Raw genomic sequence first — 186,866 nt, forward strand, 5'->3', positions numbered from 1 at the left:
ATCAGATGTATCAGATGTATCAGATGTATCAGATGTATCAGATGTATCAGATGTATCAGATGTATCAGATGTATCAGATGTATCAGATGTATCAGATGTATCAGATAGTTCTGACATACATCAGAATTCCGTACAACATCCTTTATGGGGTATCGGTTTTGTCACTTTTTCAAATGAGTCATTCTTACAGATCCGATTCCCTGAAATTAATGAAACAAAAAAGATTCCCAAAAACTCGAAAGCTATAAAATATATTTAAAATGAAATAAGCCACTCTGTCCGAGTGGCTTATTTTTATGAAATTGATATTGCTTTCCAACTATAAGTTTCTTTATCTCTCTGTTTACTGAAGATAGCTTGTACATTTATTAGTGCTTTATCCTCAATATTCTTGATTAAGTTTGGTGATACAAAGACATCATTAACAAATCCGAACCCTTTTGAATTTTTACGTAATTCACCTTTTTCTTCTTTCATATCAGTAATTTTTGCACTATTAGCTAATTCCACATGTGAAATTTCAATCCGCTGTGATTTGGCATTAATTGTTGAAAAGCATTTTACTTTAGAGCCTATCGATATTTTATATTTTAAGTTTCTTAAGATATTTTGATCTAACTTCAATTCTTTATCTTTATTAAGAAAAACTTTCACATTCTCGTAATCATCACTGATATAGCTAATGATACCAAACTGTTGATTAGTACACTCCCAATCGTCCCCATCCATCCGCTCAACAACATTTACTACTAAATTCTGATTGGAGTCTTCTTGGATACCTAATGTAACTAATACTGGAGCTCCCTTCTTCATTTTAAGATGATTAAAACCATTAGCGAGTAATGACTCAAAATTATTACCATTTTTTATAGAAAACTTAGCAAATTCTTTTGTTTTTTTACCATCTCGCTTAATTTTTAATTGCCCTATATATGTTGCAGAAATTTTTCTAATTTCATCAAAACATAAAGTCAAAGCATCTGATGCATGCTCTTCATAAAATTCTTTAGCTAATTTTGAATCTTTCTTATCTGGATCAAACCAACTATTTTGAGTTAAACGATTTAATTCTTCAGGCAAATTCCATTGATTCTCATTTCTAATATTAATTGATTGATTGATTTCAAAACTTGCTTCATCAAACATCTCTAAACTGATTAAAAGTTTAGCAAAATCAAAATGAGCCGTAACTAAAAATTTTTCTTCCGTTTTACAAAGCATAGCTTTACAAAAACATGCTAAAGCTAAATCCTTTTGTTCAAACTGATAAACTCTTGCAGCTTCAGCCCAAACCCAAAATTCAGATTTTTTCAACTTTAAAACAGATGATAGCACTTGACTTGCATTTTCATAATTTTCCATACGTCTTAAGACAGCGACAGCATCCCAATCTAGCCAAATAGCATCCTCAGCTGATAACTTAGATCGTGCCTGATTAGCCCAATCCAAACAAAAGTCTGCTTGTTCCTTTTTCAGCTCTTGAACAGATTTCGCCCATTTACATAGACCTCTAGCAATTTCATAAGCTACAGGAAGACTGCGACGATCTTTACCCTGCTTATCTACATAAGTACTGACTTCCCAATCTTCAGCTCTCAAAGCGACTTTGCCAAACCAGTTTACATAATTATAAAAATCAGGAAAATGTATTGCATATGGGCTGATCAATTGCAATATCATTGAAAATGCCATTTCTGGTCGACGCGTTTCTCCTTTAATATAATCCTCAAAAGTTTTTATTAATTGCTGAACAAGTCTTTGATCAATTGGATCTGTTTGTTTTAGCTTAGTAGTGATTTCTTTTATTTCAGAATAATATGTCCACTCAATTTGACTTTTTAGTTGAAGAGAATTTGGGGATTTCTGCAACTCTACTCGCGCTAAATCCCTAGCTCGTAGATAATCACCATTCTTTCTAATTTGACTAATTTCTTGCCAATTCATCTTAACTATCACAATCGATCAATATTTCTAGATTATATTCCAATAATAATCTTATTTTTCATAATTTTATGTTAAATGATTTAAATCTAAATAAGCGATAGCTATTTAATATTAAATTATCCACAACACTATCAACATCTATATTTGATCAATTTTGGACAACTCCCAGTATCTTAGACATCTGGATTTCCTCAAAATGAGGCAACCCAGATGAAGATATTGGTAACTATTCAGATCTTGTCTAAATCAATTTAATCAAATCCTTACTTAGATCTGTACTTGGTTTCAACATATCATCAGCAAGTGCACGTTTACTTGATAAAAGTTGGTCTAACTTTATCTCAAAAGTGTCAAAATCATTTGCAGCAATTGACGGATAGTAAACAAAAACTTCTTTATCTTGACCAATACGATATGCACGATCAGTCGCTTGATCTTCCTTTGCAGGATTCCAACTACGTGTATAATGGATCACATGATTAGCACGTTGTATATTTACGCCAAATCCTACAGCGGTAGTAGACAGAATAATAATATTAAACCCGTACTTCTCTTGAAATTTATCAATTAAGTTTTGTCTGGTTAACCCTTTCTTACCACTGGTATTAGAATCACCATTTACTGTTGTAATATTTAATCCAAATCGCTCCATCAGAATTCGCTTAAGAAAAACTTGTATATCTCTAAATTCAGTAAATATTATTACTTTTTCATTTTTTTGTTTTATTGATGCTAATGTTTCAAACAACCAATTTACTTTTGGAGAATCTTTCAAGCTTGCGGTTGGGTAAAAGTGTAAAGGATGAGCACATATCATCCTCATACTATGTAAAGAGCTTAACATTGCTCCCTGATTACCTTCATCAGTTAATTTTTTGAATCGGTTGACTACATCAATATACAATTGTCTTTGCAATAAACTAATTTGAATATCTTTACAGCTATCGACCTCGACTTTAGCAGGTAAATCTGCGACATCATGTTTCATTCTCCTTAGAACTTGAGGAGCAATGATTTCACGAAGTTTTATAAGAGCCGTTTCATCAGTTCCTTCTACATTTTCAATAGGTTTGCGATACATTTTTCCAAACTCATTGAGTGGGCCTAATAAGTTTTCTTGTATAAAATCAAAGAGACACCAAAGATCAGTTAAAGAATTTTCAACTGGTGTTCCTGTACATGCTATTTTAAAATCTGCTTTCTGAGCTTTTGCCGCTTTAGTTACCATAGCTGTGGGAACTTTAATCTTTTGTGCTTCATCACATATCATGATACTCCAGTCTTCTCTTGCCAAAGAAAACTCAAGATCACGCATTGTCTCATATGTCGTTAAAACAATATCCGCATTACCACGCCAGTCCTCCTCAAGAAGATTTGTAATACCGTGATTTTCGCGTAGTTGTGATGAAATGAGATGTTTAGGAATTTTCCTTTCCTTTAACTTATCACCGTACAAACTTAGTATTTTTGGAAATTTATTACTAAAAAATCGATTAGCTTCAGCTTCCCAATTTTCTAATAATGAAACTGGAGCAACGACCAATACAGGTTTCTTAACTTTAGTATTTTCTAGATATTCACCAATAAAACATAATAGTTGAAGTGTTTTACCTAATCCCATATCATCTGCCAATAAACACCCACTCACTTGTTCTGGCGCATACTGATGCAGATTCTGTAGCCAGGCCACTCCATACGCTTGATGCTGCTTTAAACTAAATTCATTATTTCTAAAACTAGTTGGTAATCTTGCTGATGGGGGATTATTTTCATCAAAAATTAATAGCTCTGCTCGCTGTTTAGTAAATTCAGCCTCATCAATATTGTTCGCAATTAACAACGTATCTTTCTTTTTCTTAGGTTGAGGAGTTTCCTTCTCTATTAACTTTTCATCTTGATCTTTACTTTTTGAAGTACGTAGTTGATTTAATAGAGTCTGAGCATGCTCGAGAGATAATTTTCTATCCGTATTTGGCACTACAATTTCATTTAAATTACTTTGCTCAGCGTCTCTAATACATTTTTCTAGTTGTGCTATATTTTGCTCTAAATTTTCATCTTGCAACTGCAGTTCCAAATCCATTAAATGTTGCGGTAGCCATTCTGATTCACCACTATCTCTTTTAATAAATTCAGAGTTAAGTTTTTCAGCCTCACCAATACCAATTACACGCCCACTGTAATTAGATAAATCTAGCACTTGTTTTGCTTGCAGCTCATCTTGATATTTTTTTATTTCATCTAAATCATTTTTTAAATCTTGAATCTGCTGATCTAAATAACTATTTCTTTCAATTTCATATCCAGCCCACATAAAAAATGGAGATTTTTTCTCATAGGCTTGAACAAAATAATAAGTCTGATCTAAGTTATGTAGCTCTAAATGAATAGGATTTTTTTCTCTTTCAGAGTTTTCATAAAGCTCTAATTTTGCTGATATATAATGCTTTAACTCATCATAATTTTTTTCTATTTGTAATGTATAAGTATAAATTCCTGCTTGCTGCTTTACAGTTTCAAAACTTTCCGGTGAAATAACATCAATCGCATCATCACCCAGTTGAGCAAATGGGTTATGTAAAAATGCCTGAGCTCTTTCACCTGAGACACGTCTACTTGGCATTTTTTTTATTTCAGTTAGCACTTGCTTCACCGAAGGAGGAATTACAACATGCGCAATACCACCATCGGGTAGACTAATACTGTATTGATCCTGAACATGATTATATTGATCGAATGTTTTTAACCAATTGAATGGGGCTTCATCAAATGTAGGTTGAATCTCTACAATTGATTCCTGGCTTATTAGATTTTTACGAAGATTTAATTGTAACTTCTCAGGTGCAAGAACTACTGTCTTTCTTAAAAACTCATCTAAATTCGCATTCGCTTTATGTGCTAAATTACGAATCTTAGCCCAATATTTCTGATTTAATTCTTTATCTTTATTTTCTAATCTTGAAAATTCTTTTAATTTTTCGACAAGTCTAAAGCCTTGTTCATTTAATAGATATTCTACGCCATCTATTATTAACACCCCCCCTTTGCGCTGAATAATATTTTTAGCCTTAACATTATTTTCGTTTAACCATCCATCTAGAATAATTTTAAAATTCGAATCACTTAAACCACCCTCACTTTTAATCACTGGTCTTAACGAAGTTTGTTTTGGCAAGTTAAGCAAGCTAATAACATTTTTATGCTCCTCATCCTGTAGAATTTGAAAGAGTTCTTCCCAAGGAAGCATGTAGTGCTCATCTACAAGATAAGCTAAGTCCTCTTCTTCAAGACTTTGCCAATAGAAATCTGTATCTGATTTAGCCTTTTCTAATATTGAAAAAGTAATACCAAGCTCGTTATAACTGAATAGCTTTGAAACATGTTTCAGCTCTTCATCTTGTACGACATCATTGCTTTTCTTTCTTTTCCAAAATGCTAATTTCATAATTTTTCCTAATTCTTACTATATCTATTGTTAATTTTTTTCACTTTTTCATGATTAAGAAAGACTCCTAATTCTTCCATCCTACCGTCAAAACGTGATTGCCAACCTGGTGTATGACTTAACTTAAGCAAATTATTCCAAGGCTTTAAAGTATCTCGATGTACCTCTAACTTATTTTCACTGTATGGAATTTTATTAACAATAAAACATGCATTTCCAGTATCAGAGAAATCAATCACATATAGATTTTCGATTCTTAGCATGAATGCATTGTTAGTCTGAGTGGATCCTACTAATTTTTTCAAACGCCCTCTGTTTAACTCACGAAATTCTCTATGTTGAGGTTGTTTAGACTGGAAAGCAGCTGGACCTAAAAAAATTTGAGAAAAAGAAATTTTATCTATATATCTAATCCAGTAGTTAAAACGATTTATATCTGCTGATGAACTAAATAATTTAAAAAAAGCTTCTAGGTCAGCTCGTACAAACCATTGAATGACCATACGTTTAGTATCTGCATTGACATTATTCCAACCGGCAGATGAATCATATTGTGGATTACCCCATTGATTCAAAGCTAAATGCTTCAAAACTTCATACACTTGTTCCCGCTTAGAAGTCCTAGCGTATCGCTCTAATAAAGCTATAAGAATATCATTGGTATATAAAACATTTTGTTCGGCTAATTTTAGAAAGCGAGGAGTAACTTTGAAATACTCATCTTCATTCATCATTTTGACAGCTTGAATAGAGTTCTTAATCAAATCATCCCAAAACCAGCTATTAGCGGCTATTTTCAAACTATCTAAATCATTTTGAATGCCACTTACATCTTTATCATATATGAATCCATGTACAAACACTTCTGTAGGTAATTCAGATAAAAGCTCGGAATAATCCAAAAGTGTATTCATCCATTTTTTGGGACGCTTTAAATCCTTATAAACGCTCGATCTGTGTGTTTTTAGTATTTCTCTTAATTGAACCCAAATTGCTGGCTTATCTTTTACATCATCATCTTCTAAAGCAAAATAGCTATATAATAAAGGGAAATAAACCAATCCTATAAGACCAACGTCTGCTTGTTTAAAATGATGAATAATCCTTTTACCGATTTCACTAAAAATCAGTTTCTGTTTATTATCTGGTAAAGTTTTGCTTAAAGCCCATGCTAAATTTTTCCAATCTCTTCGTGTGAACGACTCAAAACCCGAGTACTCTAATTTAGAAATGGTCCTAAAAATTTTTTCATCTAAAGGAATTGTATTTTCTAAATCATCAAATCTTTGTTCGAGAACGTTAAGCGTTTTAATCAGTCGCTGAGGTTTTACAAATTTTGAATGTGTATATTGTTCACTAGAAGAATCGCAAAGCTTTTGTCCTAAACGCAATTTTAGTTTTTCTATACTCATACTTATCACCTCGCCAACTGGCAAGTTTCCACAGGAGCGGAAACAAAATGAGGTTGAGGTTCTGAGGTCTCCTTTTCTTTTAAGCCATAAAATTGCATTCTAAGCTCCACACGACGTGAAGCTTCTTTACTATCTTTAGCTGAATTAAAAGAAACTCCCCCTGCAAGAAACAATTGTTTCACTTGATTTTTTTGTTGTTCAGTCAAGGATAGACCTGAACTAAATTTTGGATCAAGTAAACTGCACATCACCCATTCGGAACGACGTAAGCTCAAATTTAAATTATACAAATATGAACCATCTGTATCTGTAAAGCCTTCAATCACAATTTGCTTAAACCACTTTTCACCTTGTGGGTTATTCGCCTCTTCAAGAATAATCGGCACAATTGTATTGAGTCGATTTTGACCTACTTCATTTAACCGATAATCATTATGTGAAAAACGCCCAGCCTCGCCAAAATTTATTCGATTATTTTTACAATCGACTTCAATACCTGCATCTTTCAACTTCGCACTATGCTTGATACTTTGGCAAATATTTAAAATTTCTGCACTTCGTTGATCTTCAGCTTGAGTAGCTTCATTAATTTTTTTCGTCACAATCATAAGCGATACAGCCATAACCACGAGGAAAAGAGTCATTAGGGCTGTCATTAAATCTGCAAATGAAATCCAGAATGGTTTTTCACCTTCATCTTTAGGCCGTGCCTTTTTAGAGTACCGATTACCCAACATATTTCATGTACTCCAAATTTAGCTTTTCTTTTGTCTAACGAGATCCTCTAGATCCTCGACAAAACTACCCAATCCTTCAACCCCACTTGAAAGGCGCTTAACAGCTTGGTCAAGCGTATTATCATAAATCCCAAGAGAATGGTTAAGACTCGTTTCCACAGAAGTCCCAAAACTTTCAAAACTTTTAACTAGTACATCACTAACTTGTTCAAGATAATCCTGTATCTCTTTTTTCACTTGATTTAATGCGGTTGTCATTTGATTCATATCATCTAGCATTTTCGTGCTCATGCCCGCTTCAGATTGAGCCTGTTGAATTAGACCGTCAAGTGCCCCTATCGCCTTATTAACAGCATCCTGTGAGTTCTTATAATCACCCAATAAAGAAAGAAGATTGTTACTTGCACTAGTTAAATGAGTAGAAATAGCAGTTACTTCTGAGATAAGTTGTGATGTCTTATCGGTAACGCTAATCAATGTAGTACCTGCACTATTAAATTGTTCCGAAGCTAGACGCATTTTTTCTGCGCCATTATTCATCCCTGTAATGCTATCAGTGGTCACGTAGGTGAGTTTCTGAATATTTTCCTTATAGGCATCAACAGCATTTTGGCTATGGATAATCAATTCTTTGATTTCAGTTCCTAGATTGTTAATTAAACTTGAAGACTGTTCATGTAGTTTCTGTTGATTATCTGCAATGACTTGGTCCTGTTCCATGCGTTGTTTAGCAATATCGGCCATTACGCTGGACATAGTTCCACCCATATGCCCTATAAGTTCAGAAACCTTACCATTTAATTGATCTATTGCATGTTGTCCTTGTTCACCAATTTTTTCTGCACCTTTCGATAAATGTTCTACCATGGAATTCATTTGCTCAGACATCGTATTTTGCTTTAACTGAATATCTTCAATCATTTTAGACATCTGAATTTCTAAATTTTTTGCACTACTTTCACTATTTACTTTCATGTCTGTAAGTAACTGAGTAAAACCAAGTTGCATTTCTTTCATAGCAGATACTGATTGAGTCATCATCTCACTCATACCAGTCATTTGAGAACCAAATGTAGATTCTAACTTTGTCATGAAAGCTGTAAGCACATCTGTCATTAATTCCTGCACAGCAGAGCTTTGATCACCACTCACCTGCTGTACACTGGAGGCAATTTTTTCTAATGGCGCTTGTAAGTTATCCGAAATGGACTGACCTATCTGATCTGCCATGTCTTTACTAGTCTTGCTATAACTTTCAGTTAATTGTGCAGTAAACGCTAGCTGATTTTTCTTATTTTCATCAATTAAATTAGTCATCATAGTTTTTAAGTCATTAACTAGACTATCTTTTAACTGTCGAGCATTAGTTTCATTTGCTTGTGATGATTTTAACAATTGAGATAAATATTCTTCACTTGTTTCATCAGGTTCAAACTTCAAATCTATGGCTGTCGTAAGCTGTTCTAATTTCTCATAGCACTCTCTTAACCAAAACTTCTCTTTCCATGTAATTAGCATAGCGATTAAAATTGCTAACCCAGAAGCCATGAATGCTTCACCTACCCCACCTAACAGTAGAGCAAGACTACTTTGTACCTTCGCAGGATCGCCAGCAGGATCAAATGCGAGTAAACCGAATAAAAGACCTAAAAATGTTGCAATAATACCTACACCAGTAATAATTCCTGGAATATGTTTATAAAAATCAACTTTTAGTGGTGTATCAATTATTGCTATTTGAGAAAAAAACATGTCACTTGAGACCGTTGACCTCGATGAAATTATCTGAAACTCACCATCAACTTCTTCTCTAATATCATGTAAAGAGTTTTTATAGTTTTCCCACGCATGTTTAAGAGTAGGATTCGCTGACAAAAGACTGTTTAGTGAATTTTTACTTTCTTGAAAATTCACTCCTTCATCGACATTTTTAATAATATCATCAAGCTCTTTAGCTAAGCGTTTAGCCGGAGTCCAGTATTCTTTAACAAAGAAAAACATCACTACAGAAACGAAAATTGCCATTGCTATTGGAATGACATAAAAACCCTGTAAAAACTCTGCAATAGCTAAAAAACTCACTACAAACCCCATAATATTTTTATAAATAACAATTAGAAAATTATATCAAATAAATCACTCTCCATATATCTTCTTCATTCAATCTAATAGGAAGAAAATATATTTTGTAAAAACTAATTAAAGTTTAACGATAACTTTTCTAAAATTTTTACTTTAGCTTGATCAAGCAAATCTGGATTTGTTTTAATACTTAGGGATTCTCGAGCTTTATTTCCTAAGAAATACGCAATTCTTTCTGCATTGGCACCTGAGGGATGTGGCAATCCAAATAAAACTTGGTGATCTTCTAATGATCCTTGTTGAATTAAATATTCAAAAACTTAGCTAACTTTAGGACCAAGAGGAATATAAATTGCTTTCGGCAATTGGCGAATTTCTTCCATTAAATAAGCATCAATCATTTCATTTAATAATGGGTGTTTATACCAACAAATACAACCTTTGCATTCTTCGTAATATAATCAAATGGAATATAAAAACAACTAATACTTCCATCCTGTTTAATTCTCAATGGCTCTAAATTTACTAAGTCATTAATCATGCCAATTTTTAATTTTTTAATGGCTGTAACCATACTTGAGTATGACGTTGTGCCCATATTCCCCCTCTAGGAGTCAGTTTGTATGAATAGTGAAGAAGCTTCATTACTATCTGTATTATAAGTAGTTATAATATTTCTATCATCTACTACAATATTTTCTGAGATGGTGGCAGTTTAACTCACACTAAATGGTAAATTAAGACAAAAGTTTATTGAGATTTTTTTATTCAGTTTTGATCCATCTTTTACCCAACCAAAATTTTTGATACGCAAGAGTACGCTTACAATCTTTGGATAGATTTCTCTGATCTAGAAATAAATTTTTTTACGATATTTCAGATATCCAATAGCAAACAACACCAATGTACCCAGTATCAAATACCGATTCACTATTTTCCCGCGAATTTTAGCATCAAAATTCACAATGAATTGATCCAGAAAAGGTGTCATCTGCGTCACACTACGTGTCTCAAAATAATGACCTAGTTGATAATTGAGCCACACAATAACACCAATACAAAATAAGAAAAAGATACAAGGAAGTACCCAAACCTTTGGATAACGATCCATAACCATCAGGAATGTATAAAACTCCCCTTGTATCCAACTCCTCATATATTGTCCTTACCGCATAACACCCTGTTGCAGGCTATATTTCCATGACATTCTAAAAGCAGTATCTTTTGAATATTGCTTATACATATCCATATCAACCTTTCTTTGACGCAACATAACTTCATTCATGATCTTATCAAAGGCTAAATCTTTGGTATGCGGATCAGGGTTATTTAAATACTTACTCTCAAAATCAGCATGTTCCTTGATTTGTTTTAAAATATTCACAAATTTTACTTTCTGCTCTTCAGGAGTTGCAGCCCAACCACCAAACCAACGTTCATTAAATGTTTTAATAATTTCATCTAAAGGGTCTTCTTCCAATTCCCCTCCATGAGCACCACGAGGATTCGAGTTAGTCGGATCAAGAACCGTTTCTTCAGCATCTAACTCAATCTGTTCATTAAGCTTTTTACGCTGTAAACCATAGGAGTTTAAATCCACTGAGTTTAACAACTCATCTAAGGCATCAGCCTCAGGATCTTCAATTTTCAATTTCGGAATCAAGAATTTTAAGAACCAATACAACTTTTCCCAAGCTGGAACTTCATATGGCAAGATTGATGCCATCTGTCCATAAATCTTCACAAATTGCTTTGCCTTGATCTTGAAATCAGCTTTATCTTCAGCAGTGAGTTCTAATTCAGCATCAAAACGTGCAACGGCGATATCAATAATCGGACTCAGTTTTTCTGCATCAACTGAATCAAAGTATTTTTTGGCAAAGTCTTCCACTTCCGATGACTCATATACCCCAACACCATCCAACTCATCTTTCAATTCATTGAGTACATTAATATTTGTGGCTTGTGACAATGTGGTCGAAGTGTAGAAACGATCAAAAGACTGTTTGATATCTTCTATTTCATTAAAGAAATCCAATACAAATAAATCTTCAGTTCGCTTCCCTAATTTAGGTGCAGAACGGTTCAAACGAGAGAGTGCTTGAACGCACAACACGTCCGCTAACTTTTTATCCACATACATCGTGCAAAGCTTCGGTTGATCGAAGCCTGTTAAGTATTTATTCGCAACAATGAGCAATCGATACTGATCTTCATTCACGCCTGCAAGCTTCTTTTCACCAACATGGCCCCGATCAAACATATCTTTGGTGTCATTGTCAGAGAATCCATTGAGAATCGCTTCTGTATATTCAATACCATCGACTTTCTTCTCACCAGAGAAAGCAATAATGGCTTTAAATGGATAGCCTGCCTGCTCGAGCAGTCGGTCAATCGCTTTATAATATCGGATCGCAGACTCAATATTTTGAGTCACAATCATCCCTTTTGCTTTACCTTTTAACTTCTTGGTATTTACAACATGCTGGATGAAATGATCAAGCATCACTTCAGCTTTGATATCGATCGTCTGCTGTGTTTTCTCTACATAACTTCTTAATGTTTTCTGCGCTTTTTTCGTATCAAATAACGGATTAGCTAAAATCGATTTTTCAATTTCATAGAAGCTCTTGTAGGTCGTATAGTTCGACAAGACATCTAGAATAAATCCTTCTTCAATCGCCTGTTTCATCGAATACAGATCAAAAGGTTTAAAAGAACCATCAGCTTGCTTTTCACCAAACTTTTCTAAAGTCGTATTCTTTGGTGTTGCAGTAAAGGCAAAATAGGATGCATTGCCTTTCATCTTACGTGCCAACATCGCACTTAGAATTTTGTCTTGAACATCGACCCCATCAACGTCTTCGTTAGCCTTGCCCATAACTTCATTCATTTTGTCATGTGCAACACCTGATTGAGAACTATGTGCCTCATCAATGATCACAGCAAAACGCTTATCACTTAAGTCTGCAATTCCATCAATTATGAAAGGGAATTTTTGGATTGTAGTAATAATAATTTTTTTGCCATTTTCTAAAGCAGATTTCAATTCTGAGGACTTATGAGCATGCGTCATAATATTTTTAACCTCAGAAAACTCCTTGATGTTCTCTTTAAGCTGTTTATCAAGAATACGGCGATCCGTCACCACAATCACTGAATCAAATAATGGATGTTCTAGTCCTCGGCTTCCTGCAATGTCTTCTTCTTCTGGGTAGGCTTCAATCAACTGAAATGCCGCCCATGTAATCGAATTTGACTTACCTGAACCTGCAGAATGCTGAATGAGATATGTCTGCCCTACGCCACGTGCAGAAACATCATGAATAAGACGTCGTACTACGCTGAGCTGATGATAGCGCGGGAAATAGAGAGTCCTTTTATCTAATAAGGTTTTCTCATCGCCATCTAGTCGTACGAAGTGCTGAATGATATTAGCTAGACTATCTTTAGAAAGCAGTTCTTCCCATAAATATGCAGTTTTATGACCTTCTGGATTTGGTGGGTTCCCTGCTCCTGCATTATGTCCTTTATTAAATGGCAAGAAGAAAGTATTCGCACCTGCTAGCTTCGTAGTCATATAGACTTCATCAGTATCTACAGCCATATGCACGATACAACGTGCAAAGTTGAGTAATGGCTGAGTAATATCTCGATCTTGTTTATATTGCTTCTGCCCATGATGACGAGCATTTTGCCCTGTCCATTCATTCTTTAATTCAAAGGTAATGATTGGAATACCGTTAACAAACACCACCATATCAATTTCTTGCAGTGGGTTAGCTTTTGAATAGCGTAATTGGCGAGTCACACTGAAAATATTCTGCTTGAATCGATCTTTGATCTTCTGAGAACTACTTGCTAACGGTGCTGGGTACATCAACTGAAAATGCGCTTGATCTACGGCGAGACCTTTTTTAAGCAAATGAACTACCCCATGCTTACGAATCATTCGATCAAAGCGTTCATAGATTTTTCTTTGCCAATCGTGTGGGTTAAATTTTTGAATCTTTGCCAATTCTTCAGCTTGCGTTTGCTCTAGAAACTGCCAAAAATATTGGGTATCTAGTGCATACAACATGTCAAAACTTGAAGGTGAACCTGACACAAAACCATGATGAGGTAGAGCAATGTCTGTTAAACTTGCTTTGACATTCTCAAGGCATGTTCCAGTTAGTGCCTTTTCAATTGCCATTTCTAAAGCACGTTCATTGGTTAAACTGACCATTAGGCAACCTCTTCTCTTTCTGGATGTTTAATTTCATCTAGTACTTGCTGTTGTGCTTTGATGATATATTTAAACTCGTACATTTCTTCACTTGTTACTGGTCTAAAAACATCAACATCTTCTAAATTTTGCTCAATGATTTCATTGATAAACTCACCGTTCTTAAACGTGATTCGAAGCTTATTTTTAACCCTTAAACTTGGCATTGTCTCTCTGTTGGAAACAGATAAATAATCAAGATCTGTTTTTGCTAAACCGTATTCTGGTGACAGCAAGGTGAAATATAAAACATAACTTCTTAGTTCAGCGTGTTTGCCTCTAAGCACCGATGTTTTTAAAAGATAAATAAGATCATTGCTTTCCTTTCTAATGAGAGCATATGAGCAATAGCTAAATATTCTGTTATCAAGAATAAAATATCTTCTCCAATCATAGATTTGAGCCAACTTTTGATTTCTAATAATTTCAAGTTTCGCAAAACTTACATCATCATCTAACAAATCAAATAATATTTTAAGTTGTGGCTCTTTATTTTCTTCAGACACTCTATTTTTATCAAATACAGCCCTCCAATTTTCAGCCCTATCACGATAAGAATTATACGAATCTGAACAAAAACTTAAATTTCTCCCGTATTTTACAAAATAGTTTCCTAAACTTAACAATGATCGATGTAATCGATATTCCTTGTCTTCGATAAAGGCTTTTGTAAATAACTTTTCCGCAATTTCAGCATAATAAGCAAACTTATTCATACAAATGATGTCACCATCTGCCTTTGCATAATCAAGTAAGAAATCAACGCGACCGTGGAAATAATTATGCTTTTCGTATTTATTTAACAATTCTTTCCAAGCTTGATCTTGAAGTATGAGTTGGGCTTTTTCAATCTCATGTTCAATATGTGATTTTTCAAAAGCAGTTTTACTACAAAATTCTATGATGTCTTGCTGTTGGTGCAAAGTGCTAATTTTTTGTAGAACGTTTTCATGACCAATATAGATTGCTAATTGTTCTAGCGCTTCGAGTACTGAGAGCATCAATTTTTCAGAGTTATAGTAACCCTTAGCATTTTTTACTAACCACCCACTAATTCTGTTCCAATCCTCAAATTGATCAATATTTTGAATATACTTAGTAAAATAATAAGTAGTTGCTAAATTTGCTTGCTCTTCATAGGAAGGCTTATCTTTACTTAAGATTTCAAGAATATTGTTTTGGCTTTGTTGCTTTACAATAGCAAAATCTAAAAGCGCTGTTATGTGATCAATCGTATTGCTAACATCATTTGAGAATAGATCTATATATTCAATTTGCGAAATAAATAAATTCAGTCTCAAACGGCTCACTAAACTATCACTATCTTTTTCATCCGTGTAATCAGATTTTTGATTTTTGGATAAATATGCTCTGTACTCACATAACAGACAAATTTTAAATAAGTGAATAAAACTCACATCAAAAGACTTATTCCAATCTTTATTATTACTAGCAGTCCAGATTAAATCAGTCCATTCTGAGTCAATACTCTGAAAAAAAGCATTTGCTTTGCTTGTATCTATTTTATTTTCAAGAAAACCCTGGAGCCATGCTTTAAAATTTTCAAATTCTGTTAGTTGAACCCCCCTGGCATTCATTTTGATATATAGCTCATCGGTTAATGAAAACTCATTCATTGGTAGCAGATAAAAATTCAGAACTGAATGACTACTCAAACTCACCCACAATTTCTCAAGCTCATCCGCCGTCTTTGACCCTAGTAATGAATCCAACTCATCTAACATCGTTAAGATTGAAATAATGGTTGGATCTTTACGCCATACTGCTAAAAACCACGCTTCGTTTTCAATCGCCACGGAAGGCTTACCGATCCATTCCATTTCGACTAACTTCTCAACCAATTGAGAAATGAACAGCTTAGAACTTGTACGCGTTTGATAACTGAATTTCTGTAATTGTCCTTTGATTAAATCAATTTCATTTATATTTGCTTTATTTTTATTCACAAGATAACAATGTAAAAGGAACAAAGTCGTTAGACGTTGTTGCCCATCTAACAATTCAAGTGTTTTTTGATTTAAAGCCCCATAGACAAAATCAAGTTCAAGCTCTTGATTTTCAGTCAAACTTTGTACTAAGGCTTGCAAAAATGCTTTACGGATTTGAGTAATCTTTGGATCATTCTTTCGACCCTGTGCGTAATCACGCTGAATTGTAGGAATAACAATATGATATTGTTCCAATGCTTTCCACAATGTCAATTTAGCCATTTTGATCACCCCTCATTTTCATCGTGAAATTCAATACCATATTGTTTAAAGCAGTCTAACAATGCTTTTTTATAGTTTTTCCTGTCCGCTATATCCCACTTCAGCATGTGGTTTACATCGTCACTAAAATATTTAGAGAAGACCTGTTGTGATGCCAAAGGAATAAAGTTCGCTGTGTTAGTTTTAGCTAATTCATACAGCTCTTTTTCTGCTTGTAAAACTTTCTTTCTTTTAATAAAAAACGGATCATTCCCTATAGAGCGATTATCGCTTTCTGGTAAAAGGCATAAATTATCAAGTGTCTGAATATTTTCTGAAAAACTACCAATCAAGAGTTCTAAAATTTCATTATATTCACTAAACAAAAGTTCTCTTTGTGTAGGATCAGAGACTGTCTCATATTGGCTTAGTATCGCTCTAAGCTTTTGTTTTGAAAAAATGTCTGCTATTTCTCCTAATAATGCCTTTTGCTCAGAGATCCAAACCTTGATTTGATCATCCTTGTTGGATAGTTCCTCACTTTGCTGGGCATGGATATGCTCAATATCCCACTTTACTTGGTTATAGCGTTTAAAAGAAAAACGTGTGTTGTGTCGCTCATATCTAAAAATATTAAATAATATGAGAATAGATTTAATTTTTGGGCGGCATGAGGTGTCATCTACATCATAGAAGATATGATCAAAATCTAATTCTTTGGCATTTTTGTCTTTCTTGAAAAGATTACTTAATTCAAGTTGGATAAAATTTTTTAGCTTCGCTTCAAATTCATCTCGTTTACAGCCCTGTGCAACTAACCAAATCTCTTGGATTGTTTTATATTTCTGACCGATTAGGTATCCAATCAAATGATATAAACGATCATTTTCATACCACTCATTTAAATACTGGAATCCTGAGAGAACCTTTAGCCACTCTGTTTCAATTAAATCTTTCACATCTTGGGCTGATTTAAACTTATTGGCGTAATGGATAAAAGTTTGATGATCCACTTTCAATTTTAACGCTTTTTTATCAGTCGATTTATCCGCAATAAGATCAAAAATGAGTTCAATACGTGTGTGTTTATTGGTTTGTTGTGATGGACTTAAGAATGCCCAAAATTCATCATTTTGTAGCGCTTGCTCTATAGCATCCCATTGATTCGCCATTTCAGTTTGTTTCTGAACTGCAAGATGGTCATTCCCATAAGCTTTCGCAATTTTTTGTAAGAATAATGCTTTGATCAACTCTGCATCTGTTAATGGAATCTTACCCTGATTCAGTCGGCTAAAGATTTCAATAGATTGCTTTTTTGAATCTTGATCCCGATCTACACGTACGGCATACCAAATGACTTTTGTATGATGCAGGAGCTTATCTTTCCAACGTTCCCTGTTAAATTCTGTACCCTTTTTCTCAAACCATTTTTTTACAGCTTGATAAGCCGTATAGAAATAATATGCATCAATCGTTGGTAGGTTATTTTCAGTGAGTCCAGCTAAGTTATTTAAATGCTCTGTACTAGATTCTCTAGTTTCATAACGAAGAGAGAAATATTCCTCATTGGTTAAATAAGTCAAAATAATAAAAATTGTGGTCATACGTTGTTGACCATCAATGAGTTCCCAATAGTATTGTGTACCCTCAGTTTTTCTTTTAACGACTACAGGTTGCAAGCAATAGAAATCGCTTTCCTGCTTTGGTTCAAACTCATCAATGTCATCTAGCAGTTCCGTAACTTGTTGCTGTTTCCATTTATAGCCTCGTTGATAACTATCTACGAAAAAATTAGCCTTCTGTAATTCACTAATGGTTTTCAGCTCCAATGAATTTTCTTTTTGCTCTAAATAAGAAATAAGTTTCTCTAATCGATCATCTGCAATTTCGGACAAATCTGGCTTGTCTTCTAAAAGCCGGCTAATCTGTACCAATAAATTTTCCGTATTCACCCTATACCACCATTTTTAAATCTTTACTTTCTTACTTAATGATTTGATACGCTTCATTCATATATGGCTTAAAGGCTTGCTCAAGCTTCTGAATATGCTCCAAATGCCAAGCCGTATGATTATTCCATAACTCTTGATTATGGCCGTTAGTATGTAAAATAAATTCAATGCGAGATGATTTCTTGTTATCTAATCTGAGCCAATCTAGTGAGTGACCAAACTTACTTTCAATCTCATGTTTACGCTCATAAAAGAAATCAAACATTTGTTTATTCTCTACGGCGTCCTTTCTCGCAAACTCAATATCTACTCGTATCGCTTTCTGCAAGAAAATCAGATGATAAGTGCATTGCGATATACCCGTTGCCGAACTCAGCCAATGATCATTCTTCGGGCTAATATTGTTATAAAGTGAATTATCACTTTGTGAAAAATGAGCAAGCAATTGCTCCCAATATTGGTAGCGAATATCGGTATGATCAGCTTGTTTTACTTTGGCGATGGTTTCTTCATCTTCTTTTCGAGAGAGCCTCACCATATATTCCGATGCTTCAGGAACAGGAATAATTTGCTGAATATCCACCAACAATTGTTCGTCTAGTTTATATGGCGAAACTTTCACGCATTTCACATCAATCTTTCGGTCAAGCAACCACAGTGCTGTATTGGTCACTTCCTTGCGGAACTCCCCCGCGACCAAGATAATACGCTGGCTATTGCGTGGATTAAGTGTCGTAATTGACACGCCCATTTCCTGATGTTCTTCTAAAAAACGTTCAATCAATATTTTGGCGGTATTTTTGACTTGATCCGCATCAAAAGCATGATCATCTAAATCTGCACATACAGGTTTATTGTTAATTAAATATTTTTCAAACACTTCTTCAATATCATCTGAAGTAAACGGTGCAACATAAGACGCATACTTGAGTGCCTGCCATACAGCATCACGCCCACTGTCATCACGTTTATTTTCAATCAGTACAAGCTGTCCTTTCGTGTCTAATGCCAAAAGGTCTAGGCGTTCGCCTGTGCCATCAAAGCCATCGAATTCTTTTTGGATAATCAGCAGTTCTTCACCCAATGCTTCAGGGTGGCTCACCAACCATTCTTGTAAGTCATAACGCTCGGTCAGCTGCTGTTCGCTGAGTTTTGTACCGTCTAATGGTTTAAGTTTTTTGTTGGCTGTGTCTACTGTATATAAGCTCATATTCCCCCCGAAATATTAAAAAACCTAGCCAACCGAAGTTTGCTAGGTTTTATTTTTTATGCCACTTTAATTTTGCCTGTCACAGCGTCATTAATAAGTGTGGTTTTATATTCTTTAAGCTTTTCGATTTGTTGATTCTTAATTTGAATCGCAAAATTTGTTTGTTTCTCAATGGCTTTAATTTGTTCAACAATTTTAAGTTGCTCATCTAAAGGAGGAACAACGGTCACTAATTGTTTAAAGCCATCCCAATATAAGCGTTTACGGAAATCTGTAATACCTTTCGAATAACGATCCATTTGTTGAATAAACTCAGGACAACGATACTGATATTCAAAAAACTCTGAATTGATGAAATCATTTGGTTTGGCAACAATATAGGCTGGGCTGACCATTCCATCTACTGAAACTGCACCAATACCACCTTGCCAAGCTCGCATCATGTTAAAAGCAATATCGCCTTTTTTCACAAGGATATATTTAGATTTATCCTCAATTTTTACACGACCACGTACATTGTCTTCTTCGGAAATTTCTTCATTCGAAACACCTGAATGAATTGAAACAGATAAAAGTGGTAAGCCCTCTTTACCTTGTTCATTGCGTTCTTTGAACATGGTTCTGTTTGCTCTAATTTCCCAATGCTCAGGAATTTGACCAATCCATTCCACACCCGAATCTTTCATCGGTACATTTGGATCTAAACCTTGAGTCACCACTTTTTGAATGACAATTTGCTTACGTTCATTGAGTAAAGCAATTTGCTGTTCTTTAATCGCAATCGCTTGGTCAATTTCATTTACTTTTTTATCTAAGAAACTCACAATAGTTTTTTGTTCTGTAATTGGCGGTAAAAAGATACTAAAATTTTCAATATCTGAAATAGCAACTCCACCAATCAAACCAGACATAGCTAATTTAAATTGTGTTTTAAAAGGATCAGATTTTAAAGTATAAAAAATAAATTTATTAACCTCAGATTTTGAAAACAGGCAAGCTAATTTATTTACAAAAGATACTTCAAATTCAGTAAATGCTACTTTACGTCCCGCACTTCCCCCTTCAATACATATTAAAGTCGAGTTTATGGGTGCGACTTTATAGCCTTTCAAATCCTTAGGAATTGAGAGTCCTGAATTATAGTTAATTGAACTATCATCAACACTAATATCTTTTGATGAAATGTAAGATCTTGAAGATACATCTACAGAAGAAAAAACTTCTTTCTTGTCATTTGAAAGACTATCTCCATTATAAACTTTAGCCACATACTTAATTTTTTTAATAGTCCAATATAGTGGATATTGGGGAAGAATTTGAAGTGTAGGTTTTTGATAAGCATCATATTTTTCAAACATCATGCTTCCCCTTAAAGACCCAAAATCTGTGCAATCAAACCATCCGCTTGCTTTTCAAGACTTAAAATATCTTGAGCTACATCTTCTAAAGAACGCAACGGCTTATGCTGGTAGAAATACTTATTAAAGCTCACCTCATAACCAATCTTCACAGAATCAAGATTAATCCACGCTTCAGCTACATGTGGTTTTACTTCATCTAAGAAATACTGATGAATCTGCTGTTTTAACGGTACAGATTCACTATCACGTAAATCACTATTGCTTTCATAGGTGGTGAACTCACCTTTTTTCGCTGTTGCATAAAAGCCAAAGTCAGCTAAATCAGCTTCTATACAACCTAAATGTACAAGCAAATCAGTCAGCTCAGCTTCATTCAGCTTCACCAATTTTTTCACCACTTTTTCTGCGTTTTCGTCATACCAACTCACTGCATTTAAAATGTTGTTCTTTTCAGAATTCGACAGCTTAATTTTTAAGGCTTTAATCGCTTCATCGACTTTTTTCTTAAACACGTTAAAGTCAGAAAACTCGTCTGTACCCACCTGTTTCATAATACTTAAAGCATTGTACAAAGCTGTTTTTAATGCATCCCAATGCTTAACATCAAATAGCTTGGCTTGTGCTTTATTATTCAGCGTAATCTCCTGTGCTTCACACCACGCCAATACTTCTTTTTTTACCGTATCAAGCTTCGCTTCAGTATAAATATCATCGCCATAAGTGCTATACATATATTCCATCGGCTCAGACAATGACTTATCAAAACGTAAGCCTTGCAAACGCTCTGCACTAAACTGCGCTCTACGACGGTCTGGACGCTCAATATTGACCTTGTAATAACCAAAGTCTTGGTTATCAAACACCTTGCTTGCAATACCGATAGGATCATTTTGCGCATCAAGCTGACGCTCTACATCTTTACCTGCAAGATAAATCTGCATAATTTCCGCAATATGTTCAGGCGCAAATTCACAGTTTTTATTTCCTAAGTTTTTACGTAACTTACGGAACATTAAACTTGCGTCAATCAGTTGCACTTTGCCTTTACGATGCTTAGGTTTGTTATTCGACAACAACCAAATATAGGTGGTAATGCCTGTGTTATAGAACAGATTATTTGGTAACTGTACAATTGCATTCAGTAAGTCATTTTCGATGATGTAGCGACGGATATTACTTTCCCCGCCTCCAGCATCACCCGTAAATAAACTTGAACCGTTATGAACTGAGGCAATACGGCTACCAATGCCATTATGCTCAGGCGATTTCATCTTATTAACCATTTCCATCAGAAACAGAAGTTGTCCATCGCTTGAACGTGGTGTGGCATCACAGCTTTCTTCATTGCTCCAATAGTCTTTCAACTTCACCACAAAACGTGGGTCAACCACATCTGAACCATCTTTGATGTATTTTTGCTCAGATGCCCAGCTCTTACCATACGGTGGATTTGACAACATAAAGTCAAATTTCGTACCAACAAATTCATCTGTGGTCAGGGTCGAACCAACACGAATGTTTTCAGGATTATTGCCCTTAATCATCATGTCTGACTTACAAATGGCATAAGTCTCGTCATTGATCTCTTTACCATACAAAAGCACGTCACGATTGCCTTTTTCCACGGCGTAACGTTCATCAATAAAGTTTTGAGATTCAGTCAACATCCCACCTGAACCGCATGCAGGGTCATAAACCGTAATGGTTAAAGGTAATTTCTCTTGAATTGGGTCAAAGACAAAGTGCGTCATTAACTCAATCACTTCGCGTGGGGTAAAGTGCTCACCCGCCTCTTCGTTATTTTCTTCGTTAAACTTACGAATCAGTTCCTCAAAGACATAGCCCATACCTAAGTTGGTTAATGCAGGCAAGCGATAACCGTCAGGATCTACAGCACTTTCAGGTGTTAAATTGATATATGGCGATAGAAATTTCTCAACAACATCTAAAAGCACATTTTTATGTGACATGTGGCGTATTTGAGCAAATAGGTTAAAGCATTGAATAATTTCCTTAACGTTAGCGCTAAAACCATCTAAGTATTCTTCGAAGTTTGCTAATAAAATTTCAGGGTTATTCGATGCCGCTGTGTTGAGTGAACGTAATGTCCACTTTGATGTGTTATAAAACACATAACCTGATGCTTCTTTTAGAGCCACATCATCAAACTCAGTGAGTTCCATTTCGACTTGTTGATATCTTACTTCTTCAATTACTGCATCTTTAGTTGGTTCTAAAAGTGTATCTAAACGGCGTAATACCACCATCGGTAGAATCACATCACGATATTTACCGCGTACATAGACATCTCGAAGGCAATCATCAGCGATTGACCAGATAAATGAAACCAATTTGTTATGTACTGAATGATCCATAAGAACCCAAAATAAAGCTTAAATTTTTGATGCCTGTATTTAACACTATTTTAAAGTTTTACGGCAGTGTATATACGAATTACTTAAATATTGCTACTCGAAGTATCTTGCTGGCTCACCACATGGATATTGCTGACTTGTAGATTGCCCCGATCCTGTATGCTCACTTCGCCGCCTTTGATAGTCAGGCGATTGCTTTCTGATGTGCTAGTTTGTTTGCCTATCGATGCACTTCCATCACCGCCATAGGTGTAACTCATACTTTTGCTATTGGTTTTGCTATGACTACTTTGGCTGTTATGTTCTATTCCTGCGGTGACATTCAGGCTTTGGTTCCATCAAAGCTGGTGGTGTCTGTTACGGTTAGACCAACCTGATCAGCAGCATTCAGTAATTCTTTTGTCAGTACCACGTCAGAATCTACATTTGATTGGGTAGTATTTGTCTTCATAAACTTCAATGAGTGTGACTAAAATTTCCATTTCCTCAGCTTCAGGCGTACCTTTATCTGCTTGAAAGATGCTTTCTAAACGAATAAAAGCATTAGTAAGATCAGCATCATTTCTGATTGGTTTAATAGTCACTGATATTTCCTCATTCTCATATTATCCTCCAATTACTAATACCCAGAAACAGGAGGATAGACATCAATATAGTTTCTTTAATTTAAGAGTATTATTTCAGCTTCGAATAAAACTTACTCTTACTATCATACTGATAAATTACAATTTTATTTACTTTAACCATCCGATTTTTATTATTCATATCCGTTCCCTGATAATGAATCTGAAATGGATAAAATGGTTGTCCATTTTTGTTGACTTGGATTACTGAAGAATAGCCATACTCTGGTTGTTCCGAAACTTTTCCTTCTTCAAACATTTGTTCAACAATATAGCCTTCTTCATTTAACAGAAGAAGTGACCATACGCTTTCCCCATAACCATTGCCGTAATAACCATCTCTGGTATAGCTTCCTAGTGTATTGTTTCCAAAAGCTTGTAAGTTCTTTTTAAATTCTTGGGCGTTCCATGAGGTTCGACCATATCCCTCAATACTTTCAACTCCCCCTTGGGCTGTTTTTGAAACCATTTGGAATTGTCCATTGTCCAATTTTTTAAAGAGATATAATTCCAAAGTGCCTCGTGTAGCATGTGAAGTTTCTATCCTCCCTTCGATTGCTAAAGTCACTTCGACAGGGACTAAATAACGGGCTTCTCCCTGCATATTCTGGTAAGTAATAATAGGCGCGATACTGATTACAGCATCAGTGAGATCATCCAAGTCGCTAGGCTTATTAACATAGTAGTATTTGCCACTTCCCCAGTAATCATCTTTTCCTCTTTCTCTGGATGATGTTACTTTATAAAAACTTCGAGCAACGGTATCTGTACTTAGGTTAGGAAGTACCACCTGCTTAAAGTTTTTAGGTTCAAGCTTGGATGTATCATAATATTTAATGGCTGTTGTGGCTGTTTGTACTGATGGCGTTTGAATAGCATTGAGCTGCTGTGCTTTAGCCTGCAATGTATTATATAACTTGACCGCTTCAGGTTGTCCCTGCCGTGCAGCACTTTGCAACAAGGTAACGCCCTTTTCTGCATCCTGTGGTACACCATCCCCATTAAGATACATGACTGCTAATGCGTACTGTGAAGGAGCAAAATCATTCGCTGCTGCCTTAGAAAACCATTCAGCCGCTTTTTTATGATCTTTGGATACGCCATTTTTACCTAAGTAATAAAGCATCCCCATATTATGGTTACTTAGATTGTTATCTCCTTTGGTTACGACTTGTGACAGAACATAGTTCAACCCTGCCGACAAGTTCACTTTCTTGGTTTCAGCAAATACCGATGAACTGGTCACTACCATACTGGTAGTGACAACAAGATGGAGTATTAATTTTTTCATTTGATTTCTATCCTTTATTTGTCATCGACTTTAAACCAGTACGAATATTCTTTAGGCTGACCATTTACCAAGACACTGCTGAGTTGGACGTCGTAGATCACGTTCAATTTCAAATTGTCAAAGTTAAACTGGATATGGTTGGGAACCCCGATATTTTCATAGCGGATATTGCTGATCTTCTGTTTAGCTCCACTACTTCGTTCTGTGACAACAACAGTGGCTTTGGCGTAGTCCACATTTCGATTAGCAAAAAAATTCTTTTGATCGGTTAAAATGGAAATAGAGAGGATGGAACCTGCCATATAATATTTGGCTGGATAGTTGTGATAGGGGTAGGCAATCACACCGAGTGGTGCAGTCGTTGCATCATTAAAGGGATAAACCACTTTGTAAGACGTCCCGACCACATAAGGGAATCGGGTATCCTTAAACGAGGGTGCATTGACTGAACCATACGCCGATTTTTGTAAGAATGGATTGAGCATCCAGAGCCGATGTCCTACATCTCCCGCAAACAGGTTTAATTTGTCATGCACCATATTGGTAATGCTTTCGGCAGGTGAATAGTCATATTTATTCTGTCTTCCCCCCATTTCTAGGCTACTGGTTCTTGCACCCACCGCACCAATATCGGAATAGCAGTTTGTGTTCGCTTCAGGGTAATGGGTCAAGATGTTATTGGCCGCAAGAATCAACGCCGTCTGCATCATCTCATCTTCACGGGCATCGTCATAACTCACACTTGGTAATCCATGCAAGGCACGAACAATATTGAATTCATTTAAGAATTCATTTCTAAACTTTGCACTGAGCTTGCCTGCATAACAGTTATTGATATTGGGTGCCTCGCTCATAGATGAGGCTTTAAACACATCAAAACTGATAATCTTACTCTCTGCTGCCAGTGTTTTAGCATCCCCCTCTTGGGTGAGTTTAAGGGTACATATCCCTGCATCAATCCCTTTAAGTTCACCATTAGAATAAGTACAGGTTGCTGAAGACAGGCTACTAATGGACACAGGCAATTTGGCACTGGATTCAGTATCCAGTGAATACACACTCTCCGTCAGAACGTATTTTATTTTTAGCGGGGTAATAGTTTGCTTAAGCTTATTCACGCACGCATTATTTTCTAAATATTGCTCAGCCGCACAAGTCACATTGATGGTCATGCTGCTATTCAATGGTAGAACTTTTGATGTCCCTGCCTGTGTCAGTGCCAGAGTACACTGTCCAACTTTAAGCGCTTTGAGTTCTTTGCTACTTACACTACAGATGTTGGGTGTATTACTGCTAAAAGTTACTGCCAGACCTTGATCTGTTTGCAGCGATAATGGATAGCTTTGACCTTGGATCAGGTTACTCAATGGGAGTGACTGGATATTTTGTACTACCTTATTTTTACATGTGCCCTCTTCCAGATATTGGCTTTCAGCACAGGTCACAGGCTTAGGGATTGTATTGCCATTATCTGGATTACCCGCTCCACTGCCATTGGATGAACTGGAATCTCCACCCGAACTACCGCCACCACATCCAACCATTACGGTGCTGATTGCCATCATCAGAACTGATGGTATAAATGATTTTGAAATCATCATGATTAACTGCCTAGTATTTATATATTGTTATTGATAATGATCAGCCGATAATAATTGACGGATTTCACTGGCCATTTTTGGGCTACGCCAAGGAAACAGCACTTTAAGGCTGTAATTTGGTTTAAATTGATCCCGTGTTCCGATATTGACTTGAAACTCTCGTTTCATCGGTGTCCGATGGACTTGTTGATTAACATGAGTTCCCATCATTGGGTTACTGATTACGGTAGTCGTGGTTCTAAAGTGATCTTCAACCAAATTGTAATGACCCACAGAAGTAATGTAGTTAAAAGGATATTTGACGAGACGTTGATCAGGCTGATCAAACAGGATGATGGTTTTGTCCAGGCTGTTAATCCAGACACCACGATTTTGATAATTAAAGCTTTCACCCTGACGTTTCAGTTGTTCGGTCATCCCGTCAAAGTAAGTATTTCCGTATTGATAGAGGTAGTAAATGATCACAAACCAGAATAGGTCAAAGCCAAAGAAGATATAGCCGAAAGCACCAAAGGAAAAGATTTTGGCGACAATGAGAAAGATCACTATCGGTGCCACCACACATTTTAAAAATAGTTTGGATTTCTGAGGACGGTTTTCGATTGGAATGATTTTAGGTTTGGTTAATTCAGACATGGTTGTTCCCCGCATGTTCAATGCAATTCACAATCACCAGCGGATATAAATATAAAAAGGTCTATTTTTTATAGGCGTGATTTAGCGATCCACCGTTGGATTGTTCTTGTTAAAAGTTTTTTAATACAGACGAATAATAATAGTTAGCCGTCTGGTCCCCGTTGAAAAGCACAACAAGGTTGAACAGGTAGTGAGGCACAAATGAGAAAAGATAGATACAACATGTAAAGCTCCTTGAATCTTAAGAAGTTCTGCCATATCACTGTCAAATAATGGTGGCAGAACAAAAGAGGGTTGACAGACTGGGATCCAAGGAACCAGCACACCCGAAGGTGTCCCCCTTCTGTCCTACCATAAAGATAAAAGGGGGACGAGAAGGTCCACAAAAAATAGACAGGCTATTTTCTGTGCTGGATCAACGGTCTGTCAAAACCGACTGGCAATGTAGGCCAGCGAGCCCATATTAATTTTATCCAGCGCTTTAGTCAATTTTTCAAATATTAAAATCTGGACAATCAACTCGGACGGAGAAAGTTAAGTGGCTGAATTTTACTTAAGTAAAATTCAGCGCATCAAGGTGGCTATTTTGATTTTATGGATAAGCCTAAAATATGTATAAGAATAAATATTAGGCTGACATATCCATCAGCAGATACTTTAGACAAACAGTTTTCCAGCCGTCAGAAATTCAATATTTCTTCAGGATAATCAATCAATTATTTAATGTTAAGATATGTAAAAAGATCATATTGGATCGTTGACAGGCTAAGGTATACCCAGTTACTCTAGAATCACACAGCAAAATCTGTGTTCAGGCGTAGGAAACCTGATAATATCACTGAGTGCAAAATAAAATGTCGCACTAGCGGCTATTTTTTTGCCTACTGTTTAGCAGTCGTTTTGGCAGCTTGACAGGGCAGCCTTATGCTGGCCGAACTCAGTGATCGGTATTTCCTACCCTTGTTAAGCTGCCACCATCACCGTAGGAAAGTGATGGTGGTAAGTATTTAAACTTATCACTGAGAAATGACTATGAACGCAATTCTTCATGGTGCAAACACTTGCACCACTAAAAAACAAGCTTCTCAACTTATTGTTGAACTTGGCAAATCTATTTCAAATCCGCAACGCCAAACATTGGCAAATCTTTATATTGCGGTTGATACTGCAAATTCCTTACTCAACGAGCTCGAACAAGCACATCAAATCATTCGTCAGTGTATGTATGAAATGACTGATAAGCAAATTTTCGAAGTTGCCAAACTCAATCAAAATAATAATTTGTCTTCATTGTGGGCATTCCGAACACACCAACGTCAAAAGATGCTTGAACGAGCACAACGTGTTTTGGGAATCCGTTCTATTTAACTCACATAATTATTGATGAATTTTTAGCTTGCTACTGTGCACTATATAAATCGACTGCGTTATTATCGATTAAACAGAAATAACGTTGAATGTAATCAGTGACAGTAGCAACGCTAAAGATAATAAAAGTCTTATTTTTAAAAGTGGTTGCTTAAAATTCAGGACCAGAGTCATTTGATTTCTGTTGCTTAGCTTCAACTTGTGGTTGACGTTGAATGTTATATTGCTGCCCCAGCATGGCAGCAATTAAGCTCATCATCAACCTGACAACTTCTTCAACGAGCTTTGCAAGTTGCAGTATTGTTGCCGTAAGTTCTGCTGAATGCTCTCGATCGAGTTGGTATTGTTGTTGCATTGATGCTGCATGCTCTTGATCTGCGTCTGCTTGTTCTCTAAGTCGACGCATATGTTGTTTAAACTGTTCATATTCTGAGTGCAATTCAGCATCATCTCGTTTAAATTCTTGATTTGTTGCTGGTATTGCGATTGTAAATTTTTCAAATTCATCTCCTGGTTCTCTAGACCATCCAAGCGCTTGATCAAGCTGGTTGTTAAGAGCTGTAGTTTGTTGATCTGTGTTGCGCATATCATGCTCTGTTCTTGAAGTCGCTGCTCTTTCTGATGCTGTAAGTGCTGTTGTTGCTCTAACTGTTCTAATTTTTCCTGCCTCGATTGTAACTCTTTGATCATCAATCCAATATTCTGAAATAGATTGATTTCGGCTTGGCTCAAGTCTGACGGACTGCTGAAGCCTAAGATTTTCAAGATCTTGTTCATGTCGTCTCTGTTGTTCTGCTCGTAATGCTCGATCACGCTGAGCCTTTTTTTCATCTTCTCGACGTTTTCTTGCAAGCCTTGCATAGTACTCAGCGAGGATGGCGTCAAAGCTAAACTCATTTGTTCGAGTAAATCCAAAATCATCTGCTGTGTGTCGCTGCCGTTGTGGTGTTGAATAGTCGTTTGTTGCTGTTCTTTCATGACTTATTTCTCCACGATGCATGGAAATGTCAGATGAATATTCGGTTCCGTCGGATGAACCATTTTTTTGTTCAAATTCAGAGTATTGCAATCGATCCATTTCGGAGAAGTAATTGCTCGGAAACGATTGCCCCTGCCGTCCGTCAAAATTTCGGTCTGGTTTTTGGTTAAGATCGGCTGTGTGAAATAATAGTTCACGGGTAATATTGTTAAAATATTCAGCAGCCACATTCCAAGCGCCATGAGAATGAACATTTTTAGAATCAATTTCGGGTTGTAAGTGATCGACTGAGTTAATGCCTGATCTACTTGCTGTTGCAACTGTTCCTTCTGGTCTTCTAATATTTGTGAGACTTCCTGAGTATTGTTCTGAATCTGGGTTTTGATCAGATTCTGATTGTCTTCGATCGTTTGTTGTAGTTGGACTTTGCTCTGCTGAAGATGCTTTTGCATGATCTGATCGATTTCGTTGAGATGCGATAACAGCGTCATTTGAATATTGCTGATATTCTGCTTCAAGTCTCCTCGATATGATTTCAATCCTTCGATTAAAATCTGGGTCTCGTTCTTCTGGTGTTGTAACAGTCGCATAACGCTGTCTGTTGTAATCTGCTCTTGCTTGTCGAGCTCCTTGTAAAGCTTGTTCTGCTCGATCTCGAAGTTGTGCACTAGGCGTTCGAGTGTATTTTGAAATCTGATTAACTGTTCGCTGCTCATCGTTTCCACGTTCTCGATCTGCTGTTCGAACTTGTTCAAGAGATTTGATACGCTCTCGAATTGTTCTTGAACATTTTTCGATGTTGAATTGTCTTTCATAGACTTCTCCTTGAAAATAGATAGGTTTCTTGCCAAACGGTGGAACTAGGCTGAACTGTTTTTCTCGAATTTTGACTACTTCACTTGCCAGCTTGTTCGTTAATACGAACTGCATAAAGTCATCACGGTTTCTGACTAAAAGTTCGGACGGAATTACTTGAGCATGTTTTTTTTCTTGTTGTTTCAACGATATTGATAAAAGCTGTAAATAAGTGTTTTCAATGTACTGTTTATAATTCTCTCGATCTTTTCCAATCTTTTTCAGCGCAGCTTGCAAATATGTCTCATAACCTTTTTTTGTAAATCTTGCACGCTCTGGATCATTCGGATCTGCCCAACCGTATTCAAAATTCAACTTGTCTTGCAAGGTATGAAAATGCTTTTGGAAATTGCCGGGAGGTGCGATATTCATTGCTTTTCCTGACCTGAGTTCAAGCCGAGGGACAAGAATATGAACATGTTTTGAACCGTTTAGTTCCTGATGTAAAACAGCCGTCAAATGATATTGATCAGACTCGAGACCACTAAAAGCCAATGCTTCGAACTGTTTTAAGACATCTTTTATTTCAATGTTAGTAGGTTGATCTTCTTCAGCAAAAGCAATCACGGCAGACGTATATTTATGTTTGAAAGGAGAACTATCTGCAATTTTTGCAAAGAGATGTGGGTCACCGCAGAGCACTTCGACATGCGGACGGACAATATTCATGTGATCTTTTTCATCGAGCACATAGCTCGCTGCACGTGCTGCACTGCCCGTTCCATGCCTCAACATCTTAATCAACATGCCCCGCTCTCCCGTTTAAAATAAAAAAGTAAATAAAATTAAATTTCTATATGGTCATCAGAAAGATCAGCATCTAAAACTGATTCAAGTTCACCATCTCCAACGACTTGCATTTGTCGCAATAAATCGGCGAGATATTTTTGTTCAATATGCTGATGTCGGCGCTGAACAGTTTCATCAGAACGATGCTGTGACGGAGGTGAAGGAAGTGGATAAAGCTGATAAATTTTTTTTAAATAGTCTTCGACCAGTAAGTAAGTTCGAAGCAAGTCAACTGGCTTTCCGATTTTGTTGCTAATGTGAACTGCACGGGTAATCTGATTGAGATTATTGCCAATTTTTGCAAGTTGGAATGCAATGCTTTCGCTATCTTCTTCCACTCCACGACGGGATACTTGCTTGGCAACGACATGCGATTCACGAATTGCTGATTGATCAACATTCAAGATATTTTGAATATAATAGCTTACGCTAAACCGAATAAAATCACTTGTGTTTTTATTTAATATCTTTGCTGAATTTTTAATTAACTCTAACTCACCATCATTTAAACGTAATTCAAGCCTACTTAATCTTTTTGACTTCACAATAACATTTGCATCAATCATAATCACACCAAAACCATCAATCTATTTTTAAGCTATAATATTTTTTAAAATAAAAAAAGTGTTTTTGAAAATAATTTTAAATTAGAATAAATAGTTACTCTAAAAATTCTAAATAGCTCGCCTATTAAAAGTAGCGGTTTGGCTGCAAGCCAACCAGATCCCATTCGTAGAAAACCACAACTTTTGTTGTGATTTTGTACGGACATGGGTAATCTGGCTCGTCCGGTTAAAATCATATTTAATGTACTTTAGACTATTAAATGTTATATTAAACTTGATAAATATTAAGAGTATGATAGTCATCAAAGAATAACTAAAAAAACCTTACCAAAGGATAAACATCCAAAGAAAATAATTATAAAATATAATTCAAAAACATAAACTTATTTAAAAAAATATTAAATAAATTATCTCAACAATAAAAAATCTATAAAATTAGTAAAAAATAATCCCACAGAGACAAACCATGCATTAAAATTCAATATAAATTAATCTTAATCCAATGAAATATTTATCTAAAAATAAAAAACGACCTTTAAATATTAAAAACCAATCACCCTAAAGTTTAAAACCCAAATTTCAAATTTTAAAAGCAACCTCGATCATACAAAAGATTAATTACTATTATAATAAACATATAACCAGTTTAGGAAATAAACCTTTTTTTTGATCTTTTACACCAAAATCATTTTTATATAAAAAAATATGCTAGCTTTCAAATTATAGAAACTTGTTTTATTCTTCAGATCCTAATTACCAAAATCAGGGTTTTAAGACAACAAGGCTTTCTTCAACTGAATTAAAAATTGAAGAGGTCAAAATGATTAAAGATCTTTATCTAATAAAATTCATTATTAGATATACAAAAAATGTAGCAAGACTTTCGGATAAGACTGCGGAGGTTCAACAATGAATAAACATTTTGAACTCGTTGACTGGGTCACTGCGGAAAAGTTTTGTGAATTGACGGGCGAACAGATCTCGAACCTAAAAAATCTACGTCCACAATGGGATGAGGGAAAAGTATGGGTAAAAGTATCTGATCGAAAAATTTTATATAGCTTAAAAGGTTATAACAGATGGGTCGAACAAGCAGCTCAGGTCTACCAAAAGGCACAAGAGCAAGATCGGGAAAAGTACAGATTAATTTTAAATGGAACGGTAAACGTGAGTGGTTCACCCTCGACCTCGCAGATACACCAGCCAACTTCAGTAAGGCGGCTAAGATTAGAGAAGATTTTGTAACTAAGGCCAAGTACGGAATCTTAAAGATTGAAGATATCGAAGCGGTTACTGTCAAACCCATCAAAAAAGCTGACGCTGTGCAAGAAACATTGCCAGCGTCACGAGGTCCTACTTTTGCTCAGTATGCCCAAGAATACCTCTACAACCTAGCTGACCATAAGCACGGTACCAAGAAAAAATATCTTTCCATTTTGGAACGGCTGTGGATGCCATTATTTGCTGACATGCCAATTAATACGATCACCAGCCAAATGTTGCGTAGTGCGGTGAATGGACGTGAATGGTCTTCAGCGAAGACTCGAAATGATGCTTTGATTCCATTACGTGGCGCATTCGAACTAGCGCACGATGATGAAATTATTGATAAGAACCCATGTGACCGATTAAAGAATCAGAAAACGCAGGAAACTGAACCTGATCCATTTAATGAGATTGAACGAGAAAGAATACTGAACTGGGTAAGAGAGAAATATCTTGCAGACTATCCGACTGTGTATTGGTATTTTGTGGTGGCATTTTGGACAGGTTGCCGTCCATCAGAAATTATCGCGCTCACTTGGCAGGATGTAGATTTTTTGAATAAGCAGATTCACATCAATAAAGGTCGTGTGAACGGCGTTCAGCAGGAAACCACTAAAACCAATAAGGCCCGATTTGTAGATTTGAATGATTTTGCATTTGAAGCATTCCAACAACTCAGATTACTAACTTATCTCAAATACGAGCATGTATTTATTTGTGATGAGACTGGTGAGGAATTTACTACGCAAAAATCATTGAGTGAAAAGTTTGTGGCTGCATTGAAAGCGAACGGCATACGCTACCGCCCTGCCTATAACACTCGTCATACTTATGCGACTGTATGCTTAATGAATGGACTTAATCCGGTCTATGTGGCTTCACAGCTGGGTCATAGTTTGGTGATGCTCATGAAGCGTTATGCGAAGTGGATTAACTCGGATAAGAACAAAGAAGAGATCGCTAAAATTTCGAATAGTGCCAAAATTGTGCCAAAGAAAAAGGGAATCAAACTATGTATTTGATTCCCTTTAAGATATTTGGCGGAAGCGGTGAGATTCGAACTCACGGAGGACTCACACCCTCGTCGGTTTTCAAGACCGGTGCATTAAACCGCTCTGCCACGCTTCCAATGGCGGCTATCATATAAATAAAATTGCGACTTGGCAAATCTTTTTCAGTATTTCTTCAATCAAGTGTACAAAATAAAGTCAATTTTTACTGATTTGATGAATATTCAAGCTACTCATAACGAATTGAATTGATATACCAACGTTTTTTCCCTAAAGGTGTTACGACTTCAACATCATCATCCACTTGTTTTGAAAGCAAAGCTCTTGCCATCGGTGAGTCAATTGATACATGTTGTGGATGATGATCATAAATCTCATCTACCCCGACAATACGTATGGTTTTCTGTTCACCATCATCATTTTCAATTTCAACCCATGCCCCAAAATACACTTTGCCTGCTTGCTCTGGAGAAAAATCGATAATACGTAATTCTTCTAGCCGCTTACCCAAATAACGTACTCGACGATCAATTTTTCGAAGTAGCTGTTTATTATACTGGTAATCAGCATTCTCAGAACGGTCACCTAGACTTGCAGCCCATGTTACTTTCTTAGTAATTTCAGGTCGTTCTTCTCGCCAAAGATGTTGTAACTCAGCAACCAACAGATCATGCCCTGAACGGGTAATTAAATTTGATTTCATGATTTAAAACCATTCACAATATATATGCACTTGATACTTATTTTTGAAAAAATGTTTTTATAGTCTACAACCAATACAGTAAAAATGTCAGATTAAAAATCTTGCATTTTAAGGTTTAAAAAGGGATAAAATCCTTTTTTTCCTATTTAAATTCGCACATAAAATTCAACAGAAAAACGTTTTAAAAGTGGTAAATCTTAACTTAGCTTTGGAACATTTCCTTACAGTTTTTGACAAGCTATTTCAGCTTTAAAATCCACGTAATTATTAAAAAAATATTCCTTTAAAAATCATAATCTTAAATATTTAAAATTGATCATTTTTCATACAAAATTTGACAGATCTAAAAACCGCCTATATTATGCGCACATGTTTTATGAGTTTATTTTTTTAATTTTGTAGTTTTTCTGCAAAATCTTTCTATCCCACATGTCATTTTTTGAATGACGTTCATGACTGCCCACCCTTATTGAATTTACCAACTATAAAAAGTTTTTAGGTGTTTTTGTGCTTATAACTTTTTAGGGCAATAAATTACTTGTAGCGGAGACAACATGCACAGTAGTTCAACCTCTGGGTCGAGGCTTAGCCTTAACTCATTTTTTCGTGCGCTGCCAATCAAAACATTAGTTTTAACCACTGCATTAATTCCTTTTAGCATTAATGCGAGTAAGAACAATCAATACAATGCTGTAGTTAATTCGAGTAAATTAACTGTAGTTGCAGTTTCCAATCCAAGCATCGTGTTTAAGGATGGAGACTATAAGCATGGCTTCGGCTATGACTTAGCCCATAACTATGCTGAAAGTTTAAATGTTAAACTTGAGTTTAAAACGGTTTCAGACAATGCAACAGCATTGAAAATGGTTGCTCAAGGTAAAGCTAATTTTGCGATTACCACTGCAAATATGCAGACAATTGAAGCAGAACGTTTAACCTCATTTTCAGCAAGCTGTGGTGATTTCAACAGTTTAAAAAGTAATGGTTTAAACCCAGAATTGAATTGGGTATTTAAACAAGCTGAAGACCCATTAACAGCAACAGCAAGTGGTTTCATTTGCCAAAGCAAACAAAATGGTTCAACTCAGCAACTTGCCTCATTTTATAATCGTAATGTTGTCAAGAAGGACGATTGGAACGTGATCCAACGTGACCTAAGTTCTCGTCTACCGATTTATAAAGCCAGCTTTAAGCGCTCTGCGCAGCAATATGGCTTAGATTGGCACCTACTTGCTGCAATTGGTTATCAAGAATCATATTTAAAACCAGACTCTGTTTCTCCCACAGGTGTCCGTGGTTTGATGATGTTGACCAATACTACAGCCAAAGAAATGGGTGTAAGTAATCGTAGTGACCCCGCTCAGAGTATCCAAGGCGGCGCAAGATATTTTGATATGATGTTGAGTCGTTATTCTTATATTCGTAATCCAGATCGTCATTGGTATGCGTTGGTTGCATACAATATGGGTCCTGGTGCGGTTGAAGGTATTCAAAAGCGTATCAAAGCACAAGGTAAAGATCCTAATGACTGGATGAATCTTTATAATTATTTGACACGTAATCAAGCAAGTAATGGTCGTTATAAGCAAGCAGTACAGTATGTCACACGTATTCGGGCTTATTTAGAACACATTAAAACCACACCTCGATTATTAGAAATTTAATCTGTATATTAAATAGATTGGATTTGTAAAAATCAGGCAATAAAAAAGCTTACTCTTGGGTAAGCTTTTTTATTTTAAAAGGATTAAGCTGTTTGCTCTAATACTTTCTTAAATAAATCTTTTTGCTCTTGGCTTGGCTTCGCTGTTTGTAAAGCCATCAATTGAGACATATCACCTTGAACCTTGATTTTGCCTGTCATAAATGCTTGCATAGCAGCAGCCATATCAAATTCTAAGAATACTTTACGAAGCGTTTCAGCATCCATGTTCAATGTTGTTTTCGCATTTGCAGAACTACCTTTGACGATTTTTCCGCCGTCTAAAGCAAGCTCAGTGTTGCCATCTGCATCTGCAACAACCAAATTAATTGCTAAACCTGAAAGTGCTGGTGGTAAGTTTAAATCACCTGCTTCAGCAGTTAATTTTTCAACATTTGCAAACCAATCATCAGTTAAAAATGCAGGCATGTTCATTCCTCAAATTATTTATTCAATTTATTGTGTTATCTATCCAGACAACATCAGGTTGAAGCAGTTTTGCTTGCCCAATGTTATAGCATGATAATTTCAATTTGGGCTAAAGTTTTTTGTACGGACTGTTCATGTTTTATCGGTTTTATCGTTTTATTTTTTTAAATCAGGCACTCATCTCAATATGAATGCCCGATTCGTTCATTTAATTGGCAAAAAAGATCAATCTGCTGCAAAACTAAGATTTACAACATCTAAACGTTTTTTCATTTCTTCCGTATCACATTTCATATCGAATTCACGTTCTTCATCCAATTTTTCGAAATCAAATAAATCACGGTCAGCCAATTGAGATGGTGAAACATTCTGCAATGCACCAAAAATGCTGTGCAAACGTTTTGGATATTGTTTATCCCAACCACGTAGCATGTCGTTTAACATGGCACGTTGTAAGTTTTCCTGAGAACCACATAAGTTACATGGAATAATCGGGAATTTACGAATTTCAGCATATTTGATGATGTCTTTTTCTTCGACATAAGCCAAAGGACGAATCAAAATGTTCTTTTTATCCGAAGACAGTAATTTTGGTGGCATCGCTTTTAAGCTACCACCATGGAATAGATTCAAGAAGAACGTTGCAATGATATCATCGCGATGATGACCCAATGCCACTTTGGTCGCACCAATCTCTTGCGCAAAACCGTAGAGTGAACCACGGCGTAAACGTGAACACACTGCACAATAGGTTTTACCTTCTGGGGTCAAACGCTTGGTGATGCTATAGGTGTCTTTTTCCAAAATATAATAAGGAATATTGTTTTCTTCCAAATATTTCGGTAACACATCTTCAGGAAAACCAGGTTGCTTTTGATCCAAGTTCACTGCGACAACATCAAAGTTGATCGGTGCAATACGTTTAAATTGCAACAAAATATCAAGCAAGGTGTAACTGTCTTTCCCACCAGAAACACAGACCATTACCTTATCGCCTTCCTCAATCATTTTAAAGTCACGAATTGCATGGCCGACTTGACGACGAAGTTTTTTCAAAAGACGATAATAAGCTGAACTTGTTGGAAGCTCTGGTTTAAAATTAAATCCTTGTTCGGACTCAACTGGCGAGTACATAGACGAGATAAACCCATTAAAAAATACTGGGCAATTTTATCTGATTTGAACGTCAACCGCATCTAAAGATTTTTTTATTTTGCATCTATTTTTATCTGGTCATCTTCCTGTCGTATTTCCACATTTAAAATAGACGGCTCAGTTCATTTTTTAGCCGAAGTGCTTATCTTTTGGACTTTTCCACAGTTTTCCACAAAACCTGTGGATAAAATTGTGGATTGTTTGGGGCTTGACAAAGTTTTCTCACGCAATGATGGGCATTCTCTTTAGATTGATCATTTTTTAACCACTAAATTTTATGTATATTTTTCAAATGCTTAATATAGTCAATAAATATATTTTAAAAAAAATATAAAATTTTTTTTGATTAATATGCCAACAAATAGCACTTGCTTTTTTGCAATTGTATTGTTAAAACTCAATTCATTGTTTTTCTTGTTCAATAACTTTGTTAAACTCCCAAAAATTGGGGAAATATTTTAATTACTACTAAAATGAAAAAATTAATTACGGGTTCGTTAGTGTCAATGTTAGGATGTATGAGCTTCGCTTCATTTACATCGCAAAGTTTTGCAGGCCAAATTTATTTCTACAAAGACCAAAATGGTACAACGCTACTCACCAATCGGAAGAACCCAGATCGCTCACTGCAAAAAGTCAAAGTGACTTATTATAAAGACAGTAATATTCACAGTTATAGCAACTGGGGAAGCACAGAATCCGCAGTACTGCCAAGTTATAGTAAAAGTAAAAACTCATTTGACAGTATTATCCGTCAAGCTGCACAGACACATGGTGTTTCAGAAGGCTTAATCAAAGCAGTGATGCATACTGAGTCCGGTTTTAATACCAATGCACGTTCCCCTGTTGGTGCGCAAGGTTTAATGCAACTTATGCCTGCAACAGCACGTCGCTTCAATGTGTCAAACTCTTATGATCCACAGCAGAATATTTTTGGTGGTGCCAAATATCTCAGTTGGTTAATGAAACGATTTAATGGAAATACCAGTTTAGCTTTAGCTGCTTATAATGCTGGTGAGGGTAATGTGGATAAATACGGTGGTATTCCACCCTTCCGTGAAACCCAAGACTATGTCAAACGTGTGACCAGTCGTTTAAATAACCTATATGCTGGCGGGTTAAATTTAACTGCAAATAATATCGACACTTCAACGGGTGCTGGGCAAATCATTGCACAATCAAATCAACCTGAAACCGTACAACAAATCAGCAACACTTCACCTATTCAACAGGTTAAATATAGTTCTCGACCGATTATTATTGCCTCTGATGGAACATACACGGATGCACCTGCGGGTTCTTATTCAACAGCGCATGCCAGTGCGACAGCACAAATCACTATTGGCAACTGATAAAATCAGACTTTATTTCCAAAATAGAGTTTGTTTATATCTTAAATAAGTATGTAATTTATGCAATTACATATTTTCAACAAATTGCTAAAAAAATAATGTTTTCTCTAATACCGAGAATCTTTTTTTATCTTGTCTATTTTTTTTTATAAATTTCTTATCCACTATCCATTTCATTTTATTTTCTCATTTTTTATCAGATCGATTTTTATCATTATTCTTGAATTTTAGTCATCTAAACCTCATATTGAATTTCATGATTTATTTTAATACATCATATTATTTATTATTTATAAGAGGATTCTCTCCATGATGCGGATTGGTTTGTTTTTGCTAACCAACCTCGCGGTACTGGTTGTAGCTGGCATTATCCTATCATTATTAGGTGTTGGTAGTTACCACGGCGCTGGCGGTCTTAAATTAGGCAACCTGATGGTCATCTGTTTAGTGTTTGGTATGGTAGGTTCTTTAATCTCCCTCTTTATGTCCAAATGGATGGCGTTAAAAACCACAGGTACTGAATTAATTGACCCGAATGCTCCTCGTAACCAAGCCGAAGTTTGGTTATTACAAGAGGTTGCTCAACTTTCACAACGTGCTGGTATTCAAATGCCAGATGTTGGTATTTTCCCATCTTATCAGTCGAATGCGTTTGCCACAGGTTGGAATAAAAACGATGCGCTTGTATCGGTTTCATCAGGTTTACTGGAACGCATGAACAAAGATGAATTGCGTGCCGTACTTGCGCATGAGATTGGTCACGTTGCCAATGGCGACATGGTCACTTTATCCCTTATTCAAGGTGTAGTGAACGCCTTTGTAATGTTCTTTGCCCGTGTGGTTGGTGATTTTATTGACCGAAACGTCTTTGGCCGTCAAGACGGTGAAGCACCAGGACTTGCTTATTTTGCAATTACCATCGTGCTTGATATCGTTTTCGGTATATTGGCTTCGGCAATCGTGATGTGGTTCTCTCGCTATCGTGAATACCGTGCAGATGAAGCTGGTGCTCAACTTGCAGGTAAAGAAGCCATGATTTCCGCTTTATTGCGTCTACAGGCTGAATCTGAAATGCCAGATCAAATGCCGAAAGAAATGAAAGCTTTTGCTATCGCAGAAGGTAAAGAGCAAGGTTTCAGTTTGGCAGCTTTATTCCAAACTCACCCAAGCATCGAGCAACGTGTTGCCGCTTTACGTCAACTTAATTTACCTTAATCTATACGCTATCGCTAAATTGTAGTGATCGATAGAAAAACAGAGCCTCCAATATGGAGGCTCTGTTTATTTACATCATATTTTAATTTTGCTTGTCCGCTATTTACCGCACAATTTCTATCTACCTATCTTTCTTTAAATACCAATAACTATAACAACTGAAGGAATTAATCTAATTGGATGCAACGAATTAAACTACCATTCGGATCAACTACACAAAACATATCAATTTCTCCGAGATACTGAATTTCAGTTATTTTTGCTTCTGGGAATTGTGCCCAATCTAAGCCTTGCCAATAATGAAACAAATCTGGTAGGACATGGGTCCTTAAGCAAGCACTAAACCATGATTCTTTTGGATTCAGATTGGGGTGGTGAAAAAACTCAACAAGCAAACTGTCTTTGCTTAAGATCATCCATTGTGCAGACTGATAATCACACTGAAAGCCTAAAAATGCATAAAATTTACGAGTATGATCAAAATCAATAGAAGGAAGGTTTGCTGAAATATAATCTTGCATGATCACCTCTGTATTTTAATATCTACATTTTCAAATCAGTTCACTGTTGGAATTTAAGCACGATAGCTTTGATACCAATCCCATATCATATTTACGCCAAACCACATTGCAAGTCCAATCAGGATCAAAACAATCAAGCCTAAAATATCGGGAATATGAATCCAAATCCAAGCAATAACAGGGTTACGCCAAAATGCAGATTGCTGTTGCTTTTGTTCCAGCTTCTCGTGTAAAAATGGGTGAACTACATGATCGTCGCTATAAATCTGATATTCTTCTTGAATATGGTCATGTACAACATCTAAAGCTTTACGACTGGGCCGAATAAAAATATCGAATAAGGTTCCAGCGATGGGTATACATCCCACAACCCCATCAATCACAGCCAATTTTAACACGCCATTGAGTTTTGCTTGAGGCACACCAATCTGTTTAGCTTTATAAACTGCATAACAAGTCAATACAAAGCCTGCAATATCACCAGCGATGGGTATGGTACTGAGTGCAGCATCAGCCCCCACCCCTTGTTTGGTAAATGGAATGCGCACCACCGAATCCATCATATTGGCAAATTTAGCCAAATCTCGTTCAAGTTTAATGACTTCTTGAGTAGATAATTTTTTTTCTGTACCCATAAAGATTTCAATTTTTTTGACATGATTAAGTTAAATTGATCATACCCAATAAATTCAGTATGTTGTGTATAAGTTTAATATTTACAGCAGCAAAATTTTATCTGCGCAATAAAAAACTGAGCACTGTTTTAAAGTACTCAGCTTTTTTCAGAGATACAACCAGATTAATCTAAGAACTTAACCACTGTCCCCGGTTGAACCTTGCGGCCTAAATCATTGGCATCCCAATTGGTCAAACGAATACAACCATGAGAAGCGGTCTTTGAAATTAATGAGGGATTCGGCGTACCATGAATACCAAATGTCGGTTTACTTAAAGCAATCCACATATTGCCAACAGGGCCATTGGGGCCAGGCGGTAATGCCAGCTTTTGACGGTTACTCCCTTGAACAAAGTTTTTCGGGTTATAACCATAGACAGGGTTTGCGGCAACTTTAATGACCTTATGCGTCCCTTTTGGGGATGGTGTACCAGAACCACCAATTGTGGCAGGAAAAGATGCAATCATCTGATTGGCACTATTATACAAATAAAGTTGTCGAGCAGGTTTATGCGCAATAATTAGGGCCACACCCTCAGGCAAATCATTGCGTACGATCGGTACATTGATGGTTTCGCCTACTTTTTTAAAGTTAGCTTTTGGATTGAGTTGTTTAAGAAAGTCTTCATCAATATGAAACTTTTCACCTAACATTTCACTCACACGGGTGTAATACAGACCCGGCATTTTTGCTTGTTGCGCATAATTTCGCGGAATTGCTTTTGCATAAGGCCCTTTAATATCCTCTGCCGTAATTTGATAAGTTCCAAATGCTGCAGTTTTTTGATTTTTTAACAAACTGTCCCACGTCTGTTTATCCAGTTCACCACTAATTGGTAAACTTTTAATCTGTTGATATGCGGCAAGTGCTTTTAAAAAGTTCTTGCCACTTTTACCGTCGATTGGCCCAGGTGAAGCATGTAAATTATTGAGCATCACTTGCGCACGTGCATAAACGGGGAATTGTCCTCTGCCAATATTTTCAGACCAATTGGCGGTATTGATACTATTGACTGACCAATCTTGTTTTAAGTCCGCTTTTATCGCTTCTTGACTTTTATCAGCTTTAACATTTTGTTTGGCAAAAATTTGACTTTGAATATTTAAACCCACAAGACACATGATGCAAATCAGGTTTGGCAGAAACTTGCCCATATAAAGCTCTCTATTAACTCAATATTATAATTGATGTACTTATCTAATAAACTATTGTATTACATATACATAGTATACTGATCTCAGACAATAAAAGCGACGTCACACCACCTTGAGTGGATCATTTATATTCTCAAGGCTTTAAACACAATTGTATAAGGTCAATAGCGTGTTTATTCATAAAATGAAAATTATGTATGTTCGAAGTTTATCTTTGTATGACTTTATTATCATTTTTTAAGAAAAATATGCAATAGTACATTTTGACTATTTCATCATTTAAAAACTGTAATTTTAAAATAAATTCAAAATAAGCAATTGAAAATCATTGCCATGTTATACAGTTGTAGATTTTCTGCTAAGCATGAGCACCCAATCATGACACCTACATGACCAATCCGAACAAAATATAAGCTTTAGATTTGTTTTTAATCATTTAATTTGAATTATTGATTAGAAATAGCTGTTATCATTTTAAAGTGTTATAGATTATCATCTCATTTATTTGTCAGTAAGAATTGCCTTGAATACGATCACTTTGCTTCAGCCAGATGACTGGCATGCCCACCTGCGTGATGGTCTTGCCTTAAAACGTACAGTTCCAGATCTAGCCAAACAATTTGCCCGTGCGATTTGTATGCCGAACCTCGTTCCACCTGTGAAAACTGTAGATGAAGCGAATGCTTATCGTGAGCGTATTATGGCACATGTACCAGAGGGGAATGATTTTGACCCACGCATGGTGCTGTATTTTACCGACCATACTTCTCCAGATGAAGTTCGCAAAATCAAAGAATCCCAATTTGTCAATGCAATTAAACTCTATCCTGCGGGCGCAACAACTAACTCGGATAATGGTGTCAGTGACATTCGCAAGGTCTATGCAGTCATTGAACAACTTGAAGAACATCAAGTGCCATTACTATTACATGGTGAAGTCACCCATCAACATGTGGATATTTTTGACCGTGAAAAACGCTTTTTAGACGAAGTACTTTCACCGCTACTTAAACAATTTCCGAAATTAAAATTGGTGTTAGAACATATTACCACCAGTGAAGCTGCACATTTTGTGCTTGAACAAGATCGTAATGTTGCTGCGACGATCACACCACAACATTTACTGTTCAATCGTAATGATATGTTGGTCGGTGGTATAAAACCGCACTTTTATTGTTTACCGATTTTAAAGCGTCAAACCCATCAACAAACTTTACTTGAAGTTGCTACAAGCGGCAGCCCTAAGTTTTTCTTAGGTACTGACAGTGCGCCGCATTCTAAAAATGCCAAAGAAAATGCATGTGGTTGTGCAGGTTGCTATAGTGCACCTACAGCAATTGAGCTTTATGCTCAGGCTTTTGATCAAGTCAACAAAATTGAACGTCTAGAAGGTTTTGCCAGTATGTTTGGTGCAGACTTCTATGGTTTGCCTCGCAACACAAATAAGATTACCCTTGTGAAAGAAGATCAGGTAATCCCTGAAAGTTTAGATTATTTGGATGGTGAACACATTATTCCACTTTATGCTGGAAAAACCATCCAATGGAGAAAGGTGTGACAACTGAAACATTACCTGTGATTGGACAACGCTTTCGTGGTTTTTTACCCGTTGTGGTTGACGTTGAAACAGCAGGTTTTAATGCAGATACCGATGCATTGCTTGAAATCGCATGCATCCCCATTGTGTATGATGCTGAAGGAAAATTTGTTCCAGGTGAAGCACATCATGCTCATATCAATCCTTTTGAAGGCGCAAATTTAGATCGTCGCTCTTTGGATTTTATTGGTGTAGATCCATTTAATCCAATGCGTATGGCAATGGCTGAAGATGAGAAAACAGCATTAAAACGTATTTTCAAAGCCGTCAATGAAGTACGTCGTCAGCAACATTGTACCCATGCTGTCTTAGTCGGACACAATGCCCACTTTGATTTGGGCTTTCTAAGAGCAGCAATTGCACGAACTGGCACGAAAAATCAGAACCCTTTTCATAGTTTTTCTGTATTTGATACTGTGACTTTAAGTGCGGTGATGTTTGGTCAAACTGTTTTAGCTAAATCATGTATTCAAGCTGGAATTGAGTTCGATGGTAAAGAGGCACACTCGGCCTTGTACGATACTCAAAAGACGGCTGAACTGTTTTGTTATATTTTGAACAAACTCGCACCTCACTTACTTGACAATTTGGTGGCGGATCAATAAGATATCGCCATCTTCTAAACGACCCTATCGTCTAGAGGCCTAGGACATCGCCCTTTCACGGCGGTAACCGGGGTTCGAATCCCCGTAGGGTCGCCATCTAATTATTCTTATAATTTCTTTCTCTTGTTTTGATCCTCTTGATTCAGTTATTTTATTTCATCCCTCTTCTTTAGACTTTAGAAGTTGATGGGTTATTTTATTTTGTCAATTTTGGCATTTTAATTTAAAATATCTCTTTAAAGTTCAATGACATCAAATATGCAATCACCTGATCAATCGAATCAGCACACTGTCGCTGATGGGCAAACTATTGTCTTAAAAAGATCCATGACCAAACGCCACCTGATCATGTTGTCATTAGGTGGTGCGATTGGTACCGGCTTATTTTTGAGTTCAGGTGAAGTGATAGCACAAGCTGGGCCGATTGGAGCAGTGATAGCCTATATTATTGGGGGTTTAATTGCCTATATGGTGATGCTGTGCTTAGGTGAGCTTGCCGTTAATCAACCTGTGACTGGGTCTTTTGGTGCTTTTGCAGCTAAAAATATTGGACCAGGCACAGGCTACATGGTGTCGTGGATGTACTGGCTTGGCTGGTCTGCTACCTTGGGGACTGAATTTACAGCAGCAGCCATGCTGATGCAGGAATGGTTTCCAACAACCTCAATCTGGTTATGGACCTTGGTCTTTATTGGGGCAGTCCTAATTTCCAACCTAACCTCAACACGCTTTTTTGCAGAGTCAGAGTTTTGGCTGTCTTTTGTTAAAGTCGCAACGGTACTGGTATTTATCTTACTCGGTCTAACCGCAATATTTGGATTAATCCCCTTTCATGGTCATGAAACTGCACCGTTATTCAGTAATCTAACCGCACATGGTTGGTTACCCAATGGTTTATTTCCTATTTTCGCCACCATGCTGATTGTAAATTTTGCCTTTAATGGTACCGAGATGATAGGGATTGCAGCGGGTGAAACTGAAAATCCTGAAAAAAATGTACCTAAAGCAATTCATGCTGCTGTTTGGCGTTTAATGATTTTCTTTGTCGGTACCATCATTGTCATCAGTTCATTATTACCTTATCAAGATGCTGGCTTAACAGCGCATGGTGAAGGGATCAGCAATAGCCCCTTTGTTTCTGTATTTAACTTGATTGGGATTCCTTACGCAGAAGACATCATGCGTTTTGTGATCATCACAGCGTTATTATCCACTGCTAATTCAGGCCTATATGCAGCATCTCGTATGATGTGGGCACTTTCAATTCAAAAACAATTACCTCGAATTTTTTCCAAATTAACCAAATCAGGTACGCCCGTTGTTGCAATATTTGTGACCATGATTGGTGGTTTACCCGGCTTACTGTCAGAACAATTTGGTGCAGATGTCATCTTTAAAAATTTACTCGGGGTGGCTGCATTTACCATGGTTATCGTGTGGATGAGTATTTGTTGGAGTCAGTTTAATTTCCGACGTAAATGGCTTGCTAGCGGTAAAACATTGGCCGATTTAAAATTTAAAACCCCGTGGTATCCTGTCGTGCCGATTCTTGGCTTTATTACCTGTACTGCAACTGGCTTAAGTATGGTGGCAGACCCTGAAATGCTTTCTGGCTTTATTGGCTGCTTAGTGTTTATGGCAGCGTGTTACGCAACTTATTACTGGCTTTATCATCAGAAAAACTAACCATTAGGATAGATAACTGATCAACCCGTATCCGTATGGATTTTTCTGCTATCAAGTCATTAATCATAAATGAAGCTTATGTTTTCCTAGTAACTTTTGAAACTGTTGGTTATCAATTCACTATTGGTACTTTTGAATCATAGATGGTGATCCTAATGTGGGTGACAGAGATGTCGCCCGTTGTGTGTGAGAATGCGGGGGTACCAGAACCTCCCCCTCGCCCAACATAAGCAAAAATAAAGCACTGTTTTGTTTGCAGCGCAAGGTTTGGCAATTCCTACGAAAAGTCAGGTATCGCCTACGCAAAGGTATTTAAACTTTGAATATAAGGTGTAGTAGTTTAAGGTTTTTACAATCAAACAATTTGTTTTCTACATTATTGATTTAATTTAAGATATTAATTAAGAGAAATTATATTCTTGTGGCTAAGTTTTTTGACAGGTTGAATGTATTTTAGGCTTTTAATCTGCAACATAATTTTTAAGTGATCCATATATAAATAATGCAGTTTTTTATTTGATCTGGATTCTTCTAAAAACAAAAATAGCTTTATGGTTAAATTAAAAACAAATACCTAATGATTCGCTTATAGATTCATCAGTTAGACGTTTTTTCGCTAAATCCATTTTGACAAAAAAGTCTTTTATCCTTAATATACGCATCACCTCATCACGACCCTATCGTCTAGAGGCCTAGGACATCGCCCTTTCACGGCGGTAACCGGGGTTCGAATCCCCGTAGGGTCGCCATATTTGAGATTGTTTTTATATAAAACTTTCTCGTAAGAAAAGCCTGAGCAATGCGACTCAGGCTTTTTTATATCTATCGTATTTTAAAGCATTTAAAAACTACCGCTCTCTCATATTTAAAAGATTGTTTTTTCAACAATAATCTGGATTTTTAATTTAAAATAACCAGCATAGAGTTATATATAAATAATTGATTTAAAAAACTATTTATCAAAAAAATAAACTCACTACGATTTATAGTATTGCTTATTGAGCATTAGCAGCACTCAATCATTGCACTATTTATGAATTGGGCTAAAATAGCGCGCTTCTTGTTTTATTTCCATCTGAAGCTTATGCAGTCATCACCAAATCAAAATGATGCTCAGGTATCATCTAATTCTTCACCACTCAAACGAGCAATGAGTACTCGTCACTTGGTGATGATTTCGCTTGGTGGTGCAATCGGTACTGGGCTTTTTTTAGGTTCTGGTGAGGTGATCTCACAAACAGGTCCTATTGGTGCCATTATCTCTTATATCCTCGGTGGTGTAATTGCCTATATGGTGATGCTGTGCTTAGGTGAACTTGCTGTTCATATGCCTGAGTCAGGTTCATTTGGTACTTATGCGCAACGATATATTGGTCCAGGTACTGGATACACGGTCACATGGTTATATTGGCTGACATGGTCAGCAACTTTAGGGACTGAGTTCACTGCTGCAGCTTTGCTGATGCAAGAATGGTTTCCACATATCTCGATGTGGCTATGGACGCTGATTTTTGCAGCAATCGTGTTTGGCTTAAATATGAGCTCAACCAAATGGTTTGCCGAATCTGAGTTCTGGCTCTCTTTGGTTAAAGTCATCACGGTAATTGCTTTTATTCTTTTTGGTCTATTGGCAATTTTTGGTATTTTAAATTATCAGGGACATACTTCAGCACCGTTATTTAGTAATTTAACGGATGAAGGCTGGTTCCCACAAGGCCTATTCCCAATCTTCACCACCATGTTAATCGTTAACTTTGCCTTCTCGGGTACAGAGTTAATTGGTGTTGCTGCAGGTGAAACTGAAGATCCTGCGAAAAATGTGCCTAAAGCAATCAATACTGCTATTTGGCGTTTATTGATTTTCTTTGTAGGTACCATCATTGTCATTAGTGCATTGCTTCCCCACCAAATGGCAGGATTACATGCTGAAGGTGTCAGTAGCAGCCCATTTGTTACCGTATTTGATCATATTGGTATTCCATACGCAGAAGACATTATTCGTTTTGTGATCATTACTGCGTTGTTGTCTGCTGCAAACTCAGGGTTATTTGCTGCATCACGTATGATGTGGTCGCTCTCGGCCAAGAAACAGCTTCCAGCATTATTTTCTAGGGTCAATGCACGCGGTATTCCATATATAGCGGTGATTGTCACCATGTTTGGCGCACTACCTGGCTTACTTTCAGAGCAATTTGCGCCTGAAACTATTTTTAAAAACTTGTTGGGTGTGGCTGCTTTTACCATGGTTGTGGTATGGATGAGTATTTGTCTCAGCCAATTTAATTTTAGACGTCAATGGTACAAACAAGGTCATACCAAAGCTGAGTTGGGCTTTGCTGCACCGTTGTTTCCAATTGTGCCGATCTTAGGTTTTATCTTCTGTTTAATTACCTGTATCAGTATGGTGTTTGATCCTGAAATGGTGGTTGGCTTTATTTGTTGTTTAATCTTTATTGCAATTTGCTATATCAGCTACGCATTCTTATATAAAGATCAATCACAATCCTAAACAAGACCTATCAGATCATTTCTAAACAAAAAGTGTAGCCATGGGCTACACTTTTTGTACATTCAAAGATAGTCAAAATCAGTTTAAACTCGTAATTTAATAATTAAACATAACAATCTATAAAAAACCCAATGAAGATTATTTTTATTCATGGCATGAACCAGCAGAATTATAATGCTGCAAGTTTAAAACAACATTGGGTTGATATTTTTCAGCAAGGAATTGATGAACTTAAGTTGCCTATTGCAACAGCGCAATTAGATATTCGCTTAGCTTTTTATGGCGATTTAATCACTAAACACCAATTAAGCAATCGCTTTGACTTAGAAAGCTTTCTACCTAAATCATGGGTAAACTTTCACTTTCATAAACATACAACACCACCACCTAGTACAATTTTAAATGCCTCTCCCGCAATTCCAATATTGCCCTACTTTATGCCTGATCACGACTTAAAATTATCTAAACGCTTGTATTTGGCTTCGCAATTGTTAAAAGATAAAGCACTCAAAGAGTTCTCTTTAATTTTAAATAATTTTCCAAAACTACATGAAAGTCTGATTCATAAATTCCTCATCGAAACTTATTTATACCTCGCCAATCCTCAGTTTATGGATGAAGTCCATCAACGGATACTTGCCAACTTAGAACCCAATCAACCGTATATTATCGTTGCGCATTCGTTAGGGACTGTGATTGCCTATAATCTTTTACAACAACTGCAAGTAAACTACGAGATACAACGCTTTATTACTTTAGGCTCACCATTAGCCTTTAAAGTGATTCAGTCTAAACTGACTCCACCTATCCAAAGACCAAGGTGTCTAAATGGTGATTGGCAAAATTTCTATTCCCCAGATGATTTCTTAACCGCTTTTCCGTTGATCAATGCTCCTTTTGACTTTCAACCGGCAATTATAAATACCGCTATTTCAACTTTTATTCATACTCCCCATCAAATCGCAGGCTATTTACAACATCCAGCAGTGGTTCAGAATATTTTAGAAGCTATGCTGTATTGCAAGCCTCAATAATGGTATTAATTTTAACCACATTGGTCATATTGCTTTGTTTTTATCCATATAAACGTAATTTCAGTTTTTATTGTAGAAAAAAGTTTGACACGTTCCAGTATTCGCCCTAATATACGCCCACCTCTGAAACGACCCTATCGTCTAGAGGCCTAGGACATCGCCCTTTCACGGCGGTAACCGGGGTTCGAATCCCCGTAGGGTCGCCATTAATTTAATGGTTTTGTTTCAAGAGTCAGCCTCAATTTATTGACCCTATCGTCTAGAGGCCTAGGACATCGCCCTTTCACGGCGGTAACCGGGGTTCGAATCCCCGTAGGGTCGCCACATTCAAGAAAGTATCTATATACCTCTTCTTATAAGAAACCTGAGCATCATGATTCAGGTTTTTTTATGTCTACTATATTTCCAATCAATTCAAACCAGCAACCGAGTCAACCGTTTTCAGTTTTTTTGAATTAAAAATTGCACTTGGCGCAATCACTGTTTCTTGCAATGGAATATGCTGTCCATATCGTTGGTGCATGAGCGCTTTAACACTTCGATCTGTGAGATCAAAACTTTGTAATTTTTCCAAGGGTGCCAGTTCTAGCCCTAAAGCGTATTGATAAGCTTTCCATACAATTTCAGAACAATAAATTGCATCATCATTCCACTCAAAATAAACATCATAGGGCTTATTTAAATAAGTCTCAGCTTGTTTGACTAACTTGTGTTGTTGCTCTGCTGTCAACTCAGTTTGATAACGTTTTACAATATAAGCTTTATTTACACCTCGATTGATCCATTGCCGCAGAGGTGTATATTTCACAGGTTGAATGGCTTCTAAAACCCAAGCTTGCTCGTGTTTAATCACGATCATTCCCATATGACTATATGGTGAATGTGTGGCTTTTTGAATTACCAGACTTTGTGCTGATTTAGAAGTATGAAATATAATATCCCCTGTCTGATATTGTGTTGCATATACAGAGGTAGAACAAAATAACAAGGCCAACAGGAATAACTTGAATTGTTTTTTTAACATCTTTTCAAATCTTAATTTTGATCTTCTTTATCTTGGGTTTAATCTAACAGAGTAATAAAGAATTGCCTAAACTTTGCAATAAAAAAGGAGCAAAATAAACTTTCATTTTGCTCTTTCACTTTTCAATTCAAATGAAAAATATCAGCTGTTTGTGATTTTGCTTTTGACTTAATATGTCATCAAAACCCGATCATTCATCATTTAAAGCACATTCAAAACTACTTGGGGTTTGACCACATCGAACCTTTTTCAAAATTTTCATCATTGTTGGGTCATAGAAGCCTTCTTTTGTCATCTGAATACGGGCTTCACGCATAATCTTAATATAGCCCGGTTTATCCGCTTCACGAATATCAAACCAATATTTATCTGGAACTTCTCGCTCCAGTTTATCAACAAATTGAAATGCTGGGCTGAGCTGTTTAGAAATCATTTCCCGTGCAATTGGCCCCATACCTGCAGGGAACTTATTCCGATGCATAATTAACGTGCCTGTCACCTGTATCAAAGGAAAGCGAATAATGCCACCGACTACATTACCATTTTTATCAGTCATGCCCTTTTTCAATTCTAAAGGCTTAAATAACAAAGCAGGCCCCGCCATAATATCGACTTCTTTATTATTAAACTTTCCACCCACTGTTAATAGGTCAACAGAAACAGGTTGTGCACCGACATTTTGCACCAACTTCTTTTGAGTGCCGTCAAAGTTCATGACCGCTACTTTTTTTCCTGCTGCTTTCGATAAGGTATCAATACGGCGATCATTGACCATGATATATGCCGCACCTAACGGAACAATCCCTACGACTTCATAATCCCTATTCACCATTTTTGCATCGTACTCTGGGCGTGCAAGCAACTGGATCACTGTAGTTAATTGCTTATAGTTTTGCACTGCCCCAATGGCATCAATACTCCCCACAAAAGGGTTAAACTGACGCGCACGAATGTTACTGATTCCAGCTCCATCACAACGTTTACTTCGAAAATCCTCAGTTAATACACGTTCATCGGTATAAACCCTTAAATTAATATCAGTTGAAGCAGTTTTCTTTAATTTTGGATAATTTAAATCAATACGCATCGATAATTTGGTTGGACGGGTAATTTTCATATCTACCCCAAACTCTTTGGCAATTTGGGTAATACGTGGCAATTCACTGATATAACTGGTCGCTTGTTCAAAAGCTTCACTATTGGCACCATCTGGAGAAAATACACACAGCGTGACTGTTTTAGGAATCTGTTGCCAAACTTTTGGATCATTCATTAAGGTTTTAATTTTATTTTTTGAATGTGCAGACAATTCAAGGTCCAATTTTGGAGCTGCATAAGTAATAAATGGTAAAGTGCTCGTCAATGCAAGCATTGAGATAACAAACCGTCGTGACAAAGGATTAAACTTTTGTTTGAGCTTACTGTGCATGATCTTTTCCTGTTTATTTTCGTGGTTATCCATAATCATCACTCACGTGAATTTTTTTATCAGCGTAATTGAAGTGCTTTGATTTGCAATTGACTGAGCAAAATCCTACATTTGTCAGAATAGACACTTTGAAGTTAAAATATGAAATATCGATATTTTAATTGTTTGATATCAAACGATTAGAATATATCTTAAAATCGCCCATTTATCGCAAACTCTGGCGAATAAAAGTAATCGAAATAGAACAATCATATTGCCATTCTTTTTAAAACCGTTTTTTATGATTACTTAATTTTTTATCAATAATATTTTCGGCTCATCAAATCTGTTGCTGGTCAAACTCAATATACATCTTCAAGGAAATGCCAAGCATTGCTTCCCGATTCAACGCTATTGATACTTCATCGCTTTATCGTGACAAATCTCAATTTATGATGCCGTTTATCAATTCATTGTATACTGGCAATAGTTTAGTTTTAGCATTCAAAATATGGATCAAAATTCACAACTGCGTAAATCTTTAAGACAACAACGACAAAAGCTGACCCGTAATCAACAAGCAATGATCGAACGGCAATGCTTTAAACAGATGCTACGCCACCACCATTTTTTTAATGCGCAGAAAATTGGATTATATTTAGACGCTTTTGGTGAAATTCAAACCAAATTACTTATCGAATATTGCTGTGCAATTGGAAAAACCGTGTATTTGCCCATGATCTGTAACATGAATAAAAAACTGGTTTGGGTCAAAATATCAAATCGGCAGTTTCGCAATCGCCGCTTTTCTTTACATCGTCTTGGGATGTTGGAACCCATGGCAAGTCGTGCTAAGCATATTTCAATACTCGATCTAGTGGTCATGCCTTTATTGGCTTGTGATTTAAAAGGGAGCCGTATGGGCATGGGAGGCGGTTTCTATGATCGAACGCTTGCATCCGCTATATACCGCCCACATCGACTCGGTTTAGCCCATAATTTCCAGTTACTCACCCATGAGCTTACAAGAAATTCATGGGATCAGTCCCTAGATAGCTTAATTACCCCAGCAAAAACCTATTATTTTCGGCGTTAAAGTGACCAATAAATGTAAATAGGTTTATTTGTTAATCAAATACTTGCGATTTTTTAAACTTTTTATTCGGCAAAGCCCTTGTAATTTTTGAAATACACATCACTATAAAAAACATGGCAACACCGTTGTCACTCATTAGGAGTGCCCATGTCTGAGATTATTATGAATCAAGAAAACTTAGAGCCACAGGTTCCAAGTGTATTACCGCTTTTAGCGTTGCGTGACGTGGTTGTGTACCCACATATGCAAATCGCGCTATTTGTGGGTCGTGAAAAATCGATCAATGCAGTTGATGTGGCTCGTAACAGTGACAATTTAGTATTTGTAGTTGCGCAAAAAGATTCGCTTACAGAAGAAATTGATCACGACAACTTATATCAATATGGTACCGTCGCGAAGATTGTACAAGTTGTGAATCATGAAAATGATGAAAACTGTATCAAGGTACTAATTGAAGGCTTACATCGTTCTAAGCTGGTTGAAATCATCGACAATGATGAATACTTATCGGCTGAACATGCATTAAGCCCAATGACGATATCTGTAGATAAAGATACTCAAGCAACACGTGTAGAAGAATTACGTGCACTGTTTTCACAGTATGCAGAAGCCAAATTGCGTAATGCACGTGAATTGATTGCAGCAGCAAATAAAATCGATGATTTATTACAATTGTTGTTCTTTGTTGCAACCCGTGTACCTTTAAATATCGATGTAAAACAAAAATTCCTAGAGCACGATGAGTTTGAAGCACACTTACAAGAGTTGATGACTTATTTACTGCAACAATCTGAAGAACAACAGATTGAGCAAACATTGCATGACTCTGTAAAACGCCAAATGGAAAAGAATCAACGCGAATACTTCCTCAATGAGAAGATGAAAGTCATTCAGCGTGAACTTTCCGATATGAATGGTGGTGCGGAAGATGATGTTGCTGAAATTGAAAAACGTTTAGCGGAAGCTGATTTACCTGAACATGTGCGTAAAAAAGCTGAAAATGAATTCCGCAAATTAAAAGCAATGCAACCAGCATCAAGTGAAGCTGCTGTTGTACGCAACTATATCGAGGCGATTTTAGATACGCCTTGGAATAAAGCGAGCAAAGTCAGCATTAACTTAGCTAAAGCTCAGGAAATTTTAGATACAGACCATTACGGTTTGGACGAAGTCAAAGAACGTATTGTTGAATACCTCGCTGTTCAATCACGCGTTAAAAAACTTCGTGGTCCAATCCTTTGTTTAGTTGGACCTCCAGGTGTTGGTAAAACATCACTCGGAGAATCAATTGCCAAAGCAACTGGTCGTGAATTCGTTCGTATGGCACTCGGTGGTGTTCGTGACGAAGCAGAAATTCGTGGTCACCGTCGTACTTATATTGGTGCGATGCCGGGTAAAATTGTACAGTCGTTGACAAAAGTTGGTGTTAAGAACCCACTGTTCTTGCTCGATGAAGTTGACAAAATGGCACAGGATTATCGTGGTGATCCAGCTTCTGCCCTGCTTGAAGTACTTGATCCATCACAGAATAACAAGTTTAACGATCACTACTTAGATCTTGATCTTGACTTGTCCGAAGTGATGTTTATCTGTACTGCAAACAGTATGAATATTCCAGAGGCTTTATTAGACCGTATGGAAGTAATTCGTTTGCCAGGTTATACCGAAGACGAAAAAGTCAATATTGCAGATCGTTACCTTGTTCCAAAGGCAATCAAGAACAATGGCTTACGTGGCAAAGAATTGACAGTTCATGAGGAAGCGATCCGTGACATTGTCCGTCGTTATACCCGTGAAGCTGGTGTACGTAGTCTTGAACGTGAAGTTTCTAAGATTGCACGTAAAGTAGTAAAAGAGTCCGTCAGTAAGAAAGCGAAAAACTTACATATTGATGTCACTGCTGAAAACTTACCTGAATATTTAGGCGTGCATAAGTTTGATTACGGCATGGCTGAAGAAGAAGCTCAAGTAGGTCGTGTAAACGGTTTGGCATGGACTTCTGTTGGCGGTGAGTTACTCACCATTGAAGTAGCGGCAGTAAAAGGTAAAGGTAAATTTATTACTACGGGTTCACTCGGTGATGTAATGAAAGAATCCATTACTGCGGCAATGACTGTGGTTCGTACACGTGCTGATGAATTGGGTATCGAAGCTTCTCGTTTTGAAGAAACTGATGTACACGTTCATTTACCTGAAGGTGCAACACCGAAAGATGGACCATCAGCAGGTTTGGCTTTAACGACTGCTCTTGTTTCGGCATTCACTGGGATTGCAATTCGTCCTGATATTGCAATGACAGGTGAAACCAGTTTAGGTGGCCGAGCAATGCGTATTGGCGGCTTAAAAGAGAAACTTTTAGCAGCACATCGTGGTGGAGTTAAACTGGTATTTATACCACAAGAAAACGTACGTGACTTAGCTGAAATTCCTCAGAACGTGAAAGATGGTCTAGAAATTAAAGCGGTGAAAAGTATCGATGAGATTCTTCCACTTGCTTTAGTTGAGCATCCTACACCATTGGTCAAAGCACCCATCGTTAAAGCAGTGGATGAAGGCAAAAAAGCTGCACGTCATTAATCCAATGATCGAAAAAAAGAACGCTTCGGCGTTCTTTTTTTTAATGACTCCCCGGATAGTGATCAAAAAATATACTTTCTTACAAAATACAGCTGATCTTAAGTTAAGTTTGTCATAAGCTAATCAGGATAAAGTCTAAAATAGAAGTTAAAGGCTCAATTGCCCTTAGGCTTATGAATACAGCCATGTATGGTCATAAAACAGATAACAGCAAAATAAAAGGACACTTTTATGTCAAATCCAGTGTGTTGGTTCGAAATTTATGTCAATGATATGGCGCGAGCTAAATTATTTTATCAAACTGTAATCGGCACGGAGCTTAGTTTATTAAGTGATCCCAGCAATTCATCAGTAGAAATGTGGGTATTTCCATCAGATATGAACCAATATGGCGCAACTGGCTCATTGGTTAAAATGGAGGGTATATCTGCTGGGGGTAACAGTACCATTATTTATTTTTCCAGTGAAGATTGTGCAATTGAAGAAGCCAGAGTAGAAGCTGCTGGTGGTCAAATTCATCAAACAAAAATGTCGATCGGACCTCATGGTCATATTGTTTTAGCAGTTGATACTGAAGGCAATATATTTGGTATTCACTCAATGAATTAATTGGGTGGGAGTACAAATAGAATGACCAATTTAAAATTGGCAACTTTGCTGGTTGAAAAATACGCTGTCATCCTCATATATAAATTATATAACTATGCGCGCTGTAAGTGTGGTTACTTAACGTCGATTTGGTCTCCAGACAGGTCAACGTTAAAACACAGTCCGACCCATTTTGGACTGTGTTTTTTTATGATTAAATTTGAGTATGCTGACAAAAGCCCATCAATGAAAAAGTATATTTTGTTAATGTACATACAATGCTGATTTATTTTCGATTGCGCTTCCATTGTTGATATTTTTGGCTAATCATCGTAGCCATTAAGTCATAGTTTTCCCATGTATCATCTACAGCATAAGTATCGATCAAACCTTGAGCATTGACTAATATCTCATCATAATCTTTTAAATACTGATGACTCTCATAATAAGCTTGGGTAAATTCAAAACCCTGTGGATTTAAATCTTCTTCCCAAAATTTTTCATCGCACATATTGATCAAAAAATCTCGCCCAGTTATTTGACGTGTACGGACTTGTTCTAATTCATCAACACTTTCTTCTTGATGAAACTCACCTTCTAATTGATTATTGATAATCCATGCTAAATAAATTCCAATATGCGTCCCACCATTTTCATATGGAAAGCCTGCTTGCTCTGCCGATTCGCCATGCCAATCAATACGATCTATTGCCATTATTTATTTTTCCTTGTGATTATTTATTTAGATCTTTAAGCAGTATAAACACTTATTTTATATTTTTTAATCCAAAAACTATGCAGTTAGAGACAAAAAAGCCCTGAAATTAATTCAGGGCTTTTTTGTAAGCTGATAAGAGAAAAGGAGATCAACCTTGGAAATAACGTAAATCTAAACGGCCTTCATAAACGGTTGCAGTCGGGCCTGTCATCCAAACCACATCGCCTTCTTTCCATTCGATTTGTAATTTACCACCAGCTAACTCAATTTCTACATTATTGGCAAGTAAACCACGACGCATTCCAGAGACTGCGGCTGCACAAGCGCCTGTACCACATGCCATCGTTTCGCCCACACCACGTTCAAACACACGTAAGCGCGCATGCTTTTCATCAACAATTTGCATAAAGCCTGCGTTTACTCGTTGCGGAAAACGCGCATGCGCTTCCACTTGAGGACCAATTTTGGCAACATCTGCAGTTAAAACATCGGGAACGATTGTGACCGCATGTGGATTGCCCATATTGACCACATCAATAGTCAGCGATTCATTATCTTTCAATGCGATGTCATACAATGCATCTGCTTCTTCTGCAAGAAATGGAATCTCATTGGGTAAAAATTTTGGATAGCCCATGTTGACTCGTACCCAACCATTTTCACCCAATTCAGGTTCGACAATACCAGCACTGGTTTGAACCTTAAAACGCTTTTTATTGGTCAACTGACGTTCATAAACAAACCGAGCAAAACAACGTACGCCATTGCCGCATTGCTCTACTTCTGAACCATCTGCATTGAAAATACGATATTTAAAATCAACATTGGGAAAATCTGGTGCTTCAACAATTAACAGTTGATCAAAACCGATCCCGAAATGCCGATCAGCCAAACGGCGAATGGTCATTGCATCAAAAAATGCACGCTGGCTGATTAAATCAACCACCATAAAGTCATTGCCCAGACCATGCATTTTGGTAAATTCTAATAACATTTAAAATGGCTCCTTAAGGCAATAAGCTTTCATTTTCCCAAAGTGATTCAATCGTTTCTCTCTTACGAATCACATACGACTGGTCAGCATCGACCATGACTTCAGCAGCACGACCACGGCTGTTATAATTTGAACTCATGACAAAACCATACGCACCAGCACCTAAAACAGCAAGATTGTCATTTTCCTGAATGGCAAGTTCACGTTCTTTACCGAGGAAATCGCCTGTTTCACAAATGGCACCCACGATATCCCATGTTTTTGCTTCAAGATCTGTACGCGATACCACAGCTTGAATGTCCATCCACGCTTGGTAAAGCGAGGGACGAATCAAGTCATTCATTGCAGCATCAATAATTGCGAAATTACGATGATTGGTTGGTTTTAACAAATCAACTTTCGTCACCAATACCCCAGCATTTGCTGAAATACTGCGACCCGGTTCCATATAAACTTTTAAGCCTAATTTCTCTAAAGCTGGACGCATTGCGTTGGCATATTCTGCAACACTTGGCGGTGTTTCATCTTTATAGGTCACCCCTAAACCGCCACCAATATCGATGTGTTTCAGCTGGATGCCCAATTCTTTTAATTTTGCAATCATCATAATGACGCGGTCAAGCGCATCTACGAAAGGTTGTGTTTCAGTTAATTGCGAACCAATGTGACAATCAATTCCAATCACATCAAGGTTAGGTAAAGACGCTGCATATTGATAAGTTTCAAAAACTGAATCTGATGGAATACCAAATTTATTTTCTTTTAAACCTGTCGAAATATAAGGATGGGTTTTCGCATCTACATCGGGGTTTACCCGTAACGAAATCGGAGCTTTTGTACCTAAAGCTGCCGCAACTTTCTGAATCCGATCAAGCTCAGCATGAGATTCCACATTAAAGCACGCAATCCCCACTTCTAGGGCTTTTTGAATATCTGCTTCTTGTTTGCCTAAACCTGAGAATACGATTTTTGTAGCATCTCCACCTGCGGCAAGGACTCGCGCAAGCTCACCACCTGTGACAATATCAAAGCCTGAGCCTAATTTTGCCAATACATTCAATACCGCAAGATTTGAGTTTGACTTCACCGCAAAACAAATTTGATGATCGATAAAGCTAAATGCCTGATCCATATCCAAATAATGCTTTTCAAAAGTTGCCTTTGAATAAACATAAAGCGGTGTGCCATATTGCTGCGCGAGTTGATCTAAAGAACATTGCTCTGCATGCAATACCCCATGAATGCGGGAGAAACTCATGAATCTATCCTTTCAATGAAAGTGTAATTAGGTTTAGTTTGAAGTAGCTTGAGATGCGGGCACAGACTGATCTGCAACAGCTGTCTGATCTTGCACTTTTGCCTTGCTTTGGGCAGCTTTATTGGCATCTTTTGAATAGAGCAAATATTTGGCACGTTTGTCATAGTCTTGACTGTTTGCCAATTGCAAATTGCCTGATTGACCACAACCCACCAACACAGCACTTGCTAAAACTAAACCGATGCCACAAATTGCAAAACGCATTTGTTCACCTATTTCCAAAATTTTCGTCAGTATACCTTATACCTTGAATCTAAAATATAGACCAAAGCGGAAGCATTAAAGCTTAAAATGAGAATAAAAAAAACGCCAGTAAATTACTGACGTTTTCTTATCAATATCATTGAAATCGTTAATAACTATTTTTTCTTATAAAAACAGAAATAACCAATCGCAAGGATAATGAGCCAGATTGGACTGACCATCAATGATTTCATTGTATCTGGTTCTAATGCAAGAATACCAATCGTACCGACAAAGAAAATGATCACGATATAACAAGTAATCGGTCCACCTGGTAATTTAAACACTGATTTTGCATGAAGTTCTGGGCGTGTTTTGTAATACACCAAGTAACTCCACAAAATAATAATCCATACCAAGATAAACAAGATCGTGGACAGTGTGGTTGCTAAAGTAAATGCTTCGACAGTATTAGGAACGAAGTATTGTAATGCCGCACCACCCAATAGACATACACCAGAGAAATATAAAGCATTCGCTGGAACTGCGCGTTTATTTAACAGACCAAATGCTTTAGGACCTTGATCTTCACGAGAAAGACCAAATAGCATACGACTTGTTGAGAATACACCACTGTTCATTGAAGACATTACAGAAGAAAGAACCACCAAGTTCATAATGATTGCAGCCGCAGCAATTCCCGCTTGACTAAACAAGTTCACAAATGGGCTAACTTTAGGATCAATCATATTCCATGGTGTAACTGACATAACAATCACTAACGCCAATACATAGAAGAAAATAATACGGATTGGGATTGAGTTAACTGCTTTAGGTAAGTTCTTCTCTGGATCTTTGGTTTCTGCTGCGGTGGTACCAACAAGTTCAACACCGACAAAAGCAAATATGGCAATTTGGAAGCCTGCTAAGAAGCCTTCAAAACCTTTCGGGAACATTCCACCATGATCCCAAAGATGAGTAAATGACGCCACTTGACCTGTTGCTGCCGAGGTAAAGCCAGTAAAAATCATCCAGAAACCCACCAAAATTAACACCACAATGGCAATAATTTTGATCAGCGCAAACCAGAATTCCAATTCACCAAACAGTTTTACTGTGACTAGGTTCAATCCTAAAATAAAGAAGATTGCGGCAACACTAATCATGGCCCCTTCAGTCGGGGTAAAGGGCACCCCATTATTGAAGAACTGTAAGTAATAGATAATTGCAGATAAATCTGCGATACCAATAGTGATCCAGCACAGCCAATAAGTCCATCCGACAAAATAGCCTGCCCATGGTCCGATCAAATCTGTAGAAAAATCAATAAATGACTTGTATTGCAAGTTTGAAAGTAACAGTTCACCAAGCGCACGCATGACGAAAAAAACCATCAAACCAATGATCATGTAAATAAATAATATGGATGGTCCTGCAAGACTAATCGTCTTTCCTGAACCCATAAATAAGCCTGTACCAATCGCACCACCAATTGCAATTAATTGTAGATGACGATTCGATAAACTTCTTGCTAGTTCACCTGTTTCCGCAGAAGAACTGAGGTTTTCATTTGACATTGTTATATTCTTCTCTCAGATTTCGTTGTTTAAAAGTAGCTTAAAACAAAAAAAATAAAAAAGCCTTTTTCAATGAATACTTAAAATAACTAAGTTTTTTCATCTTTTAGCTTATTTAATAGTCAAATGACTATCCCTTACCTTTCTTATTTTTACCGTTCCTTCGATTTGCAGTTTACGTGCCAAAATAGTTTTTGGCGAGATGTTGCACAAAAAATTGTATTTCAATAGCGCTATTGGTACATTCAGCAGATCATTCAAAAGGTGAACGCACTCAAAATGGGCAAAGTTAAAACTGTTTATCGTTGTGAACAATGTGGTACAGACCATCCAAAATGGGCAGGTCAATGTTCCGACTGTGGTGAATGGAATTCTCTGACTGAAGTGCGAATAGAACCTGTCGTATCACATCGCGCCAAACCTATGGGCGGTGGATATGCAGGACAAGCAGCCAATGTCACTTTACTCAATCAGATTACAGTGTCTAATGAAACACGTTTAGCTACGGGTATTGGCGAATTTGATCGTGTGCTAGGTGGTGGTTTAGTCACAGGTTCTGTCGTCCTGATTGGGGGTGACCCCGGTATTGGTAAATCTACCATTCTTTTACAAACCGCAACCCATATGGCTGCTGCGAAGAATTCAGCGCTCTATGTCACTGGTGAAGAATCACTTTCACAAGTAGCTTTACGTGCCAATCGTCTTGACTTAGCTACCGATAAATTACAAGTCATGGCAGAAACCTGCGTAGAACGAATTTGTGATACCCTCGCACAATTACGTCCTGCTGTTGCCATCCTTGACTCAATCCAAACCTTATATACTGAAACCTTACAATCTGCTCCCGGCGGTGTTTCGCAAATTCGTGAGTCAGCTGCACTCTTGACTCGGTTTGCAAAAAATAGTGGTACAGCATTATTTCTTGTTGGTCACGTCACCAAAGAAGGTGCATTGGCGGGGCCTCGTGTGCTTGAACATATGGTCGATTGCGTACTGTATTTTGAAGGCCAATCTGACTCCCGCTACCGTATGATTCGTGCTGTCAAAAACCGCTTTGGTGCGGTCAACGAACTTGGTGTATTTGGCATGACCGATAAGGGCTTAAAAGAAGTCGCCAATCCGTCTGCCATCTTTTTAAGTCGTTATGATGAAGCGATTCCCGGTTCAGTGGTGATGATCAGCCGTGAAGGGACACGTCCGTTATTGGTTGAAGTTCAAGCACTGGTTGATGATGCGCATGGACAACCACGTCGGGTTGCACTGGGCTTAGAACAAAACCGTTTAAATATGTTGCTTGCAGTCATGCATCGTCATGGTGGTGTACAGACCTCTGGACAAGACGTTTATGTCAATGTCGTGGGTGGCTTGAAAATTACCGAAACAGGTTCTGATCTTGCGGTACTTTTGGCCTGTGCTTCAAGTTTACGCTCTAAAGCCTTACCACAACAATTGGCTGTATTTGGTGAAGTGGGGTTATCAGGTGAAATACGCCCAGTTCCCAATGGACAAGAGCGCTTAAAAGAAGCCATAAAACATGGTTTTAAATACATCATCGTACCTAGAGGCAATGCACCACAAAAGCCTATTGCAGGTGTACAAATCATTGCAGTAGCTCGACTGCATGAGGCGTTAACAGAGGCCATGCAATTGAGTGATGAGGTCTAATTATCACGTTATAAAATAAGATCAAGTCTTACAAGGAAGTAAGCTTGCGTTGATAGATAGTTTAAATAAAAATTTGTATCTTATCCCTTATTTAAATGAACCCTCACAAATCCAATAAAAAAATAAATATTTGACTAAAACTAAAACAATAGTTGGTTTAATCATTTTTATAACGGATTGAGCGTTCAATATGTATTCAAATAATTAAAAGATAAAAGCTATCTACTGGATGCTTTAAATTATCTTTTAAATCATGAGAATTTTTATCATAAATTGCCTCGCTAAATTTGTATATCACAAGACAATTCCACCGATATGATAAAAGCCTTTTTAATTTGATTGTTTTAATTATTTCAATAGATTAGAAAATCTGTATTGAGCTTTAAAAGCCCAGCAATATATTCGTTATGTTTATGTGAATATATGTGCAAATAAATCTTAAAAACATTGAAATTCTCTTAAAAAGACTGCATAAAGAGAACTATGGAAAGCAATACAGTAATATGCTTGCACCCATATTCATCAACATATTTTTTAATATAGGTAGATTCAATGGAAGTTCGACAGCGCGGCTTGATCGCAGGTATTTTAATGGCAACTTTGGCTGTAGCACCTTTAGCTGAAGCAAAACGTGCAGGTGGTGGTAAAAGCCATGGCATGAGCCGTTCTTCGAGTTCAAGTCAGTCTTATTCTCAACCTCGACAAGTTACGCCTGCTCAACAACCAACGCCTGCTCAACCTGGTCAACAAAAATCAGGTTCTGGTGTAGGTAAAATGGTTGCTGCTGGTGTTGCAGGTGCAGCAGTAGGTGCGATTGCGGCAAATGCGATGGCTGATGATCATAATGGTAACGCACAAGCTCAGACCAATGATGCTGAATTAGCGAAACAACAAGCAGCTGCTCAACAAGAAGAGAAACAAGGTGGAATTCCAAGTTGGATTTGGTTAATCCTGATTGCTGGTGCTGCATTCTTCTTATTCCGTAAATTCGGTGCAAAAAAAAAATTAGCCAGTAATAATCCATATGCACCAAATAGCGCAGGTTCAACATCTACGCCATTTGGGCAAAACAATGCGACACGTAGTTCGAATGACTCTACCAATATTTTTGGTCAGTCGGTGAATGGTGGTACTGCAACACAAGCACCTTTTGGTGCAGCGTCAATGCAAAGCGGCAATCAACTTCCAGATGGAACGGAACCTGCTGCTTTCTTACGTGTTGCTCGTCAACGCTTTAACCATATTCAGTCAATGAACTCTGTGAGCAACATTGCTGAAATTCAGCGCTATTTAACAGCTGATCTTTATCAGTCAATGTACAGCGATATCATGGCAAACCAAGATCAAGATGTGGCTGAGTTTTCGAACTTAAATGCATTGGTATTGGATAGTGCAACAGAAAATGGACAATACGTGGTGAGTGTTCGTTTTACAGGAACTGTCAGCGAAGACTTAAATAGTCAACCTGTACCGTTCTCAGAAGTATGGCACTTTGTTAAACCAGCAGGGTCTACTCAAGATTGGTTAGTTGCTGGAATTCAACAAGAAAGTTAATTGAATAGCGTTTTATTGCAATAAAAACAGTGCTTCGGCACTGTTTTTTTGTTTTAAAAATATAGTATTTTCTATCGAATAGATTGAATCAAGACGGAAATAGTTTTGTTGAGATGCAGCCATTCGTTTAAAATCACTTTGTCTTTATAATCAAAGCTAATTAAAAAAATGGGATAAAACAAATGAATAAAATAATCTATAGTCTAATTCTCAGTTGTAGTGCATTTTCAAGCTTTAGCTTTGCCTGTGATCCGGCTTCTTTAGACTGGGAGAAATTCCATAAAACCTATGATTTAAATAAAAATGGTACCTTTGAGCTCAATGAGTTCTTAAAAGTCAAAGACTTTGATCCACTCCCATGGCCAGATGACCGACGCTTTAAAGGTCAAGATAAAAACATTAAGTTATTTAAATTCTTAGATAAAAATAAAGATACAAAGCTCTCAAATGAAGAAGTTGGCGCAATCCATAGCCTATTACCTAATCCCTGTGCCAATTGGCCTCACTAACACTAAATAGTCTTTTGAGCTAAGGAAAACCTTCATTTTCGAAATAAAAAAGCCCTGATTCATCAGGGCTAAATTTTTTGCGATACTTAACGTCGTGGTAAAGGGATAAACTGTGAATCAGCACTTTGAACTTTTCGTTCACCCACTTTAACAGTGAGATTGACAGTTTGTTCACCACGAATGACTTCAACTTGAATATCGGTATTTGGTGCTTGAAGTGCAACATAATTAATTAAATGTGAGGTTGAAGTAATATCTTCATTATTCACTTTAATAATACGATCACCGACTTTAATTCCCGCTTCCGCCGCAGGACCTTTTTTCAATACATCAGCAACTACAACACCAGGCTGACGTGGCTGCAATACATCCGCTTGGGTTGGTGGGACTAAACTAATACCCATCCATCCACGAATCACACGACCATCTTTCAAAATCGAATTTAAAATTTGTTGACAGATTTTCGCAGGAATGGCAAAGCCAATGCCCAATGAACCACCAGACTGAGAGAAAATTGCAGTATTGACGCCAATCAAATTCCCCGCCACATCAATCAATGCACCACCAGAGTTACCTGGATTAATTGCTGCATCTGTTTGAATAAAATCTTCATAAGTATTAATACCGAGATCAGAACGGCCTGTCGCAGAGATAATACCCTGAGTTACAGTTTGCCCTACACCAAATGGGTTTCCAATTGCCAGTACAACATCTCCTACCTCATTCCCACTCAATTTAAATGGTAATACAGGTAATTCTTTCAATTCTATTTTGATCACAGCCAAATCTGTATCAGGATCTGTGCCAATTACAGTTGCTTCAGCACGACGACCATCTTGCAAGGCAACAACAATTTGTTCTGCTTGAGCAATCACATGGTTATTTGTCAAAATATAACCATCTGGACGAACAATTACCCCTGAACCCAAACTATTTTCATTCTGGTTTTGATTTTGTTCAGGAATCTGATTTCCAAAAAATTCTCTAAACGCAGGATCATTGAGTAATGGATGATTTTGTTTTACTTTTTGAGTTGTAAAAATATTGACTACTGCTGGTGCGGCAACTTTGACCGCAGCACTATAAGACACCACACCGCCCGTTCGAGATGTATTGACCAAAGGTTCAACTTTCTCAGCTGGCATTTTCACACCATCAGCAGCAATAGGCGCTTTGGGCTGTTGAAGTTTTTGCCAAACCACAAAACAAATAATAACCAATATCAGTAAAACCCAAGGGAGCCAAGTAAATGAACGCCGCACGTTTTTATTCCTCTAAGAATTTTTTAATTCGTTGATGCAAAAGCAATTTGTATATTGTAAAGCAATTCAATCAAGAAACATAAAAAACACAAAGAGTTTTGTTCAGCTTTAGTTACAATTTAAAATATGTTTTGATGTTCTTAACACACTTAATTTAATTAAAGGTTATTCATGGCTTTACTCAAAGATATCATCCAATGGTGTGATCAAACCTTAAAATCGCATGAATTTAAAGATTACGCGCCCAATGGATTACAAATCGAAGGACGATCTGAAGTAAAAAAAATCCTGTGTGCAGTCACGGCGTCACAGGATGCAATTGATGCAGCAATTGCACAACAAGCAGACCTTCTCTTGGTTCATCATGGCTACTTCTGGAAAGGCGAACCCTATCCAATCACAGGCATGCGTGGCAAACGAATCAAAGCATTAATCCAAAATGATATTTCACTTGTTGGATACCACCTCCCCTTAGATTCACATCCAACACTAGGGAATAATGCAATGATTGCCAAAATCCTTGGACTGGAAAATATTGAAGCTTTAGACCCAAGCGAACGCAATCCGATTGGTAATATCGGTTATTTAAAAGCTCCAATCTCACCAGAAGATTTTAAACACCTTCTTACTGAAAAATTAGGCTTCAATTCCATACATTTAACCGCAGAAAAAACGCTGATCCAAAAAGTTGGATTTTGTACAGGCGGAGCACAGGATTTTATAGGCAAAGCGGCAGCAATGAATTGTGATGCCTATATTTCAGGTGAAGTGAGTGAGCGTACTTTTTATGAAGCAAAAGAATTAGATGTGCATTACTATGCATGTGGTCATCATGCAACTGAAAGGTACGGTGTTCAACAACTTGGTCAAGCGATCGCTGAACAATTCAAGATTGATTATCGCTATTTCGAACTCAACAATCCAATTTAAGTGTTATCCTAAAAATGTAGCTCATTTGTAGACAAATATTGGCTTGCCGATTAGACATTTTTTCATAAAAATGCGATGCATTTTTTACATTTTCTTTATACGTATTAAATCGAAATAAATTGTGTATTGTTATTTAACATCTTGCACAATTGTTGAAAGAATCCATTACAATAAAGCCACTTAATGTTAAAACCCAGCTAAATGCAAGGAATTTAAAACATGACAACCATTACTTTACCTGCTTTACCATACGGCTATGAAGATCTTGCGCCGCACATCAGTAAAGAAACTTTAGAATATCATCATGACAAGCACCACAATACCTATGTTGTAAACTTAAACAACTTAATCAATGGTACTGATCTTGAAGGTAAAACTTTAGAAGAGATCATTGTGGCTGTAGCTGGCGATGCATCTAAAGCAGGTGTATTCAACAACGCTGCACAAGTTTGGAACCACACATTCTACTGGAACTGTATGGCTAAAAACGGTGGCGGTAAAGCTACTGGCGCTTTAGCTGCTAAAATTGATGAGGCTTTCGGTTCTTACGAAAAATTCGCTGAAGAATTCGCTGCTGCTGCAACAACTCAATTCGGTTCAGGTTGGGCTTGGTTAGTTGCTGATAAAGTGAATGGCGAGCTTTCTATTCTTAAAACTTCAAATGCAGATACTCCACTTGCACATGGCAAAGTAGCGGTACTTACAATTGACGTTTGGGAGCATGCATATTACATCGACTTCCGTAATGCTCGTCCTAAATACATTTCGACTTTCTTAGAAAGCCTTGTAAACTGGGACTATGCAAACGCGAAATATGCAGGCCAAGAAGCTGGTGTTGAAAAATAAGATCTAAGCATTTTATTTTTGGATAAAGGCCATTCATTTTAGAATGGCCTTTTTATGTGATTCATTTTTTTCAATTCTAATATGATCAATCCTAGTTACACTGTAAAAGCAGATCCAATAAAAATCTTTTATAGTTATGCCATGCTTAGCGCCATTCAAATCCCCTGTTATCTCTATATTACCAATTCGGACGATATCAGCTTCACTTTCATTTTGGTGGTCCTGTTTTGGCTGTTTATCGTGTTGTTTGAACTTATTTCATTGTCTTTGCTGATCAAACATGGACGACCACAGATACGTTTTCATTCCGAGTTTTGTCAAATTCAAATGCATGCAATAAAAATCACCTTCGATTATGCACAAATTTCCGCTTTCAGCATGCGTAAAATACAGCAAGAACATAGAGGCTTTTCTTTTGGTATGTGTTACGAACTTGACTTAATGTTTATTGATCAAATTATGCAACAACATTTTTTGTGGAAAAAAGCCTATAGGGCTAAAAAGATAGTGATTTCATCAAACTTGCGTTTTAAAAATATTCAAATCTTAGAAATCACGATTATTTTTAGCGCTTTAGTCCGAATGAAACCATCACAACGAATACAAACCCTTCTCCAACTGCAACAAAATTTAATCACTTATGATCATTTAATCTCGAATAAAGAACTAGAAAACTTTAAAAATAATCAATATATATACAAACTCTTTAAATTCGGACAATAAAAAAACATTTAAGCCTTTTTTCTTATCATTTCACTTGACCACTTTGGCTTTCATCCATAAAATGCGCATCAGATTCTCCAATAGCTCAGTCGGTAGAGCGACGGACTGTTAATCCGCAGGTCCCTGGTTCGAGCCCAGGTTGGAGAGCCATCTATTCTTCCATAGCTCAGTCGGTAGAGCGACGGACTGTTAATCCGCAGGTCCCTGGTTCGAGCCCAGGTGGAAGAGCCAGATTCTAAAAAGCCCACTCATCATGCAGTGGGCTTTTTTATATCTTTATTTTCTATAAAGAAAAGATGTAGGGTCAAATCATTTAATTATTCATACAAGTCATTGATTATAAATAAAGCTTATGTTTTTGTATCAAATTTTAGAAAATGTTAGTTATCAATTCATTTTTGTACTTTTGAATCCTAGATGGTTATCCTACCGCGGGGCGACAGGGATGTCGCCGTTGGGCGGAGGTACAGGACGTCCCCCTCGCCCATGAGCAAAAACAAAGCACTGCTTTGTTAGCAGCGCAAGGTTTGGCATCGCCTACGCAAAGGAATTTAAACTTTGAATGTAAGATGTGGTGTTGCAAGCTTTTTATAATTAACAATTTATTTTTTCCATAAAATTGATTTAATTAAAAATATTAATAGAAATTATATTCTTGAGTCTGAGTTTTTTTGACAGGTTGACTATAATTGATTTCACTCTCAATTTCAGAACGCTTAAAACAACTTTAATTTTTATTCAGATTTACTTTTATTCAGAATGATCAAATATTTAGCAAATAATGCTTTTTTATGATGGATTTAACAATTTTTCCTTGACCCATTCCCATTTCATCCCTAAAATGCGTTCCAGATTCTCCAATAGCTCAGTCGGTAGAGCGACGGACTGTTAATCCGCAGGTCCCTGGTTCGAGCCCAGGTTGGAGAGCCAGATTTTAAAAACCCACTCATGATTGAGTGGGTTTTTTCTTGTCTATATGATACCGATCGCTTATGTCTCTCGATTTACATCAAATTTTATTTTTATTGATTGGCAGTATCGCAACCATTGCTTTATTGCTTGCCTGCTTTGGTCAGTATTTATTTCGAAATAAACATTATTATGCAAAACGTGTGATCACCCCTTTTGAACAGAAAATGTTTTTCCGTTTAAATGAAGCCTTTCCACAACATCATGTACTTGCGCAAGTCGCGTTTAGCGCATTAATTGATTGCAATCAATTTAAATTGCGTTCCAAATTCAATCGTAAAGTGACCGATTTTGTTTTACTCGATAAACAGCTTGAAGTAATTGCTATTATTGAACTCGATGATCCCAGTCACCTTGGCAAAGAGCATATCGATGCACAACGTGACGAGATGTTAGAGCAAGCAGGTTATCAGGTATATCGCTATACAGATATTCCCAGTTGTCGTGATTTAAGAAAAGATATTGCTAATTAAACATGATCAGCCAAGCATTTTTAAAGCTTATACCCTTCAGCCATGTCTTATAAAATAATCGATGCAATACATAAGTAAACGATAACACCTGTTGCATCACAAATCGAAGTGACTAAAGGTGCCGAAGCACTTGCTGGATCCAGCTTTAAACGATTTAATATAAATGGCAGACTCATCCCTATTAAGCAGCCCATCAATACTATACCCATCATACTTAAAGCTAAAACCAAGGCGACCATTGCATCCCCTCTAAAGTAGCCAAGAATGGACACAGCAATTGCCATTGTTCCGCCCAAGCATAAACCGACCAAGCTTTCACGCCCAATCAGGTACATCCAATCTTTTAAATGTACATCACCCGTTGCCAATGCCCGCACCATTAACGTGGCCGACTGTGAACCGGCATTCCCACCACTCCCGACCAAAAGCGGCAAAAAGAATACCAGCACAATATTTTTTGCAATAATATCTTCAAAATGGGCAATCCCAAATCCAGACAATAAGCTGCCAAAAACTAAAATCACCAACCAAAATACCCGTTTCTTATATAGGTAATGAATCGGCGCTGTCTTAATACTCATTTTAGGAGAAGATGAGACTGCACTGGATTTTAAAAAATCTTCAGTGGCTTCTTCGGTGACAACATCCATCGCATCATCATAAGTGACAATACCTAAAAGACGCTGTTGCTCATCAACGATAGGCAGCGCAATAAAGTCATAATAATGCAACTTCTCTGCAATACTTTCTTGGTCTTCATTAACATCCCCTACAATCAAATCCGTACTCATAACTTCAGCAATGGTTTGTTCAGGCTCAGCAAGAATAATTTCACGTAAGGACACAACCCCAAGTAACGTACCTTGAGGATTGATCACATAAATCAAATAGACTGTTTCACGATTGGTAGCAATTGCTCTGATCTGCTTGATGGCTTGCGTCATGTTCAAATCAGGTGACAATGTCACATAATCTGAACTCATGATTGCACCAGCAGACTCTTCTGGATATCTGGCTAAATGTTGGATCTGCAGTTGTATTTCAGTGCTTAAATCAGCATAAACAGCTTGCTGTAATGCATAAGGCAAATACTTAAATAAATCTGTACGATCGTCCGAGTGCATCTCAGAAATGATATTGACCAGTATTTGTTTTGGTAAATGCTCAGAAATTTTAAGTTGTTGTTCGAGTGATAAAAACTCAAGAATGTACGCAGCATTGGGCAAATACTCCACCAATGTCAGCTGTTCATTTAAAGATAAGTCTGCCAAAATTTTTGCGATATCAGCGTCATTGATTTGTTCAAATTGTTTTTCGATGATATCAAATTGATGGTTTTGAATGGCTTTTTCTATTTCTGAAACGAGTGCCAAAGAAAATTGCATAGGATGATCCAAATTCCATCAAACTTTTGCCACATGTTGGACTGCAATCCCACGAAAATAAAGATGTTTTTTGTTGTGAAACATGTTTTAACGGTTCTGTATGATTTTAAGCTTGATCAATCCTCATCTAAGAACATTGATCAAGCTAAGGCCATCAATCGACACCATTACCCAGAGGGTGCTTTTGATTTAAAAATTGAGCGAACCAACACATACATAAATGGGATAAACAGTAAAACCAAAACCGTTCCAAAGATCACTCCACCTAACACACTTACACCAATTTCTTGACGGCTGGCAGCACCTGCACCAAATGCAACAACCAATGGGATAATCCCCGCACCAAAGGCTAATGATGTCATTAGAATTGGACGTAACCGCAGCCCTGCACCTTCTAATGCAGCTGCAATAGCTGTTTTACCTTTTTCCTGAGACAGAGCAGCAAACTCAACAATCAAAATCGCATTTTTACAAGACAAACCAATCGTGGTCAACAATGCAATTTGAAAATAAATGTCGTTTGGAAAACCTATCAATTTACTGAAAATAATATTGCCTCCAATCCCCAAAGGAATTGCCGCAATCACAGCAGTTGGAATCGACCAACTTTCATATAAAGCTGCTAGACAAAGAAAAATAAAGCCGATTGAAATCAAATAGAGTAACCATGCTTGGCTACTGGATTTTTGTTCTTCAAATGACAAGCCACTCCACGCAACATCTATTCCCTCTTGTTGACTAATCAAGGTCTGAATATCTTTCATGGCTTGACCTGAACTAGTATGCGCCGCAGCATTGGCTTCCATTTGCAAGGCGGTATAACCTTGGAAACGATTCACTACATCTGGCCCACCTTCCCAGCGCGTTGTTGCGAAATTGCTAAATGGCACCATCTGGTTCTGTGCATTACGCACCGTCCATACCTGTAGGTCTTCTGGCTTGGAACGAAATTCTGCATCGCCCTGCATCATTACTCGTTTAATTCGCCCACGATCAATAAAGTCATTTACATAAGAACCACCCCATGCTGCTGACAAGGTGTTGTTAATCGCGGTTTGACTCAGTCCATTTGCCAATGCCAATTTTTGATTAACATCAACTTTTAACTTAGATTTATCGGGATTGGACTTTTTATCCAGATTCTCAAAGGATCGGAACTGTTTGGCTTGCGCCTGCAATGTATTGAATTGTTGGTCTAAATATTTTCGACCTTGACCATTAATATCCTGAATCCAGAATTCTAAGCTATCACTATCTCCCAAACCATTTACAGAAGCAGGCAAACTCACTGTAATCCGAGCATTGCGATCTTGACTAAAATATTTTGTTGCACGTTCACGAATTGCTTGCGCAGAATTTTGTGTACCTGACCGATCATCCCAATGCTTTAAGGCTACAAAGCCTGTTCCTAAATTTTGTCCTGTACCTGAAAAATTACGCCCATAACGAATCAATACAATATCTACATTTTGTTTTTCATTTTCAAGGAAATATCTTCGAATATTTTCTCCAACCACCTGACTACTTGACATCGGTGCACCATCGGCTAAACGGAACTGTACACTCAACATACCCTGATCTTCACTTGGAATAAAACTAGTAGGTAAAGTCCGATAAATCAGTGAAAACACAGCAATCAAAGCCACAAAAATCGTCAAAACCACCCATTTCAAATTTAAGGTCTTTTGAATCAGTCGAATATAACGTTGTCTTAGATTTTCAAGTTTGCGATTAAACCAAGTGGCCCAACGCATGGGTTTGGGGTTCGGTTTTAAAATAATGGCACACAGTGCAGGGGTTAATATCAATGCAACCAACAGTGACAAGGCCATTGCCGCCACTAAGGTAATGGAGAATTGACGATAAATCACACCTGTTGAACCCGTAAAGAATGCCATCGGGATAAATACAGCCGTCAAGACCACTGTAATTCCAATCAAAGCCCCTGTCATTTCCTGCATAGACTCGATAGATGCCTGTTTTGCAGTTAGACCCTGCTCATGCATCAAACGCTCGACATTTTCCACCACAACAATCGCATCATCGACCAACAGACCAATTGCCAACACTAAGGCAAATAAAGTCAATGTGTTAATACTCATGCCGAGCACATTGAGTACCGCAAAAGTACCTAAAATTACAATCGGAACAGTAATAGTAGGAACCAACGTTGCACGCCAGCTTTGTAGGAAAATAAACATGACCAGAACCACCAATACGATGGCTTCTAATAATGTTTTTACCACCTCTTTAATGGATTCTTGCACAAACGGCGTATTATCACGTGGATAAACAATCTTATAACCTTGTGGTAGTTTTTCAGAAATCTTTGCCAACTCGGCTTTGATTAATGCCGATGTTGCTAGTGCATTTGCACCTGAGGATAAAGAAATCCCCATACCTGATGAAGGATAACCATTGATGGTATTAAAAGATTGGTAGTTTTCTGCGCCCAATTCAATACGCGCCACATCTTTTAAATAGATATAGCCTCCATCGGTATTGGATTTGACTATAATATTCTTAAATTCGTCCACAGTTCTTAAACGTGAACCAGCAGTGACTTTTGCATTTAAATATTGGTCAGCAGTTACTGGTAAATCGCCTACACCACCAGCGGCAACCTGTGTATTCTGTGCCTCAATTGCTGTCCGAATATCACTGGGCATCAATTGATATTGTCGAAGCAAATTCGGATTGAGCCAAATTCGCATGGCATATTGTGAGCCAAATACATCAACTTCACCAATCCCTTCAATCCGTGATAATTCTTGTTCTATATGATCAGATAAATAGTCACCTAACTCGATATTGTTACTTTTACCCGTTTCATCATATAAACCCACCACCATAAATGTATCGCCAAGTGATTTATTTACCGTTACACCTTGACGCTGTACATCGTCAGGTAAACGGTTAAGTACGCCATTAATGCTATTTTGTACTTGTACTTGTGCGGTATCTGGGTCAGTTCCATTTTCAAAACTGATACTAATTCTAGCACGACCTGATGAGTCACTACTCGAACTAAAGTACAGTAGATGGTCGATCCCTTTAATTTGTTGTTCTAAAACCTGTGTAACACTCTCTTCAACCGTTTCAGCATCTGCGCCTGTATATGTTGTCGAAACAGTAATTCGTGGTGGAGCAATATCAGGGTATCGCTCTATAGGTAAATTTAAGACTGAAAATACGCCTAAAGCCATAACAATAATTGCGAGTACACAGGCAAAAATAGGACGTTGAATAAAAAATTTAGAGAGCATCAGAGTAGGTTCTGTGTCAAAGGATTGAGGTTAAAGCTGTTCGAACAATTAAATCTGCTTTATATGGATATTCTGTGACTTGAACTAAAAACTCAAGGAAAAATAACAGAAAAGCGAATGATAAGTTTAAATATGAAGAAACTGTGAAGAATTCATTTCTTCGGATCGTAAATCTACAAAAAAGATTTCATCATCTTGTATCTTGATGTCATCACAGTGTCAATTTAACCACATACACTACGCTCAGTTTACTTATAAGAATTTGAGAGAAATATGATTAAAAATACTGGGTTATTGGTAAGTATCATGGCCTTATTAACTGCTTGTAATGATGACGATAAAACTATAGATAACGTCACGCCCGAATACAAGGAACCAAAAATTATTATCGTTGGTCACCGAGGAGCCAGTGCTTTACGTCCTGAACATACCCTTGAAAGTTATCAAAAAGCCATTGATGATGGTGCTGATTTTATTGAACCAGATTTAGTATCGACTAAAGATGGGGTTTTGGTTGCACGTCATGAAAATGAAATTGGCGGTACAACCAATGTCAGTACATTCAGCCAATTTGCAGATCGTAAGAAAACAAAAATCATCGATGGGACATCGTTAACGGGATGGTTTACTGAAGACTTTACTTTAAATGAATTGAATCAACTTAAAGCACGTGAGCGTATCCCAGCGTTACGCCCGAACAATACCCAATACAATGACCAATTTAATATTCCCACCCTTGAGCAGATCATTGAACTGGCTGAAAAGAATTATAAAAAAACTGGTAAGGTGGTTGGGCTCTATATTGAAACCAAGCACCCAACATATTTTCAAAAACTAAATTTAGCCATGGAAGATCCATTGCTTAAAACTTTGGCAAAGTACCAATATAGCCGTGAAATTGCACCGATTTATCTACAGTCATTTGAAGTAAATAATTTAAAGTACTTTAAAGACCAATTGACAGCCCATAAAAGCTTAAAGCATGCCAAAATTATTCAGCTTTATGATGATAAGAAAATCAGTCCAGCAGATTATGTCGTACAAGGGATTAAAACCACCTATGGTGATATGGCCACAGCACAAGGTTTAAAAGAAGTTGCCAAATATGCTGATGGTGTTGGTCCATGGAAACCGTATATTTTTAATGATAGCTATACTGCACCTTCTTCTTTTGTTACAGATGCTCATGCTGTGAACTTAAAAGTCCATCCATATACTTTCCGTCCTGAAAATAATTTCCTTGCCAACAATTTAAAATGTAGTACTGGTGAAGCAGATGCAGCCAAGCGTTGTGAAGCTGGCGCGAATAAAGAATATGAGATGTATTTTAAAGCTGGTGTGGACGGTGTATTTACCGATGATCCTGCGCTGGGTCGTAAAGCTTTGGATGCGTACTTAAAAACCAATCCAAATGCAAAGTAACATCTGATTTATTCAAAAAATTAAGCAAACGATTCAAATGTTTGCTTAATTTTTTCTAAACTTAGTGCTTTTTGTTTAAAATTAATCCCCATTTAAGTTTAAAATAATACACTTTTTAAAAATTTAGCTGCTTTGATGTATGAGTGATTATTCTCCATTTAAGGGTACGACGGGTTTCAAACGCATTCTCAATGCAACTGGCTATTCTTTAGCAGGATTTAAAGCTGCATATCAAAATGAAGCTGCTTTCCGTCAGATTGTTTGGATTAATATTGTTTTAATTCCGATTACATTCTTCGTTGATGTCTCTTCTGTTGAACAAGCAGTGATGATTGCTGTGTGCTTATTGGCAATCATTGTAGAACTGTTTAATTCAGCATTAGAAGCTGTCGTTGATCGAGTTTCTTTAGAACGCCATCCACTGTCTAAAAATGCCAAAGATATGGGAAGTGCTGCGCAGTTTGTAGCTCAAGCAATTATTTTCTTTACTTGGGTGATTATTCTTTTTAGATAAATTATTGTTTTTAAATCAGTTAGAGAGAACATTAACATTCCACCGAGCGTAAAATGTCAATTTATAAAAGCCTAATTTCTCTTTGCTGTGTTAATCAAGTCAAAGCACTGTGATATTTTTAACTTGACGAAATTCCTTATCTCTTAAAATTATTTCTATAAATAATTCATTAAAGTGAAGGTTTTGGAATTGGTGTTTTCTTGTCTATTTTATCAGGCCGATTGAGATTCATTGAACAATTGGTATATCCCCATTTGGTCACTTTACCGCGTTCTAGCATAAATTTTTCAACACAAGAACCCTAATCATCATTATAAGAAATAATTTTAGCGCCACTCGGAACTGTATAACTTCTAGATGGTGGTCCCCATTTTTTCTTCTGTCTCGCCTACCGAAGACTGCATTAAATCATTTCTAGTTTCAAGTCGTTGCCCCATCATACTTAAACATCCAGTTAACACCAGGCTAATTACAATAATGAAAATTAATCTTTTCATTTTACTCCCCCCTCACAATTTTCGTATTGTATTTATATTTACCGAATAGTAGAAAAGGATAATAATAAATCTACAAAAAACAAGAATAAAGTAACTTGCATAAAAAATCCCCGCATAAAAGCGGGGATTTTTTGTGATCTGAGATTGAAACGATATTACATCATACCGCCCATACCACCCATGCCACCCATATCAGGCATAGCAGGTTTGTCTTCTGGGATATCAGTAATCATACATTCAGTTGTTAACATCAAACCAGCAACAGATGCAGCGTGCTCAAGTGCAGAACGCGTTACTTTAGCAGGGTCAAGGATACCCATTTCTAACATATCACCATATTGTGAAGTTGCAGCGTTGTAACCAAAGTTACCTTCACCGCTTTTCACTGCATTGATCACAACAGATGGCTCATCGCCAGCGTTAGATACGATTTGACGAAGTGGCGCTTCAATCGCACGACGAAGGATGTTCACACCTACAGTTTGGTCATCATTTGCACCAACAAGACCGTCAAGTACTTTAGCTGCACGTACCAACGCAACACCACCACCTGCAACAACACCTTCTTCAACCGCAGCACGCGTTGCATGAAGCGCATCATCTACACGGTCTTTCTTCTCTTTCATTTCAACTTCAGTTGCAGCACCAATTTTGATTACAGCAACACCGCCAGCGAGTTTAGCTACGCGCTCTTGAAGTTTTTCTTTATCGTATTCAGATGTTGATTCTTCGATTTGAGCACGAATTTGAGTTACACGTTCAGCAATTTGATTTGCATCACCAGCACCATCAACAATCACAGTATTTTCTTTAGAAATCGTGATTTTATGTGCAGTACCTAAATCTTGAAGCGTTGCTTGTTCTAAAGACATACCCACTTCTTCAGAAATCACAGTAGCACCTGTCAAGATCGCGATATCTTGAAGCATTGCTTTACGACGATCACCAAAACCAGGCGCTTTAACCGCACATACTTTGATGATACCGCGCATGTTGTTTACAACCAGTGTTGCAAGTGCTTCACCCTCAACATCTTCAGCGATGATGAGTAATGGTTTACCTGTTTTTGCAACAGCTTCTAAAACTGTAATCAATTCACGGATATTACCAATTTTCTTATCAACAAGAAGAATGAATGGATTTTCAAGTTCAGCAGTCAAAGTATCTTGTTTGTTTGCAAAGTACGGGCTGATATAACCACGGTCAAACTGCATACCTTCTACAACATCAAGCGCATCTTCAAAGCCTGAACCTTCTTCAACAGTAATCACGCCTTCTTTACCAACGCGTTCCATTGCTTGCGCAATCAACTTACCTACAGTTTCATCAGAGTTTGCCGAAATCGAACCGACTTGTTCAATTGCTTTGGTATCAGAAGCTGGTTTAGCAGTTGCTTTGATATTTTCAACAACAGCTCTAACCGCAAGGTCGATACCACGTTTCAAATCCATTGGGTTCATACCCGCAGTTACAGATTTGATCCCTTCATTTAAGATCGCTTGAGCAAGTACAGTTGCAGTTGTTGTACCATCACCTGCGATATCATTGGTTTTTGAAGAAACTTCACGAACCAATTGCGCGCCCATATTTTCGAATTTATCTTTTAAAGAAATTTCTTTAGCAACAGTTACACCATCTTTAGTGATGTGTGGTGCACCGAAAGAACGATCAATAACAACGTTACGCCCTTTAGGACCTAAAGTTACTTTTACTGCATCTGCAAGTACGTTTACACCGGCGATCATTTTTGAACGCGCTGAATCACCAAATTTTACGTCTTTAGCTGACATACTAAACTCCAGATATCTTTATAAATTTTAAATTTTGACCAATATGTTTTGGATGAAAACTCATTTGAACGGCAGAAGATTAACCTTCCAATACCGCTAAAATATCAGACTCTTTCATCACAAGAAGTTCTTCTCCATCAACTTTAACTTTAGTACCTGCGTAAGCACCAAATAATACGTTATCGCCCACTTTCACGTCTAAAGCGCGTACGCCATTATCAGTGATTTTGCCATTACCTACAGCAAGGATTTCACCTTGAGCAGGTTGTTCAGCTGCTGAAGTACTTAAAATTAAACCACCTGCTGTTTTAGTTTCTTTTTCAACACGGCGAATAACAACGTTGTCATGTAAAGGACGAATCTTGCTCATTTCTAACTCCATAGACATTTTAAATGTCATTGATTACTCAGCGAAGATGACTTCTTATTCCTAGGTCATCGACAAAATATTTGTATGTCACATTTGTGGGGATGGAAATAAACGCTTCAAGGGGAAAATGAAAAAAAATTTATTTAATTTGTACGTTTTTTCTTCTTTTGTATCAAATCAGCTCTGATTCAGAATTTTTCAGCTCATTTTTCGCAATAAAATCTTGTAATTGCTCATCAAAAAAATAATGCTCAAACTCACCATTTTGATGAATCACATTAAAACTGTTTGGCATATTTTTATGTAAGCGTCGAGAAACTGCTGTACCCGCATGAACTTCATAAACCGGTTGCTTTAAATTTAGCGCAAAGGCTTGATTCAAATCATAGACCGCAACTAAATGTAAATGACCATGTAATAAAGCATACAGTTGATGTTGTCCCCATTCTTTAATGGCAAACTGCCCTAAAGCAGGACAATCTTTTAAGTGATGATCTTCATTTGAAGTATAAAAAGGTTGGTGACTAACAATTATTTTTAATTTATTTTTCGGTGCATTGACCAACAACTGATTTACATTTTGAATTTGCTCAAATGAGATATGCCCGCGTGTATGATAACGCCGACGAATACTGTTCATGCCAATTAAATAAAAATGCTCTGTAAATAAAGTGCGTTCTAAACTACCAAAGAACAGTTGATATAAGCCAAATGGTCTAAAGGCACGATTCCAGACATGATATAAAGGAATATCATGATTGCCAGGCACCACAAAATAAGGGATTTTTAGCGATTCTAAAAACTGTTTACATGCATAGAACTCTTTAAATTTAGCACGTTGAGTTAAATCACCGCTCACCACAACCACTTCTGGTTTATGCACAGTACAAAACTTTTGAATCGCTCGTATACACTCTGGACGCTCAGTACCAAAATGTAGATCAGACAGATGCAATAACATGCGGCACCATAATTTTTAAAGCATTTTTTTCTACGTGTAAGGTTAATGGGGTCGTCATTGAAACAATTTCTCCATCGACAGCAACGGTCAGTTTAGGCTTTTTTGAATAAACAATGACTTTTTGTGCACCAAAACTATACACATCGGAAGCGTTTTCCAATTTTCCACGAATGGTTTGAAACAAGGTTTTAAATAAAGTGGCTTTATCTCCTTTGGCGATCACCACACCGGCAATCTCACCCACCTCTGCACATTTTGAAATTTTTAAATTCAATTCTTTTAATTGCAGTTGATTATTACCAAAAAAAATCAGTGGTGTTTTTACAGGATACTTTTGTCCATCTACTTCGATCTCTAATTTGAGTTCTTTACGGTCACGGATCAGTACATCCAAACCAGACGTGTAAGCATTTAAAGGAAAGCGTCCAAACTTACGATTATATTCTTCACGTTTTTTAATAAATAAAGGATATAAACCTAAACTGGCATTATTTAGATAAATTTGATCGTTGATACAGGCCACATGTGATGCACGCGGCTCCCCTGTGGCGATCACATTTGCTGCCTCCAAAATATTCAGGGGAATATGTAGAACACGCGCCACATAATTAAAAGTACCCAAAGGTAGTATTCCCATAGGAATTTTTTGATTTAACATTTGCGAGGCGACTGCATTCAACGTACCATCACCACCTGCAGCGACAATGACACCGCAATCTGAGTACTGTGCATGACGTTGAATGATTTTTTGCATCAGGGTTTTTATATCAGGCTCTGAACTGATATCAAAAACTTGAATTTCAAAACCATGTGAAGTCCAGATGGTCATGAGTTTTTCATAAATATCATCTTTCTGATTGGCATGAAAACCTGACTTTTCATTGTAAATCATTGAAAGAGGCTTGAGTTCTGTGTCCATAAGCTTGATTATTTTGAAGTATTTGCACTAATTTCGTCGATTTTCTAAACAAATAAAAGCACCTTTATGTAAAATTCGAATTATGCCCATTTATTAAATCAATAATTAATTTAGTAAATCTTATAATTTCAACTTATTGTAAAATATTATTATTTACAATTAAAATACCCTACATTCCGCTTTAAAATACTAATAAAAATCAAACAATAATCAATGTTAGACAATAAAAATCAAACACTTAGTAAAAATTCAAGCATTAGTATCTTTTAAGCCTTTAGTCTTATTTTTTTTATGAATATATGTTTTAATACCACCACTTTTTTTCATACTTAAATTTGAATGTAGTATCCCTTCATTCAGATTATTATTTGTACACAAAATTGTACATATTTTAGATAGGCCTCACCATGACCCAAGTGAACGCACCAGAATTCGTTCGTCATCCCAAGCTCATTGCATGGGTTGAAGAAATTGCTAAATTAACTAAACCTGCAAAAATTGAATGGTGTGACGGAAGCGAAGAAGAGAATCAACGTTACATCGACTTGATGATCGCTAACGGCACTATGCAAGCGTTGAACCAAGAAAAACATCCTGGTTCTTATTTAGCGAATTCTGATCCGTCTGACGTAGCGCGTGTTGAAGGTCGTACATACATCTGCTCTGAAAAACAAGAAGATGCTGGTGCGACAAACAACTGGGAAGCTCCTGCTGAGATGCGTACTCGCCTTAACGGTTTGTTTGATGGTGCAATGCAAGGACGTACAATGTACGTGGTTCCATTCTCTATGGGGCCCTTAGGTTCTCACATTGCTCACATCGGTATCGAAATTACAGATTCTCCTTATGTTGCTGTAAGTATGCGTAAAATGGCTCGTATGGGTAAAGCTGTTTATGATGTACTGGGTACAGATGGCGATTATGTTCCTTGCGTACATACTGTTGGCGCTCCGTTGGCTGAAGGTCAAAAAGATGTTGCATGGCCTTGTAACCCTGAAAAATATATCGTGCATTATCCAGAAACTCGTGAGATCTGGTCTTACGGTTCAGGATACGGCGGTAACGCATTATTGGGTAAAAAATGCCTTGCTTTACGTATTGCATCATCTATGGGTCGTCAACAAGGCTGGTTAGCTGAACACATGTTGATCCTTGGTGTGACCAATCCACAAGGTGAGAAACATTACATTGCAGCGGCATTCCCATCTGCATGTGGTAAAACCAACTTCGCGATGTTGATTCCACCAGCGGGTTATGAAGGTTGGAAAATTGAAACTGTAGGTGACGATATTGCTTGGATCAAGCCAGGTGAAGATGGTCGCTTATATGCAATCAACCCTGAAGCTGGTTTCTTTGGTGTAGCACCTGGTACAAACATCAAAACAAATCCAAACTGCATGGCGACACTTCACAAAGATGTCATCTATACAAACGTTGCTGTAACAAATGACGGTGACGTATGGTGGGAAGGTCTAACCAAAGAAGCGCCTGCTAATTTAACCAACTGGAAAGGCCAACCACATGTTGCTGGTGAAAAAGCAGCGCATCCAAATGCTCGCTTCACAGTTGCAGCGGGTCAATGCCCTTCTATTGATGCTGACTGGGAAAATCCAGCTGGCGTACCAATTTCTGCATTCATCTTCGGTGGTCGTCGCGCAGATACAGTACCTTTAATCTCAGAAGCTTTTGACTGGGTTGATGGTGTTTATAAAGCAGCAACAATGGGTTCTGAAACAACTGCAGCTGCAGTAGGTCAACAAGGTGTTGTACGCCGTGACCCATTTGCCATGCTTCCATTTGCTGGCTACAACATGGCTGACTATTTCTCTCATTGGTTAGAAATGGGCGAAGAAGTTGGTGCTAAAGCAAAAGCTGCGGGCAATAAACTTCCAGGTATTTATAACGTAAACTGGTTCCGTCGTGATGCTGAAGGCAACTTTGTTTGGCCTGGTTTTGGTCAAAACATGCGTGTGCTTGAGTGGATCATTGACCGTTGTGAAGGTCGTGCTGAAGCAGTAGAAACACCAATTGGTTTTGTTCCAACCTATGAGCAATTGAACTGGACAGGTTCTGACTTCACTAAAGACCAATTTAATCTTGTGACTTCTCAAGACAAAGATCAGTGGATCAAAGAAATTGAAAGCCACACTGAGTTATTTGATAAACTTGGTGAACGTTTACCAGCTGCACTTAAAACTCGTCAAAATGAGCTTTTAGAAGCTGTTAAGAAATCTGCTTAGTCCTCTGATTAAGTGATACAAAAAGACCGCCATATAGCGGTCTTTTTGTTATTAAAGTGATTCTTTTCACTTTATTGTTTAGATATTCATTACAATTATGTAATAAAAATATAAATGATTACTATTTCCATATACAAAATTCATATTTTCTCTATAATTCAAACATTCATTATTTTATTGATTTTTTTTAATCATGATTGAAAATATTATTTATTCGGCAAAAGTGATTAGAGCCAAATTTGTCTCAGATAGACGCTATCTCACCAAAAGATTTATTGCTAAATTGGGTTATACCCCGAACTTTGATCAGCCTAAAAGTTTCAATGAAAAAGTCACCGCCAGAATGATCTATGAAAGAGTACCCTTACATACAAAATTGGCGGATAAATTTGCAGTACGAGAAATCATTTCAGATAAAATTTGTTGTTCCCATTTCGTTCCACTGATTGGCGTATATAAATGCTTTGAGGAAATTGACTTTAATCAACTTCCCAACAAGTTTGTTTTAAAATGCAATCATGACAGTGGCAGTGCGATTGTCTGTAACGATAAAGCGCAATTTGATATCAAAAAAGCGCAGCACAAACTCAATCACCACCTTAAACAAAATATGTATTTTAGAAAACGAGAATGGCATTACAAAGATATTGTTCCTTTAATTTTGGCCGAACAACATATTGATTTATTTACTGATCAAAACAATAAGTTCACAATTACAACATGTCGTGTTCATTGTTTTGAAGGTCAGCCTCGATATCTCGAAGTCGATGTACAAGATAGCAAAGGTATAGATTATTCAAATATGTATGACACATCTTGGATTCTGCAACCCTTTACCGTTGATCTAAAAAACAATACGCCAAGCTGTTTAGCACGACCGCAAAAATTAAATAAAATGCTTCAATTGTCAGAAGATCTTTGTTTTAAATATGGTTATAGCCGAATTGATTTCTTATTATCTCAAGACGATGTTTTCTTCAGTGAGATTACCTTAACCCCCAATGCAGGTCGTATGGTCATCACCCCAAGTGAGTGGGATGAAAAATTAGGCGCTTTATGGCTAACTGACTAAACCGAGCAAAAAGGCCGACGAGTTCGGTCTTTTTTATGATTTAATCTAATCATTCAATGATCTAAAAATAAGCGTAATGACACCTATTAAAAACATCACCACAGCTCAACCTTATCTAACATTGTTACCTGACCATGAAGTCGTCTTCGCCCCTTCAAGTCTATTTCTAGCACAGCATTTACTTCCGCTTATTTCATTTGATTTATCCGCAATAAATACTGCATGGCAAGGAAAAATTCATTTGCTGAATGCTATTGAACCTTATGAAGGCTATATCGGAAGTGATACCACAGAATTTTCAGATACTTTTGCCAATGAAAATTGGTTCAATATGCAATTAAATCAACAAAATCAATATGAATGGTTAGTAAACAAAAGATATTTTGCTTTAGAAAATCCTGATTGCGAGGCTGATCTAAAAACCCATCACAAAGAAATGCATGAAGATTACTTGCAGCTTAAACAGCGCTTTGCCGAAACTGGAAAAATCATTTCAACATCACGCATTGAATATCAAAATAATTCTCCAACAACCTTGCTTGACCAATTAGGCGGCGAATGTGGCGGTGGAAACTGGACTTATCCGATTGATCAACATTTTGATTTACGCTACATCAACGCAGACCGTGATGATGAAGAAGTTCATATTTCTGATCGCGATAGCAATCGTTATTATTTTATTGCAGCTGTTGCAGGTTGGGAATATTGTTCACATGGTGCAGATTCGATTTTATTGTATTACCAACCTGAAACCCGACGCGTTTTATATACCTTTGATTGGTCATAACACATCCTCAGCAAAGCAATATACTTCCATTTTTGCTTAGGCAACATTTCTCTGTACGCGGCGTTCATGCAATTCAAGCAAATATTCATCCAGTACTTGAATTTCAGTTTCTGTAAATTTTAAATATAACTTGGTACGGCGCTTTAAAATATCCTGACTGGTGATCGCCCACTCATGATCAACCAAATAATCAACCTCTTGGGCATATAAACCATGTCCAAAATCTTGACCAAGTTCATGAACAGATGTCGAATGATTTAAAAATTTCCATGTATAGGTTCCATAGGCATGTGCCCAGCGGCTTGAAGTTTCATGATTAAGCCCTTTGATTTTATTTTGAATTTCTAAAACTAACCCATCAACAGAGATTAAATTCTCAGCACCTGGCAACAAGGATTTTCCAGTCCAAGGTTTTCCAGCTTTAGGGAAAAACTTCTGCAAATGCTCCATTGCAGATTCAGCCAAGCGTCTATAGGTGGTTAACTTCCCACCAAACACAGAAAGTAATGGTGCATCATTTTCATGATCTTGCGATAAAGCCAAAGTGTAATCACGGGTAATTGCTGCTGGATTATCAGACTCATCATCACACAACGGGCGTACCCCTGAGAATGTCTGAATAATATCGGCTTGAGTTAGTTGCACTTTAAAATGATCATTGGATACATCAAGCAGATAATCAATCTCTTGCTGACTAATTTCAACATTATTCGGATCTGCTAAATATTCACGGTCAGTTGTGCCAATCATGGTGTATTGATTGAGATAAGGAATTGCAAACACGATACGTTGATCATCATTTTGCATAATAAAGGCTTTATCACCGTCATAGATTTTCGGCACAATAATATGACTGCCTTGAATTAAACGAATCCCATATTGTGATTTTAACTGAAGCTCTTGCTTAATGAATTGTGCAACCCAAGGTCCTGCAGCATTGACCAAAGCCTTCGCTTGTATGTGATAAATACCCTGTTCATTTTCAAACTGAATAGTCCACAAGCCATGTTCTCGTTGTGCTGAAATACAACGTGTTTGGGTCACCACAGTGGCATTTTTCTCACGTGCTTGCATTGCATTTAAAATCACTAAGCGTGAATCATCTACAGCACAATCTGAGTATTCAAAACCCCGTTTGAACGCTGTTTTTAGTGGGCTGGTATTAGGGTCAAACTCAACCAAATGTGAACCTGCAAGCTTCTCTCTTTTACCCAAATGATCATATAAAAACAGACCCGTACGAATCAGCCAAGCAGGACGTAAATGAGGCTGATGTGGCATGATAAAACGCATAGGGCGAATGATATGTGGTGCCTTTGCTAGTAAGACTTCTCGCTCCGCTAAAGCCTCTCGGACTAAACGAAATTCTTTATGTTCCAAATAACGCAGACCACCATGAATCAACTTGCTGCTTGCAGACGAAGTATGGCTGGCTAAATCATCTTTTTCACACAAGAACACAGATAAACCACGCCCAGCAGCATCATTGGCAATACCAACACCATTTATTCCACCACCAATTACAGCAATATCATAGTAAGCTTGTTGCTCATTGATTTGTGTCATAAACGCCACCACCTTTGATCATTTGCATATATTCACAATCATTTTTGAAAATATATTTTCATTTGTTTTCATTTAAGAAAATAATAGATAGTTTTTTAATCAATGTCTATCAAAAAATGATCAATTTCACGTTTATCATGTTTTCACTATGGGTTTAAAACTTAGCCTAAACCACAGTTAAAGCTACTTCTGCTGCATGAATTTGTTTTAAATAATTTTCAGTGGGGGTTTTATTGGTAAAAAGCCGATCTATTTCAGAAAGATGGCCTAAGCGCATCATTGCATGGCGACCGAACTTGCTCTCATCTGCTGCTAAAAATACCTGCCGAGCACCTAGAATAATTTCTTGCGAGACTGACACTTCTTGAAAATCGAAATCGAGCATCGTTCCATCTTCATCAATTCCACTGATACCAATCAAGGCATAATCAACTTTAAACTGCTTAAAAAATTCGGAGGTGGCTTGCCCAATCACGCCTCCATCAGGGCGCACTTTCCCACTGGCGATCAGCACTTCAAAATCATCGTTAATACTCAAAATTTTTGCCACATTTAAATTATTGGTAATCACTTTTAAACCGCGATGTTGCAATAAAGCATGGGCAATAGCTTCGGTCGTTGTACCAATATTGATAAACAAAGATGCATGATCTGGAATTGCTTTTGCAACAGCTGTTGCAATGCGCTGTTTTGCAGCTAAATTATGGCTGATCCGTTGACTATATGCTGTATTGGTAACGCTTGAGTCTACTGCAGCACCACCGTGATAACGACGTAATAGTCCGGCATCTGCCAATTGATTGATATCTCGCCGTACAGTTTGCGGGGTAACTGCAAAATGCTGTGCAATCTCATCAATACTGATGTAGCCCCGAGCCTTAACCAATGCTAATGTTTGCTGTTGTCGAATCATTAAGTCCATAGATGTGAAACCTTATTGTTTTATTTTCAAAAATGAACATTTAGCTACTATAAATAGCATGACTACTTACTGTACGACTAGATTAAATTCTTAAATTCATCCAACTCAGCTTACTAAATTGTTTATATTCCATACATTTAGACGCAAATAAATAGGCTTTAACTTTGAGATAAATTCTTATAATTTATAAAATATTTAAAATTAAATGCCTGTTTTAAAAAAATATTCATTTATTTATAGAATTTCTCATCTTGGAACAATAATGAGCTCTCAACACAGCTAAGACCAAAGTCTAATAAGGTCTGCTTTCATTCAAGCGTATAACGACCATTGTAATTATTTGTATCCCCTCGTCATACTTACTTAAATTCTCTCTGTTTGATTTTCTTCTTTGATTTTCATCCAAAATGAAAGTTAAACAGGCTGTATTTTGCATATTCTTTTGGAGAATTGCCTTGTCCAATTCATCTCCTCAAGCTGCCACTTCGCAACTTGATAGAAAAACTCGTTTCAAATCTATACTAGGTGGCTCAGCTGGTAATTTAGTCGAATGGTATGATTGGTATGTATATGCCGCATTTACCCTCTATTTTGCGCCTGTGTTCTTTCCTGAAGGTAATGAAACCGTCAAACTTCTCCAAGCTGCTGCAGTTTTCGCTTTAGGCTTTTTAATGCGTCCGATCGGTGCATGGATCATGGGCATTTATGCTGACCGTAAAGGTCGCAAAGCCGGCTTAACACTTTCTGTTTCATTGATGTGTATTGGCTCATTAATCATTGCTTGTGCGCCATCTTATGATTCAGTTGGGATGTTTGCTCCTGCACTGCTTTTATTTGCGCGTTTATTACAAGGTTTAAGTGTTGGTGGTGAGTATGGCTCAAGTGCCACCTATTTAACTGAAATGGCGGGTAAAAATCATCGTGGCTTTTTCTCAAGTTTCCAATATGTTACTCTGATCTCAGGTCAATTACTTGCACTCTGCGTACTGATTATCCTGCAACATAATCTTTCTGAAGAATCCTTACATGCTTGGGGATGGCGTGTTCCTTTCTTTATTGGTGCATTACTCGCAATTGTTGTGTTCTGGATTCGTCGTGGTCTCGTTGAAACAGAATCATCTAAACAAGCGCAACAACAAGCAAAAAATGGCGGTGAAACATCTGGTGCTTTGGCTTTATTCACCAAGTATCCTAAACAAGCATTTACAGTGATTATGCTAACTGCGGGCGGCACCTTAGCTTTCAATACATTTACGACTTATTTACAAAAATATTTAGTTAACACTTCTGGCTTTGAAAAAACCACCGCAACTGAAATTACCACAGCCGCAATCTTTATTTTTATGTTGATTCAGCCTGCAGTGGGTGCACTTTCTGACAAAATTGGTCGTAAACCGATTATGATCACTTTTGGTGTACTCGGTGTGTTATTTACCGTTCCTATTTTCAATAGTTTAGGCTCGACAACGGATCCTAAAACGGCTTTCTTCTTATGTATGAGTGGTATGGTCATTGTAACTGGATATACAGCCATTAATGCGGTTGTAAAAGCTGAATTATTTCCACCGCATATTCGTGCTTTAGGTGTAGCCTTACCTTATGCACTTGCCAACACTGTGTTTGGTGGTACGGCTGAATTAGTTGCGTTAAGCTTTAAAAATGCTGGGCATGAAAACTATTTCTTCTATTACATTACCTTTATGATCAGTTTATCTCTAATCACCTATGTTTTTATGAAAGATAGCAAAAAACATAGCCTGATTACGGATGATTAATTCAAACTATAGTTTGCAATCTAATTCATTTAAAACAGCTTTTTTATTTACATGAAAAAGCTGTTTTATTTACGCAATTCACTTATCGTGAAAATTGCAAAGCTATGGCATACTAAAAATAATTCAAAAAGCTAGGACTTTAAAAGATGAAAAAAATCACTTATGCAGGTTTAGGATTAATCGTTTTAGCTTTATCTGCATGTCAAACAACCCCTCGTCAATACAATGGCGTAACAGGTTATCAGATTGAAAATCAAACAGCAGATAGTGCAACACTGGCATACACCCTTTCAGGTCGTGCAGATCGTGATTTGGATGCTGATAAATTACAGCGTGCATGTCAAAAAGTTTTGGGTGCAAACAAAAACTATAAAATTTCTGTATTAAGCACCAATGAAATTATCAATCCGCAAATAGCAAAAGATCAGGCTGGCGTTCAACTTGGACATAGCCGTACATCATTTGGGCTTTCTAATACACCAAGTCTAAATAACAGTGAAGATTATGCAACACGCCAAGCATTAGATACCCGTCCAAGCACTTTACATGTTGTACGTTATACCTGTTCTTGATTTTAGATAGGTGTAAATCACAGAATAAAATAAGACGCTGTCATAGCGTCTTATAAAAACTCACATTTCTGAATTCTTTGGCTTCATCTAAATCAGGCCAAGTGGTGGCGCTTCGTTCATCCAATTTTTGGTAATTTGGATGACTAAAGTTTTTCACTCGGCTATCTGCCACCCATACTTCTGTTGAAAATTTTAAAAACTCATCTAAAAAGAAACGGTTAGATTGATCATATAAAACATCTGCTGCTAATAAGACATCAACCTGTTCTGATTTATATAAATCATCTAGATATTCAAGCTCTACATCATTAAGCAAAGCATTTTCGCGACAAGCATCCAAACTAATTGGGTCGATATCGCAACAGATGACACGTTTTGCACCTGCCATTTTGGCTGCAATTGCAACGACGCCTGATCCAGCACCAAAATCCAGCACTATTTTATCTTTTACATGCTGTGGCTCTGCAATCAGCCATTGTGCCATTGCTAAACCTGAAGCCCAGCAAAAAATCCAATACGGTGTATCATTCCAAATACGGCGAATCACCTCATCATCCAAACGATCTGTTGGAAAAACAGGTGGAATCAACCATAACGAAATTGGGCTTTCAGGCAACTGCTGCGCCAATAATTCGCATTGAGGAATTACTTCATGCAAAGCATCAAGTAAATGTTGTGGGGCTTTAGGAAATTGATAAGTACAGCTCATGCAAAATATGACCAAAATTATTATTTTGATATTGAGGAAATACAGCTTCTTCCTCATATTCGATAGACAATAACGTCATGTGCTAAGGTTTGAGACAATACTTCTTATTGAATCTCAAATATAAATACTTAAAAGTACATCTTAAACGCGTTAAGCCAATGACAATGTTGCCTACTTTTACTGAAAAATAAATATCGCTGTGTAAATGTAGGCTAGATTTAAGCACAGTGAATGCATGGCTTTCACTGTGCTCAGAATAAATTAGAACTTAAGTTAACGCCTTTTCAGCAGCTTCCACAGTTTGACGAATCAACGTTGTGATCGTCATCGGGCCTACGCCACCTGGAACTGGCGTATAAGCTGCAGCTACCTCTTCAATACCAACCAATTGGATATCACCCACACCACCACCTTCACGAGGATGGAAACCGGCATCAACCACAACAGCACCTTGCTTAATCCAGTCTTTTTGGATTAATTCAGCTTTACCGACTGCACCAACAACAATATCCGCTTGTTTTATCAATTCAGCAAGATTTTGTGTGCGAGAATGACAGATTGTAACTGTTGCATTGGCTTGAAGTAGCATCATTGCCATCGGTTTACCTAAAATAGCCGAACGCCCCACCACAACAGCATGTTTGCCCGCGATTTCAATCGTATTTTCTTCAAGAATTGTCATGATACCTGCAGGTGTTGCCGAACCATAAGCAACCTCACCCATTGCCATACGGCCGAAACCTAAGCAAGTTACGCCATCTACATCTTTCTCAAGTGAAATGGCATCAAAACAAGCACGCTCATCAATTTGTTCAGGCACAGGATGTTGTAGCAAAATCCCGTGAACATCAGGATTGTCGTTTAATTTTTCAATTTCAGCTAACAATTGTTCAGTCGTGGTTTCTTTACCTAACTCTACTTTTAAAGAATCCATACCAACACGACGGCAAGCATTTCCTTTCATGCGTACGTATGTCGCAGATGCACCATCATCACCCACTAAAATAGTCGCTAAAATTGGGGTACGACCTGTTTTTGCTTTTATAGCTTCAACACGAGTCAACAAGTCTGCTTCAATTTGTTTCGCTAATGCGCGACCATCCAATACCAATGCCACGGCACATCTCCAAAGTAGATATGAATCAATTTTGCAAATAATACATGATTATTTAGACAATTTTCTTCCATATGCTGAATTTATGTGCATATGCATGAATTATAGTATTGTTTTTTTTTCAAAGATTGCTAATATGTGCATCACCAAGACATGGCGGGGTGGCAGAGTGGTCATGCAGCGGACTGCAACTCCGTGTACGCCGGTTCGATTCCGACCTCCGCCTCCAATCTTGTAAAGCCCGAGTGGTGAAATCGGTAGACACAGGGGATTTAAAATCCCCCGCCCACAAAGCGTGCCAGTTCGAGTCTGGCCTCGGGCACCATTTTAATTCTTGTTAAAATGGTGCAATAAAGAACCCAGCGATAAGCTGGTTTTTTTATGCCTAAAATTTTATATTGTTTTTTATGTTAATATCCAAAGTGAAATTTAGATAAGCGAAGCCTATATGATTCAAAACAAGCAAGTTTCCCTCTATTTAAATCAATTACAACAACAATACCCACAAGCATTTAAGCGCAACTTTCTATTTTATAGTCAAATTAAAACCAAAGGGCTTTTAGATGAAGCAAAGGAGTTTATTCCTTGGATTTTGTCGATTATGATTTTTTGCAGCATCTACTTTAGTTTAGGTCAGTATATTGCAAATCATTTTCCTAAATTCGATAGCTTTCAAGCCAATGGCATTGCCGCTTTAGCGATTATGTTATTTTTTATGATTATTGTTCCCATCATTATCAAACAAATAAAACACAGTTCGACTCATTTATACCAACAACTCAATAATATTCCGCTTAAGCTTGCGGTACTGATCGTCCTCCAAGCACTCAATCTTTATTTTATAGAAAGTACCCTGTTGCAAGGTCTGTTATTTTTCTTTGCAATGAGCTTTGGTTTTGTCAAATTTTATAAAGAAAATTTATTTAGAGATAGCACCAAAGACACCGAATATTATCAATTACAACAAATTCGAAAAACCTGTTTATGGGCTTATAAACAGGCTAAAAAAGCAAAATTCAAAATGCGATTCTTGACTAAAGATTCTGAGAAATATCAATTTTATCAAAAGCGTTTAGTGAAGTTTTTAGAGTTACATTTAGAACTATTAAAATATGAAAATGAAATGTGTAAAACCTATAAATATGAAGATTTAGATGCCTATATGGACAGTATGATGTAATCCATCTATCACGTTAAAAAGCCGAGCGATCTAAACTCGGCTTTTTTAGGCTAGAAAATTTATGCACTTTTCTGAATGGTCTTTACATCAACCAAATTGTTATTTAAAACCACTTGATGGGCACGAGCCGTATCCACTGAATAGGTTTTTTCCTTGATGTGATTTACGAAAATCCAATCCGCTTGCACTTGCTGTGCTGTAAAGCTGACTTTTAAGTAACCACGCTGATTTAAATTGGTGTAATTCAATTCATCAATGAGCGTGGTGAATGCCATTTCAAATTGTTGTAGCTGTGCCAAAGGAATACTTAAATACTTTTCCATCCCTGGTGAAGAGACCGAACTGGTTGCCAATTCAACCCCAACAAAATCACCCGTTTGAGTATGCAAGTCAGCAGACCATGCATTATGCGTATCCCCAGCCAACACTACAACTTTCTTATTTAATGCTTTGAGTGTGCCATATAAAATTTCACGTTCTACATAGTAGCCATCCCAAGCATCCAAATTATAGGGTGCAACTGTGGTCACACGGGCTTTTTCTGCAGCAGTTAATGTTGGATCACCACCTTTCAAACGGACTTTTAAAGTAACTAACTCGATGATCTGTTGATTCATTTTTGCTAAAGTTTCGGCAGTAACATTTCCACTGGTAATTGCAGATAATGACAATAGCAATTCTGCAGGAATTAACATTTTTGCCATCAAAACTTGCTGCCCCAACACATTCCAAGTTGCTGTAGATTGTGCCAGTTTCTTTTGTAGCCACTCACGCTGGGTATACCCCATCAGTGTACGCGTAGTACTGGTTAAATCTGTCTGAAATTTAGCAATATCTAAACCAGAAGCCGTCATATAGTTGGCATAATTGAGTTGTTTGTCGCGTGCCAAAATACGCGTATCCAACATAGTTAATTGTACCAATGAACCAAAGTCAAACTGGCGATAAATATTTAAATGATCTGTTGCAGATACAGGACGAATCGGCATCCATTCAAAATAAGCCTGTAAAGCTGCCAATTTACGGTCTAAGAAATTTCCCTCATTGGCTTGATGATTCTCTGCACCCTCTTTCCATGCATCGTTTGCCAGTTCATGGTCGTCCCAAATCACGATAAAAGGATGTCGTGCATGCGCAGCCTGTAGATCGTTGTCAGTATGGTAAAGAGCATAACGCTTACGGTAATCGTCCAACTTGATAATTTCTTTATCATTGTCTGCAGCCAGTGTACGACCCAGCCTTACCGCTTCTTCTGTGGCATATCCATCTTTACCATATTCATAGATGTAATCCCCCAAATGGATAATCGCATCGACCTCTTGTTTTGCCATTTCTTTATATACATAAAAATAGCCAGCAGGATAATTTGAACATGAACACACCGCAAACTGCACAGAACTGGCAGTTTCAGGTAATGTTTTGGTACGTCCTACTGGCGAAATCACCGAACCAAATTTAAAACGATAATAATAAGTTTGCCCAGACTTAAGCTTGTCTGCATCGACCTTAACAGTAAAATCCTGAGCTGATGCTGTTTGTACTTTTCCAGTATTGATCACTTGAGTAAATTTATCGTCTGTGGCAATTTCCCAAACCACTTCTAAACGCAAAGACGTATCCTGTGGCGTAATACGTGTCCACAAAATCACACGATCTTTTAACGGGTCTCCACTGGCAACACCATGCAAAAATTCAACTTTTATTGTAGGAGATGTTGAATCGTTATTATCACTGCCACAAGCAGTCAACGACACTGGTATAGATAATGCCCCAAAACTGGCTAATGACTTTTGAATAAGTTCACGGCGTGAAATTGAGTTTGGCATTGAAGTTGATTTCCTCTAAGTTTTTTTATCCAATCAATTTAAAGGCTTAATATTTCGCTTTAATCTCAAATTGATGAAAAAATCATGACAAAATACTCATTTAACGGCTTAAAATGCTTTATTTTCAAACATAAGCACATGAATTGATTGAAAAGAAAGCAAATCGACATAAATACGCTTGCCAAGAGAAAAACTGTCCTTTATTATTGCGCACATGCCCGAGTGGTGAAATCGGTAGACACAGGGGATTTAAAATCCCCCGCCCACAAAGCGTGCCAGTTCGAGTCTGGCCTCGGGCACCATTTTAAGTCTTATTAAAATGGTGCAATAAAGAACCCAGCGATAAGCTGGTTTTTTTATGCCTTAAATTTGTAAATCAACTATAAATTGCTAATTTAAAATATAACTCAAAGTTCAATACATCTTGCTAAAAAGCGTGATAGCTCAGTAATATTTTTCTGGTTATTTTTCATTAAAAACCCTATAATACGTTAAATTTACATTAATTATTAATATTTTCATAAACTTAATTAAACCAAACCCATGTCTAAAATTACTACTGAAACTCAAAAAGCCGCCCCTATATTTCCTCGATTATTCGCATTTATCATCGACTGTATTACCGTCGGCGTAGCCTGTTTAGTGACGGGCAAAATACTGTACCCCTATTTTGAAAATTCTCCTTTTATTTTCCAATGTATAGGCACGCTCCTCTGTCTATTTTATTTTGCTGCTTTTAACAGTCAGATAGGAAATGGTAAAACCATTGGGAAAATCCTTTGTAAAATTAGGGTAAAAGACTTAAATGGTGCTTCAATTCCATTTGTGCGCTCTCTAGTTAGATCAAGCATCTTTATCATTCCATTTTGCTTTGCAGGTTATTTACAAACATATTCAACTCAGCATCTTTTACTCAGTCTGCTTGTGGCTTTTTTTCAAAGTATCGTTTTTGCCTGCTTCTATTTGGCAATTTTTAATGGAAATAGCCAACAATCTCTTCACGATCTACTCAGTGAAACTCAAATACTCAGAAACGCTCAATCCAATATTCCACGTCAAGCTGTATGGAATATTCATTACTACATCATTGCGCTGCTAACAATTGTTATTTTTTCCGTCAATTTATGGGGTTATTTCCAAACCAAAGCAATGTCAACCAATGATTTTACTTTAATCTCCCATGACATTAAAAATGCTCAAGTTGAAAGTCGTCATACCTTCATCGGAGAGGCTGAATCCACAAATCAGGTTTTAATTTTAAATGTAAATCAGCCAGATTATCTGGATAACATTGATAGCGCTGAAACATTGCTAGAAAAAATTGATCGACAACACGCTGAAGTTTTAACGCAATACAACATCAATCAGGTGCAATTTAACTTTTCTTATCAATTTGGTTTGGCGAAATTATCAAAAACAACACTTTATGATTATAAAAAGACACATAAAAGTAGCCTAACCTATATTGGAGATAGTACGGGATTGAACCTTGGTTTTTAACAAAACCAAGTCCCATTTGTAAAGTTTAAATCTGGAAGATAAAAAAAGACCACGTTTTTGGAAACGTGGTCTATAAAAATGGTGGCTATGACGGGACTTGAACCTGTGACCCCCGCATTATGAGTGCGGTGCTCTAACCAACTGAGCTACATAGCCTAAAACTGTGCGCGCATTATCTGCTGTAAACAATATTACGTCAAGCACTAATTAAAATAAAATTCATCGAAGTGAGCCGATAAGCCGGGTTCTGTCTAGAACGATCATTCCTCTAGGCGCATGATCACTCATACGCTCAAGCGACCTACCCGGATCCAGCATGGGCCATGCCTATAGGATCCCTATTTGGTCTTGCTTCCGGTGGGGTTTACCATGCCATGAACTGTTACCAGCCATGCGGTGCGCTCTTACCGCACCCTTTCACCCTTACCTTCCATTTCTCCGAAAAGAAACGATATTGAAGGCGGTCTACTCTCTGCTGCACTTTCCGTCGGTTCACACCGCCCAGGCGTTACCTGGCACCTTGCCCTATGAAGCCCGGACTTTCCTCCCCTGCTTCAATCACGGAGATCTCCACAGCAGCGATCGTCTGGCTCACTTCGGGGCGTATCCTAACAAATTTCTTGGCTAATTGCTTGCGCTTTTTTGAGCAATTAGTTTTTTATACTTTTCCATCAAATCTTCTTGGCTCTCTACATGGTTCGGATCGAGCGGAATACAGTCGACTGGACAGAAAAGCGCGCACTGTGGTTGATCAAAATGCCCAACGCATTCTGTACATAGGTTCGGATGGATTTCATAAATCTCCTCCCCCATAAAAATGGCATCATTTGGACATACAGGCTCGCATACATCACAATTGATACATTCATCAGTGATAATTAAAGACACACTACCAACCTTGTTGATGTTTACGATGGAAGGCTTCGACAACGCATTGAGGAACAAACTTTGCCACATCACCTTTCAATCGTGCTATTTCTCGAACCATCGTCGAAGAAATAAATGAAAATTGCTCTGATGGTGTTAAAAATACTGTTTCAAAATCATGATCAAGCTGACGATTCATATTCGCAAGTTGAAATTCGTATTCGAAATCTGAAACAGCCCTTAAGCCACGTAACACTGCTGTAGCATGTTGTTCACGTGCAAAATTTACCAATAACCCATCAAAACCGACAAACTCAACATTGGGTAAATGTTTGAGGGATATCTTTGCTAACTCTACACGTTCTTCCAAACTAAAGACTGGGTTTTTATGATGTCCAATTGCAATTGCGACCACAACTTCATCAAACATTCTTGAAGCACGTGCGACTAAGTCAACATGGCCATTGGTAATTGGATCAAAAGTTCCTGGATAGATGACACGAGTTTTAGACATCCATTTGTACTCTAGTTTGTTATGTAGGGCTATAGTTTATCAAAAACTTAAATATTAGCGAATAACCTCTTTTGATTTAGCTTGGGGTTTAATTGTGAAATGACTTCACCTGAAGCCAAGTTTGAGGCAAAATAAGGCTATTCTTGGAATATTTGTATTATGTCGAAAAACATTGTCGTTAAAAAAAATAATAGTGGGACGATTGCACAAAATAAACGTGCACGCCACGATTATTTTATTGAAGAAAAATTTGAAGCTGGGCTTTCTTTACAGGGTTGGGAAGTCAAGTCATTACGTGCTGGACGGATGACCATTACTGAAAGCTATATCACTTTTAAAAATAACGAGGCATTTCTCTTCGGTGCTCAAATTCAACCTTTACTTTCAGCATCTACTCATGTAGTCCCTGAAGCAACACGCACGCGTAAACTGTTGCTCTCGCGTCGTGAACTTGAAAAGTTACTTGGTGCTGTCAATCAAAAAGGTTATACCTGTGTCCCTTTAGCATGTTACTGGAAAGGTCATTTGGCAAAACTGGAGATTGCTTTGGTAAAAGGTAAGCAGTTACATGACAAACGTGCAACTGAAAAAGATCGTGATTGGCAACGTGATAAATCGCGAATCATGCATAAATAATGCCTTATTAATATAAAAAACCTCCAAATGGAGGTTTTTTCTTGCAGCAGTCTTTTAACAAAATTTTAAAGAACCATAACAGTTAGGAGCAAAATCCTGAGTTGCCAATTTCAAATCTTTAATCGGAAAATATAATGGATTTGAGCCCGACAAATTAATTTCCCCAATTGCTACCTCACTCGCAATACAAGATAAACCTATTACACCAGGACATTTCACTGTATTCTCAGATTTAGCAAGGTATTCATTTAAACTAGGTACAACTTGTTTCAAAACATCATTCGTCACATCAATTGTATTCGATGGTGTCACTTTGCCAATATCAATTTCATCTTCAATTGCTAGCCACCATCCTCTTTGTGCTGCAATTTCCGCGTTTGGCCACCACACTGATTGTTGCTGTAATGATAAAGAAAATGGATTATTCAATTGTAGCTTGTGAATGTATCCTAAGCTTTGATTAATATCTAAATTTGCAGTTAAACCAGAAATACTCCCACTGGCATTTAATGTTAAAAAAGATAAATCAATACCTGCAAGAATTGGCTTAATTGAACCATTGAAAAATAGCTCATCAATTTTAGCTGTTCCAGTTAAAAGGGCACTATTCATACGATTTCCGTATAAAGTTTTCCCATTAATTGCTAATGTAGCGCCAGTAGATTGTAGCCCTAGATTATAGTCATTTGTCTGAAAACTTGCTGTTGGAAGAATGCCTAGTTTGATATTACCTTTAATAGACATATCTGTATCAGCATATTGTAAATTCCTTGCAGTTGTATTAGCAATGCCTGTTGTTGCTTTAATTTTTAAAGCACCACTTAGACTATTAATACCATTTGGTGAGTTTGAATTTTCAGTACCTGCTGTTAACAAACCCAATGCTTTTTCAGCACTTAAGCGTAAACCCACCACTTCTCTTGTCGAAGCAGTATCAGGATTTTTAATCGCAAATTCTATAAATGGATTAGTCAGTTTTGCACTTGAACCTACACGACCTTCACGGGTATCTGCTAGACCAGAAAGGCTCAAATTATCAATATCAATATCACATCCACCTGCACCATTTGCGCCCCCACAACCCAATTGTAGTTTTTTAATATTGGCATTCAGTTCAAGATCAGCTTCAAGGCCCAGTTTATAAAAACCAACTCCTAGTCCTTGCATCTTATTCACCGAGTCATTGGGTGCAATATAACTCAAACTCATCAATGCCTGACCACTGACTTTAGAAAGCTCCTTGTCTGTTAATTCGGTTAATCCTTCAGACTGCAAAGTGTTTGCAAAACAATAAATCGGAGTAACCAACAGACCATTTATTAAAATCATCTTCATGATTTTAATAATTTTTCTAGCCTTAATATCCATATCATATGCTCAATTTTTTATTATTGGTCAAAACTATATGAAAATGATAGTAAAAAATAGGCTTAACACAGTCAATAACTCAATGAATCCAGTATTTTTCTATATCAGCTAACTTTCACAATGATTCTAAAGGATTTTTATTTATGATTTTTTTGTTTTTTTATGTAATTACAATGCATCATTATACCGCAATTTTATTTATGAGTAATGCTATATATTCTCCAAACCATATTGCAGTTTGCAAGTCACCTGAGGGCGGTGTAATTTCAACAGGTGCATTATCTGATTGTGTCATTAACCCTAAGTAACCCGCCATACGATTTAAATCTGTAGGCTTCACACCTGTAGGCATTAAAGGCAATCCAGACCATAACATGCCATGTTGCATAGCAAAAATATTAATTTGTTGTAAGACGGAAAGCTTATCTCCACTTAAACCACCTGAATTGGTAAATGCGGCAGCAAGCTTGCCCTGCCAATCACGATTTTTCCAACGTTTAGATGTCGAGTCCATAAACATTTTAAATGGACCTGTAACACTTCCCATATATGTAGGTGAACCAAAAATAATAGCATTCGCCTGATCCAAAATATCCCAGTCAATATGCTCAATATCCATGGTATGGACAGTTACACCAATCTTTACTGCGCCTTGTGCAATATAACTCGCAACTTTTGCAGTATGACCAAATGGGCTGTGGTAAACGATCGCGATAGATTTAGCAGATAAAGACATATCAATTGAAAACAAACAAATTTGCTCAAGTTTAACATCTATTCAATTTTAAACAATTCTTGTAATGTTCAGAAAACGCATTAATAGATTTTTTAAACTGCAATAAATCTATTTAAAAATAAAGAATTAATTATGAATAAATACAAAAGTTGCCATACGACCTGTTTTTGCATGACGGCGGTAAGAATAGAAATCTTGATCTTGTCGATAAGAACATTGGTCCCCGCCTGTAATCACATCGACCCCATGCTGTTTGAGAATGTAACGTGCAATCGCATATAAATCAGCGTAATACTTACCTTGTTGCTCACTCTTTATAAATGCTGTTTCTAATTCAGCATATTTAGAGCAAAAAGCAGTTTTTACTTCTATACCAATTTCAAAACAAGCTTGACTAATCGCTGCACCTAACCAAGCCCAGGTAGGTTGAGATTTCATATTGGCAATTGTATTTTCAATAATCCCTCCAGCTAACCCTCTCCAACCTGCATGTAAGTTTGCAACTTCACTACCCATCTTATTGCCTAATACAACAGGCAAACAATCAGCGGTCATCATCATCAAAGCATGCCCTTGATTCTGTGTAACTAATCCGTCACCGACCAATGCTGTAAAGGTCATTTCTTCATTGACAGTATGACAAATTGTACTGTGAGTCTGAGTCATCCACGTGATTTTATTGACACCCCATTCAGCAAATTCATCTAATAAAATCATACGATGCTGTTGTACACGTTTAGGATCATCATTTACATGCAATGCCAAATTAAAACCTTCAAGTTCAGGCTGTACAGATGGCAAAGCCTTTGGGTGCTGTATATGTGTCTGTCCGACATATACACCTTGAGGTAATCCTTGAACAAATTGCATCTGGCACATTTCCTACTTAAATCATTTCACGACTCTATAACTATAACAAATTCAATCAACCCTTGATCAATACTTTAATTAATTTAATTGATTAGTAAAGCTAAAAATTTCAACCAAATTTACTGTTATTTCTTTAATCAAAATTAACAATATCAATTAAAACTTGAATAGCGGGTAATCCCTAAAAAATTAGATCCTAATGTCTTATTCGACTTGAATTAAACATGGATATTAATAAGTTGTAGTATTTATATCCATTACGTCAATCCTTCTGGATACTTTAAAAATAGAAACGCTTGAGTGGTTATGAAATGCCTATTGAGGGATATCACTACAAAATTTTGGTCTTTATTTTAATCAAAATACCACCTCAATCGAACTTTATTATAAATAAAACAACTTAGCGTATGTCGCAACATCATTACCTTGCAAAAGATTACTTAAGCAAAAGATTTCATAGTCGAATCACTTCTATTTTCGAAGATTTTCAGGTCAACTCTGCCTATCAAAACAGAATAATGTCATCAGAATGAGTAAGGGATCAATCAAAATATACGCCGATTTTTTCAACAGGACAAAAGATAGTTGTGGTTACCCAATAACTTTATAAAACTGCTCTCATTGAGCAGCTTTATAATACAAATCAATCAATACGCTTGATTTTCAGAACGTAGAACTTCTACCAACTCAACGAAATCATCTGACCATGGTGCTTCAAACATCATTTCTTCTTTTGTACGTGGATGAACTAAGCCCAATTTAGACGCATGTAAAGCTTGGCGTTTAAAATTACGCAATGCACTGCTCAGTTTTTCAGAAGCGCCTGCTGGAACTTTAACACGGCTAACATAGACTGGATCACCCACCAATGGATAACCAATATAGGTGAAATGAATACGGATTTGATGAGTACGCCCTGTTTCAAGTTGCGCCTGTACACGGGTAAAATTTTGAAAACGTTCTTTAACATTGTAATGCGTCACTGCATCACGGCCACCCGGTAAAATAGCCATTTTTACACGATCTACAGGATGGCGCTTAATCGGTTCATCAATCGTACCACCTGCAATAATATGACCATAACAAATCAAGTCATATACACGGTAAACTGTTTTTTTAGCCAATTGCTTACTTAAAGAAAATTGAGCTTCCAGATTTTTAGCAACAACCAATAAGCCGCTGGTATCTTTATCTATACGATGCACTAAACCCGCGCGAGTTAATTCGGCAGATTTTGGATAATGATAAAGCAAGGCATTGACTAGAGTACCATTTGGATTACCAGCTCCTGGGTGTACAACCATACCTACTGGTTTATTGATGACCATAATATCGTCATCTTCATAAACAATATTTAAAGGTATATTTTCAGGTTGTGCAGAAGTTTGTGCTTCTAACTCAACATCTAAACATAGAAGTTCATTGCCTTCACATTTATACTTAGGCTTGACAATGTTACCATTTACCAACAAATGACCTTCTTTCATCCACTGCTTGAGTTTTTCACGAGAAAACTCGTTCCAAACCAGTGCTGCGACTTGGTCAATACGTTGCCCTAAATAGCTTTCATCCAGTTGAAATTGCAACGATAAACGTGTTGCAGTTGGTGCAGAATTATGATTATCTGCATCCTCAGAATCTTCAAGTAAATTGAAATCGTTTTCTGGGAAATTAGAATTAGAAGAGTGTGCTGAAGTCATTTGCTCATTCGGACAAAAGTGGTTTAATAGCGCAATTGTAGCCTATTGCCCGTATAAACAGAGGAATTTTTATGTCGCTACCACGTTATAAAGTCACAATGCTTGCTTTAACTGTAGGCTTAGCAACTGCATTTGTCGGCTGTAGCAGCAATCCGAAGAAGGATGTTGTTGATACAGGCCCGAAATCAAATGAGCAGACTTATTACAATAATGCGATAAAATCATTAGACCGTGGGCAATATGGCGATGCTGCAAAAGCGTTAGAAGCAATGGATACTTATTTTCCGACTGGGCAATATGCACAACAAGCTCAGCTTGAATTGCTTTACACAAAATTTAAGCAAAAAGATTATGAAGGCACAATTGCACTGGCAGATCGTTTTATCCGTTTAAATCCTCAACATCCGAATTTAGACTATGCCTACTATGTCCGTGGTGTAGCCAATATGGAGCAAAACTATGACAGTTTGCTTCGCTATACCTCATTAAAACAAGCGCATCGTGATGTAGGTTATTTAAAAATTGCCTATCAAAATTTTGTCGACTTAATTCGTCGCTACCCTTCAAGCCAGTATTCAGTTGATGCCGCACAGCGAATGAAATACATCGGTCAAGAATTGGCTGAAAGTGAAATGAATACTGCACGTTTCAATATTAAACGTAAAGCATATTTGGCTGCGATTGAACGTTCACAATGGGTGATTGAACACTATCCTCAAACCCCTCAAGTTCCTGAAGCCTTAGCAACTATGGCATATGGTTATGATAAGTTGGGCGATAAAGAAACATCACAACAGTACATTGGCGTGCTTAAGCAAAACTACCCGAACCTTGTTAAATCAAATGGTGAAGTGAATATACGCGCAGCACGTAAAGAAGCCAGCTGGTGGAACCGTGCAACATTAGGTATTTTAGGTCGTGGTGATAAAGCAGAAGTATCACAAGAAGCGAGTTCTGAAACGTCTGATCAAGCAGAACAAAAATCAAGCTTGTTGAATAAAGTGAGTTTTGGCTTACTTGATCGTCCAAATCGTGAAGTATCTAAAGAACCCGCACGCGCAGATGAAAGTTTGTATGATGGACAACGTAAATAAATATTGATTGCGACAAATCAAGACGGGTTTTTACCCGTCTTTTTTATTCATCGATATTTTTAGAAGCAAAACTACGTTAAACTTTAAATTAGTTTAAACGATACATGACATTAAATTTATGGCTATTCCTCAGCACACGATAGATCAAGTTTTGGATCGCACAGATATTGTCGATCTGATTGGTCAACGTGTGAAATTGAAAAAAACTGGTCGCACCTATTCAGGCTGTTGCCCTTTTCATCAGGAAAAGTCCCCCTCTTTTCATGTTTACCGTGATAAACAGTATTATCACTGCTTTGGTTGTCAGGCAAATGGCAATGCCATTCGCTTCTTAATGGATATTGATAATCGAAACTTTGTCGATGTCATGAAAGAACTCTCCAGCCATGCAGGTGTCGAACTTCCTAAAGACAATCATGACAATAAAAAATTGTCATATAAGCGTGAAGTATCCAAGCCTAAACCAGCAGTGAAGGCTGTAGAAGATAAATTAGTAGATTCTAAACCCGCTGAGCAAAAAACAGATTATGTTCAGCCACGTGAAGTTGATCCTTTCGAAGCTTTTAGCCAATATCCAGATCCAGAGCATTTCGATCCAACCCAATTTGATCCAACTGGTTTTAACCAAATCCCTCAAGATGGTAACCTTTATGATCTTCTAGAAAATATTGCACAATTTTATGAACGGCAATTGCCAAACAGTAAAGTCGCGCAGAATTATTTTAAACATCGTGGCTTAAGTAGCGAAACCATCCAATATTGGCGTTTAGGCTATGCACCAGAAGATTGGCAACATTTGGAAAAAGCCTTTCCACAAGATATTGAAGGTTTAAAACTGCTGGGGTTAATTCGTACCAGTGATAGTGGTCGTGACTTCGATTTGTTGCGTGATCGGGTGATTTTCCCAATTCGAGACAACAAAGGTCGTGTTGTCGGTTTCGGTGGTCGCGCATTGAATGATGAAATCAAACCGAAATATATTAACTCACCTGATTCTGAAGTTTTCCACAAAAATCAACTCCTTTACGGCTTGTATGAAGGGCGTAAAGACCGTGCGCAAAATTGGCTCATGGTAGAAGGCTATATGGATGTGATCGCCTTACAACAGAATGGGATTTCTGGGGCAACAGCAACATTAGGTACAGCCAGCAATGCTGATCACTTAAATATTTTATTTAAGCAGAACAATCAGATCACAATTGCATTTGATGGTGATGCCGCGGGACAAAAAGCAGCACGTCGAACCTTAGAAATTGCCCTGCCATTATTAAATGATGGTCGTGAACTTAAATTCTTTGTTCTACCCAAAGAGCATGATCCAGATTCGTTGATTCGTAAAGAGGGTTTTGAAACTTTTCAACGTATATGGCAACAATCCCCATTATTATCAGATTTTGTCTTTGCATTGTTAAGTCAAAATTATGATGTTGCTACACCTGAGGGCAAAAGTCAGGTGATGGCTGAACTCAATCAACTAACGGAATTACTGCCTAAGCAAGGTTCTTATCGCTATTTATTAAGACAATTCTTTAAAGAAAAATTAGGTTTTAATCGAAAATGGCAACCTCAAGTCAGCTTAGATGCCTCATTGTCATTTAATATTCGTACTAAAGATGAAGACTTTGCTGTTGCGATTTTGATGCAACACCCATTTTTGTATATTCATTTTGAAGTATTACGCGCATTGATTCATCCAGATGAACTATTGGCGCAGATCTTAGCCGTATTTGACCGTGTCTTTGACGAGCTACCAGACGATCAAGAACTTGCAACCTATTATATTTTAGGTGCATGTGGCGCTTATCATTTGGAATTATCTGAAATCATCCAACGCACTAATATTCAGGCTTTGGCTGAAGCGCCTGAAATGGCAGATAAATTGGCTTCAGATTACTCTTTAGCCTTGCAAGAGAAATATTTAAAATTAAAGCTTAAAGCCCCAACTTCGTTAAGTGAATCACGTAATTTACGTAAACAACTCAATGAACTGACTAAACAAATTAGTTTAAAGCTGGTACATCATTAATTTTTAATAAACGCTTCATTGAGCTTATCGAGTATTTTGTAATACAAAAAATTCATATGGCTATTGGCCTCTTCCATTGAGGAGTCATGAGGCTTATATAGGTTTATAAATATACGTTTTTGAAAGTTTTCATCACTAAAAAACACGGTAGTAGGGAAATTAGAGTCTGAGTGTGCATTTATACTTTCGACCATAAGTGCATCCAATAACCGCCCTGAATAATCTAGATAAAAGCTATATAGTTTAGTTTTTTGAGATTTTTATAGCATCGATCAACTGAATCAATTACCCCCATAACTCCACCCGAAATAGAGAGGCGATGTAGATCCTTAATTGCTTGGTTCAATAATACATCACTGTCTTTTACAGGCTTTGAAAAGTATTCTACTGACAAACACAATAATATGAATATATAAAGTTTTAAGCATTTTAATTACCTTAATTTCATTATTCTAATTTAATCGCACGAATAGATACACCAATAATAGCTGGCGAAGCAAAAACATTAAATCACATTATTTTAAAAAATAATCACTTCGCTTTTGGTTTTCTTTCTTGTTCAAAAATATCCTGAATATTTTCTTTCATCCACTCAAAATGTGATGGATCTTCATCTTGCGCCGCATTGCGTAATAAAATTGAAGAAGGATGCAATAACTTTTGGGTCAAACGATGCGCAAAATCCTCAAGTACATGTTGAGTATCCTCACCTGCCTGAATACGTTCTAAAGCATGCGACAATTCCATCTGACGTTGTTCTTTACCGTGTTCACGAAATTGTTGAATTGTACTCCCCGCTTCTTTTACTTTTTGCTGAGTCACCAACTGGGTCACCAGTTGATTAACCATGACTTCAGCTTCAACCGCAGCTTGACGTCGTTGTGCTAAATTTTCATCAATTACGCTTTGTAGATCATCCACACCGTATAAATACACACCATCCAAACTTTCAACTTTTGGATCTATATCACGAGGTACAGCTAAGTCGACCATAAGCATTTGTTGATAACGACGTTTTTTTAAAGCAAACTTCACATCTGCATAAGCAATGACTTGATGCAAACTGCCTGTACAACTCGAAATTACATCCGCACGATAGAGATTCGAAGTTAATTCATCAAATGGAATAATTTCTACTTCAACACGATGTGCTATTTCTTGTGCTAATTTTTCTGCCCGTTCACGGCTTCGATTACAAATCAGGATTTTTGCAACACCCATTTCAGCCAAATGTTTCGCCACCAAGCTGTTCATTTCACCTGCGGCAACCACCATGACTGTAAGCTGTTCAGGCTTACTAAACACTTGCAATGCAAGTTGAGCAACTGCATATCCCATCGAAACAGCATGGCTACCCACTGCAGTTTCAGAACGTACCCGTTTGGCTGCATAAAATGCATATTCAAATATTTGATTTAGGTTTTGCGAGACGATTTCAGCATCTTTTGAGATTGATAGTGCTGTTTTAACCTGCCCAAGAATTTGTGGCTCACCTAGCATCAACGAATCTAAACCACTTGCGACTCGCATCAAGTGCGAAACAGCATCGGTATTTTCATAACGATATACATGATTTGACAATTGCTTTACATCAATACCATTGGTTTGGGCGAGCCAATTTAATACCATATCGGCATTTTCAGCCATGGCATAGACTTCAGTACGATTACATGTTGAGACCACCACCATATCATTCAAATTTTGGCGAAGGCTTTCTACAGCAAATAAATCTTTTAATCGTTCTGGATTAAAAGCGATTTGCTCACGTAGCTCAACAGAGGCAGTTTGATGGTTGACACCCAATGCAAAGAAAGACATATCAGATCATCATTTCGTTAAATTTGTGCTATTGTGCAATAACGGTGTCATAAAAAGCATACTTGGATTCGGAAAAATTGCGTCAAATAAACAACCGCTTAAGCGGCATGACAATTAAGCAATATTCTACCACATTCTTACTGGTTGGTAGCATGGCTTCTAGTGCTCATATTAGAGCATCTGGAGAATTTTATCATGCGAAATATAATACAAATGCATTAAAACAAAGTATTATTGCTGAATTTTCATTGGCTTATAATGATACAGCAACTGCTTTACACAATTATACTGTGCTCGCAATTCGTAGTAATTCAACCACCATTAAGCAACGTGCCTTGAATGTTGCAATTGAACAAAATGATTTAAAAGCCGCTTTAGACATTGCCACCCATTGGGTTGTACAAGAACCTGAAGATGTTCCTGCAAAATTTTACTTGGCACATATTGCGCTCAAATCACATGAATACGAACTTGCTGCAGAAACCCTAGACAGTATTCTCAACATTGACCCTAACGCTGATTTAGAAAAGATTTTAGAAGGAATTGCACCAGAATCAGAAGTAGATCGTCAAAATCTGCTCAGTACACTGAGAGCGAGTAAAGAAAAAAATAACCCTTCTGTGCTTATTCTAATTGCAGGTTTGGAAGCGCAAAACGATGAAATCGAGCAAGCGCTAAAAACTGTCAATAAAGCACTAAGAAAACGTTCAAAAGTGACTGGCTTTATTTTGATGAAAGCCAATTTATTAGAGGCTTTGGGTGACCAAGAAGCGACTTTAAAATGGTATGATCGAAGTAGTCGTAAAAACAAATATAACTATGATATCCGTCTAGCTGAAGTTAAATATTTGATCAAGATTCATCAATCTGAATTGGCCTTAACTAAATTAGAATCTATTATCCAAACTTGGCCGGATGCTGAAGAAGCCCTATTTATCGCAGGTTTAACTGCGATTGATTTAAAAAAGCTAGATCAAGCTGAACAATATTTGGTGGAATTACGTTATTCGTCACGTTATCAAAATGAAGCTTATTTTTATTTGGCAGTAAATGCTGAACGAAAGCAAAATGATGAAACGGCAAAAGCCTATTATCGTCTGGTTGATGGGAACTTATATACGGTTTCACGCCGTAATCTGGTCTCGATTTTTGAAAGACAAGACAAGATGAATGATGCTTTGCGGTTTTTAACCCAAGAACGTGTCAATTATCCACAACATGCAAGTTTCTTATATCAGGCTCAAGCTGAGATTTTAAAACGCATGGGCAATAAAAAAGCAGCATTGAGATTACTCACTGAAGCAGTGAAGAACTTGCCTGATGATCCTGAAATTCTCTATTCAGAAATACTGCTTCTTGATCCATTTGAGGATCGTGATTTACTTGATAAAGCACTGAAACAACTTTTAACTTTAGAGCCCAATAATCCTGCTTATTTAAATGCTTATGCCTATACGCTTGCACTACAAAATAGACGTTTAGATGAAGCGCGAAAGTATGCTGAACATGCCTTAGACTCTGCACCAGATCAAGCCTCGATTTTAGATACGCTGGGATATATCACATTCTTGCAAAATGATTTTGATGCTGCCTCAAACATTTTATCGAAAGCTTATAATTTGAGTCATAGTGTAAACATCGGTATTCGATATGCAAAATCCTTGTATATGCAAGGTGCGTTAGCTCAATTTAATGAAGTGTTACAACAACTCAAACAAAATCACCCAAATGATCCTCAATTAAATCAATTAGATTCATTAATATTACCGCAACATATTAAAAAGAGTTAATGACTTGTATGCGTCACATTCCACAGATCTTTTGTAGCCTAACTGCAGCAACCGTTTTTACACTCACGGGTTGTCAGCAAGTCGTAAAGCCTGCACCAACCACACCAACGCTTACGGCACCCACTGATGCCACAGCGCCTCAGCAAAAACCGTCAAATCAATTTAATCTTGAAGGGAAAATTGGGGTAAAAACACCTAAACAGTCTGGCAGTGCGTTCTATACATGGACGCAAGACCAACAAGATTTTAACATCCAATTGAATGGGATCTTAGGCATTGGCAAAACCATTATTGAAGGAAAATCTGGGGAAGTTACTCTAAACAGCGCTAAAACAGGGTCAATTTCGGCTGAAACACCAGAAGAACTGCTTGAAAAAGCCACAGGCTGGAATGCACCTATTACGCATATTGTCGATTGGGTTCAAGCCTACCCTGCCACTGAAAATGCACAAATCACAAGAGACAATACTCAACGTATTGCTCAAATCATTGAAGATGGCTGGACTGTAGATTTTAGTTATAATAATCAAGCAAGCTTGCCCAACAAGCTGATTTTAAAACAACAACTTGAATCTGGTCAGGAAAATCGTATTACAATGGTGATTCAAAACCGCTAAATCTTTACCTTAGACAATGAAATCTATGATTCGTGTTCCCTCTCCAGCAAAATTGAATTTGTTTTTGCATATCACAGGTCGCCGTGAAAATGGCTATCACGAGTTGCAAAGTATTTTTCAGCTGATTGATTTGTATGACTGGTTAGAATTCACCCAAACAGAACATTCTCAACCAGAAATCAGTCTTGAAGGTTTTAGTAACGTCGATTTGGAACATAATCTGATTTATAAAGCGGTTCAAATTTTAAAACCTTATGCCACACAGCCATCTGGTTTAAAAATTCGTATCGAAAAGAATATTCCAATGGGTGCAGGTCTAGGTGGTGGTTCTTCCAATGCTGCCACTACATTGGTCGTGGTCAATCAACTTTGGCAGTGCGGTTTAAATACTGAGCAACTGGCTGAGCTTGGGGTGAAATTGGGTGCAGATGTTCCAATCTTTGTTCATGGTCGTAATGCTTGGGCTGAAGGTATAGGTGAACACTTAACATTCATAGACTTAGATCAAAAACAATACATTGTGTTAAAACCTGATTGTTTTATCAGCACTCAACGACTTTTTTCGCAAAAAACATTGACAAGAGATACGAAGCCTACTAAATTTTGCGCCTATCAGCTAAAGCCATCCAATTTTAGAAATGATTTTGAGCCACTGGCAAGAAATTTATATCCTGAAGTTGATGAAGCAATGCAGTATTTAGATCAGTTCGGTACAGCAAAGCTTACAGGTACAGGTGCTTGTGTTTTTGTTGAAGTCACTGAACAAATGAAGATTGATGATGTTTTAAAGTATTCACCCTGTAAAGCCTATTTGGTCAACAGTTTGAATGAATCACCACTCACTCATTTTACAGTGTAATGATAGGGGCGTCGCCAAGTGGTAAGGCACCGGGTTTTGATCTCGGCATCCGTTGGTTCGAATCCAGCCGCCCCTGCCATCATTTTTCATCTGTAGATCGTTGTATTTTAGGGGCGTCGCCAAGTGGTAAGGCACCGGGTTTTGATCTCGGCATCCGTTGGTTCGAATCCAGCCGCCCCTGCCATTAAATACAACATCAAATTAGGGGCGTCGCCAAGTGGTAAGGCACCGGGTTTTGATCTCGGCATCCGTTGGTTCGAATCCAGCCGCCCCTGCCATTTTCTCAAAAAAGACAGAACATAGTAATTTGTATTTAATGTTGATTTACCTTGACAGAGACATGCAAAAACACTAAAATTCTGCCGCATTAGGGGCGTCGCCAAGTGGTAAGGCACCGGGTTTTGATCTCGGCATCCGTTGGTTCGAATCCAGCCGCCCCTGCCATCTAATTCAAATCTGCCAACCGCCAAGGGTGCTTCATGCCCAATCTTGTCGTTTTTAGTGGAACTGCGCATCCACAATTCGCCCAAAAAGTCGTTAGCCATTTGCACATCCCTTTGGGAGCTGCTGCTGTAGGTAAATTTTCTGATGGTGAAATCACTGTCGAAATTACTGAAAATGTGCGTGGTAAAGACGTGTTTATCGTACAGCCCACTTGTGCCCCTACGAATGATAACCTTATGGAAATCTTAGTAATGGCAGATGCTTTGCGTCGTGCAAGTGCTGGTCGTATTACTGCTGTAATTCCATACTTCGGTTATGCACGCCAAGACCGTCGTCCTCGTTCAACTCGTGTTCCAATTACTGCAAAAGTTGTAGCAGACATGCTCACCACTGTTGGTATTGACCGTGTTGTAATGATCGATTTGCATGCTGACCAAATCCAAGGTTTCTTTGATATTCCTGTAGATAACATCTATGGTACGCCTGCTTTGCTTGCTGACTTACGTCAACAACAACATCACAACCTAATGGTGGTTTCACCTGACGTTGGTGGTGTAGTTCGTGCACGTGCTGTTGCAAAACAAATGGGTGATATCGACCTTGCAATTATTGATAAACGTCGTCAAAAAGCGAATGAATCACAAGTGATGCATTTGATTGGTGATGTACGTGATCGTGACTGTGTGATTGTCGATGACATGGTTGATACAGCTGGTACTTTGTGTAAAGCTGCCGATGCACTAAAAACTTTTGGTGCTCGTAAAGTGGTTGCTTATGCAACGCACCCTGTACTATCAGGTAAAGCACTCGAAAATTTAAGCAAATCTGTAATTGATGAATTGGTTGTTACTGACACAATTCCACTTTCAGATGAAGCATTAAAACTTGGTAAGATTCGCCAAGTTTCAGTAGCAAGTATGGTTGCTGAAACAATTCGTCGTATTAACAACGAAGAATCTATTAGCGCAATGTTCGATTCTTATCTATAATAGCGCCAAATTTTCAAAGCCCTACTCTTTGGTAGGGCTTTATATCACTGGGCTGGTCGAAAGTTCAGTCAATTACACTCAATGAGGAAATGTCATCATGGCAAACTTCGTATTAAATGCAGTAGCACGTGAAGAAGCAGTTCAAGGGAAAGGTTCGAGCCGCCGCCTTCGTCTTCAAAACAAAGTTCCAGCGATCATCTATGGTGGTTCTGCTGAACCTGTAGCGGTTACTTTAGAACTTCGCGAGCTTGTTAAAGCTTTAGAAAATAACTCTTTCTTTGAAGAAGTTATTGATCTTAACATCGAAGGTAAAGTTGAAAGCGTTAAAATCCAAGCTTTACAACGTCACCCAGCTAAAAACACACCAATGCACGCTGACTTTAAACGCGCATAAATGTTAAATGGTGTAAATGAGTGAGTAAACTTTCACTGATTATTGGTTTGGGTAATCCAGGTTCTGAATATGCCCAAACCCGCCATAATGCAGGCTTTTGGTTCGTCGAACGCCTTGCAGAACAATATGGTATTACATTAAAAACTGATTCAAAGTACAAAGGAATCAGTGGTCGCGGTAATATTGAAGGACAAGATGTTCGTCTACTATTGCCCACAACATTTATGAACCTTTCTGGTCAAAGTGTTGTTCCCTTTGCAAAATTCTACCAAATTAAACCAGAAGAAATTCTCATCGCTCATGATGAACTGGATATGAATCCGGGCGTCATTCGTTTAAAAACTGGCGGTGGACATGGTGGTCACAATGGTCTACGTGACATTGTTCCTCATATTGGTTCTAATTTTCATCGCTTACGTATTGGCATTGGTCATCCCGGCGCTAAAGAAAAAGTTTCAGGACATGTACTGGGTAAAGCACCAAGCAGTGAACAGACTTTAATGGATGATGCAATACACCATGCTTTAGGCAAAACAAAATTATTGGTTAATGGTGAGATTCAGCAAGCAATGAATCAAATCAATGCTTATAAAGCATAATTTAAACCTAAATTTTATGTTCTTTGTTCAACAATTTTTCTTGCCATGATTCATTTTTAAGAGCAAAATGCGCTTTCAAATGCATCCCCCCATTGAAAATTGTTGCTTCAACACAAGATAACAATTGTAAGGGCTACTCTGGAGACGCAAATCATGCTATCTCGTTTATTAAAAGCAAAAATCCATCGTTGTGTTGTTACACAAGCAGAATTACATTATGAAGGTTCTTGTGCAATCGACGGTATTCTTTTGGATTTAGCTGGTATCCGTGAATATGAAGAAATTCATATGTGGAACGTGACTAATGGTAAGCGCTTTACAACCTATGCGATTCGTGGCGAAGAAGGTTCAGGCATCATTTCAGTCAATGGTGGTGCTGCACTTCAAGCTGATGTTGGTGATTTAATGATTATTGCCACATTTGGTGATTTTACTAATGCTGAAGCTGATGCGCATAAACCACGTCTTGTATATGCAAATCCAGACAATACAGTAAATCACACAGCAAACTGTATCCCTGTTCAAGTTGCATAATTGCACACAAATGATTCAAGACCCGCAATGATGCGGGTTTTTTATGCCTACTCAGCTTATGATGATTTATTTACAGAACTAAAACCATCACGCCAACGTTGTTTATTCTCACAGTCTAAATCTTGTAGTTGCTTTCCTCTCAGAGATGCAAGAATCGCATTCCCCTGTCGATCTACTTTAAATTCTGCATAATGTGCAGCTTGATAGCATTGCCCCAAACCTTCAGCGAATAAAAAACTTTTTGCAGCTGGATATAATGATGTATATCGATTATCAGGGTTTTTCAAAATCAATTTTACAGTTTGCGCATCTTTAGGCTTTTCAAAATAAGTATGTGCTACCTTTTTCTGTTGATCTAATGCTACATAATTCAAAACAGAGGACTTATTTTTTATACGATCATCATAATAATGACCTGAGAATACCTGACTGATTGTCTCATTAGACTCTATAGCGGGTTTGGTTGAATCTAGGTGATTTTCAATTGAAAATCTAGTCTCCTGAGGAGCTAAGTAAAGCTGATAATTCAGTGCCATGTAATCCCCTTGAATAAATGAACGAGGATCTGCAGGTTGTAAGCGGACATATATACTCTGACTATTTTTCAGATGCTGTTCATTCTTAAAAATGATGCCTAGAAAAAGAATAATACAGATTAAAGCAAGACAAAGAGGAATGAATTTTTTCATGTATTTACCCCCTCTTTTGATTGGAATTTATGCAGTACCCAAGTCAGTATCAACAAAATTAATCCTGAGCTAAAAATACTCAGACTTTTAACAAGGAAACTAACATTCAAGGCATAGTAAATAAACCATAAGGTTAACGCCAAAGTCACTAAAGCAAAACCATAGACAATCCTATCGTGCTGTGACAATGCCCATGAAAGTATGGCGATACAAATAAAAATTTCAAAATAGCCATAAAATATCAGTACTGCAGCAAAAGCCAATAAAATCAATTGAGCAATCAAGCTAAATTGATTACGAATCCTCAACACCATAAACAAAGCCAACCACAAAATAGGCAGCCCCAAGCTAAGAATAGGAAGGTATCTAATTTTATCTAATTCATATTGTCCAAATAGTGTATAGAACCCCATGGATGAAAGAATAATTAATAAATTAGCCAATGCTAAACTTCGTTGGTATTGACTGGGTTGAATACGATGCATCCAAATCATTACGAGATAAAACCCATAACTCAATAAGACCAGAAATGAAAAATTTTCAACAAAACGATGTAATCCAAGCAGAACGTTTAAATCCCAAATCAACGCAATACCTGATAAATACAAAGCAAATAGCTGGATAAAAATAAAGAACCAATGGCTGCGAATAAAATAACTAAGATACAGCATGGCAAATTGAATAAAGAAAAGTGGAAAGAATTGATCAGTCCATTCAAAGGTATGGAAAATTACAGCATTTTGCCCTGCGACCCATATACAATAAGCGAACTGTCTTAAAAATAAAGCTTGTTTCTTTGTTAAAATAAAGGCGGCCAATACTACAAAAACGGCCCCCATAATCAAGGAAAAATTACCCCAAAATGTCAGCATCAATGATGCCAATAAAACACCTGCAATCCACGCACCTACTGCGATAGGAATATTGTTAAATTTGTTTTGCGGAATAAACTTAATCAATAGGAAAGTAATCATTGCAAACCAAGCGAAAACAACCAAAGCAATTGAAAATAATCCTAGCACTTCAGATTCATGAAATAGACTATTCATCCATTTGAAAATCACCAGCGTAAACGTAATCCCTAAACCTACTGCTGAAAGTACACTACATAACTGATCTCTTTTTCGATAAAAATAAGTTAATGCGACAGAAAGAAGAAAAAATGATGAGATTAAATAAGCGATCTTAACGTCTATCAATCTAAAAATCATGGTTGTGGCGAATGCCAAATCACCATCACCATATAAAAATAACCCCATATGCCAAATTGAAAGAATTCCAAACCATAGGATAAAGAGATAACGCAACTTTTGATAATAACGAAGACAAAAATAAAACTGAAATAATGACAGAAGATTTAAGCTAAATAAGAATGTAACTGGATATTCATCAGCCCAAAATGTTTGTTTAAAAAACAAAAATAAGGTGAGTTGACTGACAATACAGAGCAATGTAAAAACACCAATATTCGGACGATACAACCACGGCAATAATAAAATAGACCAGATTAAAAATAGTAAATAACTATCTGCCCCTGTTTGATAAATTTGACCTATGACCGCCAAACTTAAACCAATCATCAAGCCACTTACTGTATGTAAACACTGTACTAAATAATCATGCTTAGCCAAAAAAATACTCGCTAGAGCACTGAGTAATAAAAATATTTGTGGAATAGCTAATTGAAAAAACTGAGGCAACATTAACCAATTTGCAGCAGTCAAATATAAAATACTGACTGCAATTAGAGAAAATCCCAAAACCTGTAAGTGTTTAACAAAGTCATCGTTACGCCATGAATAGACATCTTGCTGAATCGTGATCAAGCTTAGTCTCCTTATTGTATTGCTATTCGTTGATCACTATGACCACAAATATTCTTTTAAATGTATAAGTTTAATTATTTTCTATAGCAACTATTGTTCTATCTATAGTACTGATCATTCTAAAAAAAAGCATCCATTTAGAAAAAAAGTGTCTATAATAAATGCACATCGCTTCAGGGCGGGGTGTAATTCCCCACCGGTGGTAAATTGGACGGATTTTCAAGCCTGAGCCAACAGCCCACGAGCTTATCGCGCTTAATCGTGATTCGCAGATTTGGTGAAATGCCAAAGCCGACGGTATAGTCCGGATGAAAGAAGACGACGTCACAGCTTAAAAATTTCAATATTCTTTATTGAAAAAGGTTTTGTAACGCCACTATTTCAAATGTCCTGAAATGTTCAACCGTATTTTAACTTTACGAGAGCGTTTCAATGTCTAGTTTAATTCAACCCGAAATTTTCTTTTCTGCACTATCGCCTGCAGACCAACGTATCGAACAAGCAATCGAAGATATGCGCCAAGGCAAGCCTGTTTTGGTCATGGACGATTTTGATCGTGAAAACGAAGCAGATTTAATTGTTGCAGCAGAAACCCTCAATATTGAAACTATGGCACGTATGATTCGTGATGGTTCAGGGATTGTCTGCTTAACCATTACCGATGAATTAGCAGATCACCTTGACCTGCCACCTATGGTTCAGGACAATTCAAGTCAGTTTAAAACGGCTTTTACCATTACCATTGAAGCAGCACAAGGTGTAACAACAGGTGTTTCTGCAAAAGACCGTACCACTACTATTCATGCTGCAATTAAAACAGGTGCTGTCGCAAGTGATCTGAATCGCCCTGGTCATGTTTTTCCATTGCGTGGTCGTAATGGGGGGGTTTTAACCCGTCGTGGACATACAGAAGGTTCTATTGATTTAGCACGTTTAGCCGGTTTAAAACCCGCCGGTGTGTTATGTGAAGTGACTAATCCTGATGGAACAATGGCTTCAGGCATTCAAGTTTTAGCATATGCACAAACGCATCATTTAACACTTATTACCATTGAAGAATTGGTTCAGTATCGTTTAAAACACAATGTCTAAGAAAATATTTTAAGTCATTACATTTAGACAGAGTAAAAAAGCCAGTTCAAATCTTTGGACTGGCTTTTTAATATTGATTAGGTATTCTTGATTAAAGTACGATTAAATGACAGGGCCCGTTTTTGTTTTAATTTTTATAAGTGACATTGATTAAAATTAAATAGCCAAAATATTGAGGTCTGTTAAATAATAGATCATTACGGGAACTGGGCTTAAACATCTTCTAAATGTAAAATACTTTGACGAATACCGTCTGCGCGTAACCATGCGAAATCATAACTCGCATTCGCCAATGCCAATACACGGCGTTCAAATTCATCCCAAAGCGGTTTTACCTGTTTCTCTTGAATTCCCAAACCACTCTCTTCTGCAAGATGTTTATTTTTTTCACAAATTTTTAATGCATGATACAACTTGCGTCCTTTAGAAGCTGAGTCCATCACTCGTATACGTTTACCTAAAATAAAACCTTCGATATGTCTTAAATCGGCAAAAGGTAACATCGGAATTAAAATTTGATCGAGCTGTGCATCCAGCCTTTTCCAAACGGCTAAACGTTGCTCTGAATCATATGTATTCCATTGGATCACTTCATGATTAAAACGACGGCAACCACGACAAACAGAATCACCAAATACCGTTGAACAACGACCAGCACATGGCGTTAAGGTAGGTATCCGACGTTCGTTACTCAAAATTTACTCCTTACATCAACGATGTGACACACTTTTTCGGTACGAAATAATCTTTTCGCAATACTATATATGGTATATAAAATATTTTAAAGCACTATATTTAGTATAAAAACCCACATTTTTTTCAGGGAATAAAAAAACACTACAAAGACTAGGGTTTTCTCGCATATTGATGTAAATCACGCTAAAATGTGCGCCTTAAATTTTATTCTATCTTAAATATTTGGAGTACTCCATGAACGCTACTGTAGAACAGCTTGCACCTGTAGAACAGCAAGCGACCTCTGGTTGGGTTGTTGCAGCACTTTATCAATTCAAAGAAGTTCAAGATCCTGCAGATCTTCAACAACGTCTTTTAGACTTGGTAAAAACCATCAACCTTTGCGGTACTCTTATTATTGCAGGTGAAGGAATTAACGGAACTGTTGCTGGCGATCGTCAAGCCATTGACGTCATTCATCAATTCTTATTGAATGAAGGCTTTAACAGCATGGAATATAAAGAATCACATAGTGATGAAAAGCCATTCCGTAAGATGAAGATTAAGCTAAAGAACGAAATCGTAACTTTAGGTGTAGAGGTGAAACCTCGTGATCTTGTTGGACATTATCTTGATCCAAAGCAATGGAACGAACTCATCGCGCGTGATGACGTGATTTTGATTGATACACGTAATGATTATGAATATAAAGCAGGTACATTCAAAGGTGCGATTGACCCTAAAACAGAAACCTTTCGTGAATTCCCTGAATATGTAAAAAAAGAACTTGAGCAGCATAAAGATAAGAAAATTGCGATGTTCTGTACAGGCGGTATTCGTTGTGAAAAATCAACCTCATTACTCCTTCAAGAAGGCTTTAACGAGGTGTATCACCTTAAAGGCGGTATTTTAAAATACCTTGAGGAAACCCCTGCTGATGAGAGTATGTGGGAAGGTGAATGTTTCGTTTTTGATGGTCGTACTGCGGTGACACATGGTATGGAAGAAGGTGAAAATATTAAATGTCATGCATGTGGTTGGCCACTGGTTCCTGAAGAAGCCGATTTACCAAGTTATGAACATGGTGTTTCTTGCAAATATTGTATTGATAAAACATCTGAGAAACAAAAAGAAGGTTTCCGTATGCGTCAATCACAAATTACTGCTGCAAAACGCAAACGTCTTTAGGGCCTGTTAGCATTTCATAAATGGCTTGCGTTGTAGGTTAAAATTGAGCATGAGACGTATACGTCGTAAAGCATGAATGGAGAATAGCGAGACTATTTTCAAGTTTCATAACGCAAGCTGAGATAATTTTAAAATGCTTCACTCAACCGCAGCTCATTGACTGCGGTTTTTATTTGAATGTTTTAACAACACAACAAATTCTCACTATATTTTGATAAATGAAAACAATACCATGTTCATAACGCCCTATTTTTATATATAAAATGACTGATTGGATTATTTCGATCACGGAGCAACTTGGTTACTTCGGTATTGCTCTTTTGATGTTTTTAGACAATGTCTTTCCGCCAATTCCCTCAGAAGTGATTATGCCATCGGCTGGATTTGCTGCATCTAAAGGTCAATTATTATTATCGGGTGTGATTATCGCAGGAAGCATCGGTTCACTGGTAGCAGCAGCATTGTTGTATTGGGTGGGGCGAAAAATCCCAAATCAAAGTATTTTTAATTGGGTTGACCGCTACGGTAAATATCTTTTTATCAAATCTGACGAGGTCAAAAAAGCTTTAGATTGGTTTGAAAAATATGGACATCGCGTGGTTTTCTTTGGACGAATGGTTCCTGCAGTTCGTTCTTTGATTAGTATCCCTGCTGGGATGAGTCATATGCCTTTTTGGAAATTTATGCTCTATAGCGGCGTAGGGACAATTATCTGGACCACCTTTCTTGCATGTGTGGGTTATTATTTTGGAAACAATATAGAACTCATGCAACAAATTTTTAGTCGCGTAGGCTATGTGATCATTGGCATTGTCTTAATTTTAGTTGCTTATTTTTTTTATAAAAAATCAAAAGCGCGCTAAAAACATTGTGCTCCCAGCATTCAGTTAAAACATACTATTTGTGTACATTGAGATTTGTGTGCATTGAGTCGAGCAGACAAATTTGTCTTTGCTTGGCCAAGCTCTATGTTCTTAACATTAGCTGTCTAACAAATAATCAGCGAATTCCAAAAAATCACAAAAACATTATGGCTTTCATAAATCAAAATGATCAGGCGAAATGGATCTTGAAAGCGTCCTCGTCCTTTAGAAAACTCTAGGATGAAAGCAACTATATGTTGATTAATAGATTTTAATAGAACTTATAAAATAAGCCTATCGTTTATATTTTCTTATGCCCACCAACTGAAACACAATCCATATATAAATAGCATCACCGTATAAAATTCACCCAACCGCAGTAAATACACCATAGCAATCGTAAAAAATCACCACATGTTCAATGCACTCAAAACGTCCAACCAATTGAGAAATTTGAGTGAATTCAAAGGCAAGAATCACTCATTCCAAAAAATCATGCATTTCATCAAAATATTATCGTTTTAATCCAACACAAATATATGAAAAATATAAAAATAATTAAAACTGTGTAAAAAAGGATACATGAGTGAATGAAATGATTGCTGTGATCTTAATCACCTGTTTGGCAGTAATAAGTCCTGGCGCTGATTTTGCTATCGTGACTAGAAACAGTTATTTATATGGTCGCAATATTGGATTAAGTACAGCACTAGGGATTGCTTGTGGTGTCTGGATACATGTGGGTTATAGCCTACTTGGTCTGGGTTTTTTAAAAAATCATATGCCCTATCTTTTACAAACAATTCAATATATTGGCGCTGCTTATTTAATTTATCTTGGCTATAAAACATTTATCCAGTCAAAAATAAAACTGGATGAAATTGGTGTTGGTATCAGTAGCTGGCAAGCGTTTAAACATGGTTTTTTAACCAATAGCCTCAATCCCAAAACAACTTTATTTGTAATCAGTTTATTTGCTCAGCTGATGACTTCTACAGGAAGTTCGACCATTCAACTTTTTGCTTATGGTGCGTTTATTTCGTTGAGTCATTTTGTTTGGTTTGGCTTGATTGTCTTATTTTGTGCACATCCCAGCATACGAAATAAAATTTTAGATCGCCAAGTGGTGATCAATCGTGTGATTGGCCTTTTACTGTTTATTTTAGGTTGTAGCCTATTATTTGCACGGTTTTAACTATTGGCGTAAATCACCAATAAAAAAAGCATGCCACTTTCAGTGAGCATGCTTTTTTTATACGCGCAAATTAATTTGGTGTGTGGTACATCAAATAAATTTCATTTAGATTTTCAGGAATTTCTTCAGCAATCTCATCCATTAACTGACCATTGCGGCGGAAAGATTCCATTTGAGGATCTTCATCATCAATTCCACTAAACACCATCATTGGTAATGTGAGATCGACAACTTGATCTTCATATTCTGGTGCAAACCAAGCTTCTTCATTGAGGAACATTGCATCAACAAAGCCAACACTCCAGTCACCTAAGCTTGATTCAACATCAGCCTCTTCAATTTCAAAAGGAAATGTAATTCCTTCTTCATTGGCTAAGTTTTGTCGAATCGCTTCAAGCCATGCTTTGATTTGTACAATGATTTCTGCTGGAACTTTCTTTTGGTTATTATCAAATAGCTCATCAAGCCATTTATCAAAAGTAGGACCAACCGCAATTGCGCACAAGAAACCATGAGTCGCTGCGAAATCTAGACCAAATTCGTTTTGGTCACCATCTAGATAATCACTCAGTAGGTCTAAATCTAAAGCACTCATTTTGTTTCCAATAAATTTGTATCAGATTTAAGCATAGCATTTTCCCACGCCATGCCCAATGAATTTTTAATCTTCATCATCAAAATCATCGTCATCATCAATGTCATAATCAAAATCTTTTAAATCTTTTTCTAAACGACGTTGAGCAAGTAAATCATCGATCAAACGTCGCTTTTCTAAAGATTCTTTGGCGCTAATTTTGCTTGATGACTCATCGAAACTAACATCATCATCACCGTAGTTATCATCTAGTTCAAAATCTGTAGAAGACACTAAAACTACCTCATAATGAAAAAAAGTGAATGGGTCTAGGCGCTATTTATCTGTCTTCAGAAAACTTGTCAAGTTTTTTTGGTTTTTTTTACATTTAAATGCGAATTTGGGCTTTTTTCGGCCCCTATTTTATGTAATGATATAATCCACCCTGCGTCTTACTATTTTATGACACTTTCTGAATAGAATACGCATGGGATGATCTTGAAAATAACAATTTCACCCCCACCTATTTGATTGAATTTAACTTCTAAATATTTTATCGGACAGTCTTATGCTGATTTCTTCCGATGAGATATTCGAGCTATTCAAAGATATATTTTAAGAAATTGTGCGCTTATGCACGGTTTTTCATTGCCACAGATTCAACGAGAAGAGAGTAAAGATGAGCGAAATGCATTCCCCTACTTCCCAAGTAGCGGCTCTTATTAGCCGAGGCAAAGAACAAGGTTACTTAACCTACGCTGAGGTTAACGATCATCTCCCAGACTCGATCACCGAAAGCGAACAGATTGAAGACATTATCCAAATGCTTCAAGACGTTGGTATTCCTGTTCATGAACGCGCACCAGAAACAGATGATGCAATGTTTGAAGGGAATAGCGAAGCTGGCGATGAAGTTGCAGAAGAAGAAGCTGCTGCAGTACTTGCCTCTGTAGAAAATGAACCAGGTCGCACAACTGACCCGGTACGTATGTATATGCGTGAAATGGGTACCGTTGAACTTTTAACACGTGAAGGCGAAATTAGTATTGCCAAACGGATTGAAGAAGGTATTCGTGACGTTTTACATTCGATTGCTTATTGGCCAAATGCTGTTGAAGTTGTTTTACAAGAATATAAAGATTACGAAACTGGCGAGCGTCGCCTTGCTGATATTTTATCAGGCTATCTAGATCCTGAATCTGACGAAGTGATTCCCGAGGTTTTAGAAGACGAAGCTGAAGTTATCGTTGAAGAAGTAGATACGTCTGCAAAACCAACGAAAGAAGTTAAGTTGGATGATGAAGATGAAGAAGAAGAATCTGAAAGTGATGATGATTCTGAAGGCGAATCTGGCCCAGATCCAGAAATTGCAAAAGCGCGTTTTGAAGAATTAGAAGCTGTTTGGAATAATGCAAAAGTAGCAATTGCTCAACATGGCCGTAACAGTACCCAAGGGACTGAGGCAATGGAAGCGCTGGCAACTGTGTTTATGATGTTTAAATTTACACCACGTTTATTTGACATCATTTCAGAAATGATTCGTGGTACGCATGAACAAATTCGTACTTCTGAACGCGAGGTTATGCGTTATGCAGTTCGCCGCGGTCGTATGGACCGTACACAATTCCGTACATCGTTCCCAGGTCAAGAATCAAACCCAGCTTGGTTAGATGAACAAATTGCAAAGGCACCTGCTGAACAAAAAGGCTATTTAGAAAAAGTTCGACCTGATGTTTTGGCATTCCAGCAAAAAATTGCTGATATTGAAAAAGACCTTGATCTAAACGTAAAAGAAATTAAAGACATTTCTAAACGTATGGCGATTGGTGAAGCCAAAGCTCGTCGTGCCAAGAAGGAAATGGTTGAAGCCAACTTACGTTTGGTAATTTCAATTGCGAAAAAATACACAAACCGTGGATTACAATTCTTGGATTTAATTCAAGAAGGTAATATTGGTTTGATGAAAGCGGTAGACAAGTTTGAATACCGTCGTGGTTATAAGTTCTCGACCTATGCAACATGGTGGATTCGTCAGGCAATTACGCGTTCGATCGCGGACCAAGCACGTACGATTCGTATCCCTGTGCATATGATCGAAACGATTAACAAGATCAACCGTGTATCTCGCCAATTACTTCAAGAAATGGGGCGTGAACCTACACCTGAAGAATTAGGTGAACGTCTTGAAATGGACGAAGTCAAAGTTCGTAAGGTTCTTAAGATTGCCAAAGAACCTATTTCTATGGAAACTCCAATTGGTGATGATGAAGATTCTCATCTTGGTGATTTCATTGAAGATAGCAACATCACTTCACCCGTTGATGCTGCGACTTCAGAAGGCTTAAAAGAAGCTACACGTGAAGTACTTGAAAATTTAACTGAACGTGAAGCGAAAGTCTTAAAAATGCGTTTTGGTATCGATATGCCGACCGACCATACTTTGGAAGAAGTGGGTAAACAGTTTGATGTAACACGTGAACGTATTCGTCAGATTGAAGCAAAAGCTTTACGTAAACTTCGTCATCCTTCTCGTTCAGAACATTTACGTTCGTTCCTCGAAAATGACTAATTTGAAGTTGTTCAATCTATGAATACTTTCGGGACTTGAAAATCAATCGAGTAACCCCATTAAGTATTTAAGAGAAACACAATGCCTGCACTTATGCAGGCATTGTTGATAAATTAAAGGTGAAAAAATGTTAGACCGCACTCCATCTCGCGAATTACAAGAAGATCTTTGGGTTTTTCCAATGGATTACCCAATTAAATTGATTGGTAATGCGGGTGAAGAATTACGTGGTGCTGTAGTTGAAATTTTGGTAAAACATTTCCCTGAATTTAATGAAGCGACACTTGTTGTACAACCATCACGTACAGGTAAATATCATTCGATTACAGCCCAACTACGTTTTGAAGAACTAGAGCAAGTGCATGCCTTGTATGCTGACCTTGCGGCTTGCGAACATATTCGTACTGCGTTGTAATGCTGAAATGACTTAAAAACACGCCCCAATGGCGTGTTTTTTTATGCGTCAGGATTTTAAGGAGTGTAATATGCCCCTCTGGTTTATTTGCAAATGATCAGCAATTGCTTTCACTTTTCCAGACTAAATTTCTTTATAATTAAAGCGATTTCTATATTTTAAGGGCACTTGTCTGTGAACGATGCTGTTCTAAAACCACATCTGATTATTCGTCAATATCAAGACTTAACGCTTTATGCCGAGCGTTTTCAGGAAATGAAATCTTTTACTGAACAACGTGATGAACACTCTCCAGATCAACTTTGGATATTGCAACATCCTGATGTACTCACTCAGGGGCAAGCAGGAAAACCTGAGCATATTTTAATGCACAGTGATATCCCTGTTGTTCAATCAGATCGTGGTGGACAAGTGACATGGCATGGTCCCGGTCAAATGGTGATTTATTTCATGTTTGATTTAAACCGCTTGAAATGGAATGTACGTACATTGGTCACTTATGCAGAGAATTTAATGATCAATCTGCTCAAGAAATATCATATAGAAGCCTATGCCAAAGCTGATGCACCGGGTGTTTATGTCAATGAACGTAAAATTGGTTCACTCGGTTTTAAAATCCGTAAAGGTCGTAGTTATCATGGTTTGGCATTAAATATTGATTGTAATTTAGACGGCTTCCATACCATTAATCCGTGTGGTTATGCAGGTTTAGAAATGGTCCGCGTCTGTGATCTGATCACAAACCACCCTGATTACAGCCAACTATCGAAAGATGTGATTGAGTATTTTCAACAGAGTGGTTACTTTAGTGATATTAAAGTCATTGATAAAAAATCAAATGACCATGAAGTCATTCACAAATAAATCGCTTTATTTTTATCTGAAAACAAATTAGAGTAATTACTCTAAAACAAAAGTACAATTTTATATAAGGGATTAGCGAGTGATTTCAAGTAAATCTATCAAACCCGCTTTAGAACAAGCCTATGTCAAACTCATGATGGATGTGATTGGCAGAGGTTTGGTTATGGCGAGTCAAGTTGATGATGAAATTAAACATGAAGTATCAGTACTCCCTGTTGGTTTTACATTATCCATGAAAGTTTTTCCAAATGGCGCTTCATTTATTGCCAGAGTCAACCAAAACAAGCAACTTGAACTCGTTAAATCTTTAGATGGCAAACCAGATCTGTCGATTATTTTCAAACATGTTCACCATGCTTTTTTAGTCTTTTCATTTCAGGAAAGCACAGCTCAAGCTTTTGCAAATGACCGTATGATTGCAGACGGAGATGTAGCACATGCCATCCGTTTAGTCCGTTGTCTGAATAAAATGGAAGCATTAATTTTACCTAAACTGGTCGCAGAGCTCGCTGTAAAAGAATATCCATCAGAATTGAGCTTAAAAGAAAAATTGGCGGGTGCTGCAAATATCTATCTCAAAGTTGCCCAATCATATTTAAAAGGGAGTGCTTAACACATGGCTAAACCATATTACGAATTTTTCTGTCCTGTAAAAGTGATCGCTGGTCATGCTGCACTCGAACATATTCCTTTCGAACTCGCATCATTAGGCGCTAAGCGTCCCATGATTATCACTGATAAAGGAGTACGTGCAAATCACCTTTTGGCCCCTATCGAAGCTGCTTTTGAATCTACAGATATTGAAATTGGCATTATTTTTGATGATGTTCCACCTGATTCAAGCCTTGAAACAGTCCGTGCCGCTGCGCAAGCTTATCGTGAAAATAACTGTGATGCGATTATTGCTGTGGGTGGTGGTTCAGTAATTGATACCTCTAAAACAGCAAATATTTTAGTCTCAGAAGGTGGTGATGATCTGCTGAAGTATTCAGGCGCTCACAACCTCCCTCGCCCACTTAAACCATTTTTTGTCATTCCCACGACCTCAGGTACAGGTTCAGAAGTGACCTTGGCAGCCGTGGTATCGGACAATCAAAAAAATGTCAAAATGGCATTTGCCTCGAATTACTTAATGCCACATGCGGCTATTCTTGATCCGCGTATGACTCAAACATTGCCACCACACTTGACTGCAATGACAGCGATGGATGCAATGACGCATGCTGTGGAAGCCTACACATGTATTGCAGCCAATCCAATTTCTGATGCATATGCAACTGCTGCCATCAAGAAGATTAGCAATAGTTTATTTGATGTACTGGATCACCCTAGTGATGCAACAGGTCGCTTAGAACTTGCTCAGGCATCAACAATGGCGGGCATCGCATTCTCTAACTCGATGGTTGGTATTGTACATTCACTTGGCCATGCTTTAGGTGCAGTTGCGCATTTGCCTCATGGCTTATGTATGAATCTGTTTCTTCCTTATGTGTTGGAATACAACAAAGACCTCAATGGTGACAAGATTGCCGATCTCTTGCTGCCACTTGCTGGTGCTGATATTTATGCACAAACGCCTGCTAACCAGCGTGCAGATAAGGCCATTGAAACGTTAAATACCATGCGTGATCGTCTCTATCATTTGACCAAACTACCACGCACCCTAAGTGAAACAGGCAAAGTCACTCAAGCACAGCTGGATGAAGTTGCTGAAAAAGCACTCAATGATGGCTCAATTATTTTCAATCCGAAAGAAGCTACTTTTAAAGATTTAAAGTCGATCTTAGAAAAAGCTTGGTAATTGTCTAAAATTGCGACAATATAGAGGGAGCTATTGGCACTAAGTCTATATTTGCAGTGATGTCGTCCCCAGATGAAATGTTGACAGCCCCCGATAGTAAATAGCCTGATGTTTATCTAAACATCGGGCTTTTATCTTGCAGAATCGGCAGTCACTTATTTTTTGATCAAGATGGCACGTTTTCTGCTAAAAAAGCGAACAAAGTTACTGACAAATGTGACCTTTTAGAGTAGATTGGCGCACTTTTGTTTTATTCTTAGGGGGGATCGTTCGTCTCAAACGATCCTTATAAATATGACTGATCCTTGATCAACGATTAAGAGGATAACGCCGTTGACAGATATCTCTGGGACTCAATCCACAGCAAAACTGAAAAAAAATCTTGTGCTGTGGCATATTATCATTATTGGTCTAGCGTATATTCAGCCACTTACCTTATTTGATACCTTTGGTTTAGTGTCCGACGGAAGCCATGGACATGTTCCAACTTCTTATATTTTTGCGCTTGTTGCCATTCTTCTGACCTCTATCAGTTATGGTCATATGATCAAGCGCTACCCTTCGTCAGGGTCTGCTTATACCTATGCGCAAAAATCGATTCACCCGAATGTCGGCTTTATGGTGGGTTGGTCTTCTTGGTTAGATTATTTATTATCTCCACTCGTCAACATCATTTTGGCTGATATTTACTTAAGAGCCTTATTCCCAGATGTGAATAACTGGATCTGGGTCATAGCACTAACTGCAATTATGACTGTGATCAACCTATTTGGTTCACGTTTTGTTGCTCGATTTAACAGTACCATTGTTGTGGTGCAACTTGCGATCATTTTCTACTTTGTTTATGAAGTTTATTTACTGCTAACTCAGGGTATTTACGCAGATGGCACCTTAAACCCAGATAAAGCTGAACTATGGTCACTTGCTCCATTCTGGAGTGAAATGACTGCAATTGGTGCGTTAATCGGTGGTGCAACGATTCTTTGTTTCTCTTTCACAGGTTTTGATGCGTTATCATCCCTTGCAGAAGAAACCAAAGATGCTGAAAAAACCTTACCAAAAGCAATTTTCTCTACAGCGTTGATCGCGGGTATTATCTTTATTTTTAGTACCTATTTTATTCAGCTATTTTTCCCAAGTAATGCCAATCTTTACTTTAATCCGCTGGATGAGTCTCAACCTGTGATGCTTGAAGCTCTTGGCAATGCAACAATTCTAACGGCAATTACAGGCATCGCATTTAAAAAGTTAGTGTTGTATTTTGCGGTCATTGCTGTACTGGCTTCTGGTATTTCTGCACATGCTGGGGTATCACGTTTGATGTATGTAATGGGTCGTGATGGCGTGATTAACAAAAAGATTTTTGGTCACATCAGTCCAAAATTACATACCCCGACTTATAATATTTTGATTGTCGGTGTTGTTGCGTTATCGGCGGGTTTTCTTGACCTTGAGCATATTGTCAACTTAATTAGCTTTGGTGCTTTAACAGCCTTTAGTTTTGTGAATTTCTCCGTGATTTCACGCTACGCCTTACGTGATGGCAGAACAAAATCACTCAAAGAAATCATCAATTATGTGGTGATTCCGTCTCTTGGTTTTGCCAGTGTATTCTTGATGTGGTTAGAAATTGATGAAATGGCATTAAAACTCGGACTTGCATGGGCTGTATTAGGTGTAGCATATTTAGCCTATAAAACTCGTGGTTTCCGCTACCCTGCACCACAACATAATGAACATGAATAATTGATTATTGCATTTGTAATCAAATAACAAAGGCGCTTTATGCGCCTTTGTTATTTCAGTCATATCAACTGCAATTATGATGCAATAAATTTTTCCGTAATCGCTTTGATACGTTTTGCATATTGTTTTGCAGTCTCTAAATCACCGCTTGGAATTTCATCAACACTGGCATCAGCAGGTGATTGAACCAATAAGCCCACAGACCCACCTAAGCTGTTCACATCCTGACGTGTAGCACTTTTAGTGTTTGAAGGTGCTAAACCGAGGCTGACCCAAATACCACCGTGCTGTGAAGCCAAAGTGTGTAACGAAATTAATGTCACTTGCTTATCGCCATTCATACTTGCACTGTTGGTAAAACCACCAAAAACCTTGTCTGCCCATGCACGAGTAAACCAACGCTTAGATGATGCATCTGCAAATTTTTTAAATTGCCAAGGCACACCGCCCATGTAAGTTGGTGCACCAAATACGATTGCATCTGCAGCATCCAAAGTGTCCCAATCTTGATCTTGAATATTGCCTTCTTGATCCACTTCGATAAGTGTTGCCTGAATTTCATTGGCAAAGGTTTCTGCAATGACTTTGGTATGGCCATAACCTGAATGATAAACAACAGCGATTTTTGACATGATAAGTCCTCTTATATAGACGGTAAATATTTAAAAATTAATGTTTGATATAACTTGGAACGGTTGCCGTTAGACCTTGTTTGAGTTGTTGGGTAGATTCCCCAACCAACACTTCAAAGGCATTTTGTTGAATTCCATCAAATACGTGTTGCGCCACTGTGTGTGGAGAAATTTTGGCAATATCGAGTGATTGGGTTAAATCTGTGTCGACAAAACCGACATGTACCCCCATCACATGAACATTGGCTTTAACTAACCATTGTCGAGTTGAATTGGTAAATGACCATGCTGCTGCTTTAGAAATCGCATAACTGGCTAACATCGTGCTGGGTTCCCAAGACACATCCGATAAAATATTGACGATATAACTTTCAGAATGGCTTGCTAAAATTGGAGAGAATTGCTGAGTCGTATTGATCACACCATAAAGATTGGTATCTAAAACCGTCCGTGTCACTGCTGCAATATTTGCGTCTACAGGACTTTCATTTAAGCGTGCAATACCTGCATTGTTGATTAATAGATTGACATCACCACATTCTGCAACAGCTTTTTGAATAGATACGGGATCTGTGACATCTACAACAATCGGAATAATACCCTGTTGATTAAAACCTTGAAGATTACGCATGCCTGCATAAACTTTCTTGGCGCCACGTTGTATCGCTTGCTGGGCAAGTGCTAAACCTAGACCACGATTTGCACCCGTAATAAAAACGACCGCATCTGTTATTTTCATTAAAACCACGCTCATAAATATAAAATGGTCTATCAACGCTATCAATCAGCAGAAGTTGTATTGACCTGATTAACTTATGATATACTTTTGAAATCTAGTATCAATTAGTTACTATGTGGTAACTGGTCATTTCTTGGTTATAACTTTCCAAATAGAGGTATAGATTGATGACTAATGCATTCAATTTTAATATTTTTCATCCAAATTGCCCGGCACGATCTTTTTTTGAAAAATTTGCAGATAAGTGGGTTTTGATGATTATTTATCGACTTCATCAGCACTCTCAACACTTCAATGAACTGAAAAAAAACTTAACAGGGATCTCACCTAAAGTACTTTCGCAAAAATTAAAAATTCTGGAAAGAGATGGATTTATCACCCGTACAATTCATGAGAACAATGTGATTCGTGTTGAATATGCATTAACCTCTCTAGGCTTTGAGTTTGCTCAAACTGCTTTATCATTTAAGCTCTGGGCTGAAGGCAATGTGCAACATGTGATTCGCGCACAAGAACAATTTGATGCAATTCAAGCAAAAAATGAGCCAGCTCTGTTGCAGGAAGCATAAATCTCAACACTCAGAACATGACTTTAACTCAGCTTGATATGTTGTAAATATGATTAAACTCAGCATAATTTTAATAAAACATATCAAAGGGAGAAAAATAATGAAAATTCCACTGCTCTTTATTCTAGCAATCCTCAGCCATAGTGCTTTTGCGTCCTATGAAAATTCTTGTGATTTAGAGGTTAAGCTTTTAGAAAACACTTCTACACGTACGCTATATATCAATAAAGATGGCTTAGGTGAAATTGAGGAAACAACACTCAACATAAAAGGTGTTGTAAAAAAAGCGCAAGAGGTAGGCCGAGCAGATAGTGGTTGTCAATACTATATCGGCAAAGTCTTAGAAGAAAATTTAAGAAATTTCCCGAATCGCTCTGAATTTAAAAAAGGACAAAAAATTAAACTGAATATCTTAATCACAGATTATAAAGGTATACCGAAATCTGAAACAGTGACCTATTTAGGACCAAACAAATAGTTAAAATCTGAATTATTTTAAAGTATGGATAATAAAGTACAAATGTCGGAGCACTCTGATACAGACTGTCCACATTATTTAGGAACGGTTATAGAAAAAATGACTGGCTCAGACATTTGCTACACAGCAAAGAAAGGGCAAAAATTAAGATAAATATTGTGATTACTCATTTTAAAGCCTCCAACAGATGAAGTCGCTTTTATTCAAAGATAATCACATCGCTCTTTCTCAAAAGGAAATCATAAACCAATATGAATAAAAACCCATCTAAACGATGGGTTATGATTTTTATTTTAATTCTTTAAATCCTTGTTGACGCCATGCTTCATATAGAATCACTGCGGTGGCATTTGATAAATTCAGACTACGTGAATTCGGTGCCATAGGTAAACGAATCCAATGCACCTTTGGGAACATCATACGGACATCTTCTGGTAAGCCACGTGTTTCTGGCCCCATCAATAAAGCCACAGGTCGGTTTAAATCTGAAGTATGCGGTGTTTCAGTACCTTTGGTAGTTAAAGGATAAATCGCATCAAGATCAATCCCCTGCACCTCTAAATGTGCCAGACATTCAGCAAAGTTTTCCCAAACTTTCATATGTGCCCATTCATGATAATCCAATCCTGCACGGCGCAACTTTTTATCATCCAGTTCAAAACCTAAAGGCTTGACTAGATGTAATTGTGCACCTGTATTGGCACATAAACGAATGATATTCCCTGTATTTGCAGGAATTTCAGGCTCGTATAAAACAACATGAATCACGGGAGATCTCTACTTATCAGAATACAACCTAAGTACTTTAAAAAAAGATCATGTCAGTTTTTTAAAGAAAAATTTAGGCAGATATTATTGCCACTGTAACTGTTCGCGCAAATTCACCACTTCACCAATAATGGTCAAAGTAGGCGCTTGAATATGGTTTTCTTCAACTTTTGATGCAATATCTGCCAAAGTTCCAACCACCACCTTTTGATCTGGGGTTGTCCCTTTGGAGATCAAAGCCACTGGCATATTTGGACGTTGACCATGTGATATTAGATTTTCACAAATTTTTTCTAGTCCCACCAAGCCCATATATAAAACCAATGTCTGATTTTCGTAAACCAGCTCATTCCAGGGTAATTCTGGTGAACCTTCTTTTAAATGCCCCGTTAAAAAACGAACGCTTTGTGCATAATCACGATGTGTAAGCGGAATCCCAGCATAGGCTGAACAACCTGATGCAGCAGTAATACCTGGGACGACTTGGAATGTAATATTGGCTGCAAAAAGCTCTTGAATTTCTTCACCACCGCGACCAAAAATAAATGGATCACCACCTTTTAGACGACATACACGTTTGCCTTCGGTGGCATATTTGACCAGTAATGCATTAATACCATCTTGTGGCACGGAATGATTAGAACGTGCTTTTCCGACATATATTTTTTCAGCATCACGCCGACATAATTCTAAAATTGCTGGAGAGACCAAACGGTCATAAATCACCACATCCGCTTGCTGCATCAGTCTAAGTGCTTTTAAAGTTAACAGCTCAGGATCACCTGGTCCTGCCCCCACCAAATAAACTTCACCTTTTGGTTTTTGCCATTTTGTCAAAGCTTGTTCAATTAAACGATCCGCCTCTTTGAGGTTGTCATTAAACACCTGCTCTTTTAAAGGACTGGCATATAAATCTTCCCAAAAGATTCGACGTTCATCAGGATTACTAATCTGCTCTTTAACTGCTTTACGCCATTTTCCAGAAAAATCAGCAAGTTTACCCATGCCATGTGGAATAGAAGCTTCGAGCTGAGTACGAATCTGGCGAGATAAAACAGGAGAAGCACCATTGGTGGCAATTGAAACTACCAGTGGTGAACGGTCAATGATCGCAGGCACCATAAAGCGACAATGTGGAGGATCATCAACACTGTTGACCAACACATTTAAATCTTCACAAGCTTCAAAAACAGCTTGATTGACAGCTTTATCATTGGTTGCAGCAATCACCAAACGATAGCTACTTAGGCTAATTTGATAATCAAATTTATCCGCATGATATTGCCCATAGGTTGAATGGACAATATCTAAGAGATTTTGCTCTATATTTGGCGCAATCACATGAATCACTGCACCTGCTTTTGCAAGTAATACTGCTTTGCGGTAAGCAATATGCCCACCACCCACAATCAGACAAGGTTGCCCTTGCAGTTTTAGTGAAATTGGGAAAATTTCCACAGTGTTCCTCAAAAGTTCAAATCTGATTGTACTAAGCAATATTTATGCACAAAACTGAACCAAATATCGAGTTTTCGACATTTAATCGATAAATGTTGCACCAGCCATGTACGGGCGTAACACTTCTGGCACTTCAATAGAGCCATCAGCACGTTGGTAATTTTCCATCACAGCCAATAAAGTGCGACCTACAGCCAAGCCTGAACCATTCAAAGTATGTACCAGCTCAGTTTTCTTTTGATCTGCACGATAACGCGCCATCATACGGCGTGCTTGGAAATCTCCCATACTTGAACAAGAAGAAATCTCACGATATGTATCTTGGCTTGGTACCCAAACTTCTAAATCATAAGTTTTGCATGCACCAAAGCCCATATCACCACCACATAAAACGATTTTACGATATGGTAAACCCAATGCTTGTAAGATCCCTTCCGCATGCCCTGTCAATGCTTCCAAAGCATCCATTGAATCTTCAGGTTTTACGATTTGAACCATTTCAACTTTGTCGAATTGGTGTTGACGGATCAAACCGCGAGTATCACGACCATAAGAACCCGCCTCACTACGGAAACATGGTGTATGCGCAGCATATTTCAACGGTAAACGATCAGCATCAATGATTTCATTACGTACAAAGTTCGTCACTGGAACTTCAGCCGTTGGAATCAAATAGTATTCTTTTTCACCTTGTAATTTAAATAAATCTTCTTCAAATTTAGGCAGTTGACCCGTACCACGCAATGAGTCTGCATTAACAAGATAGGGTACATATGCTTCAGTATAACCATTTTTCAGGGTATGCGTATCGAGCATGAACTGGGTCAATGCACGTTGTAAACGGGCTAATGGACCTTTCAATACACTGAAACGTGTCCCCGTTAACTTGGTTGCCGTTTCAAACTCTAAACCACCCATCATTTCGCCAAGGTCTGTATGGTCTTTGATTTCGAAATCAAATTGACGCGGTGTTCCCCATTTTAATACTTCAACATTATCACTTTCATCTTTCCCTTCTGGTACAGACTCATGTGGCATGTTTGGGATAGAGAGTAATTTTGCTTCTAATTCAGCTTGAAGTTCATTCAATTCAACTTCAGCAGCTTTAATTTCATCACCAATCGCACCCATACGTGCCATGATTTCTGAAGCATCGCCACCAGATTTTTTGATTTGACCAACTTGTTTCGCACCCGAATTACGCTCTGCCTGTAAGTTTTCAGTTCTAGACTGGATTTCTTTACGGCGAGCTTCTAGTGATGCCCATTCTTCAACGTTGAGTTGTACACCACGTTTGGCTAAGGCTAAGTTTACAGCCTCGATATTATTTCTGATTAATTTCGGGTCGATCATAGTCAATCTAAAGGGTAAGAAAAAAACTGACTATAGTGTAAGCTCTTCACTGTAAAAAATACAGTGACAGAGCATTAGACATACATGAATTGTATGATTTGAAGGCAATTAAGGTGTAACAGGTTTTTCGACAGCCGCTTCGACTTGAGGTAGACTTGGTAAATACTCAGCTTTAATCAAATCTTTTGCAACTTGATACGGCAGTTTTAACTCAGGCATACCTTCTGCATAAGAGGTAAGCTCATACAGTGGATAAACAAAAACTAGACCATTTACACCATAATAATAGTTATCGCTTAACTGCAACTTTTCACGTGTAATATCTTTTTGAATCAACCAATTCGCATTGGCATCATAAAGCTGTTCAGCCACTTTTGCTTCCACGTTTGGTTTTAGAATATCAGTTAAGGCGAGGCGCTTTTGCGTGGTTAAATCGAATGTCACATATTCATTGTGATACATCCCATGAGCTGCACCTGCTACATAGGTATAAGTCTGGATCACAAAAGTGGCTAAATTATTTTGTTGTGAAATAAAACGAACATAAATTGAATTTTGATTTAAACCTTTAGCTGAAGATTGCGCTTCACTTTCAGCTTGGGCATGATTTTGATCTTTTTCAAATGCGCCAGGTACATCTTTTTTAATACGATTTAGAAAATAATCATCTAGCCAAGACACATTACTTTTAACAGTTTGCAAATCATATTGTGTACAACCATCTTCATCACAAAACTGTTTTTTTACCACGTTGACTCGCTCAACTTTGGCTTGAATCAGCGGTATTTGCGCGTGTTGAGTCGCAGTTGTAGCCTGTTCTGCTTGAGGTTCCGGCTTTTCCTGGCATGCGCTAACCATGAGCATACTGGATAAAAGAGATAAAAAAATCAGACCACTTTTAAAATTTACTTTCATTTCTATATCTTTAAAGCATATTTAGTAATAGCCCTATCATAAAACCAGAACCTTTAAATTAATATTCATTATTGTAATTATCACCTATTTACACTGTAAATAAGCGCGTTGTTATTTCAAAGATTTGCTTTCTGCTAACATCTTCTTCCTGTTGATACGCTCATTTATCCATCTTTTTTCTTGATAACTATGTTTTAAATAATCATTTCTTGTGTGCAAATAATACTTTTTTATAATTTTTAAACTCATTAGATCAAAAACTAAATAACATTGAATACCACTAATAACACCAAACATCCAATCCTCAGGGTCAGGGCCAACACTGGGTTGAGCCAAAACTACAAATAAATCATTATCACTAAAAAATGTTAGCACAAAAGTATGGAACTGTCGTGGAGCACCACGTTCATTATGTTGAACAAAATACTTCCCAGCTTGTTTGATCATTTTCAATGTGATTGCAGGACTGACAACTCCATCCAAATTATCCTCAAAATCGCATCTGACTTCATCAATTTGTTCTTCAAATAAATCACTCGCGTCATCATAAATAAACACTTTCTTCTTTATGTCATAACAATAGAAAATTGTATTTAAAAGATACTTTTCATAATTATTGTGAACTGAAAATAAAGCTTTTAATATTTTTTTATTTGGGGTGACTTCTAAATATACATCGTAGTAACGACTCAGCTCAAAACTGGATTCTCTGTTTGAAAAAAACTTCATAAAGCTTGATTAAACACAAAAAAAGATCTGCAGTGATAAAAGAGTTAGAGGCCGTTTCTGGATGATATAAGGGATGTTTAAAATCTACAGTCATAATTCAAACCTTAAGCTAAATCCACCCAATTACAATGAAACCCCAGTGGTACATGTACCCCCAAATCAATTTCAGCTTGTGGCTGAATTTCCAATCCATTTACTTTTAAAATAACAGCTTTGGCTGCTTCTCCGTCCAAATGATGTAAATAGGCCATCAAATAACCATGCCCTTCTGCACTGTGCTCATGCTCAGCCACAAAAGTGACTTCACCCATTGCCCACTGTATACCAAAATCATAACTCACCGATGTTTGCATTTCTAAATCATGAATATATAAACAATTGAACAATGCAGTTCCAGCAAAACCCAAAGTATATAAATAACGATATGGAATCCCAGTAAAACGCGCATCAATTTTCGGAAATTCTTGAATCCGAGAGTCGAGTACAGATCTATCTAATGTCTGTGAGTTTAGATCAATGCTCCAACGCTCTAATTGTGCATGTTGCAATTCATAAGCTGCGTGTTGAGAATGTTCAAAATCGTCCTGATGTACTAAAACATCTAAAATAATTCTATTTTCATGATCACGAAAAGCATTTGCCGCATGAAAAACAAAACATGACTCAAGCTCAATCCACTGAATCTTTTCAGCATTTCCATATTTAGGCAATATTCCGATACGCGCTGGATGTTGTTTATTCCATTGATACGGAACACTTGCGCCACGTAATAATCGAGCCATAGAAAAAGTAAGTGGAAAATCAAAAACCAAAACTTCATGTTGTGTAATGAGACAATCATGAATCATGGGACCATGTTGTAATAAAATTTGCGTCACATGAATCAAATCGCCATGCTGATCAATCACTTGGTAATAGGCATTTTTACGATCTAAGGCATCATAACTAATCGCATGTAGGTGCCCTGTTTTGATATCTTTACGAGGATGTGCCGTAAACGGTAAATCAGCATCACTATTAAACAACTGATAACGTTCTGCATTTAACTCATCATCTAAGCAGATCGGAAACGCGCCAGCTTCAATCACTGCCCAAAGCTTTCCTGCATGTTTAAAAATGTTGGTATTCACAACATCATGTGCGCCACGGCGAAAACCACCTATTGAGGGACGTTGTTTATATTTCTGTACAGTATCTGTGGCCAGCATACTGCTTTTAAAGCAGATTGCTTTACCTGCTTGTAATTTGAGTGCATGAATCATTCCATGACCAAGATACCACTCAAATAATGAAGGCTTTTCTATCTCAATCGGATTTGAACCAATTCTTAACAATAAGCCATTTAAATGATCTGGGATAATTCCTGATATTTTTAAGTGAGTTGTGATGATTTCTTCAACTGGTTGGTAAAGCTTTTTGTGATATAGATTAACTTCCTTATCACGACGATGTCGCCTTAAAAATCGCCCAATCACGCAGATTAACTTTTGTCTCAAAACATTAAAAAATGATTTTTGCGCAGTTATCCTTGGGTAATGTTTGAGTTTCAATTGTGTTTTGCGATACATACAGAATCTCTATTTTTATATTCAAACCCTTGTTTGAGCATAGAATAATCTTATATTGAAAGCCACTTTATTTGCTCGTCGCTATTTATCATTCGCCTGATTAACATGACCGAGTCTATTGCTTTGTTCTGTTTAATTGGCATAAAAAAAGCAACCTTATGGTTGCTCTTCTATTCACTTAAAATCGTTTATTGATCTATGATATCTGTACCTTTAGGTGGCACAAAATTAAAGGTAGATGCTGGGATAGCCGCATTGACCTGTACATTGTTAAAACGCACAGTGGTTGTTTGACCTAAAGAATCTTGCAAGATCATTAAAGTCGGTGCATTTTTCGCCCCAAAACTAATCGTCAAGCTTTGGAAAGCACCATCTTTTTGTTTTGGATACAAGGTATAGTAAGTTTTACCTGCATTTGGCTGAGTAATACGATAAGCCTTTTGAATTTGCTCGGTATTACCACTGAGTAGTAATGCCGGTGTATTGGCAACCTGCTCATCTAAACTTTGGCGTACAGCCTGCTGTAAGTCAGGATCATAAATCCACACTGTACGACCTGCAGTCACAATAGTCTGTTTCGCGGGTGTCGTGGTTTCCCAATAGAATTTACCAGGGCGCTCAACCTTCATTGTACCTTTAAAAGTTTGATTCATATGTTGAGCGGTTAAACCCTTTTTCTGTGCAACTTTACCTGTTTGAGTCGCTTTTGTGGTTTGCTCAAAATTTGCAGTAAAGCTTTTTACACCACTGAGTTGTTTAACCAGATTTGCGGTTGCTTGTTGCTCCGAAGCAGCAGTTGCTGCAAAAACTGTTGTGCTCATTACAGGTGCAAACAGCGCTGCACTTATAGCCACTGCACCCATCGTTTTACGAAGCATATTCATATGTCCACCTTTTCTATGTCTGCACCTCAATTAAAATATTCAGATAATATTTGGCACAGAATGTAATTTATTAGATTGCTTATCTTAAACCAAATTGAGTCAGTAATAATTGAGAAAATAAGAAGTTTTGTATTGTTATTGGTGCAATATGTTGAAAATTATTCATCATGATGAAGATGGTTTTTTCTTTAATGCTAAAAAAACTGATAAAAAAACCCGCAATAAAGCGGGCTTTTTTGCACTATTAAAACTTACGCTTCAACAGATACATAGCGACGGCCAAATTGACCTTTCACTTCAAATTTGATTACGCCGTCAGCAGTAGCAAATAAAGTATGGTCACGACCCATACCAACATTTGTACCCGCGTGGAATTCTGTACCACGTTGACGAACGATAATGTTACCAGCAGTCACAGCTTGACCACCGTACATTTTAACACCTAACATTTTAGGATTCGAATCACGACCGTTTTTGGTCGAACCACCGGCTTTTTTAGTTGCCATGTCTATATACTCCTAGTGATTAACCTGCGATCGTAGTAATTTTCAACTCGGTAAACCATTGACGGTGACCTTGTTGTTTACGGTAGTGCTTACGACGACGCATTTTAACAATACGAATTTTGTCATGACGACCGTGACCAACCACTTCTGCAGTTACTTTTGCGCCAGCTACAACTGGAGCACCGATTTGAATACTTTCGCCATTCACAACCATTAATACATCATCAAATGTAATAGTCGCGCCAGTTTCAGCTTTCAACAATTCTACTTTAAGGGTTTCACCCTCAACAACACGGTGCTGTTTACCACCGCTTTGGATTACTGCGTACATAACGTACTCCAACTGACCCGTGTCGTCGTGCCGATAAAGGAATATACCGATCTTAAGACGAACGCCACTGGGGGTTATTCAAGGGCAAAGATTTTAAGTGATAATGAATTAAACAACAAGTCATTTCCAGCAAATATTAGCATTGTATAGAAAATAATCTGCATATATTCATTTTTTTAAGATTCTCCCTTTGATAATATGAATTTTTTTTTAAGATCCAGCTAAAATTGAAATAGATTTTTAAAACAAATCCGCTACTATGTAGCTCAAAAGAATGATCTATTGAATGTTAAATGCTTTATTCATCTTTGGACAAAGGAGGAACAAATCATTAAGATTCAGGCACGATGTCTGCTTTCAAAAGCAACATTGAGACATGTTAATTGTTACACTAGCAACTTATAACGCATTTGCATGAGGCTCCCACCCGATGACCATCGACTTTAAGCAAGATATTCTCGCTCCAGTTGCAACCGACTTTGCTGCAATGGACAAGTTTATTAATGAAGGGATTACCTCAAAAGTTGCTTTAGTAATGGCGGTCAGTAAACATGTTGTTGAAGCTGGTGGTAAACGGATGCGTCCAATTATGTGCCTACTTGCAGCAAAAGCATGTGGTGCAACAGACTTACAGATGGAGCCTTATCGTAAACTGGCAGCCATCATAGAAATGTTACACACTGCAACACTAGTGCATGATGATGTGGTCGATGAATCTGGTTTACGTCGTGGTCGTCCAACTGCTAACGCGACTTGGAACAACCAAACTGCGGTATTGGTTGGGGATTTCCTTATTTCTCGGGCTTTCGATCTTCTTGTCGATCTAGACAATATGATTTTGTTAAAAGACTTTTCAACTGGCACTTGTGAAATCGCTGAAGGCGAAGTGTTACAACTCCAAGCCCAACATCAACCTGAAACAACTGAACAAACATATTTAGATATTATTCACGGTAAAACATCTCGTTTATTTGAACTTGCAACTGAAGGTGCTGCAATCCTTGCTGGGAAACCTGAATATCGTGAATCTTTACGCTTATTTGCTGGCCATTTTGGCAATGCCTTCCAAATTATTGACGATATTTTAGATTACACTTCTGATGCTGAAACATTAGGTAAAAATATTGGTGATGATTTAATGGAAGGTAAACCCACTTTACCTTTAATCTCAGCCTTAGCAAATACCCAAGGTGAAGAGCACGAGATTATCCGTAAAAGTATTGCAACTGGAGGAACAAGCGATTTGGATCGGGTGATTCAAATTGTTCAGACCTCAGGTGCTTTAGATTACTGTAGTCGCCGTGCAACAGAAGAAACTCATGCTGCGATTCAGGCTTTAAATCATTTACCTGAATCTGAGTATCGCCAGGCATTGTATAATTTAGCGCAACTTGCCTTACATCGAATTCAATAAAATTTAACAAGGCTTATGCATATACAATTTAATGATCTTTTCCTCCTTATGCAGGAACAACTTGATAGCATAAAAGTTGTTCCCAATCCTGATATATTAATTGAATTAATCAATCGTATCAGACCTACTGACAGCCACAATTTAGAAGAAAGTCAAAATAAATTTGAGGAATTACTTCAAGCACTCTTAATCACACCAAATGCATCATCTGCGTTTCAAGGTTACTTACTAAAACTGGTTAACCACTATAAACAAGCAGGGTTATATGCAGATAGCGGGATTTTATCCTTAGACGGTTTCTGGAATCAGCTTGGACAACGTATCGGCGCACATTTCCTACCTTTATTAAAAGACGAATCTGATCTCAAAGATTTGGTCGGCAAAGTGTTTCATCAACGTAGCGATAAGTATTGGCTGGAAAATATAAGTGAAAAGAAATGGGAACAACTATTCCGCTTATTGAATCAAGGTCATCGTTATAAAAACGATAAATTGGGAATTAAACGCGACATTGTTAAAGCCATCACAGTACTTTCCTATCGAATCAGTGGTATTGGTCTGTATCCTGAATTTATCAATGCTTACCCAGAACTTCAGGAATATGAATCTCCTTTTTTAGTTCAAAATCGTGAAATAGTTGAATTTATAGAAGCGTATAAGAAGCAGCATCAAGATGAAGATGAGCTTGCTATTGGTATAGCTCCAGATGCAGATCAAGCTTTGGTTATGATTGAACAATGCCGCGATGTGGTATTAAAAATCCGTCGAGCAATTAAACGGATTGGTGTTAGCTTAAGTCTGACTTATTTATTATCGCTACTAGAACAATGTATTGATCGAATTGAACTGCTTCTCAACTTACTTGTAGAAGATGATCAAATTCGTTATCAACTCTGTGGCGAATTACTCACCGATTTAGTCAATGCACACTATAGTGAAACCAGTGTACGTGATTTACTCAAAACTAATAGTGAATTGATTGCACTACAAGTCACTGAAAATGCAAGTAAGACGGGCGAACATTATGTCAGTACCGATAAGAAAGGTTTCTTTGGCATGTATAAAGCAGCTGCAGGTGCAGGTGCGATTATTGCCACCATGGCAACACTTAAAATACTGACAGCACGTTTAGTTCTTGCACCATTTATGCATGCTTTTCTTTACAGCATGAATTATTCATTGGGTTTTATACTGATTCATGTTTTGCACTTTACTGTAGCAACAAAGCAACCAGCAATGACTGCAGCCGCACTAGCATCAACAGTTCAGCACCAAAAAGGTTCAAAAACAGCACAAATTGCTGAACTTGCAGGACTGATTATTAATATTATTCGGACGCAGTTTATTGCAATTCTGGGAAATATTTCGATTGCAATTCCAACTGCAGCTTTAATAACGTATCTATGGCAACTTTCGATGCATGAACCACTTTTAACCCATGCGAAAGCGACAACCTTACTCGCCAGTCTAAATCCATTTACCTCACTAGCAATACCACATGCAGCAATCGCTGGTGTTTGTTTATTTTTATCGGGATTAATCGCTGGATATTTTGACAATATGTCAGTCTATCGAAAAGTCGGTCCTCGTTTAAAAGCCCATATGAAATTGAAAAAAATAATGGGACAAGCAAGGTTGGAAAAATTTGCAGACTATATAGAAAGAAACTTGGGTGCTTTAGCAGGTAATTTTATCTTTGGTATTATGCTTGGAAGTATGGGAACAATTGGGTTTATTTTAGGCTTACCATTAGATATCCGTCATATTGCTTTTGCTGCTGCCAACTTTATTCAAGGCTTAATGACCATCAATGGCTCACCTGATATTGGTCTCATTATTGTGTCTTTCCTTGGCGTGTTGTGTATTGGTTTAACCAACTTATTTGTCAGTTTCACCCTCACCATTATTGTGGCACTTCGAGCAAGACAAGTTCGTTTTTCGCAATGGAAACCATTGGCAAAACTTATATTTACCCATTTTTCTACCCGTCCTTTAGATTTCTTTTGGCCCCCAAAGCAACCGTTACAACTGGAAGATGAGGCAAACTCACAAAACAAACTAAATCACTAAGCTTTTTGTTAATTTTTGTGCAAATTGTTAAATATTTCACAAAAAGAAATTAGTATAAATTACCTAAATTTACTCACTTGAAAAAAAGTGTACTGGCTAGTACACTTCGGTGCATTAAATAAACTTAACGTACGCAATTTATATACTCTAGGTTATCTTATGCCTTATGTATTGCTCCTTATTGGCTGTATAGGTTTACTTATTGGGAGTGTTGGTTTAAACATTAACCAGATACAACAATTTGATTTTTCAAGCGTTGTATGGATGAGTACACACCGTTTAGAGGTCTTAAATGGTTTAGCACTTACCCTATCCTATCTGGGCGGCTTACCGTCAATGATTGTGATCGCAGGGCTATGCAATTTATATTTCATACGCCTCAAACAATATGCGAATGTACTGATGATCAGCATTGGTCTATTTGGTGCTTCGGCAATTGGTTGGATTATTAAATATCTAGTCAATCGTCCAAGACCTGATGAAATCTACCAAATGGTGCAAACCTATGGTGCTTCATTTCCTAGTGCCCACAGTATTTATGCTGCTATTGTCTGCTGTTCGATTATGTTTATATTTCAAAAGCATCGCCAAGCTAAATGGATTAGCTTAGGGGGCTTTTTATGGTTTCTAAGCATGGGGGGATCTAGAGTTTATCTAGGTGCACATTTCCCAACTGATGTACTCACTGGATGGGGTATAGGTGTCATATGGGCTGCTATTTTATGGCTCATACTGTCACGAGAAACGTTAAGACAGAACAAATTATTTTTAGATAAAAATCTAAACGAGGTGGAATAATGATGTCGGCAAAGCTTTGGGCCCCTGCCCTTACTGCTTGTGCTCTCGCAACAAGTATTGCACTTGTAGGCTGCAGCAAAGATCCTAAATCAGCACAACAAGCTGGTGGTGCTGCCCAAAAAATGCCGCCGACTGAAGTTGGTGTCATTGTTGCTCAGCCACAAAGCGTAGAACAAACTGTTGAACTTTCAGGTCGTACTTCAGCGTATCAAATCTCTGATGTTCGCCCACAAACAAATGGTGTTATTTTAAAACGTTTGTTTACTGAAGGCAGTTTTGTTCGTGAAGGTCAACCTCTTTATGAGATTGACTCAAGCATCAATCGTGCAAACTTAGACAGTGCAAAAGCAGCTTTAGTACGTCAGCAAGCAAATTTAAATGCATTGCAAGTTAAAGCAAATCGTTATCGTCAACTTGTCGGCATCAATGCTGTTTCTAAGCAAGAATATGATGATTTACTTGCTCAAATCAAACTTGCAGAAGCAGATATTTCAGCATCAAACGCTGCTGTTAAAAATGCGCAAATTGACCTAGGTTATTCGACAGTTCGTTCGCCTATATCAGGTCAATCTGGTCGTTCTTCAGTCACTGCTGGCGCTTTAGTCACTGCAAACCAAGCCAATGCTCTGGTCACGATTCAGCAACTTGACCCAATTTATGTAGACATCAGCCAATCAAGTGCTGAGCTATTACGTCTACGTCAACAATTAAGTCAAGGTAGTATTGATCGTAGCAACAATACCAAAGTTCGTCTAAAACTTGAGGATGGTAGCTACTACGGTGTAGAAGGAAATCTTGCATTTTCTGATGCAAGTGTAGATCCAAGTACTGGTTCTGTGACTTTACGTGCAGTCTTCTCAAATCCTAACCATTTATTATTGCCAGGTATGTTTGCCAATGCGCAAATCGTACAAGGCTTAATTCCAAATGCTTACTTAGTTCCACAAGCTGCAATTACACGCACACCAACCGGTCAAGCGATCGCGATGATTGTAAATGCAAAAGGTGTAGTAGAAAGCCGTCCTGTAACGACTGTAGGTGTTCAAGGTAAAGATTGGATTGTCACTCAAGGTCTAAACACAGGCGATAAAGTGATTGTAGATGGGATTGCCAAAGTAAAACCAGAACAAGAAGTTGTTGCTAAACCGTATCAACCTCAAGCGGCTGCACCACAAGCAGGTGCTAAACCAGGTACAGCAGCACAACCTGTTCAACAAAATAAGTCTAGTGAACAAAAAGCTACTTCAAATGCATAAGGGGTAGACGAATATGGCTCAATTTTTTATTCATCGCCCTATTTTTGCATGGGTGATTGCACTGGTGATTATGTTGGCGGGTATTCTTACGCTAACAAAAATGCCTGTTGCTCAATATCCAACAATTGCCCCTCCTGTGGTGACAATTGCTGCAACTTATCCTGGAGCTTCGGCACAAACTGTTGAGAACACAGTAACTCAGATCATTGAACAACAAATGAATGGTCTAGATGGTTTACGTTATATCTCATCGAACAGTGCGGGTAATGGTCAGGCATCAATCAACTTGAATTTTGAACAAGGTATTGATCCAGACATTGCACAAGTTCAAGTACAAAACAAATTACAGTCAGCGACCGCACTTTTACCCGAAGATGTACAACGTCAAGGGATAAAAGTGACCAAATCTGGCGCAAGTTTCATGCAAGTACTTGCATTTTATTCGCCAGATGGCAGTCTTTCTGGGGCTGACATTAAAGACTATGTAAACTCAAATATTTCTGAACCACTCAGTCGTGTTGCAGGTGTAGGTGAAATTCAAGTCTTTGGTGGTCAATATGCAATGCGTATTTGGCTAGACCCAGCTAAAATGACCAGTTTGCAAGTGACACCAAGTGACATTGCTGCTGCTATTCGTGCGCAAAACTCACAAGTAGCTGTAGGTCAATTGGGTGGTGCACCAGCGATCCAAGGTCAAGTTCTTAACGCGACTGTCAATGCACAAAGCATGCTGACAACTCCTGAACAATTTAAAAATATCTTCCTGAAAAACACTGCTTCTGGTGCTCAGGTTCGTTTAAGTGATGTTGCTCGTGTAGAACTAGGCTCAGATAACTATCAATTTGATTCTAAATTTAATGGTAAGCCTGCTGGCGGTGTAGCAATTAAACTGGCAACAGGTGCAAATGCACTTGATACAGCGGCTGCTGTAGAAAAACGTCTTACTGAGCTACGTAAAAACTACCCAGATGGTCTAAAAGATAAGCTTGCTTATGACACTACACCATTTATCAAGCTTTCAATTGAAAGTGTGGTACATACCTTAATTGAGGCAATCGTTCTTGTATTCTTCGTGATGTTCTTATTCTTACAGAACTGGCGTGCAACGATTATCCCAACAATGGCTGTTCCTGTGGTTGTACTGGGTACATTTGCAGTTATTAATATTTTTGGCTTCTCAATCAACACCTTAACTATGTTCGCCATGGTGCTCGCGATTGGTCTCTTGGTCGATGATGCAATTGTTGTGGTTGAGAACGTCGAACGTGTGATGCAAGAAGAACATACGGGTCCAGTTGAAGCCACTGAAAAGTCGATGAAACAAATTTCAGGTGCTTTAGTAGGTATTACCAGTGTATTGACTGCTGTATTTGTGCCAATGGCATTCTTCGGTGGTACTACAGGTGTAATTTACCGTCAGTTCTCGATCACGCTGGTTACAGCGATGGTTTTATCATTAATCGTTGCTTTAACCTTTACCCCTGCTCTTTGTGCGACATTGTTAAAACAGCATGATCCAAATAAAGAACCAAGCAATAACATTTTTGCGCGTTTCTTCCGTTGGTTTAACCGTAGCTTTGATAAAGTAGCTGAGAAATATCAAGGTGGTGTCAATCGTATGACCCATCATAAGATCTTCTCTGGTGTGATCTACGTTGCTGTGATTGTTGCCTTAGTCGGACTGTATAAAATGCTCCCCTCTTCTTTCCTACCAGAAGAAGACCAAGGTATGGTTATGACGCTTGTTCAATTACCACCAAGCGCCAGCCTTGAACGGACAGATAAAGTCATCACCACCATGACCAATTACTTCTTAAATGAGGAAAAAGCCAATGTAGATACTATCTTTACAGTTTCTGGCTTCTCATTTACTGGTGTCGGGCAAAATGCTGGTTTAGCATTTATGAAACTGAAAGACTGGAGTGAACGTACAACACCTGAATCACAAATTGGTGCCATTATTCAACGTGGTATGGCACTAAATATGATTGTCAAAGATGCATCGTACATCATGCCATTGCAATTACCAGCAATGCCAGAATTAGGTGTTTCATCAGGTTTTGATATTCAGTTAAAAGATGCAAGTGGTCAAGGTCACGAGAAGCTAGTTGCTGCACGTAATGCTGTTTTAGGCATGGCTGCACAAGACAAACGTCTTGCTGGTGTTCGTCCAAATGGACAAGAAGATACACCTCAATATCAAATCAACGTTGACCAAGCGCAAGCGGGTGCAATGGGGGTTAGTATTGCGGATATTAATTCGACCATGAGCATGGCTTGGGGTGGTTCTTATATCAATGACTTCGTAGACCGTGGTCGTGTGAAAAAAGTCTATGTTCAAGGCGAATCAAGTGCTCGCATGATGCCTGAAGACTTAAACAAATGGTATGTACGTAATAATAGCGGCACTATGGTTCCATTCTCTGCATTTGCAACAGGCCAATGGACTTATGGTTCACCTCGTTTAGAACGTTATAACGGTGTAGCTTCTGCAAACATTCAAGGTACACCAGCACCGGGCGTAAGTTCGGGAGATGCCATGATGGCTATGGAAGAAATTATTGGTAAGTTACCATCTATGGGCTTAACAGGTTTCGACTATGAGTGGACTGGTCTATCTTTAGAGGAACGTGAATCTGGTAGCCAAACTGTTCCGCTTTTGATTCTTTCTCTGCTTATTGTATTCCTTTGCCTTTCAGCTTTATATGAAAGTTGGTCAATCCCTGTTTCAGTATTATTAGTAGTACCTTTAGGTGTTATTGGTGCATTTACTTTAACGTGGTTGGGAATGGTCATCAAAGGTGATCCTAACTTATCATTTAACATCTATTTCCAAGTCGCGATCGTTGCAGTCATCGGTTTGTCTGCAAAAAATGCGATTTTGATTGTAGAGTTTGCAAAAGAGTTGCAAGAACAAGGCGAAGAATTGTTTGAAGCGACATTGCATGCTGCAAAAATGCGTTTACGTCCAATTATCATGACGACTTTAGCGTTCGGTTTCGGTGTATTGCCACTTGCTTTATCAAGCGGTGCAGGTGCCGGTAGCCAACACTCAGTTGGTTATGGTGTATTGGGTGGTGTAATTAGCTCAACACTTTTAGGTATCTTCTTTATTCCTGTGTTCTTCGTATGGATTCGTAGTATCTTTAAGTACAAACCTAAAAATCAAAATATTCAGGAGCATAAATCGTGATGCAGAAAGTATGGTCTATTTCAGGTCGTAGCATTGCGGTATCTGCACTTGCGCTTGCTTTGACAGCTTGTCAAAGCATGCGTGGCCCAGAACCCGTAGCTCAAGCAAACATACCAACAGGTTATATTCAAAATAACACTGGTACATCTATTGCTGAACAAGGTTATAAAGAGTTTTTTGCAGATCAACGCTTACTTCAAGTAATTGATCTTGCTTTAGCCAATAACCGTGATTTACGTACAGCAACATTGAACATTCAACGTGCTCAACAAGCTTATCAAATCACTGAAAACAATCAGTTACCAACGATTGGTGCAAGTGGTGGTCTTTTACGTCAAGATCAAGGTGTTGGTGCTCAAACACGTTATAATGTTGGTCTCGGTGTAACTGCTTATGAGTTAGACTTCTGGGGCCGTGTAAAAAGTTTAAAAGACAATGCTCTTGATACTTATTTATCGACCGCGAGTGCCCGTGATGCAACGCAAATCAGCTTAATTGGCCAAGTTGCTCAAGCTTGGTTAAATTATTCATTTGCCAATGCGCAACTTAAACTTGCTGACCAAACATTAAAAGCTCAACTTGATTCTTATAACCTCAACAAAAAACGTTTTGATGTTGGGATCGACAGTGAAGTTCCTGTTCGTCAGGCTCAAATTTCTGTTGAAACCGCACGTAATGATGTTGCCAATTATAAGACTCAAATTGCCCAAGCTCAGAACTTATTGAATCTACTTGTTGGACAATCAGTTCCTGACAATTTATTGCCTACACAACGTGTGACGCGTATTACCTCGAATGCTGTGTTTGCATCAGGATTACCAAGTGATTTGCTCAACAATCGCCCAGACGTAAAAGCAGCTGAATATCAGCTTTCTGCTGCTGGCGCGAATATTGGTGCTGCGAAAGCACGCTTGTTCCCAACAATCAGTTTGACGGGTTCTGCGGGTTATGCATCTACTGATTTAAGTGATTTATTTAAATCAGGTGCATTCGTTTGGTCTTTAGGCCCTAGTCTTGATATTCCTTTATGGGATTGGGGTACACGTAGAGCAAATATTAAAATTTCAGAAACAGATCAACAAATTGCATTATCTGACTATGAAAAATCAATTCAATCTGCTTTCCGTGAAGTTAATGATGCATTAGCGACTCGCCAAAATATTGGTGATCGTCTTTCTGCTCAAAAACGTTTAGTTGATGCGACCAATACAACGTATAAACTTTCAAATGCTCGCTTCCGTGCAGGTATTGATAGTTTCTTATCTGTATTAGATGCACAACGTACCTCTTACTCTGCTGAACAAGGTTTATTGCTATTAGAGCAAGCGAACTTAAACAATCAGGTAGAAGTCTATAAAACACTGGGTGGTGGTTTAAAAGCCAACACTGCGGATCAAATTGCACAACCGGCCTCTTCATCTGAATTGAAATATCATTCAAAAGATAAAAAAGTCAGTTAATATCAATTTGATAATCTAAGCTCACTTCGGTGGGCTTTTTTTATTGCTTTTTAGTGGATAATTTCCTATGTTTAAAGTAAGACATCATCAATGAATATTTAAAATGAAACTCAGTAATTTAGAAACTATTCCAGCCCATGTAATAAAGCAACAGCTTGATGTCGTTTATGGAAGCACAGTCCGCAGCAAACATGTCGGACGTGACTTTATGGCTGGTCTAAAAAATATTGTCGGTGGTGAACTCAAAGGCTATACCGAATTATTAGAAGAATCACGTCAAGAAGCCATGAATCGTATGATTGAAAAAGCACGTGGTTTAGGTGCCAATGCAATTGTCGGTATCCGTTTTTCTACCTCTAATATTGCGCAAGGAGCTTCAGAACTTTTTGTCTATGGTACTGCAGTCATTGTTGAACCGACCACGACACAACTTCCTGATCCATTTTCAAAATAGGCGAAACAGATGGATGGTTTAATTTTTAAAATTGGGCTCACACTGGTTCTGTTTTTTATTGGCTGGGGGTTTGGACGTTTTATCGAACAAAAGCATTTAAAAGAATTGGCAGACAATGAACAACGGCTTGCTCATATTCGGATTGATACCAATAAGTTCCAAGTCTCTGAAAAGCATGGACAACTCATCAGTAGTAATGTGGTCATTTCACATGATTATTTTAAATATATTATCGCGCAAATTCAGAACTTCTTTGGTGGTCGTTTAACCACCTATGAGAGTGTCGTCGATCGCGCACGTCGCGAAGCAATTGTTAGATTAAAACAGGAAGCTGAAAATATTGGAGCAACGCATATTATGGGCTTACGTTTAAGTACCACTGAACTCGGTATGCAAGGTGGAATGGTTGAAGTCTTTGCCTATGGAACAGCAACTTAATCTCACTCCTCTTTTTTAAATAATCATCATGATTTTTTCATCAGAATACATAATCGCTGTTGGACTGTCTGGTTTTGTATTCTGGTGATGTAAAGATCTGGGAATATCTAAACCATAACAAAAATGAAAAAATCTTAACTTCATGAACAGGTTAGACATCATGAAAGCTTTAGCACTTAAAATAAGTATCGGATTACTGTCTATGCTTCCATTCACAATAAATGCAGAATTGATTGTATTGGCTTCGCCACAAAGTCAAGATAAGTACTATGCAGAAAAAATCGATGATATCTTTGATTTCCACGTCGATTATGCAAAGAAAATTATTCAAAATGGTGACAATGTGATGATCTTAACCGATCAACAACTTTACCCTGATTATGTTAAAGCACTCGGTAAACAGCATGTCACTATTGCGCCTATGCAAGATATTTGGATGCGTGATTTTAGTAGTGCCAATCCCAATCAACCTGTTCTTTTCCGGTATACCGCAGCAGGACAAGGTGGAACCAAAAAGGCTCAAGCCATCTCTGATGATGTTCAATCAGACTTTAAAGCCTATAGTCAAAAGGCTGGCTTAAAATTTACCCAGACCCAACTGCTCAATGATGGTGGTAATTGGGTTGAAGATGGCTATGGCAATGCTGTGTTAAGCACCAAGTTCTTAGCTGACAATCATTTAACCGAAACCCAAGCAAGAGCACAGCTGATCCGTTTGACAGGTGCTAAACATATTGCATTTATTGAAGCGGATGAACAAGGTGGCTTAGAACATGCGGATGGCGTGGTGAGCTTTATAGATCAGAATACGTTAGTGATTAACACTTATCCTGAAGATCCCGAATACGCCAAACAGTTAAAAATTGATTTAAAACGCGGTATTCCAAATATCAAAATTCATGAAATCACCACACCTTATGATGGCAGTGAGATCTATGATGAAAAATTTGGTTCAGCTTGTGGTTTATATACCAATATGCTGGTTACGCCTGAGCGTATTTATTTTCCGCAATTTGGTATTAAACAAGATGCACTGGCATTACAGCAAATTCGTCGTCTAACCAAACGAACAGTCATCCCAATTCACTCTGCACAGGTGTGCCATATGGGGGGTGGAGTGCGCTGTATGTCATGGCAATTAAGAGGCAAAAATGCTGAATTATTATTAAACTACTTCAATAAAATACATTAAGCATTCGATTTTTACCCTTTCAAATATCCTGTTATTCTAAAAGCATTCATCTTTTAGCTCACTGCTATTTTTTTCGCTAACGAGAAGATGGATGTTGAATAATCAGCATTACGCTGCATTGACTTAATTTTATTGATACTCTTGTACTGTACTGCCTATCGGTACTGATATTCATCTTTAAAACTTTTAGGAAATTGATATTTTTTCCTATCAAATTTTAAAACAAACCGTTGTTGCGATGAGTGATGATTAACTTCTTGGCAATCCTCGTTTATCACTTGCGTCTGGTAGCGTTTAATTTTGCTATTGACCAAAATATCCGTATATTTCTTGGTTTGGGTTGACTGCATGACTAAGGTAGAAGCGCGTTCTTCAATATCTGCATTACAATGCATATCTACTTCTGCCCGATTACGTGTCACAATCAAACTGTCCAGAATTTGTTTTTTATTTTTAAGGTCATATAAATTTAAAAGTTGCATAGAAAAAGGAAAGGGTTGTGAGTGACCTGAGTAATTTAATCTTAGACCCAAAGCTCTATTTGAATCAGTGACTTTATAATTTGCAGTATCCAGCTCAATAGAATTTAAACTAATTGCGTCCGAAACCATGCGTTCAGCAACAGCATAGTGATAAATCACCTTTAAATTTTTTGGATTAAACTTAAATAAGTCTAAAGCATAATTCCCTTCTTCTGGGTGTCCTTTTACAGGAATCCATTGGGCATAGGCCATGATCATATTTGAATTATCGACCGGATCGAGTTTACAGTCGATTAAAGACTGTTCAACCTTTACAATTTTATCCTGCTTCAATATTTGTGCGACAACTTGAGCATCATCACAAATATTTGCATAAACCGCACTGATCAATATGAATTGTAGGCTGATGATTTTAAATATTATTTTCATTAGGTTTAACATGGATTTTGTGCTTATAGATAGAGACGGAACATATTAAGAAAAAGCGCTTATACAATGTATAAACGCCATCAATACACATAAAATTTATGAATTTTCAATCACTTTACTTTCATTTTGCGAATCATTTTATAAAGTGTCGATGGTGATAGACGAGAAACCAACACACCCAATTTCTCTTTACGCCCACCCACGACAATATATTCTTGACCTTTTAATAAAGCAGAAACTGTTTTCTGCGCAAAATCATCAGCTTCTAATCCATTTTCAATGGCTTCATCCTGATGTGCCTGTGCTTTTCCTGCACCATTTAAGGCATTGAAAGATACATTGGTTTTTACAAAACCAGGGAAAATAACAGAAACATTAACACCATCTTGTGCCACTTCTGCGCGTAAACTGTTTGCCCACATATGAATCGCTGCTTTTGCTGCAGAGTAAGATGCCCGATATTGCGTCCCCAATAAGCCCGCAACGCTAGAAATATACGCAATTCGCCCAGATTTTTGAGCTAAAAAGGTTGGTAAAACCAATTTGGTCAAAAACACTTGAGAGAAGTAATCAATTTCCATAATCGCACGTTCAGTTTGCATTGTGGTATCAGCAATCAGTGCCCTTTGGCTTAAACCCGCATTGTTGATCAACCAATCAATACGCCCTTTCTCATCTAAGACGTGTTCATATGCATGGCGTACTTGTGCTTCATCGGTAATATCCATTGCCACAGAAATATGATGATCTGGGTTAAGAAGACTTATACGAACTTTTTCAAGTTCTTCTAAACGTCTTGCACTTAAAACCACTTGTGCACCTTGTAAAGCACATTCAGCAGCCAAGGCTTTACCAATCCCTGAAGATGCGCCTGTAATCCAAACCACCTTTCCTTCTAAGCTTTCCATTTTATTATGCTCTTGAATATGGTGAATAAATATTAGACCACGTGACCCACCAAATCAATCAAGTGATTTGCTTTTAAAAACTAACCTTCAACTAAAAACTTTTTAAAATGTTCTGCATAATGTTGCGCCTTTTCTACATTGCGAGGATTGTATTCATCGCCAACTTTTTCTAAGCGTTTATAGCCAGTACTGGTGATCATATTAATCACACCATTTAAGGTTTTATCGACCACAAAGTTAAATTTTAACAAAGTCTTAGGGTCACGGATAAATTCTGATACACCGAGGTCAATAATTTTAACCAAATTTTTTAGTGTCACAGGCAAAGCACTGGTATCCCCTTGAATGACCTTTTGAATATTGCTAGTCGCTTCTTGCCCTAAGCTACGGTCTAATTGGTAATACATCACCACTTCAGTTGCATCTGAATCTTCAAACTTTTTAAGAATATGGTTTGCCACTGGCTTTAGACGATCATTACTAAAAAAGGAAATTGACCACGGCATATATTTTTTTAATGCCCCTTCAATCTGATCAAAAATCTGTTCAGCTTCTTTGAGCTTTTTCTTCCCTGTTGCATCTAGTGCATCATTTTTACGTTGTTCATCAAGTAAGGTTCCAAAAACCTGATCCAGCACTTGGCATGACATTTCCGTAAAGACATTACCTAATTGTTTTGCTAGATCTCTTTTTTCACCATGATTCAAACTTTGGGTAATGCTTTTTAACTCTTGGTACGTTTGCTGTTTAATCAATAAATCGATTTTATACTGCATTGTTATGTGTCCTTTTGTTGTTTTGTCCTATTCAATTTTGATCTTAGCAAAACTTGAAATATCTTGCATTGTCTTTAACTACTACTATTTGTTGAATATCAATCACAAATACTCTCAACAAATCAAATATCTAAAACATGCATTTGTAAATATGACTCAGTTAAAACCCCACAATATCCAACATTTGTCATATTTAAGATCAATAAAAACAACAAATGCATCTTGTATTCTCATGTTTTGATTGCTGCATTCAATTCAAGATAAATATGCCATAACAGGAATCAACATTCCTAATGAATATTTGCTACAATGAATGCAATTTTTTACTTACTTTTGATCTGTTTTTACTATGACTGATTCAGCGCAAAATATTGCTACAACCTACGATCCTACCGAGATCGAGAAAAAATGGTACAAGACTTGGGAGGAGAAAGGTTATTTCCAACCGTCTCGTAAAGGCGATTCATTCTGTATCATGATTCCGCCACCGAACGTCACAGGTAGCTTGCACATGGGTCATGGTTTTAACAATGCCATCATGGATGCCTTGACACGTTACAACCGAATGTCAGGCAAAAATACCTTATGGCAACCGGGTACTGACCATGCGGGTATTGCAACTCAAATGGTGGTTGAGCGTCAATTGGCAGCTCAAGATATTAGTCGTCATGATTTAGGTCGTGAAAAGTTCATCGACAAAATTTGGGAATGGAAAGAACAATCTGGCGGTACAATTACCCGTCAAATTCGCCGTCTTGGCTCATCTGTAGATTGGTCACGTGAACGTTTCACCATGGATGATGGCCTTTCAAATGCTGTTAAAGAAGTATTTGTAAAACTGCATGAACAAGGTTTGATTTACCGTGGCAAACGCTTGGTAAACTGGGATCCTAAACTACAAACTGCACTTTCAGACCTAGAAGTTGAATCAGATAAAGAAGAACAAGGTTCATTGTGGCACTTCAAATACTTCTTTGAAGATAAGTCTCTACGTACTCAAGACGGTCACGATTATTTAGTGGTTGCAACAACCCGTCCAGAAACATTACTGGGTGATACTGCGGTTGCAGTTGCCCCAGATGACGAACGTTATGCACACCTTGTTGGTAAAAATATTATCTTACCAATTACGGGTCGTGCGGTTGCAATTGTTAAAGATGAATATGTTGATAAAGAATTCGGTACAGGCTGTGTAAAAATCACTCCTGCACATGACTTCAATGACTATGAAGTGGGCAAACGTTGTGAACTCGCAATCATCAACATTTTCAACAAAAATGCCGAAGTTTTAGCTGATTTTGAGTTTATCGCAAAAGCTGGCGAAGCAATTTCTAAAACCATCCCAGCACCAGCTGACTATATTGGTTTAGAGCGCTTTGCTGCACGTAAAAAATTGGTTGCACAAGCTGAAGCTGAAGGTTGGTTAGACCAAATTCAACCGTATACGCTGAAACCACCACGTGGTGACCGTTCAGGTGTGATCATTGAACCGTTATTGACCGACCAATGGTATGTCAAGATTGCGCCTCTTGCTGAGCCTGCAATCAAAGCAGTAAAAGACGGCGATATCAAATTTGTGCCTGAACAATACAGCAATATGTATATGGCTTGGATGAACAACATTCAAGACTGGTGTATTTCTCGTCAATTGTGGTGGGGTCACCGTATCCCAGCTTGGTACGATGCAGAAGGCAACATTTATGTTGGTCGTTCTGAAGAAGAAGTTCGTGAAAAAAATAATATCGCTGCTGATATTGAATTAAACCAAGATGAAGATGTACTGGATACATGGTTCTCTTCAGGTCTTTGGACATTCTCTACACTGGGTTGGACCGGAGATGAAGCAAAAGATAAAGAAAACTATTTCTTAAATACATTCCATCCAACGGATGTATTGGTTACTGGTTTTGACATCATTTTCTTCTGGGTTGCCCGAATGATCATGATGACCATGCATTTCATGAAAAATGAAGATGGTACACCGCAAGTTCCATTTAAAACTGTGTATGTACATGGTTTGGTTCGTGACGGTGAAGGTCAAAAAATGTCTAAATCTAAAGGGAACGTACTTGACCCATTAGATTTGATTGATGGTGTAGATCTTGAAACCTTAGTACAAAAACGTACCACTGGTTTAATGAACCCTAAAGATGCACCAAAAATTGAGAAATCTACACGTAAAGAATTCCCTGAAGGTATTCAAGCTTACGGTACAGATGCGGTTCGTTTTACTTTCTGTGCACTTGCCAATACTGGACGTGACATTAAGTTCGATATGAAACGTGTTGAAGGCTATCGTAACTTTGCCAACAAAATCTGGAACGCAACCCGTTTCGTGATGATGAACTGTGAACAACAGCCAATTGGTCAGGAAATCCGTCAAGATCTTTGGGAACTTCCTGAACAATGGATTGTCAGCCGTTTACAAAAAGCGGAAGCTGCCGTTCAACAAGCGTTTGCAACCTACCGTTTAGATTTGGCTGCTCAAGCGATTTATGAGTTCATCTGGAATGAATACTGTGACTGGTATGTTGAACTGACCAAACCAGTACTGAATGATGAAAAAGTATCGACTGAGCGTAAAGCAGAAGTTCGTCGTGTCCTTCTTTCTGTAATGGAAGCGTCTTTACGTCTTGCACATCCAATCATGCCTTTCTTAACTGAAGAAATTTGGCAGACCCTGGCACCAATGATTGGTATTGATGGTGAAACCATCATGCTTGCGCCGTACCCTGTTCCTAACCCTGAACGTGTCAATGAACAGGCTGAAGCAGATATGCTTGGGTTACAAGGCTTGATTGGTGCTGTACGTAATATTCGTGGTGAAATGGGCTTAGGTAATGCACGTTTATTGCCTGTATTGCTTCAAAACGCGACTGATGCTGAAAAAGCACAAATTGCACGTATTGAACCACTGTTTAAAGCTTTGGCTAAAGTTGAAAGCATTACCTTCTTAACCGATGCTGAGCAACCACCGTTGTCTTCATCTTCTGTTGTTGGTCATGTGTCTGTATTTGTACCAATGAAAGGCTTGATTGATCCAAAAGCAGAACTTGCTCGCTTGCAAAAAGACTTAGACAAGGTTCAAAAACAGCATGACCAAATTGCTTCTAAACTTGCAAATGAAGGCTTTGTGGCTAAAGCACCTGCTACGGTTGTTGAAGGTGAAAAGGTTAAACTTGCTGAATTTGTAGATCAGTTAGCTAAGATTAAAGCCAATATGGAGCAGATTGCGGCGCTTTAAGCTAAGCTTGCAATTTTGCCTCTAAAGAAGGAAGCTTAATTATGCTTCCTTCTTTTTTTGAGTAAAATAATGAATATTATAGAAGAATTTAAAGAATATCTTTTAAAGCAAAATTTAGAAATCAAAGAACCTGCAACCTTGATTGAGGTCGAACAATTTGAACAACAATATAAGCTCAAGCTTCCGCAAATTTTGAAAGCGTATTTTACACTTTGTAATGGTTCAGGTGAGATGAATTGTAATAATGAAGGATTTTCATTTTTTACTTTAGCTGAATTTAGACCTGTAAAAGATTTAAAAGGGATTGAAAACTTTCCTCATGCAAATTGTTTTGTATTCTCTGAGTTCTTACTCTGGATGACTGCATATGCAGTAAAACTAGACGAACATGGCAATGAATTAGGCATTTATGAAATCTGTAATACGCATAATAAGGTTTGTAACAGTTTTGAAGAGTTTATTTTACTCATAATGAAAGATGATTTAGAAATACTTGATCGATGATGTTTTTCCGTACAGCATTCAACAATTTCATATCCATTTAACTTAAAGATCAGTTATCAAAATAAAGCGAATTGATACACTCTAATTTTTCAAAAATTACCCTCACCCTAGCCCTCTCCCACAGGGAGAGGGGACTTCCATTACTAATTTTATCGTTATTTGATACACAATAGGTTTCTCTCCTTTCAACAGAGAATTAAAGAGAAATGACTTAAAATATTTGCATAAACTCCACAACCTCAATCTTCCCTAAAATGTGGCAGAGACACTCTTTGAGAGTTTAATAATTATTCGATACACAATGAAGCTCCCTCTCCTTTCAGCAGCGGGTTAAAGAGAAGTAACTAAAAATGTGTGCATAAATTCCACAACCTCAATCTTCCCTAAAATGTGGAAGAAACACTCTTTGAGAATTGAATAGTTATTCGATACACAAAGAGGTTCCCTCTCTTTTCAGGAGAGGGTTAGGGAGAGGTGTCTTTCAACTCAATACAGATATTCCACAAATCCGCCAATACCACCTCACTGCGATTCAATACATCATCATTCCAATAACGAATAACTTTAAGCCCCAAAGCCTCTAAAAACTGAGTTCTTCCATTATCATAAGCTACACCCACATCTGTATTATGTTGCCCACCATCCAACTCAACCACTAAGCCCAATTCATGACAGAAAAAATCGACGATATAAGGCTCAATCACATGCTGACGACGAAACTTTAAATTCATAAATCGTTGAGCTCGTAAAAGTTGCCACATAAGATGTTCCGCATTTGTGGCATCGTGTCACATAGATTTAGCGTATTTTAATAATTTGGGGTTTAGCTTCATTTTATTTTCCCTCACCCTAACCCTCTCCCACGGGGAGAGGGGACTTCCATTACTAATTTTATCGTTATTTGATACACGATAGGTTTCTCCCTCCTTTCAACAGAGGATTAAAGAGAGGCGACTAACAATATTTGCATAAATTCCACCACCTCAATATTCCCCCAAAATGTGGAAGGAATACTCTTTGAGAATTGAATAGTTATTTGATACACAAAGAGGTTCCCTCTTCTTTCAGGAGAGGGTTAAGCAGAGGTCTGCTCTTTCAATATCTCTCCAGTAATGCATAACACTAAAACCACTATTCCTTAAGCTGATCCAAAGCTGTCCCCTCTACAGGATTTCTTTTCCAATAATAAGGTTGGAAAAATCGAAGCAACAAACGCCACGGTGTCATCCAGACAATACGCGCATTGCTCTTCTTATTCTTACTGATGCGTTGTGCCAAATAACCACACACTTGCTCAGGTGGGTCAATCACAAACATAAATAACCATTTCATTTTATGCCAGTTTTTAACTTCACCTTGTTGCCAAGAAGAAATCAATAAATCTGTTGCCACCATTCCGGGGCTGAGCGTTCCAATCAAAATATTACTATTTTTGGTTTCTTTATTTAAAGCATGATTCAGATAAGCAACTGCTCGTTTACTGGTTGCATAAGGCGTCATCCCCGCACTCCATTCACCACGACTACCCCAACCTTCCATATTAAAAATTTGCCCAAAACCTTGCTGCATCATTCCTTTTAAAGCCACTTGCGAACCCAACATCGAACCAAGCACATTAGTTTTGATTACACTTTCTAAGTCTGAGCTAGCAATCTCGGTAAATGCTCTTGCTGCATTACAGGTACCGGCATTGTTAATCCAAACATAGACCTGACCAAACCTTAAAACTGTTTCTTTCCATAAATTGTGTAAATCTTCATATTGAGCCACATCACAGGTCACCCCTTAAATTCGATTTGGGGCATAGCGTTGCGCAAAATCTGCAACAACTTGATTTAGCTGCGCTGCATTTCGTGCCGAAATCATCACAGACCAACCTAACTTTAAAAAAGCTTCTGCCAAAGCAAAACCAATTCCACGTGTGCCCCCTGTAATCACGACAGATAAAGCTTGATCAGAATTTGATGTGTTCAAAATATTCCCCCATTGTAGTGATGAAGATGAATCAGTATAAGACAGCAAACTGGCACATATAGAACACACGACTATATCTCCAATTTAGGACATTGAGCATCAAAAAATCAATTTTTAAGATAGAATCTTCAACATTCAAAATGATTGAATGATTAAAATTCTATGAAAAACAAAATTTTATTATCCATCACCCTTATTTTTCTCATGGGATGTCATGAGAAAGCCGGCACTGAAACTAAACTAACCAAACAAGAAACTCCACAACAAGCATATACCAAAGTAGAATCCATTGAGATTCCTGCTCAGCCAGAGCCAGACCACCTCGTCAATAACCCAACACCACTCCCTCAAGGTTTTTCAGTTGATACGACACATCTTAAAAAGCCATTACTTATCGATTTTGATGGAGATGGAAAACGAGATGCTTTCCAAGTCTTAAAAAATCCCAATAAAAAGGGCATGAAATATCTGTTTGAATTTCGTATTTCGGACAGTGATAAAATTTATTATTATCAAAATAATGAAGAAGTTGATGATTTAGATATTTTTGCTAAGTTCGAAGTCGCGCCTAAAACAAATATCTATGTCGATGAAGAATATCGCTTTGGAGAAAATGGCGATATTATTGCTAACGAACAGATTGACCCTAAACATTATTTAAAGTTTAAAGGTGATGGTGTTTCAGCCAATGTACTCGAAGAAACCTGTGCTGCATCTGCTTTCTTCTTAACAGATGACAAAATGAAACGGATTTATCTGTGTTAAATCTATTTTTCATCCGCAAAAATTGCATTTGCACCAATCACTTTAGAAATCTTTACTTGGCCTTGCTTTAATAAAGCATAGATTTTTGCTTTAAGTGTTTCACTGGTAAAAGTCCCATTTAAATTCAGCAAAATGGGTTCATCACTCAATGAACCTTTACCGTGATATTCTTGATTAATATCGTTGGTAGTTGCTTGATTGACCACCACAAAATGCCCCGCAATACCAGCCGCTTGACCACAAGCTAAACTTTGTGGTGACCAATCCCCTACTTTCATCTCAGGTGTTAAAGCATAGCCTTTGCTTGCTAATATTTTCTGCTGCTGTACTGTTGCCATGGGAAAATTCAGTATTCTTTGCTGACCTTTCCAGTTTACCGCTAATCGACTCGATAAACATGATGTTCGAAAAGAACCTGCACTACCTGACTCTGCACTGTCATTAGAATCATCACATTGAGAAATAACTTGAAAAGTTGCTTCTCCACGCTGTAACAGTTTCGACTTATAGATTTTATATTGATTGGACTGCGCACTCACTGATTCAGCAAATAGACAGAGGCCAAAGAATGCTATTAAATACACTAAAAAATTGGAATATGTTTTAGACACCATCATTTTTGTACACGTCATTAATTGTTTAATCGCAAATTGATTTTATCTTAAACATTTATTTTCAACTCATTAAAACACTCAATAAAAGACCAACCATTTGAAATTTATAATAATATAACTCAGATATCCCCAAGATGTTGATTAAACCAGAAGATGAATACAAAAGCTTGATAAAATACATATTTTAAAATACAGATAATTCAATCACAAAAAAATCGATATGATTATGAAAAATATAATAATATTCAACAGTAGTGTTCTATCACTATTTTTGGGCTCGCTTAATTATGCAGCGACTCCGCAAGTACTTGAGAAAACGGCCATACAAATTTTTTAAAATGCAAAGTTTCAAAAAACCAATCAATGGAACGGTCAAAAATTTCAAAGAAACCATTTCGAATACAGAAATCAAGCTTGCAGTGTGGGTGTATGCAAAAATTGGTCATTAAGTTATTTTTTAATTTTAACTCAATCATTTATCGGTTTGTTTTTAGATTCAAATTAGACAGGCTGGGTCTAAGGTGAAACACGATAAATAAAAATCAATAATTATCAGTATCTTAAAAATAAACCAGAATATCTTATTGCATCAAGTTAGTGCATAAATTCCAATATAGTGCATGCTTTTGCTTTATATCGAGTCTTAATAATATTTTGAAATTGTTGATCTATTTTTTCTTACAGCCAAACACTTCACGGATTCAAATCGTTGGTTATACTTGAACCAATTTGTGACAGATAGCACCAAAAAGAATCGTATATGCAAAACGTTGATCTACTCTTTCTCTTGCTTGGCGCAGTGCTTGTACTCGCTATGCATGCAGGCTTTGCTTTTTTAGAGCTGGGAACAGTTCGCCATAAAAATCAAGTCAATGCACTCAGTAAAATTATTACTGACTTTTCAATCTCAGCAATCGCCTACTTCTTTGTTGGTTATTACATTGCCTATGGCCAACATTTTTTTCATACAGGTACTACGCTTTCAACTGAGCATGGCTACAATTTGATGCGTTGTTTTTTTCTTTTGACCTTTGCTGCAGCAATCCCCGCCATTGTTTCTGGTGGCATTGCAGAACGTGCCAAAATGCGTTCTCAAGCCATTGCGACCCTGTTTATTGTGGCGCTGGTTTATCCTTTTTTTGAAGGGATCGCATGGAATGGTAATCTCGGCTTACAAAAGTGGTTAGCGGATACGTTTGGTGCTAGCTTCCATGATTTTGCCGGTTCTGTTGTGGTACATGCGATGGGTGGCTGGATTGCACTTGCAGCAGTGTTACTACTTGGTGCACGTCATGGGCGCTATAAAAAAGATGGTCGCGTTAGTGCACATCCCCCCTCTTCTATTCCTTTCTTAGCACTCGGTTCTTGGATCTTAATTGTTGGTTGGTTTGGCTTTAATGTCATGAGTGCTCAACGCTTAGATGCAATCTCAGGTTTAGTCGCTATGAACTCACTCATGGCAATGGTAGGCGGCACACTTTCTGCAAATTTCTTTGGAAAAGAAGATCCGGGGTTTTTACATAATGGCCCCTTAGCAGGCTTGGTGGCAATCTGTGCAGGTTCTGATGTGGTTCATCCAATTGGCGCTTTATTTATTGGTATCTGTGCCGGTTTTCTGTTTGTTAAACTGTTTACCTATACACAAAATAAACTCAAAGTTGATGATGTACTCGGTGTTTGGCCATTACATGGGGTTTGTGGTGCATTTGGTGGTATTGCTGTGGGTCTATTTGGTCAGCAGTGGTTGGGAGGGATCGGGGGAGTATCTTTGATGTCTCAGATAATAGGTACGCTACTTGCCATTTTACTGGCTTTAGCTGGTGGATTTGCTGTATATGGTATACTTAAAGCGACTATGGGTATTCGTTTAACACAAGAAGAAGAGTTTCGAGGTGCAGATTTATCAATTCATAAAATTTCTGCAAACTCTGAGGATGCAATGTTTTAATCGTTTATACCAGCAGGTTTTATTTTTTATAAATTTTGCGGCTGAAAAGCCGCTTTTTATAGCATCTAAATGACTATACAATAATTTAAAAATAAAATTTTTAAAATAAGCTTATTCATTCTCAAGAGCAGTTACTTACAAAAACCATCTTAAAATAATCGTTGATGTTTCTATTTATTAATAGATCAAATTATAAAATTCCAATTATATAATCATTAAGCTTAGTTTAAGTTTGTTTTTTTCTAATACACGCAGATTAAAATATTTAAATTGAGCAAAACAACACATGTCTTATTGCGACTCAAATAAATTTTTCCTAAGTAACAGTTTATTGTTAGGAATATTATTTTTAATATTGTTCTTTGTCTTTCCCGTGGGTGGCGCAATCGATATGTATTTTATCCAACCGTGGATAGATAGTACTGGTCATTTTCCACTCAAGAACAATTGGTTTCTTATTGAAGTTAATCACAAGTTGCTTAAACATATTATCATTGCCTTCTATATTACAGTATTCATTTCATGGATTGCTTCTTTTAAAGTTGCGAAATTAAAATCGTATCAATGGCAATTGGGCTATTTGTTCATTGTCAGTGTTTTATCTACAGCAGTAATTGGCATTTTCAAATCCCACTCAGCTCATGCCTGCCCTTGGTCTATGACTGAGCAAACCGCTCTAGGCTATGTTTGGGATTTTTCTGCAAGCCACGGAGGCTGCTTTCCTGGTGGGCATGCCAGCACAGGTTTTTCATTGCTTACAGGTTTTTTTGTATTTAGACGATCAAATTCTAAAATTGCTTATCTTTTCCTAGCCCTAGGTTTAACACTTGGCTTGATTACGGGGTGGGGGCAAATGATGCGTGGTGCGCATTTCCTTAGCCATAACCTTTGGACAGGTTGGATTATTTTTACTTTTAACTTAATTGTGTATCGTATATTTTATAAAAAATTTACCAGATAACGACTCTAAAATTATAAATGATATATCGCACAAAATTATTTTATTATAAATGCATCTCTAAAAATACATCAGATATTTAAAAGCGAATTACTGTTACTCTGGTTTATTTGATCGCTCATCTATTTTTATTTCAATCTAAAATGCCAAATCAAGTGATGCTTAGCTATATTCATCACTAAAAGAATTACATTTTTGTCATAATTTAAATATTAAATTATTAAACCAATCTTAATTTTTACAAATTATTATATTTTGTTTATACTTGTGCCAATTTAGTAATCTTATACGTGCAAAATATGAGTAATTTTTCTAAATTTCTCCGCAATTCGCTTAAAATTCAAGACCAGAATATTCAGTCTTATCAGTTAGGTGATGGCAAAGTGTGGCTTAAAAAAGCCTCTGAACGCCACTCGGCTTGGATTTATATCCCATTAAAATGGGTTGCACGTATACTCAATATTGAAGCACTAACCCCTATTCCAAATTATGGTGGAAGCAAATCGATTTATTGTGAAGTACATCGTCTGACAGAATTAAATTCACTTGGTATTCCAACACCACAAATTTTAGCTAATTGTTCACAAGGTCTATTGATTGAAGATGCTGCTGATCACGGTGAAGATGTCATGCAACTTGATCAAGCATTGGCAAAAATGGAAGGAAATACTGCTAAAAAGCTTGAATTTTATCGTGAAGCAATTTTTGCTATTCAAGCTGTACACCAAAAAGACAGTTATTTGAGTGAGGCGTTTGCACGAAATATTTTAGTGAATAAGGACAAAGCATTTACTTTTATTGATTTTGAAACTGATCCTGGGGAAGTCCTCGAATTAGAAACCTGTCAAATTCGAGATTGGTTATGCTTTATTTTCTCCACAGCATTCCGTTTTAATGATGACGAGCTTGCACAAGCGTGCGATATCCTGATTGCAGAAATTTATCCAAGTAAATCAAAATACAACGAGATTTGCCGTATAGGAAATAAACTCAATTGGGTTGCAAATTTCAATTTGGGTAAACTTGGCAGTGATGGTCGTAGAATGCAAAAATGTTTAGAATTTTTTCAGTATATGAAGAAAAATGAGCCCCTTCCGCTAATGTAGAAATGGGATCATTTATTTTTAAGTATTTTACTTTTCTGTTTTGATATGGCACTGAATTGGGATTTTGACCAAAACACTGAGTCCGCCCAATTCTTCACTACGTGATAAAGACAGTTCACCCCCTAAATGTTGAATGGCTTTATCCACGATCGACAATCCCAAACCACTCCCCACTTCCAAGTGATGATGTACACGATAAAAACGTTTTAAGACTTTGTCATACATATCAGGATCAATTCCAGAACCACTATCCTCAATTAAAACATAAGCAAAACCATGAATATCTTCAAATACTGAAATATTAATCATGCCTGAAACAGGTGTATATTTTATTGCGTTATCGATTAAATTAAAAATGATTGAATGAAGACTATGTTCTACGCTTCTTAAAGTCACTATTTCATTACGTACAAAGCCAAGATCGATATCTTTTTCCATTGCAAGATTCATCAACTGTTCTACACAATTAAGTGCTACATCATTCAGCTTAAATTGAGTCACTTGAACTTCATGACTCAATGAGGAATCTTGCTTTGCCAAGGCAAGCAGTTGCGTTACTAGGTGCTGCATCCGTGCTAAACCTTTACTTAAATTTTTCAGATTTTCCTCTTCAGGAAACTGGCTCATTAAAATTTTAGTTTGCAGATTCAAGGCAGTAATTGGTGTACGTAACTCATGTGCAGCATCTGCTACAAACTGTCGCTGTTCTTGCTGAGCAATAGAAATTCGCTCAAATAAATGATTCATTTCTTGAATTGTAGGCAATAATTCTTCTGGATAATGTTCATTTTGAATCGCAACCAATGAATTTGAATCACGTTTTGCGAGTTCAGATTTAAAGTCTTCAAGGGGCTTTAAACTACGGCGAATAATATAAACCAAACCGAGTAAGGCAAAAGGAATAATTAATAAATAGGGAAGAAACATACTTCCAGCCAGCTCTAAAGCCAAATGCTCTCTAACTTTTTCCTGTTGACTGATTTGAATTTGAAAATTAGTGGTAGGTAAGATATAGGTAATCCAAGTACCATGCGCTGTTTCTTGGCTATAAAAACCTGCTTTTTGCTTAGGTTCAACGATGACATGATGAGGCGTACTTTGGGTTTGACTTGGGTCAGCATATGCCCAAACATCAATAAATAAATCCTCTTCATGGTAACGTTTATGTATATCAAAATGACTTTGGATAGCACGTGGATTTAATTCCACTCGCTCTGCCAAATAGACCATTTGTGCATCTAAAATTTCATTAATCTCTTCTAAAGAAATTTTATAGGCTGAAAAAACCAACACACAACCAAGTAAAATACTAAAAATAGATGTATAACGAATTAAACGTTTTCTTAAGGAAAATGCAGATTCCATGTTATTCCGCTTTTTGTGGTTGCCCCAAACGATAACCTAATCCACGAATTGTACGAATAATATCTTTACCCAATTTTGATCGGATATGATGTACATAGACTTCAATTGTATTACTGTTGATTTCACTATCAAAAGCATACAATTTATCCTCTAAATTAGATTTAGAAAATATTTTATTGGGATGGGTCATTAACGGAATGAGAATCGCCCATTCACGATTTGAAAGTTCCACTGTTTCACCTTTTAGAGTTGCAATATGCTGTTCAACATCTAAAACAATTTCACCATTTTTCAATAAATTTGATGCGTTTCCTATCACTTCTTTTGTTATATCACCTGTGCGACGTAATAAGGCATGGATACGAGCTACCAACTCATCAAACTCATAAGGCTTAATCAAATAATCATCCGCGCCTTGATTTAAACCTTCAACACGATTTTGTAATTGATCACGTGCTGAAATAATCAGTACAGGTAAACTTGAACGTTGACGAATTTGCTTTAAGACCTGCATCCCATCCATCATGGGCAAGCCTAAATCAAGTAAGACCAAATCAAATTGTTTCTCAGAAATAAGCTTGAGGCCATCTAAACCATTATTCACCCATTCCACATCAAAGCCCTGATATTTCAATAATGTTTTAGATGATTCTGCAATCATAAAATCATCTTCTATCATCAAAATTTTGGTCATGGTTTATATCCTTTCAATCAGCTTTGTACAGCACACTGGTGCAACATATTATTTTTTTGATCTATGACTTGAGTTTGGACATTTAACAAACTCAAAAGACTTGGAAATAAATTATCTTGACTCAATGTTGCCTGTTTTTGTTGATTTAAACAATTGATTTGTTTTGTTGCTACAGATTTCCAAGCATCTGAAAACCACATCACCATTGGTACATGGGTTTGTTGAGTAGGCGCAATCGCATAAGGTGCACCATGCAAATACATACCACGTTCACCTGTAGACTCACCATGGTCAGATAAATACCAAAAACCTGTGCGATAGTTTTGTTGCTGTTTTAAAGTTTCAATCATTTGATTTAGAATATGATCTGTATAGACAATCGAATTATCATAAGTATTAATCAATTCAGTCGATGAACAACCTTGTATCGCATTGGTTTCACAAGTCGGTTTGAATTTTTTGAATTCATTTGGTGCACGTTTATAATAAGCGGGTCCATGACTTCCCATTTGATGTAATACAATCAAATGCGCTTGCTTATCATCTTTTGGCAATTGACTTAAATATAGGTTTAAGCTATCGACTAAAATTCCATCTTGACATTCGCCATCTTTACACCATTTTTTCTCTAAATTTTGAGGAATTACAAACTTCTCAACGCGATCACAAGCACCTTTACATCCTGAATTATTATCAATCCACGTTACCTTGTAACCTGCGCGTTGCGCGATATCAAGCAGTCCCTCTCGATGACTTGCCAGTTGCTCATCATAGCTTTTACGAGGCATACCTGAAAACATACAAGGCACTGAAACTGCTGTTGCTGTACCACAAGAACTGACTTGAGAAAAATTAATTAGGCCCGTCTGCTTGGACAATTCAGGATTAGTGTTCTTTGCATAACCATTTAAAGAAAAACTCTCTGCACGTGCGGTTTCACCAACTACCAAAACCATCAATTTAGGTTTATGTTGTAAAGCAACATCGTCGACTAAATGTGCATCTTCACCATAACGAATCAAAGGTAGATTTTTTTTCGGTGCTTTTTTATGAAAATAAGAAAGTGTTGAAGCTACTGCATTTTGCGGAGAAATCATGCCTTTTAAATCACGATGCTCGCGAAAAATAGCAGCATAATCCACATAGAAAACAAATAATAATGCTGCAATTACAGCGAAAGAGCCCGCAATATTTATGCTTTTAAATAATAATATTTTGCCAATTTTTTCTGGTTTAATTTTTACCCAAAAAATAATGATGATGGGTAAAACAACAAATCCCAGTGTCCAAACCAAAAATTGCAAAGAAAGTAAGTCTGACACTTCACTAGGATCTGTTTGTACCATATTTTGAATTTGATCAGGCGAAATGACTACACCCAATGAGTTGACAAAATAAGCACTAAATCCACCAATGAAGACCAAGACAATTGCAAAAAATTTTGCTGTCCATTTCCAGTCTAAAATTTGTAATAATAGATTATATAAAGCAACCAGCACAAAACCTGTCGCGATCAGAAACAGCTGTGCTTTAATCCCCTGATAAGGCGTTAGAGACTGAACCTTATTTAAAAAACTAAAATTCAGGCACAAGCCTAACCACACTGCGACAATAAAATTAAAAGCAGTTAGGGAAATTGAGACTTCACGTCGTTTTATACGCTGTATTAAGTTAGACATTACTTTGGCAATACTCTTTTCAATGGGGTTAAGTTAAAAAATGAAGCTTAAACTGAACTTAAAAAGCACTTTCCCAAGCATATTGCACCACTGATCTTAATTGTAACTACCTTTAAATTTCTCACGATCTGAGAAAATTAAAATCAAATAAAGCATCTACAAAAAAAATGAGTATTATTTTATAGCCCGTAGATTATAATACTGCTTATTCCATTCACAATAATTCATTTAAAGTTAATATTTTTGAGATAAATTTATTTTAAATCCAAAAAAGTAATAATACACGAATTGATTTCTACATATTTTAAAATGGCGAAAAAGTAATTTTCTATTTTTCAAGCAATGCAAAACACATCAATATTTAATTAAAAAATAAAGACAAAACCACATTAAATCAAAGACATTTATACATAAATTAAACTTTATTAACCATACAATGTATTTTACTTTTATAATACATTGTGGGCTTATTTATTCCCAAGAAAAATTATTTAATTCAATCAAAACCTGACTAACCATAACGCTACATATTAAATATTGATCATAGCTATTATCAAAATTTAAGTTCATAATATTATGAATGACGAATCTTTTTGATCCAATATATTATAGGGATTTGACAAAAAATGCCTATCACTAAAATCAAACTTAAATAATTAAAATATCCCAATTGATCGCCAATCATGCCACTTAAGGTATACAACAACCCACTGATTGTTGCCATAATCGAGACCTGAAAGGTAAAATCTGTACCTGCATATTCTTGACGGCTATATTGCATCACTAATGTTAAAATTATGACTAAAAGCATTGCAGCAAACAGATCTTCTAAAGCATTAATCAAATAAATTAACCACGGTGCTACAAAATGAGATTGTTCATATTGAGCTGCTAACCACACAAACCCTGCTAAACTGATCAATTTCAAAATAGAAAATAGGATTAAGGCTTGCTGACGCTTTAGATTTTTTAACATTAAACTGGCTAAGCCTGCACCCAATAATGCAGAAAATGCCCCTAACATAGTGATATAAATGCCGATTTGAGAAAGGCTCAGCTGTAGATCAACCAACAAAGGTTTAGTTATTGGACCTGTAAAGCCATCGGTTATTTTGATGCTACAAAGCACAAAGAACCATGCTCTTAGTTTTTTATTGACAAAGAAATAAGTTAAATAACTTTTAAGTTTTTCAATAAAGTGCTGTGTAGCGTCATCGTGTAAATGTGTTAAAGCAGTCTTTTTCAAGTGTTTGGGTTCGTGGTAAAAGCAAATAGGGATTGTATTTAAAGCCACAATTCCTGCTAAAATCAAAAACGTACTTTGCCAACTTAACCAGTCCATTGCCCATAAGATTGCCCCGCCCCCAACAATAAATCCTAAACGAGAGCCAATGACTTGAATCATATTCCCGATATGTTGCTGATCCCCTTTTAAAATACTAACGGCTAAGCCATCCGTTGCAATATCTTGGGTTGCACCAACACTGTTCATACAGAGCAAAGCCATAAAAAACAATAATAAATAGATCGGTTCATTCAGGGATTGGATCGGTAAAAAAGATAAAATGGTCAAGATAGCAATGGTTAAAAGTTGGGTTGGAATAATCCAACTGCGATAATGCCCTTTGGAATCATGTCCAAAACTGTCCACAAAGGGCGCCCACAAAATCTTAATTGCCCAAGGGGCCATGAGTAATCCAAAGCCACCGATATGTGCCAATGACACGCCTTGTGATCGCAAAATTACTGGTAAAGCATGCGTCATAAATCCTACAGGTAAACCCTGTGCCCAATACAATGAAAATAACAACAAATAGGTGTGTCGCATGCAATCTAAACTCGAATGATGTCAGTATAAATGGGCGTAACTTGATTCTGTATGTATTGCTTTTATCTACGAATTTTGTAATATTTACATTTTGCAGATCGTTACTATTAAGCAAAAACCAAAATCAATGCAAGAGTAATCATATAAAAATACAATGTCACAAAATTTTCCAATGATACCTGATCAAGTACCTCAGCGTGGTACAAACACCAGTCGTAATATTTTTAAAAACCTTTACTTAGTTCAAGGCTGGGGATTTGAAGGTGAATTTCCCAATTTACCTAAAGCGGTGGTATTTATTGCGCCACACACCTCTAATTATGATGGTTTATATGCCTTCCTCGCGATGTTAGGTATTGGTGTTAACGTCACAATTTTTGGAAAAGATAGCCTGTTTAAAACGCCACTTAAAGTACTTTTTGAATGGATGGGTGTCATTCCTGTTCATCGTGATTCACCACATGGACTCACCCAACAGATTGTTAAAATCATACAAGAGCAAGATAAAATTTGGATTGCGATTGCACCTGAAGGTACCCGGAAAAAAGCTGAAAAAATTAAAAGTGGTTTTTATCATATTGCTATGGGAGCCAAAATACCGATTGCAATTTTCTCATTCGATTATGAGAAAAAGCAAATTCACTGCTTAGGAACATTGCAACCTACAGGAGATTATGAGCAAGATTTAGCAGAAATTTTAGCGCGTTTTAAAGGTAATTTTTCACCTAAACGGCCTAATTTTTTATCAATTCCTTTACAAAAACTTTTGAAAAATAACTAGAAAAAACAGAGACAATCTGTTCAGATGTGCAACATACATTTTGATCAAAAGTAATACTCCATGCGTTTTAAACAACTTGGTTTTATAGGCTTATTGGGTCTAGCCCTTGTTGGCTGTGACAAAACTACCAAAACTCCAACACAGACCACTGCAATTAAAGCACGTGAGCCTGTTATCGCGATTGCTTTAGGTGGCGGTGGAGCAAAAGGTTTCGCTCATATTGGCGTGCTCAAAGTTTTAGAATCACACGGGATCAAACCTAAAATTGTGACTGGAACCAGTGCCGGAAGTTTTGTTGGCAGTATTTATGCCAGTGGTAAAACACCATTTCAAATGCAGCAAATTGCACAACAATTGAAAGAATCTGATTTGCGTGATTTAACTATAAATAGCCAAGGTATTGTTCTTGGTCAAAAACTACAAGATTATATCAATCGGAATGTTGCGAATAAACCTATTGAGCAATTTCCAATCCGTTTTGCAGCAGTTGCCACACGCTTAGACAATGGTAAAAAAGCTGAATTTATTAAAGGAAATGCAGGACAAGCAGTCCGAGCTTCTTGCAGTATTCCGAATGTTTTTGTACCAGCCACAATTGGTCATACAAAATATGTTGATGGTGGTTTAGTTAGCCCAATTCCTGTCCAGACTGCGCGTGATATGGGAGCTGATATCGTGATTGCAGTTGATATTTCTGCTCGTCCAAGTGGCAGCCAACCCATGAATATGTGGGGCTTATTGGATCAAACCATTAACATCATGGGACAACAAAGTATTAACAATGAGTTGGCTCAGGCAAATATTGTTATTCAGCCTAAAGTTGGACACTTAGGTACACTTGATCTTAAGTCGAGTAACCAAGCCATATTAGAAGGCGAAAAAGCAGCCCAAGGCAAAATCATTGCGATTCAAGCTGCAATTAATAACTTTAAAAAAACACCTGCTGCATTAAAACCTGCACCACGGGCAAAATTTTAATACCGCAATAGCGGTCATATAATCAATAAAGCTTTAAAACGAGAATAATCACGTTTTTATATGCAGCACTAAAATGATCTGCTACATTGATATAGATGATCCGTCATCTATATCAATGATAATCACTCGAGTAGATGTATGAACTTTATTTTTGAACCGTGGCATTGGTTTGTACTTGGCATATTGCTGATCTTATCTGAACTTCTACTACCAGCATTTGCGGCTTTGTGGTTTGGTATCGCTGCAGTTATAGTCAGCATTTTATTGTGGTTATTCCCAAGTATGAGTTTCACCTTGCAAGTCGTTTGCTGGATTATCTTATCTATCATTTGTACTGTGGCTTGGTTTAAATTCATTAAACCCTTATCTGTAGATAAAACTAAAGCTGGGCTTTCTCGTGAAGCAACCATTGGTCAAACGGGTATGGTCATTCAAACTGGGCTTAGCCATGATCAAATTCGTGTCCGCTTTCCAATGCCTGTTTTGGGTTCTGATGAATGGAATTGCCGTACGTTATCGCCTGTACAAGTAGGTGACCGTGTACGAGTGACTGATATTTTAGGTAATGATCTAGTTGTACAACTACATTCATCATCTTAATAATGAAGAATAAAGAGGAAAATTAAATGGGTTTTGGTTCTATTGTTGTTTTAGTCTTATTTCTATTTGTGGCTGTGACCATTTTCAAAGGTGTCCGTATTGTTCCTCAAGGTTATAAATGGATCGTACAACGCTTAGGTAAATATCACATCACACTGAGTCCTGGTTTAAACTTCGTCATTCCATATGTGGATGAAGTTGCTTATAAAGTAACCACAAAAGATATTGTTCTAGATATCCCATCACAAGAAGTAATCACACGTGATAACGCTGTATTAGTGATGAATGCCGTGGCCTATATCAATTTAACCACACCAGAAAAAGCCGTGTACGGTATCGAAAACTACACTTGGGCAATTCAAAACTTGGTGCAGACTTCCCTACGTTCAATCGTTGGTGAAATGGACCTAGATGATGCATTGTCATCACGTGATCATATCAAAGCGAAATTAAAAGCAGCAATCTCTGATGATATCTCCGACTGGGGCATCACACTAAAAACTGTGGAAATTCAAGACATTCAACCATCACACACGATGCAATCAGCGATGGAAGCCCAAGCAGCAGCCGAACGTCAACGTCGTGCAACTGTAACCAAAGCAGATGGTGAAAAACAGGCCGCTATTTTAGAAGCTGATGGACGTTTAGAAGCTTCTCGTCGCGATGCTGAAGCTCAAGTTGTATTGGCTGAATCTTCACAGCGTGCTATTGAAATGGTGACCTCTGCTGTAGGTGATAAAGAAATACCTGTTGCCTACTTATTGGGTGAGCAATATGTCAAAGCTATGCAAGACATGGCCAAATCCAATAATGCCAAAACGGTTGTGTTACCTGCGGATATTATGAATACGATTCGCGGTGTGATGGGCAGAAATTAATTCTGAAATTTAAAAAATTGCTCAAAATAGGCAACCGATGTGTTGCCTATTTTTATCTTGAAATAGGTTTTTGCATTAACATGCCCATAAGGTCTGATTCAGTAATATAATTCGCGATTGAATAAGCCCAAACTTCACACATAGCACACCCTCAATTGGTCTTGTTTCAACCGAGCTCTATTCCAACGTGGAAATATCTCCACTTAGTTTGGTTCTAATACAAAGTGGTATGCCTAATCGGAGCGGTAAACAAGGTAGCAATCAAACCTATTCAGATGCGACTATTCAATCTTTCAATCTTATTTGATGATTAAATCCTTATTCTAATTGTCTTTAAGTATGGGCACAGGCTTTGTTTAAAGCTTGATTAAATTATGAGGGTTTGATTAAACAGCTTTAGATTTTTTCACTATTTTTAGAAGACAAAAGTATATTGAGATTACGATTCGCTATTAAAAAGTCATTGTATACTTCACCTACTTTTAAACATGAGATGCCAGCTTCACAAGATTTAAAATTTTCGTTGATCAAATAAGGTGAATGGAAGCCTAAGCAACAATAAGCTGAATATCGACCCAATGGCATAAGCTCCATAGAGGTATCAATGCTAAAACACTACAAATAATATTAGTGATTTACTCTATCAGACTCCACCAAGTGAACAACTCAATTCCATCTATACTGATGGAGCTTATGATACTAAAAGCTGCTAACGGGTGATTTCAGACAAATTGGCACATATGGTGATCCCTAAGAAAAAATGTCAAGCCTTGAAAAAATACAAAAACTTGCTCATTAGAATGCAATGAGCTGCTTCGAACAGCCAAACATTTAGGTAGGATACTATGGAAAAATGGTCAGATTACCCTCAGAGAAGTTTAGTAAATACCAAGATGCACTGCATAAAATTTTTTGGCGACAAACTAAGCACAAGGAACTTTCAAAGTCAGGTCGTTGAAATCTATGTACCTTGCGCATTAATAATGCTCGTGTATTAAATAGATTCAGTGAATTAGGTAGAACTCGCACCCGAATTGTGGTCTAAACTTGACTTAGGCAAAGGAATTTAGACTTTCGAATCTTTGTGCAACAAAGCCTATTCAATTGATTACCCCACATTGAGGGGGATTCATCAAATTTAAATGATTCAAAAATATTTCTTTAGTGCTGAGAGATAAATAAATCACCGCATTACATTAAGTTTAAATTGTAACCTCATAAATTTTTTGTATTGTCGCTTGGATTGAGCGTTTAAATCAATTTTACAGGTAATGTTCCACTTTCATATATGAAATTAACAAAAATCCTTTTTGCTAAGGTGACAAACCTGTATTTAAAACAATCTTAGTACTCATGTCTCCATTCATAGCGATATCATGTCGAATTAAACTATGAAAAAACAGTGTTAATCTATCTTATCTAGGTACTCTATTTAAGTACTACTGATGAGCATTACTTTATTGAAAATCTGATTTAGCTTTTTCTTGCCAATAAAAATTGAGAAATTTGATTCAATTCCTGAGCATCCTCACCAAAATATTCTAAGGCTTTAAATGCTTGGTCATGTAATTGTTGTGCATAAATTTTGGCATTGTCTAATCCCATTAAAGCAGGATATGTCGACTTATCTACTTGTTGATCTTTACCTGCAGTTTTTCCCAAAGATTCAGTATCAGAAACCACATCTAAAATATCATCTTGCACTTGAAATGCTAATCCAATCGCTTGACCATATTGACGCAATTGGGGAATAGCCTGATCTGTACCTACAAAAATTGTCACAGCAGACATCATAATTGCAGCTTGGATTAAAGCCCCAGTTTTATTAAGATGGATACTTTCTAAATGCGCTTGATCAACATGCTTACCTTCAGCCTGTAAATCTAAAACCTGACCACACACCATTTTTGAACTGGCTGTTGCTAAAATTTGCATTTGCTTAAGAATAATGCTCTGTTCAACGGCTTGACCTTGATCAAATAGACGACTCCCTAACACTTCAAATGCCATTGATTGCAGAATGTCTCCTGCTAAAAGCGCTGTATCTTCACCAAAAGCCACATGACAAGTTGGCTGCCCTCGACGTAACAAGTCATTGTCCATACATGGCAAGTCATCATGTGCCAATGAGTAACAATGAATAAACTCAATCGCAACCGCAGCTCTACGCACAGCTGCAAAATTTGGATTATTTGCTTTTAAATGTGCTGTTGCGTAACTTAAAGCAGGTCTAACTCGTTTTCCACCTAACATCACCGTATGATGCACAGCCGATTTTAATGGCTCTGGCAATGAAAAGGCATCTAAAGCAACTTGTAAATCTTGCTGAATTTGTACTTGCGCTCGTTTTAAAATTTCTGCATTTACATTGGGAATAGAAGTCACATCTGCCTCGGTTTGTACGAATCTCTAAAACTAAAAAATCAGAAGTTTTAGATGAATTGGTAAATTTGATGAGTCAGAACATTCTACTATGAGTTACTATAATTCTCATCTCTTAATTCCAATAGGATCATTTGAATAAGTTCAAGATATTTACAACTCATTTTTTAATAGAAACAGCGAGTTTTTTCCCTTTTCTTTAGCAGCTCGTACTGCAAATTCTAATTTTTGTAAAACATCAATCTCAATCTGTTTTTTTTGTAGATCTAAATGATAAATTCCTATAGACGCAGTAAGGTATTCGTTATTATTGCCAAATAATATCTTTTCATTAGTAACTGCAAATTTAAGCCTTTCAGCAAGTGTTACAACAGCCCACTCTGTCAGGTGTTCAATCACAATAACAAAACTTGCTGAATTTAAGCGAAAAATTTCGGCTTCTTCAGTTTGAGCAATCGCTTCATTTAATACAGAACCTAACTGTATTAAGACCTCATCACCTGCCGTATAACTATTCAATTGATTAAATCGCTTGAAGTTATCTAAATCAATTTTCAGGAATGATAGATACGTTTCATGGCTTTTTTGCCAAACTCTATTTAAATAATGCTCAAAAGCAAAAGCATTTTGTAAACCTGTGACAAAGTCTAAATAGAGATGATCATGCAATTTTTTATTATTTTGCAAAAGTACATTTTCACGACGCTTCAAACGCGTTATATCTGAGCAAACCACCACAACTCGTTCAATCTCATCATATTGATTACGTATTGCTTTAAAATAAGAAAGATAAAATTTTCCTTTTACATAGAATTCTTGTTCAAAATAGTTATTTTTCTTTGCAAAATAACGCATTGCTTCATGAAAATGTGTATAGACTACAGTTGAAAATGTATTCAGTAACTTGTCAAATAGATAAAGTGCGTCACTTTCATAAATATCTGCAAACTTTTGATTTACCCCCAAAAATCGTGCTTCTTGATCAAATAATGCAATAGGCAAAGGAATTTGTGAAATAAAAGAAACCAGATGTAATTTATCGATGTCTTGTAAATATTCAAAAACTTTGATGTCTTCAAGGCTATCTCGTAGTTTTTTAGACTCTTGTTCCATACGCCACCTCGAAGCCAATAAATTTTAATCTATTGAAATCAGCATTTAATGTATTAATTTTTTACAACAGCAAATAATCAAAATTGCTATCTCATAAAGTAAGTATGATAAAATACTGCAAACATTTTGCCACACACAATACAAAATTAGTACTTTTATTGATATAAATCACAAAAAAATAAACCTTGCGAGCGCAAGGTTATTAAAATTTCAACGTAAAAATTACTTAAGTAGAAATTAGAACGTATATAAATCTATCAAAAACTATCTGCTGGCACCCGAACCCAGCCCTCCATCAATACACGTGCACTACGACTCATCATTGCTTTCTTGACAATCCATTGCCCTTTTTCGTTCAAAGCCTGTGCCCCTACACGAAGTGTTCCAGATGGATGTCCAAAGCGTACCGCCTCACGCTCACCACCTCCTGCGGCTAAATTCACTAAGGTATTTGGAATTGCTGCTGCCGTACCAATTGCGACTGCAGCTGTTCCCATCATGGCATGATGTAATTTACCCATTGATAATGCACGTACCAATAAATCTGTGTCCGTTTCACTCACTTGTTTACCACTCGAAGAGGTATAGCTTTTAGCTTTGGATACAAATGCAACTTTAGGAGTATGCTGACGATTTATCGCCTCACTGATGTCTTTGATTAAACCCATTTTTACAGCACCATACGCACGGATTTTTTCAAAACGTGCTAATGCAGCGACATCACTATTGATATCTTCTTGTAGTTCAGTTCCGTTGTAGCCAATCTCTTCAGCATTTAAGAAAATTGTAGGAATACCCGCATTGATCAAAGTTGCTTTAAATGTACCAATTTCAGGCACATCTAAGTTGTCAACGACATTACCTGTAGGGAACATGGCTCCACCATCTTCACCATCATCGGCGGGATCTAAAAATTCAATTTGAACTTCTGCAGCAGGGAAAGTGACACCATCCAATTCAAAATCACCCGTCTCTTGAACTAGACCCTGTGTAATAGGAACATGAGCAATAATTGTCTTATGAATATTGGCTTGCCAAATCCGAACCGTACAAATGCCATTCTCTGGAATGCGATCAGTAGCAACAAGACCATTACTAATTGCAAATGAACCAACAGCTGCAGTTAAATTACCGCAATTACCACTCCAATCTACAAACGCTTTATCAATAGACACTTGCCCAAAAAGATAGTCAACATCATGATTAGGTTGCGAACTTTTAGCCAAAATAACTGTTTTACTGGTACTTGAGGTTGCCCCACCCATCCCATCAATTTGCTTTCCATAAGGATCTGGACTACCTATGACTCTAAGTAATAACTGATCACGTGATTGCCCTGCTATTTGTGCACGTTCAGGTAAGTCATCAAGCTTAAAAAAGACACCTTTACTAGTACCACCACGCATATAGGTTGCTGGGATTTTGATTTGTGGTGCAGAACTCATTTTTTCGTATTCCTTTAAATTCTCTTTGTTGTATCAAATAATGAATCATCATTCAGTTTTATAGTACCCTTTTTGGAATGAAAATACTGATAAATTAACTCAAATATTCAATAAATCTTGGCACAAAGATTAAAAGTTAAACAGTTTAAATATGGTTTGAAAATTATTACTTATGATTATTTTATTGAAAATTAACAAAAAAATTAAAAATCCTATTTTTTGACTTCACAGTTCCTTCCCATACATCCATCGTATACTAGGCTAAAAGTAACCAATCTATTACAATAATTAAATTCGCATAAATAGAGTTGTACACATTGAGCAACGAGTCTACACAATTACAGCGTGGACTTAAGAATCGTCATATCCAATTGATTGCCATGGGTGGCGCAATTGGTACAGGATTGTTCTTAGGTTCAGCACATGTGATCGAAAAAGCTGGGCCATCCATTATTTTGGGATATGCCATTGGTGGTTTGATCGTTTTTTTAATTATGCGTCAGCTTGGAGAAATGATTGTACATGAACCAGTAGCTGGTTCTTTTAGCCATTTCGCCAATAAATATTGGGGTAAATTTCCTGGGTTTTTAACAGGTTGGAACTATTGGATGCTTTACGTCCTAGTTGCAATGACTGAATTAACTGCTGTTGGCAAATACATCAATTATTGGTGGCCTGAAATTCCCAATTGGATATCTGTACTGTTCTTCTTTGTTGTGATTACACTGGTAAATCTAGGAAATGTAAAGTTTTACGGTGAATCAGAATTTTGGTTATCCATTATTAAAGTCACTGCGATTGTTGCAATGATTGTGTTTGGTATCTATTTAGTTCTGACCGCAGATGTAAGTTCAGGTATTGCTTTTTCAAACTTATGGTCACATGGCGGGTTTTTTCCAAATGGATTTGACGGCTTATTTTATATGCTGGCTTTCCTTATGTTTGGTTTTGGTGGTATTGAATTAGTTGGTATGGCTGCTGCCGAAGCCAAAGACCCAGAAAAAACGATTCCTAAAGCAATTAATCAAGTCGTTCCTCGTATTCTCATCTTCTACGTAGGCTCAATGATTATTCTTTTGTCTTTAGTTCCATGGAACCAATTGAATTTTGGTGGTTTAGATAAAAGCCCATTCGTTATGGTCTTTAGTATGATTGGGATTGCATGGGCAGCTCATCTGGTTAACTTTATTATCTTAACTGCGGCACTATCTGTTTATAACAGTGGTATGTATGCCAATAGCCGTATGCTTTATGGTTTAGCAAAACAAGGCAATGCACCTAAAATCTTTACTAAAACCAATAAACATGGTGTTCCAATTCCATCGGTATTACTTTCTGCATTTTTAATTTTGGGTTGTGTACCTTTAAATTATTATTTACCAGAAGATGCCTTAAGTCATTTGATGTATGTGGTCGTTGGTGCTTTAGTTTTAAACTGGCTTATGATTACACTCACCCATTTGAAGTTTAAGCGCGCTCTACGTTTGACCAATCAAACCAGTAAATACCCCGCACTCTGGGCACCTGTTAGTAATTTCGTTGTAATTATTTTTATTGGTATCGTTTTATATATCATGTGGGATCAAGGATTTAAAGAGTCAGTATTGATGATTCCCGTATGGATTACACTGATGTTAGTCTTGTTTGATATTTTAAATCCAAATGAAATAAAGACCGAAGAAAAATAAATCCAACGTAAAGCTATTATTTAGATAATAGCTTTTTTTTCATATGTATATACGGTAAATTATTGACTTATTGTGCCCTTAGCTTAACTGGATAGAGCAGTTGCCTCCTAAGTGACAGACGTGGGTTCAAGTCCCGCAGGGCGCACCAATATAGATTATAAGAAGATATAACATAGTATATTAAGCTATTCAGAAGTATTGAAAATACTGAGCTTTTATAATTTAATAGTCTAAGATAGTTTATATTAATCCAGCGTTTTTAACGGTACTTATAACGGTACCACTTAAATACCGCTATATATGGTACCGCTAAAATGGCTAGAACCGTTGTACCGCTAAACGATACAAAGATTAAAAAGGCAAAATCTGAAGATAAGAACATAAAACTTTCAGATGGTGGTGGCTTGTATCTACTTATTGATAAAAACAACAATAAGTTTTGGCGATTTGATTACTACCGCCCTTATTCCAAAAAACGAAATACAATCAGCTTTGGTATTTATCCAGAAGTATCACTTGCAGATGCACGCGCACGCAGGGATGAAGCTCGCAGTCTTTTAGCTCAAAACCTAGATCCTCATGAAGAAAAGAAACGTATTGCTTTAGAACATGGTGACTCTTTAAAAAATACTTTCGAGTTTGTGGCCAGAGAATGGTTAGCAAAACAAAAATTTGCAGATTCAACTTATAAGAAGTCTGAGAGTTTATTTAATGTGATTTTTGAAGGTATTGGAAAGAAGCCAATTAACAAGGTCACGCCGGTTGATGTTTTAAATATTTGTCGAATCTATGAAAGACAAGAAAAGTTTGAAACTGCTAAAAAAGTAAAAGTTAAGTGTGGTCAAGTTTTAAGATATGGTGTTGCCACTGGCTTATGTGAACGTGATGTCACTCAAGATCTTCGTGGCGCCCTTACTACTCCTGTTGCTGAACATATGGCAGCCATAACCAATCCAAGCGAATTTGCTATTCTGCTAGATGATATAGATCACTATGAAGGTACCATCATCACCAAAACTGCATTAAAGATTGCCCCATTGGTTTTTGTTCGACCAGGAGAGCTTCGCCATGCAAAATGGAGTGATATAGATTTTGATGAGAAAATTTGGTCCTATACCCCGCCTAAAACAAAAAGTAAGACCGGCGTTGAGCTTATCGTTCCATTGTCAGATCAAGTTATAGATCTACTTCAAAAGATTCACCCAGTCACCAGCAATCAAAGTGATTATGTATTTCCAGCTGTCACATCTAACTCAAGGCCAATGTCTGAAAATACGATCACTCAAGCACTGAGAAGATTGGGCTATCAAAAAGAAAAAGTTTCAGGACATGGGTTCCGCGCTTCTGCACGTACAATGCTTGAAGAAGTACTTCAATTTCCTGTTGAGATTATTGAAATGCAGTTAGGCCATCAGGTACGCGACATGCATGGCCGAGCATACAATCGTACTAAGCATTTAGAAAAACGTCGGCAGATGATGCAAAGATGGTCTGATTATTGTGATGAGTTGAAATTAAGCACCATAAAATAAAACGTCTTATTCTGACGCACCCTTGTTTATCCACAGTTTTTAAATTTGAATTTAAATTACTAGAAAACTATCATGAATTTGATTTTGTAACGATATCAAAATAATGAAAGAAAGGATTATCGCGCTCATCGACATTAATAATTGCTATGTGTCATGTGAGCGCTTGTTTCAGCCTAAGTTAAACAATAGACCTGTCATTGTACTAAGTAACAATGACGGCTGTGCTGTTGCACGGTCCCAAGAAGCCAAGGATCTTGGCATAAAAATGGGTGTCCCACTTTTCCAAATCAAAGATATAGTAGAAAAGCACAATGTAGCCGTTCTATCGAGCAACTATGCAGTCTATGAAGAAATGTCACATAGATTCACTGCAACAATAAAATCATTTGTCAGTGAAAAAGATGTTGAAGTTTATTCTATTGATGAAACCTTTGTTGAGCTTACAAGCTATGCAAATCAAGATTTAAATGTGCTTGTAGGAAAAATCAAAGATGCCCTTTTGATGTGGCTAGGCTTGCCAGTTTGTATTGGTATAGGTCGAAGTAAGACAGAAGCTAAAATGGCAAATCATATTGCTAAGAAAAATAAACACTTTCAGGGAATTTGTAATCTTGTTGAGATAGACCCTTGTTCCAAAGAAACGTTATTTCAAAATATAGATGTTGGGGAAATATGGGGAGTCGGTCGCAAGCACTGTAAAAAATTACACTCACTAAATATTAAAACAGTATTTGATTTAGCTATTGCAGATCCAGCGTTTATTCAGAGTCAGTTTTCAGTTGTGATAAAGCGTACTGTATTGGAGTTGCAAGGCACAGCATGTATTGAATTGGAAGAAGTTGCACCTGATAAAAAGCAGATAGTTTCTTCAAGATCCTTTGGGCAACAAGTCTCAGATAAAGATGCATTGTCTGAAGCCATGAGTTGTTATATACAAGGTGCTGTTAAAAAATTGAGACGACAAAATGGTTTGACTGGATGCGTTATAGCTTTTGCACATTCAAATCCATTTGATACTAAAATGCCGTTTTACAAAGCATCTGTGAGCGTTTCATTTCCTGAGCCAACTGATTCGGCAGCGGTAATCATTAAACACATACTTAGGCAAATTGATAAAATTTATAAAGAAGGCGTGGATTTCAAAAAGTGCGGTGTGATTCTGACTTGTATTGAATCGAAGTCGAGATATGTACCTGATCTTCTAGCAGATCATGATGCTATTCAAAGGAATGACAATCTTCAAACCGCTTTAGAACAAGTAAATGAGAAGTTTAGTAAGAAATTAGCGATTGGGCCATGTCTGTTGAAGGATAGAAAATGGAGCATGAGTCGAGGGAAATTGACGCAGAATTATTTTAGTTTAGGTGGTTTATTACAAATTAATGGGTAGAATAGCTCAGTCTTATTTTATTTAAAATCAAACATGAACGCTGATATTAAAAGAACACTTGTTGATACTTTTGGAAGAACTTTATACGTATTTGTTATCTTTTTTTTCTTTATTTTTATTCTTTATCTTCACAATGAAGTGCCCGAAGCATTAAAAGAAGCTTGTACAGCAAGTCTATCTTTTTTATCGGCACTTGCGACTTTAGGTGCTGCATACATTGCCTCAAGATTATATAATGATTGGAAAGTAGAATTTAATAAAAATACTGAAAATGAATACCTTAAGTCTGCTCTTGAATATATAAGAGAGATTCAAGTCATAGAGAAACAATGTAGAATTGCGATGGATCAATCTGATATTGTTTTAAAATATGGAATATTAAAATGTCTAGATAATATTACACTAGATAAAAATAATAGCAAGTTAGTCTTGTTATTAAATGAATACTGCAATTTATTCAAAGATTCTGATTTTAAAAAGATTATCGAATCTTATAATGAATTTGGGTTGGAATATACATTTATATTATCAGCAATAAAAAACATGCTTCAAAATGTGGAATTAAACCAGACCAACTTAAATACTTTTGAAATCCTTCTTAATTCGACAGTTCAAATAAATGGAAAAAATTACATATACAAAAATATTTTTAATGGTATTGATATAACCAACATACAAAATGAAATATTTAAAAGGGTTTTCGTTAAATAATTGTTTGCTTAATCAAAGCCCTCACTCAGAGGGCCACGCCTCTCTCAATCTTTCTGCATCAGCCGCGTGTCCATCAGCGGCTTTTGCCACTTCTTGATATTCTGTGATGCAGTTTTCGAGTATGTCACTGTTGGTATTGGTATACTCAATGATGGTTTCTTTGGTAGCACTGGACAAACGGCTGTTTGCAACTTTGAGTTGCTTTGACAAGCTGTCAGCATTGGACTGAGCAAGATCAGCGTCAGACTCAATTTGTTTAATTTTAGCATTATAGTTTTGCTCCGCTTTTAACTGTTGTTCAGACCATTGTTTCTCTTTGAGTGCTGCAGAAGCTTTTGCTTGTTCCGCCAGTGCTTTTGCTTCCACAACTTCGGTTTTGTATTTTGCATTCAATAATGTGTATTCATTTTTAAAGTGA

At 37.3% G+C, this 186,866-nt stretch carries 155 protein-coding genes, 17 tRNA genes, 1 other RNA gene, 3 pseudogenes and 1 riboswitch; of the genes and pseudogenes, 91 read left to right on the plus strand and 85 right to left on the minus strand.

The genetic code is table 11. The features are described 5' to 3' along the window. Positions 1-259 (plus strand): hypothetical protein (locus tag ACG9ZL_RS09585; protein WP_419359836.1); only part of this gene is annotated, 259 nt, incomplete at its 5' end. Between the two features lie 35 nt (positions 260-294). Here the strand turns inward: ACG9ZL_RS09585 and ACG9ZL_RS09590 are convergent. From ACG9ZL_RS09590 to ACG9ZL_RS09670, 17 genes are all read right to left on the minus strand, one after another. Next, on the minus strand, positions 295-1,944 hold the full coding sequence (locus ACG9ZL_RS09590) for a DUF7017 domain-containing protein (protein ID WP_419359838.1): 1,650 nt from the start codon (positions 1,942-1,944) through the stop codon (positions 295-297). A gap of 241 nt (positions 1,945-2,185) precedes the next feature. Continuing rightward, positions 2,186-5,389: a DEAD/DEAH box helicase gene (locus ACG9ZL_RS09595; RefSeq protein ID WP_419359840.1), complete on the minus strand. Its 3,204-nt coding sequence runs from the start codon at positions 5,387-5,389 to the stop codon at positions 2,186-2,188. An 8-nt stretch (positions 5,390-5,397) separates the two neighbouring features. Next, entirely contained in the window at positions 5,398-6,801 is a 1,404-nt protein-coding gene (locus tag ACG9ZL_RS09600) for an EH signature domain-containing protein (RefSeq protein WP_419359842.1), read from the minus strand. A gap of 5 nt (positions 6,802-6,806) precedes the next feature. Then, positions 6,807-7,538: a type I Zorya anti-phage system protein ZorB1 gene (zorB1, locus tag ACG9ZL_RS09605; RefSeq protein ID WP_419359844.1), complete on the minus strand. Its 732-nt coding sequence runs from the start codon at positions 7,536-7,538 to the stop codon at positions 6,807-6,809. An 18-nt stretch (positions 7,539-7,556) separates the two neighbouring features. Further along, positions 7,557-9,632 carry an anti-phage ZorAB system protein ZorA gene (gene zorA, locus ACG9ZL_RS09610; protein WP_419359846.1) on the minus strand — a complete coding sequence of 692 codons (2,076 nt, stop codon included), beginning with the start codon at positions 9,630-9,632 and terminating at the stop codon, positions 7,557-7,559. 838 nt (positions 9,633-10,470) lie between these two features. Continuing rightward, positions 10,471-10,776 carry a hypothetical protein gene (locus tag ACG9ZL_RS09615; protein WP_419359848.1) on the minus strand — a complete coding sequence of 102 codons (306 nt, stop codon included), beginning with the start codon at positions 10,774-10,776 and terminating at the stop codon, positions 10,471-10,473. Positions 10,777-10,785: 9 nt separating this feature from the next. Continuing rightward, positions 10,786-13,848 carry a type I restriction endonuclease subunit R gene (locus tag ACG9ZL_RS09620; protein ID WP_419359850.1) on the minus strand — a complete coding sequence of 1,021 codons (3,063 nt, stop codon included), beginning with the start codon at positions 13,846-13,848 and terminating at the stop codon, positions 10,786-10,788. Next, on the minus strand, positions 13,848-16,118 hold the full coding sequence (locus ACG9ZL_RS09625) for a GmrSD restriction endonuclease domain-containing protein (RefSeq protein ID WP_419359852.1): 2,271 nt from the start codon (positions 16,116-16,118) through the stop codon (positions 13,848-13,850). Before ACG9ZL_RS09625 ends, ACG9ZL_RS09620 begins: the two co-directional genes overlap by 1 nt. 5 nt (positions 16,119-16,123) lie before the next feature. Next, complete coding sequence (locus tag ACG9ZL_RS09630) at positions 16,124-18,049, minus strand: DUF262 domain-containing protein (protein WP_419359854.1); 1,926 nt, start codon at positions 18,047-18,049, stop codon at positions 16,124-16,126. 31 nt (positions 18,050-18,080) lie between these two features. Further along, a complete protein-coding gene (locus ACG9ZL_RS09635; RefSeq protein ID WP_419359856.1) occupies positions 18,081-19,259 on the minus strand; it encodes a DUF4268 domain-containing protein in 1,179 nt (392 codons plus the stop codon). Between the two features lie 56 nt (positions 19,260-19,315). After that, positions 19,316-20,620, minus strand: coding sequence for a restriction endonuclease subunit S (locus ACG9ZL_RS09640; RefSeq protein WP_419359858.1), 1,305 nt, complete (start codon positions 20,618-20,620; stop codon positions 19,316-19,318). A gap of 8 nt (positions 20,621-20,628) precedes the next feature. Then, positions 20,629-22,995 (minus strand): type I restriction-modification system subunit M, encoded by a 2,367-nt coding sequence (locus ACG9ZL_RS09645; protein WP_419359860.1) that lies wholly within the window; start codon positions 22,993-22,995, stop codon positions 20,629-20,631. Between the two features lie 83 nt (positions 22,996-23,078). Further along, complete coding sequence (locus tag ACG9ZL_RS09650; RefSeq protein ID WP_419359862.1) at positions 23,079-23,255, minus strand: hemagglutinin repeat-containing protein; 177 nt, start codon at positions 23,253-23,255, stop codon at positions 23,079-23,081. A 153-nt stretch (positions 23,256-23,408) separates the two neighbouring features. Beyond that, positions 23,409-23,579: a hypothetical protein gene (locus ACG9ZL_RS09655; protein ID WP_198114713.1), complete on the minus strand. Its 171-nt coding sequence runs from the start codon at positions 23,577-23,579 to the stop codon at positions 23,409-23,411. Positions 23,580-23,670: 91 nt separating this feature from the next. After that, positions 23,671-24,909: a tetratricopeptide repeat protein gene (locus ACG9ZL_RS09660; protein ID WP_419359863.1), complete on the minus strand. Its 1,239-nt coding sequence runs from the start codon at positions 24,907-24,909 to the stop codon at positions 23,671-23,673. A gap of 14 nt (positions 24,910-24,923) precedes the next feature. Continuing rightward, complete coding sequence (locus ACG9ZL_RS09665) at positions 24,924-26,510, minus strand: CAP domain-containing protein (RefSeq protein ID WP_419359865.1); 1,587 nt, start codon at positions 26,508-26,510, stop codon at positions 24,924-24,926. A 27-nt stretch (positions 26,511-26,537) separates the two neighbouring features. Further along, on the minus strand, positions 26,538-27,146 hold the full coding sequence (locus ACG9ZL_RS09670) for a hypothetical protein (protein ID WP_419359867.1): 609 nt from the start codon (positions 27,144-27,146) through the stop codon (positions 26,538-26,540). Positions 27,147-28,178: 1,032 nt separating this feature from the next. Here ACG9ZL_RS09670 and ACG9ZL_RS09675 point away from each other — a divergent pair. Next, on the plus strand, positions 28,179-28,514 hold the full coding sequence (locus tag ACG9ZL_RS09675; RefSeq protein WP_419359869.1) for a hypothetical protein: 336 nt from the start codon (positions 28,179-28,181) through the stop codon (positions 28,512-28,514). 151 nt (positions 28,515-28,665) lie between these two features. Here ACG9ZL_RS09675 and ACG9ZL_RS09680 read toward each other — a convergent pair whose 3' ends face one another. Next, positions 28,666-31,095 carry a coiled-coil domain-containing protein gene (locus tag ACG9ZL_RS09680; RefSeq protein ID WP_419359870.1) on the minus strand — a complete coding sequence of 810 codons (2,430 nt, stop codon included), beginning with the start codon at positions 31,093-31,095 and terminating at the stop codon, positions 28,666-28,668. Positions 31,096-31,133: 38 nt separating this feature from the next. Continuing rightward, the gene (mobC, locus tag ACG9ZL_RS09685; protein ID WP_419359872.1) at positions 31,134-31,703 is read right to left on the minus strand and encodes a plasmid mobilization relaxosome protein MobC; all 570 of its coding nucleotides are present in this window, start codon (positions 31,701-31,703) and stop codon (positions 31,134-31,136) included. Positions 31,704-32,782: 1,079 nt separating this feature from the next. Here mobC and ACG9ZL_RS09690 point away from each other — a divergent pair. Further along, the gene (locus ACG9ZL_RS09690; protein WP_419359874.1) at positions 32,783-33,991 is read left to right on the plus strand and encodes a tyrosine-type recombinase/integrase; all 1,209 of its coding nucleotides are present in this window, start codon (positions 32,783-32,785) and stop codon (positions 33,989-33,991) included. 16 nt (positions 33,992-34,007) lie between these two features. On the opposite strand, the gene ACG9ZL_RS09695 is transcribed toward ACG9ZL_RS09690, so the two are convergent. Together ACG9ZL_RS09695 and greB are read right to left on the minus strand one after the other, a co-directional pair. Beyond that, a tRNA-Ser gene (locus tag ACG9ZL_RS09695) sits at positions 34,008-34,097 on the minus strand. A gap of 111 nt (positions 34,098-34,208) precedes the next feature. Continuing rightward, positions 34,209-34,682: a transcription elongation factor GreB gene (greB, locus tag ACG9ZL_RS09700; RefSeq protein WP_419329036.1), complete on the minus strand. Its 474-nt coding sequence runs from the start codon at positions 34,680-34,682 to the stop codon at positions 34,209-34,211. Positions 34,683-35,236: 554 nt separating this feature from the next. Here greB and ACG9ZL_RS09705 point away from each other — a divergent pair. Next, positions 35,237-36,346 (plus strand): MltF family protein, encoded by a 1,110-nt coding sequence (locus ACG9ZL_RS09705; protein WP_336952668.1) that lies wholly within the window; start codon positions 35,237-35,239, stop codon positions 36,344-36,346. A gap of 83 nt (positions 36,347-36,429) precedes the next feature. On the opposite strand, the gene ACG9ZL_RS09710 is transcribed toward ACG9ZL_RS09705, so the two are convergent. After that, on the minus strand, positions 36,430-36,813 hold the full coding sequence (locus ACG9ZL_RS09710) for an SCP2 sterol-binding domain-containing protein (RefSeq protein WP_004722377.1): 384 nt from the start codon (positions 36,811-36,813) through the stop codon (positions 36,430-36,432). A gap of 225 nt (positions 36,814-37,038) precedes the next feature. Next, on the minus strand, positions 37,039-37,947 hold the full coding sequence (gene ttcA / locus ACG9ZL_RS09715; RefSeq protein ID WP_004722379.1) for a tRNA 2-thiocytidine(32) synthetase TtcA: 909 nt from the start codon (positions 37,945-37,947) through the stop codon (positions 37,039-37,041). Positions 37,948-38,486: 539 nt separating this feature from the next. Between ttcA and ACG9ZL_RS09720 the strand changes: the two genes are divergently transcribed. Together ACG9ZL_RS09720 and htpX are read left to right on the plus strand one after the other, a co-directional pair. After that, a complete protein-coding gene (locus ACG9ZL_RS09720) occupies positions 38,487-39,320 on the plus strand; it encodes a lytic transglycosylase domain-containing protein (RefSeq protein WP_419359876.1) in 834 nt (277 codons plus the stop codon). A gap of 309 nt (positions 39,321-39,629) precedes the next feature. Further along, entirely contained in the window at positions 39,630-40,535 is a 906-nt protein-coding gene (gene htpX / locus ACG9ZL_RS09725) for a protease HtpX (RefSeq protein ID WP_336952671.1), read from the plus strand. Between the two features lie 167 nt (positions 40,536-40,702). Here htpX and ACG9ZL_RS09730 read toward each other — a convergent pair whose 3' ends face one another. From ACG9ZL_RS09730 to ACG9ZL_RS09740, 3 genes are all read right to left on the minus strand, one after another. Further along, complete coding sequence (locus ACG9ZL_RS09730) at positions 40,703-41,056, minus strand: bleomycin resistance protein (RefSeq protein WP_419329032.1); 354 nt, start codon at positions 41,054-41,056, stop codon at positions 40,703-40,705. Positions 41,057-41,109: 53 nt separating this feature from the next. Further along, entirely contained in the window at positions 41,110-41,691 is a 582-nt protein-coding gene (locus tag ACG9ZL_RS09735) for a DUF4112 domain-containing protein (protein ID WP_419359878.1), read from the minus strand. A 164-nt stretch (positions 41,692-41,855) separates the two neighbouring features. Further along, entirely contained in the window at positions 41,856-42,887 is a 1,032-nt protein-coding gene (locus ACG9ZL_RS09740; protein ID WP_336952675.1) for a L,D-transpeptidase family protein, read from the minus strand. Between the two features lie 523 nt (positions 42,888-43,410). On the opposite strand from ACG9ZL_RS09740, the gene pyrC reads away from it, so the two are divergent. The 9 genes from pyrC (at position 43,411) to ACG9ZL_RS09785 (ending at position 50,642) form a co-directional block, all read left to right on the plus strand. After that, positions 43,411-44,445, plus strand: coding sequence for a dihydroorotase (gene pyrC, locus ACG9ZL_RS09745; RefSeq protein ID WP_419359880.1), 1,035 nt, complete (start codon positions 43,411-43,413; stop codon positions 44,443-44,445). Continuing rightward, positions 44,430-45,089, plus strand: coding sequence for a ribonuclease T (gene rnt / locus ACG9ZL_RS09750; protein WP_336952678.1), 660 nt, complete (start codon positions 44,430-44,432; stop codon positions 45,087-45,089). The genes pyrC and rnt overlap by 16 nt, the downstream gene beginning before the upstream one ends. 20 nt (positions 45,090-45,109) lie before the next feature. After that, positions 45,110-45,185: transfer RNA gene (locus ACG9ZL_RS09755), tRNA-Glu, on the plus strand. 162 nt (positions 45,186-45,347) lie between these two features. After that, a complete protein-coding gene (locus tag ACG9ZL_RS09760; protein ID WP_419359882.1) occupies positions 45,348-46,775 on the plus strand; it encodes an amino acid permease in 1,428 nt (475 codons plus the stop codon). Positions 46,776-47,448: 673 nt separating this feature from the next. Further along, positions 47,449-47,524 (plus strand) — tRNA-Glu (locus ACG9ZL_RS09765). A gap of 335 nt (positions 47,525-47,859) precedes the next feature. Beyond that, positions 47,860-49,284 (plus strand): amino acid permease, encoded by a 1,425-nt coding sequence (locus tag ACG9ZL_RS09770; protein ID WP_056514257.1) that lies wholly within the window; start codon positions 47,860-47,862, stop codon positions 49,282-49,284. A gap of 131 nt (positions 49,285-49,415) precedes the next feature. Continuing rightward, complete coding sequence (locus ACG9ZL_RS09775) at positions 49,416-50,318, plus strand: lipase family protein (RefSeq protein WP_419359884.1); 903 nt, start codon at positions 49,416-49,418, stop codon at positions 50,316-50,318. A 130-nt stretch (positions 50,319-50,448) separates the two neighbouring features. Next, positions 50,449-50,524, plus strand: a tRNA-Glu gene (locus tag ACG9ZL_RS09780). Between the two features lie 42 nt (positions 50,525-50,566). Next, a tRNA-Glu gene (locus ACG9ZL_RS09785) sits at positions 50,567-50,642 on the plus strand. A gap of 85 nt (positions 50,643-50,727) precedes the next feature. On the opposite strand, the gene ACG9ZL_RS09790 is transcribed toward ACG9ZL_RS09785, so the two are convergent. Both ACG9ZL_RS09790 and ACG9ZL_RS09795 read right to left on the minus strand, forming a co-directional pair. Further along, positions 50,728-51,342 (minus strand): YiiX family permuted papain-like enzyme, encoded by a 615-nt coding sequence (locus ACG9ZL_RS09790; protein WP_419359886.1) that lies wholly within the window; start codon positions 51,340-51,342, stop codon positions 50,728-50,730. A gap of 190 nt (positions 51,343-51,532) precedes the next feature. Then, positions 51,533-52,771: a putative solute-binding protein gene (locus tag ACG9ZL_RS09795; protein ID WP_419359888.1), complete on the minus strand. Its 1,239-nt coding sequence runs from the start codon at positions 52,769-52,771 to the stop codon at positions 51,533-51,535. A 490-nt stretch (positions 52,772-53,261) separates the two neighbouring features. Here ACG9ZL_RS09795 and ACG9ZL_RS09800 point away from each other — a divergent pair, with 490 nt between their 5' ends. The 3 genes from ACG9ZL_RS09800 (at position 53,262) to ACG9ZL_RS09810 (ending at position 57,032) form a co-directional block, all read left to right on the plus strand. Continuing rightward, positions 53,262-53,846, plus strand: coding sequence for a 5-formyltetrahydrofolate cyclo-ligase (locus ACG9ZL_RS09800; protein WP_419359890.1), 585 nt, complete (start codon positions 53,262-53,264; stop codon positions 53,844-53,846). A 147-nt stretch (positions 53,847-53,993) separates the two neighbouring features. Then, positions 53,994-56,423 (plus strand): endopeptidase La, encoded by a 2,430-nt coding sequence (lon, locus tag ACG9ZL_RS09805; protein WP_336952688.1) that lies wholly within the window; start codon positions 53,994-53,996, stop codon positions 56,421-56,423. A 231-nt stretch (positions 56,424-56,654) separates the two neighbouring features. After that, positions 56,655-57,032, plus strand: a complete 378-nt coding sequence (locus ACG9ZL_RS09810) for a VOC family protein (protein WP_336952690.1) — start codon at positions 56,655-56,657, stop codon at positions 57,030-57,032. Positions 57,033-57,297: 265 nt separating this feature from the next. Here ACG9ZL_RS09810 and ACG9ZL_RS09815 read toward each other — a convergent pair whose 3' ends face one another. From ACG9ZL_RS09815 to ACG9ZL_RS09835, 5 genes are all read right to left on the minus strand, one after another. Further along, positions 57,298-57,726, minus strand: a complete 429-nt coding sequence (locus ACG9ZL_RS09815; protein WP_336952692.1) for a DUF7832 domain-containing protein — start codon at positions 57,724-57,726, stop codon at positions 57,298-57,300. A gap of 151 nt (positions 57,727-57,877) precedes the next feature. Next, on the minus strand, positions 57,878-58,723 hold the full coding sequence (dapF, locus tag ACG9ZL_RS09820; protein WP_336952693.1) for a diaminopimelate epimerase: 846 nt from the start codon (positions 58,721-58,723) through the stop codon (positions 57,878-57,880). Between the two features lie 13 nt (positions 58,724-58,736). Further along, a complete protein-coding gene (lysA, locus tag ACG9ZL_RS09825; RefSeq protein WP_336952695.1) occupies positions 58,737-59,981 on the minus strand; it encodes a diaminopimelate decarboxylase in 1,245 nt (414 codons plus the stop codon). A gap of 33 nt (positions 59,982-60,014) precedes the next feature. After that, the gene (locus ACG9ZL_RS09830) at positions 60,015-60,245 is read right to left on the minus strand and encodes a hypothetical protein (RefSeq protein WP_034617490.1); all 231 of its coding nucleotides are present in this window, start codon (positions 60,243-60,245) and stop codon (positions 60,015-60,017) included. 155 nt (positions 60,246-60,400) lie between these two features. Then, positions 60,401-61,801: an amino acid permease gene (locus tag ACG9ZL_RS09835; protein ID WP_004819689.1), complete on the minus strand. Its 1,401-nt coding sequence runs from the start codon at positions 61,799-61,801 to the stop codon at positions 60,401-60,403. 279 nt (positions 61,802-62,080) lie between these two features. Between ACG9ZL_RS09835 and radA the strand changes: the two genes are divergently transcribed. From radA to ACG9ZL_RS09850, 3 genes are all read left to right on the plus strand, one after another. Next, positions 62,081-63,466: a DNA repair protein RadA gene (gene radA / locus ACG9ZL_RS09840; protein ID WP_004722416.1), complete on the plus strand. Its 1,386-nt coding sequence runs from the start codon at positions 62,081-62,083 to the stop codon at positions 63,464-63,466. A gap of 552 nt (positions 63,467-64,018) precedes the next feature. After that, positions 64,019-65,020 (plus strand): Tim44 domain-containing protein, encoded by a 1,002-nt coding sequence (locus ACG9ZL_RS09845; RefSeq protein ID WP_419329027.1) that lies wholly within the window; start codon positions 64,019-64,021, stop codon positions 65,018-65,020. Between the two features lie 182 nt (positions 65,021-65,202). Further along, positions 65,203-65,529, plus strand: coding sequence for an EF-hand domain-containing protein (locus tag ACG9ZL_RS09850; protein ID WP_336952701.1), 327 nt, complete (start codon positions 65,203-65,205; stop codon positions 65,527-65,529). An 86-nt stretch (positions 65,530-65,615) separates the two neighbouring features. Here the strand turns inward: ACG9ZL_RS09850 and ACG9ZL_RS09855 are convergent, their stop codons facing one another. Continuing rightward, on the minus strand, positions 65,616-66,791 hold the full coding sequence (locus ACG9ZL_RS09855) for a S1C family serine protease (RefSeq protein ID WP_336952703.1): 1,176 nt from the start codon (positions 66,789-66,791) through the stop codon (positions 65,616-65,618). 171 nt (positions 66,792-66,962) lie between these two features. Here ACG9ZL_RS09855 and ACG9ZL_RS09860 point away from each other — a divergent pair, with 171 nt between their 5' ends. From ACG9ZL_RS09860 to ACG9ZL_RS09890, 7 genes are all read left to right on the plus strand, one after another. Then, a complete protein-coding gene (locus ACG9ZL_RS09860) occupies positions 66,963-67,721 on the plus strand; it encodes a Nif3-like dinuclear metal center hexameric protein (RefSeq protein WP_419329026.1) in 759 nt (252 codons plus the stop codon). Between the two features lie 219 nt (positions 67,722-67,940). Further along, on the plus strand, positions 67,941-68,567 hold the full coding sequence (gene sodB, locus ACG9ZL_RS09865; RefSeq protein ID WP_419329025.1) for a superoxide dismutase SodB: 627 nt from the start codon (positions 67,941-67,943) through the stop codon (positions 68,565-68,567). A gap of 81 nt (positions 68,568-68,648) precedes the next feature. Next, positions 68,649-69,290: a hypothetical protein gene (locus ACG9ZL_RS09870; protein WP_419329024.1), complete on the plus strand. Its 642-nt coding sequence runs from the start codon at positions 68,649-68,651 to the stop codon at positions 69,288-69,290. Between the two features lie 74 nt (positions 69,291-69,364). Further along, a tRNA-Asn gene (locus ACG9ZL_RS09875) sits at positions 69,365-69,440 on the plus strand. A 5-nt stretch (positions 69,441-69,445) separates the two neighbouring features. Further along, positions 69,446-69,521, plus strand: a tRNA-Asn gene (locus ACG9ZL_RS09880). Between the two features lie 623 nt (positions 69,522-70,144). After that, positions 70,145-70,220: transfer RNA gene (locus tag ACG9ZL_RS09885), tRNA-Asn, on the plus strand. A gap of 62 nt (positions 70,221-70,282) precedes the next feature. After that, entirely contained in the window at positions 70,283-70,732 is a 450-nt protein-coding gene (locus ACG9ZL_RS09890) for a DUF2726 domain-containing protein (RefSeq protein WP_336952711.1), read from the plus strand. A 47-nt stretch (positions 70,733-70,779) separates the two neighbouring features. Here the strand turns inward: ACG9ZL_RS09890 and mgtE are convergent, their stop codons facing one another. Both mgtE and ACG9ZL_RS09900 read right to left on the minus strand, forming a co-directional pair. Further along, positions 70,780-72,117: a magnesium transporter gene (mgtE, locus tag ACG9ZL_RS09895; RefSeq protein WP_419327630.1), complete on the minus strand. Its 1,338-nt coding sequence runs from the start codon at positions 72,115-72,117 to the stop codon at positions 70,780-70,782. A gap of 167 nt (positions 72,118-72,284) precedes the next feature. Continuing rightward, a complete protein-coding gene (locus ACG9ZL_RS09900) occupies positions 72,285-75,383 on the minus strand; it encodes a multidrug efflux RND transporter permease subunit (RefSeq protein WP_419327629.1) in 3,099 nt (1,032 codons plus the stop codon). A gap of 273 nt (positions 75,384-75,656) precedes the next feature. Between ACG9ZL_RS09900 and ACG9ZL_RS09905 the strand changes: the two genes are divergently transcribed. Then, on the plus strand, positions 75,657-76,805 hold the full coding sequence (locus ACG9ZL_RS09905; protein WP_419359892.1) for a glycerophosphodiester phosphodiesterase: 1,149 nt from the start codon (positions 75,657-75,659) through the stop codon (positions 76,803-76,805). Positions 76,806-76,944: 139 nt separating this feature from the next. Then, complete coding sequence (locus ACG9ZL_RS09910; RefSeq protein WP_004819673.1) at positions 76,945-77,319, plus strand: diacylglycerol kinase; 375 nt, start codon at positions 76,945-76,947, stop codon at positions 77,317-77,319. Positions 77,320-77,672: 353 nt separating this feature from the next. Here ACG9ZL_RS09910 and ACG9ZL_RS09915 read toward each other — a convergent pair whose 3' ends face one another. From ACG9ZL_RS09915 to ACG9ZL_RS09935, 5 genes are all read right to left on the minus strand, one after another. Continuing rightward, positions 77,673-77,816 carry a lipoprotein gene (locus ACG9ZL_RS09915; RefSeq protein WP_419359894.1) on the minus strand — a complete coding sequence of 48 codons (144 nt, stop codon included), beginning with the start codon at positions 77,814-77,816 and terminating at the stop codon, positions 77,673-77,675. Between the two features lie 155 nt (positions 77,817-77,971). After that, the gene (gene groL / locus ACG9ZL_RS09920; RefSeq protein ID WP_004819670.1) at positions 77,972-79,606 is read right to left on the minus strand and encodes a chaperonin GroEL; all 1,635 of its coding nucleotides are present in this window, start codon (positions 79,604-79,606) and stop codon (positions 77,972-77,974) included. Between the two features lie 79 nt (positions 79,607-79,685). Then, positions 79,686-79,976, minus strand: coding sequence for a co-chaperone GroES (locus tag ACG9ZL_RS09925; RefSeq protein ID WP_004722444.1), 291 nt, complete (start codon positions 79,974-79,976; stop codon positions 79,686-79,688). Positions 79,977-80,148: 172 nt separating this feature from the next. Beyond that, complete coding sequence (locus ACG9ZL_RS09930; protein WP_419359896.1) at positions 80,149-80,937, minus strand: metallophosphoesterase family protein; 789 nt, start codon at positions 80,935-80,937, stop codon at positions 80,149-80,151. Continuing rightward, the gene (locus ACG9ZL_RS09935; protein WP_336952720.1) at positions 80,918-81,856 is read right to left on the minus strand and encodes a diacylglycerol/lipid kinase family protein; all 939 of its coding nucleotides are present in this window, start codon (positions 81,854-81,856) and stop codon (positions 80,918-80,920) included. Before ACG9ZL_RS09935 ends, ACG9ZL_RS09930 begins: the two co-directional genes overlap by 20 nt. 407 nt (positions 81,857-82,263) lie before the next feature. On the opposite strand from ACG9ZL_RS09935, the gene ACG9ZL_RS09940 reads away from it, so the two are divergent. The 3 genes from ACG9ZL_RS09940 to ACG9ZL_RS09950 all read left to right on the plus strand — a co-directional run bounded on the left by ACG9ZL_RS09940 (position 82,264) and on the right by ACG9ZL_RS09950 (position 85,955). Next, entirely contained in the window at positions 82,264-84,096 is a 1,833-nt protein-coding gene (locus tag ACG9ZL_RS09940; protein ID WP_336952722.1) for a phosphoenolpyruvate carboxykinase (GTP), read from the plus strand. A 193-nt stretch (positions 84,097-84,289) separates the two neighbouring features. Beyond that, positions 84,290-85,168, plus strand: a complete 879-nt coding sequence (locus ACG9ZL_RS09945) for an ATP-grasp fold amidoligase family protein (protein ID WP_336952724.1) — start codon at positions 84,290-84,292, stop codon at positions 85,166-85,168. 76 nt (positions 85,169-85,244) lie between these two features. Beyond that, positions 85,245-85,955: a phospholipase D-like domain-containing protein gene (locus ACG9ZL_RS09950; RefSeq protein ID WP_419359898.1), complete on the plus strand. Its 711-nt coding sequence runs from the start codon at positions 85,245-85,247 to the stop codon at positions 85,953-85,955. A gap of 36 nt (positions 85,956-85,991) precedes the next feature. Here ACG9ZL_RS09950 and glpD read toward each other — a convergent pair whose 3' ends face one another. Continuing rightward, positions 85,992-87,521 carry a glycerol-3-phosphate dehydrogenase gene (glpD, locus tag ACG9ZL_RS09955; RefSeq protein WP_419359900.1) on the minus strand — a complete coding sequence of 510 codons (1,530 nt, stop codon included), beginning with the start codon at positions 87,519-87,521 and terminating at the stop codon, positions 85,992-85,994. Positions 87,522-87,687: 166 nt separating this feature from the next. Beyond that, positions 87,688-88,443 carry a DeoR/GlpR family DNA-binding transcription regulator gene (locus ACG9ZL_RS09960; protein WP_336952728.1) on the minus strand — a complete coding sequence of 252 codons (756 nt, stop codon included), beginning with the start codon at positions 88,441-88,443 and terminating at the stop codon, positions 87,688-87,690. A gap of 455 nt (positions 88,444-88,898) precedes the next feature. Between ACG9ZL_RS09960 and ACG9ZL_RS09965 the strand changes: the two genes are divergently transcribed. Both ACG9ZL_RS09965 and ACG9ZL_RS09970 read left to right on the plus strand, forming a co-directional pair. Then, positions 88,899-90,218 (plus strand): MFS transporter, encoded by a 1,320-nt coding sequence (locus ACG9ZL_RS09965; RefSeq protein ID WP_336952729.1) that lies wholly within the window; start codon positions 88,899-88,901, stop codon positions 90,216-90,218. 146 nt (positions 90,219-90,364) lie between these two features. Further along, entirely contained in the window at positions 90,365-90,790 is a 426-nt protein-coding gene (locus tag ACG9ZL_RS09970) for a hypothetical protein (RefSeq protein ID WP_336952731.1), read from the plus strand. A 40-nt stretch (positions 90,791-90,830) separates the two neighbouring features. On the opposite strand, the gene ACG9ZL_RS09975 is transcribed toward ACG9ZL_RS09970, so the two are convergent. Both ACG9ZL_RS09975 and folD read right to left on the minus strand, forming a co-directional pair. Then, positions 90,831-91,499 carry a class I SAM-dependent methyltransferase gene (locus ACG9ZL_RS09975; RefSeq protein ID WP_336952733.1) on the minus strand — a complete coding sequence of 223 codons (669 nt, stop codon included), beginning with the start codon at positions 91,497-91,499 and terminating at the stop codon, positions 90,831-90,833. Positions 91,500-91,767: 268 nt separating this feature from the next. Next, positions 91,768-92,616, minus strand: a complete 849-nt coding sequence (gene folD, locus ACG9ZL_RS09980) for a bifunctional methylenetetrahydrofolate dehydrogenase/methenyltetrahydrofolate cyclohydrolase FolD (RefSeq protein ID WP_419359903.1) — start codon at positions 92,614-92,616, stop codon at positions 91,768-91,770. A gap of 152 nt (positions 92,617-92,768) precedes the next feature. On the opposite strand from folD, the gene ACG9ZL_RS09985 reads away from it, so the two are divergent. The 3 genes from ACG9ZL_RS09985 to ACG9ZL_RS09995 all read left to right on the plus strand — a co-directional run bounded on the left by ACG9ZL_RS09985 (position 92,769) and on the right by ACG9ZL_RS09995 (position 93,793). After that, a tRNA-Cys gene (locus ACG9ZL_RS09985) sits at positions 92,769-92,842 on the plus strand. Between the two features lie 10 nt (positions 92,843-92,852). Then, positions 92,853-92,938 (plus strand) — tRNA-Leu (locus ACG9ZL_RS09990). A gap of 123 nt (positions 92,939-93,061) precedes the next feature. Continuing rightward, entirely contained in the window at positions 93,062-93,793 is a 732-nt protein-coding gene (locus ACG9ZL_RS09995) for a hypothetical protein (protein WP_336952736.1), read from the plus strand. A 59-nt stretch (positions 93,794-93,852) separates the two neighbouring features. Here the strand turns inward: ACG9ZL_RS09995 and ACG9ZL_RS10000 are convergent, their stop codons facing one another. Next, positions 93,853-95,619 carry an alkaline phosphatase D family protein gene (locus ACG9ZL_RS10000; RefSeq protein ID WP_419359905.1) on the minus strand — a complete coding sequence of 589 codons (1,767 nt, stop codon included), beginning with the start codon at positions 95,617-95,619 and terminating at the stop codon, positions 93,853-93,855. A 216-nt stretch (positions 95,620-95,835) separates the two neighbouring features. On the opposite strand from ACG9ZL_RS10000, the gene ACG9ZL_RS10005 reads away from it, so the two are divergent. Together ACG9ZL_RS10005 and ACG9ZL_RS10010 are read left to right on the plus strand one after the other, a co-directional pair. Continuing rightward, a tRNA-Leu gene (locus tag ACG9ZL_RS10005) sits at positions 95,836-95,921 on the plus strand. Positions 95,922-96,162: 241 nt separating this feature from the next. Further along, entirely contained in the window at positions 96,163-97,119 is a 957-nt protein-coding gene (locus tag ACG9ZL_RS10010; RefSeq protein WP_419359906.1) for an RDD family protein, read from the plus strand. Between the two features lie 79 nt (positions 97,120-97,198). Here the strand turns inward: ACG9ZL_RS10010 and ACG9ZL_RS10015 are convergent. The 4 genes from ACG9ZL_RS10015 to coaD form a co-directional block, all read right to left on the minus strand. Beyond that, a tRNA-Met gene (locus tag ACG9ZL_RS10015) sits at positions 97,199-97,275 on the minus strand. Positions 97,276-97,339: 64 nt separating this feature from the next. After that, positions 97,340-97,717, minus strand: an RNA gene (gene rnpB / locus ACG9ZL_RS10020) — RNase P RNA component class A. Positions 97,718-97,743: 26 nt separating this feature from the next. Next, positions 97,744-98,007 (minus strand): YfhL family 4Fe-4S dicluster ferredoxin, encoded by a 264-nt coding sequence (locus ACG9ZL_RS10025; protein ID WP_336952742.1) that lies wholly within the window; start codon positions 98,005-98,007, stop codon positions 97,744-97,746. A gap of 1 nt (position 98,008) precedes the next feature. Continuing rightward, the gene (gene coaD / locus ACG9ZL_RS10030) at positions 98,009-98,500 is read right to left on the minus strand and encodes a pantetheine-phosphate adenylyltransferase (protein WP_004722475.1); all 492 of its coding nucleotides are present in this window, start codon (positions 98,498-98,500) and stop codon (positions 98,009-98,011) included. 159 nt (positions 98,501-98,659) lie between these two features. Between coaD and smpB the strand changes: the two genes are divergently transcribed. After that, positions 98,660-99,136: an SsrA-binding protein SmpB gene (smpB, locus tag ACG9ZL_RS10035; RefSeq protein ID WP_004722477.1), complete on the plus strand. Its 477-nt coding sequence runs from the start codon at positions 98,660-98,662 to the stop codon at positions 99,134-99,136. Between the two features lie 54 nt (positions 99,137-99,190). On the opposite strand, the gene ACG9ZL_RS10040 is transcribed toward smpB, so the two are convergent. From ACG9ZL_RS10040 to rluD, 4 genes are all read right to left on the minus strand, one after another. Continuing rightward, a complete protein-coding gene (locus tag ACG9ZL_RS10040; protein ID WP_336952744.1) occupies positions 99,191-100,504 on the minus strand; it encodes a hypothetical protein in 1,314 nt (437 codons plus the stop codon). A 181-nt stretch (positions 100,505-100,685) separates the two neighbouring features. After that, positions 100,686-101,240 (minus strand): flavodoxin family protein, encoded by a 555-nt coding sequence (locus ACG9ZL_RS10045; protein ID WP_419327634.1) that lies wholly within the window; start codon positions 101,238-101,240, stop codon positions 100,686-100,688. Between the two features lie 126 nt (positions 101,241-101,366). After that, positions 101,367-102,110 (minus strand): peptidoglycan editing factor PgeF, encoded by a 744-nt coding sequence (gene pgeF / locus ACG9ZL_RS10050; protein WP_419327620.1) that lies wholly within the window; start codon positions 102,108-102,110, stop codon positions 101,367-101,369. Positions 102,111-102,757: 647 nt separating this feature from the next. Then, a complete protein-coding gene (rluD, locus tag ACG9ZL_RS10055) occupies positions 102,758-103,810 on the minus strand; it encodes a 23S rRNA pseudouridine(1911/1915/1917) synthase RluD (protein WP_419327619.1) in 1,053 nt (350 codons plus the stop codon). A gap of 71 nt (positions 103,811-103,881) precedes the next feature. Here rluD and ACG9ZL_RS10060 point away from each other — a divergent pair, with 71 nt between their 5' ends. After that, positions 103,882-104,904 carry an outer membrane protein assembly factor BamD gene (locus ACG9ZL_RS10060; RefSeq protein WP_004819623.1) on the plus strand — a complete coding sequence of 341 codons (1,023 nt, stop codon included), beginning with the start codon at positions 103,882-103,884 and terminating at the stop codon, positions 104,902-104,904. A gap of 118 nt (positions 104,905-105,022) precedes the next feature. Next, a complete protein-coding gene (locus ACG9ZL_RS10065; protein ID WP_336952751.1) occupies positions 105,023-106,930 on the plus strand; it encodes a DNA primase in 1,908 nt (635 codons plus the stop codon). 531 nt (positions 106,931-107,461) lie between these two features. Here the strand turns inward: ACG9ZL_RS10065 and hemA are convergent. Beyond that, positions 107,462-108,748 carry a glutamyl-tRNA reductase gene (hemA, locus tag ACG9ZL_RS10070; RefSeq protein ID WP_419359908.1) on the minus strand — a complete coding sequence of 429 codons (1,287 nt, stop codon included), beginning with the start codon at positions 108,746-108,748 and terminating at the stop codon, positions 107,462-107,464. Between the two features lie 77 nt (positions 108,749-108,825). Here hemA and ACG9ZL_RS10075 point away from each other — a divergent pair, with 77 nt between their 5' ends. The 11 genes from ACG9ZL_RS10075 to panD all read left to right on the plus strand — a co-directional run bounded on the left by ACG9ZL_RS10075 (position 108,826) and on the right by panD (position 114,974). Then, positions 108,826-110,538 (plus strand): tetratricopeptide repeat protein, encoded by a 1,713-nt coding sequence (locus ACG9ZL_RS10075; protein ID WP_336952756.1) that lies wholly within the window; start codon positions 108,826-108,828, stop codon positions 110,536-110,538. 8 nt (positions 110,539-110,546) lie between these two features. After that, positions 110,547-111,155 carry a lipoprotein insertase outer membrane protein LolB gene (gene lolB, locus ACG9ZL_RS10080; RefSeq protein WP_336952757.1) on the plus strand — a complete coding sequence of 203 codons (609 nt, stop codon included), beginning with the start codon at positions 110,547-110,549 and terminating at the stop codon, positions 111,153-111,155. 25 nt (positions 111,156-111,180) lie between these two features. Further along, positions 111,181-112,014, plus strand: coding sequence for a 4-(cytidine 5'-diphospho)-2-C-methyl-D-erythritol kinase (gene ispE, locus ACG9ZL_RS10085; protein ID WP_419359910.1), 834 nt, complete (start codon positions 111,181-111,183; stop codon positions 112,012-112,014). A gap of 4 nt (positions 112,015-112,018) precedes the next feature. Continuing rightward, positions 112,019-112,093, plus strand: a tRNA-Gln gene (locus tag ACG9ZL_RS10090). A 30-nt stretch (positions 112,094-112,123) separates the two neighbouring features. After that, a tRNA-Gln gene (locus ACG9ZL_RS10095) sits at positions 112,124-112,198 on the plus strand. Between the two features lie 19 nt (positions 112,199-112,217). Next, positions 112,218-112,292 (plus strand) — tRNA-Gln (locus ACG9ZL_RS10100). A 91-nt stretch (positions 112,293-112,383) separates the two neighbouring features. Then, positions 112,384-112,458 (plus strand) — tRNA-Gln (locus tag ACG9ZL_RS10105). Between the two features lie 35 nt (positions 112,459-112,493). Then, the gene (locus ACG9ZL_RS10110; RefSeq protein ID WP_004722497.1) at positions 112,494-113,447 is read left to right on the plus strand and encodes a ribose-phosphate pyrophosphokinase; all 954 of its coding nucleotides are present in this window, start codon (positions 112,494-112,496) and stop codon (positions 113,445-113,447) included. Positions 113,448-113,544: 97 nt separating this feature from the next. Next, positions 113,545-113,841: a 50S ribosomal protein L25 gene (rplY, locus tag ACG9ZL_RS10115; RefSeq protein WP_004722499.1), complete on the plus strand. Its 297-nt coding sequence runs from the start codon at positions 113,545-113,547 to the stop codon at positions 113,839-113,841. A gap of 20 nt (positions 113,842-113,861) precedes the next feature. Next, positions 113,862-114,440 carry an aminoacyl-tRNA hydrolase gene (gene pth, locus ACG9ZL_RS10120; RefSeq protein ID WP_004722502.1) on the plus strand — a complete coding sequence of 193 codons (579 nt, stop codon included), beginning with the start codon at positions 113,862-113,864 and terminating at the stop codon, positions 114,438-114,440. Positions 114,441-114,593: 153 nt separating this feature from the next. Beyond that, entirely contained in the window at positions 114,594-114,974 is a 381-nt protein-coding gene (gene panD, locus ACG9ZL_RS10125) for an aspartate 1-decarboxylase (RefSeq protein ID WP_004722504.1), read from the plus strand. A gap of 56 nt (positions 114,975-115,030) precedes the next feature. Here panD and ACG9ZL_RS10130 read toward each other — a convergent pair whose 3' ends face one another. Both ACG9ZL_RS10130 and ACG9ZL_RS10135 read right to left on the minus strand, forming a co-directional pair. Then, positions 115,031-115,663, minus strand: coding sequence for a GDYXXLXY domain-containing protein (locus ACG9ZL_RS10130; RefSeq protein WP_419359912.1), 633 nt, complete (start codon positions 115,661-115,663; stop codon positions 115,031-115,033). Then, positions 115,660-117,489: a DUF2157 domain-containing protein gene (locus ACG9ZL_RS10135; RefSeq protein WP_419359914.1), complete on the minus strand. Its 1,830-nt coding sequence runs from the start codon at positions 117,487-117,489 to the stop codon at positions 115,660-115,662. Before ACG9ZL_RS10135 ends, ACG9ZL_RS10130 begins: the two co-directional genes overlap by 4 nt. A 166-nt stretch (positions 117,490-117,655) precedes the next feature. After that, positions 117,656-117,813, plus strand: a riboswitch (FMN riboswitch). A 108-nt stretch (positions 117,814-117,921) separates the two neighbouring features. Between ACG9ZL_RS10135 and ribB the strand changes: the two genes are divergently transcribed. Continuing rightward, positions 117,922-118,581, plus strand: a complete 660-nt coding sequence (ribB, locus tag ACG9ZL_RS10140; protein WP_419327614.1) for a 3,4-dihydroxy-2-butanone-4-phosphate synthase — start codon at positions 117,922-117,924, stop codon at positions 118,579-118,581. Between the two features lie 212 nt (positions 118,582-118,793). On the opposite strand, the gene ACG9ZL_RS10145 is transcribed toward ribB, so the two are convergent. Beyond that, a complete protein-coding gene (locus tag ACG9ZL_RS10145; RefSeq protein ID WP_336952762.1) occupies positions 118,794-119,276 on the minus strand; it encodes a DUF1289 domain-containing protein in 483 nt (160 codons plus the stop codon). A 235-nt stretch (positions 119,277-119,511) separates the two neighbouring features. Here ACG9ZL_RS10145 and trhO point away from each other — a divergent pair, with 235 nt between their 5' ends. The 3 genes from trhO to ACG9ZL_RS10160 all read left to right on the plus strand — a co-directional run bounded on the left by trhO (position 119,512) and on the right by ACG9ZL_RS10160 (position 122,502). Further along, on the plus strand, positions 119,512-120,444 hold the full coding sequence (gene trhO, locus ACG9ZL_RS10150; protein WP_034618212.1) for an oxygen-dependent tRNA uridine(34) hydroxylase TrhO: 933 nt from the start codon (positions 119,512-119,514) through the stop codon (positions 120,442-120,444). A 263-nt stretch (positions 120,445-120,707) separates the two neighbouring features. Beyond that, complete coding sequence (locus ACG9ZL_RS10155; protein WP_419359915.1) at positions 120,708-121,307, plus strand: DedA family protein; 600 nt, start codon at positions 120,708-120,710, stop codon at positions 121,305-121,307. Positions 121,308-121,893: 586 nt separating this feature from the next. Continuing rightward, entirely contained in the window at positions 121,894-122,502 is a 609-nt protein-coding gene (locus ACG9ZL_RS10160) for a LysE family translocator (protein WP_419359917.1), read from the plus strand. 70 nt (positions 122,503-122,572) lie between these two features. Here the strand turns inward: ACG9ZL_RS10160 and ACG9ZL_RS10165 are convergent, their stop codons facing one another. Together ACG9ZL_RS10165 and ACG9ZL_RS10170 are read right to left on the minus strand one after the other, a co-directional pair. Continuing rightward, positions 122,573-123,097, minus strand: coding sequence for a YecA/YgfB family protein (locus ACG9ZL_RS10165; RefSeq protein WP_004722523.1), 525 nt, complete (start codon positions 123,095-123,097; stop codon positions 122,573-122,575). Positions 123,098-123,163: 66 nt separating this feature from the next. Further along, on the minus strand, positions 123,164-123,370 hold the full coding sequence (locus tag ACG9ZL_RS10170) for a PA3496 family putative envelope integrity protein (protein ID WP_004722524.1): 207 nt from the start codon (positions 123,368-123,370) through the stop codon (positions 123,164-123,166). 331 nt (positions 123,371-123,701) lie between these two features. Between ACG9ZL_RS10170 and rpoD the strand changes: the two genes are divergently transcribed. From rpoD to ACG9ZL_RS10200, 6 genes are all read left to right on the plus strand, one after another. After that, positions 123,702-125,645, plus strand: coding sequence for an RNA polymerase sigma factor RpoD (gene rpoD, locus ACG9ZL_RS10175; RefSeq protein ID WP_336952768.1), 1,944 nt, complete (start codon positions 123,702-123,704; stop codon positions 125,643-125,645). 127 nt (positions 125,646-125,772) lie between these two features. Further along, a complete protein-coding gene (locus ACG9ZL_RS10180) occupies positions 125,773-126,060 on the plus strand; it encodes a YbeD family protein (protein WP_004722529.1) in 288 nt (95 codons plus the stop codon). A gap of 174 nt (positions 126,061-126,234) precedes the next feature. Beyond that, positions 126,235-126,924, plus strand: a complete 690-nt coding sequence (lipB, locus tag ACG9ZL_RS10185; protein ID WP_419359919.1) for a lipoyl(octanoyl) transferase LipB — start codon at positions 126,235-126,237, stop codon at positions 126,922-126,924. A 79-nt stretch (positions 126,925-127,003) separates the two neighbouring features. After that, the gene (locus tag ACG9ZL_RS10190) at positions 127,004-127,537 is read left to right on the plus strand and encodes a hypothetical protein (RefSeq protein ID WP_336952772.1); all 534 of its coding nucleotides are present in this window, start codon (positions 127,004-127,006) and stop codon (positions 127,535-127,537) included. 3 nt (positions 127,538-127,540) lie between these two features. Then, positions 127,541-128,725 (plus strand): iron-containing alcohol dehydrogenase, encoded by a 1,185-nt coding sequence (locus ACG9ZL_RS10195; protein WP_336952774.1) that lies wholly within the window; start codon positions 127,541-127,543, stop codon positions 128,723-128,725. A gap of 333 nt (positions 128,726-129,058) precedes the next feature. After that, a complete protein-coding gene (locus tag ACG9ZL_RS10200) occupies positions 129,059-130,471 on the plus strand; it encodes an APC family permease (RefSeq protein WP_004722537.1) in 1,413 nt (470 codons plus the stop codon). A gap of 74 nt (positions 130,472-130,545) precedes the next feature. On the opposite strand, the gene ACG9ZL_RS10205 is transcribed toward ACG9ZL_RS10200, so the two are convergent. Beyond that, the gene (locus tag ACG9ZL_RS10205; RefSeq protein ID WP_419327613.1) at positions 130,546-131,103 is read right to left on the minus strand and encodes a flavodoxin family protein; all 558 of its coding nucleotides are present in this window, start codon (positions 131,101-131,103) and stop codon (positions 130,546-130,548) included. 37 nt (positions 131,104-131,140) lie between these two features. After that, the gene (locus ACG9ZL_RS10210) at positions 131,141-131,842 is read right to left on the minus strand and encodes an SDR family NAD(P)-dependent oxidoreductase (RefSeq protein WP_336952778.1); all 702 of its coding nucleotides are present in this window, start codon (positions 131,840-131,842) and stop codon (positions 131,141-131,143) included. Positions 131,843-132,009: 167 nt separating this feature from the next. Here ACG9ZL_RS10210 and ACG9ZL_RS10215 point away from each other — a divergent pair, with 167 nt between their 5' ends. Continuing rightward, positions 132,010-132,411 (plus strand): winged helix-turn-helix transcriptional regulator, encoded by a 402-nt coding sequence (locus tag ACG9ZL_RS10215; protein ID WP_419327612.1) that lies wholly within the window; start codon positions 132,010-132,012, stop codon positions 132,409-132,411. 100 nt (positions 132,412-132,511) lie between these two features. Next, positions 132,512-132,889: a hypothetical protein gene (locus ACG9ZL_RS10220; RefSeq protein WP_419359920.1), complete on the plus strand. Its 378-nt coding sequence runs from the start codon at positions 132,512-132,514 to the stop codon at positions 132,887-132,889. A gap of 288 nt (positions 132,890-133,177) precedes the next feature. Here the strand turns inward: ACG9ZL_RS10220 and ACG9ZL_RS10225 are convergent, their stop codons facing one another. The 9 genes from ACG9ZL_RS10225 to rplU all read right to left on the minus strand — a co-directional run bounded on the left by ACG9ZL_RS10225 (position 133,178) and on the right by rplU (position 141,401). After that, positions 133,178-133,657 carry a tRNA (cytidine(34)-2'-O)-methyltransferase gene (locus ACG9ZL_RS10225; protein WP_419359922.1) on the minus strand — a complete coding sequence of 160 codons (480 nt, stop codon included), beginning with the start codon at positions 133,655-133,657 and terminating at the stop codon, positions 133,178-133,180. A gap of 84 nt (positions 133,658-133,741) precedes the next feature. After that, complete coding sequence (gene cysG / locus ACG9ZL_RS10230; RefSeq protein ID WP_419359923.1) at positions 133,742-135,115, minus strand: siroheme synthase CysG; 1,374 nt, start codon at positions 135,113-135,115, stop codon at positions 133,742-133,744. 81 nt (positions 135,116-135,196) lie between these two features. Further along, positions 135,197-136,468 (minus strand): serine--tRNA ligase, encoded by a 1,272-nt coding sequence (gene serS, locus ACG9ZL_RS10235; RefSeq protein ID WP_419359925.1) that lies wholly within the window; start codon positions 136,466-136,468, stop codon positions 135,197-135,199. A gap of 108 nt (positions 136,469-136,576) precedes the next feature. Next, on the minus strand, positions 136,577-137,383 hold the full coding sequence (locus ACG9ZL_RS10240; RefSeq protein ID WP_419359926.1) for an RsiV family protein: 807 nt from the start codon (positions 137,381-137,383) through the stop codon (positions 136,577-136,579). Between the two features lie 111 nt (positions 137,384-137,494). After that, on the minus strand, positions 137,495-138,112 hold the full coding sequence (locus tag ACG9ZL_RS10245; RefSeq protein ID WP_419359928.1) for a hypothetical protein: 618 nt from the start codon (positions 138,110-138,112) through the stop codon (positions 137,495-137,497). Between the two features lie 104 nt (positions 138,113-138,216). Then, positions 138,217-139,680: a carotenoid oxygenase family protein gene (locus tag ACG9ZL_RS10250; protein WP_419359930.1), complete on the minus strand. Its 1,464-nt coding sequence runs from the start codon at positions 139,678-139,680 to the stop codon at positions 138,217-138,219. Positions 139,681-139,868: 188 nt separating this feature from the next. Next, positions 139,869-140,564 carry an outer membrane lipoprotein periplasmic chaperone LolA gene (lolA, locus tag ACG9ZL_RS10255; protein WP_004722558.1) on the minus strand — a complete coding sequence of 232 codons (696 nt, stop codon included), beginning with the start codon at positions 140,562-140,564 and terminating at the stop codon, positions 139,869-139,871. Positions 140,565-140,815: 251 nt separating this feature from the next. After that, the gene (gene rpmA / locus ACG9ZL_RS10260; protein WP_004722560.1) at positions 140,816-141,070 is read right to left on the minus strand and encodes a 50S ribosomal protein L27; all 255 of its coding nucleotides are present in this window, start codon (positions 141,068-141,070) and stop codon (positions 140,816-140,818) included. Positions 141,071-141,089: 19 nt separating this feature from the next. Further along, positions 141,090-141,401 (minus strand): 50S ribosomal protein L21, encoded by a 312-nt coding sequence (gene rplU, locus ACG9ZL_RS10265; protein ID WP_004722561.1) that lies wholly within the window; start codon positions 141,399-141,401, stop codon positions 141,090-141,092. Between the two features lie 430 nt (positions 141,402-141,831). On the opposite strand from rplU, the gene sdsA reads away from it, so the two are divergent. The 9 genes from sdsA to ACG9ZL_RS10310 all read left to right on the plus strand — a co-directional run bounded on the left by sdsA (position 141,832) and on the right by ACG9ZL_RS10310 (position 153,676). Beyond that, entirely contained in the window at positions 141,832-142,815 is a 984-nt protein-coding gene (gene sdsA / locus ACG9ZL_RS10270; protein ID WP_336952791.1) for an All-trans-nonaprenyl-diphosphate synthase, read from the plus strand. A gap of 15 nt (positions 142,816-142,830) precedes the next feature. Next, positions 142,831-144,885 (plus strand): site-specific recombinase, encoded by a 2,055-nt coding sequence (locus tag ACG9ZL_RS10275; RefSeq protein ID WP_336952792.1) that lies wholly within the window; start codon positions 142,831-142,833, stop codon positions 144,883-144,885. A 159-nt stretch (positions 144,886-145,044) separates the two neighbouring features. Next, positions 145,045-145,683, plus strand: a complete 639-nt coding sequence (locus ACG9ZL_RS10280; protein WP_419359952.1) for a phosphatase PAP2 family protein — start codon at positions 145,045-145,047, stop codon at positions 145,681-145,683. Next, positions 145,683-146,939: an efflux RND transporter periplasmic adaptor subunit gene (locus ACG9ZL_RS10285; RefSeq protein ID WP_336952794.1), complete on the plus strand. Its 1,257-nt coding sequence runs from the start codon at positions 145,683-145,685 to the stop codon at positions 146,937-146,939. The genes ACG9ZL_RS10280 and ACG9ZL_RS10285 overlap by 1 nt, the downstream gene beginning before the upstream one ends. A 13-nt stretch (positions 146,940-146,952) precedes the next feature. After that, a complete protein-coding gene (gene adeJ / locus ACG9ZL_RS10290; RefSeq protein WP_336952795.1) occupies positions 146,953-150,132 on the plus strand; it encodes a multidrug efflux RND transporter permease subunit AdeJ in 3,180 nt (1,059 codons plus the stop codon). Next, entirely contained in the window at positions 150,132-151,592 is a 1,461-nt protein-coding gene (adeK, locus tag ACG9ZL_RS10295; protein WP_336952986.1) for a multidrug efflux RND transporter AdeIJK outer membrane channel subunit AdeK, read from the plus strand. Before adeJ ends, adeK begins: the two co-directional genes overlap by 1 nt. 103 nt (positions 151,593-151,695) lie before the next feature. Next, positions 151,696-152,046: a YbjQ family protein gene (locus tag ACG9ZL_RS10300; RefSeq protein ID WP_336952796.1), complete on the plus strand. Its 351-nt coding sequence runs from the start codon at positions 151,696-151,698 to the stop codon at positions 152,044-152,046. A gap of 9 nt (positions 152,047-152,055) precedes the next feature. After that, positions 152,056-152,484 carry a YbjQ family protein gene (locus ACG9ZL_RS10305; protein ID WP_056514420.1) on the plus strand — a complete coding sequence of 143 codons (429 nt, stop codon included), beginning with the start codon at positions 152,056-152,058 and terminating at the stop codon, positions 152,482-152,484. A gap of 160 nt (positions 152,485-152,644) precedes the next feature. Beyond that, a complete protein-coding gene (locus ACG9ZL_RS10310; RefSeq protein ID WP_419327607.1) occupies positions 152,645-153,676 on the plus strand; it encodes an agmatine deiminase family protein in 1,032 nt (343 codons plus the stop codon). Between the two features lie 155 nt (positions 153,677-153,831). Here ACG9ZL_RS10310 and ACG9ZL_RS10315 read toward each other — a convergent pair whose 3' ends face one another. The 3 genes from ACG9ZL_RS10315 to ACG9ZL_RS10325 form a co-directional block, all read right to left on the minus strand. Next, positions 153,832-154,599, minus strand: coding sequence for a PA3715 family protein (locus ACG9ZL_RS10315; RefSeq protein ID WP_419359932.1), 768 nt, complete (start codon positions 154,597-154,599; stop codon positions 153,832-153,834). Between the two features lie 98 nt (positions 154,600-154,697). Continuing rightward, positions 154,698-155,495, minus strand: coding sequence for an SDR family NAD(P)-dependent oxidoreductase (locus ACG9ZL_RS10320; protein WP_419359934.1), 798 nt, complete (start codon positions 155,493-155,495; stop codon positions 154,698-154,700). Between the two features lie 80 nt (positions 155,496-155,575). Next, positions 155,576-156,271, minus strand: a complete 696-nt coding sequence (locus ACG9ZL_RS10325) for a hypothetical protein (RefSeq protein WP_004722586.1) — start codon at positions 156,269-156,271, stop codon at positions 155,576-155,578. A 349-nt stretch (positions 156,272-156,620) separates the two neighbouring features. Here ACG9ZL_RS10325 and ACG9ZL_RS10330 point away from each other — a divergent pair, with 349 nt between their 5' ends. Next, positions 156,621-159,515 carry a valine--tRNA ligase gene (locus ACG9ZL_RS10330; protein ID WP_419359936.1) on the plus strand — a complete coding sequence of 965 codons (2,895 nt, stop codon included), beginning with the start codon at positions 156,621-156,623 and terminating at the stop codon, positions 159,513-159,515. A gap of 69 nt (positions 159,516-159,584) precedes the next feature. Next, positions 159,585-160,019 carry an SMI1/KNR4 family protein gene (locus ACG9ZL_RS10335; protein WP_419359938.1) on the plus strand — a complete coding sequence of 145 codons (435 nt, stop codon included), beginning with the start codon at positions 159,585-159,587 and terminating at the stop codon, positions 160,017-160,019. 464 nt (positions 160,020-160,483) lie between these two features. Here the strand turns inward: ACG9ZL_RS10335 and ACG9ZL_RS10340 are convergent. Then, positions 160,484-160,852 (minus strand): annotated as a pseudogene (locus ACG9ZL_RS10340) (endonuclease domain-containing protein). Positions 160,853-161,150: 298 nt separating this feature from the next. Then, a pseudogene (locus ACG9ZL_RS10345) lies at positions 161,151-161,993 on the minus strand (SDR family NAD(P)-dependent oxidoreductase). Between the two features lie 162 nt (positions 161,994-162,155). Here ACG9ZL_RS10345 and ACG9ZL_RS10350 point away from each other — a divergent pair. Next, on the plus strand, positions 162,156-162,758 hold the full coding sequence (locus ACG9ZL_RS10350; RefSeq protein ID WP_419359939.1) for a hypothetical protein: 603 nt from the start codon (positions 162,156-162,158) through the stop codon (positions 162,756-162,758). Between the two features lie 2 nt (positions 162,759-162,760). On the opposite strand, the gene ACG9ZL_RS10355 is transcribed toward ACG9ZL_RS10350, so the two are convergent. Continuing rightward, positions 162,761-163,375, minus strand: coding sequence for a hypothetical protein (locus ACG9ZL_RS10355; RefSeq protein WP_419359941.1), 615 nt, complete (start codon positions 163,373-163,375; stop codon positions 162,761-162,763). 757 nt (positions 163,376-164,132) lie between these two features. Here ACG9ZL_RS10355 and ACG9ZL_RS10360 point away from each other — a divergent pair. The 3 genes from ACG9ZL_RS10360 to ACG9ZL_RS10370 all read left to right on the plus strand — a co-directional run bounded on the left by ACG9ZL_RS10360 (position 164,133) and on the right by ACG9ZL_RS10370 (position 167,384). Beyond that, positions 164,133-165,320 carry an ammonium transporter gene (locus ACG9ZL_RS10360; RefSeq protein WP_336952805.1) on the plus strand — a complete coding sequence of 396 codons (1,188 nt, stop codon included), beginning with the start codon at positions 164,133-164,135 and terminating at the stop codon, positions 165,318-165,320. A 286-nt stretch (positions 165,321-165,606) separates the two neighbouring features. After that, a complete protein-coding gene (locus tag ACG9ZL_RS10365; RefSeq protein WP_336952807.1) occupies positions 165,607-166,281 on the plus strand; it encodes a phosphatase PAP2 family protein in 675 nt (224 codons plus the stop codon). A 296-nt stretch (positions 166,282-166,577) separates the two neighbouring features. Then, positions 166,578-167,384, plus strand: coding sequence for a BUD32 family EKC/KEOPS complex subunit (locus tag ACG9ZL_RS10370; RefSeq protein WP_336952808.1), 807 nt, complete (start codon positions 166,578-166,580; stop codon positions 167,382-167,384). A gap of 27 nt (positions 167,385-167,411) precedes the next feature. Here the strand turns inward: ACG9ZL_RS10370 and ACG9ZL_RS10375 are convergent, their stop codons facing one another. The 4 genes from ACG9ZL_RS10375 to ACG9ZL_RS10390 all read right to left on the minus strand — a co-directional run bounded on the left by ACG9ZL_RS10375 (position 167,412) and on the right by ACG9ZL_RS10390 (position 172,950). After that, positions 167,412-168,749 (minus strand): ATP-binding protein, encoded by a 1,338-nt coding sequence (locus ACG9ZL_RS10375; RefSeq protein WP_336952810.1) that lies wholly within the window; start codon positions 168,747-168,749, stop codon positions 167,412-167,414. Between the two features lies 1 nt (position 168,750). Beyond that, positions 168,751-169,443 (minus strand): response regulator transcription factor, encoded by a 693-nt coding sequence (locus ACG9ZL_RS10380; protein WP_336952811.1) that lies wholly within the window; start codon positions 169,441-169,443, stop codon positions 168,751-168,753. A gap of 17 nt (positions 169,444-169,460) precedes the next feature. Beyond that, a complete protein-coding gene (locus ACG9ZL_RS10385; RefSeq protein ID WP_336952813.1) occupies positions 169,461-171,122 on the minus strand; it encodes a phosphoethanolamine transferase in 1,662 nt (553 codons plus the stop codon). A gap of 574 nt (positions 171,123-171,696) precedes the next feature. Next, positions 171,697-172,950 (minus strand): MFS transporter, encoded by a 1,254-nt coding sequence (locus tag ACG9ZL_RS10390; RefSeq protein WP_336952815.1) that lies wholly within the window; start codon positions 172,948-172,950, stop codon positions 171,697-171,699. Positions 172,951-173,104: 154 nt separating this feature from the next. Here ACG9ZL_RS10390 and ACG9ZL_RS10395 point away from each other — a divergent pair, with 154 nt between their 5' ends. From ACG9ZL_RS10395 to ACG9ZL_RS10415, 5 genes and pseudogenes are all read left to right on the plus strand, one after another. Further along, a complete protein-coding gene (locus ACG9ZL_RS10395; protein WP_419359943.1) occupies positions 173,105-173,731 on the plus strand; it encodes a lysophospholipid acyltransferase family protein in 627 nt (208 codons plus the stop codon). 60 nt (positions 173,732-173,791) lie between these two features. After that, positions 173,792-174,709, plus strand: coding sequence for a patatin-like phospholipase family protein (locus ACG9ZL_RS10400; protein ID WP_336952819.1), 918 nt, complete (start codon positions 173,792-173,794; stop codon positions 174,707-174,709). 138 nt (positions 174,710-174,847) lie between these two features. Next, positions 174,848-175,309: an NfeD family protein gene (locus ACG9ZL_RS10405; protein WP_336952821.1), complete on the plus strand. Its 462-nt coding sequence runs from the start codon at positions 174,848-174,850 to the stop codon at positions 175,307-175,309. 26 nt (positions 175,310-175,335) lie between these two features. Then, on the plus strand, positions 175,336-176,187 hold the full coding sequence (locus tag ACG9ZL_RS10410; RefSeq protein ID WP_336952823.1) for an SPFH domain-containing protein: 852 nt from the start codon (positions 175,336-175,338) through the stop codon (positions 176,185-176,187). Positions 176,188-176,304: 117 nt separating this feature from the next. Next, positions 176,305-177,232 (plus strand): annotated as a pseudogene (locus tag ACG9ZL_RS10415) (IS5 family transposase). Between the two features lie 428 nt (positions 177,233-177,660). On the opposite strand, the gene ACG9ZL_RS10420 reads toward ACG9ZL_RS10415, so the two are convergent. The 3 genes from ACG9ZL_RS10420 to prpF form a co-directional block, all read right to left on the minus strand. After that, entirely contained in the window at positions 177,661-178,572 is a 912-nt protein-coding gene (locus ACG9ZL_RS10420) for a polyprenyl synthetase family protein (RefSeq protein WP_419327596.1), read from the minus strand. Positions 178,573-178,722: 150 nt separating this feature from the next. Further along, the gene (locus ACG9ZL_RS10425) at positions 178,723-179,682 is read right to left on the minus strand and encodes a sensor domain-containing diguanylate cyclase (RefSeq protein WP_336952827.1); all 960 of its coding nucleotides are present in this window, start codon (positions 179,680-179,682) and stop codon (positions 178,723-178,725) included. Positions 179,683-179,939: 257 nt separating this feature from the next. Next, a complete protein-coding gene (gene prpF / locus ACG9ZL_RS10430) occupies positions 179,940-181,127 on the minus strand; it encodes a 2-methylaconitate cis-trans isomerase PrpF (RefSeq protein WP_336952829.1) in 1,188 nt (395 codons plus the stop codon). Between the two features lie 317 nt (positions 181,128-181,444). Between prpF and ACG9ZL_RS10435 the strand changes: the two genes are divergently transcribed. From ACG9ZL_RS10435 to ACG9ZL_RS10455, 5 genes are all read left to right on the plus strand, one after another. Then, a complete protein-coding gene (locus ACG9ZL_RS10435) occupies positions 181,445-182,815 on the plus strand; it encodes an amino acid permease (protein WP_336952831.1) in 1,371 nt (456 codons plus the stop codon). 72 nt (positions 182,816-182,887) lie between these two features. Next, a tRNA-Arg gene (locus ACG9ZL_RS10440) sits at positions 182,888-182,963 on the plus strand. 166 nt (positions 182,964-183,129) lie between these two features. After that, a complete protein-coding gene (locus ACG9ZL_RS10445) occupies positions 183,130-184,347 on the plus strand; it encodes a tyrosine-type recombinase/integrase (protein ID WP_419359946.1) in 1,218 nt (405 codons plus the stop codon). A 103-nt stretch (positions 184,348-184,450) separates the two neighbouring features. After that, positions 184,451-185,737 carry a Y-family DNA polymerase gene (locus ACG9ZL_RS10450; RefSeq protein ID WP_419359948.1) on the plus strand — a complete coding sequence of 429 codons (1,287 nt, stop codon included), beginning with the start codon at positions 184,451-184,453 and terminating at the stop codon, positions 185,735-185,737. 33 nt (positions 185,738-185,770) lie between these two features. Further along, complete coding sequence (locus tag ACG9ZL_RS10455) at positions 185,771-186,448, plus strand: hypothetical protein (RefSeq protein ID WP_419359949.1); 678 nt, start codon at positions 185,771-185,773, stop codon at positions 186,446-186,448. A 21-nt stretch (positions 186,449-186,469) separates the two neighbouring features. On the opposite strand, the gene ACG9ZL_RS10460 is transcribed toward ACG9ZL_RS10455, so the two are convergent. Further along, a partial coding sequence (locus ACG9ZL_RS10460; RefSeq protein WP_419359951.1) for an efflux RND transporter periplasmic adaptor subunit occupies positions 186,470-186,866 on the minus strand: 397 nt, incomplete at its 5' end.

Source organism: Acinetobacter legionensis (assembly GCF_048551735.1).
Lineage (GTDB): Bacteria > Pseudomonadota > Gammaproteobacteria > Pseudomonadales > Moraxellaceae > Acinetobacter.

What these genes read in the sequence shown, in the direction of transcription:
- ACG9ZL_RS09940 (WP_336952722.1), top strand. Translation starts at nt 82,264, where the DNA reads ATGACCCAAGTGAACGCACCAGAATTCGTTCGTCATCCCAAGCTCATT.
- ACG9ZL_RS10110 (WP_004722497.1), top strand. Translation starts at nt 112,494, where the DNA reads ATGCCCAATCTTGTCGTTTTTAGTGGAACTGCGCATCCACAATTCGCC.
- ACG9ZL_RS09645 (WP_419359860.1), bottom strand. Translation starts at nt 22,995, where the DNA reads ATGGATCATTCAGTACATAACAAATTGGTTTCATTTATCTGGTCAATC.
- ACG9ZL_RS10060 (WP_004819623.1), top strand. Translation starts at nt 103,882, where the DNA reads ATGTCGCTACCACGTTATAAAGTCACAATGCTTGCTTTAACTGTAGGC.
- pgeF (WP_419327620.1), bottom strand. Translation starts at nt 102,110, where the DNA reads ATGCAATTTGTTCAAGGATTACCTCAAGGTGTATATGTCGGACAGACA.
- ACG9ZL_RS09595 (WP_419359840.1), bottom strand. Translation starts at nt 5,389, where the DNA reads ATGAAATTAGCATTTTGGAAAAGAAAGAAAAGCAATGATGTCGTACAA.
- ACG9ZL_RS10205 (WP_419327613.1), bottom strand. Translation starts at nt 131,103, where the DNA reads ATGTCAAAAATCGCTGTTGTTTATCATTCAGGTTATGGCCATACCAAA.
- ACG9ZL_RS09900 (WP_419327629.1), bottom strand. Translation starts at nt 75,383, where the DNA reads ATGCTCTCTAAATTTTTTATTCAACGTCCTATTTTTGCCTGTGTACTC.
- ACG9ZL_RS09995 (WP_336952736.1), top strand. Translation starts at nt 93,062, where the DNA reads ATGATTCAAAACAAGCAAGTTTCCCTCTATTTAAATCAATTACAACAA.
- ACG9ZL_RS10315 (WP_419359932.1), bottom strand. Translation starts at nt 154,599, where the DNA reads ATGTTAAACCTAATGAAAATAATATTTAAAATCATCAGCCTACAATTC.
- sdsA (WP_336952791.1), top strand. Translation starts at nt 141,832, where the DNA reads ATGACCATCGACTTTAAGCAAGATATTCTCGCTCCAGTTGCAACCGAC.
- ACG9ZL_RS10320 (WP_419359934.1), bottom strand. Translation starts at nt 155,495, where the DNA reads ATGGAAAGCTTAGAAGGAAAGGTGGTTTGGATTACAGGCGCATCTTCA.
- ACG9ZL_RS10300 (WP_336952796.1), top strand. Translation starts at nt 151,696, where the DNA reads ATGAAACTCAGTAATTTAGAAACTATTCCAGCCCATGTAATAAAGCAA.
- ACG9ZL_RS09730 (WP_419329032.1), bottom strand. Translation starts at nt 41,056, where the DNA reads ATGCAAGATTATATTTCAGCAAACCTTCCTTCTATTGATTTTGATCAT.
- ACG9ZL_RS09625 (WP_419359852.1), bottom strand. Translation starts at nt 16,118, where the DNA reads ATGGCTAAATTGACATTGTGGAAAGCATTGGAACAATATCATATTGTT.
- ACG9ZL_RS10240 (WP_419359926.1), bottom strand. Translation starts at nt 137,383, where the DNA reads ATGAAAGTAAATTTTAAAAGTGGTCTGATTTTTTTATCTCTTTTATCC.
- smpB (WP_004722477.1), top strand. Translation starts at nt 98,660, where the DNA reads ATGTCGAAAAACATTGTCGTTAAAAAAAATAATAGTGGGACGATTGCA.
- ACG9ZL_RS09760 (WP_419359882.1), top strand. Translation starts at nt 45,348, where the DNA reads ATGCAATCACCTGATCAATCGAATCAGCACACTGTCGCTGATGGGCAA.
- ACG9ZL_RS10410 (WP_336952823.1), top strand. Translation starts at nt 175,336, where the DNA reads ATGGGTTTTGGTTCTATTGTTGTTTTAGTCTTATTTCTATTTGTGGCT.
- ACG9ZL_RS09590 (WP_419359838.1), bottom strand. Translation starts at nt 1,944, where the DNA reads ATGAATTGGCAAGAAATTAGTCAAATTAGAAAGAATGGTGATTATCTA.
- ACG9ZL_RS10390 (WP_336952815.1), bottom strand. Translation starts at nt 172,950, where the DNA reads ATGCGACACACCTATTTGTTGTTATTTTCATTGTATTGGGCACAGGGT.
- ACG9ZL_RS09795 (WP_419359888.1), bottom strand. Translation starts at nt 52,771, where the DNA reads ATGCACAGTAAGCTCAAACAAAAGTTTAATCCTTTGTCACGACGGTTT.
- ACG9ZL_RS10355 (WP_419359941.1), bottom strand. Translation starts at nt 163,375, where the DNA reads ATGATGGTGTCTAAAACATATTCCAATTTTTTAGTGTATTTAATAGCA.
- dapF (WP_336952693.1), bottom strand. Translation starts at nt 58,723, where the DNA reads ATGTTATTAGAATTTACCAAAATGCATGGTCTGGGCAATGACTTTATG.
- adeK (WP_336952986.1), top strand. Translation starts at nt 150,132, where the DNA reads ATGCAGAAAGTATGGTCTATTTCAGGTCGTAGCATTGCGGTATCTGCA.
- lolA (WP_004722558.1), bottom strand. Translation starts at nt 140,564, where the DNA reads ATGAATATGCTTCGTAAAACGATGGGTGCAGTGGCTATAAGTGCAGCG.
- ACG9ZL_RS10130 (WP_419359912.1), bottom strand. Translation starts at nt 115,663, where the DNA reads ATGAAAAAATTCATTCCTCTTTGTCTTGCTTTAATCTGTATTATTCTT.
- ACG9ZL_RS09905 (WP_419359892.1), top strand. Translation starts at nt 75,657, where the DNA reads ATGATTAAAAATACTGGGTTATTGGTAAGTATCATGGCCTTATTAACT.
- ACG9ZL_RS09800 (WP_419359890.1), top strand. Translation starts at nt 53,262, where the DNA reads ATGGATCAAAATTCACAACTGCGTAAATCTTTAAGACAACAACGACAA.
- ACG9ZL_RS10325 (WP_004722586.1), bottom strand. Translation starts at nt 156,271, where the DNA reads ATGCAGTATAAAATCGATTTATTGATTAAACAGCAAACGTACCAAGAG.
- prpF (WP_336952829.1), bottom strand. Translation starts at nt 181,127, where the DNA reads ATGAGTTCTGCACCACAAATCAAAATCCCAGCAACCTATATGCGTGGT.
- ACG9ZL_RS09845 (WP_419329027.1), top strand. Translation starts at nt 64,019, where the DNA reads ATGGAAGTTCGACAGCGCGGCTTGATCGCAGGTATTTTAATGGCAACT.
- greB (WP_419329036.1), bottom strand. Translation starts at nt 34,682, where the DNA reads ATGAAATCAAATTTAATTACCCGTTCAGGGCATGATCTGTTGGTTGCT.
- ACG9ZL_RS10335 (WP_419359938.1), top strand. Translation starts at nt 159,585, where the DNA reads ATGAATATTATAGAAGAATTTAAAGAATATCTTTTAAAGCAAAATTTA.
- adeJ (WP_336952795.1), top strand. Translation starts at nt 146,953, where the DNA reads ATGGCTCAATTTTTTATTCATCGCCCTATTTTTGCATGGGTGATTGCA.
- ACG9ZL_RS10195 (WP_336952774.1), top strand. Translation starts at nt 127,541, where the DNA reads ATGGCTAAACCATATTACGAATTTTTCTGTCCTGTAAAAGTGATCGCT.
- ACG9ZL_RS09635 (WP_419359856.1), bottom strand. Translation starts at nt 19,259, where the DNA reads ATGAGCTTATATACAGTAGACACAGCCAACAAAAAACTTAAACCATTA.
- ACG9ZL_RS09970 (WP_336952731.1), top strand. Translation starts at nt 90,365, where the DNA reads ATGAAAAAAATCACTTATGCAGGTTTAGGATTAATCGTTTTAGCTTTA.
- ACG9ZL_RS09675 (WP_419359869.1), top strand. Translation starts at nt 28,179, where the DNA reads ATGAACGCAATTCTTCATGGTGCAAACACTTGCACCACTAAAAAACAA.
- ACG9ZL_RS10065 (WP_336952751.1), top strand. Translation starts at nt 105,023, where the DNA reads ATGGCTATTCCTCAGCACACGATAGATCAAGTTTTGGATCGCACAGAT.
- ACG9ZL_RS09950 (WP_419359898.1), top strand. Translation starts at nt 85,245, where the DNA reads ATGACACCTATTAAAAACATCACCACAGCTCAACCTTATCTAACATTG.
- ACG9ZL_RS09640 (WP_419359858.1), bottom strand. Translation starts at nt 20,620, where the DNA reads ATGATGTTTGAAAAATATGATGCTTATCAAAAACCTACACTTCAAATT.
- trhO (WP_034618212.1), top strand. Translation starts at nt 119,512, where the DNA reads ATGAACGCTACTGTAGAACAGCTTGCACCTGTAGAACAGCAAGCGACC.
- ACG9ZL_RS10215 (WP_419327612.1), top strand. Translation starts at nt 132,010, where the DNA reads ATGACTAATGCATTCAATTTTAATATTTTTCATCCAAATTGCCCGGCA.
- ACG9ZL_RS10250 (WP_419359930.1), bottom strand. Translation starts at nt 139,680, where the DNA reads ATGTATCGCAAAACACAATTGAAACTCAAACATTACCCAAGGATAACT.
- ACG9ZL_RS09915 (WP_419359894.1), bottom strand. Translation starts at nt 77,816, where the DNA reads ATGAAAAGATTAATTTTCATTATTGTAATTAGCCTGGTGTTAACTGGA.
- ACG9ZL_RS10350 (WP_419359939.1), top strand. Translation starts at nt 162,156, where the DNA reads ATGAAAAACAAAATTTTATTATCCATCACCCTTATTTTTCTCATGGGA.
- ACG9ZL_RS09925 (WP_004722444.1), bottom strand. Translation starts at nt 79,976, where the DNA reads ATGAGCAAGATTCGTCCTTTACATGACAACGTTGTTATTCGCCGTGTT.
- rplY (WP_004722499.1), top strand. Translation starts at nt 113,545, where the DNA reads ATGGCAAACTTCGTATTAAATGCAGTAGCACGTGAAGAAGCAGTTCAA.
- ACG9ZL_RS09835 (WP_004819689.1), bottom strand. Translation starts at nt 61,801, where the DNA reads ATGTCAAATGAAAACCTCAGTTCTTCTGCGGAAACAGGTGAACTAGCA.
- ACG9ZL_RS10285 (WP_336952794.1), top strand. Translation starts at nt 145,683, where the DNA reads ATGATGTCGGCAAAGCTTTGGGCCCCTGCCCTTACTGCTTGTGCTCTC.
- ACG9ZL_RS09620 (WP_419359850.1), bottom strand. Translation starts at nt 13,848, where the DNA reads ATGGTCAGTTTAACCAATGAACGTGCTTTAGAAATGGCAATTGAAAAG.
- ACG9ZL_RS09860 (WP_419329026.1), top strand. Translation starts at nt 66,963, where the DNA reads ATGGCTTTACTCAAAGATATCATCCAATGGTGTGATCAAACCTTAAAA.
- ACG9ZL_RS10400 (WP_336952819.1), top strand. Translation starts at nt 173,792, where the DNA reads ATGCGTTTTAAACAACTTGGTTTTATAGGCTTATTGGGTCTAGCCCTT.
- ACG9ZL_RS09650 (WP_419359862.1), bottom strand. Translation starts at nt 23,255, where the DNA reads ATGAGTTACACCTATGGCGGTGATGGAAGTGCATCGATAGGCAAACAA.
- ACG9ZL_RS10365 (WP_336952807.1), top strand. Translation starts at nt 165,607, where the DNA reads ATGTCTTATTGCGACTCAAATAAATTTTTCCTAAGTAACAGTTTATTG.
- zorB1 (WP_419359844.1), bottom strand. Translation starts at nt 7,538, where the DNA reads ATGTTGGGTAATCGGTACTCTAAAAAGGCACGGCCTAAAGATGAAGGT.
- ACG9ZL_RS10455 (WP_419359949.1), top strand. Translation starts at nt 185,771, where the DNA reads ATGAACGCTGATATTAAAAGAACACTTGTTGATACTTTTGGAAGAACT.
- ACG9ZL_RS10370 (WP_336952808.1), top strand. Translation starts at nt 166,578, where the DNA reads ATGAGTAATTTTTCTAAATTTCTCCGCAATTCGCTTAAAATTCAAGAC.
- ACG9ZL_RS09890 (WP_336952711.1), top strand. Translation starts at nt 70,283, where the DNA reads ATGTCTCTCGATTTACATCAAATTTTATTTTTATTGATTGGCAGTATC.
- ACG9ZL_RS10380 (WP_336952811.1), bottom strand. Translation starts at nt 169,443, where the DNA reads ATGACCAAAATTTTGATGATAGAAGATGATTTTATGATTGCAGAATCA.
- ACG9ZL_RS10275 (WP_336952792.1), top strand. Translation starts at nt 142,831, where the DNA reads ATGCATATACAATTTAATGATCTTTTCCTCCTTATGCAGGAACAACTT.
- ACG9ZL_RS10360 (WP_336952805.1), top strand. Translation starts at nt 164,133, where the DNA reads ATGCAAAACGTTGATCTACTCTTTCTCTTGCTTGGCGCAGTGCTTGTA.
- ACG9ZL_RS09740 (WP_336952675.1), bottom strand. Translation starts at nt 42,887, where the DNA reads ATGGGCAAGTTTCTGCCAAACCTGATTTGCATCATGTGTCTTGTGGGT.
- sodB (WP_419329025.1), top strand. Translation starts at nt 67,941, where the DNA reads ATGACAACCATTACTTTACCTGCTTTACCATACGGCTATGAAGATCTT.
- ACG9ZL_RS09930 (WP_419359896.1), bottom strand. Translation starts at nt 80,937, where the DNA reads ATGTTATTGCATCTGTCTGATCTACATTTTGGTACTGAGCGTCCAGAG.
- ACG9ZL_RS10220 (WP_419359920.1), top strand. Translation starts at nt 132,512, where the DNA reads ATGAAAATTCCACTGCTCTTTATTCTAGCAATCCTCAGCCATAGTGCT.
- ACG9ZL_RS10425 (WP_336952827.1), bottom strand. Translation starts at nt 179,682, where the DNA reads ATGGAACAAGAGTCTAAAAAACTACGAGATAGCCTTGAAGACATCAAA.
- ACG9ZL_RS10445 (WP_419359946.1), top strand. Translation starts at nt 183,130, where the DNA reads ATGGCTAGAACCGTTGTACCGCTAAACGATACAAAGATTAAAAAGGCA.
- ACG9ZL_RS09775 (WP_419359884.1), top strand. Translation starts at nt 49,416, where the DNA reads ATGAAGATTATTTTTATTCATGGCATGAACCAGCAGAATTATAATGCT.
- ACG9ZL_RS09705 (WP_336952668.1), top strand. Translation starts at nt 35,237, where the DNA reads ATGCACAGTAGTTCAACCTCTGGGTCGAGGCTTAGCCTTAACTCATTT.
- ACG9ZL_RS10000 (WP_419359905.1), bottom strand. Translation starts at nt 95,619, where the DNA reads ATGCCAAACTCAATTTCACGCCGTGAACTTATTCAAAAGTCATTAGCC.
- ttcA (WP_004722379.1), bottom strand. Translation starts at nt 37,947, where the DNA reads ATGTACTCGCCAGTTGAGTCCGAACAAGGATTTAATTTTAAACCAGAG.
- rpmA (WP_004722560.1), bottom strand. Translation starts at nt 141,070, where the DNA reads ATGGCAACTAAAAAAGCCGGTGGTTCGACCAAAAACGGTCGTGATTCG.
- ribB (WP_419327614.1), top strand. Translation starts at nt 117,922, where the DNA reads ATGTCTAGTTTAATTCAACCCGAAATTTTCTTTTCTGCACTATCGCCT.
- ACG9ZL_RS10040 (WP_336952744.1), bottom strand. Translation starts at nt 100,504, where the DNA reads ATGGATATTAAGGCTAGAAAAATTATTAAAATCATGAAGATGATTTTA.
- rluD (WP_419327619.1), bottom strand. Translation starts at nt 103,810, where the DNA reads ATGACTTCAGCACACTCTTCTAATTCTAATTTCCCAGAAAACGATTTC.
- ACG9ZL_RS10375 (WP_336952810.1), bottom strand. Translation starts at nt 168,749, where the DNA reads ATGGAATCTGCATTTTCCTTAAGAAAACGTTTAATTCGTTATACATCT.
- lolB (WP_336952757.1), top strand. Translation starts at nt 110,547, where the DNA reads ATGCGTCACATTCCACAGATCTTTTGTAGCCTAACTGCAGCAACCGTT.
- ACG9ZL_RS10280 (WP_419359952.1), top strand. Translation starts at nt 145,045, where the DNA reads ATGCCTTATGTATTGCTCCTTATTGGCTGTATAGGTTTACTTATTGGG.
- ACG9ZL_RS09665 (WP_419359865.1), bottom strand. Translation starts at nt 26,510, where the DNA reads ATGATGATTTCAAAATCATTTATACCATCAGTTCTGATGATGGCAATC.
- radA (WP_004722416.1), top strand. Translation starts at nt 62,081, where the DNA reads ATGGGCAAAGTTAAAACTGTTTATCGTTGTGAACAATGTGGTACAGAC.
- ACG9ZL_RS10405 (WP_336952821.1), top strand. Translation starts at nt 174,848, where the DNA reads ATGAACTTTATTTTTGAACCGTGGCATTGGTTTGTACTTGGCATATTG.
- ACG9ZL_RS10210 (WP_336952778.1), bottom strand. Translation starts at nt 131,842, where the DNA reads ATGAAAATAACAGATGCGGTCGTTTTTATTACGGGTGCAAATCGTGGT.
- ACG9ZL_RS10045 (WP_419327634.1), bottom strand. Translation starts at nt 101,240, where the DNA reads ATGTCTTTATCTGCTAAATCTATCGCGATCGTTTACCACAGCCCATTT.
- ACG9ZL_RS10305 (WP_056514420.1), top strand. Translation starts at nt 152,056, where the DNA reads ATGGATGGTTTAATTTTTAAAATTGGGCTCACACTGGTTCTGTTTTTT.
- ACG9ZL_RS10385 (WP_336952813.1), bottom strand. Translation starts at nt 171,122, where the DNA reads ATGTCTAACTTAATACAGCGTATAAAACGACGTGAAGTCTCAATTTCC.
- ACG9ZL_RS10450 (WP_419359948.1), top strand. Translation starts at nt 184,451, where the DNA reads ATGAAAGAAAGGATTATCGCGCTCATCGACATTAATAATTGCTATGTG.
- ACG9ZL_RS10245 (WP_419359928.1), bottom strand. Translation starts at nt 138,112, where the DNA reads ATGAAGTTTTTTTCAAACAGAGAATCCAGTTTTGAGCTGAGTCGTTAC.
- ACG9ZL_RS09770 (WP_056514257.1), top strand. Translation starts at nt 47,860, where the DNA reads ATGCAGTCATCACCAAATCAAAATGATGCTCAGGTATCATCTAATTCT.
- lysA (WP_336952695.1), bottom strand. Translation starts at nt 59,981, where the DNA reads ATGAGTTTCTCCCGCATTCATGGGGTATTGCATGCAGAGCAATGTTCT.
- ACG9ZL_RS09830 (WP_034617490.1), bottom strand. Translation starts at nt 60,245, where the DNA reads ATGCGTTTTGCAATTTGTGGCATCGGTTTAGTTTTAGCAAGTGCTGTG.
- ACG9ZL_RS09735 (WP_419359878.1), bottom strand. Translation starts at nt 41,691, where the DNA reads ATGGGTACAGAAAAAAAATTATCTACTCAAGAAGTCATTAAACTTGAA.
- rplU (WP_004722561.1), bottom strand. Translation starts at nt 141,401, where the DNA reads ATGTACGCAGTAATCCAAAGCGGTGGTAAACAGCACCGTGTTGTTGAG.
- ACG9ZL_RS09960 (WP_336952728.1), bottom strand. Translation starts at nt 88,443, where the DNA reads ATGGACTTAATGATTCGACAACAGCAAACATTAGCATTGGTTAAGGCT.
- ACG9ZL_RS09690 (WP_419359874.1), top strand. Translation starts at nt 32,783, where the DNA reads ATGGGTCGAACAAGCAGCTCAGGTCTACCAAAAGGCACAAGAGCAAGA.
- ACG9ZL_RS09945 (WP_336952724.1), top strand. Translation starts at nt 84,290, where the DNA reads ATGATTGAAAATATTATTTATTCGGCAAAAGTGATTAGAGCCAAATTT.
- ACG9ZL_RS09935 (WP_336952720.1), bottom strand. Translation starts at nt 81,856, where the DNA reads ATGGACACAGAACTCAAGCCTCTTTCAATGATTTACAATGAAAAGTCA.
- ACG9ZL_RS09670 (WP_419359867.1), bottom strand. Translation starts at nt 27,146, where the DNA reads ATGTCTGAATTAACCAAACCTAAAATCATTCCAATCGAAAACCGTCCT.
- ACG9ZL_RS10330 (WP_419359936.1), top strand. Translation starts at nt 156,621, where the DNA reads ATGACTGATTCAGCGCAAAATATTGCTACAACCTACGATCCTACCGAG.
- glpD (WP_419359900.1), bottom strand. Translation starts at nt 87,521, where the DNA reads ATGACACAAATCAATGAGCAACAAGCTTACTATGATATTGCTGTAATT.
- groL (WP_004819670.1), bottom strand. Translation starts at nt 79,606, where the DNA reads ATGTCAGCTAAAGACGTAAAATTTGGTGATTCAGCGCGTTCAAAAATG.
- htpX (WP_336952671.1), top strand. Translation starts at nt 39,630, where the DNA reads ATGATGCGGATTGGTTTGTTTTTGCTAACCAACCTCGCGGTACTGGTT.
- ACG9ZL_RS09850 (WP_336952701.1), top strand. Translation starts at nt 65,203, where the DNA reads ATGAATAAAATAATCTATAGTCTAATTCTCAGTTGTAGTGCATTTTCA.
- ispE (WP_419359910.1), top strand. Translation starts at nt 111,181, where the DNA reads ATGATTCGTGTTCCCTCTCCAGCAAAATTGAATTTGTTTTTGCATATC.
- ACG9ZL_RS10155 (WP_419359915.1), top strand. Translation starts at nt 120,708, where the DNA reads ATGACTGATTGGATTATTTCGATCACGGAGCAACTTGGTTACTTCGGT.
- ACG9ZL_RS09600 (WP_419359842.1), bottom strand. Translation starts at nt 6,801, where the DNA reads ATGAGTATAGAAAAACTAAAATTGCGTTTAGGACAAAAGCTTTGCGAT.
- ACG9ZL_RS09720 (WP_419359876.1), top strand. Translation starts at nt 38,487, where the DNA reads ATGAGCTTCGCTTCATTTACATCGCAAAGTTTTGCAGGCCAAATTTAT.
- ACG9ZL_RS09815 (WP_336952692.1), bottom strand. Translation starts at nt 57,726, where the DNA reads ATGGCAATAGATCGTATTGATTGGCATGGCGAATCGGCAGAGCAAGCA.
- ACG9ZL_RS10165 (WP_004722523.1), bottom strand. Translation starts at nt 123,097, where the DNA reads ATGAGTGCTTTAGATTTAGACCTACTGAGTGATTATCTAGATGGTGAC.
- ACG9ZL_RS09870 (WP_419329024.1), top strand. Translation starts at nt 68,649, where the DNA reads ATGATCAATCCTAGTTACACTGTAAAAGCAGATCCAATAAAAATCTTT.
- ACG9ZL_RS09680 (WP_419359870.1), bottom strand. Translation starts at nt 31,095, where the DNA reads ATGTTGATTAAGATGTTGAGGCATGGAACGGGCAGTGCAGCACGTGCA.
- rnt (WP_336952678.1), top strand. Translation starts at nt 44,430, where the DNA reads ATGGAGAAAGGTGTGACAACTGAAACATTACCTGTGATTGGACAACGC.
- zorA (WP_419359846.1), bottom strand. Translation starts at nt 9,632, where the DNA reads ATGGGGTTTGTAGTGAGTTTTTTAGCTATTGCAGAGTTTTTACAGGGT.
- panD (WP_004722504.1), top strand. Translation starts at nt 114,594, where the DNA reads ATGCTATCTCGTTTATTAAAAGCAAAAATCCATCGTTGTGTTGTTACA.
- mgtE (WP_419327630.1), bottom strand. Translation starts at nt 72,117, where the DNA reads ATGCAATTTTCTTTGGCACTCGTTTCAGAAATAGAAAAAGCCATTCAA.
- serS (WP_419359925.1), bottom strand. Translation starts at nt 136,468, where the DNA reads ATGATCGACCCGAAATTAATCAGAAATAATATCGAGGCTGTAAACTTA.
- lon (WP_336952688.1), top strand. Translation starts at nt 53,994, where the DNA reads ATGTCTGAGATTATTATGAATCAAGAAAACTTAGAGCCACAGGTTCCA.
- ACG9ZL_RS09910 (WP_004819673.1), top strand. Translation starts at nt 76,945, where the DNA reads ATGAGTGATTATTCTCCATTTAAGGGTACGACGGGTTTCAAACGCATT.
- ACG9ZL_RS09975 (WP_336952733.1), bottom strand. Translation starts at nt 91,499, where the DNA reads ATGAGCTGTACTTATCAATTTCCTAAAGCCCCACAACATTTACTTGAT.
- ACG9ZL_RS09710 (WP_004722377.1), bottom strand. Translation starts at nt 36,813, where the DNA reads ATGCCTGCATTTTTAACTGATGATTGGTTTGCAAATGTTGAAAAATTA.
- ACG9ZL_RS10395 (WP_419359943.1), top strand. Translation starts at nt 173,105, where the DNA reads ATGTCACAAAATTTTCCAATGATACCTGATCAAGTACCTCAGCGTGGT.
- ACG9ZL_RS09810 (WP_336952690.1), top strand. Translation starts at nt 56,655, where the DNA reads ATGTCAAATCCAGTGTGTTGGTTCGAAATTTATGTCAATGATATGGCG.
- ACG9ZL_RS10010 (WP_419359906.1), top strand. Translation starts at nt 96,163, where the DNA reads ATGTCTAAAATTACTACTGAAACTCAAAAAGCCGCCCCTATATTTCCT.
- ACG9ZL_RS09615 (WP_419359848.1), bottom strand. Translation starts at nt 10,776, where the DNA reads ATGAGGAGTTGGATACAAGGGGAGTTTTATACATTCCTGATGGTTATG.
- ACG9ZL_RS10310 (WP_419327607.1), top strand. Translation starts at nt 152,645, where the DNA reads ATGAAAGCTTTAGCACTTAAAATAAGTATCGGATTACTGTCTATGCTT.
- ACG9ZL_RS09790 (WP_419359886.1), bottom strand. Translation starts at nt 51,342, where the DNA reads ATGTTAAAAAAACAATTCAAGTTATTCCTGTTGGCCTTGTTATTTTGT.
- hemA (WP_419359908.1), bottom strand. Translation starts at nt 108,748, where the DNA reads ATGTCTTTCTTTGCATTGGGTGTCAACCATCAAACTGCCTCTGTTGAG.
- ACG9ZL_RS09660 (WP_419359863.1), bottom strand. Translation starts at nt 24,909, where the DNA reads ATGAAAAAATTAATACTCCATCTTGTTGTCACTACCAGTATGGTAGTG.
- coaD (WP_004722475.1), bottom strand. Translation starts at nt 98,500, where the DNA reads ATGTCTAAAACTCGTGTCATCTATCCAGGAACTTTTGATCCAATTACC.
- mobC (WP_419359872.1), bottom strand. Translation starts at nt 31,703, where the DNA reads ATGATTGATGCAAATGTTATTGTGAAGTCAAAAAGATTAAGTAGGCTT.
- ACG9ZL_RS10180 (WP_004722529.1), top strand. Translation starts at nt 125,773, where the DNA reads ATGTTAGACCGCACTCCATCTCGCGAATTACAAGAAGATCTTTGGGTT.